Source organism: Streptomyces sp. 1-11 (assembly GCF_007176755.1).
In the GTDB taxonomy this organism is placed as follows: domain Bacteria; phylum Actinomycetota; class Actinomycetes; order Streptomycetales; family Streptomycetaceae; genus Streptomyces.
In genome coordinates this window covers 113,909-295,987 of sequence record NZ_BJTV01000010.1, presented here as the reverse complement: position 1 = coordinate 295,987, position 182,079 = coordinate 113,909, and the positions used below count along the sequence as shown (strand labels likewise).

Sequence of the window (182,079 nt, the reverse complement as noted above, 5' to 3'; positions counted from 1 at the left end):
ACCTGGGCGTCGCCTCCGGCAACGGCAAGGGCCAGATCTTCGTCAAGGGCGAGGTCATCAAGACCGTCCCCGAGTCGAAGATCGTGGAGACCCTCATCGAGGAGGCCATGAAGCTCGCCGAGGGGACGAGCGCCGCGGACGGGTTGAGTTGAGGCAAGGCACGGCACGGACCGAGAGGGGGCCCAGCGTGACGATCCTGGAGACCATCCGGCAACCACGCGACCTGAAAGCGCTGTCCGAGGCGGAACTCGGTGAACTGTCCGAGGAGATACGCGAGTTCCTGGTGCACGCGGTGGCCAGGACCGGTGGTCACCTCGGGCCCAACCTGGGGGTGGTGGAACTCTCCATCGCGCTCCACCGGGTCTTCGAGTCGCCGGTCGACCGCATCCTGTGGGACACCGGCCACCAGAGCTATGTGCACAAGCTCCTGACCGGACGTCAGGACTTCTCCAAGCTGCGCGGCAAGGGCGGCCTGTCCGGCTACCCCTCCCGTGAGGAGTCCGAGCACGACGTCATCGAGAACAGCCACGCCTCCACCGCGCTGGGCTGGGCCGACGGCCTCGCCAAGGCCAACCAGGTGCTGGGGGAGCGGGGCCATGTGGTCGCCGTCATCGGCGACGGGGCGCTGACCGGCGGCATGGCCTGGGAGGCGCTGAACAACATCGCGGCCGCCAAGGACCGGCCGCTGATCGTCGTCGTCAACGACAACGAGCGCTCCTACGCGCCGACCATCGGGGGCCTCGCCAACCACCTGGCCACCCTGCGCACCACCGACGGGTACGAGAAGGCCCTCGCGTGGGGCAAGGAGGTGCTGCTGCGCACCCCGGTGGTGGGCGGCACCATCTACGAGTCCCTGCACGGCGCGAAGAAGGGCTTCAAGGACGCCTTCGCCCCGCAGGGCATGTTCGAGGACCTGGGGCTGAAGTACGTCGGCCCGATCGACGGACACGACATCGGCGCCGTCGAGTCGGCGCTGCGCCGCGCCAAACGCTTCCACGGGCCGGTCGTGGTCCACTGCCTCACGGAGAAGGGCCGCGGCTACGAACCCGCCCTCGCCCACGAGGAGGACCGCTTCCACACCGTCGGCGTGATGGACCCGCTCACCTGCGCGCCGCTCTCCCCGGCCGGCGGGCCGTCCTGGACCTCGGTGTTCGGCGACGAGATCGTCCGCATCGCCGAGGAACGCGAGGACGTCGTCGCGATCACGGCGGCCATGCTGCACCCGGTGGGCCTCGGTCCCTTCGCCGAGCGGTTCCCCGACCGGGTGTGGGACGTCGGCATCGCCGAGCAGCACGCGGCGGTCTCGGCGGCCGGGCTCGCGACCGGCGGACTCCACCCCGTCGTCGCCGTCTACGCCACCTTCCTCAACCGCGCCTTCGACCAGTTGCTGATGGACGTGGCCCTGCACCGCTGCGGGGTCACCTTCGTGCTGGACCGGGCCGGCGTCACCGGAGTGGACGGGGCTTCGCACAACGGCATGTGGGACATGTCCGTCCTTCAGGTCGTGCCCGGGCTGCGGATCGCCGCCCCGCGCGACGCCGGGCAGTTGCGCGCCCAACTGCGCGAGGCCGTCGCCGTGGACGACGCGCCCACCCTGGTCCGCTTCCCCAAGGAGCCGGCAGGCCCGGACGTACCGGCCGTCGGCCAGGTGGGCGGGATGGACGTCCTGCTCCGCGACGAACACTCCGAGGTGCTGCTGGTGGCGGTCGGAGTGATGGCGCCGGTGTGCCTCCAGGCCGCCGAACTGCTCGCCGCCCGGGGTGTCGGCTGCACGGTGGTGGACCCCCGCTGGGTCAAACCCGTCGACCCCGCCCTGCCGGGCCTGGCCGCCGGACACCGCCTGGTCGCCGTCGTGGAGGACAACAGCCGTGCGGCCGGCGTCGGTTCGGCCGTGGCCCTCGCCCTCGGCGACGCGGACGTGGACGTGCCGGTACGGCGGTTCGGCATCCCGGAGCAGTTCCTCGCGCACGCCAAACGCGGCGAGGTGCTGGCCGACATCGGCCTCACGCCCGTGGAGATCGCCGGGCGCATCGGCGCGAGCCTGGGCGCCGCCGCGAACGTCCCCGCCGGGCGATCGACCGGACTTCCGCAACAGGGCCCGGCCGTCGCGTCCGTCGACGGCGCAGCCAAGGAGAGTGAATGAGCACGGAGTTCGACCTCGGCGCCCTCCTCGCCGAGCGCGGAGCCGAACGCTACGAGCTGCACACCAAGCACCTCAACCCGCAGCTCCCGCGCATGCTGCACACCATCGGCTTCGACCGCGTCTACGAACGGGCCGAGGGCGCCCACTTCTTCGACGCGGACGGCACCGACTACCTGGACATGCTCGCCGGGTTCGGCGTGATGGGCCTCGGCCGCCACCACCCGGTCGTCCGCAAGGCGCTGCACGAGGTCCTGGACCTGGGCCTCGCCGACCTCACCCGTTTCGACTGCCAGCCGCTGCCGGGCCTGCTCGCCGAGCGGCTGCTCGCCCACAGCCCGCACCTGGACCGGGTGTTCTTCGGCAACAGCGGCACGGAGGCGGTGGAGACCGCCCTGAAGTTCGCCCGGTACGCCACCGGCAGGCCCAGGGTCCTGTACTGCGACCACGCCTTCCACGGCCTGACCACCGGCTCCCTGTCGGTCAACGGCGAGGACGGCTTCCGCGACGGCTTCGCCCCGCTGCTGCCCGACACCGCCGTACCCCTCGGCGACCTCGACGCCCTCGCCCGGGAGCTGAGGAAGGGCGACGTGGCCGCCCTGATCGTCGAGCCCATCCAGGGCAAGGGCGTGCACGAGGCGCCGCCCGGCTATCTACGCGCGGCCCAGGAACTGCTGCACCGGCACAAGGCGCTGCTGATCGCCGACGAGGTGCAGACCGGCCTCGGCCGCACCGGCGACTTCTACGCCTACCAGCACGAGGAGGGGGTGGAGCCCGACCTGGTGTGCGTGGCCAAGGCGCTGTCCGGCGGGTACGTGCCGGTCGGCGCCACCCTGGGCAAGGAGTGGATCTTCAAGAAGGTCTACTCGTCCATGGACCGTGTCCTGGTGCACTCGGCCAGCTTCGGCGCCAACGCCCAGGCCATGGCCGCCGGGCTCGCCGTGCTCTCGGTGATGGAGAACGAGCAGATCGTCGCCGGGGTGCGCACGACCGGCGAGCTGCTGAGGTCACGGCTCACCGCGCTGATCGACCGCTACGAGCTGCTCGCGGACGTGCGCGGCCGGGGTCTGATGATCGGCATCGAGTTCGGGCGGCCCTCCTCGCTGAAGCTGCGCGGCCGCTGGACCATGTTGCAGGCCGCCCGCAAGGGCCTGTTCGCGCAGATGGTGGTCGTCCCGCTGCTGCAGCGGCACCACATCCTCACCCAGGTCTCCGGCGACCACCTCGAGGTGATCAAGCTCATCCCGCCGCTGATCATCGACGAGGCCGACGTGGACCGGTTCGTCACCGCCTTCACCGCCGTCATGGACGACGCGCACAGCGGCGGCGGCCTCATGTGGGACTTCGGGAAGACGCTGATCAGGCAGGCGGTGGGCAACCGCTAGAACCGCCCACCGGACCGAGTTTGCCTCGGAGGCAAGAAATTTGCCGCAGAGGCAAATCTGCGGCTCAATGGAGGCATGAACGCCTCAGAAGTCCCGCCGCCGGCGGGCGAGGGCGGCGACCTGCCCGCCGTGGCGCCGCAGCTGCGCGAGCTGCGCCGGCGTGCCGGCCTCACCCTCGAGGCGGCGGCCCGCTCCGCCGGGCTCTCGCCCGCCCACCTCTCCCGGCTGGAGACCGGCGGGCGCCAGCCCTCGCTGCCGATGCTGCTCGCGCTCGCCCGTACCTACGGTACGACCGTCTCCGAACTGCTGGGCGAGCGGGTCGCCGACCGGGACGCCATCGTGCGCGCCGCCGACATGGAGCCCACCCGGGCCGGCGGCTGGACCTACTACCAGGCCGGCGCTTCCGGCCGGGGCATGCAGGCGCTGCGCGTCCGGGTGCCTCACGGCGCCCAGGGCGACATCGTGCGCGTCCACCCCGGCGAGGAGTGGCTGCACGTGCTGAAGGGGCGGCTCAGACTGCGCCTCGGCGACACCACGCATCTGCTCGCCCCCGGCGACAGCGCGCACTTCGACTCCCTCACCCCGCACCGCCTGGCCGCCGAGGACCAGGACGGCGTGGAGCTGCTGTTCGTCCACACCCTGCTGCAGAGTCCCACGGCCGCGCTGTGCCTGGGCCCCTCGACTGGAGAACTGCCATGAGCAACTTCGAGGAGAAGTTCCCCCGAGCCCTGTGGATCCGGCTGGTCATCTACATCGCCGTGGGCCACCTGTTCGCCGCGTTCCTCTACCTGCTGTTCGCGGTGGGTGCCAAGAGCTGACGGACGTCAGTCGAGCAGGCGCTCCCGCAGCCGCTCACGCGTCCCTTCGGTGAGCCCCAGGCCCTGCTCGAAGTAGGCCTCGACCCCGCCCCACGTAGCGTCGATACTCGCGAACGCCGCCTGCAGGTACTCCTCCCGGGCGTCGAACAGCGGGCTGAGCAGCTCCATCACCTCGGGGGTGTACGCGGTGTCGGGGCTGCCGTTGCGGCGCACCTTGTAGCGGCGGTGCTTGGCGTTGGACTCCAGGTAGTCGGCCACGATCGCGTCGCGCTCCACGCCCACCGCGAGCAGGGTGACCGCTATCGAGATGCCCGCCCGATCCTTGCCGGCGGCGCAGTGCATCAGCGCGGGGACGCTGTCCTCGGCCAGCGAGTGCAGCACCCGCGAGTGCTCGGCGGTGCGCTCGGTGACGATCGTCCGGTACGAGGCGACCATCCGGGCGGCGGCCTTGCCGTCCGCGAGGATGTCGCGCAACTGGTCGAGGTCGCCGTCGCGGACCATCTTCCAGAACTCGGCGCCGTCCGCCGGATCGCTCAGCGGCAGGTTCACGTTCCGCACGCCCGGCAGCTCGACGTCCGGGCCCTCCAGCCTGCGGTCGGCCGCGTTGCGGAAGTCGAACACCGTGTGCAGGCCCAGGGCGCCGAGGAAGGCGGCGTCCTTCTCCGTCGCGTGCGCGAGGTGGCCGCTGCGGAACAGCACCCCCGGGCGCACCCGCCGGCCGTCCACGGTCGGCATTCCGCCCACGTCGCGGAAGTTGCGCACGCCGGCCAGCTCGGGCTCGGTCGACGGGACCTGCTGCGTCACGGGGGCTCCTCCCGGTCGGACCCCGTCGGCTCGGCTCGCCGGCGGGCGCTGCGACGACGATACGACATCGGTCACCTCGGGCAATGAGTTGTCCACAGGCGTTGCCGACCGAGCTCACGGGCCCCGATGATGTGCCCACCTGAGCGAATCTGTTGACACCTGTGAGGTCTCGATGGTGGACATCGCCGAGAACGGTCGCACCTGGCTCCTGACCGGGCCCACCAGCGGCTACGCCCTGCACCTGACCGAGGCGGACGAACTGCTCCACCTCCACTGGGGCCCCCGCATCGCACTCGCCGACGCCGAGGCCCTGGCCCGGAGCCCGCTGCCCGGCTACCGGCCCTTCGAGTCCCCGCTCGACGGCCGCGAGGAGTACCCCGTCGAGGGCGGCCCCCGCTTCGTCCGCCCCGCCCTCTCCGTGCGCACCGGCGAGCGGCGCGGCACCGAGTGGCGATTCGTGTCGTACGAGGTGGCGGACGGCCCGGAAGCCGGCGCCGAGGGCGCGGAGCTGCGGCTGCGCTTCGACGACGACGGACTGGCGATCACCCTGCACCACCGGATGCGCGGAGACGTCGTGGAGCGCTGGGTCACCCTGGACAACCACGGGCAGGCAAGCGTGGAGCTGCTGCGCGCCGACGCCGCCACCTGGACCCTGCCCGACCGCGAGGGCTGGCGGCTGTCCCAGCTCCACGGCCGCTGGGCCGCCGAGTCCCTGCTCACCCGCGCGCCGCTCACCCACGGCGAGAAGGTCATCGGCAGCCGCCGCGGCCACACCGGCCACCAGCACCTGCCCTGGGTCGCCCTCGACACCGACGCCACCGAGGAGCGCGGCGAGGTCTACGGCTGCGCGCTCGGCTGGTCGGGCTCCTGGCGGATCGCCGTCGCGCAACTGCCGGACGCGCGCGTGCAGATCACCGGCGGCGCCGGCCACGACAACTCGGGCCTGCTGCTCCTGGAGCCGGGGGAGTCGTACACCACCCCCGTCTTCGCGGGCCTGTGGAGCGACGGCGGCTTCGGCGGGGCCAGCCGGACCTGGCACGCCTACCAGCGCGCGCACGTCGTCCCGGACGCCGGGCGGGACCGGCCGGTGCTGTTCAACTCCTGGGAGGCGACGTACTTCGACATCTCCGAGGAGCAGCAGGCGGCCCTCGCCCGGCGGGCGGCCGGCATCGGCGTCGAGCTGTTCGTCGTCGACGACGGCTGGTTCGGCGCCCGCACCAGCGACCGCGCGGGCCTCGGCGACTGGACCCCCAACCCGGACCGGTTCCCGCACGGCCTCAAACCCCTGGCCGACCAGGTGCACGGCCTCGGCATGCGGTTCGGCGTCTGGGTCGAGCCGGAGATGGTCAACCCGGACAGCGACCTGTACCGCGCCCACCCCGACTGGGTCCAGTACCAGCCGGGCCGCAGGCGGACCGAACTGCGCAACCAGCTCGTCCTCAACCTCGCCCGCGAGGACGTCCAGGAGTACCTGTGGGAGCGGCTGGACGGCCTGCTGTCCGGCGCCCCGATCGACTACGTGAAATGGGACTTCAACCGCTGCTTCACCGACGCCGGGTGGCCGGGGGAGCCGTACCCGCAGCGCCTGTGGATCGACCACGTCCGCGCGCTGTACGCCCTGCTGGACCGGTTGCGCGCCGCCCACCCCCGGGTCGCCTTCGAGTCCTGCTCGGGCGGCGGCGGGCGGATCGACCTCGGGGTGCTGAGCCGCACGGACCAGGTGTGGACCTCCGACAACACCGACCCGCTCGACCGGCTCGCCATCCAGCACGGCTTCAGCCAGATCCATCCCGCGCGCGTGATGGCGGCCTGGGTCACCGACAGCCCCAACACCCAGCTCAACGGCAGGTCGAGCTCGCTGCGCTTCCGGTTCGTCAGCGCCATGGCGGGCGTGCTCGGGGTCGGCGGCGACCTCACCGAGTGGACCGACGAGGAGCTGGCCGAGGCCCGTGAGTGGGTGGCCCTCTACAAGGAGATCCGGCCACTCGTCCAGCACGGCGACCTGTACCGGCTGCGGCCCCCGGCGGGCGGCCTGAGCGCGGTCCAGTACCTGCTGGGGGACGAGACGGTGGTCCTGGCCTGCCTCCAGGCGCAGAGCTACGGCGAGCCGGTACCGCGCGTGCGGCTGCGCGGACTCGATCCGACAGCCTCGTACGAATGCCGCGAAACGGGTGAAGTGCACCGAGGGGCGGTGCTGCTGCACCACGGCGTGCGGACCGGCCTGCGCGGCGACCTGGACGCGACGGTCATCCGCCTGCGCCGCATATGACCCTTCTGTTCAGGTTCGACTCTTCACCCCAACTTGTCCTGAAATGAGGGAACCTGGTGGGGGAGCGCGTGAGCAGCGTCATAGGCGTGACCGTCCGCTGTTCATCATGTCCACCTAATCCCGCTGAGCGGCCGGGGAATTGAGCGAGTGGCGCGGCCCGGAATTCACCCACGGTGACCGCGAATTCCCCTTTTCGATCTTCTGGTGCCCGAAAGCCGGGAATCGGCCGCTTGTTTCGATGTCTCCAGCTCGCTTACGTTCACCACCGATCCGGACGGAACGCCGAATCCTGCCGCCGCCCGGAACCCCACACATGACCCGTGCCCGGCAGGAGCGGGGGACCCACCAGGCACGACCGCCTGTCCCGGTCTCCGCGACAGGCTCGGGGTGCAGCCGCGCACCGCGCGGCAGGGCAGCTCCCGCCCGAACCCGACAGCTCACCCCGCAGGCACCGGAGAGGAATGCGTCATGTCCACGAAGGGTAAGCACCGCCGTCCCAGGACCCGGCGTTTCACCCGGTCCATCGCCGTCGCCGGAACCGGCGGCGCCGCCCTGGCCCTGCCCCTGCTGGGGGCCGCCGCAGCGCACGCCGCCACCGCCCAGCCCGGCACCGGGGCGGCCGTGCTGCCGGTCAAGACCGTGCAGAGCACGGCGGCCGTCCAGCGGGACGCCGGTGCCCGCACCTACACGGTGAGGCCCGGCGACTGCCTCGCGCGGATCGCCGACGACCAGCGTGTGAGCGGCGGCTGGCAGCGGCTCTACGCGGACAACCGGCAGGCCGTCGGCGAGGATCCGGCGCTGATCCACCCGGGTCTGAAGCTGTCCCTCGGCAAGAAGGCCGCGGCTCCGGCCCGCACCGGGACCTCCGCCCCATCCGACACCGCCTCCTCGGACACCGCGCGGTCCGCAGGGCCGTCGGACGCCCGGGCGGCGGCCCCGGCGAAGGCCGTCCCGGCCACCCAGGCGTCCACCGCGGCCCGGACGGCCGAGGCCGTGCCGGCCGCCGCCCCGGCCACCGGCTACACCCTGCCGGTCGCGGTCCCCACCGTCGGCACCGGCTACCACGTGGCGGGCAGCATGTGGTCCAGCGGCTACCACACCGGCATCGACTTCGTCGTCCCCACCGGCACCTCCCTCAAGGCCGTCGGGGCCGGCACCGTCGTCTCCGCCGGCTGGGGCGGCGCGTACGGCAACCAGGTCGTCGTCAGGTTGAACGACGGCCACTACGCCCAGTACGCCCACCTGTCGCAGCTCTCGGTGTCGGCCGGTCAGACGGTGACCGCCGGTCAGCAGGTCGGCCTGTCCGGCGCGACCGGCAACGTGACCGGACCGCACCTGCACTTCGAGATCCGCACCACGCCGGACTACGGCTCGGACGTGGACCCGGTCGCCTACCTGCGCTCGCACGGCGTCGCCCTGTAGCCGCCCCCGCCAGGGGCGCGCGAGGCACCACCACCTGCCTGACACGCCTCCGGAGGCCGGACCCCCGATCCCCGGATCCGGCCTCCGGTGTGTCCGGACGGTCCGCGTAGCGGCTCTATTCCTGGGTTGGCAAATTCTTTACGGGTGTCTCATCTCACCGTTAGTCAACCCCTGCCTACGGTCGCGTAGGTCACATCCGAAGGTGAATCATGGTCCGACGTGGCAGACGATTCGAAGAGTGACAACACATCAGTGATCGGGTCGTACGTGGCGGTGGGGGACAGCTTCACCGAGGGCGTCGGCGACCCCGGGCCCGACGGGTCGTTCGTGGGCTGGGCCGACCGGTTCGCGGTCCTGCTCGCCGACCGGCGGCCCGAGGGCGACTTCAACTACACCAACCTCGCGGTCCGCGGGAAGCTCCTCGACCAGATCATCGAGGACCAGCTCCCGCAGGCGGTCGAACTGGCCCCGGACCTGGTCTCCTTCTGCGCGGGCGGCAACGACATCATCCGGCCCGGCACCGACCCCGACGAGGTGGCCGAGCGCTTCGAGCGGGCCGTCGCCCGCCTCGCGGCGGCCGCGGGCACGGTGATGGTGACGACCGGCTTCGACACCCGGGGCGTGCCGGTGCTCAAGCACCTGCGCGGCAAGATCGCCACCTACAACGGGCACGTCCGCGCCATCGCCGACCGGTACGGCTGCCCGGTGCTGGACCTGTGGTCACTGCGGTCCGTCCAGGACCGCAGGGCCTGGGACCACGACCGGCTCCACCTCTCGCCCGAGGGGCACACGCGTGTGGCGCTGCGGGCCGGGCAGGCCCTCGGCCTGGAGATCCCCGCCGACCCGGAGCAGGCCTGGCCCGCGCTCCCGCCCCGGGGCACCCTGGAGATCCGCCGGGACGACGTCCACTGGGCCCGCGAGTACCTCGTCCCGTGGATCGGCCGCCGGCTGCGCGGCCAGTCCTCCGGGGACCACATCACGGCGAAGGGCGCCCTGTCGCCGCACGACATCAAGATGCGCATCGCCGCGGTCGCCTGACCCTGGCCCACGGCGCACCCGCACCCGTGCCGGCCACCGTGCCGGCACGGGGCACGCCGCGCGCCCGGGGCGACCCCGGCCCGCGACCTCGGCCCGTGCCCCCGGCCCCTGGAGTCCGGTCGGCGCGATGCCGCCGGGCGGCGGCCCGCAGGGGCGTCCGGCCCGGGGTTCCGCGCGGGCCGGGCCGGCTCAACGTCTGCGGGTGGTCAGTTCGTCCGGCCGCAGGCCCAGTTCACGGGCCAGGGCGTCGTCCACCCACTCCTGGGCGCGGGCGCGCGCCACCGCGCCCGGGTAGGACGTGAGCTGTACGGCCAGGCCGTCGAGCAGGGCGGTCAGCCGCAGCGCGGTGCTCGCGGGGTCGGGGCAGGTGAACTCGCCCCCCGCCACTCCCTCGGCGATGACTTCGGCGATCGCCGCCTTCCACCGCTGGTCGAGGTCCCGGGCGACCGCCCGCAGGGCCGGCTCGCGCAGCGACACCGCCCAGCCCTCGATCCACAGCCGCCAGCCCTTGGCCTGGCCCGTGGGCGCGTACCAGCGCACGGCGGCGCGCAGCCGGCGCAACGCGGAGGTCCGCCGGCCCAGCAGCGCCCGAAGCCGCGCCAGGTCGTCCTCGGCCGCGTGGGCGAAGGCGGCGGCGACCAGCTTCTCCTTCGTCGAGAAGTGGTACAGCACCAGTGCGTTGCTCACCCCGAGCGCTGCGGCCACGTCGGCGATCCTGACCGCCGCCACGCCCCGCGCCTCGATCTGCCCGATGGCCGCCCGCAGCATCTCCTCCCGCCGCTCGGCCACGCTCAACCGCACTCTCGCCACGCGGTCACCCTAGACCGTCCGGGGGACACCGCCCCAGGCCGCCGCCGGCCCCCGCGCCCGGCGGGCTTCAGCGGTCCGGGCCGAAGCGGTCCGCGATCACCGGCAGGCGGTCCGCGGCCAGGGCGTGGGCGGCGGCGCGCGGAGTCGTCCCGTCGGCCAGCGCGCGGTCCAGCACCAGCCCGGTCAGCGCGCGCATCGAGCGGCGGACGTGGGCGAACGCCTCTTCGGCGGCCGGGCCGATGTCGCCGAACAGCGTCCACCACCACCAGGCGTTGGTCGCGGAGTTGACCACCACGTCCGGCAGCACCGTCACCCCGCGCGCGGCCAGCAGCCGCTCCGCCTCCGGCAGTACGGGCATGTTGGCGGCCTCGGCGATCCAGCGGGCGGTGACCCGCGCCTGCCCGGCGGCGTCGACCGCGTACGACACCGCCGCCGGCACCAGCACCTCGGCGTCCGCCGACAGCCAGGCGCCGGCGGGCAGTTCGCGGTCGTCCGGGCGCAGCACCGAGCGGTCGAGCGTGCCGTACGCGTCCCGTGCGGCCAGCAGCGCCTCCACGTCGAGGCCGTCCGGATTGGCGACGGTGCCCTTGACGTCGGCCACCGCCACCACCGTCAGACCCGCGCGCGCGAGGAAACGCGCCGTGGCCCCGCCCATCGTGCCCAGCCCCTGCACGGCCACCCGGGTGCCCCGGTACGGCACCGACGCCCGGTCCAGGGCCGTCAGCACCGACTCGGCCACCCCGCAGCCGCCCACCAGCTCGTCCAGGCCGATGCCGTCGACCCGCACCGCGAAGGCGTCCGCGAGCCGGGCCCGGGCCGCCGGCTCGTCGTCCAGCAGCGGGAAGACCGCCTGGACGGTGGAGACCAGGCCCGCCTCGGCTGCGGCCCGGTCCACCAGGTCCTGGCTGAGGCCCAGGTCCTCGCCGGTGGTCCAGCAGCTCTCCACGTAGGGCCGCACGGCGCGCAGGTAGCGCACGAGCAGCCCGTAGGCCGCCGGGTCCCGCGGATCGCAGTCGATGCCGCCCTTGGCGCCGCCGAGGGGGACGTAGCGGGCCCGGGGGTCGTAGTGCAGCGCCTCCTTCAGCGTCATGCCGCGCGCTAGTCCGGTGACCTCCTCGAGCGTGCAGCCCGGGCGCATGCGCAGCCCGCCGCTGGCCACTCCCCGGACCAGCCGGTCGACGACCAGGAAGCCCTGGCGTCCGGTGACGTGGTCGGTCCACACGAGCGACAGGTGAGGTGCGGCGGTCATGGGGGCTCCCGGGGGACGGTCACTGAACGGCCGGTCAGTATTCGCAGCCGCCGCTTCCCTGTCAAAGCGCCCTGCGGACCGGCACGGACCGGCACGGCCATGGTGCGGCCGCAGGGGCGGGCGGGCCGCGCTGTCGGTGGTGCCGTCCATAATGGAGGACCTCAGCGACTCCACTGGAGGTAACCGTGACCGGTCGGCGTTCCAAGGGCTCCGGGCTCGGCGCACTGCGGCCCGAGGGCTTCGGCGCGCAGCCGAGCGGTGAGCGCCTCGCCCGGATCCGCCGTTCCCCGCACTTCAGGGACGGCGTCTTCCAGAACCCGGGCGGCACCGCCCGCACCCGGCCCTCCGGCTCGCCGCTCGACCTCGTCAAGGTCTTCCTCGACAAGGACACCCGGCCCCTGCGCTCCCCGGCCGGCACCGTCCCGGTGCACGCCACCACCCTCGCCGACCTGGCCAAGCCGCCCACGACCGGGCTGCGGGTGACCTGGCTCGGCCACTCCAGCGTGCTCGTCGAGATGGACGGTCACCGCGTCCTGTTCGACCCCGTCTGGGGCGAGCGCTGCTCCCCGTTCCCCTTCGCCGGGCCCAGGCGGCTGCACCCGGTGCCGCTGCCGCTGGCCGCGCTGGGCCCGGTCGACGTGGTGGTCGTCTCGCACGACCACTACGACCACCTGGACATGCCCACGATCAAGGCGCTGGCCGGCACGGACACCCTGTTCGCCGTGCCGCTGGGCGTCGGCGCGCACCTGGAGCGCTGGGGCGTCGCGGCCGAGCGGCTGCGCGAACTCGACTGGCACGAGTCGACCGAGGTCGGCGGCCTCACCCTGACCGCCACCCCGGCCCGCCACTTCTGCGGCCGCGGCCTGCGCAACACCCAGCACACCCTGTGGGCGTCCTGGGTCGTCGCCGGCGAGGAGCACCGGGTCTACCACAGCGGTGACACCGGCTACTTCGAGGGCTTCCGGGAGATCGGCGCCGCCCACGGCCCGTTCGACGTCACGATGGTCCAGATCGGCGCGTACAGCGAGTTCTGGCCCGACATCCACATGACCCCCGAGGAGGGTGTGCGCGCCCACCTCGACCTGCAGGGCGGCGCTCCGCACGGCGTGCTGCTCCCGATCCACTGGGGCACCTTCAACCTCGCCCCGCACCCGTGGGCCGAACCCGGCGACTGGACCAAGGAGGCCGCCGAGGCGGCCGGCCAGGCGGTGGCCCTGCCCCGGCCGGGCGAGCCCTTCGAAGCCGCCGGGAAGCTCCCCGCCGAGGCCTGGTGGCGGTTCGTCTCCGCGCCCGTCGCCCACCTCCGGCGCCGGCCCCAGGAGCCGCCGGCCGCGGCGGACTTGGACCGCGCCGAGGTCGACCTGGCCGGCGAGCGGTGAGACGGGACGGCCTCGCCGGCGAGCGGTGAGGCGGGACCGCCTGCCACGCCGAAGAAAAGGATGTGCAAGGATTCCGTAAAAGGGAGCCGCGGGCTACGCTCTCGGCCTGTGATGCGCATTCTCATGCAGGCGGGCAACGACCCCTTCAGTGTGCCCTCGATCGAAAGCACCCTGGTGCGCAACAGCATTCGGGGCAACGTCGGCAATCTGATGTACACGAATGCCGCCTACCGGCACATGTCCGTGCCGGACGCGGAGATACGGGTCGACACGACGCACTTCGCCGAACTGACGGTCGCGGACGCGGACCGGATCAACGACGAATGCGACGTCTTCGTGCTGCCGATGGCCAATGCCTTCAAATCGAAGTTCATTCCGCACATGCACATCCTCGCGGACCTCATCGGCAAGCTGAGGGTGCCGGTGGTGGTGTTCGGGGTCGGCGCACAGGCGAAACTCGATTACGACACCGCGTTCCTGAAGCCCGTCGACGAGGCCGTCAAGCGGTTCGTCGGGGCGGTGCTCGACCGTTCGGCGTCCATCGGCGTGCGGGGCGAGTTCACCCAGCGCTACCTCGGCGAACTCGGCTTCCGCGACGTCGACGTCATCGGATGCCCCTCGGTCTACTTCCGCGGCCCCGGCTTCCGGATGGAGCACCCGGGCGGGCAGGCGCTGCCCGAGGGGGCCCGGATCGCCCTGTCCACCGCGCTGCGGCTGGCGAACGCCGAACTCGCCTCCGCCATCAACGACTCCGTCCTCGAGCAGCACCCCGGGCTCACCTACTTCGCCCAGGAGGGCCGCGACCTCCAGACGCTCTACTGGGGTGACACCGCCGTCGCCGCCCGGCGGTCCATGCCGATGCCCGACCTCAGCTCGCACCCGCTGATCCGCTCGGCCGACGTGTGCGTCCCGCTGGAGCCGCACAGCTGGATGGATGCCCTGGCCCGTTACGACTTCGCCCTCGGAACGCGCATCCACGGCAATATCGCCGCGCTGGTCGCCGGCACCCCGGCGTTCGTCCTCGCCCATGACTCGCGGACGCTCGAACTGTCCCGCTACCACCACATCCCGCACCGGGTCATCACCGACCTGGACGCCGACGCCGACGTCGCCCGCCTCTACGCCGAGGCCGATTACACGGCGTTCAACGCCAACTATGCCGAGGGATTCCAGCGGCTGCTCGACTTCATGACCAGAAACGGCCTGCGGAACACCTACGAGCACGGGGACGGCGGAGCCGAATACGACCGCCGGGTGCGGGCCGCGGAATTCCCGAGTCCGTTCCGTCGCTCCGAGGCCGAGAGCGTGCAGGACCTGCTGTTCCGCATCACCATGCTCCGGGAGCAGAACAAGGCGATAGCGCGCCAGGCCGCCAGGGCGGAGAAGAAGGCCGCAGCCCAGGCCGGCCACATCAAGAAACTCGAAGCCGCGCTCGCCGCACAGCGCGAGTCCAGCGAGAAGCGGCTGCGGGCCCTCGAGGCCCAGGCGAAGAAGCGGCTGCCCACCAAGGCGCGGCGTCTCGTCAAGCGGCTCGCGCCGAAGTGACGGGGCCCGCCGCGAGTGACGGAAGGTGACTGATCGCGGTTCCGCTGCCGCGGCCACCGCCCGCGGCGTCCGTGTCGGCCAGACACCGCGATCCGCTCGGCGGCCTTTCCGGGGGCCGGTACGCACACCAGTGCTACCGGCCCCCGCTGCTTGGTTCCGACCACTTCTGACCAGGTCGGATCGACTCTTTACGGGTCTGCCCCGTCGGCCCGGCGCGGTCGTCGGTCTGTCGTACGACGCCTCATACCAGAGCGGGACGCTGCCCGGGGGACTTTGCCGACTGCCCGTCGCACCTGATGCACAGACGACTACTGTGAGTGTCCGTCGCCCGACGCAGGGCCTGGGCGAACCAGGCCGACGGACCAGTACGAGGACGCAGATGTCTCATCTCCGTGCACCGGCCGCCCGTGCCGACCGCCGTGAGGGCGGCCGCCACGGAAGACCGGTCGCCCGACCCGCTCCCGCACTGCCCGAGACGCACATACGGCCCCAGCTCATGCGGCTCGCCGTGCTGCCGCCCGTCGCCGTCGCCCTCAGCGCCACCGCCGCCGTCCTGTTCACCGTCCGCTCCACCGGCGCCCGCCCGGGCCCCGCGCTGTGGGCCGTGCTGGCCGGAGCGATGGCGGTGACCGCCGCGGGCGTCCTGATCGCCGCCGTGGCCGCCGACCGCGCCGCCCGCTCGGTCGCCGACCGGGTCGACGCCCTGCGCCGCGGCGCCGCCCGAGGCGAGGCCGAACTGCACGCCCTGGTCGAAGCGTTGCGGCAGGGTGAGGCGCCGGCCAGGCGTGGGCCGGGCCGCCGGCCGCCCGCGGACGCCGATGACCTCGACCTGCTCGCCGCCGACCTGGCCCGGGCGCACGACGGCGCCGTCACCGCCGTCGTGCGGGCCGCCCAGCTCTCCAGCCAGGCCGGCAGCGAACAGAAGCTGGAGGTCTTCGTCAACCTGGCACGCCGGCTGCAGTCCCTGGTGCACCGGGAGATCTCGATCCTCGACGACCTGGAGAACGAGATCGAGGACCCCGATCTGCTCAAGGGCCTGTTCCACGTCGACCACCTCGCCACCCGGATCCGGCGGCACGCCGAGAACCTCGCCGTGCTCGGCGGCGCGGTGTCCCGGCGGCAGTGGAGCAACCCGGTGGACATGACCGAGGTGCTGCGTTCGGCCATCGCCGAGGTCGAGCAGTACTCCCGGGTCAGACTGGTCCCGCCCGTCGACGGCGAACTGCGCGGCCACGCCGTGGCCGACGTCATCCACCTGCTCGCCGAACTCGTCGAGAACGCGACGGTGTTCTCCGCCCCGCACACCCAGGTGCTGCTCCGCGCCAACCTCGTCACCGCCGGGCTCGCCGTGGAGGTCGAGGACCGCGGGCTCGGCATGCCCGTCGGCGAGCAGCACCGGATGAACGCCCTGCTCGCCGACCCCGACCAGGTCAACGTGGCCAGCCTGCTGGCCGACGGCCGCATCGGGCTCTACGTGGTCTCCCAGCTCGCCCGGCGGCACGGCATCTCGGTGCGTCTGCAGAGCAACATCTACGGCGGCGTACAGGCCGTACTCGTAGTCCCCCAGGCCCTGTTGGGCACGGCACCCGGGGCGGCCGAGGCGGCCGGGGCCGAGGCCGGCGGGGCGGCGGTGCCGCAGCCCCGGGATCCGGCGATGCAGGGGCGATCTACGCCACCCGCCCAAGTCCCGTACGCCACGACGGCGTTCGGGAACGCATCCGGACCGGCGGACGCGGAGCGGGCCGCCGGAACCGGTCCGGGCGGCGAAGGGCCCGCGCCGGAGCCCGCGCCGGACGCAGCCCCAGTCCCGGTCCCGGCCACCGGCCGGCGGCGGCACGCGCTGCGCGCAACCGGGCACCCCGGCGACCTGAACGCCGTTGAGCGGAAGGGGAGTACGCACCCGGACGGGACGCACGGCGCGACCGCCCGCGGCGAAGCCGGGCGGAGCGGACCGGCGCCCGACGGCGCCGCCCCGGCACCGCTTCCCGTGCGGGCCGCGCGGGAGAAGCGGGCCGACCCCGCCGAGGCGGTACCGGGCGTCGGGCCCGAGCACCGGTCGGCGGCCGAGTCGCGCGCGGGCGTCCTGCCCGCCCCGCGCGCCGCCACGGCCGTGCGCGGCACCATGGGCAGACCCGGGCTGCCGCGCCGCCGCGCCCAGGAGCACATCGTCCCCCAGTTGCGCGGCGGCCCCGCCCCGCGGCAGGACACCGGACCCGTCGCGGGCCACGACCCCGGGCTGATGGCCGCCTTCCAGCGCGGCACGGGGCTGGCCGAGGCGCAGCAGGACACGGAGCCCGATCCGCGGCCCGCGGCCCCGCAGCACGTCCACTCGCCCGCCGCCGAAGGCGCCGGCCGCCCCGGCGGGAGCACGCCGGCCGGATGACCCCGCCGACCGGTCCCACGGGCCCCGCCCCCGTCCCCAGCACCCCAAGCCCCAGCGCTCCCGCTGGTCCTCGTACCCCAAGGAGTCGATCCACCATGGCGAGCGATGCGCCGACCGCCCAGGCATCCGACCTCGACTGGCTGCTGAGCGGCCTCGTGCAGCGCGTACCGCACACCTCCAGCGCGGTGCTCCTGTCCTGCGACGGGCTGGTGAAGTCCGTGCACGGCCTCGATCCCGACAGCGCCGACCACATGGCGGCCCTGGCCTCCGGCCTGTACTCCCTCGGCCGCAGCGCCGGCGTCCGGTTCGGCGACGGCGGCGACGTCCGCCAGGTCGTCGTGGAACTCGACACGACGCTGCTCTTCGTCACCACGGCCGGCTCCGGCACCTGCCTCGCCGTGCTCGCCGGCCGCGAGGCCGACGCCGCGGTGCTGGGGTACGAGATGGCGATGCTGGTCAAGAGCGTGCGCCCCTACCTGGTGACCGCGCCCCGCCGGCACGCCGCCGAACCCACGGGGACGCGGCCTTGAGGGTGGCCGCAGCCGGCGACGGGCCCTGGCTCGACGACGCCGCCGGACGGCTGGTGCGCCCCTTCACGGTCAGCGACGGGCGCACCGAGCCCAGCATCTCCCTCGACCTGCTGTCGCAGGTGATGGCCACCGGCGTCACCCCGCTCGGCTACCTCGGTCCCGAGCACGCCCAGGCGCTCGAGGTGTGCCGGGCGCCCGTCCCGGTGGCCGAGGTGGCCGCGCACCTGAGACTGCCCGCGGTGGTCACCAAGGTGCTGCTGTCGGACCTCGTCGACTGCGGGGCGCTGACCACCAAGCCGCCCGTCTTCCGCCACACACCCACTGACCGGTCTCTGCTGGAGGCAGTGCTCGATGGACTACGACGACAGCTCTGACCTGTTCCCCACGGCGCTGAAGATCCTCGTGGCGGGCGGGTTCGGGGTCGGCAAGACGACCTTCGTGGGAGCGGTCAGCGAGATCGCCCCGCTCAGCACCGAGGAGCTGCTCACCACCGTCAGCGCCGCCACCGACAACCTCGACGGCATCGAGAACAAGGTCGAGACGACGGTCGCCATGGACTTCGGCCGGATCACCCTCGACCCGCGGCACGTGCTCTACCTGTTCGGCACGCCGGGGCAGGAGCGGTTCTGGTTCATGTGGGACGAGCTGTCGGAAGGGGCGCTCGGCGCGGTCGTCCTCGCCGACACCCGCCGCCTGCAGGAGTGCTTCGCGGCGGTGGACTTCTTCGAGGAGCGCGGCCTCGCCTTCATCGTCGCCGTCAACGAGTTCGACGGCGGCTACCGCTACGACCCGGAGGAGGTGCGTGCCGCCCTCGACCTCGACCCGCGGATCCCCGTCGTCCCCTGCGATGCCCGCATCTCCAGCTCGGGCGTGCAGACCCTGCTCGCCCTCGTACGCCACCTCATCGCCCACGCCACGGCGCCCGCGCCGAGCCACGGCGCCCACCTGTGATCCAGCCACACCGCCGACGGAGCCGCCCATGAGGTACGTCCACGACGCCGGAGAACGGTCATGAGCTACGAGCCGCCCCGTCCGGTGAGGGGCCTGCTGCTCACCCCCGAGGACAAGGACGCCCCCGCCCGTGCCTCCAGACTCCGCGGGCTCGGCCTGGGGGAGCGGGCCGAGCCCGCTCTCGACGCCTTCGCGGACCATCTCGCCCGGCTCACCGGGGCGCCGTACGCGATGGTGAACTTCGTCGGCGAGGACCGCCAGTTCTTCGCGGGCCTGCGCGCCCCGGGCGCCGCCCCCGCGGTCCGGGAGGACGGCGGCAGGCCCGGGGCCGGCCGCTTCCTGCCGCGCGACCACGGCTTCTGCCCCCACGTGGTGGTCCGGCGCAAGGCCCTGGTCCTGGAGGACGTCCGCGACTACCCGCGCTTCGCCGGCAATCCGGTGGTCGACGAGTACGGCATCCGCTCCTACCTGGGCGCCCCGCTCATCGACAGCACCGGCATGGCGCTGGGCACGGTGTGCGCCGCCGACGTCGCCCCACGGGCCTGGGGCAGGACCGGGCTGGAGACGATCAAGTCGCTGGCCGCCGAACTCGCCGCGCACCTGGAGGGATCGGCGCGCGACGGCCTGCCGCTGTGAGGGGACGCCCGCCGGCCCCGGGCGCGCGGCGCGGTCCGCGCCCGTGGGGCGTGAAGGAAAGCTGAGGCGGCGGTTAAGAAAAGATCGATGGACCCCGGTGCGCGCGTACGGCAGATTGCGGGGTGATTCCACCCCTCTGACCCGGTGCGGGCCGCTCGGCATGCCCGCGGGCCGGGACCTCACCCACAGGAGCCGTAGCGTTGAAGGCGCTGGTCAAGGAGAAGGCGGAGCCCGGGCTCTGGCTCACGGACGTCCCGGAGCCCGCCATCGGTCCCGGTGATGTGCTGATCAAGGTCATGCGGACCGGTATCTGCGGCACCGACCTGCACATCAGGGCATGGGACGGCTGGGCGCAGCAGGCGATCCGCACCCCGCTCGTGCTGGGGCACGAGTTCGTCGGGCAGGTCGTGGAGACCGGCCGCGACGTCGCCGACATCCGGGTCGGCGACCGGGTCAGCGGCGAGGGCCACCTGGTGTGCGGCAAGTGCCGCAACTGCCTGGCCGGGCGGCGCCATCTGTGCCGGGCGACCGTCGGACTCGGCGTGGGCCGGGACGGCGCGTTCGCCGAGTACGTCGCGCTGCCGGCGTCCAACGTCTGGGTGCACCGCGTCCCCGTCGACCTCGACGTCGCCGCGATCTTCGACCCGTTCGGCAACGCCGTGCACACCGCGCTGTCGTTCCCGCTCGTCGGCGAGGACGTCCTGATCACCGGCGCCGGCCCGATCGGCCTGATGGCCGCGGCGGTGGCCCGCCACGCCGGCGCCCGCAACGTCGTCATCACCGACGTCAGCGAGGAGCGCCTGGAGCTGGCCCGCAAGATCGGCGTCAGCCTCGCCCTGAACGTCGCCGCGACCACCATCGCGGACGGGCAGCGTGAACTCGGTCTGCGCGAGGGCTTCGACATCGGCCTGGAGATGTCCGGCCGCCCCGAGGCCATGCGGGACATGATCGCCAACATGACGCACGGCGGCCGGATCGCCATGCTCGGCCTGCCCGCCGAGGAGTTCCCGGTCGACTGGGCGCGCGTCGTCACCTCGATGATCACCATCAAGGGCATCTACGGCCGCGAGATGTTCGAGACCTGGTACGCGATGTCGGTCCTGCTGGAGGGCGGCCTGGACCTCGCCCCCGTGATCACCGGCCGCTACGGCTACCGCGACTTCGAGGCGGCCTTCGCCGACGCGGCCTCCGGCACGGGCGGCAAGGTCATCCTCGACTGGACCGCCTGATCCCCGGCCCGGTTCGCCCCTCCCCCTCGTACTCGCTGGAGTCCCTCATGTTCACCTCTGTCCGTGACGACCTGCGCGCCACCCTCGAAGAGATCCGCGCCGCCGGTCTGCACAAGCCCGAGCGGGTCATCGACACCCCGCAGTCCGCGACCGTCAACGTCAGCGCCGGCGGCCGCCCCGGCCAGGTCCTCAACTTCTGCGCCAACAACTACCTCGGCCTCGCCGACCACCCCGAGGTGGTCGCCGCCGCCCACGAGGCGCTCGACCGCTGGGGCTACGGCATGGCCTCGGTCCGCTTCATCTGCGGCACCCAGGAGGTGCACAAGGAGCTGGAGGCCCGCCTGGCGGCCTTCCTCGGGCAGGAGGACACCATCCTGTACTCCTCCTGCTTCGACGCCAACGGCGGTGTCTTCGAGACCCTGCTCGGCGAGCAGGACGCGGTGATCTCCGACGCCCTCAACCACGCCTCCATCATCGACGGCATCCGGCTGTCCAAGGCCCGCCGCTTCCGCTACGCCAACCGCGACCTCGCGGACCTGGAGGCCCGGCTGAAGGAGGCGACCGAGGGCGGCGCCCGGCGCAAGCTGATCGTCACCGACGGCGTCTTCTCCATGGACGGCTACGTCGCGCCGCTCGCCGAGATCTGCGACCTCGCCGACCGCTACGACGCGATGGTCATGGTCGACGACTCGCACGCCGTCGGCTTCGTCGGCCCCTCCGGCCGCGGCACCCCGGAGCTGCACGGTGTGATGGACCGCGTCGACATCATCACCGGCACCCTCGGCAAGGCGCTCGGCGGCGCCTCCGGCGGCTATGTCGCCGCCCGCGCCGAGATCGTCGCCCTGCTGCGCCAGCGCTCGCGCCCGTACCTGTTCTCCAACACCCTCGCCCCGGTGATCGCCGCCGCCTCCCTGAAGGTCCTCGACCTGCTGGAGTCCGCCGACGACCTGCGCGTCCGGCTCGCCGAGAACACCGCGCTGTTCCGCCGCCGGATGACCGATGAGGGCTTCGACGTCCTCCCCGGCGACCACGCCATCGCGCCCGTCATGATCGGCGACGCGGCCGAGGCGGCCCGGATGGCGGAACTGCTGCTGGAGCGGGGCGTGTACGTGATCGGCTTCTCCTACCCGGTCGTCCCGCAGGGCCAGGCCCGCATCCGCGTCCAGCTCTCCGCCGCGCACTCCACCGAGGACGTGGACCGGGCGGTCGACGCGTTCGTCGCGGCGCGCGCCGCACTGGCGGTCTGACCGGCCCGGACATGGGGCGATAATTGACCCCATGATCGAAGCGCGGCGGCTCCACATCCTCCGTGCGGTGGCCGACCACCGTACGGTCACGGCGGCGGCCGCCGCGCTCTACCTCACCCCCTCCGCCGTCTCCCAGCAGCTCACCGCGCTGGAGCAGGAGACCGGCCACCGGCTGGTCGAGCGGAGCGCCAAGGGCGTGCGCCTGACCCCGGCCGGCGAGATCCTGCTCAGCCACACCAACGCCGTCCTGGCCCAGCTCGAGCGGGCCGAGGCCGAGCTGGCCGCCTACGGCTCGGGGGAGGCCGGCACGGTCACCGTGGCCGCCTTCGCCACCGGCATCGCCGAGGTGGTGGCGCCCGCCGTGGCCCGGCTGGCCTGCTCGGCGCCCGGGATACGGATCCGGGTCCAGGACGCCGAGGGCGACGCCAGCCTGCCGATGGTGCTCGACCGGCAGGTCGACGTGGCCGTGGCCGTGGAGTACCGGGGCGCCCCGGCCGCCGACGACCCCCGGCTGACCCATGTGCCGCTGTACGCCGAGCCCTTCGACGCGGTCTTCCCGGTGGGCCACCGCCTCGCCGACGCCGGGGAGGTCCCCCTGGCCGAGCTGGCCAAGGACGTGTGGATCGGGCCGTACCCGGGCAACCCCTGCCACGACGTGGTCGTCCTGGCCTGCGAGAGCGCCGGGTTCCAGCCCCGGCTTGAGCACTCCTCCGACGACTTCCGCGCCGTGGTCGCCCTCGCCGCGGCCGACGCGGGCGTGGCCCTCGTGCCCCGCTCCGCGCTGCGCGGCATGGACCTCGCGGGCGTGGTCGTCCGCCCGGTCGACGGGGTGGCCCCCACCCGCCGGGTCTTCGCGGCGGTGCGCCGGGGCGCCGAGGGGCACCCGCTGATCCGCCCGGTGCTCCAGGCCCTGGGGCGGGCGGCGGGCGTGAGCCTTCCGTAACAGGGCCGTCTCATATCAGGGATAGCGTCCCGGATATGAGAACCGAGTCCCCGGATTCCGTGGACGCCCGGATCGGCGCCCGGCTGGCCGAACTCCGTGCCGGCCGCGGCTGGTCCATGGGCGAGCTGGCCGAACGCAGCGGAGTGAGCAGGTCGACCCTCTCCCGGGCCGAGCGCGCCGAGATCAGCGCCACCGCCTCCCTCCTCAACCGTCTCTGTCACGTCTACGGACGCACCATGTCCCAGCTGCTCAGCGAGGTCGAGGCGGAACCGGCCGCGCTGGTCAGGGCGGCCGATCAGCGGCTCTGGCAGGACCCCGCCGCCGGCTTCGCACGGCGGTCCGTCTCCCCGCCGCACGGCGGCCTGCGCGGCGAACTCGTCGAGGGCCGGCTCACCCAGGGCGCCGACATCGCGTACGACCGCCCGCCCGTGCCCGGCCTGGAACAGCACCTGTGGGTCCTGGACGGCACCCTTGAGGTGACGGTCGGGGACACCGGCCACGCCCTCGGCGCCGGGGACTGCCTGCGGATGCGGGTGTACGGGCCGACGCGGTTCCGCTGCCCCGGCCCCGGCGGGGCGCGCTACGTGCTGGCGGTGGTGCGGCCGTGACCGTGCTGCGCTGGACCGACACCGAACTGCGCGGCAGGTCCCGGGAACTGGCCGGCCTGCTGGTCGACACCGTGGCCGGGGGAGCGTCGGTCGGGTTCCTCGCCCCGCTCGGCCCGGCCGAGGCCGCCGGCTGGTGGCGGGAGCGGGCCGACGCGGTGGCGGCCGGCCGGCTCACGGTGTGGGTGGCGGTGGACGGCACGGACCGGGTGACCGGCACGGTGAGCCTGGCCCTGCCCGACAAGCCCAACAGCCGCCACCGCGCCGAACTCGTCAAGCTGATGGTGCACCGCTCCGCGCGCGGACAGGGCCTCGGGCGCAGGCTCCTCGCCACCGCCGAGCGGGCGGCGGCCTCCGCCGGCATCACCCTGCTCCACCTGGACACCGAGACCGGCAGCCCCGCCGAGCACCTGTACCGCTCGGCCGGCTGGACCCTGGCCGGCACCATCCCCGACTACGCGGCGAACCCGGCCGGCGAACTGCGCCCGACCACCCTCTACTACAAGCGGCTCGCCCCGCCCGCCGGGTGACTGTCAGAGGCGGGGGCTACGGTGCCTGGCATGCCGGACGCAGAAGACGCACGCCGTATCGCCCTGTCCCTGCCGGACACCACGGAGAAGACCGCCTGGAGCATGCCCACGTTCCGGGTGGCCGGGAAGATGTTCGCCACCCTCCCCGAGGACGAGACGTCCATCGCCGTGCGCTGCCCGAAGGAGGAGCGCGACGAACTGGTGCTGGCCGAACCGGAGAAGTTCTGGATCGCCGGCCACGAGGCCCAGTTCGCCTGGGTGAGGGCACGGCTCGCCGCGCTGGACGACGAGGCCGAGCTGCGCGACATCCTCGCCGACTCCTGGCGCCAGGCCGCCCCGCCCCGGCTCCAGGACGCGCACCCGGACCTGGGGGCGCCGGACGGCCGCTGAAAACGGCTCGGCGGGCACCGGCGCGGCATGACATGATCCCGCGCGGCGCACCAGGCGAGGGCGGGGAGCCGGGAGGGGTGGACGCGGGATGACGGGTACGCGCTCACGGCGCGACGGCGTCGCGGACACGGGTACGGGGCGGGGACGCCGGGCCGGAGCCGGGGGCCCGGCGGTCTGGTCGCGGGACTTCGCGCTGTTCTTCGTGGCCAGGGCCGTCGCGCGGCTCGGCGACACCATGCTCCCCGTGGCGCTCGCCGCCGGACTGCTGCGGCACGGGTACGGCGCGGGCGCGGTCGGTCTCGCCATGGCCTCCACGTCCGCCGCCTTCGCGGGCCTCGTCGTGTTCGGCGGGGTGATCGCCGACCGGTTCAGCACCCGCAGACTCATGATCGGCGCCGATCTGGTCCGGCTGGTCACCCAGTCCCTCGCCGCGGGCCTGTTCTTCACGGGGCACGTGGTCCTGTGGCAGATCTGCGCCATCGGGGTCGTCGGCGGCGTGGCCGCCGCCGTCTTCCAGCCGGGCGTGGCCAGCACCGTGCCCCGGCTCGCCCCCGACGTCCAGGGCGCGAACGGCGCGATCCGCGTCGCCGAGTCCGCGGCCCAGCTCGCCGGACCGGCCGCGGCCGGCCTGCTGGTCGGCTTCGCCTCGCCCGGCGGTGTGTTCGTCGCGCACGCCGCCACCTACGCGGTCAGCGCCCTGTGCCTCCTGCTGCTGCGGCTGCCCCCGCTGCCCGCCGGCCACCGCACCGCCGGGCCCGGACTGCGCGCCTTCCGGGCCGATCTGGTCGAGGGCTGGCGGGAGTTCAGGTCCCGGACCTGGCTGTGGGGCGTGATCGTCATCTGGGGCGTGTACATGATCGCCACCTGGGGGCCGACCGTGCCGCTGGTGGCCACCGAGGTCGTGGAGCAGCACGGCCCGCGCGCCTACGGCCTGATCAACTCGGCCCTCGGCGCGGGCACGGTCGTCGGCGGCCTGTTCGCACTCCGGCTGCGACCGCGCCGCATGCTGCGCGCCGGGGCACTCGCCCTGTTCGCCTTCTTCGGCTTCCCGGTCGCCGTCGGCGCCGGTCTCGGCGTGCCGGCCATGGCGGTGGGCGCGGCGGTGGCCGGGGCCGGGATGTCGTTCTGGGGCGTGATGTGGGCGACCAGCGTGCAGACCCAGGTGCCCGGTGACGTCCTCAACCGCATCCACGCCTACGACGTGGCCGGCTCCCTCGCGATGATGCCCGCCGGCCAGGCCCTCGCCGGACCGGCGGCCGCCGCCCTCGGCGCCGGGCACGTGCTGCTGGTCGCGGGCGGCGTGAGCCTGCTGGTGGCCGTGGCGCTGCTCTCGGTCCCGGCGATACGGGACCTCACTCGGGCCGACGGCCAGACCCCGGCGCGCTGAGCGACCCCGGGCGCCCGCCCGCGCGCCCCCGCGCCCTCCGAGAGGCCTACGACCCCCGGCCGCCGGAAACGGATGCGCGACCACCGACCCGAGTGCGGTATTGTTTCCCTGCGCGTTTCGACCAGGGAAACCCCAGGTCAAACGGCACCGGGACGTGGCGCAGCTTGGTAGCGCACTTGACTGGGGGTCAAGGGGTCGCAGGTTCAAATCCTGTCGTCCCGACCAGCTTCTTGAGATGGTCGGAGGTCGTTCTCTCAGCGATGAGGGGACGGCCTTTGTCGTGTCCGCCGCTCCTCCGCCCGCCGCTCCTCCGACCGAGGCTCGCCCGCACCGGCCCCGTCGTCCTTCCCGGTGTCTTCGCCGGCCGCCCCGTCCGGCCCCCGGGCGTGCAGGGCATGGTGGTCCCCGGTGGTGATCTCGGCGACCATCGAGGCCAGTTGCCGGCAGGCCCGCTCGATCTCGAGCTGGGACTCGGCCCGCTCACCGAGGACCGCGGCGAGCAGCAGCGCGGTCAGCGCGGCGGAACCGTTGAAGGCCTGCAGAGTGATCATGCGGGTGACCAGGTCGTGGCCGGCGAACGGACCCGACCGGCGCGCGGCGGCCACGATCGCGAAGGCCGACACGGCCAGCGCGCAGGGAGCGGCCCCGGCCAGCCGGAAGCGGAAGGCCGCCCAGAACAGCAGCGGGAAAGCCAGGAACAGCAGCGGCGCGCGACCGGCCTCCAGGAAACCGACACAGACCGTGGCCACGGCGAGCAGCAGCCCCTCCGCCCACCGGACCGGCGCCACGTCCCCCGGCCGGTGGGCCCTGGCCAGCACCAGCAGCACCGGGGTGACCACGAGGACGCCCGTCGCGTCACCGGTCCACCACACCGTCCAGGTCGGCCAGAAGCGGTCGGGGGCCAGCGCACCGGAGATCACCAGGGCCGCGGTGCCCGTCGTCGAGCTGATCAGCATCCCGGTGAACGCGCCCAGGAAGATCAGCGCCAGCGCGTCCCGCAGCCGGTCCAGTTCCTCGCGGAACCCGGTGCGGCGCAGCAGCGCGTAGGAGCACAAGGGCGCGAGGGTGTTGCCGGCCGTGATGGCGAGCACGGCCGGCACCGACGGCCCCAGCGTGATGTTCACCAGGAACGCGCCGAGCGTGATGCCGGGCCAGACCCGCGGACCGCGCAGCAGCAGCGCCGCCACCGCGATCCCGCTGGGCGGCCACACGGGCGTGACCTGACCGCGCACCAGCTCCTGGAGCAGGCCCAGCCTGGCCGAGCCGTAGTAGAGCGCGGCGACGACGCAGACCTCGAGGGCGGTCGAACCACCGCTCCGGAGCCGTTCCCGCCACGCCACGGACATCGGGCGACCTCCGCTCACATCGCCCCGAGGCCATCATCCGTCCGTTGCGCCTCTCGTGCGCGTCAGCGCCGCCGGGCCGCGCGCCCGGGTCAGCCGACCGGGGTGCGCAGGGCGAGGACGGCCATGTCGTCGTGGCCGTCGCTGGGGTGGTGGTCCGCCAGCTCCCGGACGAACTCCGGCAGCGGCAGGGCGGCGTACGACCCGGCGAGCTCGGCGAGTTCGCGCAGGCTCTCGTCGATGACGTGGGCGGGATGCTCGATCAGGCCGTCGGTGAAGAAGACCACGGTGGCGGCCGGGGGCAGCGGCCGGGAGTGCTCGGGGCGGGGCTGCCCGGGGTCCACGCCGAGCGGCAGCCCGGGCTCGGCGAACAGGAACTCCGCCCGGTGCTCCGGGGCGATCAGCATCGGCGGGACGTGGCCGGCGGTGCTCCAGCGCAGCCGCCAGCCCGTCCCCTCGGGTTCGATGCGGGCCAGCGTGGTCGTCGTGACCGGGTTGTCGGTGATCGCCTCCAGCGTCCGGTCGAGCTGGGTGAGGACCGCGCCGGGCGGATTGCGGTGGTCGAACAGCAGGGCGCGCAGCATGTTGCGGGTGGAGGCCATCGCGGCCGCCGCCTGCAGGTCGTGGCCGACCACGTCGCCGATGACGACGGCCACGGCGCCGTCGGGCAGCCGTACGGCGTCGTACCAGTCCCCGCCGAGCTGACTGGGCTCCGCCGCGGGCCGGTAGATGGCGGCGGCGGTGAAGGGCCGCAGGTCGGGCAGGGTGGGCAGCAGCAGCCGCTGGAACTGCTCGGCGCCGACCCGGACCCGCTCGAACAGCCGGACGTTCTCGATCGCGATGCCGGCCGCGCTGGCCAGGGCGACGACCACGTTCTCGTCGTGCAGGTCGAAGGGCCGCCCGTCCAGCCGCTCGGAGAGGTAGAGGTCGCCGTAGATCTCGCCGCGGACGCTGATCGCGACACCCAGCAGCGTCCGCATGGGCGGGTGGCCGGAGGGGAAGCCGACGGAGGACGGGTGGGCGGTGATCTCGTCGACCCGCAGCGGCTCCGGGTAGCGGATCAGATGGCCGAGGACGCCGAGGCCACGCGGCAGACCGGACTCCTCCAGCGCTCGGCGTTCGCGCTCCGAAAGCCCCTCCGCGATGAACTGCTCCAGACCCTCACCGGCCCGGTTGAGCACGCCGAGGGCCCCGTAGCGGGCGCCGACCAGCTCCATCGCGGTGGTCACGATGCGGCGCAGCACAGCGGGCAGCTCGACCTCGCGGGTGATGGCCACGACCGCGTCCAGCAGGCCCTGCAGCCGGTCCATGGTGAACAGCAGCCCGCGCAACTGCTCGTCGATCCGGCCCAGCTCGGACCGCAGGCGCGAGTGCAGGTCGGGCAGGGGCGGGCGCCGCGGGTGCCGGCCCTCCCGGTGTCCGGCCATCACGCGCGCCCTGCCGTCCGGCGCCCGGTCCCCGGGCCCGCCCGCCGGCCGCGGCGGACCGGCTCGGACAGCCCCCCGGTCCAGCGGTGCATGCCGGCCTCCTGACACGATCCCCCGTGGCGGCTGTGTCGTCCTTCGATTGTGGCATCGACGGGCCGCGGCCTCAGCGGGAACGGGCCGGGGCGCCGCGGACGGGAGCGGCACCCGCCGGCGGCGTCAGGACACGCACCCCACATGGGCGAGGGCCTGCTTCAGCAGCACGCCGTGCCCGCCCGGCATCTCGCCCTGCACGGCCGCCGAGGCGGCCTCCTGCGGGCTGAACCAGACCAGGTCGAGCGCGTCCTGGCGGGGGCGGCAGTCGCCGGTGACCGGCACGATGTAGGCCAGCGACACGGCGTGCTGACGCGGGTCGTGGTACGGCGTGATGCCGGCCGTGGGGAAGTACTCGGCGACCGTGAACGGCTGCAGCGACGCCGGCACCCGGGGCAGCGCGACCGGGCCGAGGTCCTTCTCCAGATGGCGCAGCAGCGCGTCCCGGACCCGCTCGTGATGCAGGACCCGGCCGGACACCAGGGTCCGGCTCACCGTTCCGTCCGGCCCGATGCGCAGCAGCAGCCCGATGCTCGTGACCTCGCCGCTGTCGTCCACGCGCACGGGCACGGCCTCGACGTACAGGATCGGCATCCGGGCCCTGGCCATCTCCAGCTCGTCCGAGGTCAGCCAGCCGGGCGTGGTTTCGGTCATGTCAGACATTGCTTGATCATACTTTCCGGGCGGGGCGCTCGCTGGGGTCGCGGGCCGGTTCGTTCATGGGCAGTCCGTACAGCCGGCGGGCGTTGTCGCGGCCCGTCCAGGCCGCGATGCGCAGGGCGTCGGGCAGGCTCAGCTCGTCGGCGTCCACCCGGTCCTGGAGCAGCGCGGCCAGCGCGCGGCGGAAGGACAGCGCGCCCAGGTGGTGGAACTCGGCCAGACCGTAGGCGTCGGAGCTGTACAGCATCTTGCGGAACGGGGTGATCTCCAGCGCCTCCTCCAGCACCGCCCGGCAGCGGGCCGGGCCGGTGTGGTGCAGGGCGAGGCCGACGTCCAGGTGCACCTGCTCGAAGACCGCCGACAGATAGGCGGCCTGGCGGTGGTACGGCCAGCAGTGCAGCAGCAGGACCGGTACCGTGCCCGCGGTCAGCCGCAGCCAGTCGGTGAGCAGCGCGGGATCGGCGTGGTGCAGCCGCAGGTCGGCGTCGCCGAAGCCGGTGTGCAACTGCAGCGGCAGGCCCAGGTCGACCGCGGTCCACAGCAGGTGCCGTTCGAGGACCGGATCGGTGAGGCGTCCGCCGCCCGCGAGCCAGCGCCCGGCCGCCCGGGTCACCTCGCCCGGCGCGGGCCGCTCCGGGTCGAGGGCGAAGCCGGTGCGGTAGGCGGCCACCGACTTCACCGCGACCACGCCGGGCCGTCGCACGGCCTCCTCGGCGGCCGACCGGAACGCCTCGGCGTACCCGCCGGCCGTCACGCCCCGGGCGGCCGTCCGCTCGGCCACCTGTTCCAGCCGCACCACCTCGTGGGCGGCGGCGCCCGAGGCCCCGGCCAGCTCGGCGGGGGAGGTGACCGGGTGCGGGGCGTAGCCGGTGTCGACGCAGAACACCTCCACTCCGGCGGCGGTCAGGAAGCGGCGGTCGACCTCCCGCCGGCCCAGCTCGCGGCGCCGGGCCAGATACTCCTCGGCGGGCGCGTGCCGGGGCAGGTCCAGCAGCGGCGCGCAGTGCCGGCGCACGGCCACGCCGACCGGGCTGTCGAAGGCCGACACGCCGGGCCACGCGTCGCCCTCGGTGAGCAGCGACTCGAACTCGGCGGGCGCGAGGTCGGCCGTGACGGTGCCGTGGCAGTGGTGGTCGACCAGCGGCAGCGCGGCGAGGGCCTCGTGGACCGGTCCGGGCGCGGCCACGTTCAGTACCTCCAGCGGTAGGCCGCCGCCACCCGCGCGTCGTCCATGCCCGCCACGGCCTCGGCCTCCCCGAGGCGTACGGCGGTCACCGCGTCCGCCAGGACCGGGCCCAGCGCCGCCCGCAGCACCGCGTCGGCCCGGAACTCCTCGACGGCCTCCGGCAGCGACACCGGCAGGCGCCGCACGCCGAGCGCGGCCGCCTCGTCGGGGCCGTACCGGGCCGGGTCCCCGGTGATCTCCTCCGGCAGCGGCAGGGACGCCGCCAGGCCGTCCAGTCCGGCGGCGATGACGCAGCCGAGCGCCAGGTACGGGCTGGCGGCCAGGTCGACCGGTTTGACCTCCATGTTCGCCTCCTGGGCCTGGTGGCCCGTGCTGCCGGTGACCATCCGCAGCGCGGCCTCGCGGGTCTCCCGGCCCCACGCGGCGAAGACGCCCGCCCAGCGGGAGGGCCTGAGCCGCAGATAGCTGGCCGGGCTGGGCGCGGTCACCGCCGTCAGCGCGGGCAGGTGCGCGAGCACCCCGGCCGCGAACGACTCCGCCTCGGCCGTCATGCCGTACCGGCCGTCGCCGCCGGCGTGCAGGTTCACACCGTCGCGCCAGCACGACAGGTGCAGGTGGCCGCCGTTGCCGACGCCCTCGGCGAGGACCGCGGGCGCGAACGACACCCGCAGGCCGTGCCGCCGTGCCACGGCCCGGATCGTCTGGCGCACCAGCACGCTGCGGTCGGCGGCGGCCACCGGGTCCAGGGCCCCCACCGAGACCTCGAACTGCCCGGCCGCGTACTCGGGATGGATCTGGTCGACGTCCACCCCCTGGGCGGCGAGCGCCGCGAGCAGATCGGCGGTGCAGTCGCTCAGCTCGACCTGCCGGACGGCGCCGTACGCCGGACCCGAGACCGCCGGGACGAACTCGCCGTCCGGCACGTCGCCGCGCCCGAACGCCCACTCGACCTCGACGGCCGCCTTGAGGGCGAGGCCGTGCTCCGCCGCGGCCCGCGCTACGGTGCGGCGCAGGAAGGTGCGGCCGCAGCCGGGGTGCCGCCCGCCCTCCTGGGTGATCCGGTCCACGGGCGCCCAGGCCCAGCCGGGCTGCCCGGCCAGCACCACGAGCCGGTCGAGATCGGGATGGAGCCGCAGATCGCCGTCCGGGGAGCCCAGTACGTCGGTGGTGACGATCGAGTCGTCGGACAGGAACGTGTCGAAGACCGGCGACATGCCGACCCCCCAGGCCACGGCCGCCTCCAGCCGGGCCGTCGGGATCGCCTTCACCCGGGTGACGCCCGCGGTGTCCACGTACGCGAGGACGATGCCGTGCACGCCGCGCGCGGTCAGCTCGGCGGTGAGCGGGACGGCCCGCTCCAGCTCGCCGGGCCGCCCGCCGGGCACCGGGTCGGCAAGGGTGGTCATACGTCCTCCTCGACGGGCTCGGCCCCGGCCGGGGCGGCGGGGCCGGACCCGGCTCCGGTCCCCTCAGGGTTTCACGGCCACCGCGCCGAACTGCGGTACCGCGGCGGCGTCGGGCTCGGCGCGCCACTGCGAGCACGGCACCAGACCCGGTTCGACCGGCTCCAGGCCGTCGAGGAACGCGGCGATCTCGGCCCGGCCGCGGGCGGTGATCGGCGGGGTGGCGTTGGCGTTCCAGAACTCCATCGCGGCGATGTTGCCCTCGCCGCCCACCTCGGCGTCGAAGGTCGGGTGGGTGAGCACCAGGAAGCTCCCGGAGGGCATCGCCGCCATGATCCGCCGCACGATGTCCCGGGCCTTCGCCGCGTCCAGCACGAAGTTGAGGATGCCCAGCATCATCACCGCGACCGGCCGGTCCAGGTCCAGGGTCCGGGCGGCGCCGCGCACGATGGACTCGGGATCGTGCACATCGGCGTCGATGTAGTCGGTGACGCCCTCGGGGGAGCTGGTCAGCAGCGAGCGCGCGTGCACCAGGACGATCGGGTCGTTGTCGACGTAGACGATCCGCGAGTCGGGCGCGAGGCGCTGCGCGATGTCGTGCGTGTTGTCCACCGTCGGCAGGCCCGTGCCGACGTCGAGGAACTGGCGCACCCCCCGCTCGGCGGCCAGGTAACGCACCGCCCGGCCGAGGAAGTCCCGGTCCGCCCGGGCCACCGCCCGGATCACCGGGAACATCCCGGCGACGTGCTCGCCGACCCGCTGGTCGACCTCGTAGTTGTCCTTGCCGCCGATCCAGTAGTTCCAGACGCGCGCGTTGTGCGCCACCGAGGTGTTCAGCCTCGCCGTCCCGACGGCCGGGGATTGGCCCTCGCTCACGTGTCCGCCCTTCTCCCGTGCGGTTGCCCGACGTCATTGTGCCGCCCCCTTGATCGCGTTGTCCCGGAAACCCCGGACCGTGACGGCGCGGGCACCCAGCGGTGCTTTCCGGCGCATGAGGAACACTGGGTCGGCAACCCCTCCCCGATCCGGAAGCAGGACATGCACGCCACGCCCGCGCCCCTCGCCGACGTCCCCGCGCCCGTCACCGGCCCCGCCGACATCCGGCTCGTCGTCACCGACATGGACGGCACCCTGCTGGACGACGCCAAGCGCGTCCCCGGCGGCCTGTGGCCGATGCTCGCCGAACTGCGCCGCCGGGGCGTGCTGTTCAGCCCGGCCAGCGGCCGCCAGTACGCGACGCTGGCCCGGGAGTTCGCGGACGTCGCCGAGGGGATGGTGTTCATAGCGGAGAACGGCACCTACGTCGTCCGCGACGGCGTGGAACTCAGCTCCGACCCGCTGGACCCGGCGGTGGCGGCGGAGGTCGCCCGTACGGTGCGGCGGCTCGGCGCGGACGGCGTCGACGTGGGCGCCGTCGTGTGCGGCAAGCGGTCGGCGTACGTGGAGCGGTCCGACGAGGCGTTCCTCGCCGAGGTGCGCAAGTACTACGTCGAGCACCGCGTCGTCGAGGACGTCACCGCCGTCGACGACGAGGTGATCAAGGTCGCGCTGTTCGACTTCGGCCCGGCCGAGCGGACCACCGCGCCGGCCCTCGGGGCGTTCGCCGCCACCCACCAGGTCGTCGTGTCCGGCGAGCACTGGGTCGACGTCATGAACCGCACCGCCAACAAGGGCGCCGCCCTGCGCGGCCTGCAGCGGGAGCTGGGCATCACACCGGCGCAGACGATGGTGTTCGGCGACTACCTCAACGACCTGGAGATGCTGGACGCCGCCGAGTGGTCCTTCGCCATGGCCAACGCCCACCCGGAGGTCGTGCGCAGGGCGCGCCACCTCGCCCCGGGCAACAACGACAACGGGGTGCTGCGGACCATCGCCGAGGTGCTCGGGATACCGCTGCCGCGGGCCTGAGTCAGCGCTTCAGCCCGACCACGCCGTACAGCGAGACCGGCGCGGCGTCGTCGGGCGTCTCCTCCGGGCGCCACCGGGCGACCGACACGATGCCGGGCGGCAGCAGTTCGAGCCCCTCGAAGAACGCGCCGACCTCGCTGTGCGAGCGGGCCACCAGGGTGACCCCGCCCGCCGCGTACGCGGCGATGCCCCGGCGGACGTTCTCCGGCTCGAAGTCGGCGGAACTGGCGGACGCCGGTCCCGGCGGCCAGCGCCCGGGTGGCCCGGCGCATGAAGGCCCGGTTGGCGAGCGCCGCGCGCGGGGCGCCGCCGTCGATCTCCGCGATCCGCCGGCCGAGCCGTTCGTCGACGGGGTAGTCGTCCTTGCCGCCGAGGAACCAGTCGTAGACCCGGGCCGGGTGCGGCCGGGTGGTGTCCATGGCCTGGGCGGCCGGCTCGGTCCCCGTCACGTGCGCTGCTCCTCCGCTCGACCGGCCCCCGTGGTCGGCGGGGGGATCGGGAGCAGTCCGGCACGGTCACGATGCGCGGCGCAGACAGTCTTCGGCCACCTGTTCGTCCAGTGCCGCCCGCACCAACGCCGCGGCCAGCACGGCCGGTTCGGTGTCCCCGGCGAGCCGCGCGAGCCGGCCGGGGTCCTCCGGCAGGCCGAGCCGGCCGGCGCCCGACAGCGCCTTGCGGTCGAGGTACGGGGCGACGTCCGGCCACACCCGCTGGGCCTCGCGCAGGAAGATGTCGGCGCCGGCCGGCCCGATGCCCGGCTCCTCCTGGAGGAGCCGCCTGAGTTCGCCGGTGTCGCCGCCCGCCTCCTCGTGCAGCCGGCGCAGATCGCCGTGCCAGCGTTCGGTCAGCAGCTCGGCGCCGTCCCCGAGCTGGGTCGCGGTGCGCTCGTCGTAGCGCCGGTACCCGCCCCGGCCCAGCGCCTCCACCCGTTTGTGCCGGCCGGCCGCGGCCATGCGCCGCGGGCTGTCGAGGTGGTCCTCGTGCAGCGCGCGGGCCGCGGCCACCGCGACCGAGGCCCGGATCCGCGCGCTCAGCAGGAGGGAGAGCACGAGGAGCCGGTACAGCGGCTGCGGGGAGTCCTTCAGCCGGATCCCCGCCTCCTCGGCGTACGTGCGCCCGTGCGCGGACACCAGCTCGTGCACGACCCGTTCGTCGCGGTTCACGGCGCGGCGCCCTACGGCTTCAGCGGGTCGTGTCCCAGGGTCATCAGCCGGTGCCTGCGGCGGGTGTCCGCCGGCGTGCGCTCCGGCTCGGGCTCGTTCTCCATGTCCACCAGTTCGCCGACGGTGTCGACGACCCGGTGCATCACCCGCACGTCGTCGTCCGTGAGGTCGGTGCGGCGCTTCTGGAGGATGGCGAGGACATGCCGCCCGGTGGGCGAGCCGGCCTCGTCGGGCAGCGGCTCGACCTCCTCGTCGGCGTCCCGGACCCTGAGCCAGGACGCGAGTTCCGCCGAGGTCATGTTGACCACGCGGTGGAAGTCCTCCCAGAGCGCTTCGGTCTCGAGTGCGTCCGCCATGGATCTCCCCTTCCGGGTGCGGGGCCGGCTCAGGTGCGGCGGGCCGGCCGTCGTGCGTCGGGCCGGTGCCGGATCACTTCTCGTCGCGCGGCCAGTTCTCGGCCTCGAACATCCAGCGCTGCTTCTCCAGGTCCGCCGTGATGGCGATGAGCAGGTCCTGGGTGACCGGGTCCGGCTCGTCGGTCGCGGCGATGCGCTCGCGCAGCCGGCCGATCGCGGACTCCAGAGCCGACACCATCAGGGCCACCACCTCGGTGTCGCGCAGCCAGCCCTCCTTGGTGCCGGGAAGGGCGAAGGATTCGGCGATGGTCCCGGGCCGCCCGTCCGGCGGCAGGCCGAGGGCGGCGGCGCGTTCGGCGACCGTGTCGGAGTGGGCGCGGGCGGTGTCCACCACCTCGTCGAGCTGGAGGTGGATCGAGCGGAACCGCGGCCCGACGATGTTCCAGTGCGCCTGCTTGCCGACCAGCGACAGGCCCAGCAGGTCGACCAGGGTGTCCTGCAGGGCGGTGCCGGTGATCTTCAGCGCCTCGTCGGACAGCGTGCTCTTCACCACGGTCATGGCGCGGTTCTCCCTTCCGTCGTCTGATTGCGTGACGCGGGAATTCGTACCGTTTCGTCCGGCTGGGTGCCGCGACATCCGGTTTCGTGCCGTCACGTCCGACGATGCGGGTGCCCGGCGTGTGCCCGGGCAAACGCGCCTGATCAGCGGGGGAGTACCCGGTCCAGGAACCGGGTCAGCTCGGCGAAGACCTCGGCCCGGTTCGTCTCGTTGAACACCTCGTGCCGTGCTCCGGTGAAGATCCGCTCGGTGAGCCGGCCGCCGCTGAGCCGTTCCACTCCGGTCCGGCTGCCCGGCAGCGGAACCAGCCGGTCGTCGTCCCCGTGCAGCCACAGCAGCGGCAGTTCCCCGACGTCGCCGCCGTCGTCCACGGCCTTCAGGGTCCGGGTGAACGCCTCCAGCGTGGGCCGCTTCATCGGGCCGTGCCACACCAGCGGGTCGGCGGCGTACGCGGCGCCCACGGCGGGGTCCCGGGAGAGCGCGGCGGGGCTGATCGGGGTGTCCGGGATCTCGTCCAGGGCGAGCAGCCGCCCGGGCAGCTCCCAGGCGCCGATCACCGGCGCGGACAGGACCAGCGCGCTCAGGCCGGCCCCGTGCCGCTGGGCGTACCGGGCCGCGATCAGGCCGCCCATGGAGTGGCCGGCCATGACGAGCGGCAGCCCGGGATGCGCGGCGCGGGCCAGGGCGGCCACCCGGTGCACGTCCGCGACCACGTCCTCGAAGTCCTCGATCACCACCCGTTCACCGGCCGACCGTCCGTGCCCGGTGTGGTCGGGGCCGTACACGGCGGCCCCGTGGCGGGTCAGCACGCCGGCGAGTTCGTCGTACCGGCCGGCGTGCTCCCCGTAGCCGTGCACCACGAGGGCCAGGTACCGCGGCCGCGGGTGCGGCCACTCGGTCACGGTGATCGCGCCGAGGTCGTGCTCGCGGACGTCGGTCATGTCTCCTCCAGCCGGTTCGGCACGGGTCACGGGAGGATCTTCCCAGGGGGCGGGCGGTCGGGCTATAGTCCAAAACTAGCAGTGCTAATTAAGGGTGCTGCGGAACGGACCCCGGGGTCCGTGCTGATCCACACCGTCGTCGGTCAGGAGTCCCAGCAGTGCGTCCCGTCCACTTCGCGGCCGCCCGCCGCACCCCCATCGGCAAGCTCCGCGGAGCCCTCTCCACGGTGCGGCCCGACGACCTGGCGGCCGGCGTGATCCGCCGTCTGGTGGCCGACCTGCCCGCGCTGGACCCGGCCCGGATCGACGACGTCTACTGGGGCGCCGCCAACCAGGCGGGCGAGGACAACCGCAACGTCGCCCGGATGGCCGCCCTGCTCGCGGGCCTGCCCGAGTCCGTGCCCGGCGCCACCGTCAACCGGCTGTGCGCCTCCGGCCTGGAGGCGGTCACCACCGCCGCCCGCACCATCGCGGCCGGCGAGGCCGACGTCGTGCTCGCGGGCGGCTCCGAGTCCATGAGCCGCGCCCCCTTCGTGCTGCCCCGCCCCGACGAGGCCCTGCCGCACCGCATCGAGACCCACGACACCCGGCTCGGCTGGCGTCTGGTCAACCCCGCCATGAAGGACCTGCACGGTCTGCTGGCCATGGGCGAGACGGCCGAGGAGGTCGCCGAGCGGTACGGCGTCTCCCGCGCCCGCCAGGACGAGTTCGCCCTGCGCAGCCACCGACTGGCCGCCACCGCCCGCAAGAACGGCCACTTCGACGACGAACTCCTGCCCGTGGAGCGCCCCGACGGCGTCACCGTCGAGCAGGACGAGTGCGTCCGCGAGGACACCTCGCTGGAGAAACTGGCCCGGCTGAAGCCGGTGTTCCGCGCGGGCGGCACGGTCACGGCGGGCAACGCCTCCCCGATGAACGACGGCGCGGCCGGACTGCTCCTGGTCAGCGAGGAGGTGCTGGACGAGCTGGGCCTGGAGTCCCTCGGCCGGTACGTCGCGGGCGCCTCGGCGGGCGTCCACCCCGACGTGATGGGCATCGGCCCGGTCCCCGCCACCCGCAAGGCGCTGGCCCGGGCCGGCTGGACGATCGGCGACCTGGGGGAGGCCGAGTTCAACGAGGCGTTCGCCGCCCAGGCCCTGGCCTGCGTCGACCAGTTGGGCATCGACCCCGACCTGGTGAACCCCACCGGCGGCGCGATCGCCCTCGGCCACCCGCTCGGCTGCTCCGGCGCCCGCATCCTCACCACCCTGCTGCACCGCATGCGCCGCACGGGCGCCGGGCGCGGACTGGCGACCATGTGCGTCGGCGTCGGGCAGGGCAGCGCCGTCCTGGTCGAGAGGCCCTAGCCGGCGGGGGCCGGACGGGGGGCAACGGGGGTCCCCGGCAAGGGGGTCGCAAGCAAGAGCCGCAGCAAGAACGGAGCACCACTGGCATGGCTACCCTGTCCGTCGCCGCCATCCTCGCCGAGAACGCCCGGCGCCGCCCGCACCGCACGGCCCTCGTCGAAGGGGATCTGCGGCTGACCTTCGAGCAGGTGTGGCGGCGCGCCCTGGCCCAGGCGGGCGCGCTCGCCGGGCTGGGCGTCCGGCCGGGTGACCGGGTCGCCCTGATGGCCCCCAACACCGCCGACTTCCCCATCGCCTACTACGCGATCGCCGCGGCCGGCGCGGTCGTCGTCCCCGTGCACCTGCTGCTGTCGCCGCCGGAGGTCGAGCACGTCCTGCGGGACAGCGGCGCCACGATGCTCCTCGTGCACCCCGCGCAGGCGGCGACCGGGCGGGCGGCCGCCGAGGCCCTCGGGGTCCGCGTGGCCGAGCTGGGCGGCGAACTGGACGCCCTCGCGGCCGGCGCCGAGCCCCTGCCCTCGTACGTGTCGCGCGCCGCCGACGACCCGGCGGTGATCTTCTACACCAGCGGCACGACCGGCGTGCCCAAGGGCGCCGTGCTCAGCCACTTCAACCTGGTGATGAACGCGACCGTCAACGCCTTCGACGCCAACGACATCCGCGCCGACGACATCGCGCTCGGCGCGCTGCCGCTCTTCCACGCCTTCGGCCAGACGGTCTCGCTCAACTCCACCTGGCGGGCGGGCGCGACGCTGGTGCTGCTGCCCCGCTTCGACGCGGCCCGCGCCATCGAGCTGATGGTGAAGGAGGGCGTCAACACCTTCCACGGGGTGCCCACCATGTTCGTCGCGCTCGCCGCGGCGGCCGCCGACGCCGACGCCCTGCCCGAGCTGCGTGTGTGCGTTTCGGGCGGCGCGTCGCTGCCGGTCGCGGTGCTGGAGCGGTTCGAGGCCGCGTTCGGCGCCCGGATCTTCGAGGGCTACGGGCTGTCGGAGACCTCCCCGACGGCCACCGTCAACCAGCCGGTGTTCGGCACCAGGGCGGGCACCATCGGCCACCCGCTGTGGGGCGTCGACGTGGAGATCGCCCGCGCCGAGGCGGAGGGCCGGATCGAACTGCTGCCGCCGGGCGAGCTGGGCGAGGTCGTCATCCGCGGCCACAACGTCTTCTCCGGTTACCTCGGCCGTCCCGAGGCCACCGCCGAGGCGCTGGTCGACGGCTGGTTCCGCACCGGGGACCTCGGCGTCAAGGACGACGAGGGCTTCCTGCGGATCGTCGACCGCAAGAAGGACGTCATCATCCGCGGCGGCTACAACGTCTACCCCAGGGAGGTCGAGGAGGTCCTGGTGCGCCACCCCGGCGTCGCCCAGGTGGCCGTCATCGGCCTGCCCGACGAACTGCACGGCGAGGAGGTGTGCGCCGTGGTCGTGCCCGCCGAGGGCGCCGTGCCCGACGCCGCCGGCCTCACCGAGTGGTCCAAGGAGCACCTCGGCCGGCACAAGTACCCGCGCCGCGTGGAGTTCGCCGACGCGCTGCCGCTGGGGCCGAGCATGAAGGTGCTCAAGCGCGAGCTGCGGACCCGGTACACCGGCCGCTGAGGCCGGCCGGGCCCGGAAACCCGTGTCCGGTTGACGGATGTGCGCGCATAGCATCGGTCGCCGTATGAACACGATGACGCTCTGGCACATATCCGGCTGAGGGTTCACCGCCCTCGCCCTCGCGGCCCTGCTGGTGGGCTTCTCCAAGACCGCCGTCAGCGGGGCCAACACGGTCAGCCTCGCGGTCTTCGCGGCGGTCCTGCCCGCCCGCGCCTCCACCGGAGTGCTGCTGCCGGTGCTGATCGCCGGTGACGTGCTCGCCGTGCTCACCTACCGGCGGCACGCCCACTGGCCCACGCTGTGGCGGCTGTTCCCGGCCGTCGCGGCCGGCGTGGTGGCCGGCACCGTGTTCCTGCTGTGGGCCGACGACGCGGTCGTGCGGACCTCGATCGGCGCGATCCTGCTGCTGATGGCGGGCGTCACGGTGTGGCGGCGGCGCGGGGCCGGGACGGAGGCCGGGCCGGACGCGGTCGTCGGCCGGGCGGGCCGGATCAAGGCGCGCTCCTACGGCGTCCTCGGCGGGTTCACCACGATGGTCGCCAACGCGGGCGGCCCGGTGATGTCGATGTATCTCCTTTCCGCGGGCTTCCGCAAGCTCGGCTTCCTCGGCACGTCGGCCTTCTTCTTCCTCGTCGTGAACGTCTCCAAGGTGCCCTTCAGCGCCGGACTCGGCCTGATCGACGGGCGCTCGCTGCTCCTCGACGCGGCACTCGTGGTGTTCGTGGTGCCCGGCGCGCTGATCGGCAGATGGGCCGTGCACAAGATCGACCAGCGGCTCTTCGAACGACTGGTGATCGCGGCGACCGTCGTCGGCGCCCTGCAGCTGCTGCTGCGCTAGCCGGGACGTGCCGGGACGTGCCGGGACGGGCCGGGCCGTGCCGGGACGTACGCTCGTCCCCATGTCGCAGCACGTCCTGATCCTCGGCGGCACCACCGAGGCCCGCCGTCTCGCCGCGGACCTCGCCGCGCGCCCCGGAGTCCGGGTCACCACCTCGCTGGCCGGCCGGGTCGCCCGCCCGGCCCCGGTGGCGGGCGAAGTGCGCACCGGCGGTTTCGGCGGGTCCGGGGGCCTCGCCGACTGGCTGCGCGCGCACCGGGTGGACGTCCTGGTCGACGCCACCCACCCGTTCGCCGCGACGATCACGGCCAACGCGGTCCGCGCGGCGGCGGCCACCGGGACACGCGCCCTGCTGCTGCGCCGCCCCGGCTGGTCGCCCGGACCCGGCGACCGATGGCACTCGGTCGGCTCGCTCGACGCGGCCGCCGAGGCGCTGCCCCGCCTGGGCCGACGGGTGTTCCTCAGCACCGGGCGCCTCGGTCTCGCCGCCTTCCGCCACCTCACGGACCTGAGCTTCGTCGTGCGCTCGGTCGACCCGCCCGAGCCGCCGCTGCCGCCGGACACACGGGTGGTCCTCGCCCGCGGCCCCTTCACCGTGGCCGACGAGACCCGCCTCCTGCGCGGCCACCGGATCGACGTCCTGGTCACCAAGGACAGCGGGGGCGCGGCGACGGCCGCGAAACTGACCGCGGCACGGGACCTGGGGCTGCCCGTGGTCGTCGTACGCCGCCCGGAACCGCCGGCCGGGGCCACGGTGGTGCCCGACGTGGCCGGCGTGCTGCTGCGGCTGGGCCTCAGCTCTCCGCGGGGTTCCGGCGCAGCAGATACGTGTCCATGATCCAGCCCTTGCGCTCCCGCGCCTCAGCCCGCACCCGCTCGATACGCGGGCCGGCCTCGGCGAGCGGGCCGGAGACGAGGATCTCGTCCGGGGTGCCCAGGTACGCCCCCCAGTAGATGTCGATGTCCTGTCCGGCGTACCGCCGGAAGGCCTGGTGCGCGTCCAGCATCACCACGACGTCGTCCACCCCCTCCGGGAAGCCCTCGGCCAGCCGCCGCCCGGTGGTGATCTGCACCGGACGCGCCACCCGGTTCAGCCCCGTGCGATGCCGGGCCACCAGCGAGGAGACGCTGCTGATGCCGGGCACCACGTCGTACTCGAACCCGACCGTGCCCCGGGCCAGCACCTCCTGCAGGATGCCCAGCGTGCTGTCGTACAGCGACGGGTCCCCCCACACCAGGAACGCGCCGGTGCCGTCCTCGCCCAGCTCCTCGGTGATCAGCCGCTCGTAGATGTCCGCGCGCGCGGCACGCCAGTCCTCCACGGCCGGGGAGTACGACGCCCCGCCCGCCGTGCGGTCCCGCTCCGGGTCGCGTGCGGTCACCACCCGGTAGCCGCCCTCGGGCAGGTGCGCGTCGAGCATGTCCCGGCGGAGCCCGGTGAGGTCGCTCTTCACCTCGCCCTTGTCCAGCAGGAAGAACACGTCCGTGCCGCGCAGCGCCTTGACCGCCTGGAGGGTCAGCTGGTCGGGGTCGCCCGCACCGATACCGATGACATGAATCTTTCGCACGCCCCGAGTCTGCCGCATGCCGCCGACGGTGATCCCACCGCCTCCACGAGGGCCGCGCGGAGGCGGTCAGGACGTCAGCCGCGGCGCCTCGGCGGCCGCGTCGACGGGCTCCGGCCCGCTCTCCACCCGCCCGGCCAGCTCCCGCGCCCACCCGGCGAGCCCGGCCAGATCGATCCCGTAGGGCCGGTCCTCGCCGCGCACGACCGCCCACTCCTCGACCGCGTCCGCACCCCGCCGCAGCAGCCGCGCCCCGCCGGTGACGTTGCCCCGGGCGGCGTGCGTGAGCCCCACGGCGAGCTGGGCGAGACCCCGCCACAGCGTCCGCTCGTCCTCGGGTCCCGACTTCCAGGCGTCCTCGAACACCTCGTGGGCGTGGAAGGGCCGGCCCGCGTCCAGCAGCGCCTGCGCCTCGGCGACCGTCTCGGCGGCGGTCCGTACGACGCCTTCCGGCTGCCGCTCGACCCCGGCCGCCCCGTACGGCAGCGGCCGGCCCAGCCCGTCCCGGGGCCGGGCGTTGCGCGCCCGCCCGTCCGCGTCCCGGTCCCGGCCGTCCGCCGGACGTCCCGCCGTCGTGTCCGCGTCTGTCATAGGGCCCATTGTCCCGGTCCCGGCCCGGGGCCTCTTCGGCGCACCCCCGTGCGTGGGGTAAAGTGCTGTTCGCGCGATCACGCGGGTCACCGCGAGTGAGCGCACCGGGACGTGGCGCAGCTTGGTAGCGCACTTGACTGGGGGTCAAGGGGTCGCAGGTTCAAATCCTGTCGTCCCGACTTGCGAAGAAGCAGGTCAGGGGCCGTTCGAGAGCAGTCTCGTACGGCCCCTTCGCCGTGTCCGGGCCCCGGACGCGGGCGCGTGTCCGTCCGCCGTGGCCCGGTCAGGCCGGGCGCTGCCGCCGGGCAGCCATCACCGCGTAGACGATGATCCCGGCGAACAGGAACAGCACCCCCTGGTACACCGCCGCGTAGCCGGCGCCCGCGACGAGCCACATCGAGAAGGCGGCCGCCACCGCGGTGACCACGGCGTCCCGCAGCAGCCGCGCCCGGTCGACCGACTCGCGCCGGCCGGAGACCAGGTGGAACACCTGGGCCGCGGTGGCCAGCAGGTACGGCACGGTCGCGGTGAACGTGGTGACGAGCACCAGCATGTCGAAGACCTTCGCGGAGCCCGCCGTGTAGTTGTACACGGTGAGCAGCGAGGCGAGGACGACGGTGACACCGACCCCGACGGTGGGCACGCCGCGGCGGCGGCGGGCGAAGGCGGCCGGGAACAGGCCGTCCCGTGCGGCGGCGTACGGGGTCTGGGCGCTCAGCAGCGTCCAGCCGTTGAGGCAGCCGGTCATCGACACCAGCGCGGCGAGGGCCACGGCCCAGCCGCCCCAGCTTCCGCCGAACATGGCGTTCACGGCGTCCGAGAACGGCGCGGTGGACGTCACCAGACGCCCGTGCCCCACCGTGCCGAAGACCGACAGGATGCCGAGCAGGTACACCAGGGCCGCGCCGGCCGTGCCGATGACGGTGGCCCGCCCCACGTTGCGGCGGGCGTCCTTGACCTCGCCCGCGCTGACGGCGGCGGACTCCACCCCGAGGTAGGAGAAGAGCAGCAGGGCGGCGCAGGCGGACACCGCGCCGATGGCGCCGCCGCCGGTGGCGTTGAACGGCCCGAGCTTCGCCGGGTCGAAGAAGAACAGCCCGCCGACCGCGACGAGCAGCAGCGGGACGAACTTCAGCACGGTGGAGACGAGCTGCACGGCGCCCACGTAGCGGGTGCCGGCGAAGTTGGCGAGCGCGGGTAGCCACTGCAGTGCCAGGGCCGCCAGACACGCGCTCCAGCGGTGGCCGGCCACCGGGATCAGCACGTCGAGGTAGCCGACGGCGGCGACGGCGAGCGCGGCGTTCGACACCCAGGTGGTGATCCAGTACGCCCAGGCGGCGAGGAAGCCGGCGAAGTCGCCGAAGGCCTCGCGGGCGTAGACGTAGGGGCCGCCGGTGCGCGGGTCGCGTTCGGCGAGCCGGCCGAAGACCAGGGCGAGCGTGATGGCGCCGACGGTCAGCACACCGAAGGCGACCAGGCTGACGGTGCCGTAGGGGGCGACGGAGGCGGGGAGCAGGAAGATGCCCCCGCCGATGATGTTGCCCATGACCAGCGCGGTGGCGACGGGCAGTCCGAAGCGGCGGGCGTGCCGTCCGGTGTCGCCGTTCGGGTCCTCGGCGGGAACGGGGTGGGTTCCCGAGGGGGCCGGAGCCTGCCGCGCGGCGGTCCCGGTGACGTGCATGGGTGGGTGTGCCTCTCATCGAACGGGTGTTCCCGGGATCGCCGGGGACCAAGCCATGGTCGGGGATGCCCCGACCTGAAACAAAATCGCCGTTTTTTGTCCCGTTGGACCCGTTCGATGACGAAAGAAATGCTCGTGTGAGGCCTTCGTACCGCGAGACGTCCGTCAGCCCTTGCCGGAGCCCAGGGTCAGACCGCTGACGAACTGGCGCTGCAGCGCGAAGTAGACGATCAGGGTGGGGACGGCGGTGAGCAGGGCCCCGGCGGCGACCAGGTTGGGGTCGGTGAAGTACTGGCCGGACAGGTTGTTCAGGGCCGAGGTGATCGGCATGTTCTCACCGGTGGAGATCAGCACCAGGGCCCAGAAGAAGTCGTTGTAGATCCAGATCGACAGCAGGGTCGCCAGCGCCGCCATCGCCGGCTTGCACAGCGGCAGTGTGATCTGCCAGTACAGCCGCCACACCGAGGCGCCGTCGACCAGCGCCGCCTCGGTCAGCTCGTGCGGCAGCGAGCGCATGTAGTTGCTCAGCACGAACGCGCAGAACCCGGACTGGAACGCCACGTGGATGAGGACGAGGCCGAGCGCGGAGTCGTACAGCTTCCCGCTCGCGGTGATGCCGGGCAGATCGGTGAGCAGGTACATCCGGTACAGCGGCGTGATGATGACCTGCTGCGGGAGCAGGTTGCCCGCGGTGAAGACCAGTAGCAGCGCCAGGTTGACCCGGAAGTCGAACCGGGCGACGTAGAAGGCGACGCACGAGGACAGGAACAGCGTCAGCAGCACCGCCGGCACCGCGATGAGCAGCGTGTTGACGAAGTAGTGCGTCATGTCCGACTGCTGGTACGCGTGGGTGAAGTTGTCCAGGCCGAGCTTGTCCGGCCAGGACACGTACCCCTTGGCGCTGGTCTCGCTGTAGGGGCGCAGGGCCGAGAAGACCGCCCACAGCAGGGGCGCCAGCCACGCCAGGGCGGTGACCGAGAGGAAGACGTGCAGCAGGACCCGGGCCGGGCGCACGGGGGCGCGCCGCCTGAGTGCGGCGGTGGGGGCGCTCACGGTCGCCGCTCCTTCCGGAAGGTGGCCACCAGGTACGGGATGATCACCGCGAGGGAGATCACCAGCAGGACCACCGCGATGGCGGAGCCGTAACCGATGCGGCTGGACTCGCCGATGATGTTGTTCGTCACCAGGATCGACAGCAACTCCGTCCCCTGCGCACCCTTGTTGAAGACGAAGACCAGGTCGAAGGCGCGCAGCGCCTCGATGATGGTGACGACGAGGACGACCGTGTTGGTCGGGCGCAGGGTCGGGAAGACGACGTGCCGGAACGACTGCCACTCGCCCGCTCCGTCCAGCGCGGCCGCCTCCCGCAGGGACGGGTCGACGCTCTTCAGGCCGGCCAGGTAGAGGATCATCATGTAGCCGGTGTGCCGCCAGGACGCGGCGACGAGCACCGCCCACAGGTTCAGGTCGGGGTCGCCGATCCAGTCGATGTAGTGACCGGGCTCGTTGGCCCCGACGATGCTGTTGATCAGGCCGGTGTCCGGGTTGTAGACGAGCTGCCAGACGAACCCGATGCACGCCATCGAGATGACGACCGGCAGGAAGAACGCGGTCTGGTAGACCCGGCTGAACCGGATCCGCTTGTCCAGCTGCACCGCCAGGAACAGCCCGAACGGCGTCGGGAGGAGGATCAGGACCGCGAACCAGATGACGTTGTGCTGGACGGCGGGCCAGAACTGCGGGTTGTCGTCGAAGAGCTGCTGGAAGTTCTCCAGCCCCACCCACCGGATCGAGTCGAACCCGATGCCGTCCCAGGTGGTGAAGGCGAGGAGGACCGAGGCGAGCGCGGTGACCCAGACCAGGGCCACGTGCAGGACCGTGGGGACGCCCGCCATGAAGGCGAGCGTGATCCGGTCGCGGCGGGTCAGCAGGCGCCGGTGGCCCCGTGCGGCCCGCGTCGTACCGGGCGCGGCGCCAGGAGGCGGCACGGCGGCCGCCTCCGGCGTCTTCGTCGTCGTGTCGGTCGTCATCGGGGCGCTCACGAGGACGCGAAGATGGTCTTCTTCTGGCGCTCGATCGACGACAGCAGGCCGTCCACGCCCTTGGGGTTCTGGACGAACTTCTGCAGCGCGGGCTGCATCACCGTGGAGGTGAAGTCCGGCCGGCTGTCGCGGTCCATGAACTGGGTGAGGCTCTTGGCGCCGCTGATCATCGCGTACGCCTTCTTCTGCAGCGCGGTGTACGAGGAGGTGTCCGCCTTGCTGGAGGCGGCCACCACGCTGGAGTCGGCCTTGAGGTAGACCGTCTCGGCCTCCGGGGTGCCGAGGTACTGCAGCAGCTTCACCGCGCCCGCGTGGTTCTTCGGCGACCTGCTGAGCATGAAGCCGTCGGTCGGCGCCTCGACGGTGTCCTGGCCGTAGGCCGGGTTGATCTCGGGGAAGGCGAAGAAGTCCAGGTCGTCCAGGTCCGCCTTGGCCGTGAACTGCTGGCCCACGAACGAGCCCAGGAGGTACATGCCGGCCTTCTTGGCCACCAGGGTCTGCGCGGCGTCCTGCCAGGTGCGGCCCAGGGCGCCGTCCTGGTGGTAGGGGAGCAGCTCGCTCCAGTGGTCGAAGACGGCCTTCACCTTCGCGTCGGTCCAGGACGCCTTGCCGGCCATCAGATCGACGTGGAAGTCGTAGCCGTTGAGCCGGAAGTCGATCTGGTCGAAGGTGCCCATCGCCGGCCAGGCGTCCTTGTCGCCGAAGGCGATCGGGACCAGGCCGTCCTTCTTCATCCGCTTGCACAGGGCGACCAACTGGTCCCAGGTGGCGGGTATCTCGTAGCCGTGCTGCCGGAAGAGGCTCCTGCGGTAGAAGAGCGCCCAGGGGTAGGTGTACAGCGGCACGAAGTAGTACTTGCCGTCCTCGCCCTTGCTGAGCTTCTTCATCGCCTCGGGGAAGTCGCCCTCGATCTTCGCCCACACGTCGTCGATCGGCGTCGCCAGCTTCTTCGCCGCGAAGAACTGCATGCGGTAGCCGGCGAACCAGTTGAACACGTCGTCCGGGGTGCCCTGGAGGTAGGAGTTGATCTGCTCCTGGAAGGTGTTGTGGTCCTTGGTGTTCACGTCGACCGTGATGCCGGACCGCTTCCTGAAGGTCGCGTAGATCTCCGCGAACGCCTTCTTCGGCACGGCGTCGGAGGCGTTGGAGCCGAGGGTGACGGTCTTCGGGTCGGCGGCCGAGCCGCTGCCGCCGCAGGCGGACAGCAAGGGTGTGCCCGCACCGGCGAGGAGCGCGGCACCGCCCGCTCCGCGCAGCAGCGAGCGACGGCTGGGCCCGGGGACGGAGAGGGTGGAGGGGGAGTGGCGCATGGCGGCTCCTGAGGATTGCGGGGTCCGGCCAAGGGGATGAGTCGATCACCGACAGGTCCTCGAAACCGCTCAGAAATCAACTCGACCGAACAGCGTGGGCGTAATGACAGCCCGACCTCCGCCCGGCGTCAATAGGTCCCGCTCGCACCGGCGGTTCTCTTGCCCGAAACGTGACCGCGGCCGAACGGGCGCCTTGAAGTGATGTCTTGACAAAGTATTGACAGCGGGCTCCGCAGGGGGGGTTGGATCCCGTGCCAGCGCAACAGCGTCCTGTCCCCGTAGCACAGTGAGGTGCACGAACGATGGACCGCTCCGCTCACTTCCGCTCCCGCCGCCTGGCCCCCGTCGTGGCCGTGGCCGCCGCGGCAGCCCTCACCCTCGCCGGCTGCTCCAGCGGGTCCGGCGGGAAGAAAGCCGAGGAGGGCGGTTCGGGCGCCGCCGCGGGCAAGGCGAACACCCCCCGGATGACCGTCGCCCTCGTCACCCACCAGTCGCCGGGCGACACCTTCTGGGACATCGTCCGCAAGGGCGCCGAGGCGGCCGCCGCCAAGGACAACATCAAGCTCGTCTACTCCCACGACCCCGACGCCGGCCGGCAGGCCGGACTCGTCCAGAACGCCGTCGACCAGAAGGTCGACGGCATCGCCGTCACCCTGGCCAAGCCGGACGCCATGAAGGACGTCGTCGGCAAGGCGGGCGCGGCCGGCATCCCCGTCGTCGGCCTGAACTCCGGTCTCAGCGACTGGAAGAAGCTCGGCCTGCTGCAGTTCTTCGGGCAGGACGAGACGGTCGCCGGCGAGGCGTTCGGCAGGAAGCTGAACGAGGTCGGGGCCGAGAAGGCCGTGTGCGTCATCCAGGAGCAGGGCAACATCGGCCTCACCCAGCGCTGCGACGGCCTGCGGAAGACGTTCTCCGGCACGACGGAGAACCTGTACGTGAACGGCGCCGACATGCCGTCCGTGAAGTCGACGATCACGGCCAAGCTGAAGCAGGACAAGTCCATCGACCACGTGGTCACGCTGGGCGCGCCCTTCGCCCTGACCGCCGTGCAGTCGGTGGACGACGCGGGCAGCAAGGCCCGGATCGCCACCTTCGACCTGAACAAGAACCTCACCGCCGCCGTCAAGAAGGGCACCATCCAGTTCGCCGTCGACCAGCAGCCCTACCTCCAGGGCTACTTGGCGATCGACTCCCTGTGGCTGTACCGGACCAACGGCAACTACAGCGGCGGTGGCGAGCAGCCGGTGCTGACCGGCCCGGCCTTCGTCGACAGGTCCAACGTCGACAAGGTCGCCGAGTTCGCCGCGAAGGGCACCCGCTGATGAGCGTGACGCCGCACGCCGGTCCGGTCACGGGGCCGTCGCCGGCGCCCGGCCCCGCCGGCGACGGCCGCACCGCGCGGCGCCCGCTGGTCCTGCGACTGCTGGCCCGCCCGGAGGTGGGCGTCCTCCTGGGCGCCCTCGCGGTGCTGGTCTTCTTCCTGATCGCGGCGCCCTCGCTGCGCCAGGGCAGCTCGATGGCCACGGTCCTCTACCAGTCCTCCACCATCGGCATCATGGCGCTCCCCGTGGCCCTGCTGATGATCGGCGGCGAGTTCGACCTGTCCGCGGGCGTCGCCGTGATCAGCTCCGCGCTCACCGCGAGCATGCTCAGCTACCAGCTCACGGTGAACGTGTGGACCGGAGTCGTCGTCGCCCTCGTGCTGTCGCTGGGCGTCGGGGCGCTCAACGGCTGGATGGTGACGAGGACCGGGCTGCCGAGCTTCCTGGTCACCCTCGGCACCTTCCTGATCCTGCAGGGCGTCAACCTCGCCGTCACCAAGCTGGTCACCGACAACGTCGCCACCGACGACATCAGCGACATGGACGGCTTCGGCCAGGCCAAGAGGATCTTCGCCTCCTCCGTCGGCATCGGCGGCGTCCAGGTGAAGATCACCGTGTTCTACTGGCTCGCCTTCGCGGCCCTGGCCACCTGGCTGCTGCTGCGCACCAGGTACGGCAACTGGGTCTTCGCCGTCGGCGGCAGCGCGCAGAGCGCCCGGGCCGTCGGCGTGCCGGTCACCTTCACCAAGATCACCCTCTTCATGCTGGTCGGCCTCGGCGCCTGGTTCACCGGCATGCACAACCTGTTCTCCTTCAACACCGTGCAGTCCGGCGAGGGCGTCGGCCAGGAGCTGATCTACATCTCCGCGGCCGTCATCGGCGGCTGCCTGCTCACCGGCGGCCACGGCACGGCGATCGGGCCCGTCTTCGGCGCCTTCATGTTCGGCATGGTGAACCAGGGCATCGTCTTCGCCGGCTGGAACCCCGACTGGTTCAAGGCCTTCCTCGGCGTCATGCTGCTCGGCGCCGTCCTGATCAATCTGTGGGTCCGGCGCACGGCCACCCGGAGGTGACCTCCCATGACCACGAACCAGACCGGGACCACCGGCACGGCCCGGCGGGACATCGCGCCCGCCGCGGACGGCCCGATCGTCGAACTGCGCGGCGCGGGCAAGTCCTACGGCACCGTCCGCGCCCTGCACGGCGTCGACCTCAGGGTGCACGCGGGCCGGGTGACCTGCGTCCTCGGCGACAACGGCGCCGGGAAGTCCACCCTCATCAAGATAGTGTCCGGGCTGCACCGGCACACCGAGGGCGAACTCCTGGTGGACGGCCGCCCGGTGCGCTTCGGCACCCCGCGCGAGGCTCTCGGCCGCGGCATCGCCGCCGTCTACCAGGACCTCGCCACCGTCCCCCTCATGCCGGTGTGGCGGAACTTCTTCCTCGGCTCCGAGCTGACCAAGGGGCCCTGGCCGGTGCGGCGCCTGGACATCGCCCGCATGAAGGCGACCTGCGACCGGGAACTGCGTGACATGGGCATCGTCCTGGACGACCTGGAGCAGCCCGTCGGCACCCTGTCCGGCGGCCAGCGCCAGTGCGTGGCCATCGCCCGGGCCGTCCACTTCGGCGCCCGGGTGCTCATCCTGGACGAGCCGACGGCGGCCCTGGGCGTCAGGCAGTCCGGCGTGGTCCTGAAGTACATCGCCGCCGCCCGCGACCGCGGGCTCGGCGTCATCTTCATCACCCACAACCCGCACCACGCCTACATGGTCGGCGACCACTTCAGCGTGCTGCGCCTCGGCACCCTCGAACTCAGCGCCGCCCGCGCCGAGATCACCGTGGAGGAGCTGACCGACCACATGGCGGGCGGCGCCGAACTCGCCGTGCTCAAGCACGAACTCGCGCAGGTGCGCGGGGTGGACGTCGACGGGCTGCCGGAGGCGGAGGACCGCACCGCCCCGCCGGCCGGCTCCGCGGAGACGGACGGCTGACGGCGCCGGCGCACGGAACGACGGACCGGTCCCGTGCGTTCAGGAAGGTGTACGGGTCCGTACGAGCTCACGGGGAGACCGAGTTGACGAACGAGACGCACGAGCCGAACGACGCGCACGACTTGAACCGGATGCCCGAGCCGGACGACGCGCACGCCCCGGACCGGGCGCACCGGACGAACGGGAGCGGCGGGCCGCGGACGGCGCACCGGGAGCCGGCCACGGACACGGACACGGACACGCCCACGGACACGGCCGCGACCGCGCGCCGTGCCCGGTTCGGCGCGCTGCCGGAGCGGGTCCGGCCCGAGGACACCGTGGAGACGCGCCCCGCCACGCCGAGGGACCCCGCGCGGGACGCCTTCGACCCCGACGAGTGGCTGGTCCGCTACTGCCTCTGAGCGGCGCGGCCCCGCTCCGCCGGCCGGACCTGCTGCGCCGGCCGGACCGGGCGGCGCAGCGCCCTCAGGCGGCCCGTGCCTCCGCGAGCGTCACCGGGCGGTGCTCGCGCAGGGACAGGGTGCACGCCTCGGCGATCCAGCCCGCCTCCAGGGCGTCCTCGACCGTGCACGGGGACGGGCGGACGCCGGCGACCACCTCCGTGAACGCGGCGAGTTCGGCCCGGTAGGCGGCGGCGAAGCGGTCCATGAAGAAGTCGTGCGGGGTGCCGGACGGGAAGGTCGCCCCGGGCTCGGCCGACCGCAGCGGCAGTCTGTCCTCCAGGCCCACCGACAGGGAGTCCTCGAAGCCGAGCAGCTCCATGCGGACGTCGTAACCCCGGCCGTTGTGGCGGGAGTTGGAGACCACCGCGAGCGTGCCGTCGTCCAGGGTGAGGATCGCGCCGGCGGTGTCCGCGTCGCCCGCCTCCCGGATGTGGGCGGCGCCCCGGTTGCCGCCGGCCGCGTACACCTCGGTGACCTCGCGGCCGGTCACCCAGCGGATGACGTCGAAGTCGTGCACGGAGCAGTCGCGGAAGATGCCCCCGGAGGCGGCGACGTACGCGGCGGGCGGCGGCGCCGGGTCCAACGTCGTGCAGCGGACGGTGTGCAGCCTGCCCAGCTCACCGCCGCGCACGGCCGCGCGGGCGGCCGTGAACCCCGCGTCGAACCGGCGGTTGTAGCCGATCTGCACCGGCACCCGCGCGCCCCGGAGGGCCTTGAGCACCTCCAGGCCCTCCGCCATGGTGCGGGCCACCGGTTTCTCGCAGAAGACCGGGACGCCGGCCGCCACCCCGGCCCGGATCAGCGCCGGATGGGCGTCCGTCGCCGCCGCGACGACCAGGCCGTCCACCCCGGCCGCGAGCAGCGCCTCGGGCGAGTCCGCGATCCGGGCGCCGAACCGCTCGGCGGCGGCCTTCGCCGCGGCCGGGAACGGGTCGGCGACGACGAGCGACTCGACCACGTCCAGACCCGAGAGGGTCGCGGCGTGGAAGGCGCCGATGCGGCCCAGACCGAGGATTCCGATGCGCATGAGGCTCTGGCTCCTTAGTGCGGTGGTGCGGTGGTGCGGGGGCGTGCCGGGCGGGGCCGCCCGGTGCGCGTTCCGTCTCAGCCCGGGCCGCCCGGCGGTCCGGGCGGCAGATCGACCCACCTGCGGGTCCCGGCCGACAGCACCATGGCGTCGAGCACCGCCGCACCGTGCACCGCGTCCGCGAGGGTGGCGCCGTACGGCCTGCCCTCCGCGACGGAGCGCAGGAAGCGGTACGCCTCGACGACCTTCAGGTCGTCGTAGCCCATCGCGTTGGCCGCGCCCGGCTGGAACGCGGCGAACTCGCCCGCGCCCGGCCCGACGTACACCGTGCTCACCGGCTGGTCCTGGTACGTCGTGCCGCGGCTCACGGCCAGTTCGTTCATCCTGCGGAAGTCCCAGGAGACCGCGCCCCGGGTGCCGTGCACCTCGAAGCCGTAGTTGTTCTGCTCCCCGACCGAGACCCGGCAGGCCTCCAGCACCCCGCGGGCGCCCGAGGCGAAGCGCAGCAGGCAGCCGGCGTAGTCCTCGTTCTCGACCGGCCCGGGCTCACCGCCGGGGGCCCGCGCGTGCCCGGCGGCTGTGCCCGCCGGGCGGGCCCGCACGGGCACGAAGACGGCCGTGTCGGCGCTGAGGGAGGCGATGTCGCCGAGCAGGAAGCGGGCCAGGTCGACGCCGTGCGAGGCCAGGTCGCCGAGGACTCCGCTGCCGCCGCGGGCCCGCTCGTAACGCCAGGTCAGGGCAGCGTCCGGGTGGGCGGCGTAGTCGCTGAACAGCCGGAAGCGGGCGTGGGTGACCGTGCCGAGCTCCCCGCCGGCGATCAGGTCGCGGGCGGCCTCCACGGCGGGCGCGTTTCGGTAGTTGAAGCCGACCGCGCCCTGGACGCCCGCCCGGGCGACGGCGTCGGCGACGGCCCGGGCGTCCGCACCGGTCAGCCCCACCGGCTTCTCGATCCACAGGTGCTTGCCCGCCTCGGCCATCGCCACCCCGATCTCCCGGTGCAGGAAGTTCGGCACGGTGACGCTCACGGCCCGCACCCGCGGATCGGCGGCCACCTCACGCCAGTCGCGGGTGGCCCGGGCGAATCCGAAGCGGGCGGCGGCCTCCTCGGCCCGGTCCGGCACCTCCTCGGCGACCGTCAGCAGCTCGGGGCGCAGCGGCAGTTGCGGATAGTGGTGGCCGACCCGGGCGTACGCCCGGGTGTGCACCCGGCCCATCCAGCCGAAACCGACGACGGCGACACCGAGTGCGTCCACCATGAAGGCACCTCTGCTCATGCCCGGCCCGGTTCAACCCTGTCCGGATCACCTTTGTGCGGACATGGCGAGCCTGTCAACCGGGTCGGCGCACGTGTCGGCCGGACCGGCGGAGCCGGCCCCGCCGGGCGGCCGCCCTCACAGAGTGATCGCGTAGGCCTTGCGCAGCGTCTCGTGCACCGTCCACGTCGTACGGTCGCCCGCCCGCAGCACGGCCAGGTCGCCGGGGCCCACCCGCAGCGTGGGGCCGCCCTCGACCTCGATCGTCGCCGATCCGCTGATCACCACGAACAGCTCGTCCGCCTCGGTGTCGGTGACCACGCCCGGCGTGATCTGCCAGACCCCGCGGATCTGCCGGCCGTCCGCCGACTCCCACACCACCCTGCCCGTCACCTCCGGGTTCCCGGAGACGATCTGCGCCGGGTCCAGGGGCTCGGGTTCGAGGTCGGCGTCGGGGACGTGGAGAGCGAAGCTGTGCGTCATGCGGCGACCCTAGCCAGGGCGGCCGTCGCGCCGCCGTGGACAGTGTGTGCGGCATCGGGCCCCGCGGACGGACACTTCGTCGCGCCGTCCGCGGCCGGCGCCGCACCGGCCGCCCGGCCCTGACCCGGCGGGCGCGAGCGCCCGCCCGGGTGCGGTAGGGTTGACCTGCGTGATCACGCGGGAGCGCCCGCGTGGGAGGGCAACGGGACGTGGCGCAGCTTGGTAGCGCACTTGACTGGGGGTCAAGGGGTCGCAGGTTCAAATCCTGTCGTCCCGACGTATGTGAGTCGCGGCCGAGGGCCGGTTCCGGAGTGATCCGGGACCGGCCCTCGGCCGTTTCTCCGGCGGGTGTGTTCCGCGGCCGGGGCCGCGGTCCGGGCCCGGGGTTCCCGCGTCACCGTCACAGCCACGTGTGGACCGCCGCGGCGGCCTCGTCGAAGCCGACGCGCTCGGTGAGCTGACGGTCCGCGGGGATGTACGTGTGGCGGAACAGGTCGTAGACGCCGCCGGAGCCCACGGACAGCAGGTCCTTGACCGGGACGTCCAGGACGGACTTCACGTACTGCTCGGACATCCCGCCCCGGCGGAAAACGTCGGCGGCGTAGAGGGTGCGGACGCCGGCGCCGGCGCGCGCGAAGAACAGCGGGGTGCCCGCGATCATGCCGGCGGTGTCGACGCCCGCCACGAGACCGGCCTCGAACGGGTGGCCGTTTTGGCGCAGCAGCGCGGCCCAGCCGTCCCTCAGCCGCGTGGTGTAGACGAGGGAGCCGGGGCCCACCAGGGGTTTGACGCCGGCGTACAGCAGGACGCTCACGCACAGCGCCACGGACGGGACGATCTCCTCACGCTCCAGGTGGTCGCACAGGGCCTGACGTTCCAACGGCACCTTGAGGCCGCGGAACCGGGGGTCGGCGGGGACGAGGTCCGCTCCCTCGGCGAACATCCGCAGCAGTTGCCGCCCGCCGGGGCGCCGGCGCCAGAAGAAGTGCGTGCCCTTGCCCGCGGCCTCGTCCCAGGCGACCGTGATGCCGCGGAAGGCGTCGAGCACCCGGCCGCGGAAGGAGGCGTCGAGGAGCGCGGCGGAGAGGGGGTTGTCCTCGGCGAGCAGGTCGGGCAGGCACTCCCGGGTGACGTCCTCCATCGTGGCGTACAGCAGGTCGGGCAGGCGCGGACGCAGCGCGGGGGAGAACAGCAGGGGCCAGGTGGCGCGCAGGGCGACGGCGATCTGGTCGCGGTGGCGGGAGGTGTGTGCGAAGTCGAGGCCGTTCAGGGTGGCCTGGTATCCGGCGAGGAAGTCCTGGTCGTCGGGGCCGAAGCGGTCCCAGCGCCTGAGGGCGCGCAGCCGCTCCACGAAGTCGAAGGGCCGGGCGGGGGCGCAGTACATCGCGTCCCGGTGCTCCTTCGCGCCGAAGTACCCGATCGTCTCCCCGCGGTACTGGAAGCCGCCGCGCATGTAGTGGTTGCCCGGGGCCACGTTGCTGCACGACAGCGTGACGATGGGCCGCCGCGGGCCCGCGCCGGCCAGGCGGTCCGCGTTCGCGATGACGTTCGTCCCCAGCAGCAGCGGATGGTTGAGCAACTGGTGGTGGTCGACGATGTTCACGGCGCGCACGTCCGCGGCGCCGACGGGGACGGCCGGCGCGGCCGGGCCGAGGGCCCGGCGCAGCACACGGCCGACCGCCGCCGCGATCCGCTCCTGCCGTCCGGCGTGGACCGGATCGACGCCCGTGGGGTGCAGCCCGGCCGCGTACGCGCCGAGGGGCGCCTCGATCTCGAAGTAGGGCGCCATGGCCGGCACGTAGCGCCGGATCTGCCCGACGATCTCGCCGAGGCTCGCCCGTACCCGCTTGTCGTCCATGTCCGCCTCCGTCACCGGGGGGCACGGGCCCGGGCGGCGGCGACCATCGCCTGGCCGACCGAGATGCCCCCGTCGTTGGTGGGGACGCGGCTGTGGGTGTGCACCCGCAGGCCGGCCCCGGTGAGTTCCTGCTCGCACCGGATCAGCAGGTGCTGGTTGAGGAAGACGCCGCCGCTCAGGACGACGTCGTGGATCCCGCTGTCCCGGGACAGTCGCAGGCACACCTCCACCACCGCGTGCACCACGCTCTCGTGGAAGGTCCGGCTCACCTGCGCCGCGGTCCGCCCGCCGTCGCCCACGTCGGCCAGCAGCCCTTCGAGCCAGGGCCGGTGGTCGACGACGAGCCGGTCCTGCTCCTGCCGCAGCCGCAGCGGCCACGGGGCGGCCGGGGTGTGGTCCCAGGCGATGAGCTGTTCGAGCTCGATGGCGGCCTGGCCCTCGTAGCCGACCGTCTCGCAGACGCCGAGCAGGGCCGAGAAGGCGTCGAACAGGCGGCCCATGCTGGAGGTCTCGGGCGCGTTGACGCCGCGCTCGGTCATCTTCACCAGGACCTCGACCTCGAAGGGGTCGCGGGGGCTAAGGAGGCCGAGCGGCAGGTCGGCCGGGTCGCCGCCGAAGTGCTGGGCCAGCAGCCCGATCGCGACCCGGGCGGGTTCCCGTACGGCCCTGTCGCCACCGGGCAGGCGGAACCGGGCCAGGTGGCCCCTGCGTTCGAAGCCCCGGTAGTCGCCGACGAGGAACTCGCCTCCCCAGACGGTGCCGTCCGGGCCGTGGCCGGTGCCGTCGAAGATGACGCCGATGACCGGCCGGTCGAGCCCGTTGTCCGCCATGCACGAGGCCATGTGGGCGTGGTGGTGCTGCACGGCGACCGTCTCCACGCCGCACGCGCGGGCGTAGCGCGTGCTGTGGAAGTCGGGGTGCAGGTCGTGCGCGACGTACGCCGGCGTGATGCCGAAGAGGGTGCGCAGGTGGCCGATGGTGTCCTTGAAGAACCGCTGGTTCCCCGGGGACTTGAGGTCGCCGATGTGCTGGCTCGGGAAGAGGGAGTCGCCGCCGGCGAGGCAGACGGTGTTCTTCAGTTCGGCGCCCACCGCCAGCACGGGCGGCAGCGGGAACGGCGCGGGGAGGGGGTCGGGGACGAAGCCGCGGGCCCGGCGCACGAAGGCGGTCCGCGGCCGGACGGTGCTGTGCACGACGCGCGCGATGGAGTCGTCCACGCGCACGTGGACCTCCCGGTCGTGGACCAGGAAGGCGTCGGCGAGACCCTGCAGACCCTCCAGCGCCTCCCGCTCGGTGCGGGCCATGGGCTCGCCGGGCGCGTTGGCGCTGGTCGCCACGAGGACCGGGGCGACGGCGTCGAGGAGGAGGTGCTGCAGCGGCGTGGCCGGCAGCATGAAGCCCAGCGTCGCCGAGCCCGGCGCCACCTGAGGGGACAGCGCGCGGTCCGCACGGGCCCGGAGCAGCACGATGGGGCGTCCGGGCGACTCCAGCAGCCGGCGCTCGTCGGCGTCCACCACGGCGTGCCGGGCGACGGCCTCCGCGTCCCGGGCGAGGAGGGCGAAGGGCTTGCCGCCGCGCTCCTTGCGGGCGCGCAAGCCGGTCACGGCCGTCCGGTGGGCGGCGTCGGCCGTCAACTGGTAGCCGCCCAGCGCCTTCACCGCCAGGACGCGCCCCTCGCGCAGCATCGCCGCGGCGGCGTCGACCGGATCGCCGGCCGCCTCGGTCCCGTCCGGCAGCAGCAGGCGCACCCGCGGACCGCACGCCGGGCAGGCGGTGGGCTGGGCGTGGAACCGGCGGTCGGCGGGGTCCTCGTACTCGGCGCGGCAGCGCGCGCACAGGGCGAACCGCGCCATGGTGGTTCCGGGACGGTCGTACGGGACGGCGCGGATGATGCTGTACCGCGGGCCGCAGTTCGTGCAGTTGATCAGCGGGTAGCGGTGGCGCGGGCCGCCGGGGTCGAACAGTTCCGCGACGCAGTCGCCGCAGACATGGCTGTCCGGAGTGACCAGCGCGCCCGAGGCGCCGTCCGGCCGGCTGCCGCGGATGGTGAAGGAGGCGGCCCACTCGCCCACCGGTTCCTCGGACAGCACCGTGCACGAATCGATGCGCGCCAGTTCGGGAAGCCGCTCGGGCAGGCTGCGGGTGAACCGGTCGGCCGCCTGCCGCGCCCCCTCGACCACGATGGTCACGCCCTGCGTGTCGTTGAGCACCCAGCCGCCCAGTGACAGTCCGGTGGCCAGCCGGTAGGCGTACGGGCGGAAGCCCACGCCCTGCACGAAGCCGGTCACCCGCAGGGTCCGGCGCACCCCGGCGGCCATCAGCACAGCCTCGGCAACTGGGCGCCGTACAGCAGGTCCACGGGCCGGACCCGGCCGTCGGCGTCGGTCATGGCGACGCTGCCCGGCTCCCCGGCGACGACCTCCCCCACCACCGCGGCCCGCGCGCACTCCGGGTGGGAGCGAAGCGCCGCCAGCGCCGCGTCCGCGCGGTCCGGCGCCACCACCAGGCACAGGTTGCCCTCGTTGGCCAGGTACATCACGTCCACGCCGAGCATGTCCGCGGCCATGGCCGTCTCCGGCCGCACCGGCAGGGCCGGTTCGTCCAGCAGGACCGAGACGGACGACGCCTGGGCGAACTCGTTGACGACCGTGCCGAGGCCGCCGCGGGTGATGTCGCGCACGCAGCGCACGCCGTCGCCGCACACGTCCAGCAGGTGCGCGACGACGTGGCTGAGCACCGCGCAGTCGCTGAGCACCCGCCGTTCGAACCCCAGCCCCTCGCGCAGGGAGAGGAGGTGGATGCTGTGGTCCCCGAGGAAACCGGTGACGACGACGCGGTCGCCCGGCCGCAGACTCCTGCTGGAGAGCGTGCAGGACCGCTGGAGCACCCCGACGCCGGCGGTGTTCAGGAAGATCCCGTCGGCCTCGCCGCGCCGGACGACCTTCGTGTCACCGGCGACTATCTGCACGTCCGCGGCCCGGGCGGTGTCCGCCACGGACCGCAGGACGCGGCGGAGGTCGTCGAGCGCGAAGCCCTCCTCCAGCACCACCGCCAAGGTCAGGAACAGCGGCCGGGCACCGCTGACCGCGAGATCGTTGACCGTGCCGGCGACCGCGATCTTGCCGATGTCGCCGTTGCCGAAGAAGACGGGATCGACCACGAACGAGTCGGTCGTCATGGCGATCCGGGTGCCGGGCAGCTCCAGCAGGGCGCTGTCCTCCATCTCCCCGACGTAGGTGTCACCGAGGATCGCGGCGATGGTGTCCGTGATGAGCTCCTGGCTCATCCCGCCGCCGGCCCCGTGGTCCAGGACGACCTTCTCCGTCATGTGTGCCGTTCCTTCCGCTCGACGTGGAAACGGGGTCAGGACGCGGCGCCGACGCGGCGCGGCAGGGCCTTCTCCAGCAGGGCGTCCCACCACACCCGCATGACCTCGATGGCGTCCAGGGCCCCCCGGCGGACCCGCTCGCGGTCGATGGCCTCGCCGCCGGGGAACTCCCGGCCGCTCTGGTCGAGATCGACGAAGGCGGCCAGGCCGTCCTTGTGCCCCTGCTCGACGCCGTCCTCGAGATGGATGTCGTGGAACCGCTTGATGAGGCTGCCCTCGTAGGCGTGCCCGCGGCGCTCGCTGATCTCGCGGCAGATCTCGAAGAAGGTCTCGTGCTCGAAGATCGCCGCGGTCTCGGTCGCGTACAGGGCGCCGAGCGAGCGGGAGGGGTCCGGAGCGCACAGGTCCGCGACGCCGGCCAGGAAGGCGGTGGTCGCCGGGAACTCCGTGCGCCGGTCCATGTCGGTGCCGATGTTCAGCATGCCCTGCTTGTACATCGGGGCGTGGCCGTCCTCCTCCTCCACATTGCGCTGGAGCTCGGCGGAGACCCCCGGCTCGGCGAACTTGCGGGTGCACTCCACGGCGGCCTGGAGCAGGCCGGTGTTGGCGAAGGAGAACTGGTAGTGCTCCATGACCAGCCATTCCAGGGTCTGGGTGTCCAGGCCGGGAAGGGCGCCGAGGATCCGGCTCTTCACGGCGCTGGTGAACGCGTCGTTCACGACGTCGATCTCGGCTGACAGACGCTCGGACATGCTGCACCTCGGGAAGTCGAAGACGGCGGGGAAACGGGGCCGCGGTCCGCCGGCCGCACCGCGGATGCGGGGGAGGCGGAGCGGGAGCGGCGGCGAACGGCACGAGCGTAGGCACGGCCCGGACCGGGCGTCAGAGGGCAGAAGTGCCCACTACTGCCACGGCACTTCACCGCCCTAGATTCGAGCCCGCTCATCCCAATGACCACCGGCTGACCCGGGCGTCGGCACCCGGGGACACCCCTCCTCCATGGGCGGAAGTGAGCATGTCCCGATACGCGATCCTGACCAACGACCTGCAGCGCGACCTGGTCGACAAGAACCCGCAGCGCAAGGCGCACGTGGAGCGGATGACCCCGCACTTCGCACGGTTCCTGGCGCGGATGCGCGACCTGCGCGTCCCGGTCGTCCACCTCAAGCTCGTCTACGACGTGGACGACAAGAAGATCGAACTGCACGACGGCCGCATCCCCGTGCTGCGGGGCACCGCCGGGGCCGAGCTGCTGCCGGAGTTCGTGCACCCCGACGACGTCGTGATGGAGAAGAAGAAGGACAGCGGCTTCTTCGAGACGCGGCTGCACGACTTCCTCCAGGAACGCGGCATCGACACGGTCGTGATCACCGGGATGCAGGCCCAGGTGTGCATCCAGACCACCGCCGCCGACGCGCACTTCCGCGGCTACAACGTGGTCGTCCCCTCCGACGGCGTCGTCTCCACCCGGGACGAGGACCGGACGCGGGCCCTGGAATGGCTCGCCTCCTACTGCGCGGTGGTCCTCCCCATGGACGACGTGGTCGCCCGTGTCCGCGAGGGCGCGGACATCGACTTCTCCGTGCCCGCGCTGCCGTAGCCGACCCGAACCGAGCGAGGAGAACGCGTGGTGCACAACATCGACCGCCCGGGCGCACGGGTCTGGAACGGACTCGCCGTGCCGGCCGGCGGGGCGCGGCAGGCGGACGTGGTCGTGGTGGGCGTGCCCTTCGAGGGCGGCGCGGGCGGCGCAGGCGGCGCGTCCCTGGGACCGGCACGGGTGCGCGAACTGTCCGTGCGGCTCAAGACCGTCGACCGCCGGGGCCGGGACGCCTCCCGCCTGCGCCTGCTCGACCTCGGCGACGTGGAGACCTGGCGCTTCGACCTGCCGCGCACCGTCGAGCGGATCGGGCGGACCTACGAGTCGGTCTTCCGCGAGGTGTCCGCCCCCGTGCTGACCTTCGGGGGCGACCACTCGGTCACCTACCCGATCGTCCGTTCCGCGGCGCGGGGACGCACCCTCGGGCTGGTCTGGTTCGACGCCCACCCGGACGTCCTGGACGGCTACCAGGGCTCCCGCGTCTCCCACGGCTCCCCGCTGCGCCGCATCATCGAGGACGGCGCCGTCGACCCCGCGAACGTGCTGCTCGTGGGCACCCGCGCCTACGACGCGGGCGAGGTGGACTTCATCCGCGAGCACGGGATCGCCGAGGTGCCGGCGGCCGCCTTCACCGACGACCCGGCCACCGCCACCGCGGCCTACCGCCGCCACCTCGACGCCATCGCCGGCCGGGTCGACGCGTTCTACGTCACGGTCGACATCGACGTCATGGACGCCTCCTGCGTGCCCGGCACCGGCACCCCGGTGGCCGGCGGCATCGGCAGCGGACAGCTGCTGGGCCTGCTGGAAGCGCTCCCCGAACCGGTCCTCGCCTACGACGTGATGGAGTTCGCGCCGGGCCACGACACCGGCGGCGTGACCGGCCACGCGGTCCTGGCCGTCACCACGGCGTTCCTGGCACGGATCGCGGCCGCCCGCAGCCGGCCCGCGCCCTCGGGCACCCCGGCCCGGCAACCGCTCGCCGCGGCCGGGGAGCACGCGCCCCGGACGCTCTGACGGTGCGGGCCCCCGTGCCCCCGCCCCGACCGCACCAGCCCCCACACCAGCAGGGAGACGCCCCTCATGTCCTCCACCGGACCGGACCGCCCGCCCGCCTTCGTCCTGTTCACCGACCTCCCCAAAGCGGGGGCCTACCTCGCGGCGATCGCCGGGCGCGGACTGCACAGCCTGGTGGTCACCGGACCGCCGCGGTGGCCGCTGGAGCAGGTGGCGGTCTCCTGCGTCGGCCGGGCCGGCCACCCCTTCGAGGCCGTGGAGCGACTGGAGTTCCTCGCGCCGGACGACACCGCCGGCATCCTCACCCGCGTCTCCACGTGGGCCGGCGCGTACGACATCAAGGGGGTCTTCGCCTCCTCCGAGACCTTCGTCGAACCGGCCGCGCTGGCGACCGACCTCCTGGGCCTGCCCGGGGTGGGACTCAGAGCGGCCAGGGTGTGCCGGAACAAGCACCTGCAGCGGCTCTACCTCGGGGAGTTCAGCCCGGTGTCGGTGCTCTCCACCGCGCCCCGCGACACGATCCTGGACACGCTCGACGGCCACTACCCGGTGATCAGCAAGCCCCTGGACCTGTACTGCAGCATCGGGGTGCGGATCCTGCGGGACCGTGCCGCCCTGGAGGCCCACCTCGACTCTGGGCAGCGGACCCCGACGCTGCTGGAACAGTGCGTGTCCGGGCGCGAGTTCAGCGTGGAGACCATCGTCACCGGCGGCCGCCCGGTGTTCTCGGAGGTGACGCAGAAGGCGACCAACGAGAAGGAGGGCGAGTTCTTCGTGGAGATGACCCACACCCTCCCCGCCGCCAACGTCACCCCGGACGAGGCCCGCCGCCTCAAGGAGGCCCAGGAAACCGTCCTGGCCCGGCTGGAGTTCGGCACCGGCATGGCACACGGCGAGTACCGCCTGCTGCCGGACGGCGGCGTCGCGCTCATGGAGATCGCCGCCCGGCCGCCCGGTGACGGCATCCTCCACCTCTACCACCTGGCCACCGGCGCCTCGGTCGAGGACTCGGTCGTCGGCGCGGCACTGGGCGAACCGGTCCTGCACCCGCGGGCGGTGCGCCGGACGCGGCAGATCTACTTCGACCACGAACCCGGCACCCTCGGCGACGTCACCGTGGAGGCGGGGGAGGAGTGCGCCGGAGCGGACCCCTACTGGGTGGTGGAACACGGCCTGTGGCCGACGCTCGAACCGGTCGCCGCCGACGCGCCGGCCCGGCTCGGCAAGGTCCTGGTGCTGAAGGCGCGCGGCGCCGGTCTCGAACCCCTCACCGACTCCTTCGGCCGCGCGGTCACCGCCCTGTTCGACGCACCCGGCCCGGAGGAGCTGGAGCGGTTCGACTCCGCCGTCCGCGAGGCCGTCCGCGTCTCGGTCGAGCGGCGGGCGGAGGAGCCGGCGTGAGCGCGCGGCCGGACGGACCGCGCGGCGGGCGGGGCACCGCACCGCCCCGGCGGGCCGGACGCGGGCCGGCCGGCCGGACGCCGCGCTGGCTGCCGGACTCCCGGGCGGGTCGGACCTTCCTGTTCACCGCGTTCGTCGACGCGTTCGGCAGAGGGTTCTTCCTCGCCGGTTCGACCCTCTTCTACACCCAGGTGGTGGGCCTGAGCGCCGCCCAGGTCGGCCTCGGACTGTCCGCGGCCGGGCTGCTCGGCGTCCTGTGCGCCGTCCCGGTCGGATGGCTCGCCGACCGGATCGGGGACAGCCGCACGCTGATCCTGCTGCAGGTGTGGCGCGGCGCCGCCTTCCTGGTGTACCCGTTCGTGACCGACTTCCGGGCGTTCCTGGTGGACGCGTGCCTGATCGGCATGGCCGAGCAGGCGGTCGGGCCCATCATCCAGTCCATGGCGGGCACGACGGCCGGAAAGCGCCCGCCGGTGGAGGCCATGGCCGTGATCGCGGCCGTGCGCAACGTGGGGTACACGCTGTCCGCCGTCATCGCCACCGCGGTCATCTCGCTGGCGAGCCCGGACGCCTACGTCACCTTCGTCCTCGCCAACGCGGCGACCCTCTTCGGCAGCGCCGTCCTGCTGACCCGCCTGCGGACGGGGGCCCGTTCCCGGCCCGCCGCCGGGCGCTCCCGGCCGGCCCGGCCGCTGCTGCGGCCGCTCAGGGACGTCCGCTTCCTGCTGCTGTCGCTGGCCAACGGGGTGCTGTACCTGCACGTGCCGATCCTGTCGGTGGCCCTTCCCCTGTGGATCGTCACCCGCACGCAGGCACCGCGCGGCCTGGTCGGTGTCGCGCTGGCGGTGAACACGGTCCTGGCGGTCACCCTCCAGGTGCGGCTGAGCAAGGGGGGCGGGAGCGCCCGCGGGGCGGGACGCAAGCAGCGGGCCGCGGGCGTGGCGCTGGCCGTGTTCAGCCTGCTGACGGCCGCCACCGCCGCGACGGGGGCCCGCGAGGCCGCCGTACTGCTGCTGGTCGCGGCCGTGCCGCTGACCCTGGGGGAGCTGTGGCAGTCGGCCGGCGGCTGGGGCATCTCCTACAGCCTCGCGCCCGAGGCGCAGCGGACCTACTACCTGAGCGTCTACCAGCTCGGCGCCACCGTCCTGACGGTGGCCGGCCCGGCGCTGCTGTCCACGGTCGTCGTGGGCACCGGAGCGGTGGGCTGGTGCGCCCTCGCCTCGGTCTTCCTGCTGGCCGGCCTGTCCGTCCCGGTCCTCGCCCGCACGCCGGGGCGCGACGCGTCCGGCGACCCGGTGCCCGCCGGCTGACGGGCGCGGCCGCGGCCGGCCGGACGGGGGCCGGGGGAGGGGCCTTCGGGGCCGTCAGCCCGTCGCGGTCGGGGACGGCGTCTTCCCGGCGAGCACCTGCTGCAGACGCTGGGCGCCCTGCCGTACCGCCGTCTCGGTGGCGCCGTGGTCGACACCGGACGGGCCGCCGTTGGTGACCACGATCCCCGAGGAGCCGGCCCGTACGGCGGCCACGTCCAGGACGAGCGTGACGGGCGCGCCGTCGGCGGTGCCCTGCACGGTGAGGGTGAGCCCCTGCCGGCCGTCCCCGACCGCGGGCAGCGCACTGCTCACCACCCGCACCGTCCGCTTGCCGCCGCCCGAGCCGGTCACGGTGAAGTGGCCGCAGGTCTGCGCCAGGCTCTTCATCCAGTCCAGGGACTTCTCCAGCGATCCCTTGCCGTAGTCGCCCACCTGGTACAGCAGCCGGGCGTCGCCGTTCGTGAAGCCGGTCAGCGCCGACGCTCCCACCGGCCGGCCCAGCAGGGTGTCCGAGTACAGGCTGTCGAGCAGCTTCTGGCAGTCCTGGGACCCGGTTTTCCCGTTCAGGAACGAGGCGACGTCGACCTTGCCGGCCAGGAGCTTGTCGCGCCAGCTCGCCGCGTTGTTCACCTGGTTCCACCCGTCCCCGAGGTCGGCCCGGGTGATCAGCGCGGCCTTCGCCCCGCCGGTGGTCAGCGCCCGCGTGGGCCACGGGGAGGGGGACGAGGGCGACGGGGAGGCCGGGGACGGGGAGGCCGGGGACTGCTCCGCCGCCGGGGAGGCCGGCGCGGCCTCGGGGGACCCGGTCCCGTCGGCGCAGGCGGCGGTGACGAGCAGGGTCCCCGTCGCCAGCGCCGAGGCGAGAACACGTGCGGGGCGGGACGGACGGTCCATCGCGGCTGCCTCCTCGAAGCGCGGTGCGTCCCTCCACATCAGCACCGGCCCGGCCGGTGGACGAGCACAGCGTGGCGTTCGGGTGACCCCCGCGCCGGTCCCGTGCCGTCCCCGCGCCGGTCCCGTGCCGGTCCGCCGTACGGACGCCCCCTCGACGCCGCGGCACGCCCGGCCGCTCAGCGGACCGGGGCACGGGCCGCCTCCCCTCGGGCGCGACGGCGAGGCCGGAGGACGTCTCCCTCCCCCGAAGGTGACGTCCCCCGACCGCTCCCCCCGGTGCCCGGATGTGGCCTGGACCGACAGAGTGCCGTACCCGGCGGTCCGGGCACCTGAGTCGGGGGGTACTCAAGTCGGCGTGTATCAGAACTGAGCAGGCGCGCTCCTGTTCGTGTGACGACTCACGATCAGGACGCGAAGACGCTGGAACTGCCCTGGCCGTTCACCGGGCGCGAGGACGAACTGGACCTGGTGCGACGGGCGTTGTCGGGCGTACGGCCCGGCATCGTGGTGACCGGACCGCCCGGCCGGGGCAAGACCCGGCTGATCACGGAAGCCGCCCGGGGCCTGGACTGCGCCCGGGTGACCGGCACTCCCGGGACCCGCGGCCTGCGCTTCGCGGCCTTCGCGCACCTGCTGCCCGACACCGTCTCGCTCCATCGCGCGGTGCGGCTCCTGTCCGGCGTACGCCTCCTCGTCGTCGACGACGCCCATCTGCTCGACGAGGCCTCCGCCGCGCTCGTGCACCAGCTCGCCGTGCGGGGCGGCACCCGGCTTGCGGTGACCGCCACCGACGGCGTGCCCGTGCCCGGCGCGGTCTCCCGGCTGTGGACGGGGGAGCTGCTGCCGCGCCTGCCGCTGCCGCCGCTGCCCCGCGAGGACACCGACCGGCTCCTCGCCACCGCCGGCCTCGAAGCACTCACCATGAGCCGCCTGCACCGGTTGTGCCAGGGCGATCTGCGGCTGCTGCGGGACCTGCTGGGGGCGCTGCGCGGCTCTGGTGCGCTGATCCGGCTGCCGGGCGGCGGCGGATGGGCGTGGCGCGGTCCGGTCCCGGTCACCGCGACCGTCCGGGAGCGCCTGGCCGACGTCCTCGACCGGTCCGACGCCGACGAGCGCGAGACCCTGTACCGGCTCGCCTTCGCCGAGCCCCTGCCGCTCGCCCTCCACGGCCTCGACCCGGACGTCCTCGAACGGCTCGAGCGGGACCGGCTGATCGCCGTCGACGGCCACGGCTCGGTCCGCCTCGCCCACCCTCTGCACGGCCCGGCCCTGCGCGCCACCGCGGGCCCCCTGCAGGCCCGTCGGCTGGCCCGCACCCCGGACCGGTGCGAACCCGCCCTGGCGGTCGAACGGGCCGCGCTGGAACGCCGGCTGGAGCGGCACGACGTGCGGGCCGTGCCGACGCCGGTCGGGGACTGGCTGCTGTCCGAGGGGCTGCCGGTCCCGGGCGGCTACGCCGCCGTACGCGCCCGGTACGCCCGGCTGCGCGGAGAACTGCGCGAGGCGGCCGCCTGGGCGCGCGAAGGGCTGCGCGCGGCGCCGGAGGACACCGACTGCCGCGTCGAACTAAACTTAGCGGCAGGTCAGTCGGGCGACGTCACGGGCACCGGGGTGTGGGCCGCGGCGGCCGGCGGCGACCTCGACGGCGCCCTGGAGCGGATCGCCGGGGACGAGGTGCTCGCGCTGTACGACGCCGTGCGGCTCGGGGCGCCGGAGCGGGTCGCCGGACGGCTGACGGGCGACGGTGTGTTCGCCCGGCACGCCGACGCGCTCGCCCGCGGCGACGGCCCCGCCCTCGACCGGGCCGCCGACGCGCTGGCGGAGCGCGGCTTCCTGCTGTTCGCGGCCGAGGCGCACGCGCAGGCCGTACCGGTCCACCGCGACCCGCGCGCCGCCCGTCTCTCCCGCACCCGGGCGCTGGCGCTGGCCCACCGCTGCCAGGGCGCCCGCACGCCGGCGCTCGCCGGACTCGTCCTCGGCGAACTCACCGCGCGCCAACGGCAGATCGTCGCCCTCGCGGCGTCCGGTCTGAGCAACCGGCAGATCGCCGAGCGGCTGACGCTCTCCGTCCGGACCGTCGGCAACCACCTCTACGGAGCGTACGCCCGCCTCGGCACCGGCGACCGCGCAGCCCTGCCGTGGCTCACGGACGCCGCCACAGCGGAACCCGCCTGACCAGAGGGGCCCGTACCGCGTGCGGGCCCCTCCGAACGGCGCACGCGCTCCCGGCCCGGCCGTCCTCACGGCCGTCACAACGCATCCGGCCATGCTCCCGGCCCGGCCGTCCTCACGGCCGTCCCAACGCATCCGGCCACCGTGCCGGCCCGGCCGTCCTCACGGCCGTCCCAACGCATCCGGCCACCGTGCCGGCCCACCCCCTGCGGCCGTCCTCTCAGGCCGCCCCGAACGCCGCGAACGCCCACCCCGTCGCCTGGTGGACCGCGTCACCCGGCTGGGCGGCGCGGGCGTCGCGCAGGGCCTCGGCGAGGGAGAGGCCCGCGTCGAGGCCCTTGTGCAGGGCGAGCATCAGCGGCACCACGGCCGCGTCGTTGACCGGCGCGCTGCTCGCCACCACCCCGGCCGTGCCCAGGGGGAGCAACGCGGTGACCAGGCCCAGAAGTTCGTCGGCGCCCACCGAGGCGAGCCGGGCGGTGTCGCAGCTCGACAGGATGATCCGGTACGGGCTGCGGGCCAGGCGCTCGAAGTCGTGGACGATCAGCGGGCCGTCCGCCATCCGTAGCGCGGAGAACAGCGGACTGTCCGCACGGAACGTGCCGTGCGCGGCGAGATGCGCGAGGGCCGCGCCGTCCAGGTGCTCCAGCACCCGGGGCACTTGCGCCCGCGGCCCCTCCAGCACCGTGGCGTCGCCGTACCGGTCCGCAAGTTCGGGCACCTCCGCGCCGCCCGTGGCCAGGCCCGGGCCGCGCACCAGCACATGCCGGCCGCCGCCCGGCGGCGCGGTCTCCCGCGCCCGCAGCCAACTGCCCGCCGACGGCGACACACTGAGCACCCGCTCCCGCAGCGCCGGCAGCAGCGCCCACGGCACCCGGTGCAGCGCGCCCGGCGGCACGATCACCACGGGACCGGACCCGAGACGCGCCGCGGCACCGCCCAGCAGCAGTTCCTCCAGGCGCCGGCCGGCCGCCTCCACCAGCGGAAGCCGCGCCTCGCCACCCGGGTGCGCCAGCCGGCGCAGCCCGGCCTGCACGTGCTCCGCCTCGGACACCGCCTCCGCGAGCGCCCCGCCCGAGAACCGCCGGACCCGGCCCCGCCCGCACAGCAGGATGTGCACCCGGCCGTCCACCACGGCGAGTTCGACCAGCCGGGCGTCCCCGAGACGCTCCAGCAGCCGGGCCGTGTCGAAGCGGCCGCCGACGCCGGGCGCGTCACCGCGTATGTGGTGGGTGCGGGAGCGGATCTCCCGTTCCAGCCGCCGCTGTTCGCGCTCCAGGGCGGGCACCGGCCGGCCCTCCATCCGCGCCTCGTCGGCGCGGGCCGCTATCTCCCGGTAGGCGGTGATCCCGCCGAGCAGCGCCGGGTCGGCGGGCGGCCGGGCGGGCGGCGCGGCCAGCACGGTCGCCCGCCACCGCTCGCTCCACTCCAGCAGCCGTCGCGGACCGCCCTGCGCCAGGCCCACCTCCTGGGCGAGCGCGGCCAGTTCCGCCCCCTGCGCGGTGACACGGGCCCGCAGCTCGGAGGCGCCCAGGGTCATCCGGTGGTCGTCGAGCACCGCCAGGCCCCGCCGGCAGGCCTGCAGCACGCCGCGCCCGGAACCCGCCGCCCGGGCGCGCAGCGCCTGCGCCACCCAGCCCGTCACCCGGGCCGGCGGCGGACCGGAGTGCCTGCCGCGGGCGGCGGCCGCCAGATGCCGCTCCGCGTCCGCCGTCCGCCCCAGCGCCAGCGCGATCCGCCCGGCGAGCAGCGAGGCCTCCGGCGCGGCGGGCGAACCGAAGGAGGCCAGCCGCTCGGCGACCCGGGCCGCGTCCGCGACCAGCCGGCCCGAGCCGGGCCCCGCCGCCGCCCGCGCCTCGGTCAGCACCAGCCGGGCGTGCGTCTCCCACCAGGTGCGCCGCTGCCTGGCGAACAGCCGGACCGCCTGGGCGGCACGGTCGGTGGCGACGTCCGCCTTGCCGGCCGAGCGGGCGGCACGCGCCGCGGCCAGCAGCAGCTCGGCCTTGCGCGTGGACTGCCCGCCGATCCGGTCCAGCAGCGCGATCGCGGTGTCCGCCTCGGTGAGCGCCTCGGGCGCGAGCCCGGCGGCCATCAGCACCTCGCAGCGCCGCACCGACAGCATGAAGGTGGGCGTGCCGAGCTTGGCGTACCGCTCCTGCGCCTCGTCCAGCAGGCGCAGCGCGGCCGGGATGTCCCCGGAGCGGAACGCGGCGAGGCCCCGGCTCTCCACCGCGTCCGCCTTGTCGTGCTCCTGGCCGGTGGTGTCCCACAGCCGCTCCGCCGCCGTGAAGTCCGCGACCGCCCGGTCCACCGCGCCCAGCGCCAGGTGCACGGTGGCCCGCAGCGTCAGCGCCCGCGCCGTCCAGATGCCGTCACCGGCCTGCCGCAGGGCGGGCAGCGCCCGGCGCACGTCCTCGAGCGCCTCCCGGTGGTGGCCCAGCACCCACCACACATAGGCCCGCCGGTAGCGCACCCGGGCCCTGGTGTGTCCGCTGCCCCGCGCGACCCCCTGCTCGAACGAGGCCAGTCCCTGCCGCGTGCGCCCCGCGTGCACCAGTGCGACCCCCAGTGTCGCCAGCACGTCCGCCTCACGCTCCGCCGACTCGGCCCGCGCGGCCAGGTCACGGGCCCGGCGCAGATGCCTGAGGGCGATCCGCAGGTCGCCGAAGTCCCGCTGCCAGATGCCGAGCACCTGGTGCGCGACGCTGGCGTGCAGCGGCGGCGGGCCGGTGTGCAGCACGTGCTCCGCGCGCGCCCGGGCCTCGCCGGGGTCGGCGAACACCAAGGGCAGCAGTTCGAGGACCGGCTCGCTTCCCGCTGTCACCCCTCGCATGGTAGTGGCCTGCGCAAACCCGTCCCACGGGTTCGCCGTTGTCACCGAGCGCCGCACCGGCCGGCTGTATCAACGGGCCGTCGGGCGACTCTGACTGTCGGACACCGTCCCGAGGGGGAGGACACACCATGGCACCTCAGCGATTCCACGAGCAGTTCGGCCACATCCAGCGCGCGATGCCCGGCACCGCGCTGGCCATGGGACCGGACGACGCCGCGGAGTTCCTCTACGAGAAGGGTGTCGTCCTCGCCCGCGACGGCGAGGAAGCGCGGCTGGTCGAGGACACCGTGCGCCGTCACTTCACCGACACCCGGGGCCTGGTCCCGGACCACGTGCGCCGGACCGGCCCGGCGGCCAACCGCACCGGCGTCACCCGCATCCGGGTCGGCGACCCCGGCCTCGGCGAGGACGTCGTCCCGCACGCCCTGGGCGCCCTGCGCGAGGCCGAGGGCCGCCAGGGGCGCCGCCTGGTCAGCCGCAACCACGTCGTGCACATCGCGGTCAACGCCTGCCCCGGTGACGAACCGGTCCCCGCGCGGCACGGCGAGCCGCCCAACCCGGCCCCGGCCGGCACCCCCTACGACCCGGCCACCGCCGTCGGCGTCCTCGTCGTCGACACCGGCCTGGTGCACGACCACGGCTCCTACCCGCCGCTCGCGCACACCACCGGCGACCCGCAGGCCGTCGAGACCGGCCCCGACGGCGTGCTGCGGCAGTACGTCGGACACGGCACGTTCATCGCCGGGATCGTCGCCGCCGTCGCCCCCAACACCGACATCACCGTGCGGGGCACGCTCGCCGACGCGGGCGCCGTCCTGGAGTCGGAGTTCGGCGCCAGGCTCTTCGAGGCCGTCGACCAGGGAGGCTGGCCCGACATCATCAGCCTCTCGGCCGGCACGTCCAACGGCCGCACCGACGGACTGCTCGGCCTCGACGCCTTCATGCGGGAACTGCGCGAGCAGGGCACCCTGCTGGTGGCCGCCGCCGGCAACAACGCCAGTGAGAACCCCTTCTGGCCGGCCGCCTACGCCGCCCTCCCCGAGTACGAGGACTGCGTGCTGTCGGTCGGCGCGCTGCGCGGGGACGGCGAGTCCGGCGCCTGCTTCAGCAACCACGGCCCCTGGGTACGGGTCTACGCCCCCGGCGAGCGCCTCACCGGCGCCCTCACCGGTTTCCGCACGCCCGTGCCCTACGTCTACCAGCACTCCACCTACGACTCCTGCCGGTACGGCTTCGAGTACGTGTGCACCTGCCAGTACCCCCGGCACTCGGGCGTGCTGAGCGAGACCCCGGAGAGCGGCGCCGGCAAACCCGACCAGGTGATGTTCGACGGCCTCGCGCAGTGGAGCGGCACCTCCTTCGCCACCCCGGTCGTCGCCGGGCTGGTCGCCGCCCACATGACGGCGCACAAGGAACGCGACCCGCGCGCGGCCAGGGCGCAACTGCTCGGCTCGGTCAGGGAGTCCGCGGAGGTGCGCGGGGCGCACGTGCCGGTGCTCCGCCCGGCCACCTGGCGACCGACCCCGGTCGCGATCCCGGTCCAGCACGTATGAGGGCCGGAACGCTCCGCTCCACGGCGTACGATGACGTGCCGTACACGAGGGGTGGAGCCGTGGACCGAACAGAGGTCGGCGCGCTGGTCCGGTCCGCGGCCGACGGCGACGCTGCGGCCTGGAAGGCGCTGGTGGAAGGACTGAGTCCGCTGGTGTGGTCGGTGGTGCGCGCACACCGGCTCTCCGAAGCCGACGCGCACGAGGTCTACCAGACCGCGTGGTTCCGCTTCGCCCAGCACCTGCACCGCCTCCGGGAACCCGACAAGGCGGGCTCCTGGCTGGCCAGCACGGCCCGGCACGAGTGCCTGAAGGTGCTGAAGGGGCTGACCCGGCTGACGCTGACGGACGACCCGCAGGTGCTGGACCGGGCCAGTGAGGAACGGACGCCGGAGCAGTCGCTGATCGACTCCGAGGAGGAGGCCGCGCAGGCCGAGCGGATCCGCCGGCTCTGGCAGGAGTTCGAGGCGCTCGGCGAGCGGTGCCGGCAGTTGCTGCGGGTGCTGATGGCCTCGCCCCCGCCGAGCTATCTGGAGGTCTCGGCCGCGCTCGGCATCGCGGTCGGCAGCATCGGCCCGTTGCGCCAGCGCTGTCTGCGCCGGCTGCGGGCCCGGATGGACGAGCGGGGAGCGGCATGAGCGGCGGCGCGCACTACGACGACGGATTCCCGGAGGAGGGCTTCGACGACGACGGGTTCGACGGCGCCCTGCTGGAGGAGGAACTCCGCCAGGCGGCCGCCGCGCTGGACCCGGTCCCGGCCGAGCTGCGCCAACTGGCCCTGGGCGCCTACGCGCTGCACGACCTGGACGCCGACATCGCCGAGCTGACCTTCGACTCGCTGGTGGACGCGCTGCCCGTCAGGGGAGTGCCGGACGCGCCCCGGATGCTGACCTTCCGAGCGGGCGCCCTCATCGTCGACGTCGAGGTCACCGGGGAGGGCCTGATCGGCCAGGTGCTGCCGCCGGGCCCGGCCCGCGTCGAGGTGCTGGGCGGCCCGCAGACGGCCCGGCCGGTCACCGTCGACACCCTGGGCCGCTTCACCAGCGACGCCCCGCCCACCGGCCCGTTCGCCCTGCGCCTGCGCACCGGCGGCCAGGTGGTCGTCACGGAGTGGCTGCGGGCCTGAGGACACACCCCGCCCGGTCACGCGGGGTCCGCGACGGTGGGGGAGGCGGGGCGGGGGACGGAGCCCGCGGAGGCGTACTGGGCGGCCTGGGCGTCGAACATCGAGGCGTAGCGCCCCCGGGCCGCCATGAGCTCCTCGTGGCTGCCCTGTTCGACGAGCCGCCCGTGGTGCAGGACGTGGATGCGGTCGGCGTGGCGGACGCCGGACATGCGGTGGGTGACCAGGACGACGGCGCGGTTCGGGGCCGCGAGCCGGCGGATGCGGTCGAACGCGGCGATCTCGGCTTCCGGGTCGAGGGCGGAGGTGGGCTCGTCCACGATGAGCAGGCCGTCGGCGTCCGAGGTGGAGCTGCGCCAGTGGGTGCGGGCCAGACCGATCTTCTGCCACTCGCCGCCGGAGAGTTCGCTGGCGCCGCGGAAGATGCGCGCGAGCAGGCTGTGCAGGCCGTCGGGGAGCTTGGCGATGACCGGTCCGGCACCCGCGTAGTCGACGGACGGCCGCAGGTCGTCGGGACCGGCCTCCCGGGCGGGCCGGCCGATCCGGATGTTCATCGCCGCGGTGACCGGCCAGCGCTGGAAGTCCTGGGTGAGCAGCGCGACGCGGTCGAAGACCTGCGAACGGTCCAGGGAGGCGATCTCGGCGTCGCCCCACCGCACCGTCCCGTGCTGCGGCAGCAGCAGGCCCGACAGCACCTTCATCAGCGTGCTCTTGCCCGAGCCGTTCTCACCGACCACCGCGGTGACCGAGCCCATGGGCAGCGTGAGCGAGACCTCGTCCAGGGCGGGTGTCTCCCGGTCCGGATAGCGGTAGCCGACCCGGTCGAGGACGACCTCCCGGACCCGCGCCGGAAGGGGGTCGCCCCCGCTGGGAACGGTGCGGCGCGCCGCCTCGCCCAGGAACCGGGAGTGGTCGCGGACGTAGAGGGACTCCTCGTGCAACTGGTTCACGTTCATCACCAGCGCGCCCAGGCTCGCCGAGCCCGACCGGACGGCGATGACGGCGGTCCCGGCCACGGCCAGGCTCATGTGCCCGCCTCTGATCAGCAGGAACATGGCCGTGTACGTCGCCGCCATGGCGAGCCCGGACAGCGCGGCCGCCACCCACTCGGTGACGGCCTTGCCGGCGGCCAGCCGCTCCTGCTCGGCCTCGGCGCTCTCGGCCATGCGCTCGTACCGGCTGAGCAGGAACGGGCCGACGGCGTGGATGCGCACCTCCTGCGCCGCGGTGCGCTCCGTGAGCAGGTTGCCGATCAGGCGGGCGGCGCGCACGTGCTCGATCCAGCTCATCACCGACACGTACCGCTCCTGCGCCACCCGCATCGCGCCCCAGCCGCGCGGCGCCGCGATCAGGATCAGCATCGGCAGGAGCACCGGGTGGAGGATGGTGAGCACACCGGCCGTGGAGATCAGCGAGATGGTCCCGTTCAGGGCGGCCACGCAGGCGCTGATCATGCGGCTGGCGGACGCGGCGCCGAACTGGGCGACGTCGATCAGCCGCCGGAACTCCGGGTCCTCGATGGCCTCCAGCTCCACCGAGGCGGCGGCGGACAGGTACTGGGTCGTGGCGATCCGCTCGACCAGCGGTTCGAGGCGGCCGGCCCGCGAGGTGGACCAGCCGGCCAGACCGGAGTTGACCACGGCGGCCCCGGCGGCGAGGAGCAGGCCGGGCAGCACCGCGTGCAGCCGCTGTCCGGGGGTGCCCGAACCGAGCAGCGCGTGCATCACCGAGTTGACCGCGAGGAGCCCGACGGCCGCGGCGAGGCCCTGCCCGATCTCGCTGACCGCCACCGCCAGCAGGGCGCGGCGGTCCGCCCGCCACGCCATCCGCAGGGTCGCCCCGACCAGCCCGGGCATGGAGCGCAGCGCCGACGTCATCGTCAGGTCGAGCCGGGCGCCCTCGTGCTGCGACCAGCCGAAGTCGTAGCGCAGGGGGCCACCGAAGAGCTCCCGCTCGGCGTCGGAGACCTCCGGCTCGGCCGGCCGCACGCGTCCGAGGAACCTCTTCATCGGGCGCCTCCCCGCGCGGACCGGCCGGGCCCGCGGAGAGCCGGTGCGGACGGCCGCGGTGTCACGGCGGGCTGTGCCTGTGCGTCGGTCGGTGTCAATGCTGTCTCCCCCTTGACGGCTGTGCGACTGGTTCGTACGGCTCAACGAATCAGCCGGAGTTTCCGAACACATGTGTTTCGGACGCGTCGGCAACCCCGGTATCGAGCGCGCGCCGGAGCGTGCGTACTGCATCGACCGGTGCGGTGCAAGGAGGCGGGCCGGAACGGCCATGGCCGAAACGCCGACCGTCGAGGTGCCGGGAGAGAAAGGGCTTGGCGAGACGGGGTCGGGCGGGACGTTTTTGGGCGAGACGGGGTCAGGGGGCGGGTCGGGCGTGAAGGGTCAGTCGGGCCGGGCGGGAAGGGTCAGCCGGGCCGGGCGGGACGGGCCGGGCGGGACGGGCCGGGTGGGCCGGACGCGGGCCGCCGGCCCGCGATGCGGGGGCGTTCCTGTGTGCGGGGGCGTGCCCGTGCGCGGGTTCGGCCGGCTCGGCCGCGCCGGGCCGGCGGCAGGGGACCGGGGGCCGGGGTTGTGCGGCCGGACCGGTCCGGGTCACCAGGTGACGGGCAGGGTGAGCGGCCCGCGGATCATCGTCCTGTGCCGCCAGCGGACCTCCTCCGGCGGGACGGCGAGGCGCAGGCCCGGCAGGCGGTCCAGGAGCGTGTCGACGAGCAGTTCGGTCTGCAGGCGGGCGAGGACCGCCCCGGTGCAGTAGTGCGGGCCGTTGCCGAAGGCCAGGTGCGGGTTGGGGCACCGGTCGGGGTCGATACGGTCGGGGTCGGGGAAGACGGCCGGATCGCGGTTCGCGGCCAGGTAGGAGACGTAGACGGGCTCGCCGGCCGCGATGCGGTGACCGCCGACCTCCACGTCCTCCAGGGCGATCCGGGCGAGCCCGACCGTGCTGCGGTGCGGGATGTGGCGCAGCAGTTCGTCGAGGACGGGACCGCGCGCCTCCGGGCGGGTGCGCACGCGCTCCAGCAGCTCCGGGCGGGTCAGCATCAGGAACAGCATCTGGCCGCAGTTGTGGGTGACCGCCTCGCCGCCGATCTGCAGCGGCCCGGCGAGGCCGACGGCCTCCTCCTCGCTGATCTCGCCCCGGGACACGGCGGCCCCGAGCAGCGAGTAGACGTCCTCGTCCGTGCTGTGCGCGCGGGCCCGGACGGCGTCGGTGATCCAGCCGTACAGGCCGGTCTTGGCGGCCTGCGCGGCCTCGGCGCCGCCGGAGGTGGAGATGATCCGCCGGGTCCAGGCGTGCACCTGGGCGCGGTCCGCGGGCGGTACGCCCATCACCTCGCTGACGACCGTGATCGGGAAGGGCTCCAGCACCCGCTCGACGAGGTCGGCGGGCGGTCCGTCCCGGACGACGCCGGCCACGAGCTCGTCCAGGATGCGCTGCGCGCGGGGCCGCAACCGCTTCATGGCGCTGACCGTGAAGGCCCCGGCGACCGGCTTGCGCAGCCGGTTGTGCTCGGGCTGGTCGGCCCAGGCCAGCGAGCCCGGCCGGGGCGTGAAGTCCGGGGCGAGCCGGGTCACCTGACGGCGGGTCACCTCGGTCCGGCCGAACCTGGGGTCGTTGGTGACCAGCTTCACGTCCTCGTACCGGGTGGCCAGCCAGGCCCACCCCTCGCCGAACGGCAGCCGGATCCGGGTCAGCGGGCCCTCGCGCATGAGGGCGGCGAGGACCGGGTCGAACTCGGTCCCGTCCAGGTCGGGCGGCAGCCAGTCGCGTACGGGCGGCGGCCAGTCCCGTTCGGGCGGCGCGGCCCGGCCGGTGAGCGTGATCTCCTCCGTCATGCCCACCACCTTCGTACGCGCCCCGCCCGCTGTCCTGCCGGAGTGCTCCAGCCGGAGGGCCCGGGCCCGCGCCGGACCCGGCCGCGCCGCTACACGGCGTCCACGAGCGCGGCCAGCGCCCCGGCGAGGTCCTCGAGCCCCGGCCCTGCGGGGCCGCCGGGCTCGGTCATGTAGGTGTCCCGGCGGATCTCCACCATCAGCGCGCTCACCCGGGCCTCGCGCCCGTAGTACTCCAGCGGCACATAGGTCCCGCTGAACGGGCTGTCCAGCCCCGTGCCCCCGCACCCGGCGAACGCCTCCAGGGCCGCCTCGCGCAGCCGGGACGGGGTGTGGAAGGCGTCCGTGCCCAGACACACCGGCGGCCGCGGGCCCGCCCCGTGCAGCTCGTAGGGCAGGGCCTGGCGCGGATAGGAGTGCACGTCGATCACGACCGCTCGCCCGGTCGCGGCCAGCCGCCCGGCCACCGCCTCGGTCATCGCACGGGCGTACGGCCGGAAGTACCGCCCGAGCAGCGGCTCGGGGTCGGTGTCCGCGGCCCGCAGCGCACCGCGGTGCGTGGTCCCGGTGTACACGGCCCCCATGCCCACGGCGAGCATCTCCTCCCGGTCGTCCGGGAACCGCTCCGGATCCACCACCAGCCGGGACAGCCGGTTGACGAACCGCCAGGGGGTGGTCCCGGCGAGGGCCGCCGCCCGTTCCGCGATCCGCGCGGTGTGCGCGTCGGTGATGTGGTCCAGTTCCCGTTCGAGCGCCGCGTCGTCCAGCACGATGCCCGCGCGGACGTCGTCCGGTATCGCCCGCGACGAGTGCGGCACGTGCAGCAGCACGGGCGACTCGGCGGAACCGGGCAGGAGTTCGAACGAGGGGGCGTGCTGGGGCACGGGCTGCACGGGCTGCTCCACGGGTGTCGGCGGGACCGTTCATGATCAAGGTGCCACACGGCACTGACAACGCCCTGGGCGTCCCGCCGGCGGACGGGCACGACGGGCGGGGCGCACCGCGCCGCCGGTGCCCGGCACGCCTCCGCCCCGGCCGGGGGCACCGGCCGGGGCGGAGGTCTCACTCAGTGCGGCGCCTGGCGCGCCGCGGGCGTCAGCTCAGGGACGCGAGCGCCGAGTTCCAGGTGGCCGACGGGCGCATGACCGCGTCCGCCTTGGCCTTGTCCGGCTGGTAGTAGCCGCCGATGTCGGCCGGCTTGCCCTGCACGGCGATCAGCTCTTCGACGATCTTCTGCTCGTCGGCCGCGAGGGCCTCGGCGAACGCGGCGAACGCCTTCGCCAGGTCGGCGTCGTCGGTCTGGGCGGCCAGCTCCTGCGCCCAGTACAGGGACAGGTAGAAGTGGCTGCCGCGGTTGTCGATGCCGCCGAGGCGACGGGTCGGGGACTTGTCCTCGTTGAGGAAGGTCGCCGTGGCGCGGTCGAGGGCGTCGGCGAGGACCTTGGCGCGGGTGTTGCCGGTGGCCTCCGCGTACTGCTCGAGGGACGGGACCAGGGCGAAGAACTCGCCGAGGGAGTCCCAGCGCAGGTAGTCCTCCTTGACGAGCTGCTGGACGTGCTTCGGGGCGGAGCCGCCGGCGCCGGTCTCGAACAGGCCGCCGCCCGCCATCAGCGGGACGACCGACAGCATCTTGGCGCTGGTGCCCAGCTCCAGGATCGGGAACAGGTCGGTCAGGTAGTCGCGCAGCACGTTGCCGGTGACCGAGATGGTGTTCTCGCCGCGGCGGATGCGCTCCACCGAGAGCTTGGTGGCCTCCACCGGCGACAGGACCCGGATGTCCAGGCCCTCGGTGTCGTGCTCCGCCAGGTACTGCTCGACCTTGGCGATCAGGTTGGCGTCGTGGGCGCGGGTGGCGTCCAGCCAGAAGACGGCCGGGTCGCCGGTGGCACGGGCGCGGGTGACGGCGAGCTTCACCCAGTCCTTGATCGGGGCGTCCTTGGTCTGGCAGGCGCGGAAGATGTCGCCGGCGGAGACCGTCTGCTCGATCACGACGTTGCCGGCCTGGTCGACCAGGCGGACGGTGCCGGTGACCGGGATCTCGAAGGTCTTGTCGTGGCTGCCGTACTCCTCGGCCTTCTGCGCCATGAGGCCGACGTTCGGGACCGAGCCCATGGTCGACGGGTCGTAGGCGCCGTTGGCGCGGCAGTCCTCGATCACGGCCTGGTAGACGCCGGCGTAGGAGGAGTCCGGCAGCACCGCGAGGGTGTCCCCCTCCTGCCCGTCCGGGCCCCACATGTGGCCGGAGGTGCGGATCATGGCCGGCATCGAGGCGTCGACGATGACGTCGGACGGCACGTGCAGGTTGGTGATGCCCTTGTCGGAGTCGACCATCGCCAGCGCCGGGCCCTCGGCCAGCTCGGCGTCGAAGGAGGCCTTGATCTCGGCGCCCTCGGGCAGCGCCTCGATGCCCTTCAGAATGCCGCCCAGGCCGTCGTTCGGGGTCAGGCCGGCGGCGGCGAACGTCTCGCCGTACTTCGCGAACGTCTTCGGGAAGAAGGCGCGCACCACGTGACCGAAGACGATCGGGTCGGAGACCTTCATCATCGTGGCCTTCAGGTGCACGGAGAACAGGACGCCCTCCTCCTTGGCGCGGGCGACCTGCGCGGCCAGGAACTCGCGCAGCGCGCCGACGCGCATCACGGAGGCGTCGACGACCTCGCCCTCGAGGACCGGCACCGACTCGCGCAGGACGGTGGTCGAGCCGTCGTCGCCCTTGAGCTCGATGCGCAGCGAACCGGCCTCGGAGATCACCACGGACTTCTCCGTGGAGCGGAAGTCGTCCACGCCCATCGTCGCCACGTTGGTCTTGGAGTCGGAGCTCCAGGCGCCCATGCGGTGCGGGTGGGTCTTGGCGTAGTTCTTCACGGACGCGGGGGCGCGCCGGTCGGAGTTGCCCTCGCGCAGGACCGGGTTCACGGCCGAGCCCTTGACCTTGTCGTAGCGGGCGCGGATCTCGCGCTCCTCGTCGGTCTTGGGGTCGTCCGGGTAGTCGGGCAGCGCGTAGCCCTTGCCCTGCAGCTCGGCGACGGCGGCCTTGAGCTGCGGGATGGACGCCGAGATGTTCGGCAGCTTGATGATGTTGGCCGCGGGCGTCTTGGCCAGCTCGCCCAGCTCGCTCAGCGCGTCGGGGATGCGCTGGTCCTCGTTCAGGTACTCCGGGAACACGGCGATCAGGCGCCCGGCCAGCGAGATGTCCCGGGTGTCCACGGACACGCCGGCCTGCGCGGCGTACGCCTGGACGACCGGAAGGAACGAGTGCGTGGCGAGGGCCGGGGCCTCGTCTGTGTACGTGTAGATGATGGTCGAGTCAGTCACCGGGTGCTCCGCTCCACGTCTGCAACATTGCTCGACATCAAGATATCTCGTGATCGGGTCCGGCTCGACAGGGGTCCCGGCCGGAAAGTCGTGCCGCGCCGGCGCAACCGGACCCCGTCTTCGTGTGGTCATGACAAAGGATCACGCTGACCACGCGTGATCGCCTCCGACCGGCGGCCGGACCTGACCACCCGGCCGCCCGAACGAAAGCGGACCATGAGACATCGCACGTGCCGGCCGCCCGCGCCACCGCCCTGGAACCCGCCCTCGCCCTCACCCCCGGCCGATCAGCCGTGGCGGGCGGCGCCCGGCCCGGCGCCGCCCGCCACCTCGCGCTCGATCCACCGGCAGATCACGTCCACCACGTACACGTGCTCGGCGCGGCTCAGCTCCCGGCCCCGGGCGACGCCGTGCCAGCGCTCGAGACAGCCGCGGCAGCAGGTCGCGGTGGCGTGCTGGGCGACGAACACCGGATGTCCCCGGTACGGCGTCTGTCTGCCGTCCTTGCGCGGCCGCGCCGGGGCGAGCCGCTCGGCGGTCAGGTCGTAGGCGTGCCACCGGATCGTGGCCGGCCCCTTCTCCCGGGCGAGGGCCAGCTCCCGCCCGCGCAGGTGGAACTTCGCCCGGAACGGCTGGCGCGCGATCGCGTCGAGCCGTTCGTCGAGGGAGCGGGCGGCGGGGTCCGGCGACGGGGAGGTCATGGCCCTTCGAGGGTATGCCGACCGCCGCTGCCCGGTCCCGCCCGGCCTGGGCCAGCCCTGATTCCGCCCGGCCTGTGCCGGCCCCAGGGCTGCCCTGTGCCGGCCCCGGTCCCGGTCCCGCCCGGCCTGTGCCGGCCCCGGGTCCTGCTCAGGCGTCGGCGCCGGGGCCTGTTCGGGCACCGGCGCTCCGGGTGCCGCTCAGGCGCCGGCGCCGAGCGTCCTACTCGGGCACAGCCGGGGCCGCGTCCAGTGCGCCGCGCTGCTGCGGTATCACCACCGTGCCCTGCTGCAGGGCCACCGTCCTCGTCGGGGACGGGATGTGGATGCCCTCCTCGCGGTAGCGGCGGTGCAGGCGCTTGATGAACTCGTGCTTGATGCGGTACTGGTCGCTGAACTCGCCGACGCCGAGGATCACCGTGAAGCCGATGCGCGAGTCGCCGAAGGTGTGGAAGCGGATCGCGGGCTCGTGGTCCGGGACGGCGCCGGTGGTCGAGGTCATGGTCTCGGCGATGACCTCGTGGGTGACGCGCTCGACGTGGTCCAGGTCGCTGTCGTAGCTCACGCCCACCTGCACCAGGATCGTCAACTGCTGCTCGGGGCGCGTGTAGTTGGTCATGTTGGTCTTGGCGAGCTGGCCGTTGGGGATGACCACCAGGTTGTTGGAGAGCTGGCGGACCGTCGTCTGGCGCCAGTTGATGTCCACCACGTAGCCCTCCTCGCCGCTGGTGAGCCTGATGTAGTCACCCGGCTGCACGGTCTTGGAGGCGAGGATGTGGATGCCCGCGAAGAGGTTGGCGAGGGTGTCCTGCAGGGCCAGCGCGACCGCGAGACCGCCGACGCCCAGGGCGGTGAGCAGGGGCGCGATGGACACGCCGAGCGTCTGCAGCACGACCAGGAAGCCGATCGCCAGCACCAGCACCCGGGTGATGTTCACGAAGATGGTGGCCGAGCCGGCCACCCCCGAGCGGGACTGGGTCACCGAACGGACCAGGCCCGCGATCACCCGGGCCGCGGACACGGTCACCACCAGGATCAGCCACACCTCGAGGAACTGGTCGGCGTGGTGCCGGACGGTCCGGGTCAGCGGCAGCACCGCGGCGGCCACCGCCGCGCCGCCCGCGATCGCCGCCCACGGGACGACGGAGCGCAGCGCGTCCACGATGACGTCGTCGCCGCTCCAGCGGGTCCGCTTGGCGTGCCCCGCCAGCCAGCGCAGCACCGTGCGGGACAGGAACGCCAGCAGCAGGCCCGCGGCCACGGCGATGCCGGCGAGGACCAGGTCGTCCAGGGTCAGCGAACGGTTCACCGGTCACCCCCGGGGCGCGAGAGGGCGGCGCGGAGCCTGGAGTGAGGTTGCGTCACTTTGTCACCTGTTCGATGTCGTGCATGTGCGATCGCGCCGGCCGCCGACGTCGTCGGCGAGCGGCGCGATCGCACATCCTGCCGTATCCGGCGGCCGGGCCGGCACCGGGACGGCGCGGATCAGACGATGCCCTCGGCGAGTTCGGCCTGATCGCGGTCGTCACCGTAGGCGGCGGTGGTGGGCGTGCCGTACGAACGGCGGGCCACGTACCACCAGACGCTGGCCAGCAGCAGCACGACCACCAGCGCCACGGCCGCGTAGTTCATCGTGTCGACGGTGACCGGCGAGGACTGCGGCAGGCAGAACAGGACCGTCACACAGGCCACCCAGATCACCGCGATCCAGCCGACCGGCCTGCTCCACCGGCCAAGACTCCACGGCCCCGGCCGGAACCGGTCGCCGGCCCGCAGCCGCAGCAGGACGGGGATGGCGTACGCGGGCGTGATGCCGATGACGTTGATGGCGGTGACCGCGCCGTACGCCGTCGCCGAGTACAGCGACGGCAGCGCGAGCACACCGGCGACGATCACCGACAGCCACACCGCGGCGACCGGCGTCTGGGTGCGGCTGCTGACCTTGCGCCACAGGTGCGAGCCCGGCAGGGCGCCGTCCCGGCTGAACGCGAACACCATGCGGCTGGCCGCGGCCACCTCGGCGTTGCCGCAGAACAACTGGGCGACGATCACGACGAGGAGCAGCGCGCTGGCCCCGTCGGAGCCGAGGCCGTCGAGCAGGATCTGCGCGGGCGGCACCCCGGTGTCCGTGGCGCGCGTGGCGTCGTAGTCCTGGATGGCGAAGGTCAGCCCGGCCAGCAGGACGAAGCCCGCGATCCACGACACCCAGATGGCCCGCACGATGCCCTTGGCGGCGGACACCGAGGCGTTGGAGGTCTCCTCGGACAGGTGCGCCGAGGCGTCGTAGCCGGAGAACGTGTACTGGGCGAGCAGCAGGCCGATCGCCGCCACGTACAACGGGCTCGACCACCCGGTGTCGTTCACGAACTCGGTGAACACGAAGGACGGCGACTGGTGGTGGTCGGGGACGATGGCCAGCGCGCCGACGATCAGCGCGACACCGGCCAGGTGCCACCACACGCTGACCGAGTTGAGCAGGCTGACCAGGCGGACGCCGAACAGGTTCAGCACGGCGTGCAGCAGCAGGATGCCGCAGAAGATCAGCATGGTTTTGCCGGGGGTCGGCTCGAAGCCCCACTGGAGGTTGGCGAACGCGCCGGCGAACAGCGCGGCCCCGTAGTCGATGCCGGCGATCGCGCCGAGCAGCCCGAGCAGGTTCAGCCAGCCCGTGTACCAGCCCCAGCGGCGGCCGCCGAGCCGGTCCGCCATGTAGTACAGGGCGCCGGAGGTCGGATAGGCGCTGGTGACCTCGGCGAGCGCCAGGCCGACGCAGAGCACGAACAGGCCGACGCCCGCCCAGCCCCACAGCATCACGGCCGGCCCGCCGGTGCCGAGGCCGAAGCCGTACAGGGTCATGCAGCCGGACAGGATCGAGATCACCGAGAAGCTGATCGCGAAGTTGCCGAAGCCGCCCATGCGGCGGGCCAGCACGGGACGGTAGCCGAGCTCGCGCAGCCGCTGCTCCTCGTCGTGCTGCGGCCGGGCGGGGGAGGGCGATGGATCGGGGACGGGGGACATGCGGAAACCTCCGGGAAAAGGGGGGAACGAGGGGGAGTGTCAGGAGCGGGTGCCGGGATCCTCCCCGGCCGCGCGGCAGCGGTCCCTGGCCCGCAGGAACACGTCCACCGCGGTGCCGCGGCCCGGAGAGCGGTACATCCAGGGCGGCGGCGTGAAGTACGGGCCGATCGCCTCGAACACCCGGCCCGCCTCGGCGAACAGCTGCGCGCCCCACAGCGCGTGCGCCAGGTGGTTGAGGTCCAGCAGCGAGCGCTCCGCGCGGGGCGCGTGCCCGAACCAGGAGCGCCAGGCCCGCACGGCCTCACGGGCGGCGTCCTCCGCCACCCAGTGCAGGTCGAGTGCCATGTCGTGCCCGGCGGCCCGCCGGTAGCGCTCGACCCGGACGTACAGCGGCAGCACGTACAGCGCGGAGCCGGCCGGCGCCGAGGCGGCGGCCCACTGGGCGTAGCCGGCGGCCTCGGCCAGCCGGTCGGAGGCGGCGGTGGCGTACAGGAACTGCAGCATGCGGTGGTGCGCCTCGCGGTTGTGCGGGTCGCGCTTGCCGGCCTCGGCCAGCAGCCCCCAGGGGCCCGGCGGCAGCAGGGGTTCCGGCGGCGGCGTCCGGTGCTCGGGCCAGCGCTGCTCCGGGTCGAGCTGGGCCAGCGCCAGCAGGCACACCCAGGGCACCGGGTCCTGCGGGGCGGCCTGGGTGGCGGACTGCGCGGCGTCCCACGCCTCGATCCACAACTCGTGTGCCTTCAGGTGCCGTTCGCGCTGCGCACGCAGGGCGCGCTCCACGCCGACCCGGGCGTGCATCACCGCGGCCGGCACACTGTGCGGCTCCTCCGAGAGCCAGGCCCGCACCACGTCGGTGCCGGCCGCCGCGGCCGCGAGGATCTGGGTGCGCTGGGTCCACTGCCACCAGCTCGTGGTGTCCGCGAGCAGCGTGCGCATCGCCATCCAGCGGCCGGTGCGCAGGTCCTGCAGGGCGCCGCGCAGGGCGCCGTCGTGACCTGCGGGATCGTAGGAGGGGCGGGCGCCCTCTCTGGCCATCAGCCACCCGCCCCGGTCCGCGAGCGGACGGGAAGGGTGACGCGGTGCGCTAGCAACAGCCCTCCTCGGGGCGGTGGTTGAGGGGCACGTACGGGGTCGGCGGTCACTATAGGGGTGTCCTCCACGGCGTGCCATCGCCGCCAACTCAACCTCCACAAAACGTTGTTGATCATCGCGCGACCCGGCTTGACGCCGGACGCCGCCCGGCGGCAGGCTGTTCGCGCCGATCTTCGAGGGGCCGGACGGACGCGCGGGAGGATGCGATGACGGGGCCGGTGCTCGCCGTCGACCAGGGCACGTCCGGCACCAAGGCGCTGGTCGTCTGTCCCGAACGCGGTGTCCTCGGCACCGGGTTCGCCGCCGTGCGGCCCCGGCACCTGCCCGGCGGACTGGTCGAGGTGGACCCCGAGGCGCTGTACGCCTCCGTGCTGGAGGCCGGCCGCGCCGCACTGGCCGAGGCGGGCGAGGCCGTCGTGGCGATGGGCCTGGCCAACCAGGGCGAGACCGTGCTCGCCTGGGACCCCGCGACCGGCCGCCCGCTCACCGACGCCCTCGTCTGGCAGGACCGGCGCGCCGAGACCGTGTGCGCCGGGCTGGCCGACCGGGCCGAGGAACTGCGGCAGCTCACCGGCCTGCCCCTCGACCCGTACTTCGCGGCGCCCAAGATGGCCTGGATCCGCCGCCACCTGACCCGCGAGGGCGTCGTCACCACCTCCGACGCCTGGCTGGTGCACCGGCTCACCGGCGCCTTCGTCACCGACGCCGCCACCGCGGGCCGCACCCAGCTGCTGGATCTGGACGGCGCCCACTGGTCGGCGCGGGCGCTGGAGGCGTACGGACTGCTCGGCGAACGGCTCCCGGAACTCGCCGACAACGCCCAGACCGTCGGGACGACTCGGGCGTTCGGGCCGGAGATTCCCCTCACCGGCCTGATCGTCGACCAGCAGGCCGCCCTGCTCGCCCAGCGCGTCACCGGGCCGGGCGGCGCCAAGTGCACCTACGGCACCGGCGCGTTCCTGCTCGCCCACACCGGCGGCGCCCCACGGCGCGGCGACTCCGGTCTGGTGAGCTGTGTCGCCTGGCGGCTCGCCGGCGACACCGGCTACTGCCTCGACGGACAGGTGTACACGGCCGCCTCCGCCGTGCGCTGGCTCACCGACCTCGGCGTCATCTCCTCGGCCGCCGACCTCGACCCGGTCGGCGGCGCCGTCCCCGACAGCGGCGGCGTCACCTTCGTACCCGCCCTCGCCGGGCTCGCCGCCCCCTGGTGGCGCGGCGACCTGCGCGGCTCCCTGACCGGGCTCGGCCTCGACACCGGGCCCGGCCACCTGGTGCGCGCCCTGTGCGAGGGCCTCGCCGCGCAGGTGACCGAGCTGGCCCGGGCGGCCGCCACCGACCTCGGCGCCCCCCTGGACACGCTGCGCGTCGACGGCGGCCTGACCCGCTCCGCCCTGCTCATGCAGACCCAGGCCGACCTGCTGCAACGCCCCGTCGAGGTCTCCGCCCTCCCCGACGCCACCGCGCTCGGCGCCGCCGCCCTGGCCCGGCTCGGCGCGGACCCCGCGCTGAGCGTGGCCGAAGCCCTCCCCGACTGGAAGCCCGCCGCCGTGTACGAGCCCCGCATCCCGGCCGACCTGGCCACCGAACGCCTGGCCGGCTTCCGCACCGCGGTCGCCGCGCTGCTCGGCTCATGACGGTCACCGCCGACGGGCCGCTGCCCGCACACCCGTACGACGTCGCGATCGTCGGCGGCGGGGTCGTCGGCTGCGCCGTCGCCCGCGAACTCGCCCGCCACCCCGGTCTGCGCGTCGCCCTCGTCGAGGCCCAGGACGACGTCGGCCAGGGCACCTCCAAGGCCAACACCGCCATCCTGCACACCGGTTTCGACGCCACTCCGGGCACCCTGGAGGCGACGCTGGTGCGCGAGGGCTCCCGGCGCCTGGCCGCCTACGCCGCCGAGTCCGGCATCCCCCTGGAACGCACCGGCGCACTGCTGGTCGCCTGGGACGAGGAGCAGCTCGCCACCCTGCCCCGGCTCGCCGACAAGGCCGGGCGCAACGGCTGCCCGGACACCCGGCTCCTGGACGCCGGCGAGCTCTACGCCCGCGAACCGCACCTCGGCCCCGGCGCGCTCGGCGCCCTGCACGTGCCCGGCGAGAGCGTCATCTGCCCCTGGACGACGACCCTGGCCTACGCCACCCAGGCGGTCCGCGCGGGCGTCCACCTGCACCTGAACACCCGGGTGTCCCGCTCCGACCGGCGCGACGGCACCCATCTGCTGGCCACCTCCCGGGGCCCGCTGCGCGCGCGGTACCTGGTCAACGCGGCCGGGCTGCACGCCGACACGCTCGACCGGACGCTCGGCCACGACGACTTCACCGTCACCCCGCGCCGCGGCCAGCTCATCGTCCACGACCGGTTCGCCCGCCCCCTGGTCCGGCACATCCTCCTCCCCGTCCCGACCGCCGCCGGCAAGGGCGTGCTGATCGCGCCGACCGTGCACGGCAACGTCCTGCTCGGCCCCACCGCCGAGGACCTGGACGACAGACGGGCCACCCAGTCCACCGCCGAGGGCCTCGCCCTGCTGCGGGAGAAGGGCCGCCGCATCCTGCCCGCGCTGCTCGACGAGGAGGTCACCGCCGTCTACGCCGGGCTGCGCGCCGCGACCGGGCACGAGGACTACCGGATCGCCGCCCACCCCGGACAGGCGTACGTCACCGTCGGCGGCATCCGCTCCACCGGCCTCACCGCGTCGATGGCGATCGCCGCCCACGTCGTGGAACTGCTGACCGGCACCGGGCTCGACCCCGGTCCGCCGCGCGAGCCGGAACCGGTACGGATGCCCGGCATCGGCGAGGATTCCCCGCGCCCGTGCACGCGACCCGAACTGGTCGCCGCCGACCCGGAGTACGGCGTGCTGGTCTGCCACTGCGAACGGGTCTCGCGCGGCGAGATCCGCGACGCGCTGGCCGGCCCGATCCCGCCGCGCACCCTGGAGGGCCTGCGCCGCCGCACCCGCGCCCGGGCGGGCCGCTGCCAGGGGTTCCACTGCGGCGCGGCGGTACGGCAGCTGTTCGAGGAGGCACGCCCATGACCGCGAACGCGCCCGTGCGCCGCGTCGACGTCCTCGTCGTCGGCGCCGGACCCGCCGGACTCGCCGCAGCGGCACGCCTGGCCGCGGCCGGCGCCGGCCGGGTGGAGGTGCTGGAGCGGGAGGAGCGGCCCGGGGGAGCGCCCCGGTACTGCGCGCACGGCGGCTTCGGCACCTGGACGCGTCCGCTCACCGGCCCCGGCTACGCCCGCCTCCTCACCGGGGCCGCGGTGAGCGCGGGCGCCGTGGTGCGCACCGGGGTGACGGTCCTGGAGTGGACGGACGCCGGGCCCGCGAGCCGGACGACGCCGGGCACCGCGGGCGCCCCGGGAGCCGGCGCCACGGTGACGGCGGGCCCGGACGGCGGGCCACGTTCCCCGGGTACGCGGGCCGGCGCGACGGCCGCCCTGGACGCCGCAGCGGTGGACGCGGCCGGCGGCCCCGAGGCACGGCGTGTCCCTCCCGCGGGCGGAACCTTCGGGCCGGGCGGCGACGCCCCTTCGGCGGCCGTGACCCTGTCCGGGGGCGGACCCGCGCCCGGGCGGCCCGCCGGAGCCGTACCCGGCGCCGTGACGGACGGCGACCTGCCGGGACCGGTCCTCACGCTCGTCGGGCCCGGCGGGCCGGAAAGGGTCACAGCCCGCGCCGTCGTGCTCGCCACCGGCGCCCGGGAACGCCCTCGCGCGGCCCGGCTGGTCCCCGGCACCCGTCCGGCCGGTGTCTACACCACCGGCGAACTCCAGCAGGCGGTGCACCTGTTCGGCCAGCCGGTCGGCACCCGCGCGGTGGTGGCCGGCGCCGAGCCGGTCTCGTACGCCGCGGCCGGCACCCTGCTCGCGGCCGGGGTCACGGTCGCCGCCCTGGTCACCGAGGAGAACCACGCCCAAGTGCCCTCCGCCCGCGCCCAGTCGGCGCGCCTTGTCCACCGCATCCCGCTCCTCACCGGCACCGCGGTCGCCGAACTCCTCGGCCACGGCCGCCTGTCCGGGGTCCGCGTGCGCCACCGCGACGGCCGCACGGCGGTCCTGCCCTGCGACACGATCGTCTTCACCGGCGACTTCGTGGGCGAGAACGAACTCGCCCGAACCGCCGGCGTCCGGCTGGGCGCGAGCCCGTACACCTCGCACCCCGGCGTCTTCGCCGCCGGCGGTCTGCTGCACCCCGGGCAGCCCGCCCGAGCGGCGACCCGGGACGGGGCGGCGGCGGCCGGAGCGGTGCTGCGCTGGCTGGCGGGCGCGCCCTGGCCCGGCGCCTGACCGGACCGGCCGGCCCCGCGAGCCGTGGGACGGCACGGCTCCCCGCAGCCGGGACGGCACGGGCCCTCAGAGTTCCGTGGACGGCACGGGTCCTCTGGGACGGCACGGATCCTCGCAGCCGGGACGGCACGGGACCTCAGAGCCAAGACGGCACGGGTCCTCAGAGTTCAGTGAAGGACCCGTGCCGTCCCGCGCCCCCGGCGAACCGCGCCGCGCCCTCCAGGCCCTCCGCCAGCACGGCGACGCCGTAGCGGAGTTCACCGCGCATCGCCGTCTCCTCGTCCTGTCCCTCCTGGTCCAGCAGCGAAGCCCGGTCGCCGCGCAGACAGGCCTGCGGGAAGCGGGCGACGGCCGCCGCGAGATCCTCGGCCTCGGCGCGGGCGCGGCCGGCCGGCACCACACGGTTGGCCAGGCCGATGTCGTAGGCCTCGCGCGCCGGTACCGGACGGCCGGTCAGGATCATGTCCATGGCCCTGCTGGTACCGATCAGCCGGGGCAGGCGCACCGTGCCGCCGTCGATCAGCGGAACGCCCCAGCGGCGGCAGAACACCCCGAACACGGCGTCCTCCTCGGCGACCCGGAGATCGCACCACAGGGCCAGTTCGAGGCCGCCCGCGACGGCGTGCCCCGCGACGGCCGCGATCACCGGCTTCGACAGCCGCAACCGGGTCGGTCCCATGGGGCCGTCGCCGTCCTCCGCGACCCGGTTGCCGCGCTCCGTGCCGACCGCCTTCAGGTCGGCGCCCGCGCAGAACGTGCCGCCCTCGCCCCACAGCACCGCCACCCGCGCGGTGTCGTCCGCCTCGAACGCCCGGAAGGCGGCGGCGAGTTCGGCGGCCGTCGGGCCGTCGACCGCGTTGCGGGCCTCGGGCCGGGACAGCACGACCGTGGTGACGTGCTCCCTGCGTTCCACGCGGACCGGCATGGGACCCCTCTCGCTGTGGTGAGGCCTGGCAGAGTACTCCCGGCGCGCCGGCGCCGCCGACCTCCGGGAAGCCCCCTTCGTGGACCGCCGGCACGGGCTTCCGCACCGGCCGCGTCTCCGGCCCGCCGGTGAGCCGGCGGCGCCGTGCGGAGCGCCGTTCAGATGACCTTCAGCCGCACCAACGCCCCCAGCGTCAGCGCCCCCGGCAGCAGCGGCAGCCACACGGTGATGACCCGGTAGGCCAGCACCACCGCCGTGGCCACCGCGGCCGGGCCGCCCGCCGCGACCAGCGCCACGACCAGGGCCGCCTCCACCGATCCGAGGCCGCCCGGCGCCGGCACCAGCGCGACCGCGACCGTCGCCGCGAGGTAGGCGAGCGCGATGTGCGCGGGCGGCACGGGCAGGTCCAGCGCCCGGCCCACCGCGGCCAGACCGGCCGCCTGGCAGGCCGGGAAGGCCAGCGAGCCGCCCCACAGGGCCAGCGCCCGGGCCGGACGCGTGTGCACCGACCGCGCCTCGGCCAGGGCGTCCCGCAGGAAGGCGGACACGGCCGTGCGCAGCCGCCGCACCAGGGTCAGCGCGGCCGCCGCCAGCAGCACCAGCGCACCCGCGCCGGCCAGCAGCACCGGCGCGTGACCGCCGGGCAGCGGCGTGCCGGGCCGCAGCGCGTCCGGGAAGGCCACCAGCAACGCGGCCAGCAGACCGAGCCGGCCCGCGCTCTCCGCCAGCAGGTAGAGGGCGAGCGCGGCCGAGGACCGGGCCGGCGGCACCCCGCACACGCTCATGAAGCGCAGGTTCACCGCGCTCGCCCCGAGCCCGGTGGGCAGCAGGTGGTTGGCCGCGCCCGCCGCGAACTGGGTGGCCAGCAGCCGTCCCTTCGGCAGCGGCTGCACCACCGCGCCCTGCCGGGTGAACGCGGCCGCCACCCAGGTCAGGCAGGTCGCGCCGGCCGCCGCCAGCAGCCACGGCCAGGAGGCGGTGCGCAACTGGCCGAAGCCCTCGGCGACCACCGAGCGGTGCCGCACCGCGGCCACGGCGAGCAGCACGAGCGGCACGGCGCACAGCACGTGCCGGACCGGGAGACGCCGGGGGAGGCGGCCCCGGGGGACGTCGGGGAATCGGAGCGCTGTCACACCGGGAGAGGTTCTCCGCGCCGCGCCAACGGCGGATGGCGCGGGCGCGGACGGCGGCTTACGGACGGGCAGCGGATGAGCGGAAGGAGTCATGGGGCCCTCCGGACGCGGGGGAGGCCGGCGGAATCGGGGAGGCGCGGACATTGACCTCAACGACGCTTGAGGTCCTACGTTCTCTCCATGAGCATGGAGACCACCGCCTGGACGCAGTTGCACAGCGTCATGAACGCGCAGGCCGACCGCCGCCCCCTCGCCCGCGCCACGCTGCGCCGCATCGCCGCCTTCGCCCGCCCGCACCGCGCGGGCATCGCCCGCTTCGTCCTGCTCGGGGTGGTGACGGCCCTGCTGGCCGTGGCCACCCCGGTGCTGGCCGGCCACGTCGTCGACGCGATCGTGGCAGGCCACGACTCCCGTACCGTCGTACGGCTCTCCCTGCTCATCGCGCTGGTCGCGCTCGCGGAGGCGGGGCTGGGCATCCTCGGCCGGCGCCTGTCGGCGTCGCTCGGGGAGGGGCTCATCCTCGACCTGCGCACGGCCGTGTTCGATCATGTGCAGCGCATGCCCGTCGCGTTCTTCACACGTACCCGTACGGGAGCGCTGGTCAGCCGTCTCAACAACGACGTGATCGGCGCCCAGCGCGCGTTCGCCAACACCCTCTCGGGCGTGGTGACCAACCTCGTCACGCTGCTGCTCACGCTCGCGGTGATGCTAACCCTGTCCTGGCAGATCACCCTGCTCGCGCTGGTGCTGCTGCCGGTGTTCGTGCTGCCCGCCCGCCGCATGGGCAGCCGCATGGCCCGCATGCAGCGGGAGGCGGCGGCCCTCAACGCGGCCATGGGCACCCGGATGACCGAACGCTTCTCCGCGCCCGGCGCCACCCTGGTGAAGCTGTTCGGCCGTCCGGAGGAGGAGTCGGCGGAGTTCGCGGCCCGCGCCCGACGGGTGCGCGACATCGGGGTGCGCACGGCCACCGCGCAGTCGGTGTTCATCACCTCCCTCACCCTCGTCTCCGCCCTCGCCCTGGCCCTCGTCTACGGCCTCGGCGGCTGGTTCGCGCTGCACGGCACCCTGGAGGCCGGCGCGGTCGTCTCCCTGGCCCTGCTGCTCACCCGCCTGTACGCCCCGCTCACCGCGCTCGCCGGGGCCCGCGTCGAGGTCATGTCCGCCCTGGTCAGCTTCGAGCGCGTCTTCGAGGTGCTCGACCTCAAGCCGCTCATCGAGGAGAAGCCCGGCGCCGTCGAGGTCCCGGCCGGGCCGGTCGCCGTGGAGTTCGACGACGTCCGGTTCGCCTACCCGGCCGCCGACCAGGTCTCCCTCGCCTCCCTGGAGGAGGTCGCCGCCCTGGACACCCGCGGCGGCACCGAGGTCCTGCACGGCGTCTCCTTCCGCGCCGAGCCCGGACAGACCGTCGCCCTGGTCGGCTCCTCCGGCGCCGGCAAGTCGACCATCGCGCAGCTCCTGCCGCGCCTGTACGACGTGGGCTCCGGGGCCGTGCGGATCGGCGGGACCGACGTACGCGACCTGACCGCCGCCTCGCTGCGGGCCACCCTCGGCATGGTCACCCAGGACGGCCACCTCTTCCACGACACCGTCCGCGCCAACCTGCTGCTGGCCGGCCCGGACGCCACGGACGAGGAGCTGTGGGACGCGCTCGGCCGTGCCCGCCTCGCCGAGGTGGTGCGCGCCCTGCCGGACGGTCTGGACACGGTCGTCGGCGAGCGCGGCTACCGGCTCTCCGGCGGCGAACGCCAGCGCATGACCATCGCCCGCCTGCTGCTGGCCCGCCAGCGCGTGGTCATCCTCGACGAGGCCACCGCCCACCTGGACAACACCTCGGAGGCGGCCGTGCAGGAGGCCCTCACCGAGGCGCTGGAAGGGCGCACCGCTGTGGTGATCGCCCACCGGCTGTCCACCGTGCGGGCCGCCGACCAGATCCTGGTGGTGGAGTCCGGCCGGATCGTCGAACGCGGCACGCACGACGAACTGCTCGCGGCGGACGGGCGGTACGCCGAGCTGCACCGCACCCAGTTCGCCCGCCGCGACGGCGAGCCGCACCGCACCCGCTTCGCCCGCCGCGACGGCGAGGTGCCCGCGGTCTGACGGCCGCGCCTCCCCGCGGCCGGCCGTACCGGCAGGTCGCGGGGCACCGGGGCGTGCGCCGTGTCCGTCCAGATACATGACCGCTGTCCAAACCCTTGACGCCTGTGGTCCGTACCTTTAACTTCACGCCTTAAACAAAGACGCCGTACGCTCGGACCCGCGGTCCCCGCCGCTGTCCCGCGTCCGGCCGCCCCCCACGTGAAAGGCCGGCTCCCACATGGCCAGACCGCTCACCGCGGCCGTACCGCTCGCCGCCCTGTCCCTCGCCGCCGGGCTGCTCGCCGCCGCCCCCGCCCAGGCCGCCACCGGCACCGTCACCGGCCTCGCCGGCAAGTGCCTCGACGTCGCCGGGGCCGCCTCCGCCGACGGCACGCCCGTGCAGCTCTACGACTGCAACGGCACCGCCGCCCAGCAGTGGACGGTCGGCGCCGACGGCACCATCCGCGCCCTCGGCAAGTGCCTGGACGTGACCGGGAACTCGACCGCCGACGGCGCCAAGGCGCAACTGTGGTCCTGTACCGGCGGCGCGAACCAGAAGTGGACCGTCACCGCCGCCCACGACATCGTCAACCCGCAGGCCGACAAGTGCCTGGACGTCACTGACAACAACTCCGCGAACGGCACCCGTGTGCAGATCTGGAGCTGCGGCGGCGGAGCCAACCAGAAGTGGAACGCCCCCGCGGCGGGCGGCGGCACCACCCCGTCCGCGCCGATGGCCGTCGCCCCCTACCTGTACAACGGCTGGGGCAGCCCGCCCAGCCCCACCACCGTCACCCAGGCCACCGGCGTGAAGTGGTTCACCCTGGCCTTCGTGCTCAGCAACGGCCACTGCAACCCGCAGTGGGACGGCAGCCGCCCGCTGACCGGCGGCGTCGACCAGCAGACGGTGAGCACCGTGCGGGCGAACGGCGGTGACGTCATCCCGTCCTTCGGCGGCTACAGCGGCAACAAGCTGGAGAGCTCCTGCTCCAGCGCGGGCGAACTCGCCGCCGCCTACCAGAAGGTCGTCGACGCCTACGGCCTGAAGGCGATCGACATCGACATCGAGGCCGACGCCTACAGCAACCCCACCGTGCAGCAGCGGACCGTGGACGCGCTGAAGACCGTCAAGGCCGCCAACCCCGGCCTGAAGGTGTACATCACCATCGGCACCGGGCAGAGCGGCCCCGACACCGGCCTCATCAACCGGGCCGCCTCCTCCGGACTGACCGTCGACGCCTGGGCCATCATGCCGTTCGACTTCGGCGGCGCCGGACAGAACATGGGCAACCTCACCACGCAGGCCGCCGAGGGCCTGAAGAACGCGCTGAAGAACGCCTACCACTACAGCGACGACCAGGCCTACCGGGACATGGGCATCTCGTCCATGAACGGCGTCACCGACGACAACGAGACCGTCACGGTGAACGACTTCCGGACCATCCTGGCCTACGCGCAGGCACACCACCTGGCCCGGCTCACCTTCTGGTCCGCCAACCGCGACCGCCCCTGCGCCGGCGGCCCCGCCGACAGCTGCTCCGGTGTCTCCCAGTCCGCGTGGGACTACACCCGCGTCTTCGCCGGCTACACCGGCTGACCCCGCCCCCCAGGAGACCCCGTGTCCCGCCCCCGCCGCCGCGGCCCCACCGGCCGGCCCGGCGGCGGGGGCCGCGCGGGGCCCTGGAGTGGCCGGGAAGTGTGAGGCGTCGCAGCCTGGATACGCGGTGTGCCGGACACCGCGGCCCGCCCGGAAGGCCTTCCCGCCATGACCAGAGAAGACCGGCTCGACCCGCACTCGGAGATCACCCTTCGGGTGAACGGCAAACCGCACACCCTGCTCGTCGACCACCGGCGGGTCCTGCTGGACCTGCTCCGCGAGGACCTCGGTCTCACCGGCTCCAAGAAGGGCTGCGACCACGGTCAGTGCGGCGCCTGCACCGTCCTGGTGGACGGGCGGCGCGTCAACGGCTGTCTGCTGCTCGCCGTCACCCTCGACGGCAGCGAGGTCACCACCGTCGAGGGACTCGGCGGCGACGGCGAGGAGCCGCACCCCCTGCAGCGGGCCTTCCTCGAACGCGACGCGTTCCAGTGCGGCTACTGCACGCCGGGGCAGCTCTGCTCGGCCGTGGGCATGATCGCCGAGGCCGCGGCCGGCCACCCCTCGCACGTCACCGACCCCGCGGAGCCCTCCGGCCGGCCCGTGCCGCTGGACCGGACCGAGATCCGCGAACGGCTCAGCGGCAACCTGTGCCGCTGCGGCGCCTATCCGCGCATCGTCGAAGCGGTGGAGGACGTGATCGGGTGAAGAGCTTCGGATACCTCAGGCCCACCGGCGTCCAGGAGGCCGTCGAGGCCCACGCCGCCCACCCCGGCGCCCGCTACCTCGCCGGCGGCACCAACCTCGTCGACCTGATGAAACTCGGCGTGGAGAGCCCCGCAGTCCTCATCGACGTCGGCCGGCTGCCGCTGGACGCGGTCGAGGAACTCCCGGACGGCGCGCTGCGCGTCGGCGCCACCGTCCGCAACAGCGACCTCGCCGCCCACCCGCTCGTCCGCGACCGTTACCCGGTGCTCTCCCAGGCGCTGCTCGCCGGCGCCTCCGGCCAGCTCCGCAACGCCGCCACGACCGGTGGCAACCTGCTCCAGCGCACCCGCTGCCCGTACTTCCAGGACCTGGACAAGCCCTGCAACAAGCGCGAGCCGGGCAGCGGCTGCGGCGCCCTGGAGGGCGTCCACCGCGACCACGCCGTGCTCGGCCACTCCTCGCACTGCATCGCCACCCACCCCTCCGACATGGCCGTGGCCCTCGCGGCCCTCGACGCCCGGGTCGAGCTGTACGGCGCCGAGGGCGGCCGCAGCATCCCGGTGGCCGACTTCCACCGGCTGCCCGGGGTGCGTCCGGAGCGGGACACCGAGATCCGCCCCGGCGAGCTGATCACGGGGGTGCTGCTCCCGGCCGCCCGGGCCGGCGTGCCCTCCGCCTACCGCAAGGCCCGCGACCGGGCCTCGTACGCCTTCGCCCTGGCTTCCGTGGCCGTCGTGCTGCGGGTCGCGGACGGCGTCGTGGACCAGGTGGGGCTCGCCTTCGGCGGCCTGGCCCACCGGCCCTGGCGGGCCCACCACGCGGAGACGGCCCTGCTGGGCGCGGCGGCCACCCCCGAGGCCTTCGAGGGCGCCGTCGCCCTGGAACTGGACCGCGCGGAGCCGCTGCGCGACAACGCCTACAAGGTGCCCCTCGCCCGCAACCTCGCACTGGACGTCCTGAACCGCCTCGCGCCCGCCCCCGCGGCGGCCTGACCCACGGACCCGGCCGACCCGAGGAGAACCCGATGGCGAACGACCCACTGGCGCACGGCGGCCCGCTGCCCGGGACCGGGCTGCCGCACGACGATCCGATGGCCGCCACCGGGCTGCCGCGGGACGACCCGACGACCGGGACGGGGCTGCCGCACGACGACCCGATGGCCGCCACCGGGGCGCCCCGGGACGACCCCGTGGCCGGGACCGGGCTGCCGCACGACGACCCCCTCGCCCGCACCGCCGCCGCCCCCGAAGCCGGCGCCGGCCGGCGCCCCGGCACGGGAGCCCTGGAGCAGGACCCCCTCCCCACCCCGCGGACCGGCACCGCCCTCGGGGCCCCCGCCGGACGGCGGGAAGGACGGGAGAAGGTCACCGGGAAGGCCCGCTACGCCGCCGAGTATCCGCTGCCCGGCCGCGCCCACGCCTGGCCGGTGCCCGCCGCCGTGGCCCGCGGCCGGGTCACCGGCGTGGACACCTCGGCCGCGCTCGCGCTGCCCGGCGTCCTCGCCGTGCTGACCCCCGGCGACGCCCCCCGCCTCGGCAATACGGACGACGCCACCCTCGCCGTCCTGCAGAACCGGCACGTGCCGCACCGGGGCTGGTGCGTCGCCCTCGCCGTCGCCGAGACCCCGGAGGCGGCCAGGGCCGCGGCCCGGGCCGTCCGCGTCGGCTACGCCACCGAGCAGCACGACGTCGTGCTCCGCCCGGACCACCCGGACGCCTACGAGCCGGAGGAGGCCAACGGCGGCCAGCCGGGCCGCGTCGAACACGGCGACCCGCACGGCGTCTACGCCGCCGCCGACGTCCGCCTGGACACCGAGTACCGGGTGCCGCCCCTGCACAACCACCCCATGGAACCGCACGCGAGCACCGCGCACTGGGACGGCGGCCGGCTGACCGTCCACACCTCCAGCCAGGGCGCCACGACCGTCCGGTCCGTGCTCGCCGGTCTCTTCGGCCTGCCCGAGGAACACGTCACCGTGGTGGCCGAGCACGTCGGCGGCGGCTTCGGCTCCAAGGGCACCCCGCGCCCCGACGTCGTGCTCGCCGCGATGGCCGCACGGCACACCGGCCGGCCGGTCACGGTGGCCTACCCCCGCCGGTACCTGCCCACCGTCGTCGGCCACCGCGCCCCCACCCTGCACCGGCTGCGCCTCGGCGCCACCGCCGACGGACACCTCTCGGCGCTGCTGCACGAGGTCACCACGCACACCTCGCACGTCAAGGAGTTCGTGGAGCAGGCCGCGGTGCCCTCCCGGGTCATGTACGCCGCCCCGCACCTGCTCAGCACCCACCGGGTGGTGCCGCTGGACGTGCCCAGCCCGTCCTGGATGCGCGCCCCCGGCGAGGCCCCCGGCATGTACGCCCTGGAGTCGGCGGTCGACGAACTCGCCGACGCCCTGCGCCTGGACCCGGTGGAACTGCGGATCCGCAACGAGCCGGACGCCGAACCCGGCAGCGGCAAGCCGTTCAGCAGCCGCCACCTCGCCGAGTGCCTGCGCGAGGGCGCCCGCCGCTTCGGCTGGGACCGGCGCGACCCGCGTCCGCGCTCCGCCGCCGAGGGCCCGCTGCTCATCGGCACCGGAGTGGCCGCGGCGACCTACCCGGTCCAGATCTGGCCGTCCACCGCCTCCGCGCAGGCCCTGCCCGACGGCACCTACGTCATCAGGGTGGACGCAGCCGACATCGGCACCGGCGCCCGCACGGTCCTCGCCCAGGTGGCGGCCGACGCGCTCTGCGTGCCCCTGGACCGGGTGCGCACCGAAGTGGGCCGCAGCGACCTGCCCCCGGCGTCGCTGGCGGGCGGCTCCTCCGGCACCGCCTCCTGGGGCTGGGCCGTGCACGAGGCGTGCGCCGCCCTGGCGGTCCGGCTCGCCGAGCAGCGGGGCCCGCTGCCCGCCGACGGACTCGTCGCCCGCTCCGACACCGCAGGCCGGGCGGACGCCGAATCCCCGTACGCCCGGCACGCCTTCGGCGCCCACTTCGCCGAGGTGGCCGTCGACACCGTCACCGGCGAGGTCCGGGCCCGCAGGATGCTCGGCGTCTTCGCCGCCGGGCGGATCCTCAACGCCCGCACCGCGCGCTCCCAGTTCGTCGGCGGCATGACCATGGGCCTGGGCATGGCCCTGACCGAGGGCAGCACCATGGACGTCCCGTTCGGCGACTTCCCCGAGGCCGACCTCGCCTCGTACCACGTGCCCGCCCACGCCGACGTACCCGACGTGGAGGCGCACTGGATCGAGGAGGACGACCCGCACCTCAACCCCATGGGCAGCAAGGGCATCGGCGAGATCGGCATCGTCGGCATCGCCGCCGCCCTCGGCAACGCCGTCCACCACGCCACCGGGATCCGGTTCCGCGAACTGCCCCTGACCCCGGACCGGATCCTGTCCGGACTGCTGTCCGAACGGTGACGGCCACGGCGAGGGACCCGGAGAGGGACCCGGAGAGGGGGACCGCCCAGGTGCCGGGACTGCTGTGGGAGTACGACGGCTACGACCCCGCCGAGGAACGCCTGCGGGAGTCGCTGTGCACCCTGGGCAACGGCTACTTCGCCACCCGCGGCGCGCTGCCCGAGTACGCCGCGGACGACGTGCACTACCCGGGCACCTACGCGGCCGGCGTCTACAACCGGCTCACCTCCGACGTCGCCGGCCGCCGGGTCGAGAACGAGGACATGGTCAACCTGCCCGACTGGCTGCCGCTGCGCATCCGCCCCGCCGGCCACGACTGGCTCGGACCCGACACCGCCCCGGTCGCCGAGCACCGGCAGATCCTCCACCTGGACCCGGGCGTGCTGGAACGCCGCACCCGGTACCCGCTGGACGGCGGCGGCACGCTCCTGGTGCGGCAACTGCGGCTGGTCCACATGGGCGACCCGCACCTCGCCGCCCTGCGCACCGACGTCACCGCCGAGGACTGGACCGGCGAGATCGACGTCGAGGCCGCGCTCGACGGCGGCGTCACCAACTCCGGAGTGGCCCGCTACCGCGACCTGGACGGCCGCCACCTCACCCAGGTCGAGACGGGCAGCGCCGAGTCCGGCGCGATGTGGCTGCGCTGCCGCACCCGCACCTCGGACATCACCGTCGGGCTCGCCTGCCGGCTGACCGCCGACGCCCCCGCGGCCGACGCGCACGAGCCGACCCGGGCCGTGCGGCGCCTGCGCCTGGGACTCGCGCCCGGCCGCACGGTCACCGTCGACAAGTGCGTCGCCCTGCACACCTCCCACGACCCCGCCATCGGCGACCCGCTGTGCGCCGCCGTCGACCGGGCCGACACCGCACCCGACTTCGACGACCTGCTCGCCTCGCACGCCACGGCCTGGGAGCAGTTGTGGCGGCGGGCCGAACTCGACGTACCGGGCGAGCCCGGCAGCATCCTGCGCCTGCACCTCTTCCACGTGCTGCAGTGCCTCTCCCCGCACACCGCCGACCTCGACGTCGGCGTTCCCGCCCGCGGACTGCACGGCGAGGCGTACCGGGGACACGTCTTCTGGGACGAGCTGTTCGTGCTGCCCTACCTCAACCTCCATCTGCCCGAGGTCTCCCGGGCGTTGCTCCGCTACCGCCACCGCCGCATGGACGCCGCCTGCCACACGGCCCGCGAAGCCGGCCGGCGCGGCGCCCTGTACCCGTGGCAGAGCGGCAGCGACGGCCGGGAGGAGACCCAGGAGCTGCACCTCAACCCGCGCTCCGGGCGCTGGCTGCCGGACCACTCCCGGCTGCAGCGGCACGTCGGCTCGGCGGTGGCGTACAACGTGTGGCAGTACTGCGAGGCCACCGGCGACACCGAGTTCCTGCACACCGAGGGCGCCGAGATGCTGCTGCAGATCGCCCGCTTCTGGGCCGACTCGGCCACCTACGACGAACACCTCGGCCGGCACCGCATCCTGGGCGTGGTCGGCCCCGACGAGTACCACGACGCCTACCCCGGCGCCGACCGGCCCGGCCTGGACGACAACGCGTACACGAACGTGACCGCCGCCTGGGTGCTGCTGCGCGCGCTCGGCCTGCTGCGCGACCTGCCCGAGCCGCGCCGCCGCGAACTCGCCGAGCTCATCGGCCTTGAGGAGGACGAACTCGCCCGCTGGGAGGAGGTCTCCAGGACCCTCCACGTGCCCCACCACGAGGGCGTGATCAGCCAGTTCGAGGGCTACGGCGACCTCGCCGAACTGGACTGGCAGGGCTACCGCGACCGGTACGGCGACATCCGGCGCCTGGACCGGATCCTGGAGGCGGAGGGCGACACCGTCAACCGCTACAAGGCATCGAAGCAGGCCGACGTGCTGATGCTGGGCTACCTGTTCTCGCCCGCCGAACTCCAGTCCCTGTTCCGGCGGCTGGGGCACCGCATGGACGAGGACATCTGGTCCGCGACGGTCGACCACTACCTGCACCGCACCTCCCACGGCTCCACCCTCAGCGGTCTGGTGCACGGCTGGATCCTGGCCCGCGCCCGCCGCGCGGACGCGTGGGGCTTCGTCCAGGAGGCGCTGCGCGGCGACATCGCCGACGTCCAGGGCGGCACCACCGGTGAGGGCATCCACCTGGGCGCCATGGCCGGCACCCTCGACCTCGTACAGCGCTGCCTCACCGGCCTGGAGACCCGCGACGGCGCCCTCTGGCTCGACCCGGTGCCGCTGCCGGAACTCTCCTCCTACGGCTTCTCCCTGCGCTACCAAGGCCTTTGGGGCGTACGGCTGCGGCTGCGCGCGGGCATGCTGGAGGCCGTCGTGCCGGCCGCCACCGGCCGCCCGCCCATCGACTTCCGCCTGCCGGACCGGGTGGTGCGGGTCGGGCCCGGGGAGAGGGTGCGCATGCGGCTGCCGGACTGACCGGCGCGCGGTGCCGGCCGGCTTCTCGACGGCCGCGGCACCGAGGGGCGAGGATGCCTTCGGGCGGACGCGCGCGCGTACGCCGGCGCGGGAACCGGCGGTCCGGCGGAGGACGAGAGGGCGGGGGACGAGGAGATGCGGGACATGGGCGCGGCCGGACGGCCCGGGCCGCGGGCCGGCGACGGGCAGGAGCCGCTGCGCGCGCTCGCGGTGGACGACGAGGAACCCGCGCTCGGGGAACTGCTGTACCTCCTGGAGCAGGACGAGCGGATCGGCGGCGTCGTACCCGCCCTGGACGCCACCGCCGCGATGCGCCTGCTGGAGGACGCCACGGCGGCGGGCCCCGGCGGCCCGGACGCCTTCGACGTCGTCTTCCTCGACATCAACATGCCCGGCCTGAGCGGCCTGGACCTGGCCGGTCTGCTCGGCCGCCACCCGGACCCGCCGCTGATCGTCTTCGTCACCGCCCACGAGGACTTCGCGCTGCGGGCGTTCGACCTCAAGGCCGTCGACTACCTGCTCAAGCCCCTGCGCAAGGAACGCTTCGCGGAGGCCGTACGGCGGGTCGCCGAACTGACCAGGGCCGGGCAGGGACCCCGACCGCCCCGGCTCCCGCCGTCCGGCCCCGCCCCGGCGGGCGGCCCCGGCGACCAGGTCCCCGTGGAACTCGGCGGCGTGACGCGGTTCGTGCCCGTCGCCGACATCACCTACGTCGAGGCCCAGGGCGACTACGCCCGCCTGCACACCCCGCACGGCAGCCACCTGGTGCGCGTCCCGCTGACCACCCTGGAGGAGCAGTGGCGCCCGCGCGGCTTCGTCCGCATCCACCGCAGCCGCCTGGTCGCCCTCGGCCGCATCGAGGAACTCCGCCTGGACGGCGGCAACCTGACCGTCCGGATCGGCGACCGGATCCTCGCCGTGAGCCGCCGCAACGCCCGGGAACTGCGGGACCTGCTGGCCGCGCGGGCCCGGGGCACGGTACGCGGACGGCGGTGACGCGGGCGGTCGCCGGACCCGCGCGCGGCGGCCGCGGCGGCCCGGCGGCGATCCGCGTCCGGTGTCTACCTGACCGCCCCCGCGCTGCGTACACTCGCGGCAACAAGGGTGATCACCGCGGTGCCGGGGAGTGCGTGATGGGTGCGGAATCCGTCCCTCGCAGGGAGGTGGTCACCGGACGCCCCCGCACCGACCGCGCCGGCCTCCCCCCGCCCCGCGCCGCCGCCCCGCCCGGCGGCCGCGCCGCAACCCCGGGCGACGACGCCTCCGTCCGTTCGCTGATGCGCCGTCAGCTCCGGGCCGCTCTCACCACGACGGCCCTGCTCGCCGCCTCCCTCGGACCGCTCCCCGTACTCCTGCGGCTCGTCCCGGCCGGCGGCGCGCGGCACGACGTCCCGCTCGCCGTCTGGCTGCTGCTCGGCGTGGCGCCGTACCCGGTCCTGCTCTGCGCCGGAGCCTGGTACGTCCGCCGGGCCGAGCGCAACGAGGGTGACGTGACCGGGCGTTGAACCAGACGTACGGAATCGCCGGGGTGTCGGCCGTGGTCCTGGCCACGGTGCTGGTCGGCGCGCTGGGCCTGCGCGTCTCGCGCACCACCTCCGACTTCTACGTCGCCTCGCGCAGCGTCCGGCCGCGGCTCAACGCCTTCGCCGTCAGCGGCGAGTACCTGTCCGCCGCCTCCTTCCTCGGCATCGCCGGACTGCTCCTCGCCCAGGGCGCCGACATGCTCTGGTTCCCCATCGGCTACACCGCGGGGTTCCTGGTCCTGCTCGCCTTCGTCGCCGCCCCGCTGCGCCGGTCCGGCGCCTACACCCTGCCGGACTTCGCCGAGGCCCGTCTGGAGTCCCGTGCCGTGCGGCGGATCGCAGGGGTGCTCGTGGTCGGCGTCGGCTGGCTCTACATGCTGCCCCAGCTCCGTGGTGCCGGGCTGATCCTGCGGCTGCTCACCGGCGCGCCCGGCTGGTCCGGCGGCCTGGTCGTCGCCGCCGTGGTCACCGTGGCGGTGGCCGCCGGCGGCATGCGCAGCGTCACGTTCGTCCAGGCGTTCCAGTACTGGCTGAAGCTCACGGCCCTGCTGGTGCCCGCCGTGTTCCTGCTCATCGCCTGGCGCGCCGACCGGGCCCCGGCGCCCGCCTGGGACGAGCGGCCCGTCTTCCAGCGCTCCACCCGGGTCGCCGTGGACCGGCCGCTGACCCTGACCGTCCACGAGCCGGTGCGCGTCACCGTCACCGGGACGGTCGACGGACGGCCCCTGGACGGCGGCCCGCTGACCCTCGGCGCGGGCACCCACCGGATCGGCCCCGGCACCGCCCTGAACTTCCCGCCCGGCGCCCCCGTGCCGCTGCCCGGCGACGGCGGGCCCGACGCGGCCCCCGCCGGCTGGACGCAGCCGCTGTCGGAGGGCCGCGAACAGAACGGCCTGTACGCCACCTACGGGCTGATCCTCGCCACCTTCCTCGGGACCATGGGCCTGCCGCACGTCGTCGTCCGCTTCTACACCAACCCCGACGGCCGGGCCGCCCGCCGCACCACCGTCGTCGTCCTCGGACTCCTCGGCGCCTTCTACCTGCTGGTCCCGCTCTACGGCGTGCTCGGCCGGCTCTACGCCCCCGACCTGCTGCTGACCGGCGACACCGACGCGGCGGTGCTCGTCCTGCCGCAGCGGCTGATCGGCGGGCCCGGCGGCGACCTGCTGGGCGCCCTGGTCGCCGGCGGCGCCTGCGCGGCGTTCCTGTCCACCGTCTCCGGACTGACCATGTCCGTGGCCGGGGTGCTCGCCCAGGACGTACTGCCCACCCTCGGCATCCGCAACTACCGGCTCGCGACCCTGCCCGCCATCGCGGTGCCCACGGCCGCCAGCGCCGTCGTCAGCGACCTGCCGGTGGCCGACGCGGTCGGTCTCGCCTTCGCCGTGTCCGCCTCCTCGTTCTGCCCGCTGCTGCTCCTCGGCATCTGGTGGCGCGGCCTGACCCCGCCCGGCGCGGTCGCCGGACTGCTCCTCGGCGGCGGATCCGCGCTCACCGCGGTGACCGTGACCATCGCCGGCGGGGCGGGATCCGGCCCGCTGCACACCCTGCTGGCCTGGCCGGCCGTCTGGTCGGTGCCCGTGGGCTTCGCGGCCATGGTGCTGATCTCCCTGGCCACCCGGCACCGGGTCCCGGCGTCCGTCGCCGCCACGATGGCCCGGCTCCACCTGCCCGAGCCGGCGAGCGCCCTGGGCGTCCCGCACGGCGGTGCCCGGCGGGCCGCGGGACGCCGCTCGTGACCGCGCTGGGCACCGTCGTCCTCGCCGTGGCCGCTCTCGCACTGTTCGCCCTGGGCGCCGCCCTCGGCCACGCCGGCGCCCGCCGGCAGCAGGAGAACCCGGCCGACGTGGGCACCCCGGTCGAGCGGGCCACCTTCCACACCCTGCACACCGCCTCCCTCGCCGCGCCGCCGCTGCGCGCCGGACTCACCCCGGACACCGCCCGCAAGGCGGCCCGCCGGCTGCGGCCGCTGCTCGGCACCGTCGCCCTCGCCCTCGCCGACCAGGAGTCCGTGCTCGCCTGGGACGGCGCCGGCGACCACCACCGGGCCGCGGCCGAGGCCCACCTCGCCCACGCCGCGCGCACCCGGACCTTCCCGCTCGCCTGCCCCGACGCCCGCTGCCCCGTGCGCTGGGGGGTGGTGGTCCCGCTGACGGTCGACGGCCGGGCGGCCGGCGCCCTGGCCGCCTTCGCCGACCAGGAGTCCGCCGTCGTGGTGCGGGCCGCCGAGGAAGTCGCCCGCTGGGTCTCCGTACAGCTCGAACTCGTCGACCTGGACCGGGCGCGCTCCAGCGTGATCGAGGCCGAGATCCGGGCCCTGCGCGCCCAGATATCCCCGCACTTCATCTACAACTCGCTCGCCTCCATCGCCTCGTTCGTCCGCACCGACCCCGAGCGGGCCAGGGAACTGCTGCTGGAGTTCGCCGACTTCACGCGCTACTCCTTCCGCCGGGGCGGCGACTTCACCACGCTCGCCGAGGAGCTGCGCTCGATCGAGCAGTACCTGGAACTCGCCCGCGCCCGCTTCGGCAGACGCCTGGAGGTGACCTTGCGGATCGCCCCCGAGGTACTGCCCGTCACCCTGCCGTTCCTCTGCCTGCAGCCCCTCGTCGAGAACGCGCTCAAACACGGTCTGGAGGAGTCCGTGGACCGCGGCCGGATCACCATCACCGCCGAGGACGAGGGCACCGAGGCCCGCGTCGTCATCGAGGACGACGGCGTCGGCATGGACCCGCAGCGCCTGCGCGACCTGCTGCGCGGACGCGGCGGGCCGTCCGCCGGGATCGGCCTGAGCAACGTGGACATGCGGCTGCGCCAGGTCTACGGCGACGGCCACGGCCTCGTCATCGAGACCGGCGTCGGGGCCGGCACGAAGATCACCGTACGGCTCCCCAAGTTCCACCCGGGCTCGGCCCGCTGAAGCGAGAAGCACGCGAGATCCGCGGGAACGGACGGCGCCGCACGCGCCGCCAACGCGGGCGGCAATCACCGCAATTCATTTGCGGGAATTGCGCTAGGCTTGCGTACATGACGCGACGACTTGCTCAGGTGGCTAAGAAAGTGGGGGTCAGCGAGGCGACGGTCAGTCGTGTCCTCAATGGCAAGCCCGGTGTCTCGGAGTCGACCCGCCAGTCCGTGCTCACCGCTCTCGACGTCCTCGGCTACGAGCGGCCCACGCAGCTGCGCGGCGAGCGGGCCCGGCTGGTCGGGCTCGTCCTGCCGGAGCTGCAGAACCCGATCTTCCCGGCGTTCGCCGAGGTCATCGGCGCCGCGCTGGCCCAGCAGGGGCTGACGCCGGTGCTCTGCACCCAGACCAAGGGCGGCGTCTCCGAGGCGGACTACGTGGACCTCCTGCTGCAGCAGCAGGTGTCCGGCGTGGTCTTCGCGGGCGGTCTGTTCGCGCAGGCCGACGCGCCGCACGACCACTACCGGCAGCTCGCCGAGCGGGACATCCCGGTGGTCCTGATCAACGCCTCCATCGAGGGCCTCGACTTCCCCTGTGTCGCCTGCGACGACGCCGTCGCCGTCGAGCAGGCCTGGCGCCACCTCGCCTCCCTGGGGCACGAGCGGATCGGGCTGGTCCTCGGCCCGAGCGACCACGTCCCCTCGCGCCGCAAGCTGGAGGCCGCCCGGGCGGTGGCGCGCGGCAACGGCGCCGAGCTGCCGGAGGAGTTCGTCGCGCGGTCCATGTTCTCGCTCGAGGGCGGACAGGCCGCGGCCGCCCGGCTCCTGGAGCGCGGGGTGACCGGCATCGTGTGCGCCAGCGACCCGCTGGCGCTCGGCGCCATAAGGGCGGTGCGCAGGCGCGGACTGAGCGTCCCCGGGGACGTGTCGGTCGTCGGCTACGACGACTCCGCCTTCATGAACTGCACCGAGCCGCCGCTGTCGACGGTCCGTCAGCCCATCGAGGCGATGGGCCGGGCGGCGGTCGAGTTGCTCTGCGCCCAGCTCCAGGGCACCCGTTCGCACCCCGGTGAGCTGCTCTTCGAGCCCGAACTGGTACTCCGCGGCTCCACGGCGCCCCCGCCCGCGGGCTGATCCCGCCTCCTCGCCTCCCGGCCGAACACCGGTACGGGGACACCGCACAGCGGTGTCCCCGTACCGGTGTTCTCGTATGCCCTGGACCACAAGTTCTCGCGTCGGCAGCGTAGACGACTCAACAGCTCTCTGGAACTCTCTGAGCGTTCAACGCAAAGAGAAGACATCCATGCGTTTCATTCATGAGGCCTAGATTCGAGGGACTGATGAGAATCCGCAGAAGGGGATCGCGGTGCCTGAGCGCCGTGATCGTGACCAGCCTGCTGGCGCTGGTCGGCCCGGTGGTGACCGCCCGGGCCGCCGGAGGACCGGACATCGCACTGGGGGACAGGTCGTCGGCCAGCAGCGCCCACAGCGAGTACGCCGCCGCGAACATCACCGACGGCGACCAGGGCACCTACTGGCAGAGCGCCGGCTCCGACTTACCCCAGTGGGTGCAGACCGACCTGGGCACGACCGAGAACGTGGACGAGGTCGTCCTCAAGCTGCCCGCCGGCTGGGAGAGCCGGGCCGAGACCCTCTCCGTCCAGGGCAGCGCCGACGGCACGAGTTTCAGCACGCTGAAGACCTCCGCCTCGTACACCTTCAGCCCGGGGGCCGGGAACACCGTCACGGTCGCCTTCCCGGCGGCCCGGACCAGGTTCGTACGGATCGACGTCACCGCCAACACCGGCTGGCGCGCGGCGCAGCTCGCCGAGCTGGAGGTGCACGCCGCCGGTGAGTCGTCGGCGAACCTGGCCGCCGGCCGGATCCTGACCGCGAGCAGCCACACCCAGACGTACGTCCCGCAGAACGCGGGCGACGGCAACCGGGCCACGTACTGGGAGAGCGGCAACGACGACTTCCCGCAGTGGCTGCGCGCCGACCTCGGCTCCTCGGTGCGTGTCGACCGCGTGGTGCTGCGGCTGCCCGCCGGCTGGGAGAAGCGCAGCCAGACGCTCAAGGTCCAGGGCAGCGCGAACGGCACGGACTTCACCGATCTGACCGCCTCCCGCGCCCTCACCTTCGACCCGGCGACGGGCAACTCGGCGACCGTCGCCCTGGACGCCACCACCACCCGCTACGTCCGGGTGCTCGTGACGGCCAACTCCGCGCAGCCAGGCGCCCAGATCGCCGAGATGGAGGTGTACGGGCCGCTGACGGGGGACACCCGGGCCCCCAGCGCCCCGGCCGGACTGGCGCTCACCGAGCCCGCCACCGGACAGGTGCGGCTGAGCTGGCACGCGGCCACCGACGACGTCGCGGTGACCGGGTACGACGTCTACGCCAACGGCTCGCTGCTGGCCGGCGTCGCCGGTGACGTCACCACGTACACCGACATCCGCCCGGCCGGCGAGACCGTCTCCTACTACGTACGGGCCCGCGACGCGGCCGGCAACCAGTCGGGCGACAGCAACACCGTCACCCGCACCGGCGACAAGGGCGACACCCAGGCACCGACCGCCCCCACGAACCTGGCGTACACCGAGCCGGCGGCCGGCACGATCAAGCTGACCTGGACCGCGTCCACGGACGACACCCGGGTCACCGGCTACGACGTCTACGCCGACAACACCCTGCGCGACAGCGTCGCCGGTGACGTCACCGCCTTCACCGACACCCAGCCCCCGACGCGCACGGTGACCTACTACGTGCGCGCCCGGGACGCGGCCGGCAACCGGTCCGCGCCCAGCGACAGCGTGACCCGCAACGGCACCGGGGGCGCGGGTTCCGACCTCGCCGTCGGCAAGCCCATCGCCGCCTCCTCCGCCGTCGACCCCTACGTCGCCGCGAACGCCGACGACAACAACACCACGACCTACTGGGAGGGCGCGGCCGGCAGCTACCCGAACACGCTGACCGTCGAGCTGGGCGCCAACGCCGACCTGGACCGCCTCGTGCTGAAGCTGAACCCGGACTCCCTCTGGGCCAGGCGGACGCAGACGATCGAGGTGCTGGGCCGGGAGCAGAGCGCCGACGGCTTCACGTCCCTGGTCGCGGCGAGGAGCTACACCTTCGACCCGGCCGACGGCAACGCCGTCACCGTCCCGGTCACCGCCCGGGTGGCCGACGTGCGGCTGCGGTTCACGGCCAACTCCGGCGCCACCGGCGGCCAGCTCGCCGAGTTCCAGGTGATCGGGGTCCCGGCGCCCAACCCCGACCTGGAGGTCACCGGCCTGACCGTGTCGCCGGCCGCCCCGGTCGAGTCGGACTCCGTCACGGTGTCGGCCACCGTGCGCAACAGCGGCCCGGCCGCCGCCCCGCCGAGCAGGGTCGCCGTGACCCTCGGCGGCACCAAGGCCGCCACCGCGCAGGTCGGCGCCCTCGCGGCGGGGGAGAAGACCACCGTCACCGCCTCCCTCGGACAGCGCGACGCGGGGACCTACCCGCTCGGCGCCGTCGCCGACGACGGTGACGCGGTGATCGAGCAGAACGAGTCCAACAACACCTACACCAGCCCCGGTCCGCTGGTCGTCAAGCCCGTCGACAGCTCCGACCTGGTCGCCTCGGCGGTGACCACCTCCCCGTCCAGCCCGACGGCGGGCGACGAGGTCACCTTCAGGGTGACCCTGAGGAACCAGGGCACCCGGGCCAGCGCCGCGGGCGCCCACGGCGTCACCCTCACCCTGACCGACTCCAAGGGCGGCACGGTCAAGACCCTGACCGGCTCCTGGGACGGCACCCTCGCGGCCGGCTCCGCGCAGGACGTCCGGCTGGGCCCGTGGACCGCCGCCGACGGCTCGTACACCGTGCGGACCGTCGTCGCCGACGACGCCGAGGAAGTGCCGGTCAAGCGCGCGAACAACACCTCCGTCCAGCCGCTGTTCGTCGGCCGCGGCGCCCACATGCCCTACGACATGTACGAGGCGGAGGACGGCACCACCGGCGGCGGAGCCAAGGTGGTCGGGCCCAACCGCACCGTGGGCGACATCGCCGGCGAGGCCTCCGGCCGCAAGGCCGTCACCCTGAACGCGACGGGGCAGTACGTGGAGTTCACCACCCGCGCCGCGACCAACACCCTGGTGGCCCGCTTCTCCGTCCCGGACGCGCCGGGCGGCGGCGGCATCGACACGACGATCGACGTCTACGTCGACGGCGTCCTCAAGAAGGCGCTGCCCCTGACGTCGAAGTACGCCTGGCTGTACGGGGCGGAGACCGCGCCCGGCAACTCACCCGGCTCCGGCGCCCCGCGGCACATCTACGACGAGGCGCACGTCCTCCTCGGCGAGACCGTGCCGAAGGGCAGCACCATCCGGCTGCAGAAGGACGCCGCGAACACCTCGACGTACGCCATCGACTTCGTCAGCCTGGAACAGGTGGCGCCGGTCGCCAACCCCGACCCCGCCGCTTACGCCGTGCCCACCGGACTCACCCACCAGGCCGTGCAGGACGCCCTGGACAGGGTGCGCATGGACACCACCGGCAAGCTCGTCGGCGTCTACCTGCCGCCCGGCGACTACGAGACGTCGAGCAAGTTCCAGGTGTACGGCAAGGCCGTGAAGGTGGTCGGCGCCGGACCCTGGTACACGGCCTTCCACGCGCCGGCGGCGCAGGAGAACACCGACATCGGCTTCCGGGCCGACGCGACCGCCAAGGGCTCGCTCTTCAAGGGCTTCGCGTACTTCGGCAACTACACCTCACGGATAGACGGCCCGGGCAAGGTGTTCAACTTCTCGGGCGTCTCGGACATCGTCATCGACGACATCTGGAACGAGCACATGGTCTGCCTGTACTGGGGGGCCGACACGGACCGGATCACCATCAGGAACTCCCGGATCCGCGACATGTTCGCCGACGGGATCAACATGACCAACGGCTCCACCGACAACCTGGTCACCAACAACGACGCGCGCGCCACCGGCGACGACAGCTTCGCGCTGTTCTCGGCGATCGACGCGGGCGGCGCGGACGAGAAGAACAACGTCTACGAGAACCTGACCAGCACCCTGACCTGGCGCGCGGCGGGCGTGGCCGTCTACGGCGGCTACCACAACACCTTCCGCAACATCCGCATCGCGGACACGCTGGTGTACTCCGGGATCACCATCTCCTCCCTGGACTTCGGCTACCCGATGAACGGCTTCGGGACCGATCCGACGACCTTCGAGAACGTGACCATCGAGCGGGCCGGCGGCCACTTCTGGGGCGCGCAGACCTTCCCGGCCATCTGGGTCTTCTCCGCGTCGAAGGTGTTCCAGGGCATCCGGGTCAACCACGTCGACATCGTCGATCCCACCTACAGCGGGGTGATGTTCCAGACCAACTACTCCGGCGGGCAGCCGCAGTACCCCGTCAAGGACACCGTCTTCACCGACGTCTCCATCAGCGGCGCCCGCAGGAGCGGGGACGCCTACGACGCCAAGTCGGGCTTCGGCCTGTGGGCCAACGAGATGCCGGAGGCGGGTCAGGGTCCCGCCGTCGGCGAGGTGACGTTCAACGGCCTCCGGCTGAGCGGCAACGCGGTGGACGTCCGCAACACGACCAGCACCTTCAAGATCGACATCAACCCCTGAGGCATCCGCAAGCCGTTTGCGGAACCTTGCAACACATTTGCGTGCGTTCCCTGCCCTCGTGACGAGGGCGAGCCGGCCCGCCTCGGGTGCCTCCCGAGGCGGGCAGCGGGCTGTTCTGGCACCCGTGGATTGCCTGTTGAGGCCGTCACGCCGACGCCGCACGCGCAGGCCGTACTGCGCGTCTGTCAATCAATTACGAAATTAGCGCGACATCTTGCGGGCTGTTGTCGGGGGTGGTTGAGTGTGCGGCGCCCCACAACGCACCGAGTCGCACCGACGGTGGGGCGACCTCACCGTTCATGCCCGAAGGGGACCACCCATGAGAAGTGCCCGGTTCCGCCGTACCCGCCGCTCCGGCGCGGTCGCCCTCGTCTCCGCGCTCGCCCTGACCGCGCTCGCCGCCTGCGGCACCAGCGCGAGCGACAACGGCGCCGGTGGTTCCGACGGAGGTGGCTCCTCCGACCCGGCCGCCCCCCTGGATCCCAAGACCAAGGTGACGATCACCATCGACTGCATGCCCCCCGCGGCCAAGGCGGCCGAGCTGCGGGAGTGGAAGCAGGACGTCGCCGAGTTCAACAAGAAGTACCCGAACGTGACCATCGAGGGCCGCTCCACCCCGGGCCAGTGCCTGGAGCCGCCCCGCTTCACCGCGATGCTCAAGGCCAAGTCCCAGCCCGACGTGTTCTACACGTACTTCACCGACCTGCCGCAGGTCCTCGACAACGACGGCGCCGCCGACATCACGGCCTACGTCAACGACAGGACGGTCCCGCTGCTGAAGGACATCGACCCGAACGTGCTCGGCTCGCTCAAGCACGACGGCAAGCTCTACGGCCTGCCCACCAGCAACTACACCATGGGCCTGCTCATCAACCGCAAACTCTTCAAGCAGGCCGGCCTCGACCCCGACTCCCCGCCGCGCACCTGGGACGAGGTCCGCGCCGCGGCAAAGAAGATCGCAGCCCTCGGCAACGGCATCGCCGGCTACGGCGACTACAGCGCGGCCAACACCGGCGGCTGGCACTTCACCGCCCAGGTGTACAGCCTCGGCGGCGACATCGTGGACGCGAGCGGGAAGAAGGCCGCCTTCAACAACGACATCGGCCGTCAGGTGGCGCGCAACCTGCACGCCATGCGCTGGGACGACGACAGCATGGGCAAGACCCAGCTGCTGAAGTGGGGCGACCTGCAGAAGCAGATCGCGAGCGACAAGCTCGGCATGTTCCTCGCCGCCCCCGACGACATCGCCTACATGGTCCAGCAACTCGGCGCCGAGTACGAGAACTTCGGCATGGGCCCGATCCCGGGCGAGAAGAGCACACTGGCCGGCGGCAACAACTACATGATCAAGAGCGGCATCTCCGGCGACAAGATCAAGGCCGCGATCGCCTGGCTGGACTTCAAGAACCTCACCGTCGGCAAGGGCCAGTTCGACTGGGCCCGCACCAAGGCCGACAAGCTGCCGGTCGGCGTCCCGCAGCCCAACTTCTGGCTGGGGGAGTCGAAGAAGAAGGACGACGCGGCACGGCTCGCGAACGCCACCATGCCGGTCACCAACTTCAAGACGTTCATGGACAACCCGGTGCCCGGCAAGGCCGAACCGCCCAAGGCGCAGGAGATCTACAAGGTCCTCGACAACGTGATGTCCGGCATCCTCACCAATAAGGACGCCGACGTCGACAAGCTGCTCTCCACGGCCGAGGCACAGGTCGACCAGGTCCTCGCCAACCAGTGACCGGTTCCCGGCGGGGCCCACGGGCGGCCCCCGCCGGGAGCACCGCGTCCGCGCCGCCGCGGCCCGACCCCCGCGGCCCCTGTGCCCCAGCAACCCGGCAGCCGAGCACCAAGGAGCGACGATGGCGGCCCCCAGTCTGACCCCGAGCACGGCGGGCCCCGCCCGCCCGGCATCCCCGCGCACCGCGGGCCCGCCGCCCCCCGACGGCCGGTTCGCCCGGAGCCTGCGGCGCAACCTGACCGCCCACGGCTTCCTCATCGGCGCGGTCGTCTGCTTCGCGGTGTTCTCCTGGTACCCCATGATCAGGGAGTTCGCCCTCGCGTTCCAGAAGACCGGCAACGGCGGGACCCGCTGGGTCGGCCTGGACAACCTCGAGACCGTCTACCACGACCCCGCCTTCTGGCAGGCCTGGCGCAACACCCTGCTGTTCACCCTGCTGGCGCTGCTCCTCGGCTTCGCGGTGCCCTTCGTCACCGCCATCGTCATCAACGAGTTCCGGCACGGCCAGGGCTACCTCCGGCTCCTGGTCTACCTGCCCGTGATGCTCCCGCCGGTCGCCTCCGTACTGCTCTTCAAGTACCTCTACGACCCCGGGTACGGTCTGCTCAACGAGTTGCTGGGCTTCCTGCACCTGCCCGAGCAGCAGTGGCTGCAGGACCCCGGCCTGTCGATGCTGTCCGTCGTCATCGCCTCGACCTGGATGAACATGGGCGGCGCGACCCTGATCTACCTCGCCGCGCTCCAGGGCATCCCCGGCGAGCTGTACGAGGCGGCCGAGCTCGACGGCGCCGGCCTGCTGCGCAAGGTCTGGCACGTCACGGTCCCGCAGACCCGGCTGGTCCTCTCGCTGATGCTGCTGATGCAGGTCATCGCGACCATGCAGGTCTTCGTCGAGCCGTTCCTGCTCACCGGCGGCGCCGGCCCCGAGGGTTCGACCACCACCGTCGTCTACCTGATCTACCAGTACGCCTTCAACTTCAACAACTACGGTGCCGCGGCGGCGCTCGGCCTGCTCCTGCTCGTACTCCTCGCCGGGTTCTCGGCGGCGTACGTGCGGCTCAGCCGCGCCGGCGACGAGTAGACGGGGGAGACCGGCATGTCCACGCGCACACTCATCTCACCGGCCCAACTCGCCAAGTCACGCGGCAGGTTCCTGTACTGGGCGGCGTTCACCGTGGTCGTCGCGGCCTTCACCCTGGTGTTCCTCGGACCGCTGTACTGGCTGGCCTCCAGCGGGGTCAAGGACCCCCAGGAGGTGATCCAGACCCCGCCGACCCTGGTGCCGAGGTCCTTCACGCCGGGCAACTACAGCCGCGCCTGGGACGTCATGGACCTCTCCCGGCTGCTGCTCAACACGACGTTCTACGCGTTCGGCGCGCTGGCCTGCCAGCTCGTCCTGGACGTCGCCGCCGCCTACTCGCTGTCCAGGCTGCGCCCGGTCCTCGGCAAGGCGATCCTCGGCATGATGCTGGCCACGCTCATGATCCCGGCCACCGTGCTCGTCGTACCCCAGTACCTGACCGTCCTCGACGTGCCGTTCGTGCACCGCAACCTGCTCGACTCGCCGTGGGCGATCTGGCTGCCCTCCGTCACCAACGCCTTCAACATCTTCCTGCTGAAGCGGTTCTTCGACTCCATCCCGAAGGAACTCCTCGACGCGGCCGCCATGGACGGCGCCTCCCCGACGCGCGTCCTGTGGTCGATCGTGCTGCCCCTCTCCCGGCCCATCCTCGGGGTGGTGTCGATCTTCGCGATCGTCGGCGTCTGGAAGGACTTCCTCTGGCCGATGCTCACCCTTCCCGACCCGACCAGGCAGACGCTCAACGTGGGCATCTACTCGCTCTCCACCGGGGTGCCCGTGAACATCCTGATCGCCGCCCTGACGATCGCCTCGCTGCCGACCCTGCTGATCTTCCTGGTCTTCCAGCGGAACATCATGAGCGGCCTGACCGCCGGCGGCCTCAAGGGCTGACCGCACGGCCCGCCCCCGTCCTGCCCTCCCCAGCCTTCGCCGCCGGCCCGTCCGACGCCCCGCAGCATCCGGGCCGGCGGCGGAGATCCACCCTGCCCGAAAGGAACGTCAGTTGGCAGCCCCTCACTCGCCCCGCACCGACGACTGGTGGCGCGAAGCCGTCATTTACCAGGTGTACCCGCGCAGCTTCGCCGACGGCGACGGCGACGGCACCGGGGACCTCGCGGGAGTCCGGGCGAGACTGCCCCACCTCGCGCAACTGGGCGTCGACGCCGTCTGGTTCACCCCCTGGTACGCCTCCCCGCTGGTGGACGGCGGCTACGACGTCTCCGACTACCGCACCATCGACCCGGCGTTCGGCACCCTCGCCGAAGCCGAGAAGCTCATCGCGGAGGCCGCCGAACTGGGCATCCGCGTCATCGTCGACATCGTCCCGAACCACGTCTCCGACCAGCACCCCTGGTTCCGCGCCGCGCTGGCCGCCGGGCCCGGCAGCCCCGAGCGGGAGCTGTTCCACTTCCGGACCGGGCGCGGCGAGAACGGCGAACTGCCGCCCAACGACTGGCCGTCGCAGTTCTCCGGCCCCACCTGGACCCGGGTGCCCGACGGCGAGTGGTACCTGCACCTGTTCACCCCGCAGCAGCCCGACCTCAACTGGGCCCACCCCGCGGTCCGCCGGGAGCACGAGGAGATCCTGCGGTTCTGGTTCGAACGCGGCGTCGCCGGCGTGCGCATCGACTCCGCCGCCCTGCTGGTCAAGGATCCCGCGCTAGCCGACTTCGAGGAGGGCGTGGACCCGCACCCGTACATCGACCAGGACGAGCTGCACGACGTCTACCGCTCCTGGCGGTCGATCGCCGACGAGTACGGGGCGGTGTTCGTCGGCGAGGTCTGGCTGCCGGACGCCGAGCGCTTCGCCCGCTACCTGCGCCCCGACGAGCTGCACACCGCCTTCAACTTCAACTTCCTCGCCTGCCCCTGGGAGCCGGACCGGCTGCGGCGCGCGATCGACGACACCCTCGCCGAGCACGCCCCCGTCGGAGCCCCCGCCACCTGGGTGCTGTGCAACCACGACGTCACCCGTACCGTCACCCGCTACGGGCGTGCCGACACCTCGTTCGACTTCGCGAAGAAGACCTTCGGCACCCCGACCGACCTGGCGCTGGGCACCCGGCGGGCCCGCGCCGCCGCCCTGCTGACCCTGGCCCTGCCCGGCTCGGTCTACCTCTACCAGGGGGAGGAGCTGGGGCTGCCCGAGGCCGACGTCCCGCGGGCGAGCATCCAGGACCCCATGCACTTCCGCTCGGGAGGCACCGACCCGGGACGGGACGGCTGCCGCGTCCCGCTGCCGTGGGAGGCCGACGCCCCCTGGTGCGGATTCGGCACCGGGGCCGGGCCCTGGCTCCCGCAGCCCGAGGGCTGGGGCCGCTACGCCGTCGACCGGCAGACGGCCGACCCGGACTCCATGCTCGCGCTGTACCGCGCGGCCCTGCGACTGCGCCGCTGCGAGCCGGGCCTCGGGGACGGCCCCCTCACCTGGCTGCCCGCCGCTGACGGAGTGCTGGCCTTCGCCCGGGCGCCCGGTCTGGTCTGCGTCGTCAACCTCTCCGGGCGGCTGGCCGGACTCCCGCCGCACGAGGCGCTGCTGCTCGCCAGCGGCCCGCTGGACGAAGCGGGCCGGCTGCCGCGTGACACGGCGGTGTGGCTGCGCGCCTGAGCGCCCCGCGGCCGCCACGCGCCTGAGCGCCCACCGGCCGCGACGTGCCTGAGCGCCCCGCGGCCGCGACGTGCCTGAGCGCCCACGGGCCGCGACAGGGCCCCGGCCACCGTGTCGCACGGTGGCCGGGGCCCTGTCCGGTGTACAGAGAGCGCTTGCGCCGGGGGCAGGGATTTACCCCGTCCCCGGACAGCCTCATCGGTCTCACCAGGGGAACGCGCCCGACCCGTGGAAGGAGACGAACAACCAGATCACCAGCGGGAACAGGACCAGGAGGACGAAGGCGGCCAGCGCCTTCGCCCACCCGGCGGTCCTGCCCCGGCCGTCAGCGGGCACGGCGGGTCACAGCTTGCCCACGGCACGGGCGAACGCCTGCGCGTAGGCGCTCGTACCGGTCCCGGGGGGGTGGAAACTCTCCCGGCTGACGCACCAGCTTCCTCCCGGCTTGCAGCGGAAGTCACCGTTCCCCTGCGGGGCGACGACGATCTTGTTGATGCCCTCGGGATCGCCGCAGGCGCGCCGGCCCGCGAAGTCCGGATCGGGCGACTCGTAGCTCACCGGCACGCCGGACGAGTGCAGCGTCGTGACCATCTGCTGCTGTGCGCTCGCCATGGTCCGGGCCATGGCGTTGATGCGGATCATCCCCGCCCGCCGACGCCGCTCGCACGGGTGAGGGAGTCCTCGTCGAAGAGCTGGGGGCAACCCAGCAGGACGATCTTGGCGCTGGGCGGCCCCATCTGTCACTTCACCGTCGCCTCAGTCCTCCAGCCGCACCGGCATGAGGAGGGAGAAGGTGTGGTCGTCGTCGGGGTGGCGGATCGCCAGGGGGGCCGTCGGGGAGGTGGACTCCAGGACGAGGTGGGTGTGGGGCACGGCGGTGAGGGCCTGCAGGAGGAAGTCGCGGTTGACGGCGATGCGGCCCTGGCCCGGTTCGGTGTCCTCGCAGACGGTCGCCGTGCCGTCGTCCGTGATGTCCAGGACGCTCAGGACGGCCGCGGAGCCGTCCTGTTCGTGGACCGGTCCGGTCGCCAGCGCCTCGCGGAAGGCGGGCGCGTCGACGAGGGCGCGGCGTCCCGCCGGGAGCTGGACCAGGCGGCGGTAGTCGGGGAACTCGTGGCCGAGGTGGAGGCCGGCCACCTGGCGGTCGCCGGCCTCCAGCGTCACCCGGTCGCCGTCCAGGGTCAGCCGGGCGGTCTCCGTGCCGTCCAGGAGCGCCCGCATGGCGTCGGTGAGCGGAGCGGGCACGAGGAACCGGGCGCCCGTGCCGTCGTGTCCGGTGGTCGCGGCCCGGGCGACCGCCATTCGGTAGCGGTCGGTGGCCACGGTGTTCAGGGCGTCGCCTTCGGCGTCGAACAGGACGCCGCCCAGCATGGGCAGTTCGGGATCGGTGCCGACCGCGAAGCGCACCGCGTCCAGGGCCGCCGCCAGGGCAGGCGCTGGTACGGACAGGTGCACGGGGGCGGTGCGGAGCGGGGTGGTCATGGGGTTCTCCCTCTGGTCGAGTAGGGCTCGGAGCGTGGAGAACCCGGTGCGGGCGTCGGACAGCCCCGCCTCCAGGCGGCCCAGGTGGGTCTGCAGCAGCTTGCGGACCAGGCCGGTGTCGGCGCCGGACCAGGCGGCCAGTACCAGCCGGACGTCGGCCAGCGGCATCCCGGCCCGGCGCAGCAGCGCCAGCACCCGGGCCTCGTCCAGCTGTCCGGGGCCGTACCAGCGGTACCCGCTCACCGGGTCCACCCGGACCGGGACCAGCACACCCGCCCGGTCGTAGAACCGCAGGGCGCTCACGCCCAGTCCGCTGTCGCGGGCCATCTCCCCGATACTGCGCATCTCGCTCTCCACACCCGCAACTCTGGGCCCTCGACCAGGTCGAGGGTCAAACGCGGGCCCGCGGCCGGCTCCCGCCGCGTCCGCACCGCCCTCTCTCTCGCAATGTCAGGTTCCGGACAAAGAGTTGGCCAAGTGCCGGATCCCTCCGCCCGCTCGTGATCGGGTCTGCTGCGACGGCTGTACCACACCCGTTCGGGAGGATCCGGTGCCAGCACCAACCCGCAGAAGACGATGGCTCACGATCTGCGCCATCACCGCAACAGCCGGGCTCGTCGCGATACCCGCGAGCGCCGCGCCCGGTGGCCACGGCGGTCCCTTCGGGGTCCGCGCCCTCGACCGGCTCGCCGCCCAGCGCGAGCACACGGTGGGGGCCGCCCCCCGGCTGAAACCGGAGGACGGGGACGACGGCAACGAGGCCGACGAGATAGCCGAAGGCGCCGACCAGTACGCCGAGGCCCGCACCGCGCCGGGCGTCGTCGCACCGGGCGCCTACGGCGCCGCCTGGCGGAGCCTGAACGACCTGAAGCGGACCAAGGGGAGTTGGCGGCACGTCACCGGACTTGCCTACGACTCCGACGACCCCCGGTACCGCGACATCGACTCCAACTCCAGCGGCGGGTCCGGCGAAGTCACCGGCCGGATGGCCGCGATGGCCGCCGACGACGACGGCTACGTCTACGCGGGCAGCGCCGGCGGCGGAGTGTGGCGTTCCCGGACCGGCGGCGGCCACTGGCGGTCCATCAGCGACCGGCTGCCCTCGCAGTCCACCGGCGCGCTCGCCGTCGACGGCGCCGGCCGGCTGTGGCTCGGCACCGGCGAGGCCAACACCAACGCCGACGCCTACCTGGGCAGCGGCGTGTACGTGCTGTCCGACCCGCACCACGGCGCCTTCAGCGCCCGCAGCCGGGTCGGCGGCGACGAGCTGGAGAGCACCACCGTGCGCCAACTGCGGTTCGGCGGCGGCAAGGTCTGGGCGGCGACCAGCGAAGGCGTGTGGAGCCACTCCACCAAGAACCTGCGCGGCCACTGGAAGCTGGAGTTCGCGCCCAACCCCGACTACCTGCCCGGCGGTTCGAAGGCGACGGACGCGCACGCCGCGTACAAGAACATCACCAACGACATCGCCGTCGACCCGAAGAACCCCTCCCGGGTGATCCTCGCGGTCGGCTGGCGCAGCGGTGACGACTACAACGGCTTCTACACCCGGACCGCGGGCGGCTGGCGGCGGATCACCAGCGGCTTCGGCGAACTGCCGACCGACGCCGGCAACGTGGGCACGGTCACCTTCGCCCGCTCCGCCGACGGTTCGCGCTACTACGCGATCGACCAGTCGCCCGAGCAGATGGCCACCAACCCGGACAGCGGCCTGCAGGGCATCTACCGGGCCGCCTCGCCCTTCGGCCCCTGGACCAGGATCGCCGACTACAAGCAGCTCGCCGCCGACGGCTCCGCGCTGACCACCGCCGGATACATGCCGGGCGTACAGGCCTGGTACAACCAGTTCCTGACCGTCGACCCGGCCGACCCCGAGCACGTGTACGCGGGCCTCGAAGAGGTCTACGAGACCAAGGACGGCGGCGCCTCCTGGTCCACCGTCGGCCCGTACTGGAACTTCAACTTCCCGTGCTGGAGCATCGATCCCGCCCGGCAGTCCGGAAGCTGCAGCCAGACCACGCACTCCGACCAGCACGGCGTGGCGATCGGCCGCTACCACGGCCGCAGCTACGTCTACGTCGGCAACGACGGCGGCGCGTACCGGCGCCCGGTGCGCGGTTCCCAGGACTCCTCCGGCCACGCCACCGACTGGGCCTCGCTCAACGACGGCACCATCGACACCCTGCAGTACTACTCGGTGGGCGTCGGCAAGGACCCGGACCACCACGGGGTGGCCGTCACCGGCGGTCTGCAGGACAACGGCCAGTCGATCCTGCGCAGCGACGACAAGGTGATGGGTTCCGACTTCGGCGGTGACGGCGGCGACACCCTCACCGACCCGGCGAACGGCTGCAACCTCGCCGAGGAGTACGTCTACCTCGCCGTCCAGGTCACCCAGAACTGCGCCGTCAACGACGGTTCCTGGATGACCGACCCCGCGAAGGCGACCTCGTACAACGTGGCCCCGGCCGACAACGCCACCGGCGAGGCCCGCTTCATCGCACCGCTCGCCGCCGACCTGAGGAACAGCGCCACCTGGATCGCGGGCGGCCGCCACATCTGGGTGCAGGACCACGGCTACGCCATCCGCAGCGGCTCCGAGTGGCGCAGCGTGTACGACCTCGGCGCCGGCCGCACCGCCACCGCCGTCGCCGCCTCGGGCGGCAAGGTGTACGCGGCCTGGTGCGGGCCCTGCAACGAGGACGGGTTCGCCCGCGGCATCGCCGTCGGCAACGCGGACGGCACCGGCTGGCACGACATCAGCCTGCCGGCCACCGGAGCGGACGGCACGGTGCCCAACCGGTACCTCAGCGGTTTCGCCGTCGACCCGAAGAACGCCGAGCACGTCTTCCTCACGGTGAACGGCTTCTCGCGGCACTGGACCGAGGGCCCCGGCGCCGGCGCCGGCCACGTCTTCGAGTCCACCGACGGCGGCACCACCTGGAAGGACGTCTCGGCGAACCTTCCCGACGTGCCGGCCGACTCGGCCGTGGTGACGCCGAACGGCGGTCTCGTCCTCGCCACCGACCTCGGTGTCGTCCACCGCGCCCCGGGTCACAGCGAGTGGCGGCGCGTCGGCTCCCTCCCGGCCGTCGCCGTGCTGCAGCTGAAGCTCAGCCCGGACGGCGGCACCCTGTACGCGGCCACGCACGGCCGCGGTATCCAGGCCATCGGGGTGCGCGACCTCGGCTGACGGGGCCGCCGAAGCGCGAGGGGTGATCCCGGCTCCCGGGGTCACCCCTCGCCGCGTGCGGAACCGCACCGGCGCACCGTCACCGGCGGCCACGCGGCGTGCCGCTCGCGACCGCCCCGGTCAGTTGCCGCGCAGGCGGGCCAGCGTCGTCTCGAGGTCGGCCTGGCGGGGCCGGTTGTGCGGCAGCTTGGCCAGCAGCGCGGCCATGCCGCAGGTGTTGGTCACGGCCGAGAAGACCAGGCCGCCCGAGATGCCCGCGGACAGCAGCCGGAAGGCGGGGTGCACGAACTCGCCGAGCGCAAGCCCGAGCAGGACCGCGGAGCCCGCGGCCAGGCGCACCTGCCGCTCCATGCCCCAGACCGCCCGGGTGCCGCCCTCGGGGCGGGCGAGCGCGTTGCCCTGGGCGGCCCAGGCGCCGGTGCCGCCGACGAGGGTGGCGGCCCGCACGCCGTTCTCGGCGAGCGTCCGGCAGGCGTTGGCGGAGCGGGCGCCGGAGGCGCAGACCATCAGGACCTCGCCGCGTCCGGCGGCGGCCCGGATCTCCGGCAGCGCCCGGCCGAGCTGGTCGAGCGGGATGTTGAGGGCGCCGGGAATGTGGCCGCCGGCGTACTCGCCCGGAGTGCGGACGTCGATGACGGTGAGTTCGTGCAGCCGGTCGCCGGCCTGCTGGGGGTCGAGGGTGACGGGGGTGTTCATCGTGGATCTCATCCTTGTGTGCGGAGGTGCCCCGTACCGGGGCCGGACTGCTGTGGAGGTGCGCAGGACCGTGACGGCCGGGCCCGAGGGTCCCGCCGTGGTCACAGGAGCGCGTCGAGGAGCATCAGGGCGGCCACGGCTAGCAGGACGCAGGCGAACAGACGCTGCAGGGCCTGGCCCTTGATCTTCTTGGAGAGCCGTTTGCCGTCCCAGGCGCCGAGGATCGCCGCCGCGGTGAACGGGGCGACGACCGCCCAGTCCAGTTGTGTGCCGGTGCCGGCCCGGGCCCCGAGCGCGGCCAGCGAGTTGACCGTGATGACCAGCAGGCTGGTGCCGACGGCGCGGCGCATGGGCAGGCTCAGCACACCGACCAGGGCCGGCACGGCGAGGAAGCCGCCGCCGACGCCGAGGAACCCGGTCACCGCGCCGAGCCCGGCACCGGCGGCGCCGGCCTTCGCGGGCCGTACCGTCCCGGTGGCGCCGGTCCGGGCCGGACGCAGCATACGCAGTGCGGCGAGCGCCGCGACGACGGAGAAGGCGGCGGTCAGCACGGCCTGGGGCAGGTGTCCGGCGGCGGCCCCGGCGATCATCGCGGGCACGATGCCCGCCGCCGCGAAGAGCAGGCCGGTGCGCCAGGACACGTTGCCGTCCCGGGCGTGCCCCACGAGGGCGGTGACCGAGGTCAGGGTGACGATGACCAGGGCGGCCGTGGTCGCCTCCGCCGGGGTGAGGCCGAGCAGGTAGATCAGCGCGGGCACCGCGAGGACGCTGCCGCCACCGCCCAGCCCGCCGAGGGCCAGGCCGACGACGGCGCCGGCGACGAGCGCGAGGAGCAGGGCGGTCATGCTATCGATCCGTGGTTCCCGCGTTCGTCGACGACCGGATGCCCGGCGGCGGCCCACGCCTTCATGCCGCCCTTGACGTCCACCGCCTCGGCGCCCCCTTGGGCGAGCAGCTCGGCGGCCCGCCGCGAGCGGTGCCCGCTGCGGCAGATCACCACCAGGGGCCGCTGCCGGGCGGCGGCCGGCAGCGCCGCCCCGGCGGTCAGCCGGGACAGCGGCGCGAGGACCGCGCCGGGCGCGTGCCCGGCGTTCCACTCGTCCCGCTCGCGCACGTCCAGCAGGACGGCCGGGGCCTCGGGGCCCTGGGTGCGCCGGTGGGCCTCGTCCACGGTGACGCGGTGGTCGCCGCTACGGAAGAGGAACATCACACAACCTCTCGGAAAGTCGAATGGGGGTGGGTGCCAGGGCCGGTCAGCCGGTGACCACGGTCAGCCCGGCGGGGGCGGCGGCGTCGAAGCCGTCGTCCACGGCCACGACGTCCCGCCCGGCGGCGTCGAGCAGCGAGGCGGCGATGGCGGCTCGCATTCCGCCGGCGCAGTGCACCCAGACGGTGCCCGCCGGTACCTCGGCGAGCCGCTTGTGCAGCTCGTGGACCGGGATGTGCACCGAACCCTCGATGTGTCCGCCGGCCCGCTCGGAGTCCCGGCGCACGTCCAGCACGACCACGCCGTCCGTGCCGCGCTCGGCCAGGCCGGCGAAGGTGGAGCGGGGGAAGGACACCGGCCGGCCGCCCTCGGGCACCCACTGCTCGGGCGTGCCCGTCGCCGCGGCGGCGGGCCGGTCGATGCCCACCCGGACCAGCTCCCGCTGGGCGGCGGCGAGCTGCTCGGGGGACTCGGCGAGCAGGGTGACCGGCTTGCCCCACGGGATCATCCAGGCCAGATAGGTGGCGATCTTGCCGTCCGCCTCGAAGTTGAAGGAGCCGGCGACGTGGCCGCGCGCGAACGCGACCCGGTTGCGCAGGTCCACCACCCACTCACCGGCCGCGAGCCGGGCGGCGATCTCGTCGGCGTCCGCGACGGCCGGGGGAGTGAGGTCGACCGGAGCCGGACCGGCGGCGTTGGCCGGACCCATGTGCGCGTAGTAGGCGGGGACGTCCTCGAGACCGGCGAGCAGGTCCGCGACGAAGGAGTCCACGTCCTGCGTGAGCGCCGCGTTGACGGCCTTCTCCTTGCCGATCGTGGTGGCGTCGCCCTCCGCCTGCGCCGAGGAGCAGAAGCTGCCGAAGCCGTGCGTGGGCAGCACCGGCGTCTCGTCCGGCAGCTCGGCCGCGAGCCGGTGGGCCGAGGCGTGCTGCGCACGCGCCAGCCGCTCGGTCAGGCGGGGCTCGACCAGGTCGGGGCGGCCCACCGTGCCGATCAGAAGCGACCCGCCGGTGAACGCGGCCACCGGTACGCCGTCCTCGCTCAGCACGTAGGAGGTGTGGTGCGGGGTATGGCCGGGCGTGGCCACGGCGCGCAGTTCGAGGCCGCTGTCGACGGTGACGGTGTCGCCGTCGCGCACCGGCACCCGGGCGAACGACACGTCCGCCCCGCCCGGCACCAGGTAGGTCGCTCCCGTCACCCGGGCCAGTTCGAGGCCGCCGGTGACGTAGTCGTTGTGGATGTGGGTCTCCACCACGTGCGAGATCCGCACCCCGCGCCGGGCGGCCGCCGCCAGGACCTGATCGAAGTCGCGCGGCGGGTCCACCGCCACGGCCGTCTCCCGGCCGCCGGCCAGGTAGTGGCGGTTGCCCAGCCCCTCGAGCTCGATGGTGTCGACGAAGAACACGGAGATGTCCCTTCCAGAGATTACCCCCCCGGGTATGTGTTCCAACGTAACACGAGTACCCCGGGGGGTATTCCTGTGAGGTGGTGCGGCCCCTAAGACGGCAGGACCCGGCCGGGTGGCGCGGAACCGCCGCGGGCGGCGTTACTCGGTGCCGAGGCCGGCGGCGTCGATCGGGCCCTTGCCCTCGGCCTTGAGGACCTTGTTGAGCGGGGCGAGGTCGTAGATGCCCTTCAGGTCCGGCTTGTCCAGCAGGCCCGCCGTCACCGCGTGCCGCGCCTCGGCGTCGAGGGTGGAGGCCAGCGGGTCGTCGAGGAAGGCGATGGACTTCCAGGCCGGGTCGATGACATCGGCGGGCAGCGCCTTGCTCGACAGCTTCTCCAGTGCCTTGTTGGCGGACGCCTTAGCCTCGCCGGGGTTGGCGTTGATCCACTCGTTCGTCCGCACCGAGCCGCGCAGCACGGCCTCGACGACGTCCGGGTGCTCCTTGAGGAACTTCTGCGACACGATGATGTTCGTGATCACGAACTTCTTGCCGGGCCACAGCGTCGACTCGTCCAGCAGCACCTTGCCGCCCTCGGCGACCAGCTTGGACGCCGTCGGCTCGGGCACCCAGGCGCCGTCGATGGAGCCGGACTTGTAGGCGTCCGGCGTGATCTTGTTGTCGGTGCGGACGACGGAGACGTCGCCCTTGCCGCTCTCGGCGTCGACCTTCCAGCCCTGCTGGGCGATCCAGTTGAGGAAGGCGACGTCCTGGGTGTTGCCGAGCTGCGGCGTGGCGATCTTCTTGCCCTTGACGTCCTTCAGGGACTTGATCTTCTTCGGGTTCACGACCAGCTTCACGCCGCCGGAGGCCGAACCGCCGATGATCCGCAGGTTCTTGCCCTTGGACTTGGTGTAGCCGTTGATGGCGGGGGAGGGGCCGATCCAGCCGATGTCGATGGACCCGGCGTTGAGCGCCTCGATCTCCGAAGGGCCGGCGTTGAAGGTGGAGGTCTTGATCGTGGTGCCGCCGAGCTCCTTCTGGAACAGGCCCTCCTGCACGCCCACCAGTGCGGTGGCGTGCGTGAGGTTCGGGAAGTAGCCGATCTTCACCTCGTCGGCGGAGAGCTTCTTCGCGCCCGCCGCGACCGCGGTCTTCTTCCCGTCGTCGGTGGAGTCGGAACCGTACCCGCAGGCGGTCAGCAGGACGGGGAGCGCCGCTACGACGGCGATGGTGCGCAGGGTGGTGAGCGGTCTTGCGGCAGACACGGAGGTGTCCTCTCGGCGAAGGGGTGTGCGGGGAGCTGCGGACGTGGTGACACGGGCCGCGCGAAGCCGGCTGCGCACGTGGTGCCGCGAGGGCCGAACGCGGCCGGGCGCGGGTGCTCGGCTCGCCGGCCCGCGGCGGCGGAACGGGCGTTTCCGGACCCCGGAGCGGGCGCGGTGGCGGGCGGACCGGGCGGCGGCGGACCGCCCGCCGGGAGCGGCGCGGTCCGCGGACGGCTCAGACGGGCCGACAGATGGCGCTGGACGTGCGGCCGAAGTCGATGTGCCGGCGCGAGGTCAGCGGGGGCGGCGTCAGGAGCGCGCGGTTCGCCGGCCTCATGACCCCACCCCGTCTTCCCTAGCTTTCCTACCTGGTTGCTAGGGATCGTGGCAGAAGGAGGCGTCCGCCCCAAGAGGGTGTTCGCATGATGGACGGCGGCGGTCAGACGGGCAGGACGAACGGCGGATGCGTGCCGTTGAGGAAGTAGTCCCCCACCTCGCGGAGCCGGGGCCCGACCGGCTCGTACAGGGTGTGGGTACGGGCGTTGCGCCAGAAGCGGTCGAAGCCGAGCCGCATGGACGCGGAGCGGGCGCCGACGATGTCGAGGGCGCGGGCGGTGGACTCCTGCGCGGCCCGGGAGGAGGCGGCTTCGGCCATGGCGACGAGGACGGAGACGTCCGCGTACTCGTCGTAGGTGAGGTCCTCGCCGCGTGCCAGCCCGGCGTGCACGGCCTCCAGCGCCTGGTCCGCGAGCGCGGACGCGGAGCGGGTCAGGACGGTGAGCTCCCCGTAGGCGGCCAGTGCGTGCGGGTCCTGGGGGGCGCCGGCCGGCCGGGCGGCGTGCCGGTGCGCGTGGCCCGCCCTGCTGTACTCCCGCGCTTCGGCGAGCACTCCTTCGGCCATGCCGAGGCGGAGCTGGACGGAGAGGAGGCGCCCGACCGGTGACGCCATGGCGGTCACGGGCGACAGGTCGTCCTCGTCCACGGACAGGGAACCCAGCACGTCGTCGGGGGTGACCGGCACCGCGTCGAACTCCACGCTCCCGCCCGCTGCGAGGCGCTGGCCGAAGGCGTCGGCGTCGCCGCCGGTGCCGACCCCGTGGCGGGCCGGATCGACGACGACGGCCAGCGGTTCGCCGGTGTCGGCCCGCACGGCCCGCACGGCGAGGCGGTCGGCGACCAGGACGCCGGTGGCGTAGCTCTGCCGTCCGTCGAGCACCTGGCCGCCGCGCGCCCTGGCCAGCGTCAGCGGTACGTCCTGCCCGGCCAGTCCGCCGCCCCAGCACCACTGCTCCGCCGCGCACTGCCGCTCGAGCCGGGCGGCGTGGGCGGGCTCGGCGAGGAACCGGGCGCTCCACGACAGGAAGTAGTGGCCGGCCAGGAGTTGGCCGATCGCGGCGTCGGCCGTGGCGATCTCCCGGACCACGGCGTAGGCCGTGGGCCAGTCCGCGCCGCCTCCGCCCGACCCGGCGGGCACGAGGAGTGTCAGCAGGCCCGCCTCGCGCAGCCGGGACACCTCGTCCAGCGGGGGCTTGCCCGCCTGCTCGCGGGCCACCGCGTCCGTGGCCAGGTCGTCCGCCGACTCGCGCGCCACGCGCAGCCAGTGCGCACGGCCGGGCCCGGTCAGGTCCGCGTCCGCGAGGGGGCCGGCCGGCGCGGTGGCAACGCCCATGGTGGAGGTCTCCTCGAAGTCGACGGCGAACTGCCGGGCGGCGACGGCCTCGGCCGGCCGCCCGTGCCGCCGGGCCGGCCGGGTGCCTCGCACCCGGCGCGCGGACGACGGGCGAACGGCCGCCGCGTGGACGGTGCGTACATCATCCTGCGCATCCCGCCGGGGGCACGTCAACGCTTCCCTAGTAAATCGATAGGAATTATAGGGAAGATGGCCGGGCAAGGCCCCTGCCTCGAACGACTCCCGGAGGCCACCGGAGCGGACGAGCCGGTCGTCACCACCATCACCCACGACCACGAGGACCGCGTGCGCTCCTACCGGCTCCCGGCCGAGGAGTGGCAGCGCCGGTGAGCTGAACGCGGACGGGCCGGACCCGCCGGGGTCCGGCCCTACCCGAGAAGTTCTCCCACCAGCGCGCCGACCTGCTCCACCTCGGTGAGGAAGCCGTCGTGGCCGCGCGGGGACCCGATCACCCGCAGGTGGTCCGCGGTGGGGATGCCGGCCGCCAGTTCGGCCTGCTGGGACAGCGGGTAGAGCCGGTCGGAGTCGACGCCGGCCACGAGCGTCCTGGCCCTCACACGGCCGAGGGCGGCGCGGACACCGCCCCGGCCACGGCCGACGTCATGACTGTTCATGGCCTCCGTCAGGGTGACGTAACTGCCCGCGTCGAAGCGGTGCACCAGCTTGGCGGCGTGGTGGTCGAGGTAGGACTCGACCCGGTACCGGCCGCCGCGCCAGGGGTCCTCGGCACCCTGCGGCGCGCGGCCGAAGCGGTCCCGGAGCTCCGGTTCGCTGCGGTAGGTGACGTGGGCGAGGCGGCGGGCCAGGCCGAGTCCCGCGTGCGGGCCGAGTCCGGGACCGGCGTCGTGGTAGTCGCCGCCGCGCCAGTGCGGGTCCGCGCGCACGGCGTGCAGCTGGACGGCCGCCCACGCGATCTGTTCCGCGCTCGCCGCGGCCGCCGTGGCGAGCACCAGGAGGGCCCGGGTGCGTTCCGGATACGACACGGCCCACTCCAGTGCGCGCATGCCGCCCATCGACCCGCCGGCCACCAGCGCCCAGCGGTCTATGCCCAGCCGGTCGGCCAGGCCGGCCTCGGCCGCCACCTGGTCGCGCTGCGTCAGGAAGGGGAAGCGGCCGCCCCAGGGGCGTCCGTCCGGCGCGCGTGACGAGGGCCCGGTGCTGCCCTGGCAGCCGCCGAGCGCGTTCGGCGCCACGACGAACCAGCGGTCCGTGTCGAGGGCGCGTCCCGGGCCGATGAGCCCGTCCCACCAGCCGGGGGTGGGGTGACCGGGTGCGGCGTCGCCGGCGGCGTGGCTGTCGCCGGTCAGCGCGTGCAGCACCAGCACCGCGTTGGAGCGGTCGTCGGCGAGCCGCCCCCAGGTCTCGAACGCCAGGCGCGCGTCCGGGAGTTCACCGCCCGCCTCCAACGGCAGCGGCCCGGCGTGCTCGTACCACCGGCGACGGCCCGGCGGGTCCCCCTCCCGCCAGGCCCCGGAGGCCGGCGGGAGGGGAGCCTCGGGCGGCGTCAGCACGGTGTTCAGGACGCGCCCTTGGCCGCGCGGAACCCCGCCTCCAGGTCGGCCTTGAGGTCGGCGAGGTTCTCGATGCCGACCGACAGGCGCACCAGGCCCGGTGAGGTGCCGGTGGCAGCCAGTTGCTCCTCGTCGAGCTGGCTGTGCGTGGTGGACGCCGGGTGGATGATGAGGCTGCGGACGTCACCGATGTTGGCGAGGTGGCTGAACAGCTCCACGGCGTCCACGAACCGCTTGCCGGCCTCGACGCCGTCCCGGAGTTCGAAGGAGACGACGGCGCCCGCGCCCCGGGGCAGGTACTTCCGCCCCGCCTCGTACCACCTGCTGCTCTCCAGCCCGGGGTAGTGCACGGCGGCCACCTCGTCCCGCTGCTCCAGCCACTCGGCGAGGGCCTGCGCGTTGGCCGAGTGGCGGTCGAGCCGCAGGCTGAGGGTCTCCACGCCCTGCAGGAGCAGGAAGGCGGAGTGCGGGGAGAGGGCCGGCCCGAGGTCGCGGAGCAGCTGCACCCGGAGCTTGACGGCGAACGCCCCCGGGCCGAGCGCGGGCCAGTACCGCAGCCCGTGGTAGCTGGGATCGGGCTCGGTGAAGTCCGGGAACCGCTCGGCGTGCGCGCCGAAGTCGAAGGTGCCGCCGTCGACGACCACACCCGCGACGGCCGTGCCGTGTCCGCCCAGGAACTTGGTCGCCGAGTGGACGACGATGTCGGCGCCGTGCTCGACGGGCCGCAGCAGATAGGGAGTCGGGACCGTGTTGTCCACGATCAGCGGCACCCCGGCCGCGTGCGCCACATCCGCGACGCCCCGCACGTCGAGCACGTTGCCGCGCGGGTTGCCCAGGGTCTCCGCGAACAGCGCCTTGGTGTTCGGGCGGATCGCCGCCCGCCACGCCTCGAGGTCGTCCGGGTCGTCCACGAACGACACCTCGACGCCCAGCCTCGGCAGCGTGTGCCGGAACAGGTTGAAGGTGCCGCCGTACAGCGACGTGCTGGAGACGATGTGGTCGCCGGACCGCGCCAGCGTCAGGATCGCCAGGGTCTCCGCCGCCTGCCCGGACGCGAGGGCCACGGCCGCCACCCCGCCCTCCAGGGCGGCGACGCGCTGCTCGAAGACGTCCTGGGTGGGGTTGTGGATGCGGGTGTAGATGTTGCCGGGCTCGGCCAGCGCGAACAGGTCAGCGGCGTGCTGGGTGTCCCGGAAGACGAACGACGTCGTCTGGTAGATGGGAGTCGCCCGGGCGCCGGTCGTCGGGTCGGGTTCGGCGCCCGCGTGGATCTGCTTGGTCTCGAAGGACCACGCGGAGGTGTCGGGGCCGGTGGGTTCCTCCGGGGTGTGGCCCGCGGTGACGGAGTCGATGGGCTGGCTCATGGTGGGGCTCCTCGTGCGAGTGCGAGTGCGAGTGCGGGTGCGCTTACGAGTGCGGGTGCGGAGAGCGGAGGCGCGCGGTGCTGGACGCGGATACGGATACGGACGCGGATACGGATACGGACACGGACGCGCGATGCGGACACGGACGCGCGATGCGGACACGGATGCCGGACACGGATGCGCGGAAGTGCCGCGGCGTTGCGAACCGGCCCTGGAACGGGCGGCGTTCAGCGGGACGCGGGGGGAAAGAGACCGGTCAGAAGCCGGAGCGCGGACTCAGCTCGCGGCGGGACAACGCGTGGTGGTGACACGCCCGTAGTCAACGTGGCGGCGGGTCACGAGCACGGTCATGGAGCCAGATAACCACATGGACCCGGCGACGCACCAGCACGACGCGGTCGCCGGTCCGCCGGAGCGTCCGGCGGCCGTCAGCCGCTCACGGCCCGGACCGCGGGGAGGGCGTCGTCCGTGGGGCACCGCATGTGTCGGCGGGGCACGGGTACCCGCAGCCTGGTACGACGCCAACGCATCGCCGGGAGGTACCTATGGGCAAGCTGGGAGACATGGCGAACAAGGCCAAGGAGATGGCCAAGAGCCACCCCGACCAGGCCGACAGGGGCGTCGAGAGCGCCGAGCGGATGGTCGACGAGCGTACGGGGAACAAGTACGACGCCCAGACCGACAAGGCCGCCGACGCCGTGCACCGTTCCTACGGTGGCGAAGTGACGGACCGCTGAGTCCGCGGCACCCGGACCCGGGCCCCGGCGTCGATCGCCGGGGCCCGGTCGTGTTCCGGGTGCGAAGCGCCTGCCCCAACGGACCGCGGCCGCGCGGGCGCGGCCCGCGTCCCGTCAACCACGCCTGGCGAAGGCCGGGTTACCCGTGACGATGCGGGCGTGGTCGAGCAGACGGTCCTCGATGTCCTGGGCGGTCGCGTCGCCGACCAGCAGGTCCATCGCGTAGCCGTCCTCCAGCGCCACGAACGAGCGTCCCAGGGCCCAGGGGTCGCCGGTGAGCGTGAACTCCCCGCTCTTCTGCCCGAGTTCGAGCACCTGACGGTAGAGCTCGGACTGCTGGTGCGCGAAGGTGCGCTGCCGGTCCGCAGCGCCCTCGTTGCGCAGGGCCACCGGGAACAGCTCGAAGAGCAGCCGCGTGCTCTCCTCTCCCTCTCCCGGCCAGGGCACCCCGCTGCGCACACAGGCGCGCAACCGGTCGACCGGGCCTTCCGCCGCCGCGATGGCCTGCTCTCGCCTGACGAAGTACGTCGCGGCGCTGCGCTCGAACACGGCGGCGAACAGTTCCTGGATGTCGGCGTAGTAGTAGAGCACCGAGGCGGGGGTGACCCCGGCGACCCGGGCGACGTCCCGCAGTTTGGTGGCGGTGGCACCGAGATCGACCACTGTCCTGGCGGTCGCGTCGATGAGCTGGGCGCGGCGTTCCGCCTGGTTCCTGGGTCGGGCCATGGCTGACATGCTCGCACACCGCCGACGGTCGCCCGTATCTCACCTGTGGCAATCCATTGACCGGTCCACATTCGTTAACTAAATTTCGTTTAACGAATCCCCGAGGCAAGACCCGGTGCCCCATGTCCCGACCCCTCCCTCTCCTGCTGGCCCAGGCGGCCCAGCGCCCGGCCGACGACCTGGACGGCCTGGCCGCCGACGTGCGAAAGCGCACGACGGGGCTCCCCGCCGCGCCGCTGGTCGTATATCCCGAGCTGCATCTCGGCGCCCCCGCGGGCGGTGCCGCGCTCACCCCCGCCGAGCTGCCGGAAGCCCTCGCCGAACCCCTGGACGGCCCCCGTGACCGCGCCCTCGCCGAGATCGCCGGCGACCTGGGCGTCTGGCTCGCCCCGGGCAGCGTCTACGAGCGGGGGGCCGACGGGCGCGTGTACAACACCGCCCCCGTGTACTCCCCGCGCGGCGAGCGGATCGCCGCCTACCGCAAGGTCTTCCCGTGGCGGCCCTACGAGACCGTCGCCCCCGGCTCCGGGTTCACCGTCTTCGATCTCGACGGCATCGGCCGCGTGGGACTGTCCATCTGCTACGACGCGTGGTTCCCGGAGACCACCCGCCACCTGGCCTGGATGGGCGCGGAGCTGGTGCTGAACTTCGTGCTGACCTCCGGCAGCGACCGGGCCCAGGAGACCGTGCTGGCCCGCGCCAACGCCATCGTCAACCAGGTGTTCGTCGCCAGCGTCAACTGCGCCGCCCCCGCCGGCACCGGCCGCAGCCTGCTCGTGGACCCGCAGGGCAACGTGCGCTCCGAGGCCGCGGCCGACAGCGACACCACCCTCACCGACGTGATCGACCTGGACGAGGTCGCCAACGTACGCCGTCTGGGCACCGCCGCGCTCAACCGGCCGTGGGAGCAGTTCCGCCCCGACGACCAGCCCCTGGCCCTGCCCCTGTACCAGGGCCGCATCGACCCCGCCGCCTGGGCCGGCGACACCGGCGCCCGCACCGAGACCCGCCGTACCCTCGGGGAGGAGAGCAACCCGTGACAGACCAGCCCACCCGTATGCGAGGAGACCTCGGACTGTTGTCCGTGGTCGCCTTCGGCGTCGCCTACATGGCCCCCGCCGTCGTCATGTCGATCTTCGGCGTCATCGCCGCCACCAGCAAGGGCGCCGCGCCGACCGCCTACGCCATCGCCACCGGCGCCATGCTGCTGACCGGCCTCAGCTACGCCAAGATGGCCAAGGTCCACCCCAGCTCCGGCTCCGTGTACACCTACGCCCGCAAGGAGCTGGACTCCCGGGTCGGCTTCCTGGCCGGATGGGCCCTGCTGCTCGACTACCTCTTCCTGCCGATGGTCGCCTGGCTCATCCAGGCCATCTACCTGCACGCCCAGTTCCCGGCCGTGCCGGAGTGGGCCTGGCTGGTCATCAACGTGGTGCTCGCCACCGTCATCAACATCGTCGGCCTCAAGGTCGCCGACCGGGTCAACCGGGTGCTGCTGCTCGGCGTCACCGCCGTCCTGGTCGTGCTCGCGGTGCTGTGCGTCCACTACGGACTCGGCCACGGCGGCACCGCCTCGGCCGGCCACGCCTTCTGGAACCACGCCACCAGCTTCTCCGCCGTCACCGCCGCCGCGGCCGTCGCCGCCTACGCCTTCCTCGGCTTCGACGCGGTGAGCACCCTGAGCGAGGAGGTGCGCGACCCGCGGCGCACGATCCCGCGCAGCATCATCCTGACCGTGCTGACCGGCGGCGGCATCTTCATCGTCATCTCCTTCCTGATGCAGTGGGCCCACCCGGGCGGTTCCTTTCCCGACCAGGACTCCGCCGGGTACCTGCTGTCCACCACCGTCGGCGGGAAGACGTTCGCGGACGTCGCCAACATCGTCGGCATGCTGGGCGGGTTCGCCTCCTGCGTCGCCATCCAGGCCAGCACCAGCCGCCTGATGTTCGTCATGGGCCGGGACGGCGCCCTGCCGCGCCGCGTCTTCGGACGCCTGCACCGCAAGCTGCTCACCCCCGTCACCAATGTGCTGGTGATCGGCGCGGTCGGCCTGCTGGCCATGAACCTCTCGCTCGCCGACGCCACCTCCTTCATCAACTTCGGCGCGTTCCTGGGCTTCACGCTCGTCAACGTCTGTGTGATCGCCTACGCCGTGCGGCAGTGGCGTTCCGGCACCCGCCACTCGCCCGTGCGGTACCTCCTCCTGCCGGCCGCCGGCGCCGCGGTCGACGTCTACCTGATCACCCAGCTCGGCGGCACCGCGGTGAGACTGGGCCTCGGCTGGCTGGTCATCGGGATCGTCTGGCTCGCGGTGATCACCAAGGGCTTCCGCCGCCCCGCCCCAGAGATGCGGCTCGGATCTGACGGCGAAGCGGGGCCCGCGGAGCCGGAAGCCTCCGACCCCCTCCTGCCTACGGCGTGAACCACCCCCGGGGCTCCCGGCCGCGCTCGGCGGCCGCTCCCGGCCGCCGAGCGCGGCCGGGAGCCCTGGCGCGTGCGAGTCACAGGTACCGGGACGCAGGCACCGCGAGACACAGGTACCGGGTCACAGGTACCGGGTCGCGAACTGGACCGCCAGGCTGGTGGCGGAGACGACCAGCCACAGGCAGCCGCCCAGCAGCAGGGGAGCGGGGCCGGTCCGGCGCAGTCCGGCGGGCTCGGTGGACAGGCCGATCGCGGACAGTGCGACGGTGATCAGGAAGCCGGCGAGCGAGCCGAGCGGGCCGTGGGCGGCGGCCGGGACGAGGCCTGCGGTGTTCGCGGCCGCCAGGACGAGGAAACCGACGAGGAACCACGGCACCAGCCGGCCGACGCGCACCGGAGCGGGCAGGGCCCGTTTCGGGTCCGCCGGGGCGGCGCCGGCGGCCGCGTCCGCCGTCCGCGCGCGGCGGCGGGCGAGGGCGGCGAGGCCCAGGCAGACCGGGATGATCAGCAGGGTGCGGGCCAGCTTGACCACCACCGCGTAGTCGGCCGCCGGGCCGCCGTAGGTGGTGGCGGCGGCGACCACCGACGACATGTCGTTGACCGCGGTGCCGGCGAACAGGCCGAAGGCGTGCTGGCCCAGGCCCAGCAGATGCCCGAGGGCGGGGAACGTCAGCACCGCGGCGATGTTGAACACGAAGATCGTGGAGACGGCGTAGGCCACCTCCGCCTCGGCCGCGCCGATGACCGGCGTCACCGCGGCGATCGCGGAGGCCCCGCAGATGCCGGTGCCCACACCGATCAGGGTGCGCAGGTCGCGGACGACGCCGAGGCGGCGCCCGATCCAGTACGCCGCCGCCAGGCAGACCGCCAGGGTCACCAGCATCACCGGCAGCGAGCCGGCCCCGACCCGCAGCACCTGGCCGAGGGAGAGCTGCGCGCCCAGCAGCACCACCGCCGCCTGCAGCACTCCGCGCGCGGCGAAGGCGACACCGGGCCGCGTCCGCTCGCCCGGCCGCACCGCCACCGCCACCAGCACCCCCAGCACGATCCCGCTCACCGGCCCGCCGACGACGGGGACCAGCCGGCCCAGCGCGGTCGCCACGAGAGCGACGCCCACGGCCAGGGCGAGCCCGGGCAGCTGGGCGGCGAAACCGTGGAACCGGGCGGCGCGGGCGGAACGGAGCGGGCGGGTTGTCCCTGACCGGGAGAGGCTGGCGTCCTTCATGATCACCACTCTGGGCGCCCCCGCCCCCGCGCTGTAGCCCTCGATCGGGCAGGAGGTCATAGCGAGAACGTATGACCGGTACATACGCTGGGGCTGTGACAAACGCTCCCGTTCCGGATCCCCGCGCCGGCCTCCTCCCGCCGCGCACCCCCGACCTGGAGTCGCTGCGGCTCCTAGTCCTGGTGGCCGACCTCGGCAGCCTGGGCCGGGCGGCCGAGCGGCTGCGGATCTCCCAGCCGTCCGCGAGCCGCCGGCTGTCCACGCTGGAACGCGGACTGGGCCTGGTGCTGGTCGACCGGACCCGCCGCGGCTCCCGGCCGACCCTCGCCGGACAGGTCGTCGCCGGGCACGCCCGGCGGGTCCTGGACGAGCTGGACCAGCTTCTCGCCGGGGCCGGCAGGCTGCGCGACCGGCGGGAGGCCGAGCTGCGCGTCGCCGCCAGCCTGACCATCGCGGAGTACCTGCTGCCGGCCTGGATCAGCGAGCTGCGCGGCCGCCGGCCCGAGCTGTACATCGGACTGCAGGTGACCAACAGCGAGCAGGTGCCCGAGCTGGTCGAGTCCGGCGAGGCCGACATCGGGTTCATCGAGGGCCCGCGCCTGTCCCGCGTGATGTCCACCCGGCAGGTGGCCGAGGACCGGCTCGTGGTCGTGGTCGACCCCGCCCACCCGTGGGCCCGGCGGCACGAGCCGCTGTCGGCGCGGGAGCTGTCCCGCGCGCCGCTCGTCCTGCGGGAGAGCGGCTCCGGCACCCGCCAGACCCTGGACCGCGCCCTGCACCTCGCCGGCTGCGAACGCGTCCGGCCCCTGGTGGAGCTGGGCTCGACGGCCGCCGTGCGCGGCGCGGTGATCGCCGGCACCGGGCCGTCCGTGCTGAGCGAGCTGGCCGTGCGCGGGGACATCGCCGAGGGCCGGCTGATCGGCGTCGACGTCGCGGGCGTCGACCTCACGCGCGACCTGCGCGCGGTCTGGCCGACCGGGCGGCGTCTGGTGGGCCCGGCCGCGGAGCTCGTCACGGTGGCCCGCCGGGCGTTCACCGCCGGGCGGGCGCCCGGGGCGTAGGGTCACCGCCGAAGCGCCCGTGCGTCCGGCGGCCGCGGGCCCGTCACCGCCGAAGCGCCCGTACGTCCGGCGGCCGCGGTCCCGCGCGCACCGGGCGCCGCACCCCCTGCCCGGGATCACTGCGCTCGCGGGCTACGACGGGTGCACCGTGCGACAACCGCCGGCCCACCGGGCGGCCTAGCGTGACGGCGTTCCCGACATCGACACCAAGGACGCCACACATGCCGTACATCACCGTTGGCCAGGAGAACTCCACCGCCGTCGAGCTCTACTACGAGGACCACGGCGCCGGACAGCCGGTCGTCCTCATCCACGGCTTCCCGCTCGACGGCCACTCCTGGGAGCGGCAGAGCGCCGTGCTGCTCGAGGCCGGCTACCGCGTGATCACCTACGACCGGCGCGGCTTCGGCCGGTCCAGCCAGCCCACCACCGGCTACGACTACGACACCTTCGCGGCCGACCTGAACACCGTGATGGAGACCCTCGACCTGCGGGACGCCGTCCTCGTCGGATTCTCGATGGGCACCGGTGAGGTCGCCCGGTACGTGTCCAACCACGGCTCCGGCCGCGTCGCCAAGGTCGCCTTCCTGGCCTCGCTCGAGCCCTGCCTGCTCAAGAGCGACGACAACCCCGACGGGGTGGCCCCGAAGGAGTTCTTCGACGGCGTCGTCGCGGCCGTCAGGGCGGACCGCTACGCGTACTACACCGACTTCTTCAAGGACTTCTACAACCTGGACGAGAACCTCGGCACCAGGATCAGCGAAGAGGCCGTGCGCAACAGCTGGAACGTCGCCGCGTCCGGCGGCTTCTTCGCGGCGGCCGCCGCGCCGTCGACCTGGTACACCGACTTCCGCGCCGACATCCCGGCCGTCGACGTCCCGGCGCTGATCCTGCACGGCACGGGCGACCGCATCCTGCCCGTCGAGGGGACCGCCCGGCCGTTCCGCAAGGCCCTTCCGGCCGCGGACTACGTGGAGATCGAGGGCGCCCCGCACGGCCTGCTGTGGACCCACGCCGAAGAGGTCAACGCGGCCCTCCTCGCCTTCCTGGCGAAGTGACCCCCGCCGGCCCGGCCCCCGCACAGCCGCCCGAACGAACAAGAGGCCCCATGCAATTCGGAATTTTCTCGGTGGGGGACGTCACCCCCGATCCGGCCGACGGCCGTACCCCGTCGGAGAGCGAGCGCATCAAGGCGATGGTCGCCATCGCGCTGAAGGCGGAGGAGGCCGGCCTGGACGTCTTCGCGACCGGTGAGCACCACAACCCGCCGTTCGTGCCGTCGTCGCCGACCACCATGCTCGGCTACATCGCCGCCCGCACCGAGAAGCTGGTCCTCTCCACCGCCACGACGCTGATCACCACCAACGACCCGGTGAAGATCGCCGAGGACTACGCGATGCTCCAGCACCTGGCCGACGGGCGCGTGGACCTGATGATGGGGCGCGGCAACACCGGCCCGGTGTACCCGTGGTTCGGGCAGGACATCCGGCAGGGCGTCAACCTGGCCAAGGAGAACTACGCGCTGCTGCGCAGGCTGTGGCGCGAGGACGTCGTGGACTGGGAGGGGAAGTTCCGCACGCCGCTGCAGGGCTTCACCTCCACGCCCCGGCCGCTGGACGGTGTGCCGCCGTTCGTCTGGCACGGCTCCATCCGGACCCCGGAGATCGCCGAGCAGGCGGCCTTCTACGGCGACGGCTTCTTCCACAACAACATCTTCTGGCCGGCCGAGCACACGCGGCGCATGGTCCAGCTCTACCGGCGGCGCTACGCCTTCCACGGCCACGGCCGGCCCGAAGAGGCCATCGTCGGCCTCGGCGGGCAGGTGTTCATGCGCAGGAACTCCCAGGACGCCGTACGCGAGTTCCGTCCCTACTTCGACAACGCGCCCGTCTACGGGCACGGGCCGTCGCTGGAGGAGTTCACGCGGGAGACTCCGCTGACGGTGGGCTCGCCGCAGCAGGTGATCGAACGGACGCTGTCCTTCCGTGAGACCGTCGGCGACTACCAGCGCCAGCTCTTCCTGATGGACCACGCGGGGCTGCCCCTGAAGACCGTCCTGGAGCAGATCGACATCCTCGGCGAGGAAGTGGTGCCCGTGCTGCGTAAGGAGTTCGCCATCGGCCGCCCGGCCGACGTGCCGGACGCCCCCACCCACGAGTCCCTGCGCAGCGTCCGGGAGGTGTCCGCCGCATGAGGCTCGTCGTCGTCTCGGCGGGTCTGAGCACCCCGTCCTCCACCCGCCTGCTCGCCGACCGCCTCGCCGAGGCGGCCCGCGGCGAACTCGCCGCCCAGGGCCACGACGTGCGCGTCGACGTCGTCGAGCTGCGCGAACTGGCCGTCGCCATAGCCAACAACTTCGTGACCGGCTTCCCGTCGGGCCAACTGGCCGCCGCCGTCGACGCGGTGACGGGCGCCGACGGCCTGATCGCCGTGACACCCGTGTTCACCGCCTCCTACAGCGGGCTGTTCAAGTCCTTCTTCGACCTGATCGACCCGGACGCCCTCACCGGGAAACCGGTCCTGGTCGCGGCGACCGGGGGCACCGCCCGCCACTCCCTGGTGCTGGAGCACGCCCTGCGCCCGCTCTTCGCCTACCTGCGCGCCACCGTCGTACCCACCGCGGTGTACGCGGCGTCCGAGGACTGGGGTTCGGGCGGCGACGAGTACACCGAGGGGCTGCCCGCGCGCACCCGGCGGGCGGCCGCCGAGCTGGCCGCCCTCGTGGCGGCCCGTCCGGCGGGGGAGCCGGCCGGGGACGACGATGTCGCCGCCCTGGAACGGCAGCTCTCCGACCTGCGCTTCGACTGACGTGCGCCGGTGCCGCCGCCGGGCGGCACCGGCTCGTGAAGTGCTTGAAAGTTTGAAAGAGTAGTCGCATGACGTCAGCCGCACCTCCGATCGAGGAACCCGACTTCGCCGGCGAACTGCTCGCCACCGCCACGGTGCCGCGTCAGCGGCGGCGGGCCTACTGGCGCGACGCCCTGTCCCGGACCTTCGGCGCCGTGGACATGTCGGTCCCGGAGGAGGTGTGGTGCGGAACGATCCGCACGGCGCCGCTGGGCCGGTTCCGGATCAACGTGGTCGAGGGCGATCTCCAGGAGGCCGTGCGCACGCCTCGGCTCGTCGGACAGGGCGACAACAACGATCACGTGGTGGTGAAACTGCTCAGCAGGGGTGCGGCCCGGCTCGAGCAGGACGGCCGCGACGTGGCCATGCGGCCGGGGGAGGTCTTCATGTACGACATGGCCCGTCCGGTCCGGCTGCGTTTTCCCGACCGGTTCGAGACGAGGTCGCTCGTGCTGCCGAAGCAGGTCCTCGGCGTCGCGGAGTCGGACCTGCGGCAGCTCACCGCCTCGCCCCTCGGCTCCGAGACGGCGGTCGGCGGGCTGCTGTCGGTCCTGCTGTCCCGGCTCGCCGACACCCTGGAGTCGTACCGGCCGCACACCGGCGAACTGCTCGCCCGCAACGTGGTGGACCTGCTGGCCGTCCTCGCCGACGAGCGACTGGGCAGGTCCTCCGCGCAGACCCCGAGCGGCGAGACCGCGATGCGCCTGCGGATCCAGACGTTCATCGGGCGGCACCTCGCCGATCCCGGCCTGACGCCCGAGGGCATCGCCAGCGCGCACCACATCTCCGTGCGCTACCTGCATAAAATCTTCGAGGCCGAGCGGACCACGGTCAGCCGCTGGATCCAGAGCCGCCGCCTGGAGGAGTGCCGGCGGGAGCTGGCCCGCAGGGACGCCCCGGGCCTCGCCATCGCCGCGGTGGCACACCGGTGGGGGTTCACCAGCGCCGCCCACTTCAGCCGGGTGTTCCGGGCCGCCTACGGGATGTCCCCGAGCGAATGGCGCGACGCCCACCGGCCGTAGCCGCGTCCTCTCCGCCGGCCCGCTCCCGGTCCGCCCCCCGATCTCGCGCGTTCATGCGATGTGCTCCCCGCACGCCCGTTGGCACGGTGTGCGCAGTGCACACCGGCTGAAAGGCGGAGATCATGTCGCCGGACATCAGGGCAGCGGAACCCGGGAGGCGGTCCTCGGACACCCTCCGCACCACGGTTCCGGCGCCCGTCCACCCACGACGGACGTACTGGCGCGAAGCCCTGTCCCGGACGTTCGCCGCGGTCGAGGTCGCCGCACCGGAGGAGGCCTGTTCGGACGTCGTCCGCACGGTGCGGCTGGGCCATCTGCGGGTCGCCGAGATGGACGGCGGTCCGCTGCGGGCCCGGCGGACCGAGCGGCTGATCACCCAGGGACAGGACGAGCCCCTGGTCGTCACGCTCCTGGTGAGCGGCGCCGCCCGGGTCGGGCAGGACGGCCGCGAGGTCCCGCTGCTTCCCGGTGAGATCGTCTTCAGCGACATGGGACACCCGATGCAGTGGGAGTTCCCGCAGCCGTTCCGGACGAAGTCCCTCGTCCTGCCGCGGCGGCTGCTGGGCCTTGAGGAACCCGGCCTGCGACGGCTCACGGCGGCGCCCGTCCGCCCCGAGACACCGCTGGGCCAGGTTCTGTCACCCCTGCTGAACCAGCTCGTGGACACCGCGGCGACGTACCCGCCGGCCATAGGCGAGGCGCTGGCCCGCCACCTCGTCGACCTGCTCACCGTCCTGGTCGCGGAGCGGCTCCACCAGGAGGCGGACGACACGCCGGGCACGGCCCGGGCGCTGCTGCCGCGGATCCAGGTGTTCATCGACCGCCACCTCGCCGACCCCGACCTGACACCGGAGGTCATAGCGAGGGCCCACCAGATCTCCGTCCGTTACCTGCACCGGCTCTTCCAGGCCGAGGATGTCACGGTCGGCCGGTGGATCCAGCGCCGTCGGCTGCAGGAGTGCCGACGGGAGCTGGGCCGCCGGGACACGGCGGACCGCACCATCGCCGCGGTGGCCCGCACCTGGGGTTTCACCAGCGCCGCCCACTTCAGCCGGGTGTTCCGGGCCGCCTACGGCATGTCCCCCGCCGAGTGGCGGGACTCCGCGGCGCGAGCGCCCCTCACACCTCCGGCGCCGGGCGCGGCGCCGGACGCGCCGGCCGCCGCGTCGACGGCGTCGCTGCCCCGGCCTCCCCGCCTGCCGGTCTCCCGGCTCCCCGTCCACCGCGCCGACGAGGCCGGGGACACCGCCGCCTGAGGAGCGCGGGGGCCGGCCCTTCCCGTGACGCCTGTACGCCGCCCTCGGCACCGGGCCGCGGACGGCAGTGTGGCCGGCGTCACGCGTCCCAGGTGACCGGTGTGCGCTGAGCCGCCGTTTCTTGCGATAGTTGGCAGAGCCGCCGTCCGGCACGGGCCGGGCACGGCTTCGGCCGGCGGACGCGGACACAGGAGGGGCGTGGGGGTGGCGGGCGCAGGCGAGCCGCTGGCCCGAAGCGGTCTGCGCGGCCGGGAGGCCGAGCTGGAGGAGCTTGAGGCGCTGATCGCCTCGGTGCCCCGCACCGGAGGCGGCGCGCTGGCCCTGATCCGCGGCGAACCGGGCATCGGCAAGACCACGCTCCTCACCGAGGCCGTCGCGAGGGCCACGGCCGCCGGCTTCTCCGTCGGGCTGGGCAAGGCCGACGAGCTGCACCACCTGGTGCCGCTCTCGTCGCTGACCGCCTGCGTCCTGCACGGCGACCGGCCGCTGCTGTCCCCCGACGTCTTCGCCGACCTCACCCGCCACCACGACCAGCGCATCTGGCTGGTGGAGCGGCTGGCGGAGGCGATAGAGGCGAGGGCCGCGGACGTGCCGGTGCTGATCGCGCTGGACGACGTGCAGTGGGCCGACCCGCTCAGCCGGTTCGCCCTGAACCAGCTGCCCGCACGTCTGCGGACCTCCCCCGTCCTGTGGATGCTCACCGCGCGACAGGGCCCCGCCGGCCCGGCGGAGGAGATCGCCGCGGCCGCGAACGGCTCGCTCCCGCGGGTCACCGTGGAACTGGGCCCCCTGTCCGAGACGGCCATCGCCCAGCTGGCCCGCGACACGCTCGGGACGTACGCCGACGAGCGGGTACGGCACCTGCTCGACGGAGCCGGCGGCAACCCGTTCCTGGCGGTCGAGATGCTCACGGGACTGCGCACCGCCCGGCCCTCCGGCGAGCCCGTGCCACCAGGACTCGTGGTGGGGGTGCGCGGCCGGCTCAGCTCTCTGGATCCGGACACCCTGCGCTTCCTGCAGATGGGAGCGGTGCTGGGCCGCCGGTTCGGCTTCCACGACGCCGCCGCGCTCTGCGGCCGGTCGCCCGCCACGCTGATCGGGGCCCTGGAGGAGGCGGTGGGCGCCGGGCTCCTGGACGACGAGGGCGACCACCTGGTCTTCCGGCACGACCTGCTGCGCCAGGCGGTCTACGTCGGCATCCCGCCGTCGGCCCGCAAGGCACTGCACCGTGAGGCCGCCGCCCGCCTCGTCGCCACCGGCCACCAGCCGATCGACGCGGTCTCGCACCTCCTCGAGGGCGCCGTCCCCGGGGACGAGGAAGCGGTGGCGCTCCTGCGGCGAGCCGCCGACGACGTACTGCCGGTCACGCCGGGACTCGCGGCCGACCTGATGACGCGCGCCCTGGACCTGACGCCGTCCGCGAAGCCACTGCGGTTCGACGTGGGCGAGCAGACGATCGTCTGCCTCACCCGGGCCGGCCGGAACCGGGAGGCGCTGCTGACCGGCGACCTGCTGCTCGCCGGGCGGCCGCCCCTGGAGGCGTTCGGCCGGCTGCAGGCCGCCCTCGGCGGGGCGCTGTGGAACCTGGACGTGGCGGACGAACTGCTCCGCCGTACCGAAGCGGCGCTCGCGGTCGGCGGCGCCGCCCCGGAGGTCGGGGCCCGGCTGGCCGCCCTGCGCGCGCTGGCCCTGTCCCGCGGCCGGGACCTCGCCGCGGCGCGCGCGGCGGGCGAGGAAGCGCTGCGGGCCGCCGTCGGGACCGGTGACCGGGAGGCGCACGTACTGGCCCTGTTCGGGCTCGGCGAGATCGCGCTCAACGCGGGTGAGACCACCGGCGCCCTGGAGCGCTTCACCGCGCTCAGCGCCGTCGACCCCGCCTTCCTCCCCGAGGAGATCGTCGCCCACACGCACCTGGACGGCTTCGAGGCGGCGGAACGGCTGCTCCTGCGGGCGGCGGACCAGGACGGGGCGCCCCGGCAGGCCATGCTGATGTGGGCTCAGGGCCAGCGCCACCTGGGGCTCGGCAGACTCGACGACGCCGAGGCCGACTTCGTGACCATGGAGCGCCTCGAGGACGACGTGCAGGTGCCCGTGCAGCAGCTCAACGCCCGGGTGATCCGCTCCCGGATCGCCCTGCTGCGCGGCGACCGGGAGGCGGCCCGGCTGCATCTGGCCGCGGCCCGGGAGAGACTGGCGGCCAAGCCGAACCCGGGCAACACCGCCGCGGTGCGCTTCCTGGAAGCCGTCCACGCCGAGGCCGACGGGGACGCCGCACTCGCCGTCGACAGGATCCGGCAGGTCCAGCAGCAGGGTGACTTCATGCGCTGGCGGCTGCTGCGCACCTGGGTCGGCTCCGCGATCCGCATGGCGCTGCGCGGCGCCGACCGCCCACTCGCCGAGAACCTGGCCGCCCAGGCCGGGGACCACGCCGGCCGCAACCCCGGCGTGGCCACCGCCACCGGCATCGCGGCGCATGCCGCCGGACTCGTCACCGGCGACCTCGCCCTGCTGGAACGCTCGGTGGCACTGCTCGAGTCGAGCCCGCGCCCGCTGGTCCGGGCCACCGCCGGCGCCGATGTCGGGCGGGCGCTGCTGGCCGCGGGCCGGAAGGCCGAGGCCGTCACCGCCCTGACCCGTGCGCACGACGCCTTCGCCCGGTCGGGCGCCCACGCGGCGGCGGCCCGCGTACGCCGCGATCTGGAGGGCGCGGGCGCGGGTGCGGCCGGCCGCAGGCCGGCGGCAGGGGAGCGTCCCGTCCAGGGATGGGACGCGCTCACGGCCTCGGAGCGGAAGGTGGCGCGCCTCATCGCCGAGGGCCACACCAACCGGTCCGCCGCCGACCTGCTCGTCGTCTCGCCGCACACGGTCAACACCCACCTGACCTCCGCCTTCCGCAAGCTGTCGGTGAACTCCCGGGTGCAGCTCGCCAACCTGGTCATGGCCCTGCGCGACCACTGAGCGGGACAGTTGGTACGTTCACGCGAGGCGCGCGAGGCCGGGACGTGCTTCGTTGGAGGGCCAACGCATGGAGGCCACCGACGTGGGACCCACCCCCGAACCGCCGACCGTCGTGCTCGTGCACGGGGCGTTCGCCGACGCCTCCACCTGGACGGGCGTGATCGGTCACCTGCACGCCGCCGGATCGACGGTGCGCGCCCCGGCGAACCCGCTGCGCGGCCTGGCGCAGGACGCCGCGTACATCGAGAGCGTGGTGCGCCGGCTCGGCGCCCCCGTCGTGCTGGTCGGCCACGGCTACGGCGGAGCGGTCATCACCCACGCCGCGACCGGCGCCGACAACATCGTGGCGCTGTGCTACGTCGCGGCGTTCGGCCCCGACACCGGGGAGTGCGTCCTGGACATCACGGGCCGCTTCGCCCCCATGCCGGCGAGCCGGGCGGTGGTCACCGCGCCCGTACCGGCCCCGGGCGCCGCCGGCCCGGAGGAGGAGCTGTACATCCGTACGGAACGGTTCCCCGAGCTGTACGGCGCCGACCTGCCGTCCCACGTCACGAGCGTGCTGTCCGTGGCGCAGCGCCCGATCGCCCGGAGCGCGCTGACCGGACGGTCGGGTCCGCCGGCCTGGGCCGCCAAGCCCTCCTGGTACGCCATCGCGACCGCCGACCGGATGCTCAACCCGGCCGCCCAGCGCTTCATGGCACAGCGCATGGCCGCCACCGAACACGTGCTGGACGGTTCGCACGCCGTCGTGCTGTCACAGCCCGGCGCCGTGGCGGCGATGATCCGGGAAGCCGCCGCACACGGCACGGAGCCCGGCACCGGGCCACGACCGACCCCGTGAGCGCGCCCGCCCGTCGCCGGTGAGCACGGCCGCCCGTTCCCGCTGAGCACGCCCGTACTCCGCGGTGAGCACGCCCGTACTCCCCGGACCGATGCCGGGCCTTCACCGGCGGGGAACGGTACCGGCGGCTCCCGTCCGCCGACCCGGTCGTCCGGGGCCTTCCCCGTATGTTTAGGCTGATCACGTCGCTACGGGACGGCCCCCACGGACTTCGCCGGTACTCCCGAGACCGACCTCCGGCCACTGATGTCACTCGGGAAAGGCACCACCATGTCCCCACCGGCCAGGCCGGCGGTGCGGCGGATCACGGCACTCCTCGGATCCCTCGCGCTGCTCATGGCCGCCACCGGTTGCGGTGGCGGCAACGGATCCGGCACCGGCGAGGTCACCTCCATCACCGCGCTCGACTACTACACGGACGCCACGGAACACGCCCAGTGGACCGAGCGGCTCGACGAGTGCGGCCGGGCCGCCGGCGTGACCGTCGAGCACACGAGCGTTCCGGGGCCGTCGCTGATACCCAAGGTGCTCCAGCGGGCCTCGTCGCGGACCCTGCCCGACCTGCTGATGCTGGACAACCCCGACTTGCAGCAGATCGCCCGGACCGGCGCGCTGACCCCCCTGGACCGGTTCGGCGTCGACTCCACCGGCTTCACCGAGGGCATCCTCTCGGCGGGCACCTACGACGGGAAGCTGTACGGACTCGCGCCCACCGTCGCCACCACCGCCCTGTTCTACAACAAGGACATGCTGTCCGAGGCCGGTGTCGCCGTGCCCCGGACCTGGGACGAGCTGGAGTCGGCGGCGGCCCGGCTGACCCGCCCGGGGCGCTACGGCCTGGCGCTCGACGCGAACGCCACCTTCGAGGGCACCTGGCAGTTCCTGCCCTTCCTGTGGTCCAACGGCGGCGACGAGAAGCACCTGGACAGCCCGCAGGCCGCACAGGCACTCCGGCTGTGGGCCGACCTGCTCCGAAGCGGGTCCATGTCGAAGTCGGTCCTGAACTGGAACCAGGCCGACGTCCACGACCAGTTCGCCGCCGGCCGGGCGGCCATGATGATCAACGGCCCCTGGCGGATCTCCGCCCTGAACAAGGACGAGAACCTGCACTGGGGAGTGGCCCCCCTCCCGGTCCGCCGGGCGGGGCAGTCCCTCGTCACACCGCTCGGCGGCGAGGTGTGGACCGTCCCGCGGAGCGCGTCGACGGCGCGGCAGGAGAAGGCCGCCCGGGTCCTCGCCTGCCTGAACGACCCCGCGCACACGCTCGCCCTCGCAGAGCAGAACTTCACGGTGCCCTCCCGCCTGCCGGTGGCATCCCGGTACGCCCGGCGGGTCCCGTCGATGGCCGTCTTCGCGAAGAGCGTCGAGGGCGCCCGGGCACGCACGGGCGAGCTGGGCGTCGACTGGCCCAAGGCCGCGGCCGCCGTCTACACCGCGATCCAGTCCGCGCTGACGGGCGAACAGACACCAGAGGAGGCGCTCGAGCGTGCGCAGCGGACGGCCACCAGCCCCTGACGGCGACCGGGGCCCGGCCCGGGCACGACTCGGGGCACCGGCCGCCCGGTGGATGTTCCTCGGGCCCGCCGTGGCGTACCTGCTGCTGTTCTTCGGCTACCCGGTCGTCGAGAACACCGCGATGAGCTTCCGGCAGTACACCACCACGACGTTCTTCACCGGCGCGGCGCCGTTCGTGGGGCTGGAGAACTACACGCAGGTGCTGTCCTCCGAACCGTTCACCAAGGCCCTGCTGACGACCCTCCTGTTCACCGCCGGCTCCGTCGCCGGGCAGTTCGTGCCGGGCCTGGCCCTCGCCCTGTTCTTCCGGCGCCGTTTCCCGCTCGGCGGCGTGCTGCGGGCACTGCTGCTCCTGCCGTGGCTGCTGCCCCTGGTCGTCTCCGGAACGACATGGAGGTGGATGCTGGACACGGACACGGGAGTCGTCAACGGGACGCTGCGCCACCTCGGCCTGACGTCCGGCATCCCCTGGCTCACCGGCACGACCCAGGCGCTCGTCTCGGTGGTCCTCATCAACATCTGGGTGGGCATCCCGTTCAACACCACGATCCTGTACGGCGCTCTGCAGGACATACCGGCGCACCTGTACGAGGCGGCGAAGCTGGACGGCGCCGGCCCGGTGGCCTCGTTCCGCCACATCACCTGGCCGCTGCTGCGCCCCGCGGCCGGCGTCGTGCTCCTGCTGGGCGTGATGTACACGCTCAAGACGCTCGACATCATCCTCGTGGTGACGGGCGGAGGACCGGCCGACGCCACGCAGACCCTCGCCACCGTGGCCTACCGGCTGTCCTTCCAGCAGTTCGAGTTCGGGCGCGGAGCCGCGCTGAGCAACGTGCTCATCGTCGTCTCGCTCGGCCTCGCCGTCGTCCACCTGCGCGCCGGCCGGCGCGCCCGCGAGGGCCGGTAGGCGGTGGTCGTGAAGAAGGCGCCCCGCCGCGGCCGGCTGTCCACGGCCGTCGCGGTCCTCGTGCTCGCGCTGATGCTGTTCCCCGTCTACTGGACGGTGAACGCCTCCCTCCAGCCGGCGGGCGGCACCCTCCCGACCGGGTGGGTCCCCCGCCATCCTGACTTCGGCGGCTACGCCACGGCGCTGCGGGACCAGGGAGGCAACCTCGTCACCAGCCTCCTCGTGGCCCTGGGCAGCGTCGTGCTCAGTCTCGCGCTCGCCGCGCCGGCGGCCTACGTGCTCGCCCGGTTCCCCGGCCGGGCAACCGACCTCGTGCTCTTCGGCGTCCTGCTCAGCCAGATGGTGCCGGGCATCGTCGTGGCCGACGCGCTCTACGGCGCCTACAACGACCTGGGACTGCTGAACTCCCACCTCGGCCTGGTCCTCGCCGACTCCACCGCCGGGGTTCCCTTCGCCGTCATCCTCCTGCGTTCCTCCATGCGCGGCATCCCCCGGGAGATCATCGAGGCGGCGCGCGTGGACGGCGCCGGCGAACTGCGCGTCTTCCGCCGCGTGGTGCTGCCGCTGAGCACCAACTCACTGATCACCGCCGCCCTCTTCACCTTCCTCTTCGCGTGGAGCGACCTCCTCTTCGCGCTCACGCTGACCACCACGGAGCAGGTGCGCCCGATCACCCTGGGCCTCTACCAGTACATCGGCGCCCACACGAACCACTGGAACGCCATCATGGCCACCGCCGTCCTGGCATCCGTGCCGGCGGCCGTGCTGCTCGTGGTCGCCCAGCGCCACGTCGCCGCCGGCGCCACGAGCGGAGCCGTCAAGTGAGCCGGCGTGCCGGCCCTGCGGACTCGACCGTGGTCGGCGGCGGGTCGCGGTGTCAAGGGCGGGGCCGGATCCAGGTGGCGGCGGCGGACGACAGGCGATGGGTGATCACGGAGGTGGCCGCGAGCAGGACCAGCGTCAGCGCCAGGGTGAGGACGAGGTGCCCGTGCAGCACCAGCAGGCCTCCGGCCAGGGCGCCGAGGAACATGGCGAGCACGGACAGGATCCGGCGGCCGGGCCGCGGCGCCTCGCCCCCGGCGGCCGGGGAGTCCGCGGCCAGGCCCGTCAGGGTCAGGGTCAGCACGGTGGTGGTGAGGTCCGGGACGCCCAGACGCCGGGCGACCGCGTTCTGCAGGCCCATCGCGATCCCCAGGAACACGATCAGGGTGTACCTGACATCGGTGGTGACGCGCCCGTCGGACAGGGCGGCGGCCACCACGGCGACCGTGACCAGCAGCGTCTGCACGGCCGTCGCCGCGCGCAGCAGGTGCCCGCGGTGCTGGGCGAACCGCGTGCCGAGCCCGCCCCCGGCGATCGCGCCGAGCAGGAACGAGGCCAGCGAGACGACGGACGCCGTCACGGACAGGCCGTCGGCGCCGGCCAGGGCGAACCCCAGGAAGACCACGTTGCCGGTCATGTTGGCGACGAAGACGTGCCCGAGCGCCAGATAGCTCACGGCGTCGACCAGGCCGGTGGCCACCGTCAGGGCCAGCATCAGGGGCGGCAGCGGGCCGTGCCGCTCCTCGCCGCGCGGCACCAGGGTGCGGGCCGCGTCAGTCAGCAGTGCGCGCATACCGCGCTCCTTCCGTCGAGGTGGCCGGACGGCGCAGCACCACACGGGTGAGCAGCGCGCTCGCCGGCCCGATCACGATCGCGGCGACCGCGAGCCACAGCGGCCAGGGCAGGACGCCCAGCGCCCGGTCCGCCGACCACCGCCCCGGCCCGGTGAGGGCCAGCGCGGCGGAGACGGCGACGAGGACGAGTGGGTACTCGTAGCCGTCGTTCTGAACCCACAGCCCCTTGGGCCGCTTCACGGTGCCGGCGACGGTCATCACGCCCATCGCGGCCATCGCCGCCAGGGGCGTGAGCAGACCCGCCGCCAGGAACAGACCGGAACCGATCTGACTGGCCCCCGCGACGACCGCGGTCAGCCGGCCGCCGCGGAAGCCGTCGCGGCGGAACTCCTCGGTCCCGCCCGCCAATCCGCCGCCTCCGAGCCGGAAGCTCACCTTCTGCACTCCGTGACCGGCGATGAGCGAGCCCACCACCAGCCGGAGGACCAACAGTCCAGCGTCCATCGTGTTCCTGTCCGTTCCTGACGTTCCGGTCCGCCGCGGGGCTCAGCCGGCGGCGTGGGCGCCGATGACGGCCTGGGCGTAGACGACACCGAGGCCGTAGGCCCCGGCGTGCTCCTTCACCACGTCCATGACCGCCCCGTAGGTCTCGGCGCGGGCCCAGTCGCGCTGGAGCTCGAGGAGCACCTGCACCCAGGTCACCGGGATCGCGCCGGCCTGCACCATGCGCTGGACCGCGTGCTCGTGCGCCTGCGGGCTGACACCGCCGGACGCGTCGGTGACCACGTAGACCTCGTAGCCCTGGGCGATGGCGGAGAGCGCCGGAAGGACGACGCAGACCTCGGTCCACAGGCCCGCGATGACGAGCTTCCGCCGGCCGGTCGCCTTCACCGCGTCGACGAAGGCGGGGTCCTCCCAGGCGTTCATCGTGGTGCGGTCGACGATCTTCTGGTCCGGGAAGACGTCGGCCAGCTGGGGCATGAGCGGGCCGGAGAAGGACTCGGCGGCCACGGTGCTCAGCACGACCGGCACGTCGAAGGCCCTGGCCGCCTTGGCCAGGCCCACCGTGGAGTTGATGACCGCGGTGCGGTCGCCGCTGCCGGTGCCGAAGAACATCTGCGGCTGGTGGTCCACGAACAGCACCGCGCAGTTGTCCGGGGTGAGCAGGTCGGGGCTGGGAGCCGCGGTGACCTCGGTGATGTCGGTCATGACAGTGAGCCTTTCTCGGTAAGAAGGTGGCGCGGACCGCTGTCCGTGCCGTGGGAAGGACCGTCCGGCGGACGGGGCCATGGGGGTGGCGTCCGGATGGCGCGGCTCAACGGCCGCGCGCCCCGGCCGCGTTCAGAGCACGAAACAGGGGTCGAAGGGCGTGCTCGCCGTCTCCGGCGCGAGGCCGCGCGCGACACGCCACTCGCGGTGCAGCTCGGACTCGGCGACGGCTTCGCCGAGCGCCTCCGCCTGGCGGGCGCCGGGCAGGGGCGCCGGCGGACGGGCCTGGTAGCCGCCGAAGTGCGCGACCGGGCTCCAGGCGGGACCGACGGGCGGCAGTTCCTCGTCGAGCCCCTCGTACTCCGCGGCGGCGTAGACGATCCGGCCGCCGGTCACCGTCAGCAGCGACTCGATGTCCGCGATCCGCGGCTCCGGCACGGTGAAGTAGTCGTCGGACAGCACCGCGAGGTCCGCGTAACAGCCCGGCCGCAGCACGCCCTTGACGTCGGACTCGCCGGTCAGCGCGGCGCCGGCGCGCGTGAACATCGCCAGCGCCGTCTGCCGGTCCACGCGGTTCGCGGGCGGCCGCAGCGCCAGATCGCCGACGGTGCGGCCGCTGACGAGCCAGTGCAGGGCGACCCAGGGGTTGTACGTGGAGACCCGGGTGGCGTCGGTGCCGGCCGCCACGGTCAGCCCGCGGTCCAGCATGGCCCGGATCGGCGGGGCGTCCGCCGCGGCACCGGGACCGTAGCGCCGCAGGAACGCCTCGCCCTGGAAGGACAGCCGGTTCTGCACGGACATGGCGCCGCCCAGCGCGGCGACACGGTCGAGGCTGTCCGCGGAGACCGTCTCCGCGTGGTCGAACAGCCAGCGGTTGCCCGCCGGGAAGAGCCCCTCCGCGGCGAGTTTCTCGAACACCGCCAGGTCACGGCGGATGGTCTCGTCGTACGTGGCGTGCAGCCGGAACCCCCACCCGTTCTCCATGAGCAGGCGCACCGCCTTCTCGAACTCCGCCTCGTAGTCCGGGGCGAGTTCCGGACGCGGCTGGCTGAAGTTCTCGAAGTCGGCGGCGGCCCAGGTGAGGTTCTCGCCGGCGCCGTTCAGCCGCAGCCACGCGTCCCCGTCCTCGGGGCGGGCCGTCTCGATCCAGCGGGCGAGATCGTCGAGCTCCTGACCGGCCGTCTGCGGGAACAGGTGATACGCGATGCGCATCGAGAGCTGCCCGGCCTTGGCCAGTTCGATGACGGTGGCGTAGTTGCCGGGGAAGTTCTGGAACCCGCCGGCGGCGTCGATCGCCGAGGTCAGCCCGAATCTGTTCAGTTCGCGCAGGAAGTGGCGCGTGGAGGACTTTTGGTCCTCGCCCTCCAGCACCGGCGCCTTGGCCAGGGTGGAGTAGAGGATGAGGGCGCTGGGCGCGGCCAGCAGCATGCCGGTCGGTTCCCCGTCCCGGCCCCGCACGATCTGGCCGCCCCTGGGGTCGGGCGTGTCCCTGGTGAAGCCCGCGGCCCTGAGCGCCGCCCGGTTGAGCACGGCCGACTGGTACAGGTGCAGGACGAACACGGGGGTGTCGGGGGCGGCGGCGTTCAGCTCGGCGACCGTCGGCAGCCGGCGTTCGGCGAACTGCTCGGCCGACCAGCCGCCGACCACCCGCACCCACTGGCCCTTCGGGGTGCGGGCGGCCTGTTCCCGCAGCATGGCCAGGCCCTGGCGCAGGCTGCGCACACCGTCCCAGCGCAGTTCCAGCACGTAGTTGAGGCCGCCGCGGATCACGTGCAGATGGGCGTCGTTGAGGCCGGGGACCACCCGTCGCCCGAGGGCGTCGACCACCTTCGTGCCGGGGCCGACACGGGGAGCCACGTCCTTGTCGTCGCCGACGACGGTGATGGCGCCGTCACGGACGGCGAGCGCCTGCGCGTGCGGGCGGCCGGGATCCCCGGTGTGGATCTTCGCGTTGCGGACCACGAGGTCCGCGGCGTCGTCGGTGGCGTGCGGAACGAGCCCGCCGACGGGCATGGTTGACATCTCCTGAAAAACCCCTCCGGGAAGCGATTTCGACCCGAGTCGTCGCCGGCCGCCGGCGGACGGGGGCGGTCCGGCGGTGCGGGAACGCCCGGCTGACCGAGTCGACCGAGAGCGAATTCGCCCTCACCATTTCCGGGGCCAGGACCCCCCGGTGTTCCGCCCGCGCACCGGGGCTTGCCTCACGGTGCACCGGTGCTCGCGGGCCCCCGGCGCCGGGTGGGAGGGCGGCCGGGCGCCGGCAGTGCGCTCGGGGAACAGCGGCGGTGCGCCCGTGGGCAATCGCCGCCCGCCCGGCGGCCCTAGCGTGGCGATCAGCGGACCGGCACGCCCTCGGCGTGACCCGGCCGTACCGCCGGAAGTACCGGCATCCCATGAGCATCCCAGGAGATCCACATGTCCGACGCCGTCGAGCCGGTCAAGCCGGTGCTGGAGCCCGAGGCCGCCGCCTTCGCGGAGGCTACCGCCAACCCGCCCTACCTCTTCGACCTGCCGCCGGCGGAGGGCCGCAAGGCGGTCGACGAGGTGCAGTCCGGCGACATCGACAAGCCCGCGGTCGACGAGGAGTGGATCACCGTCCAGGGTGGTCCGACGGGCACCGTCCGCGCCCGGATCGTCAAGCCCGCGGGCGCCGGGGGCACCCTGCCGGTGATCGTCTACATCCACGGCGCCGGCTGGGTCTTCGGCAACGCCCACACCCACGACCGCCTGGTGCGCGAACTCGCCGTCGGCGCGAACGCCGCGGTCGTCTTCCCCGAGTACGACCTGTCGCCCGAGGCCCGCTACCCGGTCGCCATCGAGCAGAACTACGCCGTCGCCCGGTGGGTCGTGGAGGAGGGCGCGGCCAAGGGGCTCGACGGGTCACGGCTGGCCGTGGCCGGTGACTCCGTCGGCGGCAACATGACCGCCGCGCTGACCCTGATGGCCAAGGAGCGCGGCGACGTCCCGCTGGTCCAGCAGGTGCTGTTCTACCCGGTCACCGACGCGAACTTCGACACCGCCTCGTACCACCAGTTCGCCACCGGCTACTTCCTGCGCCGCGACGGCATGCAGTGGTTCTGGGACCAGTACACCACCGACGAGAGCGAGCGCGCCCGGATCACCGCGTCCCCGCTGCGCGCCACCACCGAGCAGCTCGCGGGTCTGCCGCCGGCCCTGGTCATCACCGGCGAGGCCGACGTGCTCCGCGACGAGGGCGAGGCGTACGCGAACAAGCTCCGCGAGGCCGGCGTCCCGGTCACCGCCGTCCGCTTCCAGGGCGTCATCCACGACTTTGTGATGCTCAACGCGCTGCGCGGCACCCACGCCGCGGAGGCCGCCATCACGATGGCCGTCACCACCCTGCGCACCGCCCTGCACGGGGCCTGAGGCCCGGCCCCGGGGCCTGTCCGCCGGAGCGGACCCGACCGGGGCGGTACCCGCTGCGCGGACGAGCGTGTTTTCGTCCGCGCAGTGGTGTCTCCGCCTACTCCGGTGGCCGCTCGTCCCGGCCGGCCAGGGCGACCACGACGACCAGGGCCGCCGCCAGCACTCCGGCGACCAGGGCCGGGGCCGGCGAGAGGGCCGCCGCCAGGGCGGCCGTCGCGACGGCGGGGAACGCCAGCCGTTCGCCCCGGCTCCGTTGGTGCGGCCTGACGTGTACGGCCCACACGGTGGCCAGGTAGACCGTCAGCGGCAGGGTGACCGCGGCGCCCGCCGCCGCCGGCGGGACACCGGGGTGCTCCGTGACCAGCTCGGCGTAGGCCGCCAGACCGGCCCCCTCGGCGGCCGCCGAGGCGAAGACGAGGTAGTGGCCGTAGGCCCAGGGGAACCTCCTGCGATGGGCCTGGTGCGTGGTGGCGAGAAGGGTGTGCGCGGGCCGGTCGAAGTACAGCCACCACATGGAGAAGACCATGAGCAGGCCGCCCGCCGCGAGGGCGTACAGGGCGCCGGCGCCGTGGTGCCGGTCGAAGGCGTCGCGGACCGCGATGCCGGCGGCCGAGACGGTCTCACCGAGCACGATGAGCGTGAACGATTCGTACCGTTCGCCGATGTGGTGCGGATGCCACGGCGTCATCCCGGCGGACTGCGCCCACACCGGCACCGACACCTCCGCCACGATCAGGGCGATGATCGCCGGGAGTCGCGCCGCGGACGGCAGCGCCGGCACGCCGACCCAGCCGGCCTGGCAGACCGTCACTCCGGTGGCGAAGCGGAGGGCGGTGCGCCGCCTGGCCGGATCCGACCGCGCGGCACGCAGCCACTGCGCCGCCAGGGCGGTGCGCAGCACGACGTAGCCCAGCGTGACGACGCGCAGATCGCCCTCCTTGAACGCCCGCGGCACGCCGGCGGCCAGGATCAGGGACCCCGTGAGCTGGACCAGCACCGTCAGCCGGTACGGGACGTCGTCGGGGTCGTAGGCGGAGGCGAACCAGGTGAAGTTCATCCACGCCCACCAGACGGTGAAGAACACCAGCGCGAAGCGCAGCGATCCGGCCAGGTAGTGCCCGTGGGTCACCGCCGCGGCCAGACCGGTGGACGCCTGCGCCACCGCGATGACGAAGCACAGGTCGAAGAGGAGTTCCAGCGACGTCGCGGACCGGTGCGGTTCACCGGGGTCCCGGCCCGGCATGCCGCCGCCCGGTCGCCCGCGCCGTGCTCCGGGCCGCGGCGACCCGCGCCGTGCTCCGGCCCGCAGCGGTGCGGGCAGGGCCGGGCTCAGCGCAGGGCTCCCGGAGCGGCCCCCACCGTCCGGTGGAAGGCGGGGCAGGCGCGGATCGTCCGCCGGAGCCGCTCGACGGGCACTTCCGCGTGCACGGTGACGTTCAGGCGGTACAGCACCTCGCCTCCCGCCGGCCCCGCCGAGGTGACGTTCAGCCCGCACAGCACCTCGCCCCCCGCCCATCCCGCCGAGGTCGCCCCGGTCAGCACCGCGCGGCCGGCCCGGACCGTCATCCTGCCGGGCACGCCTCCCCGGGACGGGCACTCGCCGTCGGCCGTCTCCGCCCCGGCGCCCACCGCCTGCGGCCCGGCCTCCGCCAGGGCGCCCGCAGCGTGCTCGCCGCCCCGCCCCGGCCCCAGGACGACCACATCGGCCCGTTCGCTCACCTTCATGCCTCTCCACGCGTCTCGGCCCACGCCGTGCGCGAGACGCTAGGAGGGGCGGCGCACCGGGGCGTGCCCACGGGCGCACGGGGGCTTGCCCGAGAACGAACACCGGGCGCGAACGCCCCGGTCAGTGCGCTGACGAGCACCACGGCATGCGCTCCTGGACAACGGGCCGGCGGCACGGGCGCCTAGCGTCACTCCGGTACACCCACCCCGGACCGCAGGAGGCGGATCATGACCACCAGCTCCCAGCATGCGAGCAGCCAGCCCTGGCTCCACCAGAAGGGCGAGATCATCCAGGAGTTCGGGACGGTCAAGCAGTTCCCCCTCGCGCTGTCCTACGAGACGCGGATGTACTCCTGCCAGCGGCTCAACAAGGTCCTGGCCGACACCCAGATCCTGTACGGCCTGTACAAGAAGCACCACTGGCTGATGCGCGGGGCGACCTTCTACCAGCTCCACCTGGTGCTGGACAAGCACGCCGGTGAGCAGCTCGAGATCGTCGACGCCCTCGCGGAACGGGTGCAGACCCTGGGCGGCGTCGCGGTGGGGGACCCCCGGCACGTCGCCGAGATCACCTCGGTCCCGCGTCCGCCGGACGGCGTGGAGGAGGTGCCGGCCATGCTGTCGCGGTTGCTCGAGGCCCACGAGACCATCCTGACCGAGGCGCACGACGCGGCCTCGCGCGCCGGTGAGATGGGCGACGACGGCACCGAGGACCTGCTGGTCTCGCAGGTGATCCGGACCGGCGAACTCCAGGCGTGGTTCCTGGCGGAGCACCTGGTCGACACCCCCCTCGTCCGTACCTGAGCCGACGGAGCGCCGGTACTCGGCCGGTCCGGGCCGCAGGGAAGGCGCGCGCGGGCGCCGGGCCGGCGCCCGCGCCCCGTGACTGCTCCGGCCGGCCGACACCGGCCACCCCTGCCGGTGGCGCCCCGGGACGCGAGTGTTTACCCGGCTTCCCGTGGGTCACGTGGTCTGTGGGAGACGACATGCCGGCCGGGAGCGCTCCGCCGCGTCCGCACGGCACGCGGACGCTCGGAGACGACAGCCACCATGGAAGGCAGAGCAATGACGGAGATCCGACCCGCCACGACGACCGACTCCGGCGCACCGGTGGAGAGCGACGAACACTCTCTGACCGTGGGGCCAGGGGGGCCGATCCTGCTGCAGGACGCCTACCTGATCGAGCAGATGGCGCAGTTCAACCGGGAGCGGATTCCCGAGCGCCAGCCGCACGCCAAGGGCAGCGGCGCGTTCGGCCACTTCGAGGTGACCGACGATGTCAGCGCGTACACCAAGGCGGCGCTGTTCCAGCCGGGCGCCCGCACCGACCTGGTCATCCGCTTCTCGACCGTCGCCGGGGAGCGCGGCAGCCCGGACACCTGGCGCGACCCGCGCGGCTTCGCGGTGAAGTTCTACACCAGCGAAGGCAACTACGACATGGTCGGGAACAACACCCCGGTGTTCTTCGTGAAGGACCCGATGAAGTTCCAGCACTTCATCCGGTCCCAGAAGCGCCGCGCCGACAACAACCTGCGCGACCACGACATGCAGTGGGACTTCTGGACCCTCTCCCCGGAGTCCGCCCACCAGGTCACCTGGCTGATGGGGGACCGCGGCATCCCGCGGACCTGGCGCCACATGAACGGTTACACCTCCCACACCTACATGTGGATCAACGCCGCCGGCGAGCGGTTCTGGGTGAAGTACCACTTCAAGACCGACCAGGGCATCGAGTTCTTCACCCAGCACGAGGCCGACCAGATGGCCGCGGCCGACACCGACTACCACACCCGTGATCTCTTCGAGCACATCCGGGACGGCGACTTCCCGAGCTGGACGCTGTACGTGCAGGTGATGCCGTACGAGGAGGCCGCGAACTACCGCTTCAACCCGTTCGACCTGACCAAGGTGTGGCCGCACGGGGACTACCCGCTCATCCCGGTCGGCCGCATGACGCTCGACCGCAACCCCACCGACAACCACGCCCAGATCGAGCAGGCGGCGTTCCAGCCCAACAACTTCGTCCCCGGCATCGGACCGAGCCCGGACCGCATGCTGCTGGCCCGCCTGTTCTCCTACGCGGACGCCCACCGCCACCGCATCGGGGGCAACTACCAGCAGCTGCCCGTGAACGCGCCCGTCGTCGACGTCCACACCTACTCCAAGGACGGGGCGATGGCGTACCGGAACACCACCGACCCGGTTTACGCCCCGAACTCCAAGGGCGGCCCCGCGGCGGACACCGAGCGCTACGGGTCCCCGCCGAGCTGGACGGCCGACGGCGAGATCACCCGCTCCGCCTACGTCTCCCACCCCGAGGACGACGACTGGGGGCAACCGGGCACCCTGGTGCGCGAGGTCATGGACGACGCCGCCCGCGACCGTCTGGTCGACAACGTCGTCGGGCACCTTCTCAACGGAGTGACCGAACCCGTCCTGGAACGGGCCTTCCAGTACTGGTCCAACATCGACGAGACCATCGGCAAGCGCATCGCCGACGGCGTCCGGGCCAAGGCCGCCGAGAAGGACCCCAAGGCCGCCGAACAGGGCAACCCGGCACGCAGCTCCATGCAGCACAAGGCCTGAGCCGCCCGGCCCGCCCGGGAGCGTTGGGGCAGCAGGGGTTCGCGCGCCCGGCGCCCGCATGATGCGGGTCGCCGCGGGCGTGCGCAGGAAGCGGGGGCACGCCCGCGGCCGGGGAACGGCGCCCCGGCCGCAAGAGCGGTGACGTGACAGGTGGCGTCCGCCGGCGTGGCGGGCGCCACCAGCACGCGCGGCTCGTCACCCCGCGCCCCCCCCACGTCGGCCGCCAGGGCCGCCGTCCGGTCGGGGAACACCCGCACGTTCCCCTCGGCCACGCACGTTCCCCTCGGCCACGCCGAGCCGGCGCAGCAGGCGGCCGGCGTCCGCTCCGGCAGACGGGTGCCGGAGCCGACCCAGTGGCTGGCCGCCCCCGTGGCACGCTGGCCGGCGCGCCTGCGCGCCCGGCAGGAACTCATCGGACGGCCCCGGACTGGACCGGCCCCGGCAGCTTCCGGCCACCGGGTTCCGCGCACCACAACGGTGGGGGCCCACAGATCCGGCCATCGCGAGGTGGGGCGCGTCTCCATTACGGCCTCCCGCAGCCCGCACGTAACGTCCCGGTAACCCCCGGGCCATGCACCGCGTTTCGCAGCGGAAGCACGGCTGCCCCCACCTCCCCACCCGTCGCGATCACCCAGGTGGCTCGATGAACCCCACTTCCCCCCACCCGCTGCCGCGCCGCTCGTGGCCACGCCCCGCCTCCGCCGCGGCGCTGGTCCTGTCCCTGATCGCCGTGGTCCTCGGGCTCGCCCCGGCCCCGGCGCGGGCCGCGAGCCTGCAGCAGGTCACGGGCTTCGGCTCGAACCCCGGCAATCTGCAGATGTTCCAGTACGCCCCCGACAACCTGCCGTCCGGGGCGCCGCTGGTCGTGGCCCTGCACGGCTGCACCCAGAGCGCGAGCGACTACTACGGCCACTCCGGCTGGCCCAAGTACGCGGACACGTACGGCTTCGCCGTGGTCTTCCCGCAGACCACCAGCTCCAACAACGCCAACTCCTGCTTCAACTGGTTCCAGTCCTCCGACTACACCCGGGGCCAGGGCGAGGCGCTGTCGATCAGGCAGATGGTGGACAACGCCAAGTCCCACTACGGCAGCGACCCCGGCCGGATCTACATCACCGGGCTGTCGGCCGGCGGGGCGATGACCTCGGTGATGCTCGCCGACTACCCCGACGTGTTCGCGGGCGGCTCGATCGACTCGGGCATCCCGGCGGGCTGCGCGACCGACCTCTCCAGCGGCCTGACCTGCCAGCACAACGCGGTCAGCAAGACCCCGCAGCAGTGGGGCGACGCGGTCCGCGGCGCCTCCGGCGGCTGGGGCGGCCCCTGGCCTCGCGTCGCGATCTGGCAGGGCACCGCCGACACCACGGTGAACCCGGCCAACGCCACCGAGTCACGCGACCAGTGGACGAACGTCTGGGGCATCAGCCGGACCCCGTCCTCCACCACCACCCTCACCGGCGGCACCACCCAGGCCGTGTACGACGACGCGAGCGGCAAGCCGGCCGTGGAGACCTTCTCCGTGTCCGGCATGGCGCACGGCCTCGCGGTCAACCCGGGCTCCGGCGCCGACCAGTGCGGCAGCACCGGCACCTACTACCTCAACTCCATCTGCTCGTCGTACTGGACCGCGAAGTTCTGGGGCCTGGACGGCGCGGGCGGGGGAGGAACCGGCAGTCTCCCCGCGCCCACCGGGCTCACCGTCACCGGCACCACCGACACCACCGCGTCGCTGGCCTGGTCCGCGGTGAGCGGCGCGGCGTCGTACACCGTGTACCGCGACGGCGCCAAGGCGGGTTCGGCCACCGGTACGTCGTACACCGACACCGGGCTGGGCTCCGGCACGAAGTACACCTACACCGTCGCGGCCACGGACTCCGGCGGCACGGCCGGCGCGCGCTCGGCGGCGGTCACGGCCACGACCACCGGGTACCAGCCGCGGTGCTTCACGGACAACAACTACAACCAGGTCGCGGCGGGCCGCGCCCACCAGAGCCTCGGCTACGTCTACGCCAACGGCTCCGACCAGAACATGGGCCTCTACAACGTCGCCGTCACCCACACCCTGAAGGAGACCTCCTCCGGCTACTACGTGATCGCCGACTCGGGCTGTCCGTCCTGACGGACGGGCCGGACGGGCCGCGTCCGGCGGCGGTGGCTCCGCGCGGGATCGCGCGGAGCCACCGCAGCACGTCGGCATCGGTGCCCCCGGCGCGACGCCATGCCGTGTGTTACCGTCATGCTTTTGCGTGGTCGTCGCGGTGGGCGCTGCTGCCTCCCCGGCCCCGCTCGTGCGTGGGCTGTGCAATCCTGCCGGGCCTTCCTCGGTACGTTCCCCTGCGGAAGGCTGTTCATGAAGCACCCCGAAGACCCCATCACCGCTCACGGCGGTCCCGCCCGGCCCGAGTCCACGGCCCCGGCGCCGCCCGAGGCCGTCTCCTTCGCCGGGTTCGGACTGCCGGCGCAGGTGCTGAGCACCCTGAGCGGGCTCGGGGTGCGCGAGCCCTTCCCGATCCAAGCCGCCACCCTGCCCGACGCGCTGAAGGGGCGCGACGTCCTGGGGCGCGGGCGCACCGGTTCGGGCAAGACGCTCGCCTTCGGCCTGCCGCTGCTGACCCGTACGGCCGGGCGGCGAGCCGAGCCGAAGCAGCCGCTCGCCCTGATCCTCGTGCCCACCCGGGAACTGGCCCAGCAGGTCACCCAGGCGCTGGCCCCGTACGCCGAGGCGCTGCGGCTGCGGATGGCGGCGGTCGTCGGCGGCATGTCGATCGGCCGGCAGATCGCCGAGCTGCGCCAGGGAGCCGAGGTGGTCGTCGCCACCCCCGGACGCCTGCACGACCTGATCGAGCGCAACGCCTGCCGCCTGGGACGGGTGCGGATCACCGTGCTCGACGAGGCCGACCAGATGTGCGACCTGGGGTTCCTGCCGCAGGTCGTCGACGTCCTCGACCAGGTGCACCCCGACGGTCAGCGCATGCTGTTCTCCGCCACCCTGGACCGCGACGTCGACCAGCTCGTCCGCGGCTACCTCCACGACCCCGTCGTCCACTCGGTCGACCCGGCCGCGGGCACGGTCACGACGATGGCGCACCACCTGCTGGTCGTCCACGGCCCCGACCGCTACGCCGTCACCACGGAGATCGCCGCCCGCGACGGGCGCGTACTGCTGTTCCTCGACACCAAGCACGCCGTCGACCAGCTCACCCGGCACCTGCGGGCCAGCGGCGTGCCCGCCGGCGCCCTGCACAGCGGCAAGTCCCAGCCACAGCGCACCCGGACGCTGGCCCAGTTCAAGGGCGGGCAGATCACCGCTCTGGTGGCGACCGACGTCGCGGCGCGCGGCCTGCACGTCGACGACCTCGACCTCGTGGTCAACGTCGACCCGCCCACCGACCCCAAGGACTACGTGCACCGGGCGGGCCGCACCGCCCGCGCCGGCGCGTCCGGCAGCGTGGTCACGCTGGTGCCGGCGGCCCTGCGCCGGGAGACCGGCCGCATGCTGGCCGAAGCCGGCGTCGAGGCGACCGTCACCAAGGTGCGCTCGGGCGAGGCCGAGCTGAGCCGGATCACCGGAGCCAAGGCGCCCTCGGGGGTCCCGCTCGACGGCGGGCCCGCCGCCCCCCGGCCCAAGAACACCAACGCCCCCTTCCGCGGCCTCGGCACCAGCAAGGGCGGCTCCCGCGGCGGCGACGGCAAGTCCAGGAAGGCGAGCGAGGCCCGCAAGCTCGCCGAGGCCCGCAAGGCCGCCCTCGTGCGCCGCAACGGCTGAGGGGCGCTGCCCGGCGGTGGGCGGGCCGATGCCGCCGGCGCCCCGTACCGCGCCCCGGCATGACAAGCTGTGCTCGTCCGTCCCCGAACCCCAGGAGGTCACCATGCCCGCAGAGCCCGTATCGACGGAAGGTTCGGAGCCGGACGCGCCGGAGCCGTCCCCTCTGGCGCCCGACAGCGACGGGAACTACGACCTCAAGCGCAAGTTCCGCGAAGCCCTGGCGCGCAAGCACGGTGCGCAGTCGGACGCCGCCGACGTCGCCGGCGGCCCCAACGCGTCGAAGGTGCGGGCGGCGCACGGCCCGGCCGCGAGCCAGCGGTCGTTCAGGCGCAAGAGCGGCGGCTGATCCGGCAGTTCCCGCGACCCGGCCGCCCTCGTCCCGTCGGCCGGGCCGGGTCCGTCCGACGCCGGCCGTGACCGCGTGGGCGGCCTCAGGGGTGGGCGAATCCGTGGCCGGCCTGCTCGAAGCAGGCCCGTGCCAGTTCCATGAGGCGGTCGAAGCCGTCGTCGGGGGACCACAGGGTGTAGGCCGTGGCCGTCGCGGCCTCGGCGGTATTGAGCGCCAGCTCCAGGCGCAGCTCGCAGCCGGCCGGAGTACGGCGGGCGGCCCAGTCCCGCAGTTCGCTCTTGAAGCGGGCCGCGTGCTCCCGCCTGGAGGCGGCGAGGGTGGGGGAGACGGCCTTCAGCCGCTTCTGCGCGCCCAGACGGTCGGAGAAGGTGGCGAGGTAGCCCAGGTAGATGGCCTGCAGGGAGGCCCACAGGGGCTCGTCCTCGGGGCGTTCGTCCATGAGGGAGCGCCACAGCTCGGGATCGCTGGGAGCCGGGTCGAGGACGATCGCCTCTTTCGAGGTGAAGTAGTTGAACAGAGTCGTCCGGGAGACTCCCGCCGCCGCCGCGATCTCGTCGAGGCTGACCGCGTCGAAGTCCCGCTCCTCGATCAGCCGCAGGGCCGCGTCCCGGATCGCCTGCCAGGTGGCGAGCTTCTTGCGCTCCCGTAGTCCCGTCCCGCTCCGGCTGGCCATGCCGGCAACCCTATGAGATCGCCGGACCCGAGACCAAACGGTCACGGAGCCGCTGCATGCACTCAGGCCAAAGTTGCATCCGGTCCAGAAATCGCCTTATGGTTGCTTGGGGCAATCAAACGGGGCGGGATTCGGGCCGCACCGAGGCTTGTAGGCGGGGATTCATGAACAGTGGTGCGCACGAGGAGCCTCTCGGCGACGTCGTCCGGCAACTGGCCGCGATCGCCGCGATACGGCGGCGGCTGGTCCGCCGGCTGCCGCAGGGTCTTGGCAACGGCTCCGCCGTGCTCGCCGCCCTCGCGCACTGCGGAGAGACCCGGCTCCAGGAACTGGCCCACCACATGGACTGCGACCTGTCGGTGGTCAGCCGGCAGGTGGCGCATCTGGAGCAGCAGGGCGCGGTGACCCGCCGGGCCAACCCGGAGGACCGCCGCTCCAGCCTGGTCAGCATCACTCCGCAGGGCCGCGCCCTGGTCGACGACCTCGTGCGGATCCACGTCGGCCTGATCGGCGCGGCCACCGCCGACTGGACGCCGCAGGAGCTGACCACGCTCACGACGCTGCTCGAACGGCTGCAGGGCGGTCTCTCCCGCCGCGCGCACACCGCGGAACCGGGCGACGACGCACCCGGCCGCGCCGCCACCGGCGGTTCACCCACCCCGCTCGCGCGTCCGGCGCGGGACGGGGCGCACGCCTGACCGGCGCGACGATTCCACCACCACACCGAAGATCTCCTCTCCCGCGACGGCGCGGGAGCATTCCGACGACTCTCAGGGGAAGACAGCACGTGTCACAGCAAGGGAGTACGGACGTCGCCGAGGCCCACGCCGGCGACGCTCCGATGACACACCGGCAGATCATGGAGGCCCTCTCCGGCCTCCTGCTCGGCCTGTTCGTGGCGATCCTTTCCAGCACGGTCGTGTCCAACGCCTTGCCGCGGATCATCGCCGACCTGCACGGCGGCCAGTCCGCCTACACCTGGGTGGTGACCAGCACCCTGCTGGCGACCACGGTCTCGACCCCGATCTGGGGCAAGCTCGCCGATCTGACCAGCAAGAAGCTGCTCGTGCAGCTCTCCCTGGTCGTCTTCATCGTGGGTTCTGCCGCGGCCGGCCTGTCGCAGAACACCGGCATGCTCATCGGTTTCCGCGTGGTGCAGGGCCTCGGCGCCGGCGGTCTCACCGCGCTCGCCCAGGTCATCCTCGCCTCGATAATCCCCCCGCGTGAGCGCGGCCGTTACAACGGCTACCTCGGCGCGGTCATGGCGCTCGGCACCATCGGCGGCCCGCTGCTCGGCGGCGTCATCGTCGACACCTCCTGGCTGGGCTGGCGCTGGTGCTTCTACGTCGGCGTCCCCTTCGCGCTCGCGGCTCTGGTCGTCCTCCAGCGCACCCTGCGGCTGCCGCTGGCGACCCGGGACGTCAAGGTCGACTTCCTGGGCGCCGCCCTCGTGGCCGCCGCGGTCTCCCTGCTGCTGATCTGGGTCTCCCTGGCCGGCGACAACTTCGACTGGTGGTCCTGGCAGACCGTGGCCATGGTGCTCGCCGCGGCCGCCCTGGCCGTGTGCTTCGTGCTGGTGGAGCTGAGGACGCCCGAGCCGATCATCCCGATGCAACTGTTCCGCAACCGCACGCTGACCCTCTCGGTCGTCGCGAGCCTCGCGGTCGGCACCGCGATGTTCGGCGCGACGGTGTTCCTCAGCCAGTACTTCCAGATCAGCCGCGGTGACTCGCCGACCAGGGCCGGCGTGATGACCCTGCCGATGATCATCGGTCTGGTGGCCTCGTCCACCGTCGTCGGCCGGCTCATCAGCGCCTACGGCAAGTGGAAGCGGTACCTCGTCGTCGGCGGTGTGCTGCTGATAGCCGGCCTGGCCCTGATGGGCACCGCCCGCGCCGACACGGCCTACGGCGTGCTCGCCGTCTACATGTTCCTGATCGGCTGCGGCGTCGGCATGACGATGCAGAACCTGGTCCTCGCCGTGCAGAACACGGTGCCGATGCACGAACTCGGCGCGGCCAGCTCCGTCGTGGCCTTCTTCCGTACGCTCGGCGGTGCCATCGGTGTCTCCGTACTGGGCGCCGTGCTCGCCTCCAAGGTCAGTGCCTACATGGCCGACGGCCTCGCCGAGCTGGGGGTCAAGGCCTCGGGCGGCGGCTCCCTGCCGGACATCAGGACCCTGCCCGCTCCGATCGCCGCCGTCGTCGAGGACTCCTACGGACATGCCACCGGCGTCATCTTCCTCATCGCCGCGCCGATCGCCCTGGTCGCCCTGATCGCCATCCTCTTCATCAAGGAGATCCCCCTGCGGACCGCCGTCGACGACACCGCCGGCGTGCAGGCCGCGGGACTTCCCGGCCCCTCCGAGCCCCTTCCGGCCGCAGCCGTGGCGGACACCGGCTCGCAGGGGCCCGGCGCGGGCACCGCCGGCTCGGACCGGCCCGGCGACGACCCGGCCGACGCCGGAGCACCCGCCTCCCGGTGAACCACCCCACCCCGGCCCCGGCCGACCGGCCGGAGCCGGGGCGCCGTAGACCCTGACGACCCGCGGCGACGCGGCCCAACACCCCTGCGCGGCAGAGCCGTACGGCGCCGCCGCGGACGACACGGCTCCACCCCTGGCCGGGGCGGCCATCCCGGGATGGCCGCCCCGGCCTTCGCCATGCGGCGCGAGCCCGGCCGCCCCGGCCTTCGCCGTGCGGCGCGGATCCGGCCACCCGCGCCGGTCATGGGGCCGGGGCCCCCGCGCCAGGGGGCTCGTCCGGGGCGAGTCGGGCGTGCCGGTCATGAGGCCGGGGCCCTGTGCGTCACGGGTCTCGTCCGGGGCGGGTCGGGCCGGCCACCAGGCCGTCGTCGGCGACGGAGCCCCGGCGCGAGGCCACCCGGCACGCCGCGCGGCACGCCGCGCGGTCCGAGCCGCCCGTGGTGTCCGGGGTGGCCGGTCAGCGCCAGTCAGGGGCGCCGGAGGCCGGTGACAGGGCGCTCTCGATCTTCGTCCGCGTCTCCCGCATGACCGCCACGATCCGGGCGCCGTGCTCCTCGCTGAGCCGCGCCACCGGCACCGAGCAGCTGATGGCGTCGATGGCCGGTGTGTCGTACCGCAGGGCGAAGCCGAAGCCGGCGATGCCCGGCACGGTCTCCTCGCGGTCGATGGAGTAGCCGCGCTCGCGTGTCCGGGCGAGGTCGGCGAGCAGCGTGCCGCGTTCGGTGTGCGTGTTCCCGGTGAGGGCCGCCAACGGGCCGTCGGGCAGCGGGAGCCGGTCGTCCGGCCGCTCGGCGAGCAGAGCCTTGCCGAGCGCCCCGGCGTGGGCCGGGATCCGCCGGCCCACCCGGCTGATGGTGCGCAGGTACTCGTGGGACTCGCGCGTGGCGAGGTAGACGACGTTCGGGCCGTCGAGCCGGGCCAGATGGATCGTCTCGCCGAGCGCGTCCGAGGCCTCGTCGAGGCAGGGGCGGACCACGCGCACGCGCGGGTCGCTGTCCAGGTAGCTCGTGCCCGTGTGCAGGGCGCGGATCCCGATCCCGTACAGGGAGCCGGTGGTGTCCGAACGGACCCAGCCGCAGCCGACGAGCGTCTGCAGCAGCTGGTACATGCTGCTGCGCGGCACGCCCAGTTCCCCGGCGAGTTCGTCCAGCCGGGCCGGCCGGTCGCCACGTGCGGCGAGCAGCTCGAGCAGGGCGACGGTGCGGGCCGCCGACTTGACCTCCCGGACCCGGCTGCTCTCTGACATGGCCACATCGTAGATCCGTGCTGTCGCACATCTTGACCGTTCCCGGCCGAACCGCTTAGCTCCGTTCCCATACATGTCCGTCGTCTGCATATGAGGATGAGCGCCGTGAAGCGGTTCAGCACGTTCAGCCGGCTGAACGGTGACTGCTTCCGCTTCGCCGACGACGCCACCACCGCCGAGTTCAAAGGGGAACTGGCATGCCACTCGTCGTAGTAGGGATCAGCGTCCTGGTCCTTCTGTTCCTGATGACCCGACTGAAGCTCAACGGCTTCGCCGCGCTCCTGCTCGTCGCGGTCGGCGTCGCGCTGGTCCAGGGGATACCGGTGGCCGGCATCCCCGACGTCCTCGCCGAGGGCGTCGGGGGGCAGATCGGCGACACCATGCTCACCATCGGACTCGGCGCCATGATCGGCCGGGTCATGGGCGACTCCGGAGCCGCCCAGCGGATCGCGGACCGGCTGCTGGACGCGTTCGGGCCACGCTGGGTCCAGGTGGCGATGGTGGTCACCTCGATGCTCATCGGTGTGACCATGTTCTACGAGGTGGCCTTCATCATCATCGTGCCCATCGCCTTCACGCTGGTCAGGGTCACCAGGGCGAACCTGCTGTGGGTGGGCCTGCCGATGTCGATCGCCCTGTCGACGATGCACAGCTTCCTGCCCCCGCACCCCGGCCCGACCGCCGTGGCCGCGACCTTCCACGCCTCCGTCGGACACACCCTCTTCTACGGCCTGTTCATCGCCGTACCGGCCGGTGCGCTGATCGCGCTCGTGTGGCCGCGCCTGCCGTTCGTCAGGGCGATGAACCCCTCGGTGCCCCACGGCCTGGTCGCCGAGCGCGAGTTCACCGACGAGGAGATGCCCGGCCTGGGCTGGTCGCTGTCCGTCGCTCTGTTCCCGGTCGTGCTGATCGCGGGCGCCGCCGTCGTCGACATGGTCACGTCGGGTGAGAGCCCGGTCCTGCACACGGTCGCCTTCATCGGTTCGGCACCGATCGCGCTCCTGCTGACCCTCGCCCTCGCGGCCTGGGCGTTCGGACCGCGCATCGGCCGCAGCATGGCCGACGTCAGCGCCTCCTGCGGCTCGGCGGCCCAGGCCATGGCGATGATCCTCCTGGTCATCGGCGCCGGCGGCGCCTTCAAGAACGTCCTCGTCGAAGGCGGCATCTCCGACTACATCAAGGACGTCACGGAGAGCTGGCCCGTCTCGCCGATCGTCCTGGCGTGGCTGATAGCCGTCATCCTGCGCGTCGCGCTCGGATCCGCGACGGTCGCCGTCGTCACGGCGTCCGGCGTGGTCCTGCCGCTCCTGGCGGGCAGCGGCACCCACCCCGAGATGATGGTGCTCGCCGTCTCGTGCGGTTCGATCGCCTTCTCCCACGTCAACGACCCGGGGTTCTGGCTGTTCAAGGAGTACTTCAACCTCTCCGTCCTCGACGCCATCAAGGTACGCACCACCTACACGACCGTGCTCGCCGTCCTGGGCCTCGGCGGTGTCCTGGCGGGCGAACGGGTGCTCGACGCGCTCGCCCTCTGAGACACCCGAGGCCTCCGCCGACCCGAGAAGCCACTGAACACGAGGAACCCGACCAGCATGAGCCAGCCGACCATCGCCCACTTCGCCGTCTACCCCGTCGCCGGCCGCGACTGCATGGAGCTGAACCTCTCCGGCGCCCACGGCCCCTTCTTCACCCGCAACATCGTCGTACTCACCGACTCCGACGGCCGTACGGGACTGGGGGAGGTGCCCGGGGGCGAGAAGATCACCCGGACGCTGCGGGAGGCCGAGTCACTGGTCGTCGGCGCGAAGGTGGGCGACTACAAGCGCGTCCTGCGCGAGATCGGAAGCCGGTTCGCCGACCGCGACGCGGGCGGACGGGGCGCCCAGACCTTCGACCTGCGCACCACCGTCCACGCCGTCACAGCCGTCGAGTCGGCGCTGCTCGACCTGCTCGGCCGGCACCTCGGCGTACCGGTCGCGGCGCTGCTCGGAGACGGCCAGCAACGGCGGTCCGTACGGGTGCTCGGCTATCTCTTCTACGTGGGCGACCCCGGCCGCACGGACCTGCCGTACGTCCGGGAGCCCGACTCGGACGTCGACTGGTACCGGCTCAGGCACGAGGAGGCCCTCACGCCCGAGGCGATCGTCCGCAGGGCCGAGGCGGCGTACGACCGCTACGGCTTCCGGGACTTCAAGCTCAAGGGCGGTGTCCTGCCGGGCGCCGAGGAGGTCGAGGCCGTACGCGCCCTCAAGGACCGCTTCCCCGGGGCCCGGATCACCCTCGACCCGAACGGCGCGTGGTCCCTGCGCGAGGCGGTCGAGCTGTGCTCGCCACTGGTGGGCACGCTCGCCTACGCCGAGGACCCCTGCGGGGCGGAGGGCGGCTACTCGGGGCGGGAGATCCTCGCCGAGTTCCGCCGCGCCACCGGCCTGCCCACGGCGACCAACATGATCGCCACCGACTGGCGGCAGCTCACCCACGCCCTGGCCCTGCAGTCGGTGTCCATTCCGCTGGCCGACCCGCACTTCTGGACCATGCAGGGCTCGGTGCGCGTGGCCCAGTTGTGCAACGCGATGGGCCTGACCTGGGGCTGTCACTCCAACAACCACTTCGACATCTCACTCGCCATGATCACGCACTGCGGCGCGGCGGCCCCCGGCGAGTACAACGCCCTGGACACGCACTGGATCTGGCAGGAGGGCCTGGAGCGGCTCACCGTCGACCCGCCACGGATCGCCGACGGAGAGATCGCCGTCCCCGACGCCCCGGGCCTGGGCGTCGAGCTCGACATGGACCGCCTGCTCGCCGCTCACGAGCTGTACCGCGAGGAGGCGTTGGGGGCGCGGGACGATGCCGCCGCGATGCGGTACCTGATGCCAGGCTGGGAGTTCGACGCCAAGCGGCCCTGCCTGGTGCGGTAGCCGGCCCGCCGGGGCCCGGGTCCACCGGCCGGACGGCGGCCCGGGCCCGGGTGCGGACCGCGGACGATGCGTTGTCCGCGGACCGAACGGGGGCCGGTCCGTCAGGTCCACCCGTCAGGCCCATTCGGAGGTGCTGCGGTAGCACCCGCCGCGGCTTGCCCGGACGCTGGATCTGGATGTGAACGCGCCGCCGCCCTTCGCGCGGCTCCAAGTCCGGGAGGACCTCGTGACCGCTCCGTCGCCCACCGCCGGCGCACCGCCGAACCGCTACGACGACCTGCGGGCCCTGGTGATCAACTGCACCCTCAAACGGTCACCGGAGACGAGCAACACCCAGGGACTGATCGACCGGAGTACCGGCATCATGGAGGCGCAGGGCGTGCGCGTCGACGTCGTTCGGGCCGTCGACCACGACATCGCCACCGGTGTGTGGCCCGACATGACCGAGCACGGCTGGGAGACGGACGCCTGGCCGGACCTCTACCGGCAGGTCCTGGCGGCCGACATCCTCGTGCTGGCGGGTCCGATCTGGCTGGGCGACAACAGTTCCGTCATGAAACAGGTGATCGAGCGCCTCTACTCCTGCTCCAGCCTGCTCAACGACGCCGGCCAGTACGCCTACTACGGCCGTGTCGGCGGCTGCCTGATCACCGGCAACGAGGACGGCGTCAAGCACTGCGCCATGAACGTGCTGTACAGCCTGCAGCACCTGGGCTACACCATCCCGCCCCAGGCGGACGCCGGATGGATCGGCGAGGCCGGCCCCGGACCCTCGTACCTCGACCCCGGATCGGGCGGCCCGGAGAACGACTTCACCAACCGCAACACCACCTTCATGACCTGGAACCTGCTGCACCTGGCGCGGGCGCTGAAGGACCTCGGCGGCATCCCCGCCTACGGCAACCAGCGCACCGCCTGGGACGCCGGATGCCGCCACGACTTCGAGAACCCCGAACACCGTTAGGACGCACGCCCGGGCAGCGCACCCGCCCGGCGGCCGCCTGCGCCACGGAACCGGCAACGCGCCGTGCCCGTGCCGGCTTGTGAACGTTCCCTTCGACCGGAGGAGGCGGCCCATGGCGAGCGGCCGAGGGCCGTTGGACCCCGCGCCCTCCCGCGGGCCACGGCACGGGAGAGCGCCGGACCGGAAGCGGGCGCGGCAGCGGCCGGGGCGCACGCGCGGCGCTGCGGCCGCCGTGCTCCCCGCCGCCTCCGCGGCCGGCCACCCACTCGGGCTCCGCCGTGCCCGGCGGACCGGCCGCGACGGCGGGAACCGTGCCGCCACGGGTCGTCGGGGCGCACCGTGACCGTGGACGAGGACGAGCCGTACGGTGCCGACGGCACTCCCTACGCGCTGGCCCTCCGGCCGTTCCGCGGACCGGTGTACCTGCGGCTGGCGGACGGGCGACGGATCCGGATGCCGGCGCACCGCTGGCACGCGCGGCCCACCGCGGCGGACAGGACGGTGCTGGAGCGCTGTGCCGGCCCGGTCCTCGACGTCGGCTGCGGGCCGGGCCGGCTGTGCAGAGAACTGCTGAGCCGGGGAGTCTTCGCGCTCGGGGTCGACATCGCGCCCAGAGCGGTCGCCCTGACCAGCGCCCTGGGCGGGCTCGCGCTCTGCCGTTCGGTCTTCGACCGGCTGCCGGCCGAGCGAGGCTGGCAGACCCTGCTGCTCATCGACGGCAACATCGGCATCGGAGGAGACCCCCAGAGCCTGCTGCGACGCTGCGGCGGCCTCCTCTCCCCGACGGGCCGCCTCGTCATCGAGGTCGAATCCGACGACGTCGAGGAGTCGTGCACGGCCCGGCTGGAGGACGCCCGGGGCCGGAGCGGACCTCCCTTCCCATGGGCGCGGCTGGGCCGGGAAGCGCTGCACAGGATCGCCGGGAACCTCGCCCTCAGCGTCACGGACGAGTGGACGAGCGGGCGCCGGTGCTTCGTCACCGCCCGGTTCCGATGAGGGCGCGGCGGGCGCACCCGCGGCGGCGTACGCGCGGCGGGCGCACCCGCGGCGCCGTACGCCTCCCGTCCGGTAGTGACTACGGCGTGGCGGGCCGGTCCGGGGAGCGGAGCACGAGCAGGGTGATCTCGCTGGGCGCGAAGACACGGAACGGCGGTCCCCAGAAGCCGGTGCCGCGGCTGGTGTAGAGGAGGGTGCGGGCGCCGTGCCGGCTGAGGCCGGCGACGGTGGGCTGGTCGATGCGGACCAGGTGGTGGAAGGGCCAGATCTGGCCGCCGTGGGTGTGACCGGAGAGCTGGAGGTCGATCCCGGCGGCCGCCGCCCGGTCGATGAACTTGGGCTGGTGCGCCAGGAGCAGGACGGGCAGGCCGGGGTCGGCGCCGTCCAGGGCTCCGGCGAGGTGGGCGCGGTGGCCCGCCAGGCCGGAGGACTCGGCGGTGACGTCGTCCACGCCGGCGACCACGAGGGTGTCGCCGCCGCGCTCGAGCAGCAGGTGGCGGTTGCGCAGCGGCTCCCAGCCCAACTCGTCCATCAGGTCGACCCAGCCCTGGGCCTCGCTGTAGTACTCGTGGTTGCCGGTGACGTACACCCGGGCCCGGGTGGCGCGCACGGTGCCGAGCGGGGCGGCCTGGGCGCGGCGGCGTTCGGCCGTGCCGTCCGCGATGTCACCGGTGTGGCAGACCAGGTCGGCCTCCAGGGTGTTCACCGTCTCGCACACCCGCGCCGACCAGCGGGCGCGGTCCAGCGGGCCGTAGTGGGTGTCGGTGATGAGGGCGACGCGCAGGCCGTCCAGCCCGGCGCCCAGTCGCGGCAGCGGCACGTCGAGCCTGCGCACGCGTGGCACGCGGCGCGCCTCGGCGTACCCCCAGACGAGCAGTACGGCGGCTACGCCGAGCACGGCCCAGGTGACGATGCGGGCCCGGTCCTGGCTCTCACCGACGCCCGCCACGGTCAGCGCGAGCCGCAGCAGCACGCCGAGCAGCACGGACCAGGTGAACAGTACCCAGCTCGTGCCCAGCAGGGTGTCGCCGACGATCGCCGCCCGGTCCTGCTGGCGCCGGCCGTGGCCGCGCACCATCGCGAGCGGCATACCGGCGAGGCCGAGGACGAACAGGGCGGTGCCGGCGAGCGTGCCGGGCAGCGGCCAGTGCTGGCCGGTGTACAGGAGCACCCAGCACGGCACGGCCCACAACAGGACGGGGGCGACCAGGGGTATGAAGCGCATCAGGCGGTGCAGCCGGCTCCGCCGCGGCGCCCGCGCTTCGCTGTCGGCGGATCGGGTGCTGCTGGTGTCGGTCACGCTTGGCCTCTCTGCCCGGGCTGCCGTCTCGCGCACTGTATCCGGTCGTCCGTGGAAGGGCCGGGCGGATGTTCGGGAGCGGAGCACCGCCGTCGAGCCGAACCCCGAATCCCGAATCCCGAATCGCTGAGGCCGGCCGGTGCGGAGCGGAGCGGATCCCGGGCCCGCGATGTCCCCGGGCCCGGGCTCGGCACCCGACCCGGCCGGCCCCAGGTGACATGCGGAGGCCGGACCGTCCGGGAACAGGCGCGCCTACGCCGGAACGGGCCGCACCTCGGCGTGTGGTGCGGTGAGGCGTCCGGTCCTGGCCAGGGCCGCGACTGCCGCGGCGCAGGCCGTCCCGGTCGCGGTCAGCGCCGCCCAGGGCAGCCAGGTGGCGTCCTGGCGCTGGGCGTAGTCCCACAGCGCGCCGGTGCCCAGGTTGCCCAGGGTGATGCCGAGGCCGGAGACGGTGTTGTAGAAGCCGTAGTGGGTGGCCACCAGGCGGTTCCCGGCCAGGGCGACGACCGTGTCCATCTCGAAGGGGTAGACGATCGCGGACCCGGCCGCCAGCAGGACCACGGCCACCACCAGCGCCGCCAGTACGGCCCTCGGGGCGTCGCGCGGGCTGAGAGCCAGTGGTACGAACGCGAGCCCCATCGCCGCCAGCCCGCGCACCAGCGCCTCACCGGGCCGCCAGCGCTTCTTGGCCCAGCCGGTGAGCCGTAGCTGGCCCACGACGGCGACCGCGGCCGAGACGACGAACAACCCGCTGGTGACCGCCGTGCCCCGGGCTCCGAGAGACTGGGCCGCCGCGAGCGGCAGGGCGAGGTAGACCTGGAAGGCCAGGACGTACGAGCCGATCATCGCCGCGGAGAAGAGCAGGAAAGGCCGGTTGACCACGACGCTGCGCCACTGCGTGAGCACACTCTCCTGCCCGCCGTCGCGTGTGTGCCGGTGATGCGCGGGCAGCGCACGCCACTGCAGCAGGGTGAGGAGGGCGAAGACGCCGGCGGCGACGGCGCACACGAGCCGGAAGTCGGCGGCCAGCAGGGCGAGTCCGACGAGGGGGCCGAGCAGCATGCCCGCCTGGTAGTAGACGTTGAAGGTGGCGAAGGCGTCCACGCGCCGCTCGCCGGCCTCGGCGGCGAGATGGGCGCGCACCGCCGGATTGAACAGGGCGCCGGCGAAGCCTGTCGCGGCGGAGGCGGCGATGAGGGCGGGCAGGTCATCCACCCAGCCGAGCAGGCCGAAGCCCAGGGTGCGCAGCAGGCACCCGGCCATGATGGGGATCTTGTGGCCGAAGCGGTCGGCGAGCGTGCCGCCGATGAGGAACATGCCCTGCTGAGAGAAGTTGCGGACGCCGAGGACGAGTCCGACGGCCCAGGCGGCCAGCCCCAGTCCGTCGGACAGGTGAGCGGCGAGGTAGGGCATGAGCATGTAGAAGGAGAGATTGATGGCGAACTGGTTGGCCATCATCAGCCGTGCGCCGGGTGGGAAGGACAGGGTCTGCTGCCACAGGTGCCTCATCGGGCGGCTCCCACGAGGGCGTCGCGGCCGGAGCGGGCGAGCGGGTCGACGACGCGGGTGCAGCGGGTCCAGCGGGTGACGGTGCGCTCCCGGCCGTCGGAGATCTCGTCGGGGTCGTCGGCGGGCAGGTGGCCGAGGAGGTCGTGGCGGCGGCAGTAGGCGTCGTCGAAGACCGTGCCCACGTAACGCTGCGGTCCGTCGGGGAAGACCGCGGCGATCCGCGTCTCCGGTGGCAGGGTGCGGGCCAGCCAGCGGGCGACGAGCGCGACGGCGCCGACGCTCCAGCCGCCGGTGGCGTAGTGGTGGCGGGCGAGGTGGCGTGCGGCCCACACGGCTTCCGGGGCGGCGACCCAGTGCACCTCGTCGAAGAGGCCGTAGGCGACGTTGCCGGGGTGGATGCTGGAGCCCAGCCCGCGCATGAGGCGGGCGGCGGGGGGCTGACCGAAGATCGTCGAACCGGTGGTGTCCACCCCGACGATCCGCATCCGCGGGAAGTACTCACGCAGCACGGAGCCGACGCCGGCGGAATGGCCGCCGGTGCCGACGGAGACGACCAGGGCGTCGACGCGGCCCAGCTGGGCGACGAGTTCGCGGGCGAGCGGCGCGTAGCCGGCGACGTTGTCGGGGTTGTTGTACTGGTCCGGGCACCAGGCATCCGGACGGACGGCCAGCAGCTCTTCGACGCGCTGCCGGCGGGCCTCCTGCCAGCCGCCCTCCGGGTGAGGCGTGGCGACGAGGTCGATCCGCGCGCCGTAGGCGGTGAGCAGGCCGGTCATCAGCGGCTCCATGCCGGGGTCGGTGACGACGGTGACCGGATGGCCGTAGGCCGCGCCGGCCAGCGCCAGACCGAGGCCCAGGGTGCCGGACGTCGACTCGACGATGCGGGCACCGGCGACGAGCCGGCCGCTCTCGCGGGCGGCGCGGACCATGTGCAGGGCGGTGCGGTCCTTGATGCCGCCGGGGTTGTAGCCCTCGAGTTTGGCCCAGAAGCCGCGGCCGGCGGCGGTGAAGGGGGCGCCGATCCACAGCACGGGCGTGTCGCCGACCAGGCCGGCGGGGGTGTGCAGGGGGTGTTTGGCGTCGGCCGGCACCTGGGCGGGGGGTGTCGACGGCGTTGTGGGGGCTGGTCGGTTCGGGGCGTGCTCTTGGTTCATGACGTGCGTCTCCTGCGGTCGGCGCGTCCCGGGGACAGCCGACCGCTGTGTGAGGAGGGAGAGGAAACAGACGGAGCTGATCGCTCGCCGCGCGCCCCGGATCGGGGGGGCGCGGCGAGGGGCCGATCAGGTCCGCCACACGCCGAGAAGAGCCCGCGCATGTCCGGCGGACAGCGCCAGGAAGGAAGACGGTGTCCGGCGCGGAGCCAGGGGTTGGTGGGGCGGACCGGGAGCGAAGAGTCCGGCCGGGAGAACGGCAGGGTGGGACGAGTGCGGCGTAGCCAGGTCACGGGGCGGTGGACCGGCCGGCTCGTCAAGACCGCAGCAGTGAGCCCGGTCGTCCTGAGTGGGCGCGGGCGCATGCGGCCCGGCCGTGCTCCCATGCGCGTGAGGCCGCTCCCCGCACGTGTGGGCAGACGCCTGCAAGAGGACGTCGGCACGCTGGGCGGGGGTGGCCGTCGGGCCGTGGGAGCAGGCGAAGACATGCATGAGCGTGGTCAGCAGCACGACGAGCGCCGCCCCGGCCCACGGCACGGAGCAGCGACGCGTGACTAATTCGGCTCGCATGAACACGAAGAGTAGTCGAGTGAGTGCGTCAGATCTGCCTGATCACTCACCGCCACACCAAGAACGCTCAGGTGACCCGCGGCGCGAGCGAAGCTGATCTCAAGTCGGGGGAGCCGCCTCGCTGTGAAACGATCAGTCAGTCACCCAGGACCCGTTCCCACAGCAACGCATCCCGCCAACTCCCGTCGAGGAAGATCGAGGAGTGCGCGACGCCGCACGGGCTGAACCCGTTGCGGCGCAGCACCCGCTGCGAGGGAAGGTTCTCCAGGTTGGTGGACGCCTCGGCGCGGTGCAATCCGAGTTCGTCCGTCATGACCCGGAGGGCGAGCCCGACGGCCCGCCCGGCGTGCCCTTGATTCTGGGCGACGCCGGCGATCCAGTATCCGACGGAACCGCGGCGAAGGTGCGGCTGCGGCAGGATGCCTCCGACGGTGACCTGCCCGATCACCAGGTCGTCGGCGAGCACCACACCCGGCCAGACCGTACCGGCCCGGTATCCGGCCAGCAGCCTGTCGATCCGCTCCGCCTGGCCCTCCGGGGTGAAGAAGCTCGCCGGCTGGTCCGGTTCCCACGGCCGGAAAGTCTCGAAGTCCCGCACCCGGTGCGCGGCGATCGGGCCGGCATCGGTGGGCTCTATCAGACGGATGCTGGTGCTGCTGCGCATGGGCTGATCCTCTCGAAGGAGATGTATCGCATCTACCGGCACCTGATGCCGGGCAGCATCGCGAACGACAGCCGGCTGGTCGTTTCCTCGGATACTGCCTGGGAAGAACAGACAGCCATCGCACCATTGCCCCGTTCGTCCCCACCTCGGGGACCTACGGCCCCTGCCCGCCCCTGCCCGCAGGCAGACATCCTGTAAATGGTCATCATCTGTCGCTGAGGGACGGTGATCCACCGATGACATCTGATTGCTCGTCCCCCTCGCGGCTTCGCTCCAGGTACAGGCATCAGCGATCCTCTGCGTCCGGAGGCGAATGAGGGGGTGCTGGGCGCTAGGCCACACGGGTCGAACCGGACAAGTCGCAGAGTGAGAGCGAGAACAGGGCAGTGCCCCGGGCCGAGGGGGACGACGGGCGCTCGCGTCGGAGCAGGTCCTCGCCTGCACGCGTCAAGAACACCTCAAGGAAATGCCCTACGGCGTTATGGCCCCGCCAACACGGCTGGCCAAGCGACGCACACGCGCCTGTACTGAATGGGTGAATGGGTCGGTTTCCAACGGCCTCCTCCTCGCCTTGCTTATTTGCCGCAATCTGGCGTCCCCCTCCGTCACCGTCACCGGGGTGTCACTCATGTCGGATATCGGATTCATCGTCCTCGTCATCGCCGTGTTCGCCCTCATAGGTCTGATCGCCAGGGGAGTGAGCCGGCTGTGAGCCTGGACAACATCGTCGGCCTGGTCGTCGCGATCTGTCTGGTGATCTACCTGGTCGTGTGCCTGATCTTCCCCGAGAAGTTCTAGCTGCGTCCCTCACGGTCCGCAGCCGGGAGGTTCTCCATGAACGCCACTCTCGCGGGCTGGCTGCAGATCATCGCTCTGGTCGGTGCGCTGGCCCTGACCTTCCGCCCGCTCGGCGACTACATGGCCCACGTCCTGACCTCCCCCCGTCACTGGCGGGCGGAGCGCCTGGTGTACCGGGCCGGTGGCGTACACCCGGACACCGAGCAGACGTGGCCCGGCTATCTGCGCAGCCTGCTGGCGTTCTCAGTGGTCTCGGTGCTGTTCCTGTACGGCTTCCTGCGGTTGCAGAGCCATCTGCTGCTCTCCCTCGGCACGAAGCCGCTCGCCCCCGACCTGTCCTTCAACACCGCCGCCTCCTTCGTCACCAACACCAACTGGCAGGCTTACTCCGGGGAGTCGGCCATGGGCCACCTGGTGCAGATGGCGGGCCTGGCCGTGCAGAACTTCGTCTCGGCGGCGGTCGGGATCGCGGTGGTCGCCGCCCTGATCCGCGGATTCACCCGGAGGAGGACCGACCGGGTCGGAAACTTCTGGCAGGACCTCACCAGGGTCGTGCTGCGCGTCCTGCTGCCGATCTCGTTGCTGATGGCGGTCGTGCTGGTCGCCGCGGGCACGGTCGAGAACTTCCACGGCTTCGAGTCGATCACCACCATCGCCGGGCAGCACCAGTCCGTCCCCGGTGGTCCGGTCGCCTCCCAGGAGGCCATCAAGGAACTGGGGACCAACGGCGGCGGGTTCTACAACGCGAACTCCGCCCACCCCTTCGAGAACCCCAACCCGTTCACCGACTGGCTGGAGATCTACCTGCTGCTGGTGATCGGCTTCGCTCTGCCGCGCACCTTCGGGAGGATGGTCGGTGACAACCGCCAGGGCTACGCGATCGTCGCGGTGATGGCGCTGATCTGGGCCGCCTCGGTGGCCGTCGTCACCGCCAACGAGCTCCACAGTGTGAGCAGTACGGCCGGGCACGCGGCGGGCGGGATGCTGGAGGGCAAGGAGCAGCGGTTCGGGATCTGGGCCTCGGCCCTGTTCGCCGTGTCCACCACACTGACCTCGTGCGGTGCGATCAACTCCGCCCACGACTCGCTCACCCCGGGCGGCGGCGGCCTGGCGATCTTCAACATGATGCTCGGCGAGATCGCGCCAGGCGGCACCGGATCCGGTCTCTACGGCATCCTGATCCTGGCCGTGGTGGCGGTGTTCATCGCCGGCCTCATGGTCGGCCGCACCCCCGAGTACCTGGGCAAGAAGCTGCGCGGCCGGGAGATGAAGTACGCCTCCCTGTACATCCTCACCACCCCGGCGATCGTGCTGGTCGGCGCCGGCGTCGCCATGGCTCTGCCGGGCGAGCGGGCGGCGATGCTCAACCACGGTCCGCACGGCTTCTCCGAGGTGCTGTACGCCTTCACCTCGGCCGCCAACAACAACGGCTCGGCGTTCGCCGGGCTGAGCGCCGACACCGCCTGGTACAACACCGCGCTCGGGCTCGCGATGCTCCTGGGCAGGTTCTTGCCGATGGTGTTCGTGCTGGCGCTGGCGGGATCGCTCGCCCAGCAGCAGCCGGTGCCCGTCACGGCGGGCACGTTGCCGACGTACCGGCCGCAGTTCGTCGGCCTGCTGTCCGCCGTGATCCTCGTCGTCGTCGGCCTCACCTACCTGCCCGCGCTCGCGCTGGGGCCGCTCGCGGAGGGGTTGCACTGATGCCCACCACCGCCGTGCGAGCGGCAGAACCGAAGAGTACGCCCGGTGCGGCGCCGCACCGGATCTCAGCGGGCACGCTCGACCCCAAGCTGCTCCTGGCCTCGGTCCCCGACGCGCTGCGCAAGCTCGACCCGCGTGTCATGGTCAAGAATCCCGTGATGTTCGTGGTCGAGGTCGGCGCGGTGCTGACCACCCTGTCGGCGATCAGGGACCCCGGCGTCTTCACCTGGGTGATCACCGTGTGGCTCTGGCTGACCGTGGTCTTCGCCAACCTGTCGGAGGCGGTCGCGGAAGGACGCGGCAAGGCGCAGGCGGAGACACTGCGCCGGACGAAGAAGGACACCCAGGCCCGCCGCCTCGTCATGGCCGGGCGACCCGGTACGCCGGAGGTCACCGAGGAGGTGGCGGGCACCCGACTGCGGCTGGGCGATCACGTCGTGGTCGAAGCCGGCGAGACCATCCCCGGCGACGGCGATGTGGTCGAGGGCATCGCGAGTGTGGACGAGTCCGCGATCACGGGTGAGTCGGCGCCCGTGATCCGCGAATCGGGCGGTGACCGTTCCGCGGTGACGGGCGGGACGAAGGTGCTCTCCGACCGGATCGTGGTGCGGATCACCTCGAAACCCGGTGAGACCTTCATCGATCGCATGATCGCACTGGTGGAGGGCGCGGCCCGGCAGAAGACACCGAACGAGATCGCGCTCAACATCGTCCTGGCCTCGCTGACCATCGTCTTCCTGATCGCCGTGGTGACGTTGCAGCCCTTCGCCGTCTTCGCCGGTGCCGAGCAGTCCATCGTCATCCTGGTGGCACTGGTCGTCGCCCTGATCCCGACCACCATCGGCGCGTTGCTCTCCGCGATCGGCATCGCGGGCATGGACCGGCTGGTGCAGCGCAATGTGCTGGCCATGTCCGGACGTGCCGTCGAAGCCGCGGGCGACGTCAACACGCTGCTGCTGGACAAGACCGGCACCATCACCCTGGGCAACCGTGAGGCCGCCGTGTTCCTGCCGGTCGACGGTGTGGATCCGGAGATGCTGGCGGACGCCGCTCAGCTGTCCTCGATCGCCGACGAGACGCCGGAAGGACGCTCGATCGTGGTCCTCGCCAAGGAACGGCACGCGCTGCGCGCCCGGACCGAGGGGGAGCTGGCGCACGCCGAGTTCGTCCCGTTCACCGCGCAGACCCGGATGTCAGGGGTGGATCTCACCGACGAGCTGGACAGCCGCTCGCTGCGCAAGGGCGCCGCCACCGCGGTCATGCGCTGGGTCCGGGAGCACGGCGGCCACCCCACCGACGAGGTCGGCCCGCTGGTCGACGGTATCTCCGCCACCGGAGGCACGCCGCTGGTCGTCGGCGAGGTGCTGCGGCAGGCCGGCGTCGAGAGCGCCAGGATCCTCGGTGTCATCCACCTGAAGGACGTCGTCAAGAACGGCATGCGGGAGCGGTTCGACGAGCTGCGCCGCATGGGCATCAGAACGGTCATGATCACGGGTGACAACCCGCTGACCGCGAAGGCGATCGCCGAGGAGGCGGGCGTCGACGACTTCCTCGCCGAGGCCACGCCCGAGGACAAGATGGCCCTCATCAAACGGGAGCAGGCCGGCGGCAAGCTGGTCGCGATGACCGGTGACGGCACCAACGACGCCCCGGCGCTCGCGCAGGCGGACGTCGGCGTGGCGATGAACACCGGCACGTCGGCCGCCAAGGAGGCCGGCAACATGGTCGACCTCGACTCCAACCCGACCAAGCTCATCGAGATCGTGGAGATCGGGAAGCAGTTGCTGATCACCCGGGGCTCGCTGACCACGTTCTCGATCGCCAACGACATCGCCAAGTACTTCG

At 73.5% G+C, this 182,079-nt stretch carries 150 protein-coding genes, 3 tRNA genes, 3 pseudogenes and 1 riboswitch (1 of these 157 running past the window's edge); of the genes and pseudogenes, 92 read left to right on the top strand and 64 right to left on the bottom strand.

Translation table 11 applies throughout. The features are described 5' to 3' along the window. From TNCT1_RS22825 to TNCT1_RS35885, 5 genes and pseudogenes are all read left to right on the top strand, one after another. Nucleotides 1–152 (top strand): annotated as a pseudogene (locus tag TNCT1_RS22825) (4-hydroxy-3-methylbut-2-en-1-yl diphosphate synthase); the annotation flags it as partial. Between the two features lie 35 nt (nt 153–187). Continuing rightward, nucleotides 188–2,143: a 1-deoxy-D-xylulose-5-phosphate synthase gene (dxs, locus tag TNCT1_RS22820; RefSeq protein WP_174266404.1), complete on the top strand. Its 1,956-nt coding sequence runs from the start codon at nt 188–190 to the stop codon at nt 2,141–2,143. Beyond that, a complete protein-coding gene (locus tag TNCT1_RS22815) occupies nt 2,140–3,525 on the top strand; it encodes an aspartate aminotransferase family protein (RefSeq protein WP_143635093.1) in 1,386 nt (461 codons plus the stop codon). The genes dxs and TNCT1_RS22815 overlap by 4 nt, the downstream gene beginning before the upstream one ends. 75 nt (nt 3,526–3,600) lie before the next feature. Beyond that, nucleotides 3,601–4,224 carry a helix-turn-helix domain-containing protein gene (locus TNCT1_RS22810; RefSeq protein ID WP_143635091.1) on the top strand — a complete coding sequence of 208 codons (624 nt, stop codon included), beginning with the start codon at nt 3,601–3,603 and terminating at the stop codon, nt 4,222–4,224. After that, complete coding sequence (locus TNCT1_RS35885; protein WP_174266403.1) at nt 4,221–4,343, top strand: DUF6126 family protein; 123 nt, start codon at nt 4,221–4,223, stop codon at nt 4,341–4,343. The genes TNCT1_RS22810 and TNCT1_RS35885 overlap by 4 nt, the downstream gene beginning before the upstream one ends. A gap of 6 nt (nt 4,344–4,349) precedes the next feature. Here TNCT1_RS35885 and TNCT1_RS22805 read toward each other — a convergent pair whose 3' ends face one another. Beyond that, nucleotides 4,350–5,147 (bottom strand): tyrosine-protein phosphatase, encoded by a 798-nt coding sequence (locus TNCT1_RS22805; protein WP_143635088.1) that lies wholly within the window; start codon nt 5,145–5,147, stop codon nt 4,350–4,352. 172 nt (nt 5,148–5,319) lie between these two features. On the opposite strand from TNCT1_RS22805, the gene TNCT1_RS22800 reads away from it, so the two are divergent. From TNCT1_RS22800 to TNCT1_RS22790, 3 genes are all read left to right on the top strand, one after another. Then, entirely contained in the window at nt 5,320–7,416 is a 2,097-nt protein-coding gene (locus tag TNCT1_RS22800) for an alpha-galactosidase (RefSeq protein ID WP_143635084.1), read from the top strand. Between the two features lie 304 nt (nt 7,417–7,720). After that, nucleotides 7,721–7,880: riboswitch (cyclic di-AMP (ydaO/yuaA leader) on the top strand. A gap of 4 nt (nt 7,881–7,884) precedes the next feature. Then, a complete protein-coding gene (locus tag TNCT1_RS22795; RefSeq protein WP_143635081.1) occupies nt 7,885–8,838 on the top strand; it encodes a M23 family metallopeptidase in 954 nt (317 codons plus the stop codon). A gap of 252 nt (nt 8,839–9,090) precedes the next feature. Continuing rightward, nucleotides 9,091–9,876, top strand: coding sequence for an SGNH/GDSL hydrolase family protein (locus TNCT1_RS22790; RefSeq protein ID WP_143635154.1), 786 nt, complete (start codon nt 9,091–9,093; stop codon nt 9,874–9,876). A 189-nt stretch (nt 9,877–10,065) separates the two neighbouring features. Here TNCT1_RS22790 and TNCT1_RS22785 read toward each other — a convergent pair whose 3' ends face one another. After that, nucleotides 10,066–10,686 (bottom strand): TetR/AcrR family transcriptional regulator, encoded by a 621-nt coding sequence (locus TNCT1_RS22785; protein WP_143635079.1) that lies wholly within the window; start codon nt 10,684–10,686, stop codon nt 10,066–10,068. Nucleotides 10,687–10,753: 67 nt separating this feature from the next. Further along, the gene (locus tag TNCT1_RS22780) at nt 10,754–11,935 is read right to left on the bottom strand and encodes a Glu/Leu/Phe/Val dehydrogenase dimerization domain-containing protein (protein WP_143635077.1); all 1,182 of its coding nucleotides are present in this window, start codon (nt 11,933–11,935) and stop codon (nt 10,754–10,756) included. A 185-nt stretch (nt 11,936–12,120) separates the two neighbouring features. Here TNCT1_RS22780 and TNCT1_RS22775 point away from each other — a divergent pair, with 185 nt between their 5' ends. From TNCT1_RS22775 to TNCT1_RS22705, 15 genes are all read left to right on the top strand, one after another. Next, on the top strand, nt 12,121–13,314 hold the full coding sequence (locus TNCT1_RS22775) for an MBL fold metallo-hydrolase (RefSeq protein ID WP_174266402.1): 1,194 nt from the start codon (nt 12,121–12,123) through the stop codon (nt 13,312–13,314). A gap of 111 nt (nt 13,315–13,425) precedes the next feature. Next, entirely contained in the window at nt 13,426–14,859 is a 1,434-nt protein-coding gene (locus TNCT1_RS22770; RefSeq protein WP_235902841.1) for a polysaccharide pyruvyl transferase family protein, read from the top strand. A gap of 379 nt (nt 14,860–15,238) precedes the next feature. After that, complete coding sequence (locus tag TNCT1_RS22765; protein ID WP_174266401.1) at nt 15,239–17,242, top strand: ATP-binding protein; 2,004 nt, start codon at nt 15,239–15,241, stop codon at nt 17,240–17,242. A gap of 95 nt (nt 17,243–17,337) precedes the next feature. After that, complete coding sequence (locus TNCT1_RS22760; protein ID WP_143635072.1) at nt 17,338–17,772, top strand: roadblock/LC7 domain-containing protein; 435 nt, start codon at nt 17,338–17,340, stop codon at nt 17,770–17,772. Nucleotides 17,773–17,774: 2 nt separating this feature from the next. After that, nucleotides 17,775–18,146 carry a DUF742 domain-containing protein gene (locus TNCT1_RS22755; protein WP_143635148.1) on the top strand — a complete coding sequence of 124 codons (372 nt, stop codon included), beginning with the start codon at nt 17,775–17,777 and terminating at the stop codon, nt 18,144–18,146. Then, nucleotides 18,124–18,723: an ATP/GTP-binding protein gene (locus TNCT1_RS22750; protein WP_143635070.1), complete on the top strand. Its 600-nt coding sequence runs from the start codon at nt 18,124–18,126 to the stop codon at nt 18,721–18,723. The genes TNCT1_RS22755 and TNCT1_RS22750 overlap by 23 nt, the downstream gene beginning before the upstream one ends. Before the next feature lie 60 nt (nt 18,724–18,783). Next, entirely contained in the window at nt 18,784–19,359 is a 576-nt protein-coding gene (locus TNCT1_RS22745) for a GAF domain-containing protein (protein ID WP_143635066.1), read from the top strand. Between the two features lie 200 nt (nt 19,360–19,559). Further along, entirely contained in the window at nt 19,560–20,588 is a 1,029-nt protein-coding gene (gene tdh, locus TNCT1_RS22740; protein ID WP_143635064.1) for an L-threonine 3-dehydrogenase, read from the top strand. A 47-nt stretch (nt 20,589–20,635) separates the two neighbouring features. Continuing rightward, the gene (locus tag TNCT1_RS22735) at nt 20,636–21,835 is read left to right on the top strand and encodes a glycine C-acetyltransferase (protein WP_143635061.1); all 1,200 of its coding nucleotides are present in this window, start codon (nt 20,636–20,638) and stop codon (nt 21,833–21,835) included. 31 nt (nt 21,836–21,866) lie between these two features. Next, nucleotides 21,867–22,778: a LysR family transcriptional regulator gene (locus TNCT1_RS22730; protein ID WP_143635059.1), complete on the top strand. Its 912-nt coding sequence runs from the start codon at nt 21,867–21,869 to the stop codon at nt 22,776–22,778. Between the two features lie 35 nt (nt 22,779–22,813). Beyond that, nucleotides 22,814–23,386, top strand: coding sequence for a helix-turn-helix domain-containing protein (locus tag TNCT1_RS22725; RefSeq protein WP_143635057.1), 573 nt, complete (start codon nt 22,814–22,816; stop codon nt 23,384–23,386). 2 nt (nt 23,387–23,388) lie between these two features. Then, nucleotides 23,389–23,913 carry a GNAT family N-acetyltransferase gene (locus TNCT1_RS22720; RefSeq protein ID WP_143635145.1) on the top strand — a complete coding sequence of 175 codons (525 nt, stop codon included), beginning with the start codon at nt 23,389–23,391 and terminating at the stop codon, nt 23,911–23,913. Between the two features lie 30 nt (nt 23,914–23,943). Beyond that, complete coding sequence (locus TNCT1_RS22715) at nt 23,944–24,303, top strand: MmcQ/YjbR family DNA-binding protein (protein ID WP_143635055.1); 360 nt, start codon at nt 23,944–23,946, stop codon at nt 24,301–24,303. 88 nt (nt 24,304–24,391) lie between these two features. Then, the gene (locus TNCT1_RS22710; RefSeq protein WP_143635053.1) at nt 24,392–25,690 is read left to right on the top strand and encodes an MFS transporter; all 1,299 of its coding nucleotides are present in this window, start codon (nt 24,392–24,394) and stop codon (nt 25,688–25,690) included. Between the two features lie 148 nt (nt 25,691–25,838). Continuing rightward, nucleotides 25,839–25,915: transfer RNA gene (locus tag TNCT1_RS22705), tRNA-Pro, on the top strand. A 29-nt stretch (nt 25,916–25,944) separates the two neighbouring features. On the opposite strand, the gene TNCT1_RS22700 is transcribed toward TNCT1_RS22705, so the two are convergent. The 6 genes from TNCT1_RS22700 to TNCT1_RS22675 form a co-directional block, all read right to left on the bottom strand. Next, nucleotides 25,945–27,036 carry an MASE1 domain-containing protein gene (locus tag TNCT1_RS22700; RefSeq protein WP_143635051.1) on the bottom strand — a complete coding sequence of 364 codons (1,092 nt, stop codon included), beginning with the start codon at nt 27,034–27,036 and terminating at the stop codon, nt 25,945–25,947. An 89-nt stretch (nt 27,037–27,125) separates the two neighbouring features. Beyond that, nucleotides 27,126–28,460: a PP2C family protein-serine/threonine phosphatase gene (locus TNCT1_RS22695; protein ID WP_143635049.1), complete on the bottom strand. Its 1,335-nt coding sequence runs from the start codon at nt 28,458–28,460 to the stop codon at nt 27,126–27,128. Between the two features lie 216 nt (nt 28,461–28,676). Then, a complete protein-coding gene (locus tag TNCT1_RS22690; protein ID WP_174266408.1) occupies nt 28,677–29,204 on the bottom strand; it encodes an NUDIX hydrolase family protein in 528 nt (175 codons plus the stop codon). A gap of 16 nt (nt 29,205–29,220) precedes the next feature. After that, complete coding sequence (locus TNCT1_RS22685) at nt 29,221–30,396, bottom strand: amidohydrolase family protein (protein ID WP_143635045.1); 1,176 nt, start codon at nt 30,394–30,396, stop codon at nt 29,221–29,223. Between the two features lie 2 nt (nt 30,397–30,398). Beyond that, nucleotides 30,399–31,802: a glutamine synthetase family protein gene (locus TNCT1_RS22680; protein WP_143635043.1), complete on the bottom strand. Its 1,404-nt coding sequence runs from the start codon at nt 31,800–31,802 to the stop codon at nt 30,399–30,401. A 63-nt stretch (nt 31,803–31,865) separates the two neighbouring features. Continuing rightward, the gene (locus tag TNCT1_RS22675) at nt 31,866–32,675 is read right to left on the bottom strand and encodes an SAM-dependent methyltransferase (protein ID WP_143635041.1); all 810 of its coding nucleotides are present in this window, start codon (nt 32,673–32,675) and stop codon (nt 31,866–31,868) included. A gap of 162 nt (nt 32,676–32,837) precedes the next feature. Here TNCT1_RS22675 and TNCT1_RS22670 point away from each other — a divergent pair, with 162 nt between their 5' ends. Further along, entirely contained in the window at nt 32,838–33,707 is an 870-nt protein-coding gene (locus tag TNCT1_RS22670; RefSeq protein ID WP_143635039.1) for a Cof-type HAD-IIB family hydrolase, read from the top strand. Nucleotide 33,708: 1 nt separating this feature from the next. Here the strand turns inward: TNCT1_RS22670 and TNCT1_RS22665 are convergent. The 5 genes and pseudogenes from TNCT1_RS22665 to TNCT1_RS22645 all read right to left on the bottom strand — a co-directional run bounded on the left by TNCT1_RS22665 (nt 33,709) and on the right by TNCT1_RS22645 (nt 36,726). After that, nucleotides 33,709–34,156, bottom strand: a pseudogene (locus TNCT1_RS22665) (SAM-dependent methyltransferase). Nucleotides 34,157–34,222: 66 nt separating this feature from the next. Beyond that, nucleotides 34,223–34,870, bottom strand: a complete 648-nt coding sequence (locus TNCT1_RS22660) for an endonuclease (RefSeq protein WP_143635036.1) — start codon at nt 34,868–34,870, stop codon at nt 34,223–34,225. An 11-nt stretch (nt 34,871–34,881) separates the two neighbouring features. Beyond that, nucleotides 34,882–35,226, bottom strand: a complete 345-nt coding sequence (locus TNCT1_RS22655) for a DUF3140 domain-containing protein (RefSeq protein WP_143635034.1) — start codon at nt 35,224–35,226, stop codon at nt 34,882–34,884. 73 nt (nt 35,227–35,299) lie between these two features. Beyond that, nucleotides 35,300–35,785, bottom strand: coding sequence for a Dps family protein (locus tag TNCT1_RS22650; protein ID WP_143635031.1), 486 nt, complete (start codon nt 35,783–35,785; stop codon nt 35,300–35,302). A gap of 143 nt (nt 35,786–35,928) precedes the next feature. After that, nucleotides 35,929–36,726, bottom strand: a complete 798-nt coding sequence (locus TNCT1_RS22645) for an alpha/beta hydrolase (protein ID WP_143635029.1) — start codon at nt 36,724–36,726, stop codon at nt 35,929–35,931. A 158-nt stretch (nt 36,727–36,884) separates the two neighbouring features. Between TNCT1_RS22645 and TNCT1_RS22640 the strand changes: the two genes are divergently transcribed. From TNCT1_RS22640 to TNCT1_RS22625, 4 genes and pseudogenes are all read left to right on the top strand, one after another. Next, nucleotides 36,885–38,072, top strand: a complete 1,188-nt coding sequence (locus TNCT1_RS22640) for a thiolase family protein (protein ID WP_143635027.1) — start codon at nt 36,885–36,887, stop codon at nt 38,070–38,072. Between the two features lie 86 nt (nt 38,073–38,158). Continuing rightward, complete coding sequence (locus TNCT1_RS22635; RefSeq protein ID WP_143635025.1) at nt 38,159–39,670, top strand: long-chain fatty acid--CoA ligase; 1,512 nt, start codon at nt 38,159–38,161, stop codon at nt 39,668–39,670. 64 nt (nt 39,671–39,734) lie between these two features. Continuing rightward, nucleotides 39,735–40,508 (top strand): annotated as a pseudogene (locus tag TNCT1_RS22630) (sulfite exporter TauE/SafE family protein). 61 nt (nt 40,509–40,569) lie between these two features. Next, a complete protein-coding gene (locus tag TNCT1_RS22625) occupies nt 40,570–41,346 on the top strand; it encodes a cobalt-precorrin-6A reductase (protein WP_143635024.1) in 777 nt (258 codons plus the stop codon). Here the strand turns inward: TNCT1_RS22625 and cobF are convergent. Together cobF and TNCT1_RS22615 are read right to left on the bottom strand one after the other, a co-directional pair. After that, a complete protein-coding gene (cobF, locus tag TNCT1_RS22620; RefSeq protein ID WP_235902831.1) occupies nt 41,303–42,076 on the bottom strand; it encodes a precorrin-6A synthase (deacetylating) in 774 nt (257 codons plus the stop codon). The two genes, TNCT1_RS22625 and cobF, sit on opposite strands and share 44 nt — an antisense overlap. A gap of 66 nt (nt 42,077–42,142) precedes the next feature. Then, entirely contained in the window at nt 42,143–42,664 is a 522-nt protein-coding gene (locus TNCT1_RS22615) for a DUF309 domain-containing protein (protein ID WP_143635021.1), read from the bottom strand. Nucleotides 42,665–42,769: 105 nt separating this feature from the next. Between TNCT1_RS22615 and TNCT1_RS22610 the strand changes: the two genes are divergently transcribed. Next, a tRNA-Pro gene (locus tag TNCT1_RS22610) sits at nt 42,770–42,843 on the top strand. Nucleotides 42,844–42,947: 104 nt separating this feature from the next. On the opposite strand, the gene TNCT1_RS22605 is transcribed toward TNCT1_RS22610, so the two are convergent. From TNCT1_RS22605 to TNCT1_RS22590, 4 genes are all read right to left on the bottom strand, one after another. After that, nucleotides 42,948–44,345, bottom strand: a complete 1,398-nt coding sequence (locus TNCT1_RS22605; RefSeq protein WP_143635019.1) for an amino acid permease — start codon at nt 44,343–44,345, stop codon at nt 42,948–42,950. Nucleotides 44,346–44,510: 165 nt separating this feature from the next. Next, complete coding sequence (locus TNCT1_RS22600; protein ID WP_143635017.1) at nt 44,511–45,398, bottom strand: carbohydrate ABC transporter permease; 888 nt, start codon at nt 45,396–45,398, stop codon at nt 44,511–44,513. Next, a complete protein-coding gene (locus TNCT1_RS22595) occupies nt 45,395–46,375 on the bottom strand; it encodes a carbohydrate ABC transporter permease (protein ID WP_143635015.1) in 981 nt (326 codons plus the stop codon). The genes TNCT1_RS22600 and TNCT1_RS22595 overlap by 4 nt, the downstream gene beginning before the upstream one ends. Before the next feature lie 8 nt (nt 46,376–46,383). Beyond that, nucleotides 46,384–47,697 carry an ABC transporter substrate-binding protein gene (locus tag TNCT1_RS22590; RefSeq protein WP_143635013.1) on the bottom strand — a complete coding sequence of 438 codons (1,314 nt, stop codon included), beginning with the start codon at nt 47,695–47,697 and terminating at the stop codon, nt 46,384–46,386. A 302-nt stretch (nt 47,698–47,999) separates the two neighbouring features. On the opposite strand from TNCT1_RS22590, the gene TNCT1_RS22585 reads away from it, so the two are divergent. The 4 genes from TNCT1_RS22585 to TNCT1_RS22570 all read left to right on the top strand — a co-directional run bounded on the left by TNCT1_RS22585 (nt 48,000) and on the right by TNCT1_RS22570 (nt 51,411). Beyond that, a complete protein-coding gene (locus TNCT1_RS22585; protein ID WP_143635011.1) occupies nt 48,000–49,019 on the top strand; it encodes a sugar ABC transporter substrate-binding protein in 1,020 nt (339 codons plus the stop codon). After that, the gene (locus tag TNCT1_RS22580; protein ID WP_143635009.1) at nt 49,019–50,092 is read left to right on the top strand and encodes an ABC transporter permease; all 1,074 of its coding nucleotides are present in this window, start codon (nt 49,019–49,021) and stop codon (nt 50,090–50,092) included. Before TNCT1_RS22585 ends, TNCT1_RS22580 begins: the two co-directional genes overlap by 1 nt. Before the next feature lie 6 nt (nt 50,093–50,098). Further along, entirely contained in the window at nt 50,099–51,010 is a 912-nt protein-coding gene (locus TNCT1_RS22575) for an ATP-binding cassette domain-containing protein (RefSeq protein WP_143635007.1), read from the top strand. A gap of 83 nt (nt 51,011–51,093) precedes the next feature. Next, nucleotides 51,094–51,411 carry a hypothetical protein gene (locus TNCT1_RS22570; RefSeq protein ID WP_143635005.1) on the top strand — a complete coding sequence of 106 codons (318 nt, stop codon included), beginning with the start codon at nt 51,094–51,096 and terminating at the stop codon, nt 51,409–51,411. Between the two features lie 64 nt (nt 51,412–51,475). Here the strand turns inward: TNCT1_RS22570 and TNCT1_RS22565 are convergent, their stop codons facing one another. The 3 genes from TNCT1_RS22565 to TNCT1_RS22555 form a co-directional block, all read right to left on the bottom strand. Then, complete coding sequence (locus TNCT1_RS22565; RefSeq protein ID WP_143635003.1) at nt 51,476–52,480, bottom strand: Gfo/Idh/MocA family oxidoreductase; 1,005 nt, start codon at nt 52,478–52,480, stop codon at nt 51,476–51,478. Nucleotides 52,481–52,557: 77 nt separating this feature from the next. Further along, the gene (locus TNCT1_RS22560) at nt 52,558–53,736 is read right to left on the bottom strand and encodes a Gfo/Idh/MocA family protein (RefSeq protein WP_143635002.1); all 1,179 of its coding nucleotides are present in this window, start codon (nt 53,734–53,736) and stop codon (nt 52,558–52,560) included. A gap of 135 nt (nt 53,737–53,871) precedes the next feature. Beyond that, a complete protein-coding gene (locus TNCT1_RS22555) occupies nt 53,872–54,216 on the bottom strand; it encodes a cupin domain-containing protein (protein WP_143635000.1) in 345 nt (114 codons plus the stop codon). Between the two features lie 203 nt (nt 54,217–54,419). Between TNCT1_RS22555 and TNCT1_RS22550 the strand changes: the two genes are divergently transcribed. Further along, nucleotides 54,420–54,493, top strand: a tRNA-Pro gene (locus TNCT1_RS22550). Nucleotides 54,494–54,616: 123 nt separating this feature from the next. On the opposite strand, the gene TNCT1_RS22545 is transcribed toward TNCT1_RS22550, so the two are convergent. From TNCT1_RS22545 to TNCT1_RS22530, 4 genes are read right to left on the bottom strand one after another with little or no spacing between them, the layout of a single operon-like run. Further along, the gene (locus TNCT1_RS22545) at nt 54,617–56,074 is read right to left on the bottom strand and encodes a hypothetical protein (RefSeq protein ID WP_235902830.1); all 1,458 of its coding nucleotides are present in this window, start codon (nt 56,072–56,074) and stop codon (nt 54,617–54,619) included. 11 nt (nt 56,075–56,085) lie between these two features. After that, nucleotides 56,086–58,392 (bottom strand): carbamoyltransferase HypF, encoded by a 2,307-nt coding sequence (gene hypF / locus TNCT1_RS22540; RefSeq protein WP_174266400.1) that lies wholly within the window; start codon nt 58,390–58,392, stop codon nt 56,086–56,088. Beyond that, entirely contained in the window at nt 58,392–59,402 is a 1,011-nt protein-coding gene (gene hypE, locus TNCT1_RS22535) for a hydrogenase expression/formation protein HypE (RefSeq protein ID WP_143634996.1), read from the bottom strand. The genes hypF and hypE overlap by 1 nt, the downstream gene beginning before the upstream one ends. Before the next feature lie 35 nt (nt 59,403–59,437). Beyond that, a complete protein-coding gene (locus TNCT1_RS22530) occupies nt 59,438–60,154 on the bottom strand; it encodes a hypothetical protein (RefSeq protein WP_143634994.1) in 717 nt (238 codons plus the stop codon). A 263-nt stretch (nt 60,155–60,417) separates the two neighbouring features. On the opposite strand from TNCT1_RS22530, the gene TNCT1_RS22525 reads away from it, so the two are divergent. From TNCT1_RS22525 to TNCT1_RS22510, 4 genes are all read left to right on the top strand, one after another. After that, a complete protein-coding gene (locus TNCT1_RS22525; protein ID WP_143634992.1) occupies nt 60,418–61,002 on the top strand; it encodes an isochorismatase family cysteine hydrolase in 585 nt (194 codons plus the stop codon). 27 nt (nt 61,003–61,029) lie between these two features. Further along, nucleotides 61,030–62,019 carry an arginase family protein gene (locus TNCT1_RS22520; RefSeq protein ID WP_235902828.1) on the top strand — a complete coding sequence of 330 codons (990 nt, stop codon included), beginning with the start codon at nt 61,030–61,032 and terminating at the stop codon, nt 62,017–62,019. A 66-nt stretch (nt 62,020–62,085) separates the two neighbouring features. Continuing rightward, nucleotides 62,086–63,420: an acetyl-CoA carboxylase biotin carboxylase subunit family protein gene (locus TNCT1_RS22515; RefSeq protein ID WP_143634990.1), complete on the top strand. Its 1,335-nt coding sequence runs from the start codon at nt 62,086–62,088 to the stop codon at nt 63,418–63,420. Then, on the top strand, nt 63,417–64,730 hold the full coding sequence (locus TNCT1_RS22510; protein ID WP_143634988.1) for an MFS transporter: 1,314 nt from the start codon (nt 63,417–63,419) through the stop codon (nt 64,728–64,730). The genes TNCT1_RS22515 and TNCT1_RS22510 overlap by 4 nt, the downstream gene beginning before the upstream one ends. Before the next feature lie 54 nt (nt 64,731–64,784). On the opposite strand, the gene TNCT1_RS22505 is transcribed toward TNCT1_RS22510, so the two are convergent. Continuing rightward, nucleotides 64,785–65,624 (bottom strand): hypothetical protein, encoded by an 840-nt coding sequence (locus TNCT1_RS22505; protein WP_160160425.1) that lies wholly within the window; start codon nt 65,622–65,624, stop codon nt 64,785–64,787. Nucleotides 65,625–66,014: 390 nt separating this feature from the next. On the opposite strand from TNCT1_RS22505, the gene TNCT1_RS22500 reads away from it, so the two are divergent. Continuing rightward, on the top strand, nt 66,015–67,799 hold the full coding sequence (locus TNCT1_RS22500; protein ID WP_143634984.1) for a LuxR family transcriptional regulator: 1,785 nt from the start codon (nt 66,015–66,017) through the stop codon (nt 67,797–67,799). Between the two features lie 217 nt (nt 67,800–68,016). Here TNCT1_RS22500 and TNCT1_RS22495 read toward each other — a convergent pair whose 3' ends face one another. Continuing rightward, nucleotides 68,017–70,629 (bottom strand): CHAT domain-containing protein, encoded by a 2,613-nt coding sequence (locus tag TNCT1_RS22495; protein WP_143634982.1) that lies wholly within the window; start codon nt 70,627–70,629, stop codon nt 68,017–68,019. Between the two features lie 128 nt (nt 70,630–70,757). Between TNCT1_RS22495 and TNCT1_RS22490 the strand changes: the two genes are divergently transcribed. Genes TNCT1_RS22490 through TNCT1_RS22480 form a run of 3 tightly spaced genes read left to right on the top strand, consistent with a single transcriptional unit; the run spans nt 70,758 to nt 73,305 of the window. After that, nucleotides 70,758–72,182, top strand: coding sequence for a S8/S53 family peptidase (locus tag TNCT1_RS22490; protein ID WP_143634980.1), 1,425 nt, complete (start codon nt 70,758–70,760; stop codon nt 72,180–72,182). Next, the gene (locus TNCT1_RS22485; protein ID WP_174266399.1) at nt 72,179–72,817 is read left to right on the top strand and encodes an RNA polymerase sigma factor; all 639 of its coding nucleotides are present in this window, start codon (nt 72,179–72,181) and stop codon (nt 72,815–72,817) included. The genes TNCT1_RS22490 and TNCT1_RS22485 overlap by 4 nt, the downstream gene beginning before the upstream one ends. Next, on the top strand, nt 72,814–73,305 hold the full coding sequence (locus TNCT1_RS22480) for a hypothetical protein (RefSeq protein ID WP_174266398.1): 492 nt from the start codon (nt 72,814–72,816) through the stop codon (nt 73,303–73,305). The genes TNCT1_RS22485 and TNCT1_RS22480 overlap by 4 nt, the downstream gene beginning before the upstream one ends. Nucleotides 73,306–73,322: 17 nt before the next feature. Here TNCT1_RS22480 and TNCT1_RS22475 read toward each other — a convergent pair whose 3' ends face one another. From TNCT1_RS22475 to TNCT1_RS22440, 8 genes are all read right to left on the bottom strand, one after another. Further along, a complete protein-coding gene (locus TNCT1_RS22475; protein ID WP_143634976.1) occupies nt 73,323–75,311 on the bottom strand; it encodes an ABC transporter ATP-binding protein in 1,989 nt (662 codons plus the stop codon). A 591-nt stretch (nt 75,312–75,902) separates the two neighbouring features. Beyond that, entirely contained in the window at nt 75,903–77,144 is a 1,242-nt protein-coding gene (locus tag TNCT1_RS22470) for a cytochrome P450 (protein ID WP_143634975.1), read from the bottom strand. An 89-nt stretch (nt 77,145–77,233) separates the two neighbouring features. After that, nucleotides 77,234–78,025, bottom strand: a complete 792-nt coding sequence (locus tag TNCT1_RS22465) for an N-formylglutamate amidohydrolase (protein WP_143635136.1) — start codon at nt 78,023–78,025, stop codon at nt 77,234–77,236. 211 nt (nt 78,026–78,236) lie between these two features. Continuing rightward, the gene (locus TNCT1_RS22460; protein ID WP_143634973.1) at nt 78,237–80,456 is read right to left on the bottom strand and encodes an NADP-dependent isocitrate dehydrogenase; all 2,220 of its coding nucleotides are present in this window, start codon (nt 80,454–80,456) and stop codon (nt 78,237–78,239) included. Nucleotides 80,457–80,743: 287 nt separating this feature from the next. Further along, nucleotides 80,744–81,157: a DUF4186 domain-containing protein gene (locus TNCT1_RS22455; protein WP_143634971.1), complete on the bottom strand. Its 414-nt coding sequence runs from the start codon at nt 81,155–81,157 to the stop codon at nt 80,744–80,746. Nucleotides 81,158–81,377: 220 nt separating this feature from the next. Further along, nucleotides 81,378–82,463, bottom strand: coding sequence for a mechanosensitive ion channel family protein (locus TNCT1_RS22450; protein ID WP_143634969.1), 1,086 nt, complete (start codon nt 82,461–82,463; stop codon nt 81,378–81,380). Between the two features lie 176 nt (nt 82,464–82,639). After that, nucleotides 82,640–84,172: an amino acid permease gene (locus TNCT1_RS22445; protein WP_143634967.1), complete on the bottom strand. Its 1,533-nt coding sequence runs from the start codon at nt 84,170–84,172 to the stop codon at nt 82,640–82,642. Nucleotides 84,173–84,211: 39 nt separating this feature from the next. Further along, nucleotides 84,212–85,204, bottom strand: a complete 993-nt coding sequence (locus TNCT1_RS22440; RefSeq protein ID WP_143634965.1) for a hypothetical protein — start codon at nt 85,202–85,204, stop codon at nt 84,212–84,214. A gap of 263 nt (nt 85,205–85,467) precedes the next feature. Between TNCT1_RS22440 and TNCT1_RS22435 the strand changes: the two genes are divergently transcribed. From TNCT1_RS22435 to TNCT1_RS36985, 3 genes are read left to right on the top strand one after another with little or no spacing between them, the layout of a single operon-like run. After that, nucleotides 85,468–86,898 carry an FGGY family carbohydrate kinase gene (locus TNCT1_RS22435; RefSeq protein WP_143634963.1) on the top strand — a complete coding sequence of 477 codons (1,431 nt, stop codon included), beginning with the start codon at nt 85,468–85,470 and terminating at the stop codon, nt 86,896–86,898. Continuing rightward, the gene (locus tag TNCT1_RS22430) at nt 86,895–88,298 is read left to right on the top strand and encodes an FAD-dependent oxidoreductase (protein WP_143634961.1); all 1,404 of its coding nucleotides are present in this window, start codon (nt 86,895–86,897) and stop codon (nt 88,296–88,298) included. The genes TNCT1_RS22435 and TNCT1_RS22430 overlap by 4 nt, the downstream gene beginning before the upstream one ends. Further along, nucleotides 88,295–89,551 carry an FAD-dependent oxidoreductase gene (locus tag TNCT1_RS36985; protein ID WP_216856674.1) on the top strand — a complete coding sequence of 419 codons (1,257 nt, stop codon included), beginning with the start codon at nt 88,295–88,297 and terminating at the stop codon, nt 89,549–89,551. Before TNCT1_RS22430 ends, TNCT1_RS36985 begins: the two co-directional genes overlap by 4 nt. A gap of 160 nt (nt 89,552–89,711) precedes the next feature. Here the strand turns inward: TNCT1_RS36985 and TNCT1_RS22415 are convergent, their stop codons facing one another. Further along, a complete protein-coding gene (locus tag TNCT1_RS22415; RefSeq protein WP_143634959.1) occupies nt 89,712–90,476 on the bottom strand; it encodes a crotonase/enoyl-CoA hydratase family protein in 765 nt (254 codons plus the stop codon). 158 nt (nt 90,477–90,634) lie between these two features. Continuing rightward, nucleotides 90,635–91,702 carry a lysylphosphatidylglycerol synthase transmembrane domain-containing protein gene (locus TNCT1_RS22410; protein ID WP_143634957.1) on the bottom strand — a complete coding sequence of 356 codons (1,068 nt, stop codon included), beginning with the start codon at nt 91,700–91,702 and terminating at the stop codon, nt 90,635–90,637. A gap of 87 nt (nt 91,703–91,789) precedes the next feature. Here TNCT1_RS22410 and TNCT1_RS22405 point away from each other — a divergent pair, with 87 nt between their 5' ends. The 16 genes from TNCT1_RS22405 (at nt 91,790) to TNCT1_RS22330 (ending at nt 117,303) form a co-directional block, all read left to right on the top strand. Beyond that, nucleotides 91,790–93,709, top strand: a complete 1,920-nt coding sequence (locus TNCT1_RS22405; RefSeq protein ID WP_373920498.1) for an ABC transporter ATP-binding protein — start codon at nt 91,790–91,792, stop codon at nt 93,707–93,709. A 217-nt stretch (nt 93,710–93,926) separates the two neighbouring features. After that, nucleotides 93,927–95,285 carry a lectin gene (locus tag TNCT1_RS22400; RefSeq protein WP_143634955.1) on the top strand — a complete coding sequence of 453 codons (1,359 nt, stop codon included), beginning with the start codon at nt 93,927–93,929 and terminating at the stop codon, nt 95,283–95,285. 168 nt (nt 95,286–95,453) lie between these two features. Continuing rightward, on the top strand, nt 95,454–95,993 hold the full coding sequence (locus TNCT1_RS22395; RefSeq protein ID WP_143634953.1) for a (2Fe-2S)-binding protein: 540 nt from the start codon (nt 95,454–95,456) through the stop codon (nt 95,991–95,993). Further along, entirely contained in the window at nt 95,990–96,985 is a 996-nt protein-coding gene (locus tag TNCT1_RS22390; RefSeq protein ID WP_143634951.1) for a xanthine dehydrogenase family protein subunit M, read from the top strand. Before TNCT1_RS22395 ends, TNCT1_RS22390 begins: the two co-directional genes overlap by 4 nt. A 32-nt stretch (nt 96,986–97,017) precedes the next feature. Further along, the gene (locus TNCT1_RS22385; protein ID WP_235902824.1) at nt 97,018–99,402 is read left to right on the top strand and encodes a xanthine dehydrogenase family protein molybdopterin-binding subunit; all 2,385 of its coding nucleotides are present in this window, start codon (nt 97,018–97,020) and stop codon (nt 99,400–99,402) included. A gap of 50 nt (nt 99,403–99,452) precedes the next feature. Further along, a complete protein-coding gene (locus TNCT1_RS22380) occupies nt 99,453–101,825 on the top strand; it encodes a glycoside hydrolase family 65 protein (RefSeq protein WP_143635129.1) in 2,373 nt (790 codons plus the stop codon). A gap of 144 nt (nt 101,826–101,969) precedes the next feature. Further along, nucleotides 101,970–102,821, top strand: coding sequence for a LytTR family DNA-binding domain-containing protein (locus tag TNCT1_RS22375; RefSeq protein WP_143634949.1), 852 nt, complete (start codon nt 101,970–101,972; stop codon nt 102,819–102,821). Between the two features lie 137 nt (nt 102,822–102,958). Next, nucleotides 102,959–103,330: a hypothetical protein gene (locus TNCT1_RS22370; protein ID WP_143634947.1), complete on the top strand. Its 372-nt coding sequence runs from the start codon at nt 102,959–102,961 to the stop codon at nt 103,328–103,330. Continuing rightward, nucleotides 103,327–105,087 (top strand): cation acetate symporter, encoded by a 1,761-nt coding sequence (locus TNCT1_RS22365; RefSeq protein WP_143634945.1) that lies wholly within the window; start codon nt 103,327–103,329, stop codon nt 105,085–105,087. The genes TNCT1_RS22370 and TNCT1_RS22365 overlap by 4 nt, the downstream gene beginning before the upstream one ends. Then, entirely contained in the window at nt 105,084–106,268 is a 1,185-nt protein-coding gene (locus TNCT1_RS22360) for a sensor histidine kinase (protein WP_174266397.1), read from the top strand. The genes TNCT1_RS22365 and TNCT1_RS22360 overlap by 4 nt, the downstream gene beginning before the upstream one ends. A gap of 107 nt (nt 106,269–106,375) precedes the next feature. Beyond that, complete coding sequence (locus TNCT1_RS22355; protein WP_143634943.1) at nt 106,376–107,386, top strand: LacI family DNA-binding transcriptional regulator; 1,011 nt, start codon at nt 106,376–106,378, stop codon at nt 107,384–107,386. Between the two features lie 206 nt (nt 107,387–107,592). Then, complete coding sequence (locus tag TNCT1_RS22350) at nt 107,593–111,879, top strand: discoidin domain-containing protein (RefSeq protein WP_143634941.1); 4,287 nt, start codon at nt 107,593–107,595, stop codon at nt 111,877–111,879. A 319-nt stretch (nt 111,880–112,198) separates the two neighbouring features. Beyond that, nucleotides 112,199–113,614 carry an extracellular solute-binding protein gene (locus tag TNCT1_RS22345; protein WP_143634940.1) on the top strand — a complete coding sequence of 472 codons (1,416 nt, stop codon included), beginning with the start codon at nt 112,199–112,201 and terminating at the stop codon, nt 113,612–113,614. A 121-nt stretch (nt 113,615–113,735) separates the two neighbouring features. Beyond that, nucleotides 113,736–114,695 (top strand): carbohydrate ABC transporter permease, encoded by a 960-nt coding sequence (locus TNCT1_RS22340; RefSeq protein ID WP_143634938.1) that lies wholly within the window; start codon nt 113,736–113,738, stop codon nt 114,693–114,695. A 15-nt stretch (nt 114,696–114,710) separates the two neighbouring features. After that, entirely contained in the window at nt 114,711–115,586 is an 876-nt protein-coding gene (locus tag TNCT1_RS22335; RefSeq protein ID WP_143634936.1) for a carbohydrate ABC transporter permease, read from the top strand. Between the two features lie 112 nt (nt 115,587–115,698). Beyond that, a complete protein-coding gene (locus TNCT1_RS22330; RefSeq protein WP_143634934.1) occupies nt 115,699–117,303 on the top strand; it encodes an alpha-amylase family glycosyl hydrolase in 1,605 nt (534 codons plus the stop codon). A 204-nt stretch (nt 117,304–117,507) separates the two neighbouring features. On the opposite strand, the gene TNCT1_RS36695 is transcribed toward TNCT1_RS22330, so the two are convergent. The 3 genes from TNCT1_RS36695 to TNCT1_RS22320 all read right to left on the bottom strand — a co-directional run bounded on the left by TNCT1_RS36695 (nt 117,508) and on the right by TNCT1_RS22320 (nt 119,130). Next, nucleotides 117,508–117,639, bottom strand: a complete 132-nt coding sequence (locus TNCT1_RS36695; RefSeq protein WP_268894181.1) for a hypothetical protein — start codon at nt 117,637–117,639, stop codon at nt 117,508–117,510. 6 nt (nt 117,640–117,645) lie between these two features. Then, nucleotides 117,646–117,945, bottom strand: coding sequence for a hypothetical protein (locus TNCT1_RS22325; RefSeq protein WP_143634932.1), 300 nt, complete (start codon nt 117,943–117,945; stop codon nt 117,646–117,648). Nucleotides 117,946–118,059: 114 nt separating this feature from the next. Beyond that, complete coding sequence (locus tag TNCT1_RS22320; RefSeq protein ID WP_235902822.1) at nt 118,060–119,130, bottom strand: MerR family transcriptional regulator; 1,071 nt, start codon at nt 119,128–119,130, stop codon at nt 118,060–118,062. Between the two features lie 205 nt (nt 119,131–119,335). Between TNCT1_RS22320 and TNCT1_RS22315 the strand changes: the two genes are divergently transcribed. Next, entirely contained in the window at nt 119,336–121,978 is a 2,643-nt protein-coding gene (locus tag TNCT1_RS22315; RefSeq protein ID WP_143634930.1) for a glycosyl hydrolase, read from the top strand. A 120-nt stretch (nt 121,979–122,098) separates the two neighbouring features. On the opposite strand, the gene TNCT1_RS22310 is transcribed toward TNCT1_RS22315, so the two are convergent. The 6 genes from TNCT1_RS22310 to TNCT1_RS22285 all read right to left on the bottom strand — a co-directional run bounded on the left by TNCT1_RS22310 (nt 122,099) and on the right by TNCT1_RS22285 (nt 128,203). Continuing rightward, entirely contained in the window at nt 122,099–122,674 is a 576-nt protein-coding gene (locus TNCT1_RS22310; protein WP_143634928.1) for a rhodanese-like domain-containing protein, read from the bottom strand. Between the two features lie 101 nt (nt 122,675–122,775). After that, nucleotides 122,776–123,519, bottom strand: coding sequence for a sulfite exporter TauE/SafE family protein (locus tag TNCT1_RS22305; protein WP_143634925.1), 744 nt, complete (start codon nt 123,517–123,519; stop codon nt 122,776–122,778). Continuing rightward, on the bottom strand, nt 123,516–123,881 hold the full coding sequence (locus TNCT1_RS22300; protein ID WP_174266396.1) for a rhodanese-like domain-containing protein: 366 nt from the start codon (nt 123,879–123,881) through the stop codon (nt 123,516–123,518). The genes TNCT1_RS22305 and TNCT1_RS22300 overlap by 4 nt, the downstream gene beginning before the upstream one ends. A 46-nt stretch (nt 123,882–123,927) precedes the next feature. After that, nucleotides 123,928–125,286 carry an MBL fold metallo-hydrolase gene (locus tag TNCT1_RS22295; protein WP_143634921.1) on the bottom strand — a complete coding sequence of 453 codons (1,359 nt, stop codon included), beginning with the start codon at nt 125,284–125,286 and terminating at the stop codon, nt 123,928–123,930. A 141-nt stretch (nt 125,287–125,427) separates the two neighbouring features. After that, nucleotides 125,428–126,534 (bottom strand): aliphatic sulfonate ABC transporter substrate-binding protein, encoded by a 1,107-nt coding sequence (locus tag TNCT1_RS22290; RefSeq protein ID WP_143634919.1) that lies wholly within the window; start codon nt 126,532–126,534, stop codon nt 125,428–125,430. 439 nt (nt 126,535–126,973) lie between these two features. Beyond that, complete coding sequence (locus TNCT1_RS22285) at nt 126,974–128,203, bottom strand: acyl-CoA dehydrogenase family protein (RefSeq protein WP_143635123.1); 1,230 nt, start codon at nt 128,201–128,203, stop codon at nt 126,974–126,976. Nucleotides 128,204–128,413: 210 nt separating this feature from the next. On the opposite strand from TNCT1_RS22285, the gene TNCT1_RS22280 reads away from it, so the two are divergent. Then, a complete protein-coding gene (locus tag TNCT1_RS22280; RefSeq protein ID WP_373920497.1) occupies nt 128,414–128,554 on the top strand; it encodes a hypothetical protein in 141 nt (46 codons plus the stop codon). Between the two features lie 38 nt (nt 128,555–128,592). Here TNCT1_RS22280 and TNCT1_RS22275 read toward each other — a convergent pair whose 3' ends face one another. Together TNCT1_RS22275 and TNCT1_RS22270 are read right to left on the bottom strand one after the other, a co-directional pair. Continuing rightward, nucleotides 128,593–129,735, bottom strand: coding sequence for a homoserine O-acetyltransferase (locus TNCT1_RS22275; RefSeq protein WP_143634917.1), 1,143 nt, complete (start codon nt 129,733–129,735; stop codon nt 128,593–128,595). A gap of 5 nt (nt 129,736–129,740) precedes the next feature. Further along, nucleotides 129,741–131,099, bottom strand: coding sequence for a bifunctional o-acetylhomoserine/o-acetylserine sulfhydrylase (locus TNCT1_RS22270; RefSeq protein WP_143634915.1), 1,359 nt, complete (start codon nt 131,097–131,099; stop codon nt 129,741–129,743). 545 nt (nt 131,100–131,644) lie between these two features. On the opposite strand from TNCT1_RS22270, the gene TNCT1_RS22260 reads away from it, so the two are divergent. Beyond that, nucleotides 131,645–131,836, top strand: coding sequence for an antitoxin (locus tag TNCT1_RS22260; protein WP_143634911.1), 192 nt, complete (start codon nt 131,645–131,647; stop codon nt 131,834–131,836). 114 nt (nt 131,837–131,950) lie between these two features. On the opposite strand, the gene TNCT1_RS22255 is transcribed toward TNCT1_RS22260, so the two are convergent. Then, nucleotides 131,951–132,562 (bottom strand): TetR/AcrR family transcriptional regulator, encoded by a 612-nt coding sequence (locus TNCT1_RS22255; protein ID WP_143634909.1) that lies wholly within the window; start codon nt 132,560–132,562, stop codon nt 131,951–131,953. Nucleotides 132,563–132,684: 122 nt separating this feature from the next. Between TNCT1_RS22255 and TNCT1_RS22250 the strand changes: the two genes are divergently transcribed. Further along, a complete protein-coding gene (locus tag TNCT1_RS22250; RefSeq protein WP_143634908.1) occupies nt 132,685–133,602 on the top strand; it encodes a carbon-nitrogen hydrolase family protein in 918 nt (305 codons plus the stop codon). After that, the gene (locus TNCT1_RS22245) at nt 133,599–134,984 is read left to right on the top strand and encodes an APC family permease (protein WP_143634906.1); all 1,386 of its coding nucleotides are present in this window, start codon (nt 133,599–133,601) and stop codon (nt 134,982–134,984) included. Before TNCT1_RS22250 ends, TNCT1_RS22245 begins: the two co-directional genes overlap by 4 nt. A 123-nt stretch (nt 134,985–135,107) precedes the next feature. Here the strand turns inward: TNCT1_RS22245 and TNCT1_RS22240 are convergent, their stop codons facing one another. Continuing rightward, entirely contained in the window at nt 135,108–136,271 is a 1,164-nt protein-coding gene (locus tag TNCT1_RS22240) for a YeiH family protein (RefSeq protein ID WP_235902820.1), read from the bottom strand. A gap of 11 nt (nt 136,272–136,282) precedes the next feature. On the opposite strand from TNCT1_RS22240, the gene TNCT1_RS22235 reads away from it, so the two are divergent. The 11 genes from TNCT1_RS22235 (at nt 136,283) to TNCT1_RS22185 (ending at nt 149,443) form a co-directional block, all read left to right on the top strand. Next, complete coding sequence (locus TNCT1_RS22235) at nt 136,283–137,272, top strand: LysR substrate-binding domain-containing protein (RefSeq protein WP_373920496.1); 990 nt, start codon at nt 136,283–136,285, stop codon at nt 137,270–137,272. Nucleotides 137,273–137,493: 221 nt separating this feature from the next. Beyond that, nucleotides 137,494–138,330 (top strand): alpha/beta fold hydrolase, encoded by an 837-nt coding sequence (locus TNCT1_RS22230; RefSeq protein ID WP_143634902.1) that lies wholly within the window; start codon nt 137,494–137,496, stop codon nt 138,328–138,330. A 50-nt stretch (nt 138,331–138,380) separates the two neighbouring features. Beyond that, on the top strand, nt 138,381–139,466 hold the full coding sequence (locus TNCT1_RS22225) for an LLM class flavin-dependent oxidoreductase (RefSeq protein WP_143634900.1): 1,086 nt from the start codon (nt 138,381–138,383) through the stop codon (nt 139,464–139,466). Next, on the top strand, nt 139,463–140,080 hold the full coding sequence (locus TNCT1_RS22220) for an FMN reductase (protein ID WP_143634898.1): 618 nt from the start codon (nt 139,463–139,465) through the stop codon (nt 140,078–140,080). Before TNCT1_RS22225 ends, TNCT1_RS22220 begins: the two co-directional genes overlap by 4 nt. A 68-nt stretch (nt 140,081–140,148) precedes the next feature. After that, nucleotides 140,149–141,141, top strand: coding sequence for a helix-turn-helix domain-containing protein (locus TNCT1_RS22215; RefSeq protein WP_143634896.1), 993 nt, complete (start codon nt 140,149–140,151; stop codon nt 141,139–141,141). Between the two features lie 122 nt (nt 141,142–141,263). Beyond that, complete coding sequence (locus tag TNCT1_RS22210) at nt 141,264–142,397, top strand: helix-turn-helix domain-containing protein (RefSeq protein WP_143634893.1); 1,134 nt, start codon at nt 141,264–141,266, stop codon at nt 142,395–142,397. Nucleotides 142,398–142,601: 204 nt separating this feature from the next. Then, entirely contained in the window at nt 142,602–145,355 is a 2,754-nt protein-coding gene (locus TNCT1_RS22205) for a helix-turn-helix transcriptional regulator (RefSeq protein ID WP_143634891.1), read from the top strand. Between the two features lie 67 nt (nt 145,356–145,422). Continuing rightward, nucleotides 145,423–146,196 carry an alpha/beta fold hydrolase gene (locus TNCT1_RS22200; RefSeq protein WP_235902819.1) on the top strand — a complete coding sequence of 258 codons (774 nt, stop codon included), beginning with the start codon at nt 145,423–145,425 and terminating at the stop codon, nt 146,194–146,196. Between the two features lie 270 nt (nt 146,197–146,466). Then, nucleotides 146,467–147,711, top strand: coding sequence for an ABC transporter substrate-binding protein (locus TNCT1_RS22195; RefSeq protein WP_235902817.1), 1,245 nt, complete (start codon nt 146,467–146,469; stop codon nt 147,709–147,711). Nucleotides 147,712–147,763: 52 nt separating this feature from the next. Further along, nucleotides 147,764–148,618, top strand: coding sequence for a carbohydrate ABC transporter permease (locus tag TNCT1_RS22190; protein ID WP_143635117.1), 855 nt, complete (start codon nt 147,764–147,766; stop codon nt 148,616–148,618). A 9-nt stretch (nt 148,619–148,627) separates the two neighbouring features. Then, nucleotides 148,628–149,443 (top strand): carbohydrate ABC transporter permease, encoded by an 816-nt coding sequence (locus TNCT1_RS22185; RefSeq protein ID WP_143634889.1) that lies wholly within the window; start codon nt 148,628–148,630, stop codon nt 149,441–149,443. 52 nt (nt 149,444–149,495) lie between these two features. Here TNCT1_RS22185 and TNCT1_RS22180 read toward each other — a convergent pair whose 3' ends face one another. The 4 genes from TNCT1_RS22180 to TNCT1_RS22165 all read right to left on the bottom strand — a co-directional run bounded on the left by TNCT1_RS22180 (nt 149,496) and on the right by TNCT1_RS22165 (nt 153,465). Further along, entirely contained in the window at nt 149,496–150,233 is a 738-nt protein-coding gene (locus TNCT1_RS22180; RefSeq protein ID WP_143634887.1) for a YoaK family protein, read from the bottom strand. Next, entirely contained in the window at nt 150,214–150,738 is a 525-nt protein-coding gene (locus TNCT1_RS22175) for a DoxX family protein (RefSeq protein WP_143634885.1), read from the bottom strand. The genes TNCT1_RS22180 and TNCT1_RS22175 overlap by 20 nt, the downstream gene beginning before the upstream one ends. 42 nt (nt 150,739–150,780) lie before the next feature. Beyond that, entirely contained in the window at nt 150,781–151,443 is a 663-nt protein-coding gene (locus TNCT1_RS22170) for a hydrolase (protein WP_143634883.1), read from the bottom strand. Nucleotides 151,444–151,575: 132 nt separating this feature from the next. Beyond that, on the bottom strand, nt 151,576–153,465 hold the full coding sequence (locus tag TNCT1_RS22165) for an amidohydrolase (RefSeq protein ID WP_143634881.1): 1,890 nt from the start codon (nt 153,463–153,465) through the stop codon (nt 151,576–151,578). 393 nt (nt 153,466–153,858) lie between these two features. Between TNCT1_RS22165 and TNCT1_RS22160 the strand changes: the two genes are divergently transcribed. Next, nucleotides 153,859–154,830, top strand: coding sequence for an alpha/beta hydrolase (locus TNCT1_RS22160; protein WP_143634879.1), 972 nt, complete (start codon nt 153,859–153,861; stop codon nt 154,828–154,830). 97 nt (nt 154,831–154,927) lie between these two features. Here the strand turns inward: TNCT1_RS22160 and TNCT1_RS22155 are convergent, their stop codons facing one another. Further along, entirely contained in the window at nt 154,928–156,073 is a 1,146-nt protein-coding gene (locus TNCT1_RS22155; RefSeq protein ID WP_143634877.1) for a low temperature requirement protein A, read from the bottom strand. 86 nt (nt 156,074–156,159) lie between these two features. Further along, complete coding sequence (locus tag TNCT1_RS22150) at nt 156,160–156,555, bottom strand: hypothetical protein (protein ID WP_143634875.1); 396 nt, start codon at nt 156,553–156,555, stop codon at nt 156,160–156,162. A gap of 228 nt (nt 156,556–156,783) precedes the next feature. On the opposite strand from TNCT1_RS22150, the gene TNCT1_RS22145 reads away from it, so the two are divergent. From TNCT1_RS22145 to TNCT1_RS22125, 5 genes are all read left to right on the top strand, one after another. Next, on the top strand, nt 156,784–157,359 hold the full coding sequence (locus TNCT1_RS22145; RefSeq protein WP_143634873.1) for a Dps family protein: 576 nt from the start codon (nt 156,784–156,786) through the stop codon (nt 157,357–157,359). 261 nt (nt 157,360–157,620) lie between these two features. After that, the gene (locus TNCT1_RS22140) at nt 157,621–159,141 is read left to right on the top strand and encodes a catalase (protein WP_143634871.1); all 1,521 of its coding nucleotides are present in this window, start codon (nt 157,621–157,623) and stop codon (nt 159,139–159,141) included. A gap of 643 nt (nt 159,142–159,784) precedes the next feature. Continuing rightward, the gene (locus tag TNCT1_RS22135) at nt 159,785–161,260 is read left to right on the top strand and encodes a PHB depolymerase family esterase (protein WP_143634869.1); all 1,476 of its coding nucleotides are present in this window, start codon (nt 159,785–159,787) and stop codon (nt 161,258–161,260) included. A gap of 231 nt (nt 161,261–161,491) precedes the next feature. Then, a complete protein-coding gene (locus TNCT1_RS22130) occupies nt 161,492–162,907 on the top strand; it encodes a DEAD/DEAH box helicase (RefSeq protein ID WP_143634867.1) in 1,416 nt (471 codons plus the stop codon). Between the two features lie 103 nt (nt 162,908–163,010). Continuing rightward, nucleotides 163,011–163,253, top strand: a complete 243-nt coding sequence (locus TNCT1_RS22125; RefSeq protein WP_143634865.1) for a DUF5302 domain-containing protein — start codon at nt 163,011–163,013, stop codon at nt 163,251–163,253. A gap of 85 nt (nt 163,254–163,338) precedes the next feature. Here the strand turns inward: TNCT1_RS22125 and TNCT1_RS22120 are convergent, their stop codons facing one another. Continuing rightward, nucleotides 163,339–163,929 (bottom strand): TetR/AcrR family transcriptional regulator, encoded by a 591-nt coding sequence (locus TNCT1_RS22120; protein WP_143634863.1) that lies wholly within the window; start codon nt 163,927–163,929, stop codon nt 163,339–163,341. Nucleotides 163,930–164,093: 164 nt separating this feature from the next. Between TNCT1_RS22120 and TNCT1_RS22115 the strand changes: the two genes are divergently transcribed. Continuing rightward, entirely contained in the window at nt 164,094–164,627 is a 534-nt protein-coding gene (locus TNCT1_RS22115; protein WP_160160424.1) for a MarR family winged helix-turn-helix transcriptional regulator, read from the top strand. A 143-nt stretch (nt 164,628–164,770) separates the two neighbouring features. Next, a complete protein-coding gene (locus TNCT1_RS22110) occupies nt 164,771–166,414 on the top strand; it encodes an MDR family MFS transporter (protein WP_308789290.1) in 1,644 nt (547 codons plus the stop codon). Nucleotides 166,415–166,871: 457 nt separating this feature from the next. On the opposite strand, the gene TNCT1_RS22105 is transcribed toward TNCT1_RS22110, so the two are convergent. Continuing rightward, complete coding sequence (locus TNCT1_RS22105) at nt 166,872–167,660, bottom strand: IclR family transcriptional regulator (protein ID WP_143634859.1); 789 nt, start codon at nt 167,658–167,660, stop codon at nt 166,872–166,874. A gap of 197 nt (nt 167,661–167,857) precedes the next feature. Here TNCT1_RS22105 and TNCT1_RS22100 point away from each other — a divergent pair, with 197 nt between their 5' ends. The 4 genes from TNCT1_RS22100 to TNCT1_RS22085 all read left to right on the top strand — a co-directional run bounded on the left by TNCT1_RS22100 (nt 167,858) and on the right by TNCT1_RS22085 (nt 172,541). Further along, nucleotides 167,858–169,195, top strand: a complete 1,338-nt coding sequence (locus TNCT1_RS22100) for a gluconate:H+ symporter (protein ID WP_143634857.1) — start codon at nt 167,858–167,860, stop codon at nt 169,193–169,195. A gap of 57 nt (nt 169,196–169,252) precedes the next feature. Then, on the top strand, nt 169,253–170,581 hold the full coding sequence (locus tag TNCT1_RS22095; RefSeq protein ID WP_143634855.1) for an enolase C-terminal domain-like protein: 1,329 nt from the start codon (nt 169,253–169,255) through the stop codon (nt 170,579–170,581). Between the two features lie 226 nt (nt 170,582–170,807). After that, nucleotides 170,808–171,545: a flavodoxin family protein gene (locus tag TNCT1_RS22090; protein WP_143634853.1), complete on the top strand. Its 738-nt coding sequence runs from the start codon at nt 170,808–170,810 to the stop codon at nt 171,543–171,545. Nucleotides 171,546–171,884: 339 nt separating this feature from the next. Continuing rightward, nucleotides 171,885–172,541: a bifunctional 2-polyprenyl-6-hydroxyphenol methylase/3-demethylubiquinol 3-O-methyltransferase UbiG gene (locus tag TNCT1_RS22085; protein WP_143634851.1), complete on the top strand. Its 657-nt coding sequence runs from the start codon at nt 171,885–171,887 to the stop codon at nt 172,539–172,541. Between the two features lie 79 nt (nt 172,542–172,620). Here TNCT1_RS22085 and TNCT1_RS22080 read toward each other — a convergent pair whose 3' ends face one another. The 4 genes from TNCT1_RS22080 to TNCT1_RS22065 form a co-directional block, all read right to left on the bottom strand. Continuing rightward, nucleotides 172,621–173,841 (bottom strand): metallophosphoesterase, encoded by a 1,221-nt coding sequence (locus TNCT1_RS22080; RefSeq protein ID WP_143634849.1) that lies wholly within the window; start codon nt 173,839–173,841, stop codon nt 172,621–172,623. Nucleotides 173,842–174,093: 252 nt separating this feature from the next. Beyond that, a complete protein-coding gene (locus tag TNCT1_RS22075; RefSeq protein ID WP_143634847.1) occupies nt 174,094–175,350 on the bottom strand; it encodes an MFS transporter in 1,257 nt (418 codons plus the stop codon). Beyond that, complete coding sequence (locus tag TNCT1_RS22070; RefSeq protein ID WP_143634845.1) at nt 175,347–176,504, bottom strand: PLP-dependent cysteine synthase family protein; 1,158 nt, start codon at nt 176,502–176,504, stop codon at nt 175,347–175,349. The genes TNCT1_RS22075 and TNCT1_RS22070 overlap by 4 nt, the downstream gene beginning before the upstream one ends. Before the next feature lie 703 nt (nt 176,505–177,207). After that, entirely contained in the window at nt 177,208–177,735 is a 528-nt protein-coding gene (locus tag TNCT1_RS22065; RefSeq protein ID WP_143634843.1) for a GNAT family N-acetyltransferase, read from the bottom strand. A gap of 708 nt (nt 177,736–178,443) precedes the next feature. Here TNCT1_RS22065 and kdpF point away from each other — a divergent pair. The 3 genes in view from kdpF to kdpB are tightly spaced (at most 36 nt apart) and all read left to right on the top strand, a layout consistent with a single transcriptional unit that may run on beyond the window. Beyond that, a complete protein-coding gene (kdpF, locus tag TNCT1_RS22060) occupies nt 178,444–178,533 on the top strand; it encodes a K(+)-transporting ATPase subunit F (RefSeq protein ID WP_143634841.1) in 90 nt (29 codons plus the stop codon). Nucleotides 178,534–178,569: 36 nt separating this feature from the next. After that, nucleotides 178,570–180,234, top strand: coding sequence for a potassium-transporting ATPase subunit KdpA (gene kdpA / locus TNCT1_RS22055; RefSeq protein WP_143634839.1), 1,665 nt, complete (start codon nt 178,570–178,572; stop codon nt 180,232–180,234). Further along, nucleotides 180,234–182,079: the 5' portion of a potassium-transporting ATPase subunit KdpB gene (gene kdpB, locus TNCT1_RS22050; RefSeq protein WP_174266395.1), read on the top strand. Its footprint extends 287 nt past the window's final position; the window shows 1,846 of its 2,133 coding nt (coding positions 1–1,846); the start codon lies at nt 180,234–180,236; the stop codon falls past the right edge of the window. Before kdpA ends, kdpB begins: the two co-directional genes overlap by 1 nt.

What these genes read in the sequence shown, in the direction of transcription:
- TNCT1_RS22120 (WP_143634863.1), bottom strand. Translation starts at nt 163,929, where the DNA reads ATGGCCAGCCGGAGCGGGACGGGACTACGGGAGCGCAAGAAGCTCGCC.
- TNCT1_RS22470 (WP_143634975.1), bottom strand. Translation starts at nt 77,144, where the DNA reads ATGACGGAGGAGATCACGCTCACCGGCCGGGCCGCGCCGCCCGAACGG.
- TNCT1_RS22355 (WP_143634943.1), top strand. Translation starts at nt 106,376, where the DNA reads ATGACGCGACGACTTGCTCAGGTGGCTAAGAAAGTGGGGGTCAGCGAG.
- TNCT1_RS22175 (WP_143634885.1), bottom strand. Translation starts at nt 150,738, where the DNA reads ATGGACGCTGGACTGTTGGTCCTCCGGCTGGTGGTGGGCTCGCTCATC.
- TNCT1_RS22310 (WP_143634928.1), bottom strand. Translation starts at nt 122,674, where the DNA reads ATGAACACCCCCGTCACCCTCGACCCCCAGCAGGCCGGCGACCGGCTG.
- TNCT1_RS22645 (WP_143635029.1), bottom strand. Translation starts at nt 36,726, where the DNA reads ATGACCGACGTCCGCGAGCACGACCTCGGCGCGATCACCGTGACCGAG.
- TNCT1_RS22505 (WP_160160425.1), bottom strand. Translation starts at nt 65,624, where the DNA reads ATGGACCGTCCGTCCCGCCCCGCACGTGTTCTCGCCTCGGCGCTGGCG.
- TNCT1_RS22325 (WP_143634932.1), bottom strand. Translation starts at nt 117,945, where the DNA reads ATGATCCGCATCAACGCCATGGCCCGGACCATGGCGAGCGCACAGCAG.
- TNCT1_RS22260 (WP_143634911.1), top strand. Translation starts at nt 131,645, where the DNA reads ATGGGCAAGCTGGGAGACATGGCGAACAAGGCCAAGGAGATGGCCAAG.
- TNCT1_RS22280 (WP_373920497.1), top strand. Translation starts at nt 128,414, where the DNA reads ATGGCCGGGCAAGGCCCCTGCCTCGAACGACTCCCGGAGGCCACCGGA.
- TNCT1_RS22635 (WP_143635025.1), top strand. Translation starts at nt 38,159, where the DNA reads ATGGCTACCCTGTCCGTCGCCGCCATCCTCGCCGAGAACGCCCGGCGC.
- hypF (WP_174266400.1), bottom strand. Translation starts at nt 58,392, where the DNA reads ATGGCCGCCGGGGTGCGCCGGACCCTGCGGGTGACCGGCTTCGTGCAG.
- TNCT1_RS22730 (WP_143635059.1), top strand. Translation starts at nt 21,867, where the DNA reads ATGATCGAAGCGCGGCGGCTCCACATCCTCCGTGCGGTGGCCGACCAC.
- TNCT1_RS22130 (WP_143634867.1), top strand. Translation starts at nt 161,492, where the DNA reads ATGAAGCACCCCGAAGACCCCATCACCGCTCACGGCGGTCCCGCCCGG.
- TNCT1_RS22075 (WP_143634847.1), bottom strand. Translation starts at nt 175,350, where the DNA reads ATGAGGCACCTGTGGCAGCAGACCCTGTCCTTCCCACCCGGCGCACGG.
- TNCT1_RS22580 (WP_143635009.1), top strand. Translation starts at nt 49,019, where the DNA reads ATGAGCGTGACGCCGCACGCCGGTCCGGTCACGGGGCCGTCGCCGGCG.
- TNCT1_RS22625 (WP_143635024.1), top strand. Translation starts at nt 40,570, where the DNA reads ATGTCGCAGCACGTCCTGATCCTCGGCGGCACCACCGAGGCCCGCCGT.
- TNCT1_RS22150 (WP_143634875.1), bottom strand. Translation starts at nt 156,555, where the DNA reads ATGAAGGTGAGCGAACGGGCCGATGTGGTCGTCCTGGGGCCGGGGCGG.
- TNCT1_RS22370 (WP_143634947.1), top strand. Translation starts at nt 102,959, where the DNA reads ATGGGTGCGGAATCCGTCCCTCGCAGGGAGGTGGTCACCGGACGCCCC.
- TNCT1_RS22235 (WP_373920496.1), top strand. Translation starts at nt 136,283, where the DNA reads ATGACCGGTACATACGCTGGGGCTGTGACAAACGCTCCCGTTCCGGAT.
- TNCT1_RS22700 (WP_143635051.1), bottom strand. Translation starts at nt 27,036, where the DNA reads ATGTCCGTGGCGTGGCGGGAACGGCTCCGGAGCGGTGGTTCGACCGCC.
- TNCT1_RS35885 (WP_174266403.1), top strand. Translation starts at nt 4,221, where the DNA reads ATGAGCAACTTCGAGGAGAAGTTCCCCCGAGCCCTGTGGATCCGGCTG.
- TNCT1_RS22690 (WP_174266408.1), bottom strand. Translation starts at nt 29,204, where the DNA reads ATGACCGAAACCACGCCCGGCTGGCTGACCTCGGACGAGCTGGAGATG.
- TNCT1_RS22285 (WP_143635123.1), bottom strand. Translation starts at nt 128,203, where the DNA reads ATGGGCGTTGCCACCGCGCCGGCCGGCCCCCTCGCGGACGCGGACCTG.
- TNCT1_RS22525 (WP_143634992.1), top strand. Translation starts at nt 60,418, where the DNA reads ATGTCCCGATACGCGATCCTGACCAACGACCTGCAGCGCGACCTGGTC.
- TNCT1_RS22320 (WP_235902822.1), bottom strand. Translation starts at nt 119,130, where the DNA reads ATGCGCAGTATCGGGGAGATGGCCCGCGACAGCGGACTGGGCGTGAGC.
- TNCT1_RS22565 (WP_143635003.1), bottom strand. Translation starts at nt 52,480, where the DNA reads ATGCGCATCGGAATCCTCGGTCTGGGCCGCATCGGCGCCTTCCACGCC.
- TNCT1_RS22655 (WP_143635034.1), bottom strand. Translation starts at nt 35,226, where the DNA reads ATGGCGGACGCACTCGAGACCGAAGCGCTCTGGGAGGACTTCCACCGC.
- TNCT1_RS22345 (WP_143634940.1), top strand. Translation starts at nt 112,199, where the DNA reads ATGAGAAGTGCCCGGTTCCGCCGTACCCGCCGCTCCGGCGCGGTCGCC.
- TNCT1_RS22415 (WP_143634959.1), bottom strand. Translation starts at nt 90,476, where the DNA reads ATGCCGGTCCGCGTGGAACGCAGGGAGCACGTCACCACGGTCGTGCTG.
- TNCT1_RS22485 (WP_174266399.1), top strand. Translation starts at nt 72,179, where the DNA reads ATGAGGGCCGGAACGCTCCGCTCCACGGCGTACGATGACGTGCCGTAC.
- TNCT1_RS22135 (WP_143634869.1), top strand. Translation starts at nt 159,785, where the DNA reads ATGAACCCCACTTCCCCCCACCCGCTGCCGCGCCGCTCGTGGCCACGC.
- TNCT1_RS22105 (WP_143634859.1), bottom strand. Translation starts at nt 167,660, where the DNA reads ATGTCAGAGAGCAGCCGGGTCCGGGAGGTCAAGTCGGCGGCCCGCACC.
- TNCT1_RS22435 (WP_143634963.1), top strand. Translation starts at nt 85,468, where the DNA reads ATGACGGGGCCGGTGCTCGCCGTCGACCAGGGCACGTCCGGCACCAAG.
- TNCT1_RS22795 (WP_143635081.1), top strand. Translation starts at nt 7,885, where the DNA reads ATGTCCACGAAGGGTAAGCACCGCCGTCCCAGGACCCGGCGTTTCACC.
- TNCT1_RS22340 (WP_143634938.1), top strand. Translation starts at nt 113,736, where the DNA reads ATGGCGGCCCCCAGTCTGACCCCGAGCACGGCGGGCCCCGCCCGCCCG.
- TNCT1_RS22770 (WP_235902841.1), top strand. Translation starts at nt 13,426, where the DNA reads ATGCGCATTCTCATGCAGGCGGGCAACGACCCCTTCAGTGTGCCCTCG.
- TNCT1_RS22270 (WP_143634915.1), bottom strand. Translation starts at nt 131,099, where the DNA reads ATGAGCCAGCCCATCGACTCCGTCACCGCGGGCCACACCCCGGAGGAA.
- TNCT1_RS22165 (WP_143634881.1), bottom strand. Translation starts at nt 153,465, where the DNA reads ATGTCAACCATGCCCGTCGGCGGGCTCGTTCCGCACGCCACCGACGAC.
- TNCT1_RS22095 (WP_143634855.1), top strand. Translation starts at nt 169,253, where the DNA reads ATGAGCCAGCCGACCATCGCCCACTTCGCCGTCTACCCCGTCGCCGGC.
- TNCT1_RS22190 (WP_143635117.1), top strand. Translation starts at nt 147,764, where the DNA reads ATGTTCCTCGGGCCCGCCGTGGCGTACCTGCTGCTGTTCTTCGGCTAC.
- TNCT1_RS22400 (WP_143634955.1), top strand. Translation starts at nt 93,927, where the DNA reads ATGGCCAGACCGCTCACCGCGGCCGTACCGCTCGCCGCCCTGTCCCTC.
- TNCT1_RS22615 (WP_143635021.1), bottom strand. Translation starts at nt 42,664, where the DNA reads ATGACAGACGCGGACACGACGGCGGGACGTCCGGCGGACGGCCGGGAC.
- TNCT1_RS22585 (WP_143635011.1), top strand. Translation starts at nt 48,000, where the DNA reads ATGGACCGCTCCGCTCACTTCCGCTCCCGCCGCCTGGCCCCCGTCGTG.
- TNCT1_RS22800 (WP_143635084.1), top strand. Translation starts at nt 5,320, where the DNA reads ATGGTGGACATCGCCGAGAACGGTCGCACCTGGCTCCTGACCGGGCCC.
- TNCT1_RS22335 (WP_143634936.1), top strand. Translation starts at nt 114,711, where the DNA reads ATGTCCACGCGCACACTCATCTCACCGGCCCAACTCGCCAAGTCACGC.
- TNCT1_RS22680 (WP_143635043.1), bottom strand. Translation starts at nt 31,802, where the DNA reads ATGACCACCCTTGCCGACCCGGTGCCCGGCGGGCGGCCCGGCGAGCTG.
- TNCT1_RS22215 (WP_143634896.1), top strand. Translation starts at nt 140,149, where the DNA reads ATGACGTCAGCCGCACCTCCGATCGAGGAACCCGACTTCGCCGGCGAA.
- TNCT1_RS22530 (WP_143634994.1), bottom strand. Translation starts at nt 60,154, where the DNA reads ATGTCCGAGCGTCTGTCAGCCGAGATCGACGTCGTGAACGACGCGTTC.
- TNCT1_RS22255 (WP_143634909.1), bottom strand. Translation starts at nt 132,562, where the DNA reads ATGGCCCGACCCAGGAACCAGGCGGAACGCCGCGCCCAGCTCATCGAC.
- TNCT1_RS22410 (WP_143634957.1), bottom strand. Translation starts at nt 91,702, where the DNA reads ATGACTCCTTCCGCTCATCCGCTGCCCGTCCGTAAGCCGCCGTCCGCG.
- TNCT1_RS22210 (WP_143634893.1), top strand. Translation starts at nt 141,264, where the DNA reads ATGTCGCCGGACATCAGGGCAGCGGAACCCGGGAGGCGGTCCTCGGAC.
- kdpA (WP_143634839.1), top strand. Translation starts at nt 178,570, where the DNA reads ATGAACGCCACTCTCGCGGGCTGGCTGCAGATCATCGCTCTGGTCGGT.
- TNCT1_RS22590 (WP_143635013.1), bottom strand. Translation starts at nt 47,697, where the DNA reads ATGCGCCACTCCCCCTCCACCCTCTCCGTCCCCGGGCCCAGCCGTCGC.
- TNCT1_RS22745 (WP_143635066.1), top strand. Translation starts at nt 18,784, where the DNA reads ATGAGCTACGAGCCGCCCCGTCCGGTGAGGGGCCTGCTGCTCACCCCC.
- TNCT1_RS22220 (WP_143634898.1), top strand. Translation starts at nt 139,463, where the DNA reads ATGAGGCTCGTCGTCGTCTCGGCGGGTCTGAGCACCCCGTCCTCCACC.
- TNCT1_RS22385 (WP_235902824.1), top strand. Translation starts at nt 97,018, where the DNA reads ATGGCGAACGACCCACTGGCGCACGGCGGCCCGCTGCCCGGGACCGGG.
- TNCT1_RS22560 (WP_143635002.1), bottom strand. Translation starts at nt 53,736, where the DNA reads ATGGTGGACGCACTCGGTGTCGCCGTCGTCGGTTTCGGCTGGATGGGC.
- TNCT1_RS22405 (WP_373920498.1), top strand. Translation starts at nt 91,790, where the DNA reads ATGAGCATGGAGACCACCGCCTGGACGCAGTTGCACAGCGTCATGAAC.
- TNCT1_RS22230 (WP_143634902.1), top strand. Translation starts at nt 137,494, where the DNA reads ATGCCGTACATCACCGTTGGCCAGGAGAACTCCACCGCCGTCGAGCTC.
- TNCT1_RS22145 (WP_143634873.1), top strand. Translation starts at nt 156,784, where the DNA reads ATGACCACCAGCTCCCAGCATGCGAGCAGCCAGCCCTGGCTCCACCAG.
- TNCT1_RS22070 (WP_143634845.1), bottom strand. Translation starts at nt 176,504, where the DNA reads ATGAACCAAGAGCACGCCCCGAACCGACCAGCCCCCACAACGCCGTCG.
- TNCT1_RS22140 (WP_143634871.1), top strand. Translation starts at nt 157,621, where the DNA reads ATGACGGAGATCCGACCCGCCACGACGACCGACTCCGGCGCACCGGTG.
- TNCT1_RS22125 (WP_143634865.1), top strand. Translation starts at nt 163,011, where the DNA reads ATGCCCGCAGAGCCCGTATCGACGGAAGGTTCGGAGCCGGACGCGCCG.
- TNCT1_RS22595 (WP_143635015.1), bottom strand. Translation starts at nt 46,375, where the DNA reads ATGACGACCGACACGACGACGAAGACGCCGGAGGCGGCCGCCGTGCCG.
- TNCT1_RS22440 (WP_143634965.1), bottom strand. Translation starts at nt 85,204, where the DNA reads ATGGCCAGAGAGGGCGCCCGCCCCTCCTACGATCCCGCAGGTCACGAC.
- TNCT1_RS22115 (WP_160160424.1), top strand. Translation starts at nt 164,094, where the DNA reads ATGAACAGTGGTGCGCACGAGGAGCCTCTCGGCGACGTCGTCCGGCAA.
- TNCT1_RS22300 (WP_174266396.1), bottom strand. Translation starts at nt 123,881, where the DNA reads ATGTTCCTCTTCCGTAGCGGCGACCACCGCGTCACCGTGGACGAGGCC.
- TNCT1_RS22815 (WP_143635093.1), top strand. Translation starts at nt 2,140, where the DNA reads ATGAGCACGGAGTTCGACCTCGGCGCCCTCCTCGCCGAGCGCGGAGCC.
- TNCT1_RS22695 (WP_143635049.1), bottom strand. Translation starts at nt 28,460, where the DNA reads ATGGCCGGACACCGGGAGGGCCGGCACCCGCGGCGCCCGCCCCTGCCC.
- TNCT1_RS22555 (WP_143635000.1), bottom strand. Translation starts at nt 54,216, where the DNA reads ATGACGCACAGCTTCGCTCTCCACGTCCCCGACGCCGACCTCGAACCC.
- TNCT1_RS22065 (WP_143634843.1), bottom strand. Translation starts at nt 177,735, where the DNA reads ATGCGCAGCAGCACCAGCATCCGTCTGATAGAGCCCACCGATGCCGGC.
- TNCT1_RS22250 (WP_143634908.1), top strand. Translation starts at nt 132,685, where the DNA reads ATGTCCCGACCCCTCCCTCTCCTGCTGGCCCAGGCGGCCCAGCGCCCG.
- TNCT1_RS22515 (WP_143634990.1), top strand. Translation starts at nt 62,086, where the DNA reads ATGTCCTCCACCGGACCGGACCGCCCGCCCGCCTTCGTCCTGTTCACC.
- TNCT1_RS22605 (WP_143635019.1), bottom strand. Translation starts at nt 44,345, where the DNA reads ATGCACGTCACCGGGACCGCCGCGCGGCAGGCTCCGGCCCCCTCGGGA.
- TNCT1_RS22155 (WP_143634877.1), bottom strand. Translation starts at nt 156,073, where the DNA reads ATGCCGGGCCGGGACCCCGGTGAACCGCACCGGTCCGCGACGTCGCTG.
- TNCT1_RS22395 (WP_143634953.1), top strand. Translation starts at nt 95,454, where the DNA reads ATGACCAGAGAAGACCGGCTCGACCCGCACTCGGAGATCACCCTTCGG.
- TNCT1_RS22670 (WP_143635039.1), top strand. Translation starts at nt 32,838, where the DNA reads ATGCACGCCACGCCCGCGCCCCTCGCCGACGTCCCCGCGCCCGTCACC.
- TNCT1_RS22240 (WP_235902820.1), bottom strand. Translation starts at nt 136,271, where the DNA reads ATGACCTCCTGCCCGATCGAGGGCTACAGCGCGGGGGCGGGGGCGCCC.
- TNCT1_RS22480 (WP_174266398.1), top strand. Translation starts at nt 72,814, where the DNA reads ATGAGCGGCGGCGCGCACTACGACGACGGATTCCCGGAGGAGGGCTTC.
- TNCT1_RS22100 (WP_143634857.1), top strand. Translation starts at nt 167,858, where the DNA reads ATGCCACTCGTCGTAGTAGGGATCAGCGTCCTGGTCCTTCTGTTCCTG.
- TNCT1_RS22375 (WP_143634949.1), top strand. Translation starts at nt 101,970, where the DNA reads ATGGGCGCGGCCGGACGGCCCGGGCCGCGGGCCGGCGACGGGCAGGAG.
- TNCT1_RS22650 (WP_143635031.1), bottom strand. Translation starts at nt 35,785, where the DNA reads ATGACCGTGGTGAAGAGCACGCTGTCCGACGAGGCGCTGAAGATCACC.
- TNCT1_RS22780 (WP_143635077.1), bottom strand. Translation starts at nt 11,935, where the DNA reads ATGACCGCCGCACCTCACCTGTCGCTCGTGTGGACCGACCACGTCACC.
- TNCT1_RS22495 (WP_143634982.1), bottom strand. Translation starts at nt 70,629, where the DNA reads ATGCGAGGGGTGACAGCGGGAAGCGAGCCGGTCCTCGAACTGCTGCCC.
- TNCT1_RS22710 (WP_143635053.1), top strand. Translation starts at nt 24,392, where the DNA reads ATGACGGGTACGCGCTCACGGCGCGACGGCGTCGCGGACACGGGTACG.
- TNCT1_RS22200 (WP_235902819.1), top strand. Translation starts at nt 145,423, where the DNA reads ATGGAGGCCACCGACGTGGGACCCACCCCCGAACCGCCGACCGTCGTG.
- TNCT1_RS22195 (WP_235902817.1), top strand. Translation starts at nt 146,467, where the DNA reads ATGTCCCCACCGGCCAGGCCGGCGGTGCGGCGGATCACGGCACTCCTC.
- TNCT1_RS22735 (WP_143635061.1), top strand. Translation starts at nt 20,636, where the DNA reads ATGTTCACCTCTGTCCGTGACGACCTGCGCGCCACCCTCGAAGAGATC.
- TNCT1_RS22305 (WP_143634925.1), bottom strand. Translation starts at nt 123,519, where the DNA reads ATGACCGCCCTGCTCCTCGCGCTCGTCGCCGGCGCCGTCGTCGGCCTG.
- TNCT1_RS22455 (WP_143634971.1), bottom strand. Translation starts at nt 81,157, where the DNA reads ATGACCTCCCCGTCGCCGGACCCCGCCGCCCGCTCCCTCGACGAACGG.
- TNCT1_RS22430 (WP_143634961.1), top strand. Translation starts at nt 86,895, where the DNA reads ATGACGGTCACCGCCGACGGGCCGCTGCCCGCACACCCGTACGACGTC.
- TNCT1_RS22160 (WP_143634879.1), top strand. Translation starts at nt 153,859, where the DNA reads ATGTCCGACGCCGTCGAGCCGGTCAAGCCGGTGCTGGAGCCCGAGGCC.
- TNCT1_RS22725 (WP_143635057.1), top strand. Translation starts at nt 22,814, where the DNA reads ATGAGAACCGAGTCCCCGGATTCCGTGGACGCCCGGATCGGCGCCCGG.
- TNCT1_RS22170 (WP_143634883.1), bottom strand. Translation starts at nt 151,443, where the DNA reads ATGACCGACATCACCGAGGTCACCGCGGCTCCCAGCCCCGACCTGCTC.
- TNCT1_RS22350 (WP_143634941.1), top strand. Translation starts at nt 107,593, where the DNA reads ATGAGAATCCGCAGAAGGGGATCGCGGTGCCTGAGCGCCGTGATCGTG.
- TNCT1_RS22715 (WP_143635055.1), top strand. Translation starts at nt 23,944, where the DNA reads ATGCCGGACGCAGAAGACGCACGCCGTATCGCCCTGTCCCTGCCGGAC.
- TNCT1_RS22545 (WP_235902830.1), bottom strand. Translation starts at nt 56,074, where the DNA reads ATGGACGACAAGCGGGTACGGGCGAGCCTCGGCGAGATCGTCGGGCAG.
- hypE (WP_143634996.1), bottom strand. Translation starts at nt 59,402, where the DNA reads ATGACGGAGAAGGTCGTCCTGGACCACGGGGCCGGCGGCGGGATGAGC.
- TNCT1_RS22810 (WP_143635091.1), top strand. Translation starts at nt 3,601, where the DNA reads ATGAACGCCTCAGAAGTCCCGCCGCCGGCGGGCGAGGGCGGCGACCTG.
- TNCT1_RS36985 (WP_216856674.1), top strand. Translation starts at nt 88,295, where the DNA reads ATGACCGCGAACGCGCCCGTGCGCCGCGTCGACGTCCTCGTCGTCGGC.
- TNCT1_RS22180 (WP_143634887.1), bottom strand. Translation starts at nt 150,233, where the DNA reads ATGCGCGCACTGCTGACTGACGCGGCCCGCACCCTGGTGCCGCGCGGC.
- TNCT1_RS22760 (WP_143635072.1), top strand. Translation starts at nt 17,338, where the DNA reads ATGGCGAGCGATGCGCCGACCGCCCAGGCATCCGACCTCGACTGGCTG.
- TNCT1_RS22575 (WP_143635007.1), top strand. Translation starts at nt 50,099, where the DNA reads ATGACCACGAACCAGACCGGGACCACCGGCACGGCCCGGCGGGACATC.
- TNCT1_RS22225 (WP_143634900.1), top strand. Translation starts at nt 138,381, where the DNA reads ATGCAATTCGGAATTTTCTCGGTGGGGGACGTCACCCCCGATCCGGCC.
- TNCT1_RS22750 (WP_143635070.1), top strand. Translation starts at nt 18,124, where the DNA reads ATGGACTACGACGACAGCTCTGACCTGTTCCCCACGGCGCTGAAGATC.
- TNCT1_RS22110 (WP_308789290.1), top strand. Translation starts at nt 164,771, where the DNA reads ATGACACACCGGCAGATCATGGAGGCCCTCTCCGGCCTCCTGCTCGGC.
- TNCT1_RS22490 (WP_143634980.1), top strand. Translation starts at nt 70,758, where the DNA reads ATGGCACCTCAGCGATTCCACGAGCAGTTCGGCCACATCCAGCGCGCG.
- TNCT1_RS22475 (WP_143634976.1), bottom strand. Translation starts at nt 75,311, where the DNA reads ATGAAGAGGTTCCTCGGACGCGTGCGGCCGGCCGAGCCGGAGGTCTCC.
- TNCT1_RS22445 (WP_143634967.1), bottom strand. Translation starts at nt 84,172, where the DNA reads ATGTCCCCCGTCCCCGATCCATCGCCCTCCCCCGCCCGGCCGCAGCAC.
- TNCT1_RS22765 (WP_174266401.1), top strand. Translation starts at nt 15,239, where the DNA reads ATGTCTCATCTCCGTGCACCGGCCGCCCGTGCCGACCGCCGTGAGGGC.